Source organism: Skermania sp. ID1734, from assembly GCF_007489285.1.
Classification (GTDB): domain Bacteria; phylum Actinomycetota; class Actinomycetes; order Mycobacteriales; family Mycobacteriaceae; genus ID1734.
In genome coordinates this window covers 55580-283591 of record NZ_VLIY01000004.1, presented here as the reverse complement: position 1 = coordinate 283591, position 228012 = coordinate 55580, and the positions used below count along the sequence as shown (strand labels likewise).

At 65.2% G+C, this 228012-nt stretch carries 220 protein-coding genes, 5 tRNA genes, 1 other RNA gene and 1 pseudogene (2 of these 227 only partly in view); 116 read left to right on the top strand and 111 right to left on the bottom strand.

Annotation, left to right across the window (positions count from 1 at the left end; all coding sequences use genetic code 11):
* The 3 genes in view from FOS14_RS07255 to FOS14_RS07245 are tightly spaced (at most 24 nt apart) and all read left to right on the top strand, a layout consistent with a single transcriptional unit that may run on beyond the window.
* Window positions 1–97: the 3' end of a DUF4328 domain-containing protein gene (locus FOS14_RS07255; protein WP_185981652.1), read on the top strand. Its footprint begins 947 nt before the window's first position; 97 of the gene's 1044 nt are visible here — the last part of the coding sequence; the start codon falls outside the window, past its left edge; its stop codon occupies window positions 95–97.
* Entirely contained in the window at window positions 94–864 is a 771-nt protein-coding gene (locus FOS14_RS07250; protein WP_143769591.1) for a glycerophosphodiester phosphodiesterase, read from the top strand. The genes FOS14_RS07255 and FOS14_RS07250 overlap by 4 nt, the downstream gene beginning before the upstream one ends.
* Before the next feature lie 24 nt (window positions 865–888).
* Complete coding sequence (locus tag FOS14_RS07245) at window positions 889–1785, top strand: DUF5926 family protein (RefSeq protein WP_143769590.1); 897 nt, start codon at window positions 889–891, stop codon at window positions 1783–1785.
* On the opposite strand, the gene FOS14_RS07240 is transcribed toward FOS14_RS07245, so the two are convergent.
* From FOS14_RS07240 to FOS14_RS07225, 5 genes are all read right to left on the bottom strand, one after another.
* Window positions 1786–2334 (bottom strand): ferritin, encoded by a 549-nt coding sequence (locus FOS14_RS07240; RefSeq protein ID WP_143769589.1) that lies wholly within the window; start codon window positions 2332–2334, stop codon window positions 1786–1788.
* Between the two features lie 168 nt (window positions 2335–2502).
* Window positions 2503–2658, bottom strand: coding sequence for a DUF6131 family protein (locus FOS14_RS24655; protein WP_185981651.1), 156 nt, complete (start codon window positions 2656–2658; stop codon window positions 2503–2505).
* Window positions 2659–2716: 58 nt separating this feature from the next.
* A complete protein-coding gene (locus FOS14_RS07235) occupies window positions 2717–3904 on the bottom strand; it encodes an LCP family protein (RefSeq protein ID WP_255450144.1) in 1188 nt (395 codons plus the stop codon).
* Window positions 3905–4178: 274 nt separating this feature from the next.
* Window positions 4179–4901, bottom strand: coding sequence for a CPBP family intramembrane glutamic endopeptidase (locus FOS14_RS07230; RefSeq protein ID WP_143769652.1), 723 nt, complete (start codon window positions 4899–4901; stop codon window positions 4179–4181).
* 126 nt (window positions 4902–5027) lie between these two features.
* The gene (locus FOS14_RS07225) at window positions 5028–5783 is read right to left on the bottom strand and encodes a DUF2470 domain-containing protein (RefSeq protein ID WP_143769588.1); all 756 of its coding nucleotides are present in this window, start codon (window positions 5781–5783) and stop codon (window positions 5028–5030) included.
* A gap of 268 nt (window positions 5784–6051) precedes the next feature.
* On the opposite strand from FOS14_RS07225, the gene FOS14_RS07220 reads away from it, so the two are divergent.
* On the top strand, window positions 6052–7227 hold the full coding sequence (locus FOS14_RS07220) for an alpha-hydroxy-acid oxidizing protein (protein ID WP_143769587.1): 1176 nt from the start codon (window positions 6052–6054) through the stop codon (window positions 7225–7227).
* Window positions 7224–7973, top strand: coding sequence for an MgtC/SapB family protein (locus FOS14_RS07215; RefSeq protein ID WP_143769586.1), 750 nt, complete (start codon window positions 7224–7226; stop codon window positions 7971–7973). Before FOS14_RS07220 ends, FOS14_RS07215 begins: the two co-directional genes overlap by 4 nt.
* On the opposite strand, the gene FOS14_RS07210 is transcribed toward FOS14_RS07215, so the two are convergent.
* A complete protein-coding gene (locus FOS14_RS07210; protein WP_143769585.1) occupies window positions 7949–9376 on the bottom strand; it encodes an amino acid permease in 1428 nt (475 codons plus the stop codon). The genes FOS14_RS07215 and FOS14_RS07210 overlap by 25 nt on opposite strands.
* Window positions 9377–9455: 79 nt before the next feature.
* On the opposite strand from FOS14_RS07210, the gene pheA reads away from it, so the two are divergent.
* Both pheA and FOS14_RS07200 read left to right on the top strand, forming a co-directional pair.
* Window positions 9456–10370 (top strand): prephenate dehydratase, encoded by a 915-nt coding sequence (gene pheA, locus FOS14_RS07205; RefSeq protein WP_143769584.1) that lies wholly within the window; start codon window positions 9456–9458, stop codon window positions 10368–10370.
* A gap of 216 nt (window positions 10371–10586) precedes the next feature.
* The gene (locus FOS14_RS07200) at window positions 10587–11240 is read left to right on the top strand and encodes a histidine phosphatase family protein (RefSeq protein ID WP_143769583.1); all 654 of its coding nucleotides are present in this window, start codon (window positions 10587–10589) and stop codon (window positions 11238–11240) included.
* Here the strand turns inward: FOS14_RS07200 and FOS14_RS07195 are convergent.
* The 7 genes from FOS14_RS07195 to FOS14_RS07165 form a co-directional block, all read right to left on the bottom strand.
* Window positions 11237–12010 carry an ESX secretion-associated protein EspG gene (locus FOS14_RS07195; protein ID WP_143769582.1) on the bottom strand — a complete coding sequence of 258 codons (774 nt, stop codon included), beginning with the start codon at window positions 12008–12010 and terminating at the stop codon, window positions 11237–11239. The two genes, FOS14_RS07200 and FOS14_RS07195, sit on opposite strands and share 4 nt — an antisense overlap.
* Window positions 12007–13092 (bottom strand): PPE domain-containing protein, encoded by a 1086-nt coding sequence (locus FOS14_RS07190; protein WP_143769581.1) that lies wholly within the window; start codon window positions 13090–13092, stop codon window positions 12007–12009. Before FOS14_RS07190 ends, FOS14_RS07195 begins: the two co-directional genes overlap by 4 nt.
* Window positions 13093–13120: 28 nt before the next feature.
* Window positions 13121–13438 (bottom strand): PE domain-containing protein, encoded by a 318-nt coding sequence (locus FOS14_RS07185; RefSeq protein ID WP_143769580.1) that lies wholly within the window; start codon window positions 13436–13438, stop codon window positions 13121–13123.
* An 89-nt stretch (window positions 13439–13527) separates the two neighbouring features.
* On the bottom strand, window positions 13528–13878 hold the full coding sequence (locus FOS14_RS07180; RefSeq protein WP_143769579.1) for a metallopeptidase family protein: 351 nt from the start codon (window positions 13876–13878) through the stop codon (window positions 13528–13530).
* A 3-nt stretch (window positions 13879–13881) separates the two neighbouring features.
* Entirely contained in the window at window positions 13882–14937 is a 1056-nt protein-coding gene (locus FOS14_RS07175; RefSeq protein WP_255450143.1) for a septum formation family protein, read from the bottom strand.
* Between the two features lie 438 nt (window positions 14938–15375).
* On the bottom strand, window positions 15376–16122 hold the full coding sequence (locus FOS14_RS07170) for a glycoside hydrolase family 25 protein (protein ID WP_143769577.1): 747 nt from the start codon (window positions 16120–16122) through the stop codon (window positions 15376–15378).
* A gap of 155 nt (window positions 16123–16277) precedes the next feature.
* On the bottom strand, window positions 16278–17714 hold the full coding sequence (locus FOS14_RS07165) for a lipase maturation factor family protein (protein WP_143769651.1): 1437 nt from the start codon (window positions 17712–17714) through the stop codon (window positions 16278–16280).
* A gap of 94 nt (window positions 17715–17808) precedes the next feature.
* On the opposite strand from FOS14_RS07165, the gene FOS14_RS07160 reads away from it, so the two are divergent.
* Window positions 17809–18456, top strand: a complete 648-nt coding sequence (locus FOS14_RS07160) for a DedA family protein (RefSeq protein WP_255450134.1) — start codon at window positions 17809–17811, stop codon at window positions 18454–18456.
* Window positions 18457–18467: 11 nt separating this feature from the next.
* On the opposite strand, the gene FOS14_RS07155 is transcribed toward FOS14_RS07160, so the two are convergent.
* Genes FOS14_RS07155 through FOS14_RS07140 form a run of 4 tightly spaced genes read right to left on the bottom strand, consistent with a single transcriptional unit; the run spans window position 18468 to window position 21056 of the window.
* Window positions 18468–18944: an SRPBCC family protein gene (locus FOS14_RS07155; protein WP_143769576.1), complete on the bottom strand. Its 477-nt coding sequence runs from the start codon at window positions 18942–18944 to the stop codon at window positions 18468–18470.
* 23 nt (window positions 18945–18967) lie between these two features.
* Window positions 18968–19471, bottom strand: a complete 504-nt coding sequence (locus FOS14_RS07150) for a hypothetical protein (RefSeq protein WP_143769575.1) — start codon at window positions 19469–19471, stop codon at window positions 18968–18970.
* A gap of 8 nt (window positions 19472–19479) precedes the next feature.
* Window positions 19480–19866, bottom strand: coding sequence for a hypothetical protein (locus FOS14_RS07145; RefSeq protein ID WP_143769574.1), 387 nt, complete (start codon window positions 19864–19866; stop codon window positions 19480–19482).
* Window positions 19848–21056 carry a hypothetical protein gene (locus FOS14_RS07140; protein WP_143769573.1) on the bottom strand — a complete coding sequence of 403 codons (1209 nt, stop codon included), beginning with the start codon at window positions 21054–21056 and terminating at the stop codon, window positions 19848–19850. The genes FOS14_RS07145 and FOS14_RS07140 overlap by 19 nt, the downstream gene beginning before the upstream one ends.
* Before the next feature lie 111 nt (window positions 21057–21167).
* On the opposite strand from FOS14_RS07140, the gene serS reads away from it, so the two are divergent.
* Window positions 21168–22430 (top strand): serine--tRNA ligase, encoded by a 1263-nt coding sequence (gene serS / locus FOS14_RS07135; protein ID WP_143769572.1) that lies wholly within the window; start codon window positions 21168–21170, stop codon window positions 22428–22430.
* Between the two features lie 43 nt (window positions 22431–22473).
* On the opposite strand, the gene FOS14_RS07130 is transcribed toward serS, so the two are convergent.
* Together FOS14_RS07130 and FOS14_RS07125 are read right to left on the bottom strand one after the other, a co-directional pair.
* On the bottom strand, window positions 22474–22947 hold the full coding sequence (locus FOS14_RS07130; RefSeq protein WP_143769571.1) for a hypothetical protein: 474 nt from the start codon (window positions 22945–22947) through the stop codon (window positions 22474–22476).
* Window positions 22948–23208: 261 nt separating this feature from the next.
* A complete protein-coding gene (locus FOS14_RS07125; protein ID WP_370512185.1) occupies window positions 23209–24408 on the bottom strand; it encodes a DUF4185 domain-containing protein in 1200 nt (399 codons plus the stop codon).
* Window positions 24409–24629: 221 nt separating this feature from the next.
* Between FOS14_RS07125 and FOS14_RS07120 the strand changes: the two genes are divergently transcribed.
* The 4 genes from FOS14_RS07120 (at window position 24630) to FOS14_RS07105 (ending at window position 28764) form a co-directional block, all read left to right on the top strand.
* The gene (locus FOS14_RS07120; RefSeq protein WP_221936668.1) at window positions 24630–25469 is read left to right on the top strand and encodes a GAF and ANTAR domain-containing protein; all 840 of its coding nucleotides are present in this window, start codon (window positions 24630–24632) and stop codon (window positions 25467–25469) included.
* Between the two features lie 140 nt (window positions 25470–25609).
* On the top strand, window positions 25610–26824 hold the full coding sequence (locus tag FOS14_RS07115; RefSeq protein ID WP_143769569.1) for an MFS transporter: 1215 nt from the start codon (window positions 25610–25612) through the stop codon (window positions 26822–26824).
* Window positions 26825–26863: 39 nt separating this feature from the next.
* On the top strand, window positions 26864–27799 hold the full coding sequence (locus FOS14_RS07110) for a neutral zinc metallopeptidase (RefSeq protein WP_143769568.1): 936 nt from the start codon (window positions 26864–26866) through the stop codon (window positions 27797–27799).
* Between the two features lie 32 nt (window positions 27800–27831).
* Window positions 27832–28764: a DMT family transporter gene (locus FOS14_RS07105; RefSeq protein WP_143769567.1), complete on the top strand. Its 933-nt coding sequence runs from the start codon at window positions 27832–27834 to the stop codon at window positions 28762–28764.
* On the opposite strand, the gene FOS14_RS07100 is transcribed toward FOS14_RS07105, so the two are convergent.
* Window positions 28761–29114 carry a hypothetical protein gene (locus tag FOS14_RS07100; protein ID WP_143769566.1) on the bottom strand — a complete coding sequence of 118 codons (354 nt, stop codon included), beginning with the start codon at window positions 29112–29114 and terminating at the stop codon, window positions 28761–28763. The two genes, FOS14_RS07105 and FOS14_RS07100, sit on opposite strands and share 4 nt — an antisense overlap.
* A 93-nt stretch (window positions 29115–29207) precedes the next feature.
* Window positions 29208–29546 (bottom strand): hypothetical protein, encoded by a 339-nt coding sequence (locus FOS14_RS07095; RefSeq protein ID WP_143769565.1) that lies wholly within the window; start codon window positions 29544–29546, stop codon window positions 29208–29210.
* A 145-nt stretch (window positions 29547–29691) separates the two neighbouring features.
* Here FOS14_RS07095 and FOS14_RS07090 point away from each other — a divergent pair, with 145 nt between their 5' ends.
* The 3 genes from FOS14_RS07090 to FOS14_RS07080 are packed head-to-tail and all read left to right on the top strand — an operon-like array spanning window position 29692 to window position 31024.
* The gene (locus FOS14_RS07090; RefSeq protein ID WP_143769564.1) at window positions 29692–30138 is read left to right on the top strand and encodes a hypothetical protein; all 447 of its coding nucleotides are present in this window, start codon (window positions 29692–29694) and stop codon (window positions 30136–30138) included.
* A gap of 47 nt (window positions 30139–30185) precedes the next feature.
* Window positions 30186–30407, top strand: a complete 222-nt coding sequence (locus FOS14_RS07085; RefSeq protein WP_143769563.1) for a hypothetical protein — start codon at window positions 30186–30188, stop codon at window positions 30405–30407.
* Window positions 30404–31024, top strand: a complete 621-nt coding sequence (locus FOS14_RS07080) for a maleylpyruvate isomerase N-terminal domain-containing protein (RefSeq protein WP_143769562.1) — start codon at window positions 30404–30406, stop codon at window positions 31022–31024. Before FOS14_RS07085 ends, FOS14_RS07080 begins: the two co-directional genes overlap by 4 nt.
* Window positions 31025–31166: 142 nt before the next feature.
* Here FOS14_RS07080 and FOS14_RS07075 read toward each other — a convergent pair whose 3' ends face one another.
* Window positions 31167–32693, bottom strand: a complete 1527-nt coding sequence (locus tag FOS14_RS07075; protein WP_143769561.1) for a Rieske 2Fe-2S domain-containing protein — start codon at window positions 32691–32693, stop codon at window positions 31167–31169.
* 164 nt (window positions 32694–32857) lie between these two features.
* On the opposite strand from FOS14_RS07075, the gene FOS14_RS07070 reads away from it, so the two are divergent.
* Genes FOS14_RS07070 through FOS14_RS07060 form a run of 3 tightly spaced genes read left to right on the top strand, consistent with a single transcriptional unit; the run spans window position 32858 to window position 35582 of the window.
* A complete protein-coding gene (locus tag FOS14_RS07070) occupies window positions 32858–33649 on the top strand; it encodes a 1-acyl-sn-glycerol-3-phosphate acyltransferase (protein WP_143769560.1) in 792 nt (263 codons plus the stop codon).
* Window positions 33650–33652: 3 nt separating this feature from the next.
* Window positions 33653–34423, top strand: a complete 771-nt coding sequence (locus tag FOS14_RS07065; RefSeq protein WP_143769559.1) for a 1-acyl-sn-glycerol-3-phosphate acyltransferase — start codon at window positions 33653–33655, stop codon at window positions 34421–34423.
* Window positions 34424–34433: 10 nt separating this feature from the next.
* Window positions 34434–35582, top strand: a complete 1149-nt coding sequence (locus FOS14_RS07060) for a lipase family protein (protein ID WP_255450133.1) — start codon at window positions 34434–34436, stop codon at window positions 35580–35582.
* Here the strand turns inward: FOS14_RS07060 and FOS14_RS07055 are convergent, their stop codons facing one another.
* The 3 genes from FOS14_RS07055 to FOS14_RS07045 form a co-directional block, all read right to left on the bottom strand.
* The gene (locus FOS14_RS07055; protein ID WP_143769558.1) at window positions 35583–37646 is read right to left on the bottom strand and encodes a CocE/NonD family hydrolase; all 2064 of its coding nucleotides are present in this window, start codon (window positions 37644–37646) and stop codon (window positions 35583–35585) included.
* 246 nt (window positions 37647–37892) lie between these two features.
* Window positions 37893–38591, bottom strand: coding sequence for a sterol desaturase family protein (locus tag FOS14_RS07050; protein ID WP_221936670.1), 699 nt, complete (start codon window positions 38589–38591; stop codon window positions 37893–37895).
* Between the two features lie 29 nt (window positions 38592–38620).
* On the bottom strand, window positions 38621–39343 hold the full coding sequence (locus FOS14_RS07045) for a FadR/GntR family transcriptional regulator (protein ID WP_143769556.1): 723 nt from the start codon (window positions 39341–39343) through the stop codon (window positions 38621–38623).
* 70 nt (window positions 39344–39413) lie between these two features.
* On the opposite strand from FOS14_RS07045, the gene FOS14_RS07040 reads away from it, so the two are divergent.
* Window positions 39414–39824, top strand: a complete 411-nt coding sequence (locus tag FOS14_RS07040; RefSeq protein ID WP_143769555.1) for a VOC family protein — start codon at window positions 39414–39416, stop codon at window positions 39822–39824.
* A 21-nt stretch (window positions 39825–39845) separates the two neighbouring features.
* Here the strand turns inward: FOS14_RS07040 and FOS14_RS07035 are convergent, their stop codons facing one another.
* The 7 genes from FOS14_RS07035 to FOS14_RS07005 all read right to left on the bottom strand — a co-directional run bounded on the left by FOS14_RS07035 (window position 39846) and on the right by FOS14_RS07005 (window position 47559).
* On the bottom strand, window positions 39846–40058 hold the full coding sequence (locus tag FOS14_RS07035) for a hypothetical protein (RefSeq protein WP_143769647.1): 213 nt from the start codon (window positions 40056–40058) through the stop codon (window positions 39846–39848).
* Between the two features lie 124 nt (window positions 40059–40182).
* Window positions 40183–40908 carry a TetR/AcrR family transcriptional regulator gene (locus FOS14_RS07030; RefSeq protein WP_255450132.1) on the bottom strand — a complete coding sequence of 242 codons (726 nt, stop codon included), beginning with the start codon at window positions 40906–40908 and terminating at the stop codon, window positions 40183–40185.
* Between the two features lie 10 nt (window positions 40909–40918).
* Window positions 40919–41617, bottom strand: a complete 699-nt coding sequence (locus FOS14_RS07025) for a hypothetical protein (RefSeq protein ID WP_255450131.1) — start codon at window positions 41615–41617, stop codon at window positions 40919–40921.
* A gap of 1 nt (window position 41618) precedes the next feature.
* The gene (locus FOS14_RS07020) at window positions 41619–43310 is read right to left on the bottom strand and encodes an ABC transporter family substrate-binding protein (RefSeq protein WP_143769554.1); all 1692 of its coding nucleotides are present in this window, start codon (window positions 43308–43310) and stop codon (window positions 41619–41621) included.
* A 496-nt stretch (window positions 43311–43806) separates the two neighbouring features.
* Window positions 43807–45666 carry an ABC transporter ATP-binding protein gene (locus FOS14_RS07015; RefSeq protein ID WP_143769553.1) on the bottom strand — a complete coding sequence of 620 codons (1860 nt, stop codon included), beginning with the start codon at window positions 45664–45666 and terminating at the stop codon, window positions 43807–43809.
* Complete coding sequence (locus tag FOS14_RS07010) at window positions 45663–46580, bottom strand: ABC transporter permease (RefSeq protein ID WP_143769552.1); 918 nt, start codon at window positions 46578–46580, stop codon at window positions 45663–45665. Before FOS14_RS07010 ends, FOS14_RS07015 begins: the two co-directional genes overlap by 4 nt.
* 1 nt (window position 46581) lies before the next feature.
* Complete coding sequence (locus tag FOS14_RS07005; protein WP_143769551.1) at window positions 46582–47559, bottom strand: ABC transporter permease; 978 nt, start codon at window positions 47557–47559, stop codon at window positions 46582–46584.
* Window positions 47560–47733: 174 nt separating this feature from the next.
* Between FOS14_RS07005 and FOS14_RS07000 the strand changes: the two genes are divergently transcribed.
* On the top strand, window positions 47734–48558 hold the full coding sequence (locus FOS14_RS07000; RefSeq protein WP_143769550.1) for an HAD family hydrolase: 825 nt from the start codon (window positions 47734–47736) through the stop codon (window positions 48556–48558).
* Window positions 48559–48650: 92 nt separating this feature from the next.
* Here the strand turns inward: FOS14_RS07000 and FOS14_RS06995 are convergent, their stop codons facing one another.
* The gene (locus FOS14_RS06995; protein WP_255450128.1) at window positions 48651–50759 is read right to left on the bottom strand and encodes an N-acetylmuramoyl-L-alanine amidase; all 2109 of its coding nucleotides are present in this window, start codon (window positions 50757–50759) and stop codon (window positions 48651–48653) included.
* 279 nt (window positions 50760–51038) lie between these two features.
* Between FOS14_RS06995 and FOS14_RS06990 the strand changes: the two genes are divergently transcribed.
* A complete protein-coding gene (locus FOS14_RS06990) occupies window positions 51039–52619 on the top strand; it encodes a SpoIID/LytB domain-containing protein (protein ID WP_185981650.1) in 1581 nt (526 codons plus the stop codon).
* 6 nt (window positions 52620–52625) lie between these two features.
* On the opposite strand, the gene FOS14_RS06985 is transcribed toward FOS14_RS06990, so the two are convergent.
* Entirely contained in the window at window positions 52626–54689 is a 2064-nt protein-coding gene (locus FOS14_RS06985) for an AMP-binding protein (protein WP_143769549.1), read from the bottom strand.
* A 129-nt stretch (window positions 54690–54818) separates the two neighbouring features.
* Between FOS14_RS06985 and FOS14_RS06980 the strand changes: the two genes are divergently transcribed.
* Both FOS14_RS06980 and FOS14_RS06975 read left to right on the top strand, forming a co-directional pair.
* Window positions 54819–56039 (top strand): cytochrome P450, encoded by a 1221-nt coding sequence (locus FOS14_RS06980; RefSeq protein WP_143769548.1) that lies wholly within the window; start codon window positions 54819–54821, stop codon window positions 56037–56039.
* 78 nt (window positions 56040–56117) lie between these two features.
* Window positions 56118–56681: a TetR/AcrR family transcriptional regulator gene (locus tag FOS14_RS06975; protein ID WP_255450126.1), complete on the top strand. Its 564-nt coding sequence runs from the start codon at window positions 56118–56120 to the stop codon at window positions 56679–56681.
* On the opposite strand, the gene FOS14_RS06970 is transcribed toward FOS14_RS06975, so the two are convergent.
* A complete protein-coding gene (locus FOS14_RS06970; protein WP_143769546.1) occupies window positions 56657–57112 on the bottom strand; it encodes a nitroreductase/quinone reductase family protein in 456 nt (151 codons plus the stop codon). The genes FOS14_RS06975 and FOS14_RS06970 overlap by 25 nt on opposite strands.
* A 131-nt stretch (window positions 57113–57243) precedes the next feature.
* Between FOS14_RS06970 and FOS14_RS06965 the strand changes: the two genes are divergently transcribed.
* From FOS14_RS06965 to FOS14_RS06890, 16 genes are all read left to right on the top strand, one after another.
* Window positions 57244–58005 carry a TipAS antibiotic-recognition domain-containing protein gene (locus FOS14_RS06965; RefSeq protein ID WP_143769545.1) on the top strand — a complete coding sequence of 254 codons (762 nt, stop codon included), beginning with the start codon at window positions 57244–57246 and terminating at the stop codon, window positions 58003–58005.
* A 168-nt stretch (window positions 58006–58173) separates the two neighbouring features.
* Window positions 58174–59388: a UDP-galactopyranose mutase gene (glf, locus tag FOS14_RS06960; protein WP_143769544.1), complete on the top strand. Its 1215-nt coding sequence runs from the start codon at window positions 58174–58176 to the stop codon at window positions 59386–59388.
* The gene (locus FOS14_RS06955; protein ID WP_255450124.1) at window positions 59385–61283 is read left to right on the top strand and encodes a glycosyltransferase; all 1899 of its coding nucleotides are present in this window, start codon (window positions 59385–59387) and stop codon (window positions 61281–61283) included. The genes glf and FOS14_RS06955 overlap by 4 nt, the downstream gene beginning before the upstream one ends.
* Window positions 61273–61809, top strand: a complete 537-nt coding sequence (locus tag FOS14_RS06950; protein WP_370512184.1) for a phosphatase PAP2 family protein — start codon at window positions 61273–61275, stop codon at window positions 61807–61809. The genes FOS14_RS06955 and FOS14_RS06950 overlap by 11 nt, the downstream gene beginning before the upstream one ends.
* Window positions 61806–62732 (top strand): decaprenyl-phosphate phosphoribosyltransferase, encoded by a 927-nt coding sequence (locus tag FOS14_RS06945; protein WP_143769542.1) that lies wholly within the window; start codon window positions 61806–61808, stop codon window positions 62730–62732. The genes FOS14_RS06950 and FOS14_RS06945 overlap by 4 nt, the downstream gene beginning before the upstream one ends.
* Window positions 62710–64647 carry a flagellar motor control protein ZomB gene (gene zomB / locus FOS14_RS06940; RefSeq protein WP_143769541.1) on the top strand — a complete coding sequence of 646 codons (1938 nt, stop codon included), beginning with the start codon at window positions 62710–62712 and terminating at the stop codon, window positions 64645–64647. The genes FOS14_RS06945 and zomB overlap by 23 nt, the downstream gene beginning before the upstream one ends.
* Window positions 64648–64883: 236 nt before the next feature.
* Complete coding sequence (locus FOS14_RS06935; RefSeq protein WP_370512183.1) at window positions 64884–65930, top strand: alpha/beta hydrolase; 1047 nt, start codon at window positions 64884–64886, stop codon at window positions 65928–65930.
* Window positions 65931–66199: 269 nt separating this feature from the next.
* Entirely contained in the window at window positions 66200–67171 is a 972-nt protein-coding gene (locus FOS14_RS06930; RefSeq protein WP_221936666.1) for an alpha/beta hydrolase family protein, read from the top strand.
* A gap of 189 nt (window positions 67172–67360) precedes the next feature.
* Window positions 67361–69214, top strand: coding sequence for an alpha/beta hydrolase-fold protein (locus tag FOS14_RS06925; protein WP_143769540.1), 1854 nt, complete (start codon window positions 67361–67363; stop codon window positions 69212–69214).
* Between the two features lie 104 nt (window positions 69215–69318).
* Window positions 69319–69858 (top strand): DUF732 domain-containing protein, encoded by a 540-nt coding sequence (locus FOS14_RS06920; protein WP_143769539.1) that lies wholly within the window; start codon window positions 69319–69321, stop codon window positions 69856–69858.
* Window positions 69859–69864: 6 nt separating this feature from the next.
* A complete protein-coding gene (locus tag FOS14_RS06915; protein WP_185981649.1) occupies window positions 69865–70839 on the top strand; it encodes a cutinase family protein in 975 nt (324 codons plus the stop codon).
* A 142-nt stretch (window positions 70840–70981) separates the two neighbouring features.
* Complete coding sequence (locus FOS14_RS06910; protein WP_143769538.1) at window positions 70982–71965, top strand: LLM class F420-dependent oxidoreductase; 984 nt, start codon at window positions 70982–70984, stop codon at window positions 71963–71965.
* A gap of 255 nt (window positions 71966–72220) precedes the next feature.
* Window positions 72221–74134, top strand: coding sequence for a long-chain-fatty-acid--AMP ligase FadD32 (gene fadD32 / locus FOS14_RS06905; protein WP_143769537.1), 1914 nt, complete (start codon window positions 72221–72223; stop codon window positions 74132–74134).
* A 162-nt stretch (window positions 74135–74296) separates the two neighbouring features.
* Entirely contained in the window at window positions 74297–79369 is a 5073-nt protein-coding gene (pks13, locus tag FOS14_RS06900) for a polyketide synthase Pks13 (RefSeq protein WP_143769639.1), read from the top strand.
* Window positions 79366–80910 carry an acyl-CoA carboxylase subunit beta gene (locus FOS14_RS06895; RefSeq protein WP_143769536.1) on the top strand — a complete coding sequence of 515 codons (1545 nt, stop codon included), beginning with the start codon at window positions 79366–79368 and terminating at the stop codon, window positions 80908–80910. Before pks13 ends, FOS14_RS06895 begins: the two co-directional genes overlap by 4 nt.
* A 435-nt stretch (window positions 80911–81345) precedes the next feature.
* Window positions 81346–83004 (top strand): ATP-dependent DNA helicase RecQ, encoded by a 1659-nt coding sequence (locus FOS14_RS06890; protein WP_255450123.1) that lies wholly within the window; start codon window positions 81346–81348, stop codon window positions 83002–83004.
* Window positions 83005–83040: 36 nt separating this feature from the next.
* Here the strand turns inward: FOS14_RS06890 and FOS14_RS06885 are convergent, their stop codons facing one another.
* The 3 genes from FOS14_RS06885 to FOS14_RS06875 all read right to left on the bottom strand — a co-directional run bounded on the left by FOS14_RS06885 (window position 83041) and on the right by FOS14_RS06875 (window position 91494).
* Window positions 83041–86277, bottom strand: a complete 3237-nt coding sequence (locus tag FOS14_RS06885; protein ID WP_143769638.1) for an arabinosyltransferase domain-containing protein — start codon at window positions 86275–86277, stop codon at window positions 83041–83043.
* Window positions 86278–86393: 116 nt separating this feature from the next.
* Window positions 86394–89651 (bottom strand): arabinosyltransferase domain-containing protein, encoded by a 3258-nt coding sequence (locus FOS14_RS06880; protein WP_255450122.1) that lies wholly within the window; start codon window positions 89649–89651, stop codon window positions 86394–86396.
* Between the two features lie 67 nt (window positions 89652–89718).
* A complete protein-coding gene (locus tag FOS14_RS06875) occupies window positions 89719–91494 on the bottom strand; it encodes a DUF6541 family protein (RefSeq protein ID WP_143769534.1) in 1776 nt (591 codons plus the stop codon).
* A gap of 250 nt (window positions 91495–91744) precedes the next feature.
* On the opposite strand from FOS14_RS06875, the gene FOS14_RS06870 reads away from it, so the two are divergent.
* The 4 genes from FOS14_RS06870 to FOS14_RS06855 all read left to right on the top strand — a co-directional run bounded on the left by FOS14_RS06870 (window position 91745) and on the right by FOS14_RS06855 (window position 95395).
* Entirely contained in the window at window positions 91745–93241 is a 1497-nt protein-coding gene (locus FOS14_RS06870; protein WP_143769533.1) for an NAD(P)/FAD-dependent oxidoreductase, read from the top strand.
* A 162-nt stretch (window positions 93242–93403) separates the two neighbouring features.
* The gene (locus FOS14_RS06865; RefSeq protein ID WP_143769532.1) at window positions 93404–93820 is read left to right on the top strand and encodes a hypothetical protein; all 417 of its coding nucleotides are present in this window, start codon (window positions 93404–93406) and stop codon (window positions 93818–93820) included.
* Window positions 93821–93939: 119 nt separating this feature from the next.
* Window positions 93940–94515, top strand: coding sequence for a type IV toxin-antitoxin system AbiEi family antitoxin domain-containing protein (locus tag FOS14_RS06860; RefSeq protein ID WP_143769531.1), 576 nt, complete (start codon window positions 93940–93942; stop codon window positions 94513–94515).
* 22 nt (window positions 94516–94537) lie between these two features.
* A complete protein-coding gene (locus FOS14_RS06855; RefSeq protein WP_143769530.1) occupies window positions 94538–95395 on the top strand; it encodes a nucleotidyl transferase AbiEii/AbiGii toxin family protein in 858 nt (285 codons plus the stop codon).
* 46 nt (window positions 95396–95441) lie between these two features.
* Here FOS14_RS06855 and FOS14_RS06850 read toward each other — a convergent pair whose 3' ends face one another.
* From FOS14_RS06850 to FOS14_RS06835, 4 genes are all read right to left on the bottom strand, one after another.
* Window positions 95442–96644, bottom strand: a complete 1203-nt coding sequence (locus FOS14_RS06850; protein WP_143769529.1) for a serine/threonine-protein kinase — start codon at window positions 96642–96644, stop codon at window positions 95442–95444.
* Window positions 96645–96646: 2 nt separating this feature from the next.
* Window positions 96647–98482, bottom strand: a complete 1836-nt coding sequence (locus tag FOS14_RS06845) for a galactan 5-O-arabinofuranosyltransferase (protein ID WP_143769528.1) — start codon at window positions 98480–98482, stop codon at window positions 96647–96649.
* A 104-nt stretch (window positions 98483–98586) separates the two neighbouring features.
* Window positions 98587–99348, bottom strand: a complete 762-nt coding sequence (locus FOS14_RS06840; protein ID WP_143769527.1) for a decaprenylphospho-beta-D-erythro-pentofuranosid-2-ulose 2-reductase — start codon at window positions 99346–99348, stop codon at window positions 98587–98589.
* Complete coding sequence (locus tag FOS14_RS06835; protein ID WP_143769526.1) at window positions 99345–100769, bottom strand: FAD-binding oxidoreductase; 1425 nt, start codon at window positions 100767–100769, stop codon at window positions 99345–99347. Before FOS14_RS06835 ends, FOS14_RS06840 begins: the two co-directional genes overlap by 4 nt.
* 81 nt (window positions 100770–100850) lie before the next feature.
* On the opposite strand from FOS14_RS06835, the gene FOS14_RS06830 reads away from it, so the two are divergent.
* From FOS14_RS06830 to FOS14_RS06815, 4 genes are all read left to right on the top strand, one after another.
* Window positions 100851–101192 (top strand): helix-turn-helix transcriptional regulator, encoded by a 342-nt coding sequence (locus FOS14_RS06830; protein ID WP_143769525.1) that lies wholly within the window; start codon window positions 100851–100853, stop codon window positions 101190–101192.
* Entirely contained in the window at window positions 101189–101689 is a 501-nt protein-coding gene (locus tag FOS14_RS06825) for an SRPBCC family protein (protein WP_143769524.1), read from the top strand. The genes FOS14_RS06830 and FOS14_RS06825 overlap by 4 nt, the downstream gene beginning before the upstream one ends.
* A 61-nt stretch (window positions 101690–101750) precedes the next feature.
* Window positions 101751–102245: an SRPBCC domain-containing protein gene (locus FOS14_RS06820; protein ID WP_143769523.1), complete on the top strand. Its 495-nt coding sequence runs from the start codon at window positions 101751–101753 to the stop codon at window positions 102243–102245.
* On the top strand, window positions 102226–102717 hold the full coding sequence (locus FOS14_RS06815) for a GtrA family protein (RefSeq protein WP_143769522.1): 492 nt from the start codon (window positions 102226–102228) through the stop codon (window positions 102715–102717). Before FOS14_RS06820 ends, FOS14_RS06815 begins: the two co-directional genes overlap by 20 nt.
* On the opposite strand, the gene FOS14_RS06810 is transcribed toward FOS14_RS06815, so the two are convergent.
* The 3 genes from FOS14_RS06810 to FOS14_RS06800 all read right to left on the bottom strand — a co-directional run bounded on the left by FOS14_RS06810 (window position 102714) and on the right by FOS14_RS06800 (window position 105515).
* On the bottom strand, window positions 102714–103799 hold the full coding sequence (locus tag FOS14_RS06810; RefSeq protein ID WP_143769521.1) for an alpha/beta hydrolase family protein: 1086 nt from the start codon (window positions 103797–103799) through the stop codon (window positions 102714–102716). The genes FOS14_RS06815 and FOS14_RS06810 overlap by 4 nt on opposite strands.
* A 299-nt stretch (window positions 103800–104098) precedes the next feature.
* Window positions 104099–104578, bottom strand: a complete 480-nt coding sequence (locus FOS14_RS06805) for a hypothetical protein (RefSeq protein ID WP_143769520.1) — start codon at window positions 104576–104578, stop codon at window positions 104099–104101.
* A 151-nt stretch (window positions 104579–104729) separates the two neighbouring features.
* Complete coding sequence (locus FOS14_RS06800; protein WP_143769519.1) at window positions 104730–105515, bottom strand: alpha/beta hydrolase; 786 nt, start codon at window positions 105513–105515, stop codon at window positions 104730–104732.
* A gap of 44 nt (window positions 105516–105559) precedes the next feature.
* On the opposite strand from FOS14_RS06800, the gene FOS14_RS06795 reads away from it, so the two are divergent.
* Together FOS14_RS06795 and FOS14_RS06790 are read left to right on the top strand one after the other, a co-directional pair.
* Window positions 105560–106096, top strand: a complete 537-nt coding sequence (locus FOS14_RS06795) for a DUF4282 domain-containing protein (RefSeq protein ID WP_143769518.1) — start codon at window positions 105560–105562, stop codon at window positions 106094–106096.
* Window positions 106097–106141: 45 nt separating this feature from the next.
* A complete protein-coding gene (locus tag FOS14_RS06790; RefSeq protein WP_143769517.1) occupies window positions 106142–106984 on the top strand; it encodes a DUF72 domain-containing protein in 843 nt (280 codons plus the stop codon).
* Here FOS14_RS06790 and FOS14_RS06785 read toward each other — a convergent pair.
* Complete coding sequence (locus FOS14_RS06785; RefSeq protein WP_143769516.1) at window positions 106938–107525, bottom strand: dTDP-4-dehydrorhamnose 3,5-epimerase family protein; 588 nt, start codon at window positions 107523–107525, stop codon at window positions 106938–106940. The two genes, FOS14_RS06790 and FOS14_RS06785, sit on opposite strands and share 47 nt — an antisense overlap.
* 15 nt (window positions 107526–107540) lie before the next feature.
* Window positions 107541–108413, bottom strand: coding sequence for a glucose-1-phosphate thymidylyltransferase RfbA (rfbA, locus tag FOS14_RS06780; RefSeq protein WP_143769515.1), 873 nt, complete (start codon window positions 108411–108413; stop codon window positions 107541–107543).
* Between the two features lie 285 nt (window positions 108414–108698).
* On the opposite strand from rfbA, the gene FOS14_RS06775 reads away from it, so the two are divergent.
* Window positions 108699–109694 (top strand): alpha/beta hydrolase, encoded by a 996-nt coding sequence (locus tag FOS14_RS06775; RefSeq protein ID WP_143769514.1) that lies wholly within the window; start codon window positions 108699–108701, stop codon window positions 109692–109694.
* Window positions 109695–109751: 57 nt separating this feature from the next.
* A complete protein-coding gene (gene rfbB, locus FOS14_RS06770; protein ID WP_143769513.1) occupies window positions 109752–110756 on the top strand; it encodes a dTDP-glucose 4,6-dehydratase in 1005 nt (334 codons plus the stop codon).
* Here rfbB and FOS14_RS06765 read toward each other — a convergent pair.
* The 6 genes from FOS14_RS06765 to FOS14_RS06740 form a co-directional block, all read right to left on the bottom strand.
* Window positions 110753–111301, bottom strand: coding sequence for a Uma2 family endonuclease (locus tag FOS14_RS06765; RefSeq protein WP_255450117.1), 549 nt, complete (start codon window positions 111299–111301; stop codon window positions 110753–110755). The two genes, rfbB and FOS14_RS06765, sit on opposite strands and share 4 nt — an antisense overlap.
* Window positions 111302–111366: 65 nt before the next feature.
* Window positions 111367–112212, bottom strand: a complete 846-nt coding sequence (locus FOS14_RS06760) for a glycosyltransferase family 2 protein (protein ID WP_143769511.1) — start codon at window positions 112210–112212, stop codon at window positions 111367–111369.
* Window positions 112209–112676, bottom strand: a complete 468-nt coding sequence (locus FOS14_RS06755) for a GtrA family protein (protein ID WP_143769510.1) — start codon at window positions 112674–112676, stop codon at window positions 112209–112211. Before FOS14_RS06755 ends, FOS14_RS06760 begins: the two co-directional genes overlap by 4 nt.
* Window positions 112673–113614, bottom strand: a complete 942-nt coding sequence (locus FOS14_RS06750) for an NAD(P)-dependent oxidoreductase (RefSeq protein ID WP_143769509.1) — start codon at window positions 113612–113614, stop codon at window positions 112673–112675. Before FOS14_RS06750 ends, FOS14_RS06755 begins: the two co-directional genes overlap by 4 nt.
* Window positions 113611–114597 (bottom strand): glycosyltransferase, encoded by a 987-nt coding sequence (locus FOS14_RS06745; RefSeq protein ID WP_143769636.1) that lies wholly within the window; start codon window positions 114595–114597, stop codon window positions 113611–113613. The genes FOS14_RS06750 and FOS14_RS06745 overlap by 4 nt, the downstream gene beginning before the upstream one ends.
* A 47-nt stretch (window positions 114598–114644) precedes the next feature.
* Window positions 114645–116897, bottom strand: a complete 2253-nt coding sequence (locus FOS14_RS06740; protein WP_143769508.1) for a YfhO family protein — start codon at window positions 116895–116897, stop codon at window positions 114645–114647.
* Between the two features lie 444 nt (window positions 116898–117341).
* Here FOS14_RS06740 and FOS14_RS06735 point away from each other — a divergent pair, with 444 nt between their 5' ends.
* Window positions 117342–119240, top strand: a complete 1899-nt coding sequence (locus tag FOS14_RS06735) for a glycosyltransferase (RefSeq protein ID WP_143769507.1) — start codon at window positions 117342–117344, stop codon at window positions 119238–119240.
* Between the two features lie 61 nt (window positions 119241–119301).
* Here the strand turns inward: FOS14_RS06735 and FOS14_RS06730 are convergent, their stop codons facing one another.
* Window positions 119302–120156, bottom strand: a complete 855-nt coding sequence (locus FOS14_RS06730) for an NAD(P)-dependent oxidoreductase (RefSeq protein WP_143769506.1) — start codon at window positions 120154–120156, stop codon at window positions 119302–119304.
* 218 nt (window positions 120157–120374) lie between these two features.
* Here FOS14_RS06730 and FOS14_RS06725 point away from each other — a divergent pair, with 218 nt between their 5' ends.
* Window positions 120375–120692, top strand: a complete 318-nt coding sequence (locus FOS14_RS06725; RefSeq protein WP_143769505.1) for a hypothetical protein — start codon at window positions 120375–120377, stop codon at window positions 120690–120692.
* On the opposite strand, the gene FOS14_RS06720 is transcribed toward FOS14_RS06725, so the two are convergent.
* The 5 genes from FOS14_RS06720 to FOS14_RS06700 all read right to left on the bottom strand — a co-directional run bounded on the left by FOS14_RS06720 (window position 120689) and on the right by FOS14_RS06700 (window position 125548).
* Complete coding sequence (locus tag FOS14_RS06720; RefSeq protein ID WP_143769504.1) at window positions 120689–122293, bottom strand: amidohydrolase; 1605 nt, start codon at window positions 122291–122293, stop codon at window positions 120689–120691. The two genes, FOS14_RS06725 and FOS14_RS06720, sit on opposite strands and share 4 nt — an antisense overlap.
* A gap of 82 nt (window positions 122294–122375) precedes the next feature.
* Window positions 122376–123266, bottom strand: a complete 891-nt coding sequence (locus FOS14_RS06715; protein WP_143769503.1) for a glycosyltransferase — start codon at window positions 123264–123266, stop codon at window positions 122376–122378.
* Complete coding sequence (locus FOS14_RS06710) at window positions 123263–124072, bottom strand: ABC transporter ATP-binding protein (RefSeq protein WP_143769502.1); 810 nt, start codon at window positions 124070–124072, stop codon at window positions 123263–123265. The genes FOS14_RS06715 and FOS14_RS06710 overlap by 4 nt, the downstream gene beginning before the upstream one ends.
* Window positions 124073–124079: 7 nt before the next feature.
* Complete coding sequence (locus FOS14_RS06705) at window positions 124080–124946, bottom strand: ABC transporter permease (RefSeq protein WP_143769501.1); 867 nt, start codon at window positions 124944–124946, stop codon at window positions 124080–124082.
* Window positions 124947–124966: 20 nt separating this feature from the next.
* Window positions 124967–125548 (bottom strand): bacterial proteasome activator family protein, encoded by a 582-nt coding sequence (locus tag FOS14_RS06700; RefSeq protein WP_143769500.1) that lies wholly within the window; start codon window positions 125546–125548, stop codon window positions 124967–124969.
* Between the two features lie 118 nt (window positions 125549–125666).
* Between FOS14_RS06700 and FOS14_RS06695 the strand changes: the two genes are divergently transcribed.
* Entirely contained in the window at window positions 125667–126866 is a 1200-nt protein-coding gene (locus tag FOS14_RS06695) for a cysteine desulfurase-like protein (protein ID WP_143769499.1), read from the top strand.
* Between the two features lie 6 nt (window positions 126867–126872).
* Here FOS14_RS06695 and FOS14_RS06690 read toward each other — a convergent pair whose 3' ends face one another.
* The gene (locus FOS14_RS06690; RefSeq protein ID WP_143769498.1) at window positions 126873–127862 is read right to left on the bottom strand and encodes an NAD(P)H-quinone oxidoreductase; all 990 of its coding nucleotides are present in this window, start codon (window positions 127860–127862) and stop codon (window positions 126873–126875) included.
* 169 nt (window positions 127863–128031) lie between these two features.
* Between FOS14_RS06690 and FOS14_RS06685 the strand changes: the two genes are divergently transcribed.
* Window positions 128032–128526: a MarR family winged helix-turn-helix transcriptional regulator gene (locus tag FOS14_RS06685; RefSeq protein ID WP_143769497.1), complete on the top strand. Its 495-nt coding sequence runs from the start codon at window positions 128032–128034 to the stop codon at window positions 128524–128526.
* Window positions 128527–128561: 35 nt separating this feature from the next.
* Window positions 128562–128646: transfer RNA gene (locus FOS14_RS06680), tRNA-Ser, on the top strand.
* Between the two features lie 53 nt (window positions 128647–128699).
* Here the strand turns inward: FOS14_RS06680 and FOS14_RS06675 are convergent.
* The 3 genes from FOS14_RS06675 to FOS14_RS06665 all read right to left on the bottom strand — a co-directional run bounded on the left by FOS14_RS06675 (window position 128700) and on the right by FOS14_RS06665 (window position 131334).
* Complete coding sequence (locus tag FOS14_RS06675; RefSeq protein WP_143769635.1) at window positions 128700–129902, bottom strand: Fic family protein; 1203 nt, start codon at window positions 129900–129902, stop codon at window positions 128700–128702.
* Window positions 129903–130043: 141 nt separating this feature from the next.
* A complete protein-coding gene (locus tag FOS14_RS06670) occupies window positions 130044–130361 on the bottom strand; it encodes a hypothetical protein (RefSeq protein WP_143769496.1) in 318 nt (105 codons plus the stop codon).
* Between the two features lie 79 nt (window positions 130362–130440).
* Window positions 130441–131334: a TIGR03619 family F420-dependent LLM class oxidoreductase gene (locus FOS14_RS06665; protein ID WP_143769634.1), complete on the bottom strand. Its 894-nt coding sequence runs from the start codon at window positions 131332–131334 to the stop codon at window positions 130441–130443.
* A 97-nt stretch (window positions 131335–131431) separates the two neighbouring features.
* Here FOS14_RS06665 and FOS14_RS06660 point away from each other — a divergent pair, with 97 nt between their 5' ends.
* From FOS14_RS06660 to FOS14_RS06650, 3 genes are all read left to right on the top strand, one after another.
* Window positions 131432–131941, top strand: coding sequence for a hypothetical protein (locus FOS14_RS06660; protein ID WP_143769495.1), 510 nt, complete (start codon window positions 131432–131434; stop codon window positions 131939–131941).
* An 80-nt stretch (window positions 131942–132021) separates the two neighbouring features.
* Window positions 132022–133047, top strand: a complete 1026-nt coding sequence (locus FOS14_RS06655; RefSeq protein ID WP_143769494.1) for an alpha/beta hydrolase family protein — start codon at window positions 132022–132024, stop codon at window positions 133045–133047.
* Window positions 133007–134014 (top strand): alpha/beta hydrolase family protein, encoded by a 1008-nt coding sequence (locus FOS14_RS06650; protein ID WP_143769493.1) that lies wholly within the window; start codon window positions 133007–133009, stop codon window positions 134012–134014. Before FOS14_RS06655 ends, FOS14_RS06650 begins: the two co-directional genes overlap by 41 nt.
* Here FOS14_RS06650 and hisC read toward each other — a convergent pair.
* Window positions 133995–135113 carry a histidinol-phosphate transaminase gene (gene hisC / locus FOS14_RS06645; RefSeq protein WP_143769492.1) on the bottom strand — a complete coding sequence of 373 codons (1119 nt, stop codon included), beginning with the start codon at window positions 135111–135113 and terminating at the stop codon, window positions 133995–133997. The genes FOS14_RS06650 and hisC overlap by 20 nt on opposite strands.
* Before the next feature lie 69 nt (window positions 135114–135182).
* Between hisC and FOS14_RS06640 the strand changes: the two genes are divergently transcribed.
* The 3 genes from FOS14_RS06640 (at window position 135183) to FOS14_RS06630 (ending at window position 136253) form a co-directional block, all read left to right on the top strand.
* Window positions 135183–135887 (top strand): dienelactone hydrolase family protein, encoded by a 705-nt coding sequence (locus tag FOS14_RS06640; protein WP_143769491.1) that lies wholly within the window; start codon window positions 135183–135185, stop codon window positions 135885–135887.
* Window positions 135888–136054: 167 nt separating this feature from the next.
* Window positions 136055–136144, top strand: a tRNA-Ser gene (locus FOS14_RS06635).
* A 36-nt stretch (window positions 136145–136180) separates the two neighbouring features.
* A tRNA-Arg gene (locus tag FOS14_RS06630) sits at window positions 136181–136253 on the top strand.
* 30 nt (window positions 136254–136283) lie between these two features.
* Here FOS14_RS06630 and FOS14_RS06625 read toward each other — a convergent pair.
* The 7 genes from FOS14_RS06625 to FOS14_RS06595 all read right to left on the bottom strand — a co-directional run bounded on the left by FOS14_RS06625 (window position 136284) and on the right by FOS14_RS06595 (window position 142166).
* On the bottom strand, window positions 136284–136799 hold the full coding sequence (locus FOS14_RS06625; protein ID WP_143769490.1) for a hypothetical protein: 516 nt from the start codon (window positions 136797–136799) through the stop codon (window positions 136284–136286).
* A 107-nt stretch (window positions 136800–136906) separates the two neighbouring features.
* Window positions 136907–137419 (bottom strand): DoxX family protein, encoded by a 513-nt coding sequence (locus FOS14_RS06620; protein WP_143769489.1) that lies wholly within the window; start codon window positions 137417–137419, stop codon window positions 136907–136909.
* Between the two features lie 2 nt (window positions 137420–137421).
* Complete coding sequence (locus FOS14_RS06615) at window positions 137422–139188, bottom strand: FAD-dependent monooxygenase (RefSeq protein ID WP_143769488.1); 1767 nt, start codon at window positions 139186–139188, stop codon at window positions 137422–137424.
* A gap of 31 nt (window positions 139189–139219) precedes the next feature.
* On the bottom strand, window positions 139220–139936 hold the full coding sequence (locus FOS14_RS06610; protein ID WP_185981648.1) for an SDR family oxidoreductase: 717 nt from the start codon (window positions 139934–139936) through the stop codon (window positions 139220–139222).
* 1 nt (window position 139937) lies between these two features.
* Window positions 139938–140378: a nuclear transport factor 2 family protein gene (locus FOS14_RS06605; protein WP_143769486.1), complete on the bottom strand. Its 441-nt coding sequence runs from the start codon at window positions 140376–140378 to the stop codon at window positions 139938–139940.
* Between the two features lie 20 nt (window positions 140379–140398).
* Window positions 140399–141319 carry a VOC family protein gene (locus FOS14_RS06600; RefSeq protein ID WP_143769485.1) on the bottom strand — a complete coding sequence of 307 codons (921 nt, stop codon included), beginning with the start codon at window positions 141317–141319 and terminating at the stop codon, window positions 140399–140401.
* A gap of 4 nt (window positions 141320–141323) precedes the next feature.
* Entirely contained in the window at window positions 141324–142166 is an 843-nt protein-coding gene (locus FOS14_RS06595; RefSeq protein WP_143769484.1) for a fumarylacetoacetate hydrolase family protein, read from the bottom strand.
* Window positions 142167–142342: 176 nt separating this feature from the next.
* On the opposite strand from FOS14_RS06595, the gene FOS14_RS06590 reads away from it, so the two are divergent.
* Window positions 142343–143026: a GntR family transcriptional regulator gene (locus FOS14_RS06590; protein WP_143769483.1), complete on the top strand. Its 684-nt coding sequence runs from the start codon at window positions 142343–142345 to the stop codon at window positions 143024–143026.
* Here the strand turns inward: FOS14_RS06590 and bfr are convergent.
* From bfr to FOS14_RS06575, 3 genes are all read right to left on the bottom strand, one after another.
* Complete coding sequence (gene bfr / locus FOS14_RS06585; RefSeq protein WP_143769482.1) at window positions 143023–143502, bottom strand: bacterioferritin; 480 nt, start codon at window positions 143500–143502, stop codon at window positions 143023–143025. The genes FOS14_RS06590 and bfr overlap by 4 nt on opposite strands.
* Window positions 143503–143546: 44 nt before the next feature.
* On the bottom strand, window positions 143547–143744 hold the full coding sequence (locus tag FOS14_RS06580) for a bacterioferritin-associated ferredoxin (protein WP_143769481.1): 198 nt from the start codon (window positions 143742–143744) through the stop codon (window positions 143547–143549).
* Between the two features lie 135 nt (window positions 143745–143879).
* On the bottom strand, window positions 143880–144761 hold the full coding sequence (locus tag FOS14_RS06575; protein ID WP_143769480.1) for an MBL fold metallo-hydrolase: 882 nt from the start codon (window positions 144759–144761) through the stop codon (window positions 143880–143882).
* A 102-nt stretch (window positions 144762–144863) separates the two neighbouring features.
* Here FOS14_RS06575 and FOS14_RS06570 point away from each other — a divergent pair, with 102 nt between their 5' ends.
* Window positions 144864–145868, top strand: a complete 1005-nt coding sequence (locus FOS14_RS06570; protein WP_143769479.1) for an alpha/beta hydrolase family protein — start codon at window positions 144864–144866, stop codon at window positions 145866–145868.
* Between the two features lie 12 nt (window positions 145869–145880).
* On the opposite strand, the gene FOS14_RS06565 is transcribed toward FOS14_RS06570, so the two are convergent.
* Both FOS14_RS06565 and FOS14_RS06560 read right to left on the bottom strand, forming a co-directional pair.
* Window positions 145881–147809, bottom strand: a complete 1929-nt coding sequence (locus FOS14_RS06565; RefSeq protein WP_185981647.1) for an APC family permease — start codon at window positions 147807–147809, stop codon at window positions 145881–145883.
* A gap of 156 nt (window positions 147810–147965) precedes the next feature.
* Window positions 147966–148574 (bottom strand): hypothetical protein, encoded by a 609-nt coding sequence (locus FOS14_RS06560; RefSeq protein ID WP_255450113.1) that lies wholly within the window; start codon window positions 148572–148574, stop codon window positions 147966–147968.
* Window positions 148575–148823: 249 nt separating this feature from the next.
* Between FOS14_RS06560 and bluB the strand changes: the two genes are divergently transcribed.
* A complete protein-coding gene (bluB, locus tag FOS14_RS06555; RefSeq protein ID WP_143769478.1) occupies window positions 148824–149450 on the top strand; it encodes a 5,6-dimethylbenzimidazole synthase in 627 nt (208 codons plus the stop codon).
* A gap of 20 nt (window positions 149451–149470) precedes the next feature.
* On the top strand, window positions 149471–149695 hold the full coding sequence (locus FOS14_RS06550; protein WP_143769477.1) for a hypothetical protein: 225 nt from the start codon (window positions 149471–149473) through the stop codon (window positions 149693–149695).
* Window positions 149696–149701: 6 nt separating this feature from the next.
* Here FOS14_RS06550 and FOS14_RS06545 read toward each other — a convergent pair whose 3' ends face one another.
* The 5 genes from FOS14_RS06545 to FOS14_RS06525 form a co-directional block, all read right to left on the bottom strand.
* Entirely contained in the window at window positions 149702–150559 is an 858-nt protein-coding gene (locus FOS14_RS06545) for an oxygenase MpaB family protein (protein WP_255450112.1), read from the bottom strand.
* Between the two features lie 22 nt (window positions 150560–150581).
* Window positions 150582–151244 carry a DUF998 domain-containing protein gene (locus tag FOS14_RS06540; RefSeq protein WP_143769476.1) on the bottom strand — a complete coding sequence of 221 codons (663 nt, stop codon included), beginning with the start codon at window positions 151242–151244 and terminating at the stop codon, window positions 150582–150584.
* A gap of 9 nt (window positions 151245–151253) precedes the next feature.
* Window positions 151254–151655, bottom strand: coding sequence for a very short patch repair endonuclease (locus FOS14_RS06535; protein ID WP_143769475.1), 402 nt, complete (start codon window positions 151653–151655; stop codon window positions 151254–151256).
* A gap of 19 nt (window positions 151656–151674) precedes the next feature.
* Complete coding sequence (locus FOS14_RS06530) at window positions 151675–152514, bottom strand: hypothetical protein (RefSeq protein ID WP_143769474.1); 840 nt, start codon at window positions 152512–152514, stop codon at window positions 151675–151677.
* A 148-nt stretch (window positions 152515–152662) separates the two neighbouring features.
* Window positions 152663–153808: a DNA cytosine methyltransferase gene (locus tag FOS14_RS06525; RefSeq protein ID WP_143769630.1), complete on the bottom strand. Its 1146-nt coding sequence runs from the start codon at window positions 153806–153808 to the stop codon at window positions 152663–152665.
* A 151-nt stretch (window positions 153809–153959) separates the two neighbouring features.
* Here FOS14_RS06525 and FOS14_RS06520 point away from each other — a divergent pair, with 151 nt between their 5' ends.
* On the top strand, window positions 153960–154571 hold the full coding sequence (locus FOS14_RS06520) for a putative glycolipid-binding domain-containing protein (protein WP_143769473.1): 612 nt from the start codon (window positions 153960–153962) through the stop codon (window positions 154569–154571).
* A gap of 1 nt (window position 154572) precedes the next feature.
* Here FOS14_RS06520 and FOS14_RS06515 read toward each other — a convergent pair whose 3' ends face one another.
* Window positions 154573–155520 (bottom strand): prephenate dehydrogenase, encoded by a 948-nt coding sequence (locus FOS14_RS06515; RefSeq protein ID WP_143769472.1) that lies wholly within the window; start codon window positions 155518–155520, stop codon window positions 154573–154575.
* Window positions 155521–155578: 58 nt separating this feature from the next.
* Between FOS14_RS06515 and FOS14_RS06510 the strand changes: the two genes are divergently transcribed.
* The 4 genes from FOS14_RS06510 to FOS14_RS06500 all read left to right on the top strand — a co-directional run bounded on the left by FOS14_RS06510 (window position 155579) and on the right by FOS14_RS06500 (window position 156984).
* Window positions 155579–156142: a tRNA adenosine deaminase-associated protein gene (locus FOS14_RS06510; RefSeq protein WP_143769471.1), complete on the top strand. Its 564-nt coding sequence runs from the start codon at window positions 155579–155581 to the stop codon at window positions 156140–156142.
* An 11-nt stretch (window positions 156143–156153) separates the two neighbouring features.
* Window positions 156154–156588: a nucleoside deaminase gene (locus FOS14_RS06505; RefSeq protein WP_143769629.1), complete on the top strand. Its 435-nt coding sequence runs from the start codon at window positions 156154–156156 to the stop codon at window positions 156586–156588.
* Window positions 156589–156692: 104 nt separating this feature from the next.
* Window positions 156693–156851 carry a hypothetical protein gene (locus tag FOS14_RS24650; RefSeq protein ID WP_185981646.1) on the top strand — a complete coding sequence of 53 codons (159 nt, stop codon included), beginning with the start codon at window positions 156693–156695 and terminating at the stop codon, window positions 156849–156851.
* A 42-nt stretch (window positions 156852–156893) separates the two neighbouring features.
* Window positions 156894–156984 (top strand) — tRNA-Ser (locus FOS14_RS06500).
* A gap of 56 nt (window positions 156985–157040) precedes the next feature.
* Here the strand turns inward: FOS14_RS06500 and FOS14_RS06495 are convergent.
* Entirely contained in the window at window positions 157041–158147 is a 1107-nt protein-coding gene (locus tag FOS14_RS06495) for a tyrosine-type recombinase/integrase (protein WP_143769470.1), read from the bottom strand.
* Window positions 158134–158706, bottom strand: coding sequence for a helix-turn-helix domain-containing protein (locus tag FOS14_RS06490; protein WP_143769469.1), 573 nt, complete (start codon window positions 158704–158706; stop codon window positions 158134–158136). The genes FOS14_RS06495 and FOS14_RS06490 overlap by 14 nt, the downstream gene beginning before the upstream one ends.
* A gap of 106 nt (window positions 158707–158812) precedes the next feature.
* Here FOS14_RS06490 and FOS14_RS06485 point away from each other — a divergent pair, with 106 nt between their 5' ends.
* The 22 genes from FOS14_RS06485 (at window position 158813) to FOS14_RS06390 (ending at window position 175337) form a co-directional block, all read left to right on the top strand.
* Window positions 158813–159016 carry an AlpA family transcriptional regulator gene (locus tag FOS14_RS06485; protein WP_143769468.1) on the top strand — a complete coding sequence of 68 codons (204 nt, stop codon included), beginning with the start codon at window positions 158813–158815 and terminating at the stop codon, window positions 159014–159016.
* A complete protein-coding gene (locus tag FOS14_RS24645; RefSeq protein ID WP_185981645.1) occupies window positions 159016–159183 on the top strand; it encodes a hypothetical protein in 168 nt (55 codons plus the stop codon). The genes FOS14_RS06485 and FOS14_RS24645 overlap by 1 nt, the downstream gene beginning before the upstream one ends.
* Window positions 159180–159902 carry a bifunctional DNA primase/polymerase gene (locus FOS14_RS06480; RefSeq protein ID WP_143769467.1) on the top strand — a complete coding sequence of 241 codons (723 nt, stop codon included), beginning with the start codon at window positions 159180–159182 and terminating at the stop codon, window positions 159900–159902. Before FOS14_RS24645 ends, FOS14_RS06480 begins: the two co-directional genes overlap by 4 nt.
* Window positions 159899–161257, top strand: coding sequence for a DUF3631 domain-containing protein (locus tag FOS14_RS06475; RefSeq protein WP_143769466.1), 1359 nt, complete (start codon window positions 159899–159901; stop codon window positions 161255–161257). The genes FOS14_RS06480 and FOS14_RS06475 overlap by 4 nt, the downstream gene beginning before the upstream one ends.
* Before the next feature lie 50 nt (window positions 161258–161307).
* Entirely contained in the window at window positions 161308–161487 is a 180-nt protein-coding gene (locus FOS14_RS06470) for a hypothetical protein (protein ID WP_143769465.1), read from the top strand.
* Complete coding sequence (locus FOS14_RS06465; RefSeq protein WP_143769464.1) at window positions 161484–161744, top strand: hypothetical protein; 261 nt, start codon at window positions 161484–161486, stop codon at window positions 161742–161744. Before FOS14_RS06470 ends, FOS14_RS06465 begins: the two co-directional genes overlap by 4 nt.
* The gene (locus FOS14_RS24640; protein WP_185981644.1) at window positions 161741–161905 is read left to right on the top strand and encodes a hypothetical protein; all 165 of its coding nucleotides are present in this window, start codon (window positions 161741–161743) and stop codon (window positions 161903–161905) included. The genes FOS14_RS06465 and FOS14_RS24640 overlap by 4 nt, the downstream gene beginning before the upstream one ends.
* Window positions 161902–162105, top strand: coding sequence for a hypothetical protein (locus tag FOS14_RS06460; protein ID WP_143769463.1), 204 nt, complete (start codon window positions 161902–161904; stop codon window positions 162103–162105). The genes FOS14_RS24640 and FOS14_RS06460 overlap by 4 nt, the downstream gene beginning before the upstream one ends.
* A gap of 140 nt (window positions 162106–162245) precedes the next feature.
* A complete protein-coding gene (locus FOS14_RS25440) occupies window positions 162246–162479 on the top strand; it encodes an HNH endonuclease (protein WP_143769462.1) in 234 nt (77 codons plus the stop codon).
* A complete protein-coding gene (locus FOS14_RS06450) occupies window positions 162476–163945 on the top strand; it encodes a terminase large subunit domain-containing protein (protein WP_143769461.1) in 1470 nt (489 codons plus the stop codon). Before FOS14_RS25440 ends, FOS14_RS06450 begins: the two co-directional genes overlap by 4 nt.
* Entirely contained in the window at window positions 163942–165252 is a 1311-nt protein-coding gene (locus tag FOS14_RS06445; protein ID WP_143769460.1) for a phage portal protein, read from the top strand. The genes FOS14_RS06450 and FOS14_RS06445 overlap by 4 nt, the downstream gene beginning before the upstream one ends.
* Window positions 165249–165869: a hypothetical protein gene (locus FOS14_RS06440; protein ID WP_143769459.1), complete on the top strand. Its 621-nt coding sequence runs from the start codon at window positions 165249–165251 to the stop codon at window positions 165867–165869. Before FOS14_RS06445 ends, FOS14_RS06440 begins: the two co-directional genes overlap by 4 nt.
* A 19-nt stretch (window positions 165870–165888) precedes the next feature.
* Window positions 165889–166332, top strand: a complete 444-nt coding sequence (locus FOS14_RS06435) for a hypothetical protein (protein ID WP_370512187.1) — start codon at window positions 165889–165891, stop codon at window positions 166330–166332.
* 120 nt (window positions 166333–166452) lie between these two features.
* Window positions 166453–167295, top strand: coding sequence for a phage major capsid protein (locus FOS14_RS06430; RefSeq protein ID WP_143769458.1), 843 nt, complete (start codon window positions 166453–166455; stop codon window positions 167293–167295).
* Window positions 167296–167607 carry a hypothetical protein gene (locus tag FOS14_RS06425; protein WP_143769457.1) on the top strand — a complete coding sequence of 104 codons (312 nt, stop codon included), beginning with the start codon at window positions 167296–167298 and terminating at the stop codon, window positions 167605–167607.
* The gene (locus FOS14_RS06420) at window positions 167604–167966 is read left to right on the top strand and encodes a hypothetical protein (protein ID WP_143769456.1); all 363 of its coding nucleotides are present in this window, start codon (window positions 167604–167606) and stop codon (window positions 167964–167966) included. Before FOS14_RS06425 ends, FOS14_RS06420 begins: the two co-directional genes overlap by 4 nt.
* 223 nt (window positions 167967–168189) lie before the next feature.
* Window positions 168190–168645 (top strand): Rrf2 family transcriptional regulator, encoded by a 456-nt coding sequence (locus tag FOS14_RS06415; protein ID WP_143769455.1) that lies wholly within the window; start codon window positions 168190–168192, stop codon window positions 168643–168645.
* A 103-nt stretch (window positions 168646–168748) separates the two neighbouring features.
* The gene (locus FOS14_RS06410) at window positions 168749–169180 is read left to right on the top strand and encodes a hypothetical protein (RefSeq protein ID WP_143769454.1); all 432 of its coding nucleotides are present in this window, start codon (window positions 168749–168751) and stop codon (window positions 169178–169180) included.
* A gap of 734 nt (window positions 169181–169914) precedes the next feature.
* The gene (locus tag FOS14_RS06405) at window positions 169915–171666 is read left to right on the top strand and encodes an ABC transporter ATP-binding protein (protein ID WP_143769453.1); all 1752 of its coding nucleotides are present in this window, start codon (window positions 169915–169917) and stop codon (window positions 171664–171666) included.
* Window positions 171663–173573 (top strand): ABC transporter ATP-binding protein, encoded by a 1911-nt coding sequence (locus tag FOS14_RS06400; RefSeq protein WP_255450111.1) that lies wholly within the window; start codon window positions 171663–171665, stop codon window positions 173571–173573. Before FOS14_RS06405 ends, FOS14_RS06400 begins: the two co-directional genes overlap by 4 nt.
* Entirely contained in the window at window positions 173570–174802 is a 1233-nt protein-coding gene (gene tgt, locus FOS14_RS06395) for a tRNA guanosine(34) transglycosylase Tgt (RefSeq protein WP_143769452.1), read from the top strand. Before FOS14_RS06400 ends, tgt begins: the two co-directional genes overlap by 4 nt.
* 61 nt (window positions 174803–174863) lie before the next feature.
* Window positions 174864–175337: a carboxymuconolactone decarboxylase family protein gene (locus FOS14_RS06390; protein WP_143769626.1), complete on the top strand. Its 474-nt coding sequence runs from the start codon at window positions 174864–174866 to the stop codon at window positions 175335–175337.
* Here FOS14_RS06390 and FOS14_RS06385 read toward each other — a convergent pair.
* The 6 genes from FOS14_RS06385 to FOS14_RS06360 form a co-directional block, all read right to left on the bottom strand.
* Window positions 175334–176071 (bottom strand): queuosine precursor transporter, encoded by a 738-nt coding sequence (locus tag FOS14_RS06385; protein WP_370512182.1) that lies wholly within the window; start codon window positions 176069–176071, stop codon window positions 175334–175336. The two genes, FOS14_RS06390 and FOS14_RS06385, sit on opposite strands and share 4 nt — an antisense overlap.
* A 5-nt stretch (window positions 176072–176076) precedes the next feature.
* On the bottom strand, window positions 176077–176523 hold the full coding sequence (locus tag FOS14_RS06380) for a DUF4190 domain-containing protein (RefSeq protein WP_143769450.1): 447 nt from the start codon (window positions 176521–176523) through the stop codon (window positions 176077–176079).
* Window positions 176524–176561: 38 nt separating this feature from the next.
* Window positions 176562–177461, bottom strand: a complete 900-nt coding sequence (gene gluQRS / locus FOS14_RS06375; protein WP_143769449.1) for a tRNA glutamyl-Q(34) synthetase GluQRS — start codon at window positions 177459–177461, stop codon at window positions 176562–176564.
* The gene (locus FOS14_RS06370; protein WP_143769448.1) at window positions 177454–177936 is read right to left on the bottom strand and encodes a DUF309 domain-containing protein; all 483 of its coding nucleotides are present in this window, start codon (window positions 177934–177936) and stop codon (window positions 177454–177456) included. The genes gluQRS and FOS14_RS06370 overlap by 8 nt, the downstream gene beginning before the upstream one ends.
* A gap of 70 nt (window positions 177937–178006) precedes the next feature.
* A complete protein-coding gene (locus FOS14_RS06365; RefSeq protein WP_143769447.1) occupies window positions 178007–178660 on the bottom strand; it encodes a hypothetical protein in 654 nt (217 codons plus the stop codon).
* A gap of 293 nt (window positions 178661–178953) precedes the next feature.
* Window positions 178954–179041, bottom strand: a tRNA-Ser gene (locus FOS14_RS06360).
* A 133-nt stretch (window positions 179042–179174) separates the two neighbouring features.
* On the opposite strand from FOS14_RS06360, the gene ffs reads away from it, so the two are divergent.
* The 4 genes from ffs (at window position 179175) to FOS14_RS06345 (ending at window position 181394) form a co-directional block, all read left to right on the top strand.
* An RNA gene (gene ffs, locus FOS14_RS06355) (signal recognition particle sRNA small type) lies at window positions 179175–179269 on the top strand.
* 47 nt (window positions 179270–179316) lie between these two features.
* Window positions 179317–180621, top strand: a complete 1305-nt coding sequence (locus tag FOS14_RS06350; protein WP_143769446.1) for an aminotransferase class I/II-fold pyridoxal phosphate-dependent enzyme — start codon at window positions 179317–179319, stop codon at window positions 180619–180621.
* A gap of 33 nt (window positions 180622–180654) precedes the next feature.
* Window positions 180655–180816 (top strand): hypothetical protein, encoded by a 162-nt coding sequence (locus FOS14_RS24630; RefSeq protein WP_185981642.1) that lies wholly within the window; start codon window positions 180655–180657, stop codon window positions 180814–180816.
* An 8-nt stretch (window positions 180817–180824) separates the two neighbouring features.
* The gene (locus FOS14_RS06345; protein WP_143769445.1) at window positions 180825–181394 is read left to right on the top strand and encodes an HhH-GPD-type base excision DNA repair protein; all 570 of its coding nucleotides are present in this window, start codon (window positions 180825–180827) and stop codon (window positions 181392–181394) included.
* Here FOS14_RS06345 and FOS14_RS06340 read toward each other — a convergent pair.
* The 3 genes from FOS14_RS06340 to FOS14_RS06330 all read right to left on the bottom strand — a co-directional run bounded on the left by FOS14_RS06340 (window position 181391) and on the right by FOS14_RS06330 (window position 185752).
* Entirely contained in the window at window positions 181391–182080 is a 690-nt protein-coding gene (locus FOS14_RS06340) for a TetR/AcrR family transcriptional regulator (protein ID WP_143769444.1), read from the bottom strand. The two genes, FOS14_RS06345 and FOS14_RS06340, sit on opposite strands and share 4 nt — an antisense overlap.
* Window positions 182077–184368 carry an MMPL family transporter gene (locus FOS14_RS06335; protein ID WP_143769443.1) on the bottom strand — a complete coding sequence of 764 codons (2292 nt, stop codon included), beginning with the start codon at window positions 184366–184368 and terminating at the stop codon, window positions 182077–182079. The genes FOS14_RS06340 and FOS14_RS06335 overlap by 4 nt, the downstream gene beginning before the upstream one ends.
* A gap of 70 nt (window positions 184369–184438) precedes the next feature.
* Window positions 184439–185752, bottom strand: a complete 1314-nt coding sequence (locus FOS14_RS06330) for an ammonium transporter (RefSeq protein WP_143769442.1) — start codon at window positions 185750–185752, stop codon at window positions 184439–184441.
* Between the two features lie 160 nt (window positions 185753–185912).
* Here FOS14_RS06330 and FOS14_RS06325 point away from each other — a divergent pair, with 160 nt between their 5' ends.
* The 3 genes from FOS14_RS06325 to FOS14_RS06320 all read left to right on the top strand — a co-directional run bounded on the left by FOS14_RS06325 (window position 185913) and on the right by FOS14_RS06320 (window position 188264).
* Window positions 185913–186104 carry a hypothetical protein gene (locus FOS14_RS06325; protein ID WP_143769441.1) on the top strand — a complete coding sequence of 64 codons (192 nt, stop codon included), beginning with the start codon at window positions 185913–185915 and terminating at the stop codon, window positions 186102–186104.
* On the top strand, window positions 186101–186274 hold the full coding sequence (locus tag FOS14_RS24625) for a hypothetical protein (protein WP_185981641.1): 174 nt from the start codon (window positions 186101–186103) through the stop codon (window positions 186272–186274). The genes FOS14_RS06325 and FOS14_RS24625 overlap by 4 nt, the downstream gene beginning before the upstream one ends.
* A gap of 67 nt (window positions 186275–186341) precedes the next feature.
* Window positions 186342–188264 carry a DNA polymerase III subunits gamma/tau gene (locus tag FOS14_RS06320; protein ID WP_143769440.1) on the top strand — a complete coding sequence of 641 codons (1923 nt, stop codon included), beginning with the start codon at window positions 186342–186344 and terminating at the stop codon, window positions 188262–188264.
* A gap of 73 nt (window positions 188265–188337) precedes the next feature.
* On the opposite strand, the gene FOS14_RS06315 is transcribed toward FOS14_RS06320, so the two are convergent.
* Entirely contained in the window at window positions 188338–189870 is a 1533-nt protein-coding gene (locus tag FOS14_RS06315; RefSeq protein ID WP_255450110.1) for an adenylate/guanylate cyclase domain-containing protein, read from the bottom strand.
* A 265-nt stretch (window positions 189871–190135) separates the two neighbouring features.
* Here FOS14_RS06315 and FOS14_RS06310 point away from each other — a divergent pair, with 265 nt between their 5' ends.
* From FOS14_RS06310 to FOS14_RS06300, 3 genes are all read left to right on the top strand, one after another.
* Window positions 190136–191359: an acetyl-CoA C-acetyltransferase gene (locus FOS14_RS06310; RefSeq protein WP_143769439.1), complete on the top strand. Its 1224-nt coding sequence runs from the start codon at window positions 190136–190138 to the stop codon at window positions 191357–191359.
* A 40-nt stretch (window positions 191360–191399) separates the two neighbouring features.
* Window positions 191400–193535 (top strand): 3-hydroxyacyl-CoA dehydrogenase NAD-binding domain-containing protein, encoded by a 2136-nt coding sequence (locus FOS14_RS06305; RefSeq protein WP_143769624.1) that lies wholly within the window; start codon window positions 191400–191402, stop codon window positions 193533–193535.
* 121 nt (window positions 193536–193656) lie between these two features.
* Window positions 193657–197031 carry a serine/threonine-protein kinase gene (locus FOS14_RS06300; RefSeq protein WP_143769438.1) on the top strand — a complete coding sequence of 1125 codons (3375 nt, stop codon included), beginning with the start codon at window positions 193657–193659 and terminating at the stop codon, window positions 197029–197031.
* Here the strand turns inward: FOS14_RS06300 and FOS14_RS06295 are convergent.
* Together FOS14_RS06295 and FOS14_RS06290 are read right to left on the bottom strand one after the other, a co-directional pair.
* Window positions 197028–198344, bottom strand: a complete 1317-nt coding sequence (locus FOS14_RS06295; protein WP_143769437.1) for a class I SAM-dependent methyltransferase — start codon at window positions 198342–198344, stop codon at window positions 197028–197030. The two genes, FOS14_RS06300 and FOS14_RS06295, sit on opposite strands and share 4 nt — an antisense overlap.
* A complete protein-coding gene (locus tag FOS14_RS06290) occupies window positions 198341–199765 on the bottom strand; it encodes an FAD-binding oxidoreductase (RefSeq protein WP_255450139.1) in 1425 nt (474 codons plus the stop codon). The genes FOS14_RS06295 and FOS14_RS06290 overlap by 4 nt, the downstream gene beginning before the upstream one ends.
* A gap of 201 nt (window positions 199766–199966) precedes the next feature.
* Between FOS14_RS06290 and FOS14_RS06285 the strand changes: the two genes are divergently transcribed.
* Window positions 199967–200401, top strand: a complete 435-nt coding sequence (locus FOS14_RS06285; protein ID WP_143769436.1) for an SRPBCC family protein — start codon at window positions 199967–199969, stop codon at window positions 200399–200401.
* Between the two features lie 7 nt (window positions 200402–200408).
* On the opposite strand, the gene FOS14_RS06280 is transcribed toward FOS14_RS06285, so the two are convergent.
* On the bottom strand, window positions 200409–200978 hold the full coding sequence (locus FOS14_RS06280) for a hypothetical protein (RefSeq protein WP_255450109.1): 570 nt from the start codon (window positions 200976–200978) through the stop codon (window positions 200409–200411).
* 117 nt (window positions 200979–201095) lie between these two features.
* Here FOS14_RS06280 and FOS14_RS06275 point away from each other — a divergent pair, with 117 nt between their 5' ends.
* Window positions 201096–201428 (top strand): YbaB/EbfC family nucleoid-associated protein, encoded by a 333-nt coding sequence (locus FOS14_RS06275; RefSeq protein WP_143769435.1) that lies wholly within the window; start codon window positions 201096–201098, stop codon window positions 201426–201428.
* A gap of 9 nt (window positions 201429–201437) precedes the next feature.
* On the top strand, window positions 201438–202046 hold the full coding sequence (gene recR / locus FOS14_RS06270; RefSeq protein WP_143769434.1) for a recombination mediator RecR: 609 nt from the start codon (window positions 201438–201440) through the stop codon (window positions 202044–202046).
* A 42-nt stretch (window positions 202047–202088) separates the two neighbouring features.
* Here the strand turns inward: recR and FOS14_RS06265 are convergent, their stop codons facing one another.
* The 3 genes from FOS14_RS06265 to FOS14_RS06255 all read right to left on the bottom strand — a co-directional run bounded on the left by FOS14_RS06265 (window position 202089) and on the right by FOS14_RS06255 (window position 204682).
* Window positions 202089–202646 carry a hypothetical protein gene (locus tag FOS14_RS06265; protein WP_143769433.1) on the bottom strand — a complete coding sequence of 186 codons (558 nt, stop codon included), beginning with the start codon at window positions 202644–202646 and terminating at the stop codon, window positions 202089–202091.
* Window positions 202647–202718: 72 nt separating this feature from the next.
* On the bottom strand, window positions 202719–203435 hold the full coding sequence (locus FOS14_RS06260) for a type 1 glutamine amidotransferase (protein ID WP_143769432.1): 717 nt from the start codon (window positions 203433–203435) through the stop codon (window positions 202719–202721).
* The gene (locus tag FOS14_RS06255) at window positions 203432–204682 is read right to left on the bottom strand and encodes a Mur ligase family protein (RefSeq protein ID WP_143769431.1); all 1251 of its coding nucleotides are present in this window, start codon (window positions 204680–204682) and stop codon (window positions 203432–203434) included. Before FOS14_RS06255 ends, FOS14_RS06260 begins: the two co-directional genes overlap by 4 nt.
* 93 nt (window positions 204683–204775) lie before the next feature.
* On the opposite strand from FOS14_RS06255, the gene FOS14_RS06250 reads away from it, so the two are divergent.
* Window positions 204776–205516, top strand: a complete 741-nt coding sequence (locus FOS14_RS06250) for an SDR family NAD(P)-dependent oxidoreductase (protein ID WP_185981639.1) — start codon at window positions 204776–204778, stop codon at window positions 205514–205516.
* Window positions 205517–205518: 2 nt separating this feature from the next.
* Here the strand turns inward: FOS14_RS06250 and FOS14_RS06245 are convergent, their stop codons facing one another.
* A complete protein-coding gene (locus FOS14_RS06245; protein ID WP_143769429.1) occupies window positions 205519–206682 on the bottom strand; it encodes an NADH:flavin oxidoreductase in 1164 nt (387 codons plus the stop codon).
* 40 nt (window positions 206683–206722) lie between these two features.
* Entirely contained in the window at window positions 206723–208516 is a 1794-nt protein-coding gene (gene leuA, locus FOS14_RS06240) for a 2-isopropylmalate synthase (protein ID WP_143769428.1), read from the bottom strand.
* A 267-nt stretch (window positions 208517–208783) separates the two neighbouring features.
* Here leuA and FOS14_RS06235 point away from each other — a divergent pair, with 267 nt between their 5' ends.
* The 3 genes from FOS14_RS06235 (at window position 208784) to FOS14_RS06225 (ending at window position 211718) form a co-directional block, all read left to right on the top strand.
* On the top strand, window positions 208784–210400 hold the full coding sequence (locus tag FOS14_RS06235) for a GMC oxidoreductase (RefSeq protein WP_143769427.1): 1617 nt from the start codon (window positions 208784–208786) through the stop codon (window positions 210398–210400).
* 161 nt (window positions 210401–210561) lie between these two features.
* The gene (locus tag FOS14_RS06230; RefSeq protein ID WP_185981638.1) at window positions 210562–211362 is read left to right on the top strand and encodes an ion transporter; all 801 of its coding nucleotides are present in this window, start codon (window positions 210562–210564) and stop codon (window positions 211360–211362) included.
* Window positions 211362–211718 (top strand): hypothetical protein, encoded by a 357-nt coding sequence (locus tag FOS14_RS06225; RefSeq protein WP_143769426.1) that lies wholly within the window; start codon window positions 211362–211364, stop codon window positions 211716–211718. Before FOS14_RS06230 ends, FOS14_RS06225 begins: the two co-directional genes overlap by 1 nt.
* Here FOS14_RS06225 and FOS14_RS06220 read toward each other — a convergent pair.
* Entirely contained in the window at window positions 211715–212920 is a 1206-nt protein-coding gene (locus tag FOS14_RS06220) for a low temperature requirement protein A (RefSeq protein ID WP_255450108.1), read from the bottom strand. The two genes, FOS14_RS06225 and FOS14_RS06220, sit on opposite strands and share 4 nt — an antisense overlap.
* Window positions 212921–213031: 111 nt before the next feature.
* Window positions 213032–213649: a TetR/AcrR family transcriptional regulator gene (locus FOS14_RS06215; RefSeq protein ID WP_185981637.1), complete on the bottom strand. Its 618-nt coding sequence runs from the start codon at window positions 213647–213649 to the stop codon at window positions 213032–213034.
* Window positions 213650–213735: 86 nt separating this feature from the next.
* On the opposite strand from FOS14_RS06215, the gene FOS14_RS06210 reads away from it, so the two are divergent.
* The 4 genes from FOS14_RS06210 (at window position 213736) to FOS14_RS06195 (ending at window position 218859) form a co-directional block, all read left to right on the top strand.
* Window positions 213736–215301 carry an MFS transporter gene (locus FOS14_RS06210; RefSeq protein WP_143769424.1) on the top strand — a complete coding sequence of 522 codons (1566 nt, stop codon included), beginning with the start codon at window positions 213736–213738 and terminating at the stop codon, window positions 215299–215301.
* 61 nt (window positions 215302–215362) lie between these two features.
* Window positions 215363–216628 (top strand): aspartate kinase, encoded by a 1266-nt coding sequence (locus FOS14_RS06205; RefSeq protein WP_143769423.1) that lies wholly within the window; start codon window positions 215363–215365, stop codon window positions 216626–216628.
* A 33-nt stretch (window positions 216629–216661) separates the two neighbouring features.
* Window positions 216662–217696, top strand: a complete 1035-nt coding sequence (locus tag FOS14_RS06200) for an aspartate-semialdehyde dehydrogenase (RefSeq protein ID WP_143769422.1) — start codon at window positions 216662–216664, stop codon at window positions 217694–217696.
* A gap of 176 nt (window positions 217697–217872) precedes the next feature.
* Window positions 217873–218859 carry an LLM class F420-dependent oxidoreductase gene (locus FOS14_RS06195; RefSeq protein WP_143769421.1) on the top strand — a complete coding sequence of 329 codons (987 nt, stop codon included), beginning with the start codon at window positions 217873–217875 and terminating at the stop codon, window positions 218857–218859.
* Here FOS14_RS06195 and modA read toward each other — a convergent pair.
* The 7 genes and pseudogenes from modA to FOS14_RS06155 all read right to left on the bottom strand — a co-directional run bounded on the left by modA (window position 218856) and on the right by FOS14_RS06155 (window position 226871).
* Window positions 218856–219626 (bottom strand): molybdate ABC transporter substrate-binding protein, encoded by a 771-nt coding sequence (gene modA, locus FOS14_RS06190; RefSeq protein WP_143769420.1) that lies wholly within the window; start codon window positions 219624–219626, stop codon window positions 218856–218858. The genes FOS14_RS06195 and modA overlap by 4 nt on opposite strands.
* A 62-nt stretch (window positions 219627–219688) precedes the next feature.
* Window positions 219689–220510, bottom strand: a pseudogene (locus tag FOS14_RS06185) (crotonase/enoyl-CoA hydratase family protein).
* 32 nt (window positions 220511–220542) lie between these two features.
* On the bottom strand, window positions 220543–221688 hold the full coding sequence (locus FOS14_RS06180; RefSeq protein ID WP_143769419.1) for an acyl-CoA dehydrogenase family protein: 1146 nt from the start codon (window positions 221686–221688) through the stop codon (window positions 220543–220545).
* A gap of 128 nt (window positions 221689–221816) precedes the next feature.
* Window positions 221817–223082 carry an HNH endonuclease signature motif containing protein gene (locus FOS14_RS06175; RefSeq protein ID WP_143769418.1) on the bottom strand — a complete coding sequence of 422 codons (1266 nt, stop codon included), beginning with the start codon at window positions 223080–223082 and terminating at the stop codon, window positions 221817–221819.
* A 300-nt stretch (window positions 223083–223382) separates the two neighbouring features.
* Window positions 223383–225677, bottom strand: coding sequence for an FHA domain-containing protein (locus tag FOS14_RS06170; RefSeq protein ID WP_255450107.1), 2295 nt, complete (start codon window positions 225675–225677; stop codon window positions 223383–223385).
* Window positions 225678–225734: 57 nt separating this feature from the next.
* Window positions 225735–225947 carry a molybdopterin-binding protein gene (locus FOS14_RS06165; protein ID WP_143769416.1) on the bottom strand — a complete coding sequence of 71 codons (213 nt, stop codon included), beginning with the start codon at window positions 225945–225947 and terminating at the stop codon, window positions 225735–225737.
* A 645-nt stretch (window positions 225948–226592) separates the two neighbouring features.
* Window positions 226593–226871 (bottom strand): LuxR C-terminal-related transcriptional regulator, encoded by a 279-nt coding sequence (locus tag FOS14_RS06155; protein ID WP_143769414.1) that lies wholly within the window; start codon window positions 226869–226871, stop codon window positions 226593–226595.
* 174 nt (window positions 226872–227045) lie between these two features.
* Here FOS14_RS06155 and FOS14_RS06150 point away from each other — a divergent pair, with 174 nt between their 5' ends.
* Window positions 227046–228012 carry the 5' portion of a TetR/AcrR family transcriptional regulator gene (locus FOS14_RS06150; RefSeq protein ID WP_143769413.1) on the top strand. 296 nt of this gene lie beyond the right edge of the window, so 967 of the gene's 1263 nt are visible here — the first part of the coding sequence; its start codon is at window positions 227046–227048; its stop codon lies off the right edge, out of view.

Here is a 228012-nt window from a genome sequence, read left to right as displayed (position 1 = left end):
GGCGAAGCAGGAAACCGGCGTCGCTGCTGTCGAAGCGCCGCGCGATGGCGCAGAATCTGCTCAGCAGGACCCGCAGCAGGAGGTTATGGCCAGGTGAGCCCCAACAGCCGCGCACCGTTCGTGGTGGCACATCGTGGCGCCTCCGCGACAAAGCGCGAGCATACGTTGGCGGCTTACGACCTTGCCCTGCGCGAGGGCGCCGACGGCGTCGAGTGCGATGTTCGGCTCACCCGCGACGGCCACCTGGTGTGTGTGCACGACCGTACGGTCGATCGGACATCGAGCGGCACCGGTCTCGTGAGCGAACTGTCGCTCGACGAACTGCAAGAGCTCAATTTCGGGGACGACAGCGAGCCGGCGGCGATCCTCACCCTCCGCGATCTCATCGGCCTGGTGCTGGACTGGAAATCGCTGCCGGTCAAGCTATTCATCGAGACCAAGCACCCGGTGCGCTATGGCGGGCTGGTGGAAGCGAAGCTGCTGGCCGAGCTGCAGCGGTTCGGTATTGCGGCCCCGCCATCGGCGGCACACGCCCGCGCTGTGGTGATGTCGTTCGCGGCCACGGCGGTGTGGCGCATCCGGCGGGCTGCGCCGATGCTGCCGACTGTGCTGCTGGGCGACTCGTCGGTCTACCTCGGCGGCGGCGCCGCGACCACCGTGGGCGCGACCGCGGTGGGACCGTCTATCAAGACCCTGCGCGACCATCCCGAACTGGTCGATCGGGCGGCGGCGGCCGGGCGCGCGACATATTGCTGGACCGTCGACGACGAGGACGACATCGCCCTGTGCAAGGAGCTCGGCGTCAGCTGGGTGGCCACCAACATGCCTGGTAAGGCGAAAGCCTGGCTGGCCGAATCGGCCTGACCACGCGCTGTGTAGGTTTGCCGCGTGGGTAAAAGCAAACGCAACCGTCCGAAGGCGGAGAGCAACCGCGCGCAGCGTCTTGCGCATCGCCAGGCCGTCCGCGAGCAGTCGGAGCGGGTGAATGCGCGCCCGTTCGAAGGGTTTGTCGCCGAATGCGATCTGGTGGCACTGCGCGAGTTTGTACCCTCAGCAACCGCTCCGCTGGCGGGCCGCGATGGTCGCAAGATCGTGCTCGCCACGGTGTTGCCGGGGGCGGTCGCCGCGTTGGTCCGCGAGGAGAACGGCGAACCGGTCGGCTACGTCGGACTTCAGGTGCAGGCGCAGTCCGACGATCCGGCAGCCGATCTGGCGGCCGCGGCGACATGGGCGCAAACGGCCGCGCCAGGTGACTCCCTGGCGGCGGCGGACCCGACCTCCGGCGCAGCATTGCGCGACGTACTTGATCCCGACGCTGACCTGGAAGTGACTGTCCATCAAGACTTCAATTGGTGGATCCCAGAGGGGGTCGAGCCGGCGCCGGACGTCGCCGCCACCGTGCAGCGCGCAAACGAACTGATCATGCCGTCGGCACGGCTCGACGGACTCCGGGCCGCATGGTGGGTCGACGCGGGCGAGAAAGCGCATCTGCGGTGGGTACGCCCGGAGAGTGAAGACGACCTGATGCTGGCGCTCGCCCGGTTGCATGCCTCGGGTGGGCTGCACGTCGGCGAGGGCTCGCGGTTCGCCGGATCATTCCGGACGCACGGCCTACTGGTGCCGGTCTTCGACCTGGATCCGGAGCGGCACCCGGTGGAGTGGACCGCTCCGGCGGCGGAGTTCGGCGAGCGGCTCACCGCCGCCCTGCAGGTGCAGGATCCGCTGACGGCCGCCGAACGGCGATCCCGGGATGGGCTGCGAAGCCGGCAGGTGACGCTGCGCTAGCTACACAGCGCCGCCCGCGGCCGGTGGTGCGCCGGAGGCGTCCTTGGGCTTGTTCATCTCGCGCGCCACGAATTCCTCGAGGTCGAACAGGTTGGAGCCGGCACGGTCGGCGATGGTCAGCAGCGTGTTCATGCTGGCCACCTCCTCGACCTGCTCCTTGAGGAACCATTGCATGAATTGCTCACCGAGGTAGTCGCCCTCCTCGCGGGCGGTGCTGGCCAGGTGGATGATCTGCTCGGTGACCGTCTTCTCCTGCGTCAGCGCGAGCGCAATCGGCTCCCGCGCGTCCGCGAACTGCGACTTCGCCGGGTCGACGCCGGTCAGCTCCACGGACATGTCCCGGTCGAGGAAGTACTGGATGATCATCATCGCGTGGTTGCGCTCTTCCACCGACTGCGCATAGAAGTGCCGCGCCAACTGTGGCAGATCCGCGTTGTCGAACCATACTGCCGTCGCGATGTACTGATGCTCGGCGTTGAATTCGTGGCGAATCTGATCATGAAGCAGGGCGTGGAACTTGCTGTGCGAACCGTCGCTGGCTTGAGTCATGGCCGCAAGAGTAAACGCAGGTCAACAGGCCTGTCATCCAAGCTCAGCCTAATTGAGGGCAGAGTATCCTAACCTCTTGGAAGCGGCGGTCCCCTACGGCGTGTCAACGCGAGTAGGGGACCTCTCCCTCCAGCGGCGGTGCCGAGATTGCCCGATTCAGCGGCGGAACTAGTAGTAGTACCTGCGCCCGGCAACCGGCCGACCGATCGAGCCCAGCAACAGCAGCACGAGCCCGATGACGAGCGCAATGATGCCGAGCGTCCACAGCACGGGAACGCCGAACACGAACCCAAGAAGCAAGAGAATCACACCGGCGACAATCATGGCCACCCCTTTCGTCGCCGACCGAATACCCTATCGGGCAAATCGGTAAACGTGCAGGTCAGTTGGCTGATTGCGAGCTGATCAGATCGGCCGGCAGCGGTTGATCGGCGGCCAGGTCGGAGAAGAATTCTTGGGCCTTCGGCCGGTCCCACAGCAGCACGTTCCCCGAACCGGAAGTGTTCTCGAATCCACCGATGGGCACGGTCGTGGTGATCATGCTGCCGTGCATCGCCCAAGCGAGCGCCAGCAGATTCCAGATGTGATCACCGTTGTCGACCTGCAGCGACTTGGCGGCATCGCCGAGCAGCGGGAAAATCCGGAAGGGGTTCAACAAGGTCGAGGCGCTCGAGACCTTCTTGAGCAGCGCGCTCATGAATTGCCGTTGATGCTGCATGCGCTCGAGGTCGGCCGAGGCAAATGCCCGGCTGCGCACGTAACCGAGCGCTTGCGCGCCGTTGAGGTGCTGGCAGCCGGCGGCCAAGTTGATTCCGGCAAGCGGATCGTTCAACGGCTGGTCCAGGCACATGTCGAGGCCGCCGACCGCATCCACCACCGAGGCAAAACCTCCGAAGCCGATCTCGGCGTAGTGGTCGATGTGCAACCCGGTCGCCGTTTCGAGTGTCTGTACCAGCAGTGGTGCGCCGCCGATCGCGAAAGATGCGTTGATCTTGTCTTTGCCGTTGCCCGGAATGCTCACGTAGGAGTCGCGCGGGATGCTCACCATCGTGGCGCGGCCGGACTTCGGTATGTGGATGAGGATGATCGTGTCGGTACGCGCATTACCGACATCGCCGCCGGTCGCGAGGTCTTGCTGTTCTTGCGGGCTCAGGTCGTTGCGACTGTCCGAGCCCACCAGCAGCCAGTTGGTGCCCGGGGTGTCGCCGACGCGGTCCGGGTAGTCGGCCAGGGCGTCGGTTCGATGCAGTTGGCGGTCCAGGTAGAACAGTCCGCCGCCGATAAGCAGCAGCAACACGAGAAGTGTCAGGCCGATGCGCCGGCCCCAGTGGCGCTTGCGGCGTGGCCGCGGCGGAGCCGACGGCGGGGGTGGGGTCGCTGCCGGACGATTGATCGCGCGTCGGGGCGGCGGTGCGGCGCCGCCAGGTCGGCTGGGTTCGCGATACGGCTGGGGTCGCTGTGGTGGTGCGTGCTGAACCGGCGGCTGATGCGTCATCGGCGGGCTCGGCGCCTGTGACCACGCCTGCGGTGGGGGTGGTGACGACGGGTAGGGCCGGCCGTCGCGGCGGATGACCTGGGTGCCCTCGGGCGGCGGTGGGGGCGGCCGCCGACGCTGGTAGTCGGGTGGCGGAGGCGGCGGAAACCGCCGCTCGCTGGGACCCGGCGGTCGCTGCGGCGGACGTCCCTGGCCTGCGGGATTGTCGCCGCGTGGATCGCCGGTCACGGAGGACGACTCTACCTATCCCTCGTCCTGCTGCGGTTGCGGTGAGCGACCACTTTCGCCGAGACACTGCAGATTTTCGCCGATTCGGCGCACAACTGGGTCGTGACCGCAGGTGCTCTGACTATGGCAACCAGGACACGTGACCGTGCAGGAACGCGTAGCCGAGGTAGGCGACCGTGTCGATCGTGGCGTGCGCAATGATGAGGGGCCACAGTCGATTTCGGCGCTGCCAATAACGCCCGAACACCAGACCCATGGCCAGGTTGCCGAGACCGCCGCCGATTCCCTGGTAGAGGTGATAGCTCCCGCGAAGCACCGCAGAGGCCGCCAACGAGCCATTCTCGGACCACCCGAGTCGCCGCAGATTGGTCACCAAATACGCGACCACCAGAACTTCCTCGGCCACTGCGTTGGCGATCGCGGCGAGCACCAAGACGGGGACCCGCCACCAGTGGTCGGTCAAACCGCTCGCGATCACGGTGAGGTTCATTCCCAACGCGTGCGCGACGAGATAGAGCGCCAATCCCGGCAGACCGATGACCGCGGCCAGCACCAGGCCGCGCGGCCAGTTCCGCGGGTCGCGGATCAGCCCGACTCGGCGTGGGCTGAATCCGATGCGCCACAGCAGGTAGAGACCCAGCGCCGCCCACGCGCACAACCGGACGATGCTGAGCAACTGCCACAGAAAGTCGATGGCCGAGACGTTGGATCTCGTTGGATTCAGCGCCACCGACTGGCTGGCCAGATTGCCCGCGAGAAACGAATCTGTGAGTGACAAGGCGGAGCTGAGGCCGCTGAGGCCGAAGGTGACCGCCAAGACTATCCAGATCTCCACGTACGCCATCCGCCGCGCGGCGGGTTCCGTCAGCGTCGCGGCCGACTCCGGCGTCGCAGGTCGCAGCCAGGCATCGAGCTGTTGACGGTCGAAAGGCACAGCAGCGATTGTGCCGGGCCAATCAAACGAACGGGTCTAGCCTCGGCGCATCCCGTTCAGGAATGGACAGCCGACCAGAATGCGGATCGCACGACTGAGGCCTTCGCCGTCGGTGACCGGCTCGTTGAAGGGCAGTCGAATGTCGCGGTCGTCGCTCATGAAATCCTCCCCGTATTTCTCCACGCGCAATGTCAGCCCGAACCGGTCGATGGCCAGCGGCCGGACCGAGCCGCCGCGAAGCTGCGGCGGCAGCCGGCGCGCAAGCAACTCGATCACGTCGGCATGATCGGAGTCGAGGTGCTGCAGCCATGCCGTCTCGCACTCCCAGAACGGGTCGGGGGTGGCGGCGAAAAGCTTTGCCGGTGTGACAGATTCGGCTCCCGTGGAGTCTGCAACGACCGCCGAGTCGAGCATGAGGCGAAGCAGCGTCACGGAACGCCCAACGTCGAGCAGCGCAGGGTCGGGATTCTCGACGGCGATGTCTGCGGCGACCGAGCGTTCAGCCGACCCGAGTGGAAACAGTTCGCCGCGCAGCCAGACCAGGGATCGAACTGGTTCGCGCAAGTTCAGCGGTGTCTGATCGGTGAGTTCGAGGACGGCTGCCGTGCCGGGCATGAAGTTCAGCGACGCAGTGGGAATGCCGACGACGACATCGCCGGCACGCAGATGGTGCACGACGGTCGGTTCCGGGTCCTGACCAGGCACTGCGAGTCGGGCGTCGCGGGCGCGCAGGATCGCGGTCCGAACGCGCTCTTCGGTGGTAGGTCGTTGTTGCTTGGCAAGGGCAGGCATCACACCTCCAGTTAGTTAGGTAATCCTAAACTAACTCGCATGTGCTGGGAGGGCAAGGCTGAGCGCGACCGCGCCAACACGACTCGCCTCCAGAGACGGGATCCCGTCGCACAGCGGGAGTTTCGTTGGCTGAGTTGCGCGCGCAGCGCGATACCTCCACGTATCGTGCGCTCATGAGTCTTGCCGTTGCGGTCCTTCCCTCCGCTCTGCGAGTGTCCCGCCCCGCCGCCCGCTGCTCCGCTGCGATGCTCACGAAGGACCTCCACTCATGACGGAACGCCCGGTCAACTTCAGCGACTACCAACTCGGCATCTACGCCCAGGGCATGTTCGGCAACGTTGTACCCGAGGTGACCACCGACCTCGCAGCCCTGGAAATCAAGGCGGCGCAGGTGCTTTCGGAAGAGGCGCTGGGATACATCGTGCCGAGCGCGGGCAGCGGCGCCACCGCGCGCGCGAACCGGGAGGCCTTCGACGACTGGCGGATCGTGCCGCGGATGCTGCGTGGCGCGCCACAGCGCGACCTGTCGTGCACGATCCTCGGGACGACGATGCCGGCGCCGATCATGCTGGCTCCCGTCGGGGTGCAGACCCTGGCGCACCCGGAAGGCGAACTGGCCTCGGCTCGTGCGGCCGCCGCGCTGGAACTGCCGTACATCCACTCGACGCAAGCGGCGCATTCGTTCGAGCAGGTCGCCGAGGCGGCTGGCGAAGCCCCGCGCTGGTATCAACTCTATTGGCCGACCGATGAATCCGTCTGCCTGAGTTTCCTGCAGCGGGCCCGCGAGAACGGGTACTCGGCACTGGTGTTGACACTGGACACCACGCTGTTGGGCTGGCGGCCCAAGGACCTGGACCGCGGCTTCTTGCCGTTCCTGGTCGGGCAGGGGATCGCCAACTACCTGACCGACCCGGCGTTTCAGGCGGGCCTCGCCAAGCCGGTCGAAGACGACCCGATCGCCGCGGCGATGCACTGGGCGCAAATGTTCCCCAACCCGGGTCTCAGCTGGTCGCAGCTGGGCTTTCTGCGCGCGAACTGGGACGGGCCGATCGTGCTGAAAGGCATCTGCTCGGTCGCGGACGCGGAATTGGCCGTCGAGCACGGCATGGACGGAATTGTCGTGTCCAACCATGGCGGCCGACAGGTCGATGGCGCCCGGGCCTCGCTCGCCGCGCTACCGGCCATTGCCGCGGCGGTCGGCGACCACCTCACCGTCCTGTTTGACAGCGGCGTCCGCACAGGCGCAGACGTGTTCAAGGCGCTGGCGCTCGGCGCGCAAGCGGTGCTGATCGGACGGCCGTTCCTGTACGGGCTCGCGCTCGCGGGCCAGGCCGGGGTCGAGCATGTGCTCCGGTCGCTGCTTGCCGAACTCGACCTCACCCTCGCGCTCTCCGGGTACGCCAGCCACCGTGAGCTCACCCCGGAATCGCTGGAACCCGCGTGACTCTCGCCGAGACCACCGGACTGCTCAACGGATCCGGACAGGGCGTCCGCCAGCTGATCGAACTGCTGGCGGCGTTCGGACTCTCGGCGCTGATCGGTCTCGAACGCGAGCTACGCAGCAAAAGTGCCGGGCTGCGGACACAGACAATCGTCGGCACCTCGGCGGCGCTGATCCTGCTGGTCAGCAAGTACGGCTTCAGCGATGTCCTGCACGTCGGAGACGTCGAGCTCGACCCGTCGCGTGTCGCTGCGCAGATCGTTTCCGGTGTGGGCTTTCTCGGCGCCGGGTTGATCATCACTCGCCAGGGAACCGTGCACGGACTGACCACCGCGGCGGCCGTGTGGGAGACCGCCGCGATCGGCATGGCCGCGGGCGCCGGTCTGATTCTGCTGGCCATCGTGGTCACCGTGCTGCACTTCGTGATCGTCTTGGGCTTCGCTCCGCTGGTCCGGAAGTTTCCGGCAAGAATTCGCGGCTCCGTGCGCCTGCACGTGACCTACGAGGACGGCAAGGGAGTCCTGCGCGAAATCATGAACACCTGCGGGGCGCGGGGGTGGTCACTCAACTCGTTGATCGCCGACCCCGCCGGCGGCGCGCTCGACATGGCCGAGCCACATGCTGCTGGACCGGGTCATGTCGGCGTGACGATGAAACTGACCGGAACCGGCGTCCAGGACGCCGCTCGGATCCTTGCCGGACTGAACGGCGTGAACGCCGTCGATCACCTCGACGACGAGTCGGAGTAACGCTCGCGCGCCCGGGCCCGCAGGAAGTAGGCCGCACTCGCGCCCGCGAACCACACCACCCCGACGACCACGGCGACGCGTCCGTCATCGCTGAAGAACAGCAACACCACCACCAGCGCCAGGAACGCGAGCGTCAACGCCGTCGTGTACGGCGCACCCGGCAGGCGGTAGTCGGAGGCCGGCAGATCGCCGGCGCGCACCCGGCGCCGGTACACCGCGTGGCAAACCATGATCGAGCCCCAGACGAAGATGATGCCGATGGTCGACACCGACGTGATGTAGGCGAACGCCTTGTCCGGGGAGACGACGTTGACGAGCACGCCGATCACCATGGCCGCCGCGGAAATCGAAATGCCGACCCACGGCACAGAACGCGAACTCAGCGACGCCATGGCCGGCGGTCCGTCGCCACGTTGCGACAGGCTGCGCAGCATCCGGCCCGTCGAATAGATGCCGGAGTTGCACGACGACAGCGCCGCCGTGAGCAGAATGAAGTTGACGATTCCCGCCGCCGCGGGGATGCCGATGTAGCCGAACACATCGACGAACGGGCTGTGGCCGGCGTGGAAGTTGCGCCATCCGCGCACGGTCAGAATCACCAGCAGCGCGCCGACGTAAAACAACCCGATGCGGAACGGGAGGGTGTTGATGGCCTTGCGTAGCGTCGCTTTCGGATTCTCCGCCTCACCGGCCGTCACCCCGACAAGCTCGACGCCGACATAGGCGAACATCACGATCTGCAAGCTCAGCAACGCGCTGGAAAAGCCCGTTGAAAAGAATCCGCCGTCGTTCCACAGGTTGGTGACCGACGGGCCGGTCTCGGGACCGATACCCGCGATTGGGAGCAGAACCGCGATGCCGATGACGATCATGCCGACGATCGCAGTGACCTTGATCAGCGAGAAGTAGAACTCAGCCTCACCGAAGATTCGCACCGAGATCAGGTTGGCGCAGAACAGCACGGTCAGCACAACCAGCGCCGTCAGCCAGCCGGGAATCGAGGGCCACCAGTAGTTGACGTACTTGCCCGCCACGGTGATCTCGGCCATGCAGGTGGTGGTCCACACCGCCCAATACGTCCAGCCGCCAAGGAAACCCATGAACGGACCGAGGAACTCCTCGGCGTATTCCGAGATGCTGCCGGTCACCGGGCGGTAGATCAGCAGTTCGCCCAGCGCCCGCATGATGACGAAGATCGCTGCGCCGGCAACCGCATAGGCGAGGATCAGCGCGGGCCCGGCCTTCTCGATCGCACCGCCGGAGCCGTAGAACAATCCGGTGCCGATCGCGCCGCCGATGGCGATCATCTGGACGGTCCGGGCGTTTAGCCCGCGCGAGTAGCCCTCGTCGATGGCGGCGTCGGCCTGCACGGGCGCGGGTTCGGTGGCTGGTTCGATCGGCATGGGCAATGCTAACCAGCACTGTCACCGCGCGCGCACATTGCGTCGCTGGTTTCCGCCGGTAACCGTTAATCTCGATTTCGTGCAGCGCATCGCCTATTTCGGTCCGCCCGGAACATTCACCGAGATGGCGCTGGCGAAGTTCGAGGATTCCGGACTCTTCGCCGGTGCCGTCGAACGCGTTGCCGCGCAGAGCCAACCGGCCGCGCTCGAACTCGTGCGCGCCGGATCCGTCGACGGGGCCGTGGTTCCTATCGAAAGCTCGGTGGAGGGTTCGATCCCGTCCACGCTCGACGCACTCGCGGTGGGACCGCGGTTGCAGATCATCGCCGAATGTGAACTCGAGGTCGCGTTCACCATCGTCGCCCGGCCGGGGGTGGCGTTGGGGGACGTGCGAACCGTGCGGGCGTACCCGGTCGCGGCGGCGCAGGTGCGAATGTGGTTGGCGGAGCACCTGCCCGATGCGCAGGTGCAGGTAGCTGCGTCCAACGCCGCTGCCGCGGAGGACGTGGCCAACGGCTTGGCGGATGCCGCCGTCTCGACGGGACTGGCCGCCGAACGGCTCGGCTTGGCCGCGTTGGCCGACGGGGTCGCCGATTACGAGGGCGCCCGGACCCGATTCGTTTTGGTCACCGGACCCACAACCGCTCCCGCGCCAACCGGCGCCGACCGCACGGGTGTCGTTCTCGAGCTGACGAACGAACCAGGCGCGCTGATGCGCGCCTTTGGCGAATTCTCCACGCGCGGAATCGATCTCACGCGGATCGAGTCGCGGCCAACGCGGACGGGCATGGGGACCTATCGGTTTTACATCGACTGCGTGGGACACATCGAGGATCCGCTGGTGGCCGAAGCGCTGAAGGCGTTGTGGCGGACATCGTCGATTCGCTACCTCGGGTCGTGGCCGGCGTCGGCCCCGATCGGGACGCCGCCGCCGTCGGATGACGAAGCCGCGAGCTGGCTGGCGGACCTGCGTAAAGGGAACGCCGAGCCGTGAACCGAGCCATGACTACCGAGGCGAAGCGAGTGAGGATCGCAGCGCCGCAGGCGCGAGGACCGGAGCGAGCGGGAGCCGAGCGATGAGCACCGAGGCGGTGAGGATCGCACCCCCCGTGCGTGAAATTTCACCGCGGGCGGTGAAGAAACACGCACGGCTGGGGTGGCGCGCAGGGGCGCAGGCGGGACGGCTGCCGGAGCGAGCGGGAGCCGAGCCATGAGCACTCTCTTTCTGGTGCGGCACGGTGAGACCGAAGGCAACGTGGCCCGGCGACTCGACACCAGGCTGCCGGGGGCTCCGTTGACGTCGCGCGGCGTGGAGCAGGCGCAAGCGTTCGCGCGCGGTCTGACGGTGCCGCCGGCGGCGGTGATCGCGTCTCGTGCGTTACGTGCACAGCAGACGGCGAGCCACATCGAGGCGGTGACCGGAGTCGAGACGCAGGTTCTCGACGGCCTGCACGAGGCTCAGGCGGGCGACTACGAGGATCGCGCCGACGATGACGCGCATGAGGCGCTCAAGGCGGTGTTTGGGGCCTGGCACCTCGGTGATCTGGACGCGCGGTTGCCGGGCGGGGAATCCGGACAGGAAGTGCTTGATCGGTTTTTACCGGTTGTCGGCGAGCTGCGCGCAAAGTACCTCGACACCGACCGCGGCAACGTTGTGGTGGTGAGCCACGGCGCAGCGATTCGGTTGGTGAGTCGCTATCTTGCGGCGGTCCCGGGGCAGTTCGCGGCCAGTAACCACCTGGACAACACCCAGACCATCGAGCTCGAGCCGACGGCTACGGGTTGGCGCTGCACCCGGTGGGGTCTGCACACGCCGCCGTTCGAAGCCGACGTCAGCCCCCGGCCAGACGATCCGATGGGTTAAACAGCTTGCTGTGCATCTGCGGTTGCCAGTTCGGCAACCAGGTCCCCGATTGCTTGGCGTATTCGCGCATCGGTGCCCGAACTCAGCGTCGTCCATTTCCGCCCGTCGTGGGCGTGGCTGGCGGTCGCCACGAATCGGCCTGCCGCGGTGTCGAATACGGCGATGTTGCGCTCTGACCGTTCGCGGATTCCCGGCGCGTATCGAACCCCGACGATCTGGCAGTGTGCGTGGCATCGAGCCAGGGCCTCGGAGATTGTCGCGGCGGGCTCCGACGGAATGCCCAACCGCCGCAGCCGCTCTCGCGTTCCATCGCGTTTTGCTGCGCCATCAAACACCGGGACCAGGTCTGCGGTCGGCACGTTCACGGTTTCCAATCGCAGCGCGGGGCAGGGGTCGAGCGCGCCAAGCACTGGTGCGGACACGTCACCAACGATGTCATCGAGCAGGTAGCCGTTCTGGTTCCGCATCGCGACGACACTGCCTCGGTCGTCATGCGCTACGCACAAGCGCTTGGTCACCGTTCCGGAAAACACCCGCATCGCGATCACCCAGTGCGGGCGGCTCAGCGTCTGTAGGCGCCGGACCAGGCCAGGGTGAATCTCGTCGCCGCGCGCGAGTGAGGCGTCCGTGCGCAAACCGGCGTGTCCGGGCACCGCGGCGAGCACGACTGGCAGTTCGGTCAAGCCGAGCCGGTCCACGAGTAGGTCGAACTCGTCCGCGGTCAGGGTGATGGCCGGCAAGACGCTCGGAGCCGTTCCCAGGTCGATCATTCCTCGCCGATGACCGACGGCACGACGGTGCGGCCGTCCATGAAGTGCTCGACCGTGTGCAGGTATTGCTGAGGCCGACGGGATGATTCGTCGTCCTCGGCGCCGAGGCGGTGACCGATGAATGGCGTGCCGGTCTGTGGGTGTCCAGTTGGTCGCGCCGCAGTCGGTTGTGGCGCGGGCGGTTGTTCAGCCACGCTCGCTGCACTGATGACGCTGCTCGACAACTGTCGGCTGGCCGGCACCGGCGCGGATGCACCGAGGCTGGCGCTGCGGACCTTCGGCACTGCGGCGGCACCGCCTGCTGCCACCCCAAGGCCGCCGATTCCAGCGGCCGACGAGGAGATACCGGCATGCTCAGCAACCGGCGGGGGCGCGGTCAAGCTGGTGCCAGCACCGGTCACCGCATCGGCAAGACCGGACACGGCCGCGGACACGGTAGATCCGGCGACCCGGCCAGCGACCGTCGCCACCTGGTCAGCTGTTGGGCTTTGCAGCAGAGCTTCAGGGCCGCCAGGCATCTGCACGTCACCCGGTGAGCCAGCACCGTTGGCGATCGGAGGTGCGGGCGGGTATTCGGTCGGTGTGGCCAGGGCCGTCGTGGCAGCTTCATAGGCCTCCATCACCAGCCCGGCCCGAATGTCCATGGCAATCTCGGCGGCTTCGGCCGCCTCGGCGCTGCCGTTCAGGGCGCCGCCGGTGGTATAGGCCGCCGTCTTCGCTGCGTAGACCGCAGCAATCTCGGCGGGGCTCGGCATCGCCAGGGAGGCCGTGGTGTACGCGGCCGCATTGGCGGTCGCCTTCGCGGCGACTGCGGCCGTCGTGGCGGCCAGCTCTTCGGTCCAAGCGGTAAAGCCACCCAATCGAGCCAGCGCGGCAACGCCATTCACGCCTTCGAGACCGCCGGCGAGCTCGGCCATCACCCGCGAGAGGGTCGCGGTCGCATCGGTATACGCAGCAGATAACGCCGACCACGCGCTGGCCGCGGCGGCAATCGGTACTGCACGCGCGCCGCTATTGAGCATGGTCGAGTTGCCAATTGCCTTGCGCGGCAACCACACCACGCCAGTCACCCCGAGTGTCATTGTCTGGTTTCCCCGTTTCGCCAGCTGCTTAGATCGATGCGCCAACCGCGCCGAGCGACGTGGCGTGCACGGCATCATGAGCTACGTATTCGGCTGCCTGCGCACGCAACGTCGCCGCGGCGTGCTGCAACTCGGCGATGCCGTGCGCGATCGCGGTCTCATGCGTCGCGGCGGCGCGATTGAAGAATCCGGCGGCCAGCGCCGATACCTCCTCCGAACCGGAGGGCAATACATGCGTCGCCGGTGTTGCCATTGATGCCGCAGCGGTGAGCCGCTCGGCGAGTGCTTCCAATTCGGCCGCCGCGGCGAGCACCACCTCTGGAATGACCAACACATGACCGGGCACCGGCGTCCTCCTCTGCGCGAGAGCGACGGGCAAGAAGTCCCGTCGAAGAGTTGGACGCGTCGACACCCAGAGTGGTTCCGCGAAAGTTGCTAACCCCAGCCGAGCTCGTGCAGGCGCTGTTCACTGATGCCGAAGTAGTGCGCGATCTCGTGAATGACGGTGATCGACACTTCCTGAACCACCTGCGCTTCGCTGTTGCAGACGTCCAGGATCGCGTCGCGGTAGATGGTGATGGTGTCGGGGAGGTAGCCGCCGTAGTGGGTATCCCGCTCGGTCAGCGCCACGCCGTGATAGAGGCCGAGGAGCCCACGATCGTCGGGGTGTCGTGGTTCGACCAGCACGACGACGTTGTCGATGGCTGCGGCGAGTTCTGCCGGGATGAGGTCGAGAGCATCGCCGACCAGTTCATCGAACCGGTCGGCGGTCATCGCCACTGCCACTGGTCAGTTCGGCGGTGCGGCCGCCGGGGGTGCCGCCGGCTCCGACGGCGGAATCGGCGCAGGGGCGGCGCCCGGCAGCGGCGCGGGCATCGAACGACCGTTGGGCAGCGGCGGCGGCGGAACCGGCGGCTGACCGTTGATGAGGATGTCGCCCTTGGCGGAATTGACGATCGGCGCGAAGCCGCCGGCGTCGACCTCCTTGCCGACCGAGCAGTTGACCTTGCGACTTCCCGCGATCCAGCTGATGGCGTCGATGTTGTCCCAGAACAGCGTCAGCGTCTTGTTTCGCAGGGTGTCCGGTGAGCCCAGATAGTCGGTGGACGCCTTGGTGCACGCCGCTTCCAGGAACTTGTCCTGATCGGGCTGGGCCGGCGGGCCACCGGGGAATTGCGTGGCCAGGTCGATCACGCCGACGACCTCGAACGCGTGCTGTTGGCTGCAATCAACCGGATCCGACGGCACGTTTCCGTTGATGCCGATGCAGGTGCCCGGATCCCATACCTTCGACTGATCCTGGCCGGCGACCGTGCCGACGATGGGCATCAGGGCGCCGGTAGTCCCGGAGAACTGGAGCCCGCAGCGCAGCGTCCGTTCACCGGCCGCCCAGCCGGCCTCGCCGGGATTGATCAGGCCGACGTCGAACTTGCCGTTGGGATCGAATTTCGCGCCGAGGTAGTCGCGTACCGCTGGGACGCAGTCCTCGTCCTTGAGTTCGGTGAATCGGAGAACGCCGGGGAACTTCGAGCCGGGCCCGAACTCTGCCCCCGGGTACTTGCTCAGATCGATCTGCGCGGCGACCTCGAACAGGTGCGGTTGCTTACAGTCGACCTTGCTCAGGTCGCTGGCGTCGGGCTTCTTCCAGGTCAGGCAGTCACCCTGAACGGCGGTGCCGAACGCCGCGCCTGCAACCGCGCCGGTAGAGGTCGCCTTGCCGGGCTGGTGGGTCTGCAGATCGTTGTCCGTCTTGAATCCGCCGGTCAGGAAGATGGTGGCAAAGGCGGCGACCACGGCCCCGACTGCGACCGCGGCCAGTGCGCGACGGGTGGTGGCCGCGGAGATGTGCCGACGCTTGGGCGTCTCGCCGTCCGTGTCCTCGGCCTCAGCGGACTCTTCGACGGCGTCGGTGGCTGGCGACTCTGCGGGTGAATCAGCCGGTGCTGATTCCGCTGGCGCTGAATCCGCCGGCGCTGTATCCCCCGCCGTTTCCTCTGTTTTCGCCGATTCGACCGGCTTCTCGACCGGCGCTGTCGCAGGCTCGTCGGCGGGCGCCCGGCTAGCGTCGACCGGCTCGGCCGGCTCTGCCGGCGGCGGAACCGGATCGTCCTCGGTATCGAGTGATACGCGCGGCACGCTCGCGTCAGGCTTGGAGCGGCCCGACGGAATCAGGCCGCGAAGCTTCGACAACAGACCCTTGTTTTGAGGCACATCTTGCTCGGACATCGCGCTCCATAATGCCCGCTTCTGCGGCTGCTGTGCAGCCAACCGGGGCAACGATCGTCAGCGCGTGCCCAGAGTCAGGTAGTAGGGCGTATTCGCCCAGATCTCCAGTGGCCCGAACGCCGGGTTGTAGACGTTGCGGTCCACGGGCACGCCGATACCCGGAATGTTCGCGTGGTCGGTGGTCTGCCAGAACACCCAACCCGGCCAGCCGCCCGGAACATCGGGCGCTGGGCCACCGTTCCAGTCGGCCACCCAGAGCGGGTAGGAGTGGAATTCCGCGGAATCGGCAACGCTGGAGCGCCAGAAACCCGGGCAGGCGTAGATGATCGGGTTGCGGCCGGTCAGCAACTGAACCTCGGTGAGCCAGCGGTGCATCCAGTTGATGATCACCGAGGGCGGCTGACCGTTGTCTCGCTCGACATCGAGAATCGGCGGCAGTGAGCCGAGGGCGTTCTCGCTGAATACTTCCTTGACGTAGAACAGCGCCTGCTGTTCCGGGTTCTCATCGAAGCGCGGGAAGTGGTACGCGCCGCGCAGCACTCCGGCCGCGCGCATCGCGGCGGTGTCCTCGTGGAAATGCGGATTGACGTAGTCGGTGCCTTCGGTGGCTTTGACTAGGGCAAAGTTGACGCCACCGGCTTTTGCGGCGGCCCAGTTGATCGGGCCGCCATCAGGGTGCTGGTAGGAGGAGACGTCGGGTCCCATCGGCGGGTCCGCACTCGCGACCGGCGAAACCGCAAGGGTGGCGGTGAGAACGAGCGGCAGCACCGCGAGGAATCGGCGGGACAGCGATGCGCGCTTCATGGGCGCAAAGATTATCAGTGGCGACGGCCGAACTGATACTCAACCGTGACCTCTCCTATATGCGGCACGCGCATTGAGTGTCCACTTTTCGTGTCCTGCAGGCGGGATGCCGCTGGCAACCGACCAAGCGTGGACGTCCAGTGCACCTGGTCCCGCTATTCGCTCCGCGAATCCGCCAGCGCCACGACCGGGGCGAACTGGCCCACCAGTTCGCGTTTCCACCACGCGCCGGTAGCGCGTCGTTCGGCGCGGGTAGTGAAGTGATACTCGTAGAGCCGCGCCCGCACATAGCGCGGTGGTTGATCTGGGAACGGGTTGTGCCGCAGCAATTTCAGCGTCGCTCGGTCGTTACGCAGCAGCTTTTCCAGCAGCCGGGTGAACCATGGATGGGCGTAATGCGCCGAGATTCCGGCAAACCACATGAGCCAGTCCAGCCGCAAATGGTAGGGCGCGAACTGGCGAGGCCAGCGGCGCAGCTCGCCGGGCTTGCCCTTGAATTCGTATTCCTGCCAGGTGGTGTCCGGGGAAATGTGCGCGTCAGAGGTGCCTTGGATGATCACCTCGAAGCGTTGTCGCGTGACGTGCCCGAATGCGCCATAGGTGTTCACCAGGTGCAATTGGTTGAACGACGCGTTCATCACCTGGCTGTGTCCCAGCATGTTTCGCACCGGCCAGTAGCTCAGCACTGCGACCGTGCAGGTCAACGCAATGCTGACGCCGATCCACACCGTTGGGGTGGCGTGCAATTCAGTGGCCTGCGTCGGAACGAGGGCACCCAACCACTCGTCGGGCAAGGCAGACAGCGCAAGCACGATAGCCGTCCAGTTCAACCAGGAGAAGTTGCCGCTGATCACCAACCAGAGTTGGGTGACGATGATCAGCGCGGCGGCGATGCCGGAGATGGGGGCTGGGAAGAACAGTCCGAACGGCACCACGAGCTGCGTCACATGATTGGCCGCGACCTCGACGCGGTGCAGTGGCTTGGGCAAGTGGTGGAAATACCAGCTCAGCGGCCCGGGCATCGGCTGCGTCTCGTGGTGGTAGTAGAGGCAGGTCAGGTCGCGCCAGCACGAATCGCCACGCATCTTGATGAGCCCCGCGCCGAACTCGAGCCGGAACAGCAGCCAGCGGATCAAGAACAACACCAGCAGCGGTGGCGGGGTCGAGGCGTTGCCGAGAAATACCGCCAGGAATCCGGCCTCCAGCAGTAGCGATTCCCAGCCGAAGGAGTACCACGTCTGCCCGACGTTGACGATCGACAGGTACAGCACCCACAGCAGCAGCCAGATAATGGCGCTGGCGGCCAGCGGCAGCGACTCGGTTACGCCGACCACGGTCAGCGCCGCCAGGGCCATGCCGATCCAGGTCACCGCCGCAAAGAGGCCGTCGGAGTAGCGCAGCTGAAATAGACTTGGCGACCTGCGGAAACGGGTGCGGGCCAGGTACGCCGGGATGGGCATCAGCCCATGAGCGCCGAGCAGAGCTCGGAACTGATTTCGGGCCACAATGAACGCGACGAGGTAGACGGCGGCGAGTCCCCGCTGAAACAACAGCCGCCCGGTCCAGTAGTTGTCGGCGACAAGCCAGTCCATATGCGGTTGCGAGGAGGTAGGTAGTTCCTCGTGTTGCCAATTGTTGCCGGTTTGGGCGAGATGCGCGAGCGTGCCCATAGGCTGATCGGGTGCGGTGCGGCCTAACTATGGGGGCAATGTGATCCATGACCTGGTGGACAAGGTCCTCAGCATCCCGCCTATCTGGGTTTACATCGTGGTGGGATTACTCGTATTCGCCGAGGACGCCATCTTCGTCGGCTTTGTGATTCCCGGCGAGACCGCTGCGGTGCTCGGCGGCGTGGACGCCAGTCGCGGCCACGTCAACATCGTGTTGATCGCGGCCGTGGTGGTCGTGGCAGCTGTCGTGGGAGACAGCGTCGGGTATGAGATCGGCCGGATCTTCGGACCCCGGGTGCTCTCGATCAAACTGCTGGACAAGCACCGCAGCCGACTCGACGACGCTCGCGATCTGCTCGCTCGCCGCGGTGGGTGGGCCGTGTTCCTCGGCCGGTTCATCGCGTTCTTCCGGGCCGTGATGCCGGCACTGGCAGGACTATCGAAGATGCCGTACCGACGCTTCTTGTTCTTCAACATGCTCGGCGGAGTGTGCTGGGGAATCGGTTTCGTCATGCTCGGCTACATCGCGGGCAATTCGTACGAGGCCGTCTCCAAGGAGGCTGGCCGGGTAACCGCGTTGGCCGTCGCCGGGATCGTGGTGATCGGGCTCATCGTCTGGCGGGTGCGTTCGCACCTGCGGCAGCGGTCGGAACAAGAGAAATAGTGTTTGGCCGACTAGCCCGACTGGAGCTGGTTGGCGAGTTCCCGCAGTGACTTCTTCGCGTATCCGTGCCAGAACCTTGCGAACGCCGGCGCGACGAGTCGCGTCGCCCCGCTGCGCGGCCGCAGCGTCCACTGCCAGGTGATCCGCGTGCCCGTGCCGTCCGGTTCGAACAGCCAGCGCCCGTCGACGTGCGAGAACAACAGCGCGAGCGGGCCGCGAATGTTGGTCAGCTGATACGAGAACGAGCTTGGCGCGTCCACGGTGAGCAGTTCCTCGCGGATGCTCCCGCCGTCGGCGAGGTGCACATCGCGCGTCTGGCCGGGCGTGCCCCACTCGCCGTTCTGGTTACGCACGCTCTTGATCGGCGGGATCGGGCCGTGCCGGTACTTGAACAGCGATTCCAAGGGAATCGGGAGCGTGCCGTAAAACGCCTTGTCGACCGGCACCGCGACCTGGACCGACTCCTGAACCTGCGTGGTTGTCGCCATGGCAGCTGACGTTAGTGCAGCCGCTAAATCTGGTCGACCCGTGCGGTGATGCGTTCGATGAGCGGCTTTTGCGCGTCGCAATTTGCCGTGCTCCCAGCCATCTTGGCCCGATCCGGATGAATGGAGATGGTGAGCCGGTAGTTGTCGTAGAAGATGCCGACGTTGCAATTGCCCCGTTCTTCAGAACCCACCGAGACGGTGTGGCCGCCGATTCCGAAGCTGCGGACCTGCATCGGTTTGACGTTTTCGAACCCGGGCGGCGCGGTCATGAGGCCGACCTGCAGCGAGTTGAAGCCTGCCATGGAGGTCCACTCACAGAACGGGCCGGTGGGATCAGTTCGCCTGGTCGCACGAACCTGCGCGGGGTTTTCAAAGACGGTGGCCAGGTCGCTGGAGTCGACCAGTGCACAGGTGTCGGTGGAAAGCCAATCGGTCGGCGCGGCACGATTGTCGTTCTGGTTGCCGCAGGCAGCCAGCGATCCCGCGGTCGTGGCGAGGGCGATCAGTCGGAAGACGATGGTATGCACGGTGATTCCTATTTGTCGGTGACGAGCCAGCTATCCGGTGGCCCGAAGTCATCTGGTCGGTTGGATGTCTGCGGTTCGGCGACGTCGACGTGGATACCGAGTCCGGCGAGGGCCTTGACCTCCGGCGGGCAATCGGCAGAGCTGATCACGTCGCGCCACGATCGCTTACCCGCGAGGACGTCGGAAGCCGCCTGCTGCAGCGTCTTCGATGCCTGCGCAGACCGAGCCATCCGCATCAGGTCGGCTTTGTCGATCCGGTTCAGCGGCGTCGGACTGAACTGTCGAGCGGCGAATTCCGCTGTGCGGCTGGCAAGGCCGCCGAGCGAACTCTCGAAGCGCTGCAGCGCGGCGTCGGTCGCTGGCGAGGGCATGTTCATCAGCTGGCGTTCTCCCACGCCGAGCTGCCTTGTGGCGCAGCGTATTTACTGGTAGGCGCGCGCAGGACGGCTCCGATACCTGCCACTCGAACAAGGTCTTCTGCGAGGCTGGCGCCGTCGGCCGCGTCGCGGACCTTCTCGCGCAGCGGCACGAGGTTCGCCGGCGTCAGGTCGGCCGGGTTGTGCAGGGTGTCCAGCACCGCACGGGCGTCCTCGATGACCTTCTTGATCTGGTCGAGTAATTGCTGGATCTCGTGGTGCAGGTCCACCAGCGCCGAACCGATTTCGTAGGCCTGGACACCGAGGGTCACCACCCAGCCACCCGGTACGAGTGTCGTCGCAACCTTGGCGAATACGTCGCGCAGCCCGGACTTCACGATCCGGTTCCGGACCACGTCGTTGATCTTCTGCAGGATCACCGTGGCAACGGACTGGATCTGCTCCGACGTCGCCTGCAGGACGCGTTCGGCGATCCGCCCGAGCGGCCCTTCCCATTCGAGAGCCCGGGCGAGCCGACCGGCATAATCCAAAAATTCCAACGCCGCCTTGCCATCCCACGTCGAATTAACTCGGTCCGCGCCACGATCGAGGTTCTTCGCGACGTCCTCAGAAGCGTTCCCGGACTTGGCGAAAATTTCCCCGGCGCGCTCGAGTTCCGTCCAGTTGCCCGAGAGCGGTTCGATCACCATCAGCAGCGGACTCCATGGTTCGTCGCGGATCCAGCCGGTGATGGTGCGGATCGCGGCGTCAACACCGCTGACCACGCCGCGGGTTTCATCGATGACCGAGGCCACGTCCGCGGCGGCGACCTCGGGCGGTGACAGGTCGGACGGTTCGGACAGCGGAAACCGTGCTGCGCCGGGCATTTCATCGACCGAGTACCGTGCCTCGGCACCCTCCTGAATGCGCGCGTGCTGATCGGCGATCGAGTCGGCATTGGCCCGATCCTGGGTGTTGTACCGCCAGCCAGCCTTCCGCAGATCGAAACCCAGCGATTCCAGTCCTTGCTGACGCGCCAGCAACCGGGTTTGGGTATCGGCGGCGAATCCGTCGATCGCGGGTTTCAGCGCCCACATGAGGCCGTGATAACCGTCGCTGTGCGTGGCCAGCGGCAGCAGGCCTCGAGCCTGCTCGGCACGCACCGCCAATTCCTGTGCAAGCGTGCCCATGCCGAAGATTTCGGCGCAGTCGACAGCAAACGATTCCATGGCGATTCCCCCCTTGACAGCTCAGTGCCCCGTCACTGCGATACGACGCCGCAGACCACCGCCCGGTTCCACCTATCTGGGCCGACCGCGCTCCCAAGTAGGCTGCACACCGTGATCGACCTGAAAGTTCTGCGGGAAAACCCCGAGCTGGTGCGTGCGTCGCAACGGGCCCGGGGGGAGGATCCGGCGCTCGTCGACGCGCTGCTCGAGGCCGACGCGTCGCGGCGTGCGGCGGTCGCCGCTGCCGACAACCTGCGTGCCGAGCAGAAGGCGTTAGGCAAGCAGATCGGCAAGGCGTCGCCGGATGAGCGCGCTGCGCTGTTATCTGGTGCTCAAGAGTTGGCCGCCAAAGTCAAGGCCGCCGAGGCCGCGCAGCACGAGGGCGATGCCGCGTTGGACCGGGCGCACCGCGCGATTTCTAATGTCGTCGAGCAGGGCGCTCCGGCAGGCGGCGAAGAGGATTTCGTGCTCCTCGAAACCGTGGGGGAGCCGACCAGCTTCGACTTTGAACCGAAGGATCACCTCGAGTTGGCTGAGTCGCTCGGTCTGATCGACATGGGGCGCGGGTCGAAGGTGTCGGGTGCGCGGTTCTATTTCCTGACCGGTTACGGCGCGCTGCTCCAACTCGGGCTGTTGCAACTCGCTGCCCAGAAGGCCACCGCTAACGGATTCACGCTGATGATTCCGCCGGTTTTGGTGCGACCTGAAATCATGAGCGGGACAGGCTTTCTGGGGGCGCATGCTGACGAGGTGTACCACCTCGAGGAGGACGACCTGTACCTGGTTGGCACCTCCGAAGTGCCGTTGGCCGGCTATCACTCCGGCGAGATCCTCGACCTGAGCGCAGGGCCGAAGCGCTACGCCGGTTGGTCGTCGTGCTTTCGGCGGGAGGCCGGCAGCTACGGCAAGGACACCCGTGGCATCATTCGCGTCCACCAGTTCGACAAGGTGGAGATGTTCAGCTACTGCAAGCCCGAAGACGCGGCTTCCGAACACCAGCGGTTACTCGCGTGGGAGCGCGAAATGCTCGCTGCCATCGATGTTCCGTACCGGGTGATCGACGTGGCGGCCGGCGACCTCGGCAGTTCGGCGGCCCGCAAATTCGACTGTGAGGCTTGGGTTCCCAGCCAACAGACGTATCGGGAGCTGACGTCGACGTCGAATTGCACGACGTACCAGGCTCGTCGGTTGTCCATTCGCTATCGAGATGAGAACGGCAAGCCGCAGATCGCCGCGACGCTCAATGGCACCCTGGCCACAACCCGCTGGATCGTCGCCTTGCTCGAAAACCACCAGGAGGCAGACGGTTCCGTGCGCGTCCCCGATGCCCTGGTGCCGTTTGTCGGCGTCAAGGTGCTGACCGCACAGGGTTGACAGTGCGGGGCCTCCGGCAGGAAGCCCCGCACGACACAACTGTTTACATTTCGCCCTTCGAGTGCAGGGTGTTGTAGAACTGCACGCCGCTGGCGATGCCGACCGGTGCGCCCACCGCAATGCCGCCGATCGTCGCGCCGATGCCCGCGCCGGTGCCGCCGCCGACCAGGCAGCCCAGGCCCGCAAGGATGGGGGAGCCAACGACGGTCGGCAGGCCCACAAGACCGCCGGTTACGGCGCCGAGCGGGCACCCGATGGCCAGGCCGATGCCTCCACCGGCCATTGACCCGGCTGTCGCTGCCAACCCGAACTGGGTGGCCGCGACACTCAACGCGCTGTTGAAGTCGTCAGTGGCATCGACATTGTGCAACGGCAACGCCGGCGGCGCGGGGACGATCGCCGGTGCGGCCGGCGCTGCCTCGGACGGCGCCGGTGCTGCTGCGGCGATGCCCGTCCCGAGCGCCGAGGCGGTGACTGCGAAGGCCGCAATGGCGGCGGCGCGGCGGATCTTGTTCATGAGCTCTCCTTGAGTGACGCATCAGGGTGACGCCAACCGATTCGGCACTTCCGGCTGAGCCCGGAAGTGATTGTTCCGACCGACACCGCGTCTGGTTCGGTTGGCCAAAGCGAATCGGCTAACCGGTTATTTGTCTGGTATCTGGCAATGCGAAAGTTTTCCCAGCGTTTATTACGGGGGTGTAACTGTCTGTGAACGCTGTCCTAATTCCGATTGTGCGCAGAAAAAAGACCGTGCGGCACGTGCTCGCTCAGCCAGTCGTCACAACTGCGTGCGCAGCAGCATCACGTTGTAATCCGACCAAGTCGTCGCCAGGAAATAGAGGTCCGACCCCGACGACCAGGGATGGATGTAGGCGCCGTACAGCTCGGGTACGTCGCGCCTCGACACCAGGACGGTGGGGTCGCTCCACGGCCCGGTCGGGGTGGCGGATGTTCGCATGACGATCGAGTTGCCAGCATCGGTGTAGAGGGTCAGGTACTTGCCCAGGTAGGCGTTCCACTGCACAGACATTTCGCTGACCGGTCCAGGGATCACCGGTTTCGCCGCGGTCGGGTTGCCGGGCACCCATGTGGTGCCGTCCCAGTACTCGTACTTCGGAATGTTTCGGATGTCTTCGGGCTTGAACCGCGCCAGTCGGGCATCGCCGGCACGTCCCGGCGGCGTGCCGAACTCGTAGATCCAATCCTTGTCGCGGAAGTACGCGCCCATCTGAAAGTTCTCGAAGGTGCCGGCGACGTTCGGTCGAACGGTGAGCGGGTCGACGGTCCAGTTCTCGCCGTTGTCGTTCGAGAAGGCGAGGCCGGCGTAGTTCGTCACCCATTCGCCCGGCTTGCCCCACGACCGCACTGACATGAAGTCGATGTATTGGGTATCGCCGATGCTGATCGCGGTCGTGGGGATCGTCGTGACCTCGACGCCGGAGATCTTCTGGCTGGCAATGATCTGCTTGGCGTGTCCCGGCCGGTCTTCCGGCGCGCTGTCGAAGCTCATTCCGTCGCTCAGGTTCCGGTCGCCGCTGCGCAGCAGGACGTTGCTGCGCCAGTCGCCGACGAAACCGCACAACGGGTTGAGGACGAATCCGAAGGTATCGCCGAACGCGGTCAGGATCTGGCCCTTGCCGTTGTCCCACATGATTCCGAGGTCGGTGCCGAGCACGCTGAATCGTCCGGTGGTGTCGTTGGGGCTCATCGGGCCGGTGAGGTGTGCGATCGCCGTGGTTTTGCCGCGCAATGTCGGCAGCTTGCCATCGTGGCCGTTCAGCCACGGAATCGGGTTTGCGGCGCCCGGGGCAAGGCTGCCACCAGACCCGGTCGAGCTTCCGGAGCTTCCGTTGCTACTACCGCTGCTGCCGTTGTCGCACCCGTCGGCGGCTGCGTGCGGCGCGGCAACCGACACCAACAGGGTTGCCGCAATCGATGACACGACGGTCAGCAGCAGGCCGGTGCGCGATCGAGACACACTCTGCAAGTTAACAGCAACCTCACAAGCATCAGAAATCACTTCCGTAACGATCTGTGACAAGTCCGGTGGCTCGGCGGCGCGCAGACCCTGCGAGCGTCGCGTGGAGCGTTTGCTTTCCTGGTGGATCGGGAAATCGGGCCCCGGCGAGGTTGCGGCACCACGCCAAAAATCGCGAGGACTGGCGGCGCTCGTCGCTGGCTGGGTCGAAGGGATTAGCCGTGTTGACGGGGAATGAACAAGACTGGCACGCCGACAAGCAACGGTTCGCCGACCCCGACGCCACCGGCGAGACGCTGGGCCTGGGCCCGTTGGCGCTGCAATTCGCGGCGCTCACCGGATCACTGCTCCAGGTCAAATCGGTGGGTGACGTGTTGCAACATGTGGTCGACGCGGCGCTGGTGGTCATCCCTAATGTCGACGTGGCAAGCGTGACCATCCGAAATCCCGAGGGCGTCTTCCATACCCCCGTGTACTCCGACGAGGTCGCTGTTCGGCTCGATGAACTGCAATACGAGCTCGGGGAGGGACCTTGCGTCGACGCGGCCATCGTCGACGGTCCCGGAGCGGCCGAATCGGTCAATCTGCACAAGGACAACCAGTGGCCGAAGTTTTCCCGAGAAGCCGTCGAACTCGGGATCTGCGCAGTGCTGACCACGGCGTTGTACCCGGAGGCGATCGGTCAGGCCTCAGCTGCGGCGCTGAATCTCTACACCCGTCGTCCGCGCGGGTTCGAGGAATACGACCGGGCCGCCGCACTGCTTCTGGTGACCCATGCTTCGCTCGCGCTGGCGCATACCAGCGCGGTCACCGCAGCGGACCTGCAAGCCACCCAGCTGCGGGCCGCGATCGACAGCCGCGATGTGATCGGCCAAGCAAAGGGCATCCTCATGGCACGGCGCCAACTGAGCGCCGATGACGCCTTCGATCTGCTCCGCCGCGCCTCCCAAGAACTAAACATAAAGCTCGCCAATGTCGCGGCCACCGTGGCTGCACAGCATCAACAGTTGGATCTGAGCGACGGACGTCCGCAAGCCCCCACGGATTTCGCGGAGAAATGACCCGCGGCGTCTTGCCCCGCCCGGTTCGGCCGTCGAAATTCGGTTGACCGGCCACCAGTCGGCCCGGGAGAGTGTTCGTCATGACTATCCGCCATGGCGAATCTTGACTTCTCTCCCAGCGATCGCTGTTCCTGCGCGCGATCGTCTTCAGCGCAACCCGTGACCTGATCCCGCTCTACGGCCTGTACGAGGTTCTCTTCGCTGACCATGGGCTCAGTACCGCCCAGATTTCGTCGCTGTTGGCCATTTGGTCGTTGACCGGCTTCGTGCTCGAGGTGCCCTCGGGCGCCTGGGCCGACACGGTGTCGCGACGGGCACTGCTGATTCTGGGATCCGCGCTACTGGCTCTCGGTTTCGCGATCTGGACGTTGGTGCCGTCGTATTGGGGTTTCGCTGCGGGATTCGTGTTGTGGGGAACCAGCGGTGCGCTGCAATCGGGCACCTTCGAGGCGTTGCTGTACGACGAACTTACGGCGCGCTGCACGACCGACAGTTATGCGCGCATCATCGGCTATTCGACCGCAGCCGGTGAGACTGCGGCCTTGTTGGCCACGTTGACCGCAGCGCCGATGTACAGCTGGGGCGGCTACGGCCTGGTGGGCTGGTTGAGTGTCGGCGCTGCGTTGGTGCACTGCCTCGCTGCGGGTGCAATGCCCAGCGCGCCGAAAGCACTCGAGGTGGCCGACTCGGCGACCAAGCCCGTCGGCGCGTACCTGGGCATGTTGCGCAGCGGCGCGGCGGAGTTCCTAGCCCGGCCGCGAGTTCGGTTCGGTGTCCTGCTCGCCGCGTTGCTGTACGGCTTCACTGCCTTCGACGAGTACTTCGGTCTGCTCGCCCGCGCCGAGGGCGTTGCCATCGCGACGATTCCGCTGCTGGTCGGCATCACGCTCGCCGGACAGGTCGTTGGGACGGCCTTGGCCGGACGCACCGCGGCAATGAGAGCACGGACGATGGTCGCGGTGCTGCTCGCCGCGGCCGGTCTGCTCGCAATCGGCGCGCTGCTGGGTGGCCCGGGCGTGATTGGCGCGCTTGGCTTCGTGGCGCTCGGCACGGCCTATGGCGCGATCAACAACGCGGTTATCGTCACGGAAGTGCGATTGCAGGAGGCCATCACTGGCGCGGCGCGCGCCACGGTGACCTCGGTCGCGAGCCTGTTCAGCGAACTCGTCGCCCTGGCCGTATTCGGTGCTGTCGCGCTGGTGTCGATGTGGTTCTCGCTGCCGACCGTGGTTGCCCTCCTCGGCATTCCGGTCGCCCTGGCCGCTACCGCCGTGCCGCGCTGGTTGCCGCGCCACCAGCCACGCCGGCATGCAGAAGTGGAGGTTGTTGTCTCGGATAGTGCAATGACAGGTTAGATTCGCTCGAGATCAGCGCGCGGCCAGGAGGCAACCTAGGTGAGCGGTAGCCATCGTCAGCGTCATCTCGGACCCAGTGTGGCCGTCTTGGTCGTGGCGCTGGTTGCCTTTATCGGGTTGATCATTGCCGTGCGGGTGATGCGATCCGATGGGACAGAACGTGTCGGGGAAACGTCGACGGCCTCGGATCACGCGGTGGTGGTGACCACGGCGCTCGCCCAAAGCGCTGCACCGAGCGTCACCGCCACGACAACGCAGACGACTGCCACGACCACCACACCGGCCGACCCGTTGGCCCCGATGGCGGCCAACCCGCTTTCCTCGGCGGTGCAATCGGTGGCGCGTCGTGGCTGCCCGCTCCCGCCGTGGATTTCCGACCCCGTCGCAATGCAGCAGTTTCTTCAGGCGGCGCTGGCGTGCCTGGACACGGCATGGCAGCCGGTGCTGGCGGCGCTGAAGGTGCCATTCCAGCCGGCGCGAGTGGCGCTAGGCGGGGTCGCGGGTGACGACTGCGGTCGACCACCCGAGCGCAACAGTTTCTACTGCGCAGGCACGATCTACCTCGATCCGGCCAGCTTCCTCGGCACCAACGCGGGCCCGCAGGCCGTCCCAGCCGCGGCTGTCGGCCTGTTGGCTCACGAGTACGGCCATCACCTGCAGCAACTCAGCGGACTGCTGCCGGCGGTCGTGACCGCCATGAACGAGGCCGGCCGGCAGTCGCCGCTTGGCCTCGAGGAATCTCGGCGCACCGAATTGCAGGCGCAATGCCTCGCCGGCATGTTCATCGGGGCAAGTTTCGACGCAGGCAGCGTTCGCCTTGCGCAGCAAGATAATTGGTCGCGCGGAGACCAGCCGGGCAGTACGCCTGATCACGGCCAGCCCGCGAACTTCGGCATGTGGTTCACCCGCGGGGTCGATCGCGATTCGCTCGACGTGTGCAACACGTGGACGGCTCCCGCGTCGAGCGTCAGCTGAGGCGCGCCTCGCGTGCTGGCACAGTGGCAGGAGTGAATCGGCACGTTGTGGGGTTGGCTGCGGCGCTGGCCATCGGGTTCGCGGTAGCGGTGCAGGCCCGCATCAACGGTGAACTCGGCGCCCGCCTCAACGACGGGATAGCGGCCGCGTTGATCAGCTTCGGCGTCGGGTTGGTGCTGCTCTGTGCCGGGCTATCCGTCAGTCCCCGGATGCGCGCCGGACTCCGTCAGGTGCGGGCGGCGTTGGCTCGCACCCAGCTGCGCCCCTGGCATCTGAGCGGTGGGCTGTTCGGCGCATTTCTGGTTGCCTGTCAGGGCATTACGGTGTCGACCATCGGCGTCGCCGAATTCACGGTCGCCGTGGTGGGCGGGCAAATTCTCAGCAGCTTGCTGGTTGATCGCGCCGGAATAGGTCCCGCAGGCGCCGAGCCTTTGACGGTGACCCGAGTTGTGGGTGCCGCATTGGGCTTGGGTGCAGTCGTACTGACCAGTGCGGGACAACTCGCCCTCGACTCGGGCGATCTGGTGCTTGCCTTGCTGCCGGCGCTCGCCGGGATGGGATTGGCGTGGCAGCAGGCCGTCAACGGACGAGTAGCCACGGCCGGCGGCCCGGCGGTGGCGTCATGGGTCAACTTCAGCGCCGGAACGATCATGCTGGTCTGCGTGTTCGCAATCGCGGGAGCCGTTCGCGGCTGGCCGCGGCAGCTGCCGACGCAAGCATGGCTCTATGTCGGCGGTGTGCTCGGGCTCGTGTTCATCGCCATTGCCGCGGTGGTGGTCCGCTGGATCGGCGTGCTGTTGTTGGGACTCGCGTCAGTGGCCGGTCAGCTGATCGGCGCAGTGGTGCTCGACATCGTGACACCCGTCGGCCACCACCTCACCTGGGTGCCGGTGGCGGGAGTCGTCGTGGTGCTTGGCGGTGTCGTTGTCGCGGCGTTGCCCGCGGCCGTACGGCGGCGTGCCTAGCCTGAGGTGCTGGCCGCCGGGCCCCCGGCGACGGAGTTGGCCATGCCGACATACGGCGCACTCATGCTTGTGCAGCCAGCGCCGACGGCTGATCCCGCGGCGAATCCGCCCTGGGTCTGGCCGGAATTGGCCATGATGACCCGCGGTCCGCCCGTATCGGCCGAACCGACCAGTACGCAGGTCCAGCCCTCCCTGGCCGCCGTGCCCTGCTGATCGAGCTGAACACTGACCTGACCGTTGCCGGGGCCTGGCATCAGCGTCGGCAGGGCCGCCGCGTAGCCAGCTCCGAGCAAGACCATGGATGCCGTGGCGGCCGTGGCGCAAGCGGCTCGAGCTGTGGTGCGCTTCATGGGTACGCCTTCCTTTGCGAGGGATGTGTTCGTCTGCCGTATTCCCGGTTTGGTGACATTACGAACTTCGCCAGAGGCGTACCCGGAGCCGATTTACGTGCCCTTTTGGGCTGTGCCGTTGATCATGGTGACGTACGGCGACTGCATGCCTCCGCACACCGCCGTGACAGCGGCGCCGTTGGCGAAGCCGCCGGGTGAGTCGCCGCTGTTGCCCATGATGACGTGCATGCCGCCGCCGTTGTCCGCGCCGCCGAGGATGCACGTCCAGCCCTCTTTCGCGGCTTTTCCGGCCGTGTCGAGGCCGATCGTGACCGTGCCCGGGTCGGTACCGGCGCCGAGCGTCGGCGCGGCGGCCGCATAGCCGGCGCCGAGAATCAGTAGAGGTGCTGCAATCGCCGACGCACAAATGGCCCTCACGGTGGTGCGCTTCATGGATACGCCTTTCTGTGGGACGGAACTTTCTGATGTCGTGTTCCCGGTTTTGCAAGATCTTGAAACATCTTCGGTAGCGCGGTAATTGCTGAGGGTTTCGGCCTGTCGCTTGCCAACGCACTACCAACGGCACCATTCTTCGAGGGTGAGCGCTCAAGGAGATCACCCGCGCAGTCCGCTGGACGGACTGGCCGCGAAGTTGCGACTGCCATTCGGGACGCCCGATTTCATCGATCGGATCATCCAAGGCGCGACGGCGGAGGCCGGTCGGCGCACCCTCCAGATTTTGTTCACTACCTGGGACCAGGCCGGCGGGGGGCCGTTCGCTGCGAGCGCCGCCGGGGCCGCTGGTGCCAGCAAGGCGACCGATTTGATCCAGAGCCAAGTCGCCCCGATATTCGAGCGCCTCCTTTCCGCGCTCGGAGCGGACGACGTGATGTTCCGGGCCCAGTTGTGTGCGTCGCAGCTCGTGGGTGTCGGGATGATTCGCTACGGCGTGCGTTCGGACCCCATTGCCTCGATGGACCGCGACCGGTTGGTCGATGCGCTGGCGCCGACGATGCAGCGCTACCTCACCGGTGAGCTCAAATGACCGTGCGCAGGTGTCTTGCGCGAGCGGGTGCGATCGCGGCGATTGGGATGGCTGTGCTTCCCGCGCTGCCCGCGGCCGCTCAGCCTGAGTTGCCACTGCCGGCTCGGTCGGCCGATCTGCCACTGCCGGCTCGGGCGGCCGATCTGCCACTGCCGTGCGTGTGGTTGCCGACCATCTTGATCTACCCACCGCCTCCGCAAAAGTTTCTTTGTCAAACGCCGTGGGGAGACATGGTCATCACCGTTCCGCCGGAGTTGGCGTTCTCGTGACCCAGCCCCGCCAGGTTTTCGAGAATGCTGCGCGCAGTTTTGTCGACCTGGTGCACAAGCTGGGTAACGAGTGCTGGGATGGGCCCGGACTCGGGGAGTGGGATGTTCGTTCGCTCGTCGGGCACACCGCCCGCGCGCTCGTCACGGTGCAGACCTACCTGGACCGTCCCGCCTCGGTTGAAGAGATCACCAGCCCGCAGGGTTACTACGTCGCCATCAAGCCGGTGCTCGCGCGAGACTCAACTGCCGCGGCGGGCATCGTCGAGCGCGGGCGGCAAGCTGGCGCAGACCTAGGCGACGACCCGGCCGCTGCCGTCGCGGCGCTGTGCGATGGCGCGCTGAGCCGGTTGGGCCGCGTCACGGGCGCCCCGATCATCGAGACGATTGCCGGCGGGATGCGACTGGATGCCTACCTTCCGACGCGAACCTTCGAGCTGGCCGTCCACAGTCTGGATATCGTCGCCGCAACCGGTGTCGAGCATGAGGTGCCGAGTGACGTTCTGGGTGCCGCCGCCGAGCTGGCCGCGGGCATCGCCGTCGAATTGGGTGAAGGCGCGCACCTGCTCGGAGCACTTACGGGCCGCCACCCGTTGCGGGAGTCGTTCTCAGTGGTCTAGGCGCGAGTCGAGTTAGGCGTTTTCGACGCCCCAAGCGAAAAAACCGTCAAAAACGCCTAATTCAACGGTCGGTTCCGGTCGCGACCGCCACCTGCGGGCTCTTCGGTCGGTTCCGGTCGCGACGCCACCTCCGACGGTCGGTCTACAGCTTCCGCGCCCTTAGCTCATGCCCGCGCGAGGTCTTGCACCGTCCGCTCTCCAGATCCCACTGCCAACCGTGCAGATTGCAGGTCAGCGTCGATCCCTCGACCACACCGAACTTGGACAGATCGGCCTTCAGGTGCGGGCAGCGTCGCTGCACCTCCCAGCCGTCGAGCTCGGTGCTGGCGCTGTCGTCGTGCGTTTCGGCGAACCACCCGTCGGCGTAGGCGATGCGCTCGTCGGAGAGGCACTTGAAGAAGGTGTAGAGGAACTCGTTGTAGCCACCGACCCGCCACGCCTCGAACCGGGTGGACAGGAAGATGCTGTTGACCCAGTCGGGTTCGTTGTCCCGCAAGACGGTCCGCACCAGTTCGGGCGCGATACGGAAGCCGTAGCGGTACTTGCCCTCACCCTCGATCGGCTCGCGCACGACACGCTTCGGGAAGTCCAGCACCACGGTTTCGTTGCCGAGCACCAGACCCACCGGGTAACCGATGCCGTCGCAGATCAAGTCGGTCTGCGCCATCAACGGTTCGAACAACGCCTTCAACGGCTCCAACAACGGCTCGCCCTCGGCGGGGGCCCACGTAGCCTTCTCCGCAGCGAGTTCCGGCGCCCGTCGCTTCGCCATTTCCTCGATGTAGGCGGCCTTGTTGTCGAAGATCTCCATTGGGTCGCTGGGGTGCGTGACCGAAACCTCGGCCCCGCGCAGATCGGCAGTCGAACCTGGGATCATCAGCAGTCCGTTGTCCTGGCCGTGCAACCGCATCTGCTCGAGGAACACGATCTGGTCCGGGAAGATGTTGCCCTCGTCGCCGCGGTCGTCGTTGAGGTAGCGCAGGTCGTCGTCGAGAAACACCGGCGGGCCGGCGGACGGCACCACCCAGGTCGCCCCGATCTGCTCGATGTAGCTGCGGGCGCGGTCCATGCCGCGCTGGCGCTTCTGCTTGCCGAAGTTCGACTTGGTGCGGCGCGGAATGTCGTACACCATCGGGTACCAGATGGCGCCCGAGTACTGCAGCAGGTGGATGTCGATGGTGCCGAACTGCTCGTGCAGCACGTCCATGTCAACCGGTCGGGCGTCGTTCATGTTGAAACAGGTGGTCTCGCCGTCCGACACCACCAGGCCGCTGTCACCGATCGGGCCGTCCGCCGGGGCGCGCAGGGCGATGATCATGATGTCGAGATCCCCGACCCGGTGCTTCACCGAATCTTCGGTCTCGAAGAACTTGTGAAAGCCGAGCGCCTCCAACTCGCGCTGCAGGTCCGGCACCGGGTAGTCCGGCAGCAGCACGGTGGCGTCCTTGTTGACGTACTTGCTCAGTGTTGCCGGGTCGAAGTGGTCTTTGTGCAGGTGGGAGACGTAGAGGTAGTCGCAGTTGCCCAGCGCCGCCCAGTCCAGTTCGGAGTTGTCTGGGAACGGGAACCACGACGCGAAGTACGCCGGATTCACCCATGGGTCGCACAGAATCGATCCCGCTTTGGTCTGAATGTGGAATCCGGCGTGTCCGATGCTGGTGACCTGCACAGTGCCTCCTGGTAACCGACTGCAGCTAACCAGGGTAGGCGGTCGGCGCTGCGAGTGAGAACATGCGCAGGTCCGCGGAAGCGGGGGTCCCCCACTGATCGCTTATGCAAGCAGGGGTCCCCATCCTCCCGATGAAGGGCGGCCAGCCGACTACGCTGACCGCTGTGGAACCTGTGTATTTCCCGATCATCGGCCTCGCACGAACTGTGCTGGCGCTCGAGGGACTGAAGTTCACCGTCACTGGCGACGAGCACATCCCGGCCAAGGGCGGCGCCGTCATCGCGATCAACCACACCGGATACATGGACTTCGTCTATGCCGGGATACCGGCGCGCACCGAGAAGCGCTACATCCGGTTCATGGCCAAGAAAGAAGTCTTCGACAACAAGATTTCCGGCCCGATCATGCGGGCCCTCAAGCACATCGAGGTCGACCGCACGGCCGGTGCCGACTCCTACCAACAGGCCGTCGCCGCACTGCGCAAGGGTGAACTCGTCGGTGTGTACCCCGAGGCCACTATCAGCCGCAGCTTCGAGATCAAGTCGTTCAAGACCGGCGCGGCGCGGATGGCCATCGAGGCGCAAGTGCCCATCATCCCCATGGTCATCTGGGGTGCCCAGCGCGTGTGGACCAAGGGCTTCCCCAAACGGCTCGGCCGCACCAACACACCCATCTCCATCAAGGTTGGCGAGCCGATGTATCCGCCACACCCCAACGCCGGTGATCTCGGCACCAACGCCGTGGCGCTCACCGAACAGTTGCGGTCGACCATGCAGCAATTGCTGGCCGACGTGCAGAAAGACTACGAACACCCGCCGGGTGAGTACTGGGTGCCGGCGCGGCTCGGCGGCAGCGCGCCGACGTTGGAGGAAGCCGAGGCGCTCGATGCCGCCGACACGGCGAAACGCAAGGCCGCCAAGCCCACTGCTGTCGACACGGAGGCGGTGACGGAATAGCCCATGGCACGCGAATTGGTATACGACGTTCTGAACGTCTTGGGGCGGACCATGATCGCGGCGCAAGGCCTGCGGATCCAGATCAGCGGCCAGGAAAACATTCCGCGCACCGGCGGCGGCGTCATCGCGGTCAATCACACTGCCTACCTGGACTTTCTGGAGATCGGACTGGTTGGGCGCAACTCGGGGCGCAATGTGCGCTACATGATGAAGGGTGAATTGGAGCAGAACCGGATCGTCGGGTTTCTCATGCACCAGTGCAAGGCGATTCCGGTCGACCGCAATGCGGGTGCGCAGTCCTATCACCGCGCGGTCGATGCGCTGCGGGACGGCGAACTGGTGGTGGTGTATCCCGAGGCGACGATCAGCCGCAGCTTCGAGCTGAAGGGATTCAAGTCAGGCGCGGCACGAATGGCGCTCGAGTCCGACACTCCGATCATCCCCATGGTCATTTGGGGCGCACACCGGATCTGGACCAAAGGCTTCCCGCGGAAACTCGGGCGCCACAACATCCCGATCAACATCGAGGTGGGGGAGCCGATTCATCCGGAAGCGGGCGAGGCTCCATCAGCCCTCACGGCCCGATTGCGCGAGGCCATGGAGAAGCTGCTCGAACAGGCCCAAGAGGGCTATCCCGCGCCGGCCGGTGAACCCTGGGTGCCGGCACGGCTCGGCGGCGGTGCGCCGGACCTGGCTCGCGCCGCCGAACTCGAAGAGGCCGAGTACGCCGCCCGCCATGTGAAACGTCCGGGTAAGCAGCCTTCCGAGGATTAGGCTTGGCGCCGTGGCCACGGCATCCGGGGGGAAGGTCCGGCGCGACATGCGCCGCTACCTATTGATCGTCTGCATGTGCGCGCTCAGCGCAGTCCTGCCCATGAGTCCGGCGCACGCGGACCCGACGACACCCGGCACTGTGACAGCGACCCGTGGCCTACCGCGGGAGCAGTGGGCCACGGGGTCCGCGCGCTCGCTGGTATTCACCTACTGGTCCGAGGACGGCTATGGCCGGCCGATGCAGAGCAATGCTTTTCTGTATCTGCCGCAAGGGAATCCGCCGCCCGGCGGCTGGCCGATCATGGCTCGCGCGCACGGCACGACCGGTATCGGCGACAGTTGCGCGCCGACCGTGACCGGTGTCGGCCAAGGGGTGCTGGACTGGATCGGCAACTGGAACCGGGACGGGTTTGCCGTTATTGCAACCGATTACGTCGGTCTTGGCACCCCTGGGGTGCACCCCTATCTCGACGGCGCAGCGGAAGCGCACAGTGTCATCGACAGCGTGCGCGGCGCACGGGCCATCGACCCGAACCTGTCGACGCGATGGGCGCCGATCGGCCTGTCGCAGGGTGGTCATGCGTCGTTGTTCGCCGCGAACATGGCGAAAAGCTACGCACCGGAACTGGACCTACGCGGAGCGATCGCGTTGGCGCCGCCGTCGCATCTGGAAGACCTGACGGTGGTAGCCAATCCGTACACGCCACCGCTGCCGCTCAGCGGGACGGTGACGTACGTCGGCTACATCCTCACCGGATTGCGCGCCTCCCGACCGGATCTCGACGTGAACAGCTACCTGACGCCGCTTGGCGTCAACGTCGTGAATCAGCTGGAAACTATGTGCGCGGCGCAGGCGGATCAGGCCTTCGCGAACGTCTCCATCGGTAGTCTGTTCGCCCGGCCCATATCCGGTACGCCCCTCGACGCCGCTGTCCGCCAGGAACTTGCGGTTCCGACCACCGGTTATAACCGGCCGATCTTCCTGGCCCAGGGAATCCGCGACACCACCGTGCCGGCTCCGCTGACGTTTGTCCTCGCCGCGCAACTCGCCGCCAACAGTGTCGATCTCACCTTCCGGGTCTACCCGGGCGATCACTCGGAACTGTTTTTCGAAAGCCTGCCCGACACCTTGCATTTCGCCGAGCAGATCTTCCGGTAGTCAGGCGATCGGCTGGCTGAGCGGAACGTTCACCCAGCTCGGCGAATTCGGGTCGAGCTGCAGATGTTGCTGGCGCAGCCCGCTCTCGTTCAGCAGCGGCCGCAGCAGCAACCCGCGCGGGAAGTTGCCGGCAAAGACGTCCACCCGCAGGCGGTGTCCGGGCTGCAGCACGGCGTCGGTCGCGGTCAGGCCCACGTCGAGGGCGGTGGGCTGGCCGGGCACGATCGGCTGACGCGTCGACAGCGTCAGGGTGTGCACGGGTTCGGTCAGATCCCCGTTGGCCGAGCGGCGACTGCGGGACTGATCGAGCGCACGCAGCGACGCGGTGAGCTGCCCGGAGGTCAATACCGTCGAACGACCATCAGGCGCAACGTCATTGAGTGTTGCGTTCCAGTAGCCGTCGGTGGCGTCGAGGACCGTGTTCAGATGTACGTTCACCGGGCCGGAGATGATTGTCGGCGCATTCACGGGCGCGCTGGTGAACGTCAAGCCGTTCAGCTCGTTCGGGCGCGCGTCGGTGGTGCAGCCGACGATGATCGCACTGACTCCGGCGGTGATTTGCGCGTTGTCGCGCGAACACAGGCTCATCACTCCCGGTCCGACGGTGAGCCGAGTGTCGCCGGGCGCCGGCGCCGGGGTGAGCGATCCATCGTGCAGGCTCGTGTTGGTAGTGCCGCTCGGGGCGGCCGACAGGTACATGCGCCGGTAGTCGACGCCCGCTTGCGGGAAGGTCGGCGAGGTGATCCAGCCACCGCCCTGCTGCCACAGCGTGGTTGGGCCGTACTTCTCGATGCCGTTGTCGATTCCCTTGAGCCAGTGGTCGAACCACGCCCGCTGTAGCACGTCGAGCCGCGGCGGGTTGCCCGGCTTACCGAATCCCGAGCCCCCGTTGAGGTGGTAGGTGTCGCCCATTATGAGTTTCTTCTCGGTGGTGGGCAGCGGGATCTCGTTGTAGATGGTGGGTTCGGAGTTGGTGAAGATGTCGTGCCAGCCGCCGATGACGAACGTCGGAATGCGGATCTTCGACGGATCACCCTGAATGCCTTGGCGTAGTGGGGTGCCATCCTCGAGCAGCGCTTGCAGTGACGGCGGTATGTCGTTGACCGACGGCGTGGTAAGCGCGGCGATCAGCAGGTCGAAGAACGTGAACGGGCTCGCTTCCCGGTCGGCTAGCCATTTCATGTCGAAGTTGCCCTGAAATATCGACTGCACGTTCGGGACGAGTTTCAGGGTGTCCACCAGCGCGAGCCACAGCGGGATGAAGCCGACACCGAGTCCGCCGCCGGTAGCCAGCACGTCGCGCATCAGGTCGCTGCCCGGCTCGGCCGGGAAGATTGCCTTGAGCGCAGGCGGATTCATCTCGGCGGCCTTGACCTGGTTGATAGCCGAGTAGGACACCCCGGTCATCCCGACCTTGCCGTTGGACCAGTGCTGCTTGCTGGCCCAGTCGATAACCTCGACCGTGTCCTGCTGCTCGCGCTGCCCGAAAACCTGCCAGATGCCCTGGGAGAAGCCGGTTCCGCGGACATCGACGACCACCTGGGTGTAGCCGCTCTGAATCAGCTTGCGGTCGACGGTGAAGTTGCGCATCAAACCACCGTTGAGCGCCTGGGTGAGTTCGGTGAAGCCGCTGAATGGTGTACCCGAAAAGTTCAGGTCGCCAAGCCAATTGAGCAGGAAGTCGGAGAACCCGGGAATCGACTGCGCCGAGTCGGTGAGCATCGAAATGAGCTTGGTGTACGGGGTCATGTTGACCAGCGTCGGCGTCGGCGTGTCGATCGGCCGCCCAGCCGAATCCGCCGGCCGGTACACATTGGCCTTCAGCACGGTGCCGTCACTCATGGTGATCGGCACATCCCAGTCGATGTGCACGGTCGGGTACTGCGGTGGAGCGTCTTGGGTTGCTGTCCACTGGGCGGCGAGCGATCCACCGTCCGGAGGCAGGGCCGTTGATCCGCTGAATGCCGGTTGCGCCACGGCCGTCGGTACGGCGAATCCGGCAAGCACCAGAGCCATCACCGTGAGCGCTGGTAGGCCGAACCGCAGACGTCTCCACATCCTCATTGACGCGACCGACTTTCGAGTTGTCGTGACCGGGCGACGCTGGCGTGGGTGTTGCAGCGTTGTTGCTCTTCCGTAGCGGTGTTGTGATCATGCAACACCGGTGTGATTTCGACAACCACATGTTTCAATCCGGTCCGGATTGACCGGATGGGCCGAGTCCCTGCGCAACTCCGCCAACACGACTCGGCCGGAGCGACGGGATCCCGTCTATCCGGACACGTTTTGTCGGCGCAGTTGCGCGACCGGCTAGCGGTTTCCCAACGCGTGCAGGTTCTTCGCGGTTGGCGAGGTGGGCACCGTCGCCGGATCGGGGTAGGTTCGCAGCACCCGATCAGCCGTTCCGGCCGTGGTGATGCTGAACCAGAAGTGTTCGTTCTTGTAATGGTGCAGCCGGTGGTTGCGCCAAATTATCTTGTACAGCCGACCTTTCGGCTTGTAGTCGGTGTGGATCAGGTAGTGCGACCACTCGTAGATCATGCCGAGGACCGCGACGCCGAGGATGTAGGTCAGCGCGAGACCCGGACGCGGGAAGGCGAGAAATCCGACTGTGAGTACCACCGGGATGATCCAGAGCAGCGCTTGCCACGGAATGAAGGTGAGCGGGATGTCGCGTGGATTCGCGTGGTGCTCGCGATGTTTGCGGGCCAGCAGCGGGTCGATGAGGTGGCCGGCGAATCGGCGTGGCCGCCAGTGCAGGATCAGCACGTGCACGATCCACTCGAAGAAGGGGAATCCGGCCACCATCGCCGCGGGCACGATGGCGTCGGTGAGCTGCCAGTCGCCGACGCTGAGTCGCGCGACCAACGCGCCGACGAGCAGGGACGCGATCACCCATGGCGACGGGTGCCGCCAGAATTCTCGCCAGACAGTCGAGAGATCGGTGCCGCGCCGGCGGCCGCCCGTAATGGCTGCCTCGTCCGCACGAAGTCGCGCGCGGGCCCGCATGTCGGTCTCGCGCTTGCTCGTCTGTTCGGTCATTTCTGGTTCTCCAACAGGGTGAAGGCGGCCAGGAGCGTCGCGGTGGCGGGTTCGAGCAGTTCTCGCGCGGCGATTTCGGCGGCAGCGGGATCCGCGGCCACGATCGCGTCGGTGAGTTTGCGATACGCGTCGAGGTTCCCGACCTCGCCGGCCATGGCCGCCGCGAGTGCATCGAGCGCCGGTTCGTACGCGGCCCGCAGGGTGTTGTACATCAATCGAAAGACGATGGAATCCGCGCCGTCCACGACCCGATCCCAGAAGGCCAGCGCGGCGCGCTGCTGAGCAATCGGGTCGGACGCAGAGGCTAGCTCCTGAATAGCCTCATGCAGAACGTCTTTCATAGCGGCGCCGCGACGGTAGGCGGCAAGTTCGGCCACTTTGGGTCCGTTGTGTAGTCGCGCTTCCAGAATGCTGCGCGCCACCGCGACATCGAGTTCGCCGCCGCGCAACAGCAGTGCCGGCAAGAGGTCGAGGCCCGCGTGGCGGCGAAAGTCCCGCACGGTGGTGTTGTCGCCCTGACGAACCTCGACGAGGCCCGCGGCGGCAACCCGCTTCAGCGCCTCGCGTACCGCCGGGCGAGACACGCCGAGTACCTCGGCGAGCCGTCGTTCGCTCGGCAGCGCCTCGCCCGGCGAAAGGCCGCCGCCGAGAACCTCGCCGACGATCTGGTCGAAGACCTCCTCGGGAACCGAGCGGCGACTGACGGGCTGTAGCGGCATGGACCTAGTCTCCGTCGAATACTCCGATTGGTCAAGTGGTCAGACCACCATGTCGTGCGAGGATCACCGTATGCAGCAGCGCATCAACTTCGTCACGTTGGTAGTGCAGGATCTTGCGGTCAGTCGGAACTTCTACGTATCCGGTCTCGGCTGGACCCCGGCCCTCGACGTGCCCGGAGAGGTGCTCATGTTCGCGGTGGCGGACAAGGTGGTCCTGTCGCTGTGGGCGCGTGAGCACGCGGAAGCCGAAATAGGTCCGGTAAACGCCGGTGGCGCGGCGCCATTCACCCTCGCGCACAACTGCGCTGAACCGGCCGGGGTCGACAACGTGCTCGCGGACGCAGGGCGGGCCGGTGCGCAGGTGAGCGCAGCGCGACAACGCGAGTGGGGCGGCTACTCGGGCTACTTCGCCGATCCGGACGGATTCCGGTGGGAGGTTGCGTTCAATCCGCACCCGATCGGGGGCATCACGCTCCCGTAGGGCTACTAACCGGGCCCGCGCCTACTGACTCGGCTGAGGCACGTTGCAGTTTTCGACCTTCGGATTGACGCCGAAGTAGTTCAACGGACCGGCAAGCACGGTCACCACGATGGTGCCGAAGTCTGCACAGTTCATTTTTTGATCGCTGCTGAAATAGTCACGCTGGCCACAGGCGATCGCGCCGATGATGAGCCAGATCAAAAGCAGGGTGCCAAGAAGTCCGCCGGTACGCATCATCGTCAGCCTTTCACGCTCAACGCCAGGCCAATGGGGAACTGGAACGCCGGTAACGCTGTACACAAATTACCTGCATGGGTGTCCGATGTGGGAAGTTATGCCTAAATCGAGACGCGACGAACTAGCGGTGTCTGCGCTGTCGCGGTCCGAGCAGCTCGATTCGATCGAGTAGGTTCTCCAGGCTCTCCTCGAATTCCTGCGCGGCAGTGTCAACGGTCAGCTTCGGTTGTAGCCGTTGCAGGTTGGGATAATCGGCGAGGTCGAGCTCTTCAGGGAGGTCGGCCGCATGCAGCTCGTCCGCCCCGAGCTCGATGCCCTTGCCGGCAATTTCGAGCAGTAGGTCGCCGAGCAGAAATGTGGTGTAGGCGCGATACGCGGCTGCGGCCCCCGAGTCGCTGAAGCCGTGCCCGATAAGTGTGTCGAGAAACGACTCCAGCCAGCGCAGGCTGCGCAGCGGCGGGCGAATCCACGGGGCCTCGGGCGGCCGGGTCGCTATCAATGGGAACAGCTCGGGATGATTGAGCGCGATGCGTCGCGTCCCGTGCGCCAACCGAATCAGGTAGTCCTGCCAGCTGTCCTGACTGTGACGCTGGGCGAGGTTCTCCTCATAAAGCCGATCGACAATTCGATCGACCACCCCGCTGAGCACGTCATCACGACCCGACACGTATCGATACAGCGCCATCGCCTCGACGCCGCATGCGGTGCCGAGACGCCGCATCGTCAGTCGGGCAACGCCGGCCTTGTCGATCAGTTCGATTGCCGTGTCGATGATGAATTCGCGGGACAGCCGAGTCTCGCGACCGCGCACTGCGCGGCCGTCGCCCCCGAGCGAACCACCGGTCACACATGGGAGTTTAGGACGGGTCCGATCCGGCGATGGCAGCAAGCCATATTCCGACGCCGGCAGCGACCAGACAGGACAGCGCGAAGGTGAGCACCCCGCCACCGCGCAGGTACACCCACAGCCCGCCGATGATCGGGGCGGGCAAGGCGAACTGGGCGTCCAGTATCAATCTGCGGGGCAGCCGCGCCACCTGTGCGCCGCGCTCGCGGCTCTGCGGATCGGCGCGCGCAGGATTGTCGATCAGCGTTCCCGCCGGTTCGCGTTCCCGCAGCTTGCCGGCGGCGAAGAGGCGGTGGCCGTCGATTCGCACGAGCGGGCGAATGCCGGTGCGCACGAGGGTCGCTGGAGTCGGCGAGGGAACCGTCACCAGCACCGGGTCGAAATAGACCGGCATCCACCGTGACCGTTCGCCGTCGTCAATCTCGACCCACGACCGGCTGCGAAGCCCGCGTTGCTGCCGCACGCGCCGGACGGTGACTGCCGACGATTTCCCGACCGGATGCACGAGCGCGGCCAGCAGTGTGTAGCCGCTACCGATCGCGATGATCAGCGACACCAGCAGCAGCACGCTCACGTCATCGGCCGCGCGGGCGGCGACGACGGGGTCGGTATCGGCGGTGGCCGTGACCCGGACGCCAGCCAGCACGCAGCAACCCAGCAGGACATACGACGTGACCATTGCCGGATAACGCAGCGGGTGGCGGGTCACGCTACTTCAGGAAGCCGATCGTCGTGTAGTCGAGCGAGGCCAGACCGGTGGCGCCGAAGTTGGCCAGATTGGCCCGAACCCCGACGTTGCCGGGCGACTGCATCAAGGGCAGCGAATGTCCCTCGGCAAAGACCGCCCGGTCCACCTGGTTGGCCAGGTCGATGGCCTTCTTCGGATCAAGTTCGGACACCGTCTTCTCGATCAGGTCGTTGAGTTGCGGTGAGCCGATGCGACCGTAGTTGCCTTGCAGGTCATTCGGGTTGTAGCCGTACACCTGGAAGATGCTGCCCAACGGGAAGGCGTCGCCCACCCAGGAGAACTGGGCGATATCGAAATTGCCGGGCTGAATGACGTCTGTGAAATAGCCGGCACCGGGCTTGGTCTCGATGTTGAGCTTCACTCCGACCGCCGCGAGGTTGGCCTGCACAATCTGGGCGATTTGCACCCACGTCACGGAGTTGTACATGACATCGCGGATTTCCAGCTTGCGGCCATCCTTCTCGCGGACCGACCCGTTGAGCTTCCAGCCCAATTCGTCAAGTTGCTTCGCTGCTGCCTGCGGGTCGAACGCAACCGGTGCGGAGTTGTCGCGGTAGCCGTCCTGGCCCGCCAGATAGATGTGATTGTTCAGCGGTTTCGGATCGTTGATCAGGCCGTTCTGGATGGCGGTGGCAATGCCTTGCCGGTCGATGGCCTTCGAGATCGCGACCCGCAGTTTCGGATCGGCCAGTATCGAACCGGGGGCTCCGTTAAACGTGATGGCCGACCACTGGGTCGCCGGCGCGCGGCGGACCGCGATCCCCGGCGTCTCCTGCGCTGTTTTCACCTCGTCGATGGTGCCCAGCCCGACGGCGTCGATCTCGTTGTTCTGCAGTGCCGGAACCCGCGCGGAATCATCGAGAACGCTGAAGGTGATGTTGTCGAGCTTCGGCTTCGCGCCCCACCACCGCGGGTTGCGGCCGAGAGTGATCCGGTTCTGCCCGCGATCTATCGAGGTAATCACGAACGGGCCCGAGGTGAGCGTGATGTTGTCGCGCAGGCTGTGGTTGAACGACTCCGGATTTGCCGTCACCGACTTCGGGTAGAGCATCGAGTTGCCCGCGAACTGGCCTTTCCATTCCGCGTACGGCTTGCTGAAAGTGATGATCGCCTGGCGGTCATCGATACCGCGCTCAACCTTGGCCACCCGGTCGAAGCCATAGGTGAGTGCGATCAGGAAGGAGGGGTCGCGGCCGCTCATGGCATTGGCCTGCGACGCGATGTCTTCCCACGTGATCGGGGTGCCGTCGGACCACACGGCCTTCGGGTTGATCGTGTAGGTGACCTGCTGCGGGTTGGTGTTGGTGAGCGCGATGTCGGTGAAGTAGTTGTGATCCACGCTCAGTCGGCCCGCGGCGTCGCTCACGAACGACCGCGGCATCATCGGCCGGACCACCGCGGCGATCTCGGCGTCGTTGCCGTCGTTGGACAGCGTGTTGAAGTTGGCCGGGAATGCCGATAGCGCGAGGCGCAGATTGCCGCCGTCCCGGAGATCGCTGACCGGGTGCGGATTGATGTCATTGCTGGTGCCGATCGACCCGGCACCCGAGGGCGGCGCGGTAGTGCTGCTACAACCGGCTAGCACCAATGTTGCAGAAAGAATCGGCACGGCGAGAAAGGCTGCGACACGATTGCTGGCTCGACGGATCCGCATGATCGCCTTTCGCTGCGAATTAACCTGCCCAAACAAGATTCTTGGCGAATCTTTGTGCGGCCTGGTTACACCTATTTCGAGGGAACCGTTGGCAGAATAGACGAATCCCCGAGCACGCTATAGCCGTGCTCGGGGATTTCGTGTCTATCAGCGGTTTCTCACCTAGTGGTGAGAGATCACCAGGTGCCGCCCAGCGGGGTGCCACCGAGGATGGTGCCGAAGCCGCCAAGCAGGCTCTGGAAGCTGGTGAAGATGCCGCCGCTGATGAAGCTCGAGATCAAGTTGCCGAGTGCCATTTCTTTGCCCTTTCGTCAGTTGTTGCGCGACAGGCGGTTTCCCCGACTGCCAGCCCCAAGCCGCGCTATACGACCTGGGCGAGATCACACCCGAGGTAATCGGAGTGTCTCGACGTCATCATCGTGACGGCTGCGACGGACGTTACAACATCTCCGCAAAGAAGGGCAAAAAATCACGGGAGTATTTCAATGGTCAACGATCAGGCCGTTGACCAGGCGTTTTCGGGCGGACGAGGTATGGCATCCAATAGTGCCTGGGTATAGGGGTGTTTCGGCGCGGTAAAGACATCCTCTGCGCGGCCCTGCTCGACGATGCTTCCGTTATGCATCACTGCGACGTCGTGGGCGAGGTTGCGAACCACCGAAAGGTCATGGGAGACGAACAGATAGGCGATGCCCCGCTCTCGTTGCAATTCACGCAACAGGTTCAGCACGCCCGCTTGGATCGAGACATCCAGCGATGACACGGGCTCGTCGAGCACGAGGATCTCGGGGTCCAGGGCGAGCGCGCGGGCGATACAGATGCGTTGCTTTTGGCCGCCGGAGAAGTCGGCCGGGTAGCGCTGCGCATGCTCGGGCCGCAAGCCGACGAGTCGCAGTAGTTCCGGCACGCGGGCCCGGATCTCCTGCTTGCTGCGACCGTCGAGTCGCAGGGGTTCGGCGACGACGTCGTGGATGGGCAACCGCGGATCGAGCGACGCGGTGGGGTCCTGAAAAACGATCTGCATACGCCGACGCAGTGTGCGGCGTTGTTGCCGGGACAGCGTCGCGACGTCGTGGCCGAGAACCTCGATGGTGCCGGCTTCCGGCGCGGTGAGGTTGAGCAATTGGGTCAGCGTGGTGGACTTGCCCGATCCGGACTCGCCGACCAGGGCGAGCGTGTTTCCTGCGTGCAGTTCGAGGCTGATGCCGTCGACCGCGTGCACCTCGCCGCGCTTTCGGCGAAAGACCACACCGCTGGTAATGGGATAGGTCTTGCGCAGGCCGTCCACCCGCAGCACCACGTCGCCGCGCGTCCGTTCCGCCGCTGGCGTCGATGGCACCTCGAATGCGGTCAATCGCTCCACGAGCGGCACCGGGTGATCGGCCCAGTTCCCGGGGATGCGGATGCACGCAGCGCGATGGTCGGTTCCGTCTACCGCCACCAGCGGCGGTTCGGCCGCGTTGCACGCATCGATAGCCAACGGGCAGCGGGGCGCGAACGGACATCCGGGCGGGAGATCATGCATGGCCGGGGGCGCGCCGGCGATCGGTATGAGCGGTTGGCGAGGCGGTGAGTCGAGTCGCGGGATCGAGCCGAGCAGGCCGATCGTGTACGGCATCTGCGGTTCGGCGAAAATCTCGCCGACCGTGGCAGATTCGACGATGCGCCCGGCGTACATGACCAGCACCCGGTCGGCGATGGTCGAGGCAACACCCATGTCGTGGGTGATCATGACGACGCCCGCGCCGGTGAGGTCCCGGGCCTTGCGCAGCAGGCTCAGGATCTGTGCCTGCACCGTCACATCGAGCGCGGTGGTCGGTTCGTCGCAGAGGATCAGCGCCGGGTCGTTGGCGATGGCCATCGCGATAACGACGCGCTGACGCATGCCGCCGGAGAACTCGTGCGGAAACGCACGGGAGCGTTCGCGTGCATTGCCGATGCCGACGAGATCCAGCAACTCGATCGCGCGCTCGGCCGCCTCCGCGCGGTTCTCGGCGCGATCGTGCACGAGCAGCGCCTCGGCGATCTGGTCGCCGACCCGGTAGACCGGCGTCAGCGCCGACAGTGGGTCTTGGAACACCATGCTCACGGTGCTGCCGCGCAACCGGGACAGCTCGCGATCGCCCATACCGAGCAGTTCGCGACCCTGCAGGCGGATGGAACCGGTGATTCGGGCATGATCGGGCAGTAAGCCCATCACGGCGAGCGCGGAAACCGACTTGCCCGAACCGGATTCGCCGACGATCGCGACGACCTCGCCCTCGCCGACGGAGTAACTGACGCCGCGCACCGCGCTGATGCGGCCCTCTTCGCTGGGGAAGGTGACGGTGAGGTCGGCAATGTCGAGAACGCTCATTGCTTGTGCTTCCGTGCCCGCTTGGCCGACGGGTCGAGGGCGTCGCGCAACCCGTCGCCGACGAGGTTGGCCGAGAGCACTGTGATGACCAACAGTGCGCCGGCGAACAGGAAGAGCCACGGGTAGGTCAACGCCGACTGGGTGCCGACCGCGATGAGCGAACCGAGCGACACATCGGGTGGCTGGACGCCGAATCCCAAGTAGCTCAAGCCTGTTTCGGCCAAGATCGCCGCCCCGACATTGAGTGTGGTGTCGATGATGAGGATCGAGGCAATGTTCGGGACAATATGGGTGGCAATGATTTTGGGTGTAGACGCACCCATGTATTTGGCGGCGACCACGAACTCGCGCTCACGGAGACTCAGCGTCATGCCGCGCACCATGCGGGCGGTGATCATCCAGCTGAAGACCGTGAGCAAAACGATCAGCAGCGCAATCGATCCCGTCGCTTTCACCCGGGGAGTGGTCACGGCGATGATGATGAAACTCGGCACCACCAGCAGCAGGTCGACGATCCACATGATGACGCGGTCCGGCCAGCCGCCGAGGTACCCCGCGACCGAACCGACGATCGCCGCAATGGTCGTGGTGAAGAACGCGACGCAGACGCCGATGATCAGCGACTTCTGCAGTCCGCGCAGGGTTTGGGCCAGCACGTCATGCCCGATTTGGGTGGTGCCGAAGGGATGGTCGAGGCTCGGCGGCTTGAGCAGCGCGGTGTAATCCATCGAGTCGTAGTCGTACTTGAGGAAATGCGGCAGAACGAACGCGGCGAGGAACATCAGGATGAGGATGGCGGCGCCGAGCAGCGCGGGCCGGTTGCGGAGGAAGCGGCGCCAGACGAGGCTGCGGCGGCCGACGCTTTCGATCGGGCGCTCGGCTTGGGCGACGAGTTCGGTGTCCGGGGCCGTCACTTCAGCTCACCCGCACTCTCGGATCGAGGGCCGCGTAGACGATGTCGGACAACAGTCCCGACAACAGGATGACCAGGCCGATAAAAGAGGTAATGGCCGCAACGATATTCACGTCCTGGCTGTTGATGCCCATGACCAGCCACTCACCGATGCCGTGCCAGCCGAAGATCTTTTCGGTGAAGGTCGCCCCGGTGACCAGGGCGCCGAAACCGTACGCGAACAGCGTCGCCATCGGGATCAGGGCCGTTCGGAGGCCGTGCTTGAACAGCGCGTGGCGGCGGGTGAGGCCCTTGGCGCGGGCGGTCCGAATGAAGTCGCTGTCGAGGACGTCGAGCATGGCGTTGCGCTGATACCGGCTGTAGCTGGCGATCGACCCAAGCGCCAAGGTCAACGTCGGCAGCACCAAATGCTGTGCGCGGTCGACGAACTGATCCCAGAAGCCGCTGACGATCCCGGCCGACGATTCGCCGGTGTAGAGAAAGATTTGCTGTCCGGTTATCGAGTTAGCTTCGAGCGCACCGTATTTCAGGATTGTCGCGACGAGGAAGACTGGCGTGCTGAGGATGACCAATGAAAGTATGGTGGTGACGTAATCGCTTAGCTTGTATTGCCGAATCGCTCCGGCGGCGCCGACCAGCACGCCGACTACCGCGCCGATGATCGAACCGAGGAGCAGCAGTTTGAGGCTGGTCCAGATTCGTCGGCCGAGTTCATCCCCGACCGGTTGACCGCTGACGGTGTTGCCGAAGTTGCCGTGCACAACCCCGTTCAGCCAGGTCGCATAGCGCTGCGGGATGGGCTCGTTCAGGTGCAACTCGTCGGCCTTGGCGTCGATCACCGATTGCGGCGGGCGCGGGTTGCGTTGCTCGAGGTAGTCGAGGGGATGGAAGGCGACGGAGGCGAGCGTGAACGTCAGGAACGAGGCAAGCAGCAGTAACACGACATAGTTGGCGAGTCGTCGAAGCAGAAAGCCGACCATCGGTTCCTTTCACGTTGCTCGTAATTGTAGGAAATCGCCTGCGGTTTCCTTGCGAAGTCACCCGCACGTTGTGGACCAACTGCACTCGATCGACCGCTGTTCGACACAAAAGTTGCGGGTGACTTCGCACGGCTGCGGGCGTCCGGCAGCAAGTTGTCGGGCAGACTGTATTAAGTGACGCCTTTGGCCAAGCCGCGCCTTATCGCCAGCGATGTGGACGGCACACTCATCGACCCGGATGAGCGGGTCACTGCGCGTACGCGTGCCGCGGTGGCGGCGGCGGTTGCCGACGGCGTGTCGTTCGTGCTGGCGACGGGTCGTCCGCCACGGTGGATCGCACCGGTGGTCGACGGGCTCGGCTTCGCCCCCCTCGCGATCTGTGGCAACGGCGCCGTCGTTTATGACAGCGGCGCCGACCGCGTGCTGCACGCGGAATCGGTGGACGTCGAAACGCTGGCCTGGATTGCCGACCTCGCCTACGACGCGTTGCCGGGTTGCGGTCTGGCCGCCGAGCGGATTGGCGTCAGCGCACACGATGCGGCGACACCGCAGTTCGTCAGCTCGCCGGACTACGAGCACGCCTGGTTGAACCCGGACAACACCGAGGTGTCGGTGGAAGAAGTGGTGGCCGAGCCGGCTATCAAACTGCTCATCAGGTTGCCCGGCGCGTCGAGTGAGGAGATGCGGGCGGCGCTGAGCCCGCTCATCGCCGGGCGCGCGGACGTCACCTATTCGACCAACAACGGGCTGATCGAGGTGTCGGCACCCGGGGTGACCAAGGCATCGGGCCTGGCGCGAGTCGCGCAGCGGTTGGTGGTGCCGGCTGAGCAGATCGTCGCATTCGGTGACATGCCCAACGACGTGCCGATGCTGCAGATGGCCGGCCATGGTGTTGCCATGAAGAACGCGCATCCGGACGCCTTGGCGGTGGCGGACGAGGTCACTGCGTCGAATGCCGACGACGGCGTGGCGCGGGTGCTCGAGCGCTGGTGGACCTGACAGCTCCGGTCACCGCCGCGCGCGTTCTTGCGCCGTTGCACCCCTGAAACCCTGCGCCACAGCGCAAACTGGCGCGCGGCAACGTAGAGCGGTTAGCCGGTTGGGCTGTTGTACGCCTGGTCGTAGCTGCTGGTGTAGGTGTTGAGCAGCGTGGTCACGAAACCCGTCGCCTGGTTGAAGATCAGCGACCCGTGCTCGAAGTCGGCCCGCATCCCTTCTGGCACAACGTATTCCTCGGCCAGCGGCAGACCCAACTTGCTCGCGTCGAGGCCCATCTCGATGAACTTCTCGAGAATCTTTCCGGCCACGACGATGGTCTTTCCCGACGACGACGTGAAGACGTAGCCGTTGGCGAACTTCGCATAGTGCTGGCCTTCTTTGGCTGGCAGCAGCGGTGATTCCACCTTGCCGAGCGGGCCGTTCTCCGCCCCGGTGGCGACCCACCGCTGCGCGACCGGGTTCATGCCGTTCGCCTGCAGGAAGCCCTTGGCCACGTCGAGCAGCGGTTGCAGCGAGTTCGGGCCGTCGCCGAGCTTGGACTGCTCGGGTGCGGGGGGTGGCGCAGCGGGTGCGGGAGCCGCCGGGGGGTCGGCCGGTGCCGGTGCTGCCGCCGCAGTGGTCGGTACCGGGGGAGCCGGTGGAGCGGCGGGTGCGGGTGCGGCGGGCGGCGCCGGCGGGGCTGGTGCATCGCCGGGCGGCGTCACGGGCGCATTGGACTTGGCCTGAAGTTGCTTGGCCAGGTCGGCCAATGCCTGCATCGGCCCGCTGAGCGGTGCGCCACCGGCCTTTTGCTGCAGTCCGGTGGTGGGATCGCCGGATCCGCTGGCGTATTTCGCTGCAAGATCGCGAATTTCGTCCATTTTGGTGTAGGCCGCATCGCCCGGGCAATCGGTGTTGTCGACGTCGCGGTGCGCGAAAATGATAGGCAGATTTACGGCCTCGCCCTCCTTGTAGGGCGTGTAGGAGGTTCCTTCCGAATACATGGTGGTGTGGCCCTTGGGATCCAGGTTGGCCAGTTTGAGCCGCCAGCCCAAGAATTGGCCGACGGACTGCAGTTGGGCGTCTGAGGGCGCGACGCTGTCGAAGTTGCCGATCATCGACACCCCGACCGTGTTCTCATTGAACCCGCCGGCGTGGGCGCCCTCCACGTTCTTGTCGAGCCCGCCGTAACGACCCTCGAAGATCTGGCCGTACTTGTCGACGACAGCGTTGTAGCCGATGTCGCACCAGCCCAAGGTCTGGGCGTGATAGGCGTAGATCGCGCGCACGATCCCCGCGGAATCGGCCTTCGAGTAGTCGTTGCTGGTCGCGGTGTCGTGAATCACCGCGCCGCCCAGTCCGTCGTCGTAGGTGGGCCCTTGGCAGCGGATGGATTCGTCCGCACCCCACTGTGCCCGGGTGATGACGCGCGGTCCGCCGCCCGGCAGCGGCTGCGCTTGCTGGTCCAAATTGCCGTCGTCTGGCGATGTTCCGGGCTGGATGAGCGTGATCGACGGGTCGCCGTCGTTGGCGCTCGCGTTGCCGTTGGCGGTGGAATTGTCGGAATCGGTGCGCAACGGCTGGGAGAAGGCTGCCGGCCGGTAGCCCAGCGGTGCGGCCGCAGGGGCGGGGGCGGGCGGCGGCACGGGCGCGGACACCGGGTGGCTGATCAGCACCTGAACAGCGTTGGTGTCGCCCACATAAACGGGCTCGGTACCGAAAATGCCGTTGGGACCGGTCTTGTCAGACCCGCCGGTCATCAACGGATCGATAGTCACCCACGGCCCCCAGGTGCCGTCGGGAAGTCGAACCCGCACGTGCGCAACGGAATTAGATAGTGACTTAGCCGTGAGGGCGATCATGCTGAATGGCGAATCGCGGGTGATCTCCTTGACCGTGGCACCCAAATCGCTGACGCCCGACGGTAGTTGATCCGGACCGAGTTGGACAGGTGCAGACGTGTCACCTGGCGTGGGCGCGGGAAACAGTCCGTCGGGCAGGGGGATCTTGTCGGGCAGCTTGATCTTCTTCAGATCAGACAGGTGCAGGTCGGGCAGGTTGAGGCCGGTCAGTTCCTTGACGGGAATGACGATGTCCGGCATGGACGCGAGTGCAACCTGAGCGATCTTCGTGGGAATTGCCGCGGACGTGGTGTCGGTGTTGCGAACGTGCGATGACGACGATGCGAGAAAGTGTGCCCCGAATGGGCTGGCGACGGCCATCGCACTGACGACGCCAAGGACGATCGAAGGCTTCCGTCGACGGTGCGGCAAGAGATTCTCCCTCGGTGGTGCGGTGCCAGCGGTGGTCGATCGCAAGGCTGCGAACGCGGTATGGCTCTCAAAAACTGTGATGGCGCTGTTACTTCTGTCGCTTATCGTGCTTCAGAACGCAACATCAGTCACACTAACCACAAATACCCCAACACTCAACTATTACTTGAGACTCTGTCTCGTCGCGATGACTCGCAAGAGCACCCTCCGACCAGCCGAGGAGAACCCATGGGACGCACCAGATCCGTCCAGGTCCTGCGCCGTCCGGGCAACCCCTCGCCCGGGCGTACGCGGTATCTGCGCGGCCGCCGACACGGTCGCGGGTGGCGTCCGACCGCGATGCTGATGGTGCCCTTGCTGCTCATCGGAGCGGTCGCCATCGGTGGCCGGCTCACGATGGTGGCAATCCGCGAAGTTGTTGCGGCGCAGACGCCTTACACGTTCACCGGGCGTGGCGATGGCCATGGTCGCGGGATGGGCCAGTGGGGCGCGTTCGGCTACGCGAAACAGGGTTGGTCGGCCGATCGCATCTTGGCGTACTACTACACCGGCACCTCGTTCGGAACCATTCCGCCCACCAAGATCCGGGTGCGGCTCGAGGGGCTCGACAACAAACCGCTGGTCGTGACATCCGATGCCGGTTTCGACGTAGCCGGGCGCCGCTTCGCGCAGGGTGAGGTCGCGCACCTGACTCCTACTGCGCAGGGCGCGGACGTGACAGTCACCGACGGATGCGACGGCACGGTGGTGTGGCAGGGGTCGACCGACAACCCGTGGGTGGACCCGATCAACCGAGACCCGGACCGTCCGATCGGCGAGCACCTGAAGCTGTGCGGAACCGACACCACCTATCGCGGTTCCCTCGGTGTCGCGCTCGATGGCAAGGAATCGCGCGCTATCAACTACGTCGACGTCGAGGACTATTTATTGGGTGTGGTGCCGAGCGAGATGTCTCCGGGCTGGGCGGACCAGGGTGGCGCGGAAGCATTGCGCGCCCAGGCAATTGCGGCACGTTCGTATGCCATCGCCGAAAAGCGTTGGGATTACGCGCAAACCTGTGACACCCAGAGCTGCCAGGTCTACGGTGGCTCTGCGAAGGAAGACCCGCGCACCACGGACGCCGTTCGCTCGACCCAGGGCAAGGTGCTGATGAGCGACGGCCAGGTCTTCCGCGCTGAGTACTCCGCATCAACCGGCGGCGTCACCGACACCGGCAAGGTCGATGCCGGGGACGCGGCTGCGCCCGACAACAGCGGCTGGACCAAGACCGTATCGGCGGGAGACATCGCTGCGGCCTTCAATGTCGGAGACTTGCAATCTATTTCGGTGGAGGACCGAGATCCGGCCGGTCGGGTGACCAAGCTGAAGGTGGTGGGGACTACTGGCACCGTGGAGTGCAGCGGTGACGACGCCCGCGGCAAACTCAATCTCGATTCTGATCTTTTCGACGTGGCCGAGGGCACGAACGCGACCCCGCCACCCCCGCCTGCTCCGGCGCCCGCGCCCGCGCCCGTTCCAGAACCGGCTCCGGCGCCCGCGCAACCGCCGACTCCCGCACCCACCGGCGTCGACCCGACTGTGCCCGACCAAACGAAGGTCAATGCGGATGTTTCGGCCATTGATGCGAAGTACCAATCGACCGGCGGTGCAGCCGGGCCGCTAGGCGCGCCATTGGGGCCCGAAATGGATCTGCCGCAAGGCGCGGGCAAGTTCCGCACCTTCACCGGCGGCGTCATCATCTGGACTCAGGAACTCGGCGCCCAGGTGGTAGAGACGTCGGCGTTGTTGAACGCATTGCCCCAGAAGTAGATTCGATCAGCGAGCGCCGGGTAACTGGCGCTTGAGGACCTTTCCCGTGGCATTGCGAGGCAGTTCGTCGACGAAGGTGATGTCGCGTGGCACGGCAAAGCGGCTCAGCCGGTGCCGTACGTACGAGCGCACCATGTCTTCATCGATGCGTACGCCCGGGCGCGGGACTACGAATGCCGCGAGACGCTGACCGAATTCCTTGTCCGGCACACCGATGACGGCGACCTCGCTGATCTGCGGCAAGCAGGACAGCGCTTCCTCGACCGGTCGCGGAAAGACGTTCTCCCCACCCGAGATGATCATTTCGTCGTCACGGCCAGCGACGAACAACCGGCCATCGGCGTCCAGATAGCCGAGATCGCCGGTGTCCATCATGTTGTCTGCACGCTCTGGTGCCGACGCATCAATGTAACCGTCGAAAAGCATGTCGTTGCCGACGAATATCCGGCCCAGCGCACCCTGCGGCACGGCCCGGCCGCGGCTGTCGACTATCGCAACGGTCGTGCCGAGCGGCGGCCTGCCAGCGGTCATCGGCGCGGCCCGCAGGTCGGCAGGGTCGGCGATGGTCCCCCAGGACACCTCGGTGGAGCCGTAAAAGTTGTACAGCACGTTGCCGAACGCGTCCATGAAGTCGGTGACGAGCGTGGCCGACATCGGTGACCCGCTGCACGCGACAACCCTGAGGCTGGACGTGTCGTATTGGCGCCGAACGCGTTCGGGCAGGTCGAGCATGCGCTGGATCATCACGGGGATGGCGATTAGTGATGTGCACCGGTGCTGCGCGATGGCCGCCAGACACTGCTCGGCGTCGAACCGGGATTGCAAGATGACATGGGCCCGAATCGGTGTGCTGATCTGCAGGGCCGCGAAACCCCAACTATGAAACAGCGGCGCGGCGATGAGCATGCGATCGTTCATCTGCAGTGGCATGCGGGAGAGCATGGCCGCGATCGGACCGAACCCCTTGGGTGTCGGCCGCCGCGCACCCTTCGGGGTCCCGCTCGTGCCGGAGGTGAGCACGACAATGTGGCCAGGCTCGGCCGGGCGGTCGAATTTCGTTCCCGCGCTGTCGATCAGCTCCGCGGTGGAAATCCGGTCGGGGATCGACGAAGCCGGCTGCAGGCTGATCCGCGGTATGTCGTGCGGCAGGTACTGGATGAGCGGGTCGAACTCGTCATCGACGAGTAGCGCCGACCAATCGTGGCGGCTGCCGATGTCTTCGACCTGTCGGGTACCCAGGCCGGTATTGAAGAGCACCGCGGTGACGCCCAGTTTGCTGCAGGCAACAAGGCATTCGACGAGCGCATAGTGATTGCGGCTCATCACACCGACGGTGGAATCTGCGTCCAGTCCGCGCGTCTCGAGCGCGCTGGCGAGTCGATTCGAGCGCTCGTGCACCTCGGCGAAGGTGTGCGTTGTCGAATCGTCGGTGATCGCAGGGTTTTTTGGCGAATGTGCTGCCGCTGCGGCGAACCCGCCGGCCACTGTGACGCCGAATTTTGCAAGCGAATTGAGTTGTCGTACACCTCGATCCGGCCGCGCCGTTCGGACCACTCCGGTGCGGATCATGGTCATGGCAACGCTCAACTGCAACGAGCGCGAGTCACCGTTATTGGTGAGCACCGACGTCGGCCGGTTAGACAGATAGTCCTCGACGCGTTTGAGCCCGTCGAGCACCCAGGAGATGGCGGCAGCGTTGTCCGCGGCCGCGACCGCCCGATGCAGCGTGGCGATTTTGAACAGGGTCACCGTCACGCGGGTACTGCGCCCGCCCTTGGCGTCGGCGAGGCGAATCGACGCGAAGCCGTCCGCGTCGACGGCCTCGATAAGCATCTCGGATTTCGCGCGCACGGTCACCGGTTGGATCTGATGGACGCGAATTCCTACCGCGGCGGTCCCGACGTGCACGGAGTAGACCGCCGGTTGGTCCGGCGCATCCGCCGTCACTCTGTCGCACCGGCCGATGTGGTGGAAAAAGCGGACGAGCAACTCGGGGGTGTTGAGGATGGTCCAGATTTCGCTGCGCGGATGCTCGAGCACCGCGCTGCAGTCCACGACGTCGGATACCACCCTGACTCCCGTCAGCCCAGCGAGAGGGTTTGCGTATTTGTACCGACCGGTGAGTCCGCGGGTCAAGGACGCGGGGTTGCTGGACGCAACCTACTAGACATATATGTCCATGTGTCTCATAGTTGAGATATGCAGGCAAAGGTGTTGCCGAAAGCGTCATTCGTGCCGCGCGCAGGAGATACCTGGCGCGATCCGTGGCCGATGTACGCGGCGCTGCGCGACCATGACCCGTGCCACCACGTCGTACCGCCGGGTGATCCGGACGCGGACTATTACGTGTTGTCCCGCTACGCCGACGTGTACGCCGCCGCCCGTGACACTGAAACGTTCTCCTCGGCCGATGGACTCACCGTGCACTACGGCGAGCTGCAAAAGATTGGCTTGCAGGACAATCCGCCGCTGGTCATGCTCGACCCGCCGGACCACACGGCCTTTCGTCGCCTCGTGTCGAAGGGATTCACACCGCGGCAGGTCGCCGCGGTGGAGCCGGCGGTGCGGGCATTTGTCATCGAACGGCTCGACCGCCTTCGTGCGGCCGGGTCGGGCGACATAGTGACCGAGCTCTTCAAGCCGCTGCCGAGCATGGTTGTGGCGCACTACCTCGGTGTGCCCGAGCAGGATCGCGGCAGGTTCGACGGGTGGACCGACGCCATCGTCGCCGCAAACGCTCTCGGCGACACGCTGCAGGCCGCGCAGGCGGTGACCGAGCTCATGGGCTACTTCACCGAGTTGATCGAGCGTCGTCGCGTTGAGCCGGGCGATGATCCGATTTCGCACCTCGTCGCGGCCGGGATGGGTGCCGATGGCGACGTCGCCGGCCTGCTGTCGATACTCGGTTTTGCGTTCACGATGGTGACCGGCGGCAACGACACCACCACTGGAATGCTCGGCGGCGCAGTGCAATTGCTCACGCAGCGCCGGGACCAGCGGCAGCTGCTCATCGCTGAGCCCGCGCTCATTCCCGACGCGGTCGAGGAACTTCTGCGGCTCACCTCGCCAGTGCAGGGTCTGGCCCGCACTGCGACCACCGACGTGACAGTCGGCGACAAGACCATCCCGGCAGGCCGAAAGGTATTGCTGCTGTACGCGTCTGCTAACCGGGATCCCCGGGAATTCGGGCCGGACGCCGATGATTTGGACGTGACGCGGCGGCCGAAGCAGATTCTTACGTTCAGCCACGGCGCCCACCACTGCCTCGGTGCCGCTGCCGCGCGGATGCAGGCGCGAGTCGCGCTCGCGGAACTGCTGGCGCGGTGCCCAGATTTCGACGTGGATGTCGACGCCGTCACCTATGCGGGCGGGAACTATGTGCGGCGGCCGACGAGTGTGCCGTTCCGCGCGGCGGCGTGACCGGCGAAGGCCGCAACGAGTGAGGATCGCAGCGCAGCGAGGACCGGAGCGAGTGGAGGCCGAGCAATAGAGAACTGGTTGAAGGAGGAACGCTCGGCCGCCGCCGCTGAGCGCATTCTCGACGCCGCCGAGCAGTTGTTTCTCGACCGCGGCATCGAGGCGACCGGCATGGCCGACATTGCCCGGGCCGCGGGCTGTTCGCGCGCGACGCTCTACCGATACTTCGATAGTCGTCGAGCGTTGCACCTGGCGTTCGTGCACCGGGAGGCGCGGCGCGTGGGCGAGGAGGTGGCGCGCGGCATTGAGGGGGTCGCGCCGGATGCCGTGCTCGTCGAGGCCATGACCCGGGCCATCGCGCTGGTCCGGGCGCGGCCGACGCTGGCTGCTTGGTTCCGGCTCGGCGAGGCCGGGATCGCCGCCGAGATCGCCCAGTCGTCGGAGGTGATCGAGGCGCTCGGGGTGGCGTTCTTGGGTCGGGCCGGTCTCGCCTCCGACGACTTGCGGATGGTCGCTCGATGGATCGTGCGGATCATCGTGTCGCTGCTGACCGTCCCCGAGGGCAGTCCGGACGAGGAGCGAGCTTTGATCGAACGATTCGTGGCTCCGGTGGTGCCCGCTCAGGCGATCCGGAACACGGGATAGCCGGGCGCGATCTCGCGCAGTCGGGAGTCGTCCGCGTCGGGGCCGACGCCATCGAAGTATCCGGATACCTGCGAGTTCAACCGCTGCAGGTAGGCCCGGAGCAGTTCGGGCTTGGCGTCGTCGGCAAGCTCGACGGCGGTGAATGTGTCTCGGCGGCGCCCGAGTTGCAGTTGTCCTGTCGAGCTCGCGCGCAGGTTGCGCACCCACTGGGTGTTTCCGCGCGGCGCAACGAGGTAGCGATCGCCGTTGTATTCGAGCAGGTTGACCGGTGTGCTGTGCCAGGCACCCGTCTTGCGACCCTGCACCAGCAGCAGTCGGCTGCCAGCGACGCTGATGCCCCACTTGGCGAGGCGCGCCATGATGCGGTTCGGCACCTGGGCGAACGCGCCGGTGCCGGGCTCCAGGTAGCGCTTGCGGTCGTAGGTGGTCATTTCCTTCTCCTCACTGTGAGCGGTGCTCTCTGTTGTTACTAGTGAACTCCTTTCGTTCGGACAAGTCAAGAGCACTGCTCTCGAAATAATGGAAGATTCTGATTGACATTGACGCGACGTCAACTTGCAGCATGGGTTGTGTGAGTGCGAAACCCGAGTGGTCGATTCAGGACCTCAGCAAAGCCGCCGGTACCACCAGTCGAACCCTGCGTCATTACGGCGAGATCGGACTCTTGCGTCCGTCGAGAGTCGGGACCAACGGTTACCGCTATTACGACCAGGATTGCCTGATCCGGTTGCAGCGGATCCTGCTGCTGCGCGACCTCGGATTGGGCTTACCGGCCATCGCTCAAATTCTCGATGGCGAGCAGGAGCCGGTCGCCGCGCTCGAAACCCACCTGCAGCTTCTCGAACAATCCCAGGCCCGGCTCGCCCGCCAAATCGAGTCGGTCAAGACAACCATTCGTAAGTCCCGTGGAGGTGAACCACTGATGGCAACAGAAGCATTCGACGGCTTCGACCACACCCAGTACAAGGACGAGGTGATCGAGCGCTGGGGTAAGGAAGCGTATGAAAGCAGCGACCGCTGGTGGCGGTCTAAGTCCGATGCCGACAAGAAGGCGTTCCAGCAAGCCCACGTCGACATCGCCGCCGACTATGCGCAGGCGCGCGACGCGGGACTGCCGGTGGATGACCCGACGGTTCAATCGATCGTGCAGCGGCACTACGACTGGATCGTGCTTAGCTGGCAGGGTCAGCAGCCCTCCGCGGAGCGGTTTCGCTGCTTGGGGCAGATGTACGTCGATGACGAGCGCTTCGCGGCGAACTACGGTGGTCGGTCCGGCGCCGAGTTCGTGCGTGATGCGATGGCCGTGTACGCCGAGCGGATGTAGCGCGTCCAGACCGCGGAGGCGGGGGACCGCTGGTCGCGTCAGCGGGCACCGGGGGACCCCTGCTTCTGGAGGGGAGGCCGTCGGAGTCGCCGGAAAGAGAGTGCGGTTTGTCATGTCCACGGACTGGCAAACCGCACCTGCCTGTACGGGCAGCTACCCTGAGTTCCCGTGACCGGTGCATCTTCGACCAATTCGCCTGGCGAGTTCGACCTACTTATCGTCGGCTCTGGGTTCTTCGGGCTGACCATCGCCGAGCGTGCGGCCACGCAACTGGGCAAGCGGGTCCTCATCGTCGAGCGCCGCCACCACCTCGGCGGTAACGCCTACTCCGAGCCTGAGCCGGAAACCGGCATTGAGGTGCACAAATACGGCGCACACCTGTTCCACACCTCGAACAAGCGGGTGTGGGATTACGTGACGCAGTTCACCGAATTCACCAACTATCAGCACCGCGTTTTCGCGATGCACAAGGGTCAGGCCTACCAGTTCCCGATGGGGCTGGGCTTGGTCTCGCAGTTCTTCGGGCGGTATTTCACGCCCGATGAGGCGCGCAAGCTGATCGCCGAGCAGGCCGCCGAGATCCACTCTTCCGAGGCCACGAACTTCGAGGAAAAGGCGATCTCGCTGATTGGGCGGCCCCTCTACGAGGCCTTCATGCGCGACTACACCGCCAAGCAGTGGCAGACCGACCCACGGGAATTGCCAGCAGGCAACGTGACCCGGCTGCCGGTTCGCTACACCTTCGACAACCGCTACTTCAACGACACCTACGAGGGTCTGCCGGTCGACGGTTACACCGCCTGGCTGGAGAACATGGCGAAAGACCCGAATATCGAGGTGCGGCTCAACACCGACTGGTTCGAGGTACGCGACGAGCTGCGTGCAGCGTCGCCGGAGGCGCCCGTCGTTTACACCGGCCCGCTGGACCGGTACTTCGATTTCAGCGAAGGCGAACTCGGCTGGCGGACGCTCGATTTCGAGACCGAGGTCGTGCCTACCGGCGATTATCAGGGCACTGCGGTGATGAATTACAACGACGCCGACGTTCCCTTCACCCGCATCCACGAGTTCCGGCACTTCCACCCGGAGCGGGACTACCCCAAGGACAAGACGGTGATCATGCGGGAGTTTTCCCGCTTCGCCGAGACCGGTGACGAGCCGTACTACCCGATCAACACCCCCGACGACCGGGCCAAGCTCACTAGATACCGCGAACTGGCGAAGAAGGAAATGGCCGAGTCGAAGGTGCTCTTCGGCGGGCGCCTGGGCACCTACCAGTACCTGGACATGCACATGGCCATCGCGAGCGCGTTGAGCATGTTCGACAACGTGCTGCGCCCGTACCTGGAATCCGGCGAGCCGCTGCACGAGGTCGAGTCGTGACGGACCCTACGACCCAAAGTCTTCTGCAGCGCATCCTGCTCCCGCGACCCGGCGAGCCGCTCGACGTGCGGACGCTGTACCTGGAGGAGGCCAAGACAAACGCGCGCCGCGCGCACGCGCCTACCCGCACCTCGTTGCAGATCGGCGGCGAATCAGAGGTTTCCTTCTGCACCTACTTCAACGCCTTTCCGGCGAGCTACTGGCGGCGCTGGACGGTACTGACATCGGTGTTGCTGAAGCTGGAGCTTTCCGGACACGGCCGTGTCGACGTGTACCGGTCCAAGGCCGATGGTTCCCGGATTCACGTGGCGGGCAAGGAGTTCCGTGACGAAGGCTTGGAATTCGAAATAGATCTAGGGCCGTTCGAGGACGGCGGCTGGATCTGGTTCGACATCACCACCGACACGGACACGGCTCTGCTGGCGGCCGGCTGGCACGCGACGATGCCTGCGGCAGGAGCGGAGCCTGCGGAGCGACCCGAAGACACAGGCGATGACTCGATTGCGGTCGGCATCCCGACCTTCAATCGCCCGACTGACTGTGTCAACGCGATGCGGGCACTGGCGTCGGACCCGTTGGTGCTGAGCAAGCTTCGGGCCGTGATCATCCCCGACCAGGGGACCCGCAAGGTCCGCGACGAGCCCGGCTTCGCCGAAGCCGCTGCGGCCCTTGGTGATCGGTTGGCCATTCACGATCAGGCCAACCTCGGTGGATCCGGCGGCTACAGCCGGATCATGTACGAGGCGCTGAAAACAACTGATGCCCAGTACATCCTGTTCATGGACGACGACATCGAGATCGAGCCGGACTCGATCCTGCGTGCGCTGGCGATGTCGCGTTTTGCCAAGAAACCGATGCTGGTCGGCGGGCAGATGCTGAACCTGCAGGAACGCAGCCACCTGCACTCGATGGGTGAGGTGATCGACCGCGCCTCGGTGATGTGGACCGGCGCGCCGAACACCACTTACGACCACGATTTTGCCAAGTACCCGCTCAGCGACCGGGACAACTCCAAGCTGCTGCACCGCCGTATCGACGTCGACGGCAACGGCTGGTGGATGTGCATGATTCCGCGCGTGTGCGCGGAGCGGATCGGTCTGCCGATGCCGCTGTTCATCAAGTGGGACGACTGGGAGTTCGCGTTGCGCGCCCGCGACGCGGGGTTCCCGACGGCGACAGTGCCGGGCATCGCGATCTGGCACATGGCGTGGAGCGACAAGGACGACGCCATCGACTGGCAGGCCTACTTCCACCTGCGCAACCGCTTGGTGGTGGCGGCGCTGCACTTCCCGGGCAGCATCCGCGGGCTCATCGCCAGCAGTGTCAAGGCCACCATGAAGCACCTGCTGTGCCTCGAGTATTCGACTGTTGCGATCCAGAATCAGGCGATCCGCGATTTCTTGGCGGGCCCGCAGCACATCGCGGCAATCCTGCCGACCGCGCTCGGTGATGTGCACGCGATGCGCAAAAAATTTCCCGACGCGGTGATCGTGAAGTCCTCGACCGAACTGCCGCCGGCGTCGGGAGCCGAGGTCGGCGCCGTTGGCGAGCCGGCCAATCCGCTGGCGAAGGTGGCGCGACTGGGCAAGGGAATCGTGCACAACCTCAAACCTGCGCACCCTGAGCATCACGAGCGCCCGCAGCTGAACGTGCCGACGCTGGACGCGCGGTGGTTCCTGCTCTCGCAGGTGGATGGCGTCACGGTGACCACCGCAGACGGCCGAGGCGTCGTGTACCGCAAGCGCGATCCGCGTAAGGCCGCCGCGCTGCTGAAGGAGGCGGTACGCCTGCGGCGCGAGTTGGCGCAGCGGTTCCCTGGGTTGGTCGACGACTACCGGGCGGCGCACGCAGAGCTGACGAGCGCGCAGAGGTGGGAGCAGGTCTTTGGAAACTGACATCGAAATCCCGGCATCGAGCGGAGAGGTCGCGGTCCTCAACGCGGTGCAGTCCGGGTTGGGTTCGCATCCGAGCGTGATCAAGACCGCCCGCGCGATGTCGCACTTCGGCGAACATGCTCTCGGCTGGGTCGGTGTTGCCGCGGTCGGCGCGGTCCTTGATCCAGCGCGGCGGCGGCAGTGGGGTGGGGTCGCGGTCGGCGCGGTCGGCGCGCACGCGGCATCCATCGTGATCAAGCGAGTGGTCCGCCGGCCGCGACCCGATCATCCGTCCGTGGCGGTCAATGTGTCGACGCCCAGCAAGTTGAGCTTCCCGTCGTCGCACGCCACGTCGACGACGGCGGCGGCGGTGCTACTTGGTCGGCTGACCGGGCTACCCTTGCCTGCGGTGCTCGTGCCGCCGATGCTGCTATCGCGCATGGTGCTGGGCGTGCACTATCCGACGGATGTCCTCGCCGGTTCGGCGCTGGGCGCGGCGTCGGCGGCTGCGGTGCTGGCTGCCGAGAAGAGGTTTGCGGAGATATGAGTGAAGAGCCGACTGGGCACGATCTGGCCGAAGGCGTCGTCAAGGGACCGCCGAAGACGCTGCTGGGCGGCGTCATCAAGGCGATCCGGCCGCGCCAATGGGTCAAGAACGTGCTCGTGCTGGCTGCACCGTTGGCCGCCGGCTCGATCACCCATCTCGATGTGCTGGCGCCCGTCGGGTTGGCGTTCGTGGTCTTCTGCCTGGCCGCGTCGGGCATCTATCTGATCAACGACGCCATCGACGTCGAGGCCGACCGGGCACACCCGACCAAGCGTTACCGTCCGATTGCCGCCGGCGTGCTGCCGGTGAACATGGCCTACGGGCTCGCCGTCGTGTTCCTCATTGCGGCGTTCGCGCTGTCCTTCTTCGCAAACTGGCACCTGGCCGTGGTGATGGCCGTTTACATCGCCGTGCAGCTGGCGTACTGCTTTGGTCTCAAGCATGAGCATGTTCTGGACATCTGCATCGTCAGTTCAGGATTCCTCCTGCGCGCCGTGGCCGGCGGTACCGCGGCGGGCATCCCGCTGTCCCAGTGGTTCCTGCTGATCATGGCGTTCGGATCGCTGTTCATGGCGGCCGGCAAACGCTACGCGGAGATCCAGATTGCGCTCAGTACCGGAGCGAAGATTCGCAAGTCGCTCGAGGCGTACACACCGACGTATCTGCGCTTCGTCTGGACGCTGTCGGCCACTGCGGTGGTGATCTGCTACGGCTTGTGGGCTTTCGAGCGCGATCAGAACGAGCACTCCACCTGGTTCGCCATTTCGATGATCCCGTTCACCATCGCGATCCTGCGTTACGCGGTGGATGTGGACGGCGGTGAGGCCGGGGAACCGGAGGAGATTGCACTGGGGGACCGGGTCCTGCAGCTGCTGGCCATCGCCTGGATCGGAGTGGTTGGTGTCGCTGTCTACATCGCGTGAGGAGTTGACCGCGGAATTCTCCGAGGTCGCGGTAGACAAGGGCCGCGTGCGCTACCGGTATCCGAACCGGGTAACGAGCTGGGTCGTGTTTGTTGTCGGGATCGCCATCACCGGTGGGTTCTTCTGCTACGGCGGTTGGGAGCGGCGCTGGATTGCCGACGACGGGCTGATCGTGCTGCGCACGGTCCGCAACCTGCTGGCCGGCAATGGGCCGGTGTTCAACATCGGCGAACGGGTCGAGACCAACACGAGTACCGCGTGGACCTACCTCATCTACGCGCTGAGCTGGGTAACGCAGGCGCGCATCGAGTACGTCGTCCTCGGCCTGGCGTTGACTCTGTCGGTCTCCGCGATCGTGTTGGCGATGCTGGGTGCGGGCAAATTGTGGGGCGGTCCGCGGTCGGGCTTCGTGCTGTTGCCGGCGGGCGCGATTGTGTATATCGCGGTGCCGCCGGCGCGCGACTACGCGACGTCGGGACTCGAGATCAGCCTGGAGATCTTCTGGCTGGCACTGGTCTGGTTCCTGATGATGCGGTGGAGCAAGTTGGAACGTTCTGGGGCCGCCACCGTGCTGCCGCTGTGCTTCCTTCTCGGTCTGGGGCCGCTGGTGCGCCCGGAGATGACGATCTTCGCCGTGGTGTCGCTCGCCTTCCTGTTCTTCACTCCGATGCACAACCCGGTGCGCACTCGGATCGCCATGGTCCTGATCGCCGGGGCCGTGCCCGTCGGTTACCAGATCTGGCGGATGGGCTACTACGCATTGCCGTACCCGAACACCGCGGTGGCCAAGGATGCGGTCGGCAGCAAATGGGGTCAGGGTTTCACCTACTTGTGGAATCTGGTCGGTCCCTATGTGTTGTGGCTGCCGCTGGCGCTGCTCGTCGTCGTGACCGTGCTGGTCCTGCGTCGCCGAGCGGGTGCGCCGGCGGACGTGGTCGCCACTGCCACGCCCAAGCAGCCAGTGTGGCGCCGTCTGCAACGGCGGCTGCGCACCCCCGGCGCGGTGGTCGCGTTGTTCCTCGTGTGCGGCCTTTTGCTGACCGGCTACACGATCAAGGTCGGCGGCGACTTCATGCATGGCCGGATGTTGTTGCCGCAGCTGTTCTGCTTCCTGCTGCCGGTTTCGGTGATCGCGATCCGGGTGCCGGAAGACTGGCGATCCCGTAGCGAGACGACGGGCTTCGCGCTCGCCGGTATCGGCTGGATCGCGACCATCGGCTGGGCGATATTCGCGTCGAACACTGTCGGGATGCCGAACGGGACGGTGATCGGCCGGTCCGGAATTGTCGACGAGCGGGCCTACTACGTCCTCAATACTGGCCACGCACACCCGATTCTCGCCGAGGACTATCTGGACTACCCGCGCATGCGGGCGATGCTTCGCGACATCAACGAGACGCCGAACGGCGGCCTGCTACTGGCTTCCCCGTCGTTCGAGTTCTGGGATGTGGCGCCGCCGCCGCTGCCGATCCCGCCCGGCGGAGCGGGTCACACCGTGTACTTCCTGAACCTCGGCATGACGAGTATGAACGTGCCGCTCGATGTTCGGGTGATCGACCAGGAGGGCTTGGCGTACCCGTTGGCCGCCCACACCGTGCGGCTCAAAGACGGCCGGATCGGGCATGACAAAGATCTCTATCCGGACTGGGTGATTGCGGATCTGCACATGGTGGACAAGCACCCGTGGATGCCCTGGTATCTGGATGAGGATTGGGTCAAGCAAGCCGAGGTCGCGTTGAAATGTCCGGAAACTGAAGATTTGCTGACGTCGTACCGCTCGGACCTCACCTGGGCCCGGTGGAAGCAGAACTTCAGGCGCTCCCTGGAGTTTGCCAAGTACCGATTTGATCGGGTGCCCAAGTACGAGATTCAGCGCTGTGACCTGCCGAAACCTAAGTTACAGCGCGGCTACTGAAACGCTTGCAGAACCGCTAGCGATAAGGGAACGGCCGAGCTGCGGCGTAGGACCAGGTATCGTTACCGCTACTTTCGGTTTCGGTTCGGTCACGGCTGCTGCCGTTAGGAAAGAAAACCGAAAAGATAGTCAGCAAGTCACATCAGTAACTCTGGCAACAAAGCCCAGTTGATGACGGATGTCGACCTGCGCAGCGTCACGTGCGGCCAAGCGTCGCAATACAGGAAAGGTCAAAGATGCGAACGATCTTCAAACGTTCCATGCGAACGGGCGAAGGAAGTCGGCGTAGTTGGGGTCGCCGCACTGTCATCGCTTTCGCCTTGGCGATGTTGCTGCCGATGGGCATTGCCATGGTTGGTGCAGGGGCACCCGCGCACGCCGCGTTCGATCCGCGCGGGTTCGACTTCTGGGTCAATGACCCGAACGGTGTCCCGCTCAAGTCGCGCATCTTCCGCGCCTACGACGGCAACACCAGCCGGGTTGTCTACGCTCTCGACGGTCTGCGGGCCCGCAACGACCTCAACGGGTGGGAAATCGAGACCAACGTTGCCGAGGCGCTGAATCGGGCCAACATCAACGTCGTCATGCCCGTCGGCGGTGAGAACAGCTTCTACTCCGACTGGGAAGCACCGAGCCAGTTCTTCGGTGTGGATGCCGGCTCCACGAGTGGATCGACCCAGAAGCTCCCCTACCGCTGGGAAACCTTCATCACGCACCAGCTGCGTGACGCGCTGGCGCAGCGGTTGGGCTTCAACCCGCACCGCAACGGCGTGTTCGGCCTGTCCATGGGTGGCAGCGCGGCGCTGATGTTCGCGGCCTACTACCCCGACCAGTTCTCCTACGCTGGTTCGTTCTCCGGCTACCTGAACATCTCGGCGCCGGGCATGAAGGAAGCCATGCGACTGGCGATGCTGAGCCAGAACGGTTACAACCTCGACTGCATGTGGGGCCCGCCGTGGGATCCGGCCTGGCTGCGCAACGACCCGTTCGTGTTCGCACCGCGCCTCATCGCCAACCACACCCGCCTCTACATCGCGGCTGGTAGCGGTATCCCTGGTTACAACGACCACGTGAACAACCTGCTCGACCTGTACAACACCACCAATGCCATGGGCTTGGAGGCGGTCGCGCTGGCCAACACCAAGGCCTTCCAGGTCCGGCTGGCGTCGCTGGGCTACACCAACGTGATCTATGACTTCCCGCCCGTGGGAACGCATAGCTGGGGCTGGTGGCAGGACGACGTCTACCGCATGATCCCGTCGCTCAGCCAGAGCATCGGTTAAGCGCAACTGAAAGCACTGTGGCCCGTCGCATCAAGCGGCGGGCCACAGTCGTCTTTGCGCAGTCGTCTTTGCGCAACGCGTCGAACGAAACTTCGCCCGATAGACGGATTCCCGTCTGTCGAACGAAGTTGTGTTTGTCCAGTCGCGGTCCACCCACTTGCCCGACCCGCCGAGAGCCGATACTGTCCTCGCGGCACCGTGACCAAAAAGTTATCTGTCGGTCACGGTTCGATTGCGGCGCGAGGGCGAAGAAGGGCGGGCACAGGTAGATGAGCATCGGTCGGGGGATAGTCGGTTGGCGTCTGATGTCTGCGATGACCCTTGCGCTCGCGCTGCTGAGCACCCTCGGACTCACTACCGCTACCGCGGCTCCGGCGCACCGGTTGCCCGCGCCCGGGTTCACCGTGCTGACGGTGCCGTCGAGCATGGGGCCCGTCAAGGTAGAGGTGCAGTGGGCCGCGCACGGCGGTGACGCCGCGCTCTACCTGCTCGACGGCATGCGGGCCCAGAACGATCGCAATGCCTGGTCTGCCGAAACCAACGCACTGCAGCAGTTCGCCGGCGACAACGTCACGCTGGTCATGCCGGTCGGTGGGGAGTCGAGCTTCTACAGCGACTGGTATGCGCCGAGCAATCTCAACGGTCAGACCTACACCTACAAGTGGGAGACGTTCCTGACCAAGGAGTTGCCAGCCTACCTCGCCAAGTTCGGCGTCAACCCAACCAAGAACGCCGTCGCCGGGCTGTCCATGGGCGCCAGTGCGGCGCTGACGTTGGCCGCCTATCACCGCGACCAGTTCAAGGCGGCTGCGGCCTACTCCGGCTACCTGAACATCTCTGCGCCCGGCATGCGCGAGGCGATCCGGATCGCCATGCTCGACGCCGGCCGCTTCAACGTCGACTCGATGTGGGGGCCGCCGTGGAGCCCCGCGTGGTTGCGCAACGATCCGTTCGTATTCGCGCCACAGTTACGCGGTCTGCCGATGTACATTTCCGCGGGCAGCGGATTGCCCGGCCCCACCGACCGGGCCGATTCGCCGATCGCGGTCTACAACACCACGAGTGCCATGGGGTTGGAAGCGCTGGCGCTGGTCAACACCAGGGCCTTCCAGGCACGGCTGGGCTCGCTCGGGATACCCGCGCGCTTCGAATTTCCCGCCGTGGGCACGCACTCCTGGAAGTACTGGGAGAGCGAACTGTGGAAGTCGCGCCCGATGCTGCTGCAGGCGCTGGGTGTCTAAAGCGACGCACTCGCGGCTTGCGTAGTACCTGAAGTCACACGAGTCACATCACTCTCAGCGCGTCCTCCCCGGTTTGGCCACCGCTTCGCGGTAGAAAAGCCTTGCAACACCAGGCGGCAGGCGATGCCGCCTGCGGCAACACCGGGGCGGTTCCACCCGGCCCCGTGATGGAAAGTGAGGCTCGACTCCATGCGACGCGCACTAGGACTACGCAAACGCACCCTCGGCCTGTGTGCCGCGGCGTTGGTGCTGCCTGTCGCGGCTGGGTTGGCAACCGCCGTCGTCGAGCCCACCAGCTATGCCGGACCGGCCGCCGCCCATGCCGATCCGGCCCCTGCCGGAGCCTCTGTTCAGAAGGTCATCTGGCTCACTGACCGGCGGGTGGCGCTGTGGGTGAATTCGCCGTCGATGGGCACCGCGATTCAGGTGCAACTATTGCTTGCCCGTGACTGGAACAACAAGCCGGAGATGAAGTTCCCGGCCCTGTATATGCTGGACGGCCTGCGCGCGACGGACATCGAGAGTGGATGGACCTCGGACGCCAAGGCCGAGCCGTTCTACGCGGACAAAAACGTCAACGTGGTGCTGCCCGTCGGCGGCCAATCGAGCTTCTACACCGACTGGCTCAAGGAAGACAACGGCCACAACTATCAATGGGAGACCTTCCTCACCAAGGAACTGCCGCCGATCCTCGAAAGTCAATGGCGTACAACACAAGTGCGCGGCGTCGAGGGCCTGTCCATGGGCGGCACCGCCGCGATGATGCTGACGGCCCGCAACAAGGGCTTCTTCAAATACGCGGCGTCGTACTCCGGCTTTCTCACCACCACCTCGCTGGGTATGCCGGAGGCCATCAAGTACGCGATGAACGACGCCGGCGGATTCGATTCGGCCGACATGTGGGGGCCGCCGACCAACCAGGCATGGCCCGACCACGACCCCTATCTGCTGGCCGACAACCTCAAGGACACCAGCCTGTACGTGTCCAGCGGAAGCGGTATGACCGGGCCCTACGACCAGGCCACGGGTATCCCGGGGGTCAGCACCAACTTCGCGGGCATGGGCCTCGAGATTTTGTCCCGGCTCACGTCACAGAACTTCGCCACCAAGCTCAACAAGCTGGGCATCCCAGCCACCGTGAACTACCGGCCGTCCGGCACCCACTCCTGGCCGTACTGGGACTTCGAGATGCGCCAGTCCTGGCCGCAGGCCGCCGCTGCGCTCGGAGTGGAGGCAGACAAGCCGGCGTGCACTGTAGGCGGTGCCATCGGGGGCGCGGTGGGCGCCAACAATTGGCTCGGTGACTGCGTCACCAACGAATACAACGTCACCGGTGGCGTGGCGCAGGATTACCGCTACGGCCGCGTCTTTTACTCCCAGGCCACCGGGCCGCAGGTGGTGGCCGGCCGCATCGGCGGCGCCTACCAGGCCAACGGTGGGCCCAACGGGCCGCTCGGGCTGCCCACCAGCGGCGAAAAGGTGCTGCCAGATCTGATTGGCCGGTACCAGGCCTTCCAGCACGGCTCGATCTACTGGAACCCCCTGGTGGGTGCGCATGCGGTGCGTGGCGACATCTTCACCGCGTGGGGCAAGCAGGGCTACGAGCGTGGCCCGCTCGGCTACCCGACGGGCGAGGAGGTCAAGACGCCGCACAAGGACGGGTCTGTGCAGGCCTTCCAGATCGGAGCCATGTACTTCAGCCCGGCCAACGGCACCCACTCGGTGCAGGGCTTGATCATGCAGAAATATGCCTCGCTGGGCTACGAGGACAGCTGGCTCGGGTTCCCGAAGTCCGACGAGCAGGGCCTGAAGAACCTGGGCAAGTTCAACGAGTTCGAGAACGGCTACATCTACTGGAGCCCGCTGTCGGGAGCGTGGACGGTGCACAAGGGCCCGATCTTCGACGCCTGGAAGTCGGTTGGGTTCGAAAATGGCCGGCTCGGCTTCCCGACCAGCGACGAGTTCCCCGTGCCCGGCGGTGTGCAACAGAGCTTCCAATTCGGGTACATCCTGATCAAGGACGGCAAAGCCGAAATCCACTGACATGATCAGCAACCGCGGATCCTTAACCAACCCTTACGGTTCGGCCGGGAGAGCGTCGGTAGCCTGAACCCAACCCGATTACCACCGGAACGAGGACGCGCTCGATGACCCGAAATGCCCTGGCCCGACCGATCTGTGCGGCGACTCTCATCGCTGCCGCCAGCGGACTGCTTGCGGCGTGCGGGGGAAACGACTCCACCGCGTCGAGCACGCCTTCCTCAGCGGGGGCGACGTCGGTGACCGCATCGGCTAATCCGTCGTCGGGTGCGCCGAACGGCGGTCAGAACTCGGCACCGGCGCCCACGAGTCCCGGGGCCGCCGCGACCGCGCCGCCGGAGACGCCGCAAGCGGTGCCGAGCGGCTTCCCTGGGCCGACGGAGGTTCCGGCCCGTACCTCGCGGGACAAAGAATTCCTCGAGGCGCTCAAGAAGGCCGGCGTGGACGTCTCCGGCAATGGTCAGTCCGCCATCGACATCGCCAACTACATCTGCGCGGCGAGCCAGGCCAATAGCCCGCAGCAGCAGATCAACGTGAACGTCACGGCCATGGCCGGCGTCGAGGCCAATCTCACCGGTTCGCAGATGAACCCGCAGGATGCCGCGCAGGTGTACATCGACACTGCGCGAAAGCACTACTGCAAGTAGGCCGTGATGATGGTTCGCCGCCCGGGACGCCGGTCCCGTCGAACGCTGCGCAACGTGGTGTTGTTGCTGCTACTTGCGATCGTCGTCATCGTCGCGGTCATTCTGCTGATCATTTATCTGATCAGCGGGCGAGTACCGAGCCCGATACCGGTGCCGCCGCCGAAACCGCCGGCAACGCAGCCGGCCAGCTGCCCGGACGTCGAACTGCTGGCCATCCCGGGCACCTGGGAATCCAGCCCGACGGATGACCCGCACAACCCGACGGCCAATCCCAACGCGTTGCTGCTCAACGTCACCCGACCACTGCAGCAGCAGTTCCCGCCGCAGCGCGTCGACGTGTACACGGTTCCGTACGTCGCGCAGTTCTCCAACCCGGTCGCCTTCCCGCCCGACGGGCAGCAATCCTACAACGTCAGCCGCAAGCAAGGCACCGACCGGGCCACCGCCGAGTTGACCCGCATGCACCACGACTGCCCGCTGTCCACCTACGTCATCGTGGGCTTTTCTCAGGGTGCGGTGATCGCCGGCGACATCGCCGCGCAGATCGGCCAGGGCAACGGTCCGGTGCCCGCAGACGAGGTGCTCGGTGTGACGTTGATCGCCGATGGACGCCGGGAGCCGGGTCAAGGCAACGCGGTGGGCCCCTCGCCGCCGGGTGTCGGTGCCGAGGTCGCGCTGAAGGGCCTGAGCTTGCTCGGCATCACCATGACCGGTCCACGCCCGGGCGGATTCGGTGACCTGGCCAGCAAGGTCTACAACATCTGCGCTCCTGGCGACATGATCTGCGCGGCACCGCAAGACGCGCTGAACCCGCTTAACATCCCGGGCAGCCTGGCCAAGCTGGTCGCGTCGGCCGGCAATCCGGTGCACGCGCAGTACAACAGCTTCGTCGTGGATCAAAGCGGGACCACCGCAACGCAGTGGACGGCACACTGGGCCGCACAGCTCATCAGCGCCGCCCCGCATCCAGCGCACAGCTGAGCCCGATAGAGTGCGCGTGGCAATCCCGCCCCCGCGCGCCCCCCTCTGTGCGTGATTTTTCACCGCCCGCGGTGAAAAATCACGCACAGGCGCACAGGGGGTTCGGACGGCCACGTGAAGAACTCGTCTAGGAAGGCGCTCGATGACTGGCACCGAACCGCGCAAGTTTCGCTTCGCTGCGGGTGGCGAGGGCGGACCGTCTGAAGGCGGCGCTCGCAAGTTCGTGCAACTGGCCCAGCAGGCCGAGGCGTACGGCTTCGACTGCTTCACGATCCCGGATCGCTTCGGCAACCAGGTTGCGCCGATCGCCGCGCTCGGTGCGCTGGCCGTCGCAACCGAAAGAATCCGAATCGGTACCTCGGTGCTGGCCAATGGCTTTCGCCATCCCGTCGTGTTGGCCAAAGATGCGGCCACCATCGACGTGCTGTCCCGCGGCCGGCTCGAGCTGGGCATCGGCGCCGGTTCGGTCAAGGACGAGTTCGACCGCGCAGGCATCCCGTTCGACACCCCGGGCGTGCGGATCGAGAAACTCGACGAGGCGCTGACCATCCTCGATGTGCTGCTGCGTGGGCAGGAGTGCACCTTCGACGGCAAGCACTACCAGGTGCACGGGATCAAGGGCTACCCACGGCCGCGCCAAGGTCCGCGGCCGCCGCTCATCGTCGGCGGAGGGGGCCCGAAGATGTTGCGGCTGGCGGCAAAGCACGCCGACACCATCTCGGTGGTCCCAAGGACCACGAAGGACGGCAAGGGGTTGCTCTCCGACATCACGATGGACAAGACCCTCGAGAAGATCGCGGTGATCCGCGAGGCGGCGGGCGAGCGCTTCGGTGAGATCGAACTCAGCTACACCATCACGGCGATCGTCGTCACCGACGACCGGCAGCACACCGCCGAGATGGCCGTCAACGCCATCGAACGCGGTCTGCACCCGCAATTGGAGGTGGATCGGCCGCTGACGGTGGCGGAAATCCTGGATTCGCCGTACGTAGCATTCGGGAGTTTCGAAGAGATCGCCGACCAGATTCGCCGCGTGCGAAAGGTCACGGGAATGTCGTGTGTGGGTGTTTTCCCCACCCAGATGGACGCATTCGCGCCGATCATTCCCCTGCTGCGGGGTGAGTAAGACCGCTGGCGCTCTGTAACATATTCCTGGTTTGCAGACATGTCGGCGATACCGCGAACGCTGAGCGTAGTTGCCAATAGATTTGCAGGACCGGTACTTGCGGAACTGGTACTTGGTGGGCTGGCACCGAAGAGCCTGGCGAACGTCTTCCATGACGGGTCGCCGGGTAATCGACGGTGATCGGTGGGAGGCGAAGCAGGTCGGCGCGCGAAGGTCGTCTCGATGACCGCGCGTGCGACTTGGCGAGGAGAAGGAATGGACGAGACTTTCGACGATTACCTCGACAGCGAGGGAAACATCTTCATCCCGGAAGGTGCGACCCTGGTGGATCACGTCGAGAAGCACACCCGCAAAGACGCCGACGATGCGAACGACCTCGCCTACCGTTACATCGACTACTCGCGCGAACGCGACGGTGAAGCGCACGAACTGACCTGGAAAGAGTTCGGTAACCGGTTGCGCGCCGTCGCGGCCCGCCTGCAGCAGGTAACCAAGCCGGGCGACCGGGTCGCGGTGCTTGCCCCGCAGGGCCTGGACTATGTCATCTCCTTCTTCGCCGCGATCTTCGCGGGCACCATCGCCGTTCCGCTGTTCGACCCGGACGAGCCCGGCCACACCGATCGCCTGCACGCGGTGCTCGGCGACTGCGAGCCGTCGGCAATCCTGACCGCCACCTCCTCGGCGGCCGGGGTGCGCCAGTTCTTCCGCCAACTGCCGGCTCAGCAGCGGCCCCGGATCATCGCCGTCGACGCCATTCCGGACAGCATGGGGGAAAGCTGGGTCCGCCCGGAACTGAGCATCGACGACATCGCCTATCTGCAGTACACCTCCGGTTCGACGCGCGTTCCCGCGGGCGTTGAGATCACCCACCGGGCCGTCGGCACCAACGTCCTGCAAATTGTCGACGCGATCGGCCTGAACGAGAATTCCCGCGGCGTCACCTGGCTGCCGCTGTTTCACGACATGGGTCTGCTGACCGTGATCATGCCGGCGCTGGGCGGCAAGTACATCACCATCATGTCGCCGAGTGCATTCGTGCGACGCCCGAGCCGCTGGATCAAGGAACTCGCCGCGGTGTCCGACGGCGCCGGCACCTTCGCGGCCGCGCCGAACTTCGCGTTCGAGCACGCGGCCGCGCGCGGGCTGCCGAAGCAGGGCGAGACTCTCGACCTCAGCAATGTGATCGGCCTGATCAACGGCAGCGAGCCGGTGACCACGTCGTCGATGAAGAAGTTCAACGACGCCTTCGCGCCGTACGGCCTGCCGAAGACCGCGATCAAACCGTGTTACGGCATGGCCGAGGCGACGCTGTTCGTTTCGGCGACCAAGCACGAGGACGAGGCAAAGGTCACCTACGTCGACCGCGACAAGCTGAACGCCGGCGAGGTGGTCAAGGTCGAGCAGGGTGCGCCGAACGCCATCGCGCAGGTGTCCTGCGGCTACGTGGCGCGCAGCCAGTGGGCGGCGATCGTCGACCCGGAATCCGCGACCGAGCTGCCCGATGGCCGCGTCGGCGAAATCTGGCTGCACGGCAACAACATGGGCATCGGCTACTGGGGCCGCGCCGAGGAAACCGCGGCGACCTTCCACAACAAGCTGATCAATCGCCTCGCCGACGAGAGCCACGCCGCCGGCACCCCCGAGGACGCGAACTGGATGCGCACCGGCGACTACGGCGTCTATGTCGACGGCGAGCTGTACATCACCGGCCGGGTCAAGGATCTGGTGATCGTCGACGGGCGCAACCACTATCCGCAGGACCTCGAGTTCTCCGCGCAGGAGTCGAGTTCGGCGCTGCGGCCGGGCTTTATCGCGGCGTTCTCGGTGCCCGCCAACCAGCTGCCGGCCGAGGTGTTCGAGAACAGCCACTCCGGCTTGAAAGCCGACCCCGACGATTCCTCTGAGCAATTGGTGGTCGTCGCTGAGCGCGGTCCGGGTGCGGGCAAGGCCGATCCACAGCCGATTGCCGACACCGTGCGTGCGGCCATCGCGCAGCGGCACGGCGTGATGGTCCGTGACGTCCTGCTGGTTCCGGCCGGATCGATCCCCCGGACGTCGAGCGGCAAGATCGCCCGTCGTGCCTGCAAGACGGCCTACATCGAGGGCACGCTGCGCGGCGGTTACACCCAGACGGCATTCCCCGACGCGGTGACGAGCGAGGACGGTTAAGCCTGGTTTTCGCACGACCGCGTGTCCGATCAACCGTGCCGACCACCGGCCGCGGTGTCCGAGTAGCTTGGTGAATTGATGGCTGAGAACGAAGAGATCGTCAACGAGGGTTCAACCGCCGCACCCGAGAGTGCCGCCGAGAACGCTGGCGCCGACTTCTCGATGACGGTCGGCGAGCTCAGGGACTGGCTGCGTAACTGGGTCGCCGAGGCCACCGGTCAGCCCGCCGAATCGATTTCCGATGACCGCCCGATGGAGGAGTTCGGACTCGCCTCGCGCGACGCCATTGCGCTGGGCGGCGACATCGAAGACCTCACCGGCGTGATGCTTTCCGCCACCATCGTCTACCAGCACCCGACCATCGCGTCGTTGGCCAAGCGGATCATCGAGGGCGAGCCGGAGCTGCCGGCCGAAACCGTCGACGATGCGTACTACACCTCGGCTCAGGTTGGCGACGCGCACGACATCGCGATCATCGGACTGGCGACACGCTTCCCGGGCGCGGGCGACACGCCCGAGCGGACCTGGGAGTTTCTTATCAATGGTGGCGACGGCATCAGTGATCTGCCACCGGGCCGCTGGAGCGAGTTCACCTCGGATCCCAACATCGCCGCAGCCGTCGCCAAAGCGCACACCCGCGGCGGTTATCTCGACGACGAGTACGTCAAGGGTTTCGATGCCGAGTTCTTCGCCATGTCACCCGTGGAGGTCGAGCAGGTCGATCCGCAGCAGCGGATGGCGCTCGAGCTGACCTGGGAGGCTCTCGAGAACGCCCGCATTCCGGCCAGCTCGGTGAAGGGCGGGCCGGTCGGCGTCTTTATCGGCAGCTCGTCGCACGACTTCAGCTTGCTGGCGTCGATCGACCCCAAGATCGGTGAGACCCCCTATGCGCTGACCGGCGCGGCCACCTCGATCGTGGCCAACCGGGTCTCTTACTTCTATGACTTCCGCGGGCCGTCGGTGGCGGTCGACACCGCATGCTCGTCGGCGCTGGTCGCCGTGCACCAGGCGGTCCGGGCGCTGCGCAACGGCGATGCCGACCTGGCTTTGGCCGGTGGGACAAATACTTTGGTCGCACCGAGCGTGACGCTAGGTTTCGACTCCGTCGGTGCGGTGGCGCCGGACGGGCACATCAAGGCGTTTTCGTCGGATGCCGACGGCATGGTGCGTTCGGAGGGCGGCGGCCTCGTCGTCTTGAAGCGGCTCGAAGACGCCGAGCGTGATTGCGACCAAATTCTGGCCGTCATCGCCGGCAGCGCGGTGAACTCCGACGGCCGATCCAACGGCTTGTTGGCGCCGAACCCGGACGCGCAGACCGATGTGCTGCGGCGGGCCTACCGCGACGCGGGCATTCCGCCGTCGGGCGTCGATTACATCGAGGCGCACGGCACGGGCACCATTCTGGGCGACCCGATCGAGGCCGACGCGCTGGGCCGCGTGGTGGGTCGCGGCCGCCCGGCCGACAAGCCGGCGCTGCTGGGATCAGCGAAGACGAACTTCGGTCACTTGGAGTCGGCGGCAGGTGCGGTGGCGCTGGCCAAGGTGGTGCTGGCGATGCAGCACGACAAGCTGCCGCCGTCGATCAACTATGCGGGTCCCAATCCGTACATCGACTTCGAACGGGCTCGGCTGCGGGTGATTCCGGAGGTGACCGAGTGGCCGCGCTACAGCGGGCAGGCCGTTGCCGGTGTCTCCGGGTTCGGGTTTGGTGGGACGAACGCGCATGTGGTGGTTCGGGAGTATGTGCCGGCCGGAGCGGAGCCTGCGGAGCGACCAGAGGGCGCCGGAGCGGAGCCTGCGGAGCGACCAGAGGATGCGGGAGCGGAGCCTGCGGGGCGACCAGAAGGCGCCGGAGCGGAGCCTGCGGAGAGACCAGAAGGCGCCGGAGCGGAGCCTGCGGAGCGACCAGAAGAGGCGGCGACCGCTTCCGCCGAACAGTCCGAACGCGGCGAACCGCTGCCCGTGATCATCGCGGTCTCCGCGTACATGCCGTCGCGCCTGCGCCGCGCCGCGGCCGAACTCGCTGACTGGCTCGAAACCGAAGAGGGCAGCACCGCGCCGCTGGAAGACGTCGCGCGCTCACTGTCGCGCCGCAATCACGGTCGCTCACGGGCAGTCGTGCTGGCCAAGACGCGTGCGGAGGCGATCACCGGGCTGCGCGCAATCTCGACGAGCAAGCCGGCGCCGAACGTATTCAGCTCGAATTCTCCTGCCGCCCAAGGACCGGTGTGGGTGTTCTCCGGTTTCGGCGCCCATCACCGCAAGATGGCCAAGCAGCTGTACCTGGCCAACGAGGTGTTCCGCAAGGCGGTCGATGAGGTCGATGAGCTGGTGCAGGACGAGGCCGGTTACTCGATCACGGAGATGATCCTCGACGATGGCCAGGACTATGACGTCGGCACGTCGCAGGTCGGAATCTTCACTATCCAGGTCGGTTTGACGGCGCTGCTGCGCCACCACGGCGCCGAACCCGCCGCTGTGGTCGGGCACTCGCAGGGCGAGGTCGCCGCTTCGTACGTTTCCGGCGGGATGCCGCTCGAGGATGCGGTGCGCGTGATTTGTGCGCGCTCGCGCCTGATGGGCGAGGGCGAGCAGATGATCAGCGACGACGACATCCGCCGGATGGCGTTGGTGGAGTACAGCGCCGAAGACATCACCGGCGTGCTCGCCGACTACCCGCGCCTCGAGATCGCCGTCTACGCCGCGCCGACGCACACGGTGATCGGCGGCCCCGAGGAGCAGGTCAACGCGATCGTCGCGCGGGCCGAATCCGAGGGCAAGATGGCGCGGGTGCTGCAGACCAAGGGCGCCGGGCACACGTCGCAGATGGACGCGCTGATCGGCGAGCTTGCCGCCGAACTGGCCGGCATCGAGCCGCAGAAGCTGAAGGTGGGCCTGTTCTCCACTGTCGACAAGGAGACCTACTACCGCGCCGGGCACGAGCCGGTCCACACGGTGGATTATTGGGTGAAGAACCTGCGGCACAGTGTGTACTTCACCAACGCGGTCAAGCTCGCGGTCGAGGCCGGACACACGACGTTCCTGGAGCTTGCGCCGAACCCGGTGGCGCTCATGCAGGTTGCCGCAACGACTTTCGCTGCCGGCCTGCACAACGCGCAGTTGATTCCGACGCTCAAGCGCAAAGAAGACGAAGAGGCCGGGGTCATTTCGGCGCTCGCGCAGCTCTACGCGGCGGGCCACCACGTCGATCTGTATTCCCTTGTGGGTCCGGGCAACTACGCGAACATTCCGCGAACCAGCCTGCAGCGCAAGCGGTTGTGGCTCAACGCGCGGCTGTCGACCAGCGGCTCGGGCCAGGTGCCGGGTTCGCATGTGGCGCTGCCCGACGGTCGGCACGCCTGGGAGGTCGATGCCGGCGCGGTGACCGACCTGTCGGCCTTGGCGGTCGCTGCCGCCGGGCAAATTCTGGCTGATGCGGCTGTCGGAGCATCGGTTTCGCACGGTGCGGTACCAGCTGCCGGGACATTGACGACGACGCTCACGCCGCACCTCGGCGGCGGGTCGGTGCAGGTGCATGCCAAGGAGGCCAACGGGTTCCAGCTGCTGTATGAAGCGGTGGTCACGGCCGGCGAACCGATTGCCGCACCCGTGGCTGAAGTTGTCGCGGTTGAACCCTCGTCGGGCCCAACGGAAACGCTGCCCGAGGTGGTCGACACTTTCGGTGACAAGTGGGATCCGGAAGGCTCGCAGTCACTCGAGGATCGGCTCGCATCGATCGTCGCGGAGTCCATGGGCTATGCCGTCGAAGACCTGCCGATGGAAATCCCGCTGCTCGAGCTTGGCTTGGACTCACTGATGGCGGTGCGGATCAAGAACCGCGTCGAGTACGAGTTCGACATTCCGTCGCTGCAACTGCAGGCGGTACGGGATGCGAATCTCGTGGAGGTGGCCAAGTACCTGCGCTATGCGGTCGAGCACCGCGAGGAGGTGCAGGCGCTGGCCGACCAGCAACAGGCCGAGCGCGAAGCTGAACAGTCGGCAGACCAGAAGGCCGACGAGCAGGTCGAGGCCATGCTGAACACCGAAGACACCACGGTCGTGGCGGAAGCCGAGGAGATTCTGGCGGAGGCGGCGTCGGAGCCGTCCCCGACCATCGCTGACCAGCAGGCACTCGCCGAGGCCGCGGGCTCCGACGTTCCCCCGCGGGACGCCGCCGAGCGACTTACGTTCGCGACGTGGGCAGTGGTCACCGGTCAGTCGGCGAAGGGCATCTTCAACACCTTGCCGATTCTCGAAGAAGACGTCGCCGAGAAACTGGCGCAACGACTTTCGGAGCGGACCAAGGGCGACATCACCGTCGACGACGTGCTGGACGCGGAAACGATCGAGCAGCTGGCGGACACGGTGCGGCAGCATTTGGAGGGCGCCGCCATCGACGGCTTCGTCCGAACGCTGCGTGCGCGCCCCGAAGGGTCAACCAAGACACCGGTTTTCGTGTTTCACCCGGCGGGTGGTTCGACAATGGCCTACGAGCCGTTGCTCAAGCGGCTGCCCGACGATGTACCGATGTACGGCGTCGAGCGCGCGGAAGGCTCCATCGAGGAGCGCGCGCGGCAGTACCTCGAACCGTTGCGGGCGATTCAGGGCGACGGCCCATATGTCTTGTACGGGTGGTCGCTTGGTGGCGTGCTCGCGTTCGCGGTCGCAAAGCTGTTGCGCGAGCAGGGTGCCGACGTGCGTGTGGTCGGCATGATCGACGTGGCGCTTTCCTCGGAGCCGCAAGACAATTCGCCTGCAGCGGTGCGGGCGCGGTGGGAGCGGTACGCGGCGTTTGCGAAGAAGACGTACGGCGTCGATGCGCCGCTGCCCTACGATAAGCTGGCCACCGCAATAGAGGACGAACAGATCAAGATCATCATGGATCTGGTGCGGCTCAGCGGCGCGAAGATCCCCGGTGGGGTGATCGAGCACCAGCGCACGTCGTGGATCGACAACCAGGCGTTGCTCAACGCGCATCCGACGCACTATGACGGCGACGTTGTGCTGTACCTGGCCGACCGGTACCACGAGGGCGCCATCGAGCTCGAGCCACGTTTCGCCCATCGCGCGCCGAATGGTGGCTGGGGCGAGGCGATCCCGAACCTCGAGGTGATCCACGTCGGTGGCGATCACATCCAGGTGATCGACGAGCCCTATATCGCCACGATCGCAGCTGACCTCACCAAGAAGCTCGAGGGCATCTCGGCGAGCGAAGCGACGGGAGACGCACAGTGACTAGCACTGCAGACAAGCTGGCCGAACTGCACAAAAAGCTCGAATTGGCGAAGGAGCCGGCCGGCGAGGCAGGAGCTGCCAAGCGGGCGAAGAAGGGCATCCCCAGCGCGCGGGACCGTATCAACATGCTGCTCGACCCGGGCAGCTTCGTCGAGATCGGCGCCCTGATGAAGCAGCCGAACGACCCGAAGGCGCTCTACGGCGACGGCGTTGTCGTTGGTCACGGCACGGTCGACGGGCGTCCGGTCGCGGTGTTCTCGCACGACCAGACGGTTTTCGGCGGCTCGGTCGGGGAGATGTTCGGCCGCAAGGTTGCGGCGATCGTCGACTTCGCCGGTCGCGTCGGCTGCCCGTTGGTGGGCATCAACGACTCCGGCGGCGCCCGGGTGCAGGACGCGGTCACGTCGCTGGCCTGGTACGCGGAGATGAGTCGTCGGCACGAGCAGTTGCTGGGCGTGGTGCCGCAGGTGTCGATGATCCTGGGCAAGTGTGCGGGCGGCGCGGTGTACGCGCCGTCGGCTGGCACGGAAACCATTGTGGCAACCGAAGATTCGTACATGTTCGTCACTGGTCCCGAAGTGATCCGCGACGTCACCGGGGAAGATGTGAGCCTCGAGGAACTCGGCGGCGCCCGGAACCAGGCTGACTACGGCAACATTCAGCACATCGCGAAGAACGAGGAAGACGCCTTCGCCTGGGTGCGCGAATATCTGTCCTTCCTGCCGTCGAGCTGTCAGGAAGCCCCGCCGATCGTCAACCCCGGCCTCGAACCGGAAATCACCGATACCGACCGGGAATTGAACTCGATCATTCCGGACTCCGACAACGCCGCCTACGACATGCACGAGATCCTGCTCCGGATCTTCGACGACGGCACCTTTCACGAAATCAACGATCAGTTCGCGCTGAACCTGATCACCGGTTTCGCGCGCGTCGACGGCCGCACCGTCGGCGTCGTGGCCAGCCAGCCGCTGGTGCTCAGCGGTGCCATCGATGCGCGTTGCTCGGACAAGGCGGCCCGGTTCATCCGGATCTGCGACGCGTTCGAGATCCCGCTGGTTTTCGTCGTCGACACGCCGGGCGTGCTGCCGGGTGTGGAGGAAGAGAAGATCGGCGTGATCCGGCGCGGGGCGCGGTTCTTCTACGCGGTGGTTGAATCCACTGTTCCGATCGTCACGTTGATCGTGCGCAAGGCCTACGGCGGCGCGTACGCGGTGATGGGCTGCAAGCAGCTTGGCGCTGATATTAACTTCGCGTGGCCCACTGCGCGCATCGCCGTGATGGGTGCGCAAAGCGCGGTGAGTATTGTCGGTCGCCGCCAGATCGAGGCGGCCGGCGACAATGCCGACGTGGTACGCCAGCAGCTGATCGACTTCTACCACGCCAACATCGCCACGCCGTGGATCGCGGCCGAGCGCGGCTACATCGACGCGATCATCGAGCCGGCGCAGACGCGACTGCAGATTCGCAACGCGCTGCGGCTGCTACAGGACAAACAGGTGATGCGGGCGCCGCGTAAGCATCATTTGATGCCTATCTAGCCAGCACCGGTCGAAGACGTGGCGGGCTCATCGCAGCAAACGCCATGTCAGCGCGGCCAATCCGCTACCGACGAGGGCACGCCGCACCAGTGGCCGTTGCCAAACGGCTTCGGTGAAGTAGCTGCGTGCTCCGCATTACCGTGGTCGTTCGCCACGACCTGTCGGTGAGTTGTCGGTGTAAAACCCCTCGGACTCGTTGGAGGGACGAGCGGGGGTGTTCTTGTAGCGGCGGCTCCAATACCAAACCAAGATAATGATGGCGAGAACGATCGCGATGATGATGGGTACGAAGATCATGCCGACTGCGTACCCGTGCCCGAGGGCTTTAGCCATGTTGACTGCCGGAATCGGCGGTTCCGGCAAATGTCGGCGCCGCTCAGCGATCCACCGCCCGATCAAGGTTCAGATCGCCGCGCGCGGTGGTATGTGCAGTCGGTGACGGACCAGGGCGAGTTGGCTGAACAGCTGCAGCAGGTCGCTGCGGAAAACTTCGGCTGGTCACAGCTGCACCCTGCACAACTCGATGCGATGACGGCAGTGCTGTCCGGACACGACGTGCTGGCAGTGTTGGCGACGGGAGCGGGTAAGTCGGCGATCTACCAGGTGCCCGCCCTGGTGCTGGACGGAACGGCCGTGGTTGTCTCACCGCTGATTGCGCTGCAGAACGACCAGATCGACTCGCTTCTCGACGCCGATGCGCCCGATGCCGTAGCGCTCAACTCGACGCAGAGCACCGGGGAGCGCGCCGATGCCTGGAGCGCCGTGCAAGAGGGAGAGGCTCAGTACCTGTTCCTGTCGCCCGAACAACTTGCCGATGAGGAACGACTGTCTGTACTTGCGGCGCTAGATATTTCGTTGTTCGTGATCGATGAAGCGCATTGTGTGTCAGCGTGGGGCCACGACTTTCGGCCGGATTACCTGCGACTGGGCAGCGTGATCGAGCGGCTCGGACATCCGCGGGTGGTGGCCTTGACCGCCACTGCGGCGCTGCCGGTGCGCCGCGACATCGTCGAGCGTCTAGGTCTGCGCGACCATCGGGAAGTGATAGCGGGTTTCGACCGGCCGAATCTGCATCTCACGGTGAAGCGATTCACCGAAGACAACCATAAGCGTGACGCGGTCATCACCCGGGTGCGCGCGCTCACTGCCGATCCGGCAACCCGCCCCGGATTGCTCTACGTGGCCAGCCGTAATGACACCGACTACTACGCGGAGACACTGAGCGGGAGGGGAGTGCGGGCAGCCGGATACCACGCTGGCATGTCTGGCTCCGACCGCGAGCGGGTGCACGAGCGCTTCCTGGCAGACGAACTCGACGTCGTCATCGCAACCTCGGCGTTCGGTATGGGGATTGACAAGCCCGACGTGCGATTCGTGCTGCACGCGTCGGTGCCGGAGTCGCTGGATACCTACTACCAGCAAATCGGGCGCGGTGGGCGCGACGGTGAGCACGCCGAAGTGACCCTGTTCTACCGGCCCGAAGACCTGAGCCTGCAGCGCTTCCTGACCGCCAACAAGCCGCCCGAAGCGGCGCTTGAGCAGATCGCCCGAACCCTTGCCGAACGCGCCGAACCGGTGCCGCGGGCGGAACTGGCTGCGGAGCTCGACGCCTCTGCTGGACAACAGAAACGGGCGCTGAACCTCCTCGAACAGGCAGGCGCGCTGACGATCTCCGAGCAGGGCGCCGTCCAGCCTGCTGGCGACCGTTCGCCCGGACAGGCTGTCGACGAAGCGAAAGACATTGCGCGAGCGCACCAGCGGCTCATCACCTCCCGGCTGGAAATGATGCGCGAGTACGCCGAAACCACCCAATGCCGACGACAACATATCCTCGGCTACTTCGGCGAGAAGCTACCGCATCCATGCGGCAACTGCGACAACTGCGACGCCGGAATCGCTGCGGACACACATCCGGACGGCGAGCACCGCTTCGATGTCGACACCCCGGTACGTCATGCCACGTGGGGCGCGGGTGTGGTGTTGTCCGTCGAAACTGACCGGCTCACCGTTCTTTTCGACGACGTTGGCTATAAGACCTTGTCCTTGGCCGCAGTAAAAGAGCACGGTTTGCTGGAGGTCGAGCGCCCGACGTAGCCGGTTTATCGCCGCAATCTAACGTACGGACGACCGCTAGAACACCCGCAACCGCCCGGGCGACCAGAACCCCGACCGCGTCGCCTTTCCGGTATCGAGTTGCGCCGCAGTGGCATTCGGGTAGTACTGGTCGTAACGCTCCAACGATCCCCAGTCCCGACCCCAGTCGTCCTTCAAATACGTTGGCACAGTGACTGGTTCGGCCAGCATTTCGGTGAAACCGAGTGGGCCGCCGAACTCTTCGGCCTGCCAGGTGTCGGTGGACGACACGGCGAGCGGCCGGTCCGGCAGAATCCGGAAGTTCGGCACCTCCGCGACGCCGTACTGGTGATCGAACGGCCGCTGGCACGGGAACTGCAGTCCCACCGCCCAGTCGAGCAGCACCGGCTGCTTGCTGCCGATGAAGGTGTTGAGCGGCTCCAGCTTTGGCACGCGCGGCGGGGTGAACGCCAGCCATTGGTCGCCGATCAAGATCGGGTCGTTGGCGACGATCCGCACCGCATCCGCGTCGGGCGCGATGGCGCTCAACGGCACCCGAAGGTTGCGCCACGACGGCGCCGGACCGATGTCCTTGGGCCGGTAAGTGCCGAGCAGTTGTACCGTGCCGTCCGGCTGCTTCTTGCCGTAATCGACGAGCAGGTCCTGCCCGTAGGCAATGTCGGACTTGATGCGACCCGCCGCCGAAATCACCACCAGCGGCGAGTCCGGGCTGCGCGGCGGTAGCTGGTACCAGCTGGAGGTGAGCGACGCCGGTTCCTGGATGCCGCTCTGGTAGCTGCCCAACACGGGCGTGGTGGCCGGGTTGAGGCCGAACGGGAGCTTGGCGGTGGAGCCGTTGACGCCGCGCGCGCCGACACCGCCCGCGGTGCCGGCATTTTCGCCCTGCGCAACGGAGGACCCGACGGTCTGACTCACGGTGTTGCCGGTTCCCGGCTTGACCTCGATGGCGTCCGCCGACAGGTCGGTGGGGACGCCGTTGGGGTCGAAGCCGATCGGGTTGCTGCCGGCGAGTGGATCGTTGGGGTCCTTGAGCGGATGCGCCGGATCCGGGATCGGCGCCAAATTGCCGGCGTTGACGTCCTTTTCGACCAGCACGTCGTCGGCCAGTCCGCAGGTCTTGCCGCGCAGCGCGTCATAGTTGGATCGGGCCAGCGAGTAGGCGGGATATTGCGCGACGGCGCCCTTGGCCAGCGACAGCACCTCGAACAGCACCACCAGTCCCGCGACGACGGTCAGCGGCGCGCCCGCGAACTTACGGATCCGCCGACCCTTCTGCGTGTTCGCGCCCACCAGCGGCTTGGCGTAGCCCTCGCGCAGGTACTGCCAGCCCGTCAGCGCGACAGCCAGGCCGAACAGGACCAGGAAGAAGGTGCTGGATTTGTAGCCGTGCAACTGGACCTGCTTGTCGAACCACGGGATTCCGTAGCTCGACACGTACCAGTAGGCGTTCCAGCCGGAGAACGACAGCGCCAGCACGAACAGCAGCCCCGCGACGAGCAACGTCCGGTTACGCCGCGACCGCAGCGCCGTTGCCGACACGGCGACGGCCGTGAGCGCGGCCAGCGAGCCGGCGATGCCCGCGTACGCCCCGAAGTGGTGGGTCCACTTGGTGGGGTTGAACATCATGAAGAAGATCGTTCCGAAGACCACGCCGATCAACCGCCATGCCGGCCCGTTGGCCACACCCGGGATGCGGCGGCGCCGCAACAGCACAAAGAGCGTGGTGAACAGGCACAACACCATGATCAGGAAGGCGAACCGGCGCGACAGCGAGCCGTCGGCGGTTTGCACGAACAGGTAGTAGTAGCGCAGGAAGTCCTCGTACCACTCCAGGTTGGGGCCGATCGCCCTGCGCACCCGGTTGGCTTCCTGAATGCCGGCGAAGGTCTGGTCACTGTAGACAACGGTCAACACCAGCAGGCCCGCCGCCGCGATCGGCGCGAGCAACGCCACGAGGCCGACCTCGCGACGCCTACGCACCACGATCCGAACCAACGGCCGAATGCCGGCCAGCAGCGCCGCGACGGCCATCAACCCGGTCGGGGCGGCTGCCAGGGTGAACGCGCCGATGAGGCAGGCGAGCGCTGCCGGCAACAGTCGCCCGGTCGCAATCGCGCGCTCGACCGAAATCCAGGTGAGCAGCGCGCCCAACGCGACGATCGGCTCGGACCGCAGGCCGTTGTCATATGGCAGCCAGAACGCGAGGAAAACCAGTCCGCCGGTCCACAGCGCGACAGAGTTGGTCCGGGCTGCCCGACCGAGGCGCGGAACGACTTCCCGGCTGATCAGCATCCAGCACAGCACCGCGCACATCAGGGCCGGTAGCCGCACCCAGGGGCTCGCCGTGGACACCTTGGCGAAGGCCTCGATCACGTCGTAGTACCAGCCGAACGGCGCTTCCGGCACACCGAACCAGCGGAAATAGTTGGCCAGGTAGCCCGCGTGCGGCGCCACCCGAGTCATGGTGAGGATGTAGCCGTCGTCGGACGTGTTCGCGCCGATGAAGTGCCACAACACGAGAACGCCGACAACGACGCCGTCCACTCCCGTCGGCCGCCACCATCGGGCGGGGAAAAATCGCCGGTGTCCGCGACCGTCCGTGCCGTCCAGCTGGGCCAGGGCGCCGAGCGCGATCAGGGTGAGCAGCGCCGCACCGAGCATGGCCGTGAGCTTGATCAGCGTGGGGCTCGAGGAGAACCGGGAGTCCACCGTCATCGAGAACGACAGACCCGCCGGCACCGACTTGTTGGCCACCGCATCGAGGTCGGTGAAGACACCGACGACCTGGGGCCGCAGGTCACCGACGAGCTGTCCCTGCAGCGGCTGACCGTTTGCGTCAGTGAGTCCGCCGAACGAGGCGGTGGTGCGGTCGATGGTGGATTCGATGTTGATGGTCGAGCAGTTGCTCATATCGGCGCGCGGCGCGGTGGCCACCACCGCATTGCGGTCCACCACATCCACGGATGCCGGCGAGACCCGGACGAACAACGCGTTGAGCGCGGCGTTCTTGCCCTGCGGCGGCGCTGTCGCCAGCAGGATGCCGCCACCGGCCGGAAGCCGGTTCACCACCGAACACGGAACTGTCGCGTGCACATCGATCGGCACCTGCGACATCAGCGGCGCGTCGACGTCGTTCAGCGAGCCGTTCTGGGGCCAGCTCACCACGGCCGTGGTCTGGGTCACCGGCAGGAACGGGGTGGCGAGCGCCAGCAGCGCGCCCAGCAGGCCAGCGATCATCGCGACCCACCGGGCGGTGCGGTACCGAGCCCGCATGTCAGTCGGCGTCGACCCGCCGTTTCCGGCGGTTTCCGGCGCCGCCGGAGCTGGGTACTGCTGATCAATCACCACATCTGACACGGCTTCAGATGGTACCGGCCGATTCCGGCTGGTTATTGCACTCGAATCGGCTCAGGGTTCCACAGCCCCGAACGTGTTACCCGGGTCACGGTCAATTCGGCGGGCTCGGCTCCGCTGACATAGGGCGTGAATTTCTCCAGCGAACCCCAGTCGCGGCGCCAGTCATGGTTCAGATACGTGGGCATGGTGTCGGCCGAAAGCAGCAGCTCCGTCCAGCCGAGCGGTCCGCCACCGATGTGGTCCTGCCAGGCATTAGTGGCGTCCGCGCCGACTCGGTCGGGCAGGATCCGGTACTGCGGCACCTCGGCCACGCCGTCGTGATGGTCGAACGGGCGCTGGCACGGGAACGCCAGACCGACAGACCAGTCCAGCAACACCGGCGTCTGGCTCCCGACGACGTCCTGGAGCGTGCGCAACTTCGGCACTCGCGGTGGGGTGACCGCGAGCCACTGCTTGGGCGTGATGTCGTTGTCCACCGCCACCAGGCGTACGACGTTGGCCGTCGAAGGTATTTCGTCGAGCGGGACGCGCAGATTGCGCCACGACGGCGACGGACCGATGTCGTAGGGGACTACCGAACCGAGAACGTGCACGCTGTTGTTCGCACCGCGGGTGCCGTACTCGACGCGCAGGTCCTGCCCATAGGTCACGACGCCGTCCTTGTCCACCGAGCGAATGCGACCGGCTGCGGTGATTGCCAGCACCGGGCCACCGCGATCGAGGCCGTACCACTGGGTGGTCAACGATGCCTGCTTCTGCTCACCCTGTTGGTAACTGCCGAGCACCGGCGTGGTCTTGGGATCGAGGCCGAACGGCAGCATGACCGTGCTGCCGTTGACGCCGGCCTGTGCTTCCGTGCCACCGCCCGTGCCGGCGCCGGTGGTGTCGGTGGTCTTCGCCTCGGTGGTGCGAATCGTGTTGGCGGTGCCCTCGGTCTTCTCTTCCTGATCGGCGGTGAGGTCCTCGGCCACGCCGTTGGGGGTGAAGCCGGTATTCGACGCCGAGAGTCCGTCGGCGACCGAACCGGTGATCGGGCGCAGCATGTCCGCGTTGGGATCGGTCTCCACCAACACGTCGTTGGCCAGGCCGCAGATGTCACCCGCCGCCGAATCGAGGTTCGACCGGGCCACCGAATAGGCGGGGTATTGCGAAACCGCGCCCTTGAGCAGCGAGGCCACCTCGAACAGGACTACAAACGCGGCGGCGATGGTCAGCGGCGCGGGGGCGAAGCGGCGCACCCGCTCGGTGTCGCGGCCGTTGGCGCGCAGGTACGGCTCGCGATAGTGGTGCCAGGCCGCCAACAGCAGCAACAACACCGTCAGCCCCAGAAAGACCGTGGAAAATCCCTTGCCCGCGACCATCGGCGGCTTGTCCCACCACGGCACACCGTAGCTCGACACGTACCACCAGCCGTTCGAGCTGGTGAAGCACATCGCCAGCAGGAACGCCACCGCTGCTGCAAACAGCGTCCGGTTGCGCCGCGAGCGAATACTCGCCGTGCCGACGGCAACCGCGGCGAGGGCCGCCAATGAGCCTGCGAGCCCGGCGTACACGCCGAAGTGATGCGTCCACTTGGTCGGGGTGAACCACATCAGGAACAGCGACGCGAACACGATGCCGAGGATCCGCGCCGACGGTCCGCGCGAGGTGCCCGGAATGCGACCACGGCCACGGACGAGCACCAGAATGCACACGAGCAGGCACAGCAGCATGACGAACACGCCGAAGCGCCGGGCAAGCGAGCCATCGGGTGAAATGGTCATCAACGAGTCCCAGCGGTAGCGCTCGTCGAACCACGCGACGTTGGGGCCGATGATCTTGCGCACGCGCGTGGACTCGCGCACCGCGGCCAGCGATTGGTCGGCAAAGACGACGACCAACACCAGCGTGCCGGCCGCGACGCCGGGAGCCAGCAGCGACAGGTATCCGAGTACGCCCCGACCGCGCTGGATGATGATCTGCAACACCGGCCGCGAACCCGCGATCAGCGCGGCCACGGCGATCAGCCCGGTCGGTCCCGCGGCCAGTGAGAACGCTGCGATCAGCACCGCAACGGCGGCGGGCAACAACCGCCGAGTGGCGATGGCCCGTTCGATCGACGCCCAGGTCAGCAGCGCGCCGAGCGCGATGATCGGCTCCGGGCGCAGGCCGTTGTTGTAAGGCAACCAGAAGGCAAGAAAGACCAGTCCGGCCGTCCACAGTGCAACCTTGTTATGGGATACGCGCGCACCGAGCCGCGGCAGTACCTCTCGGCTGATAACCATCCAGCAAATGAGCGCGCACAGCAGCGCCGGCAAGCGCATCCAGGGGCTCGCGTCGGAGACGCGCGTCATCCAGGTGAGCACGTCGTAGTACCAGCCGAACGGGGCCTCGGGTACGCCGAACCAGCGGAAGTAGTTGGCCATGTATCCGGCGTGCTCGGACACTCGCGCCATGTTGAGGATGTAGCCGTCATCGGAGGTGTTGGCACCCACGAAGTGCCACAGCACCAGCGTGCCCACCACCACCGCGTCAACCGGGGTGACCCGCCACCAGTGCGCCGGCAGGAAACGCCGTGCGCGCCGTCCGTCATCGCCGTCGAGCAGATGCAACGCGACCAGTGACGCCAGCGTCAACACCACCGCGAGCGCGATGGCCGCCAGCTTCAGCGCGCTGGGCGACATGGAGAACCGCGAGTCAACGTCGAGATGCGCCGAAAGTCCGGGAACGGCAACCGAATTCAGGTCGGTGAAGATACCGACCACCTGCGGGCGCAGGTCTCGCGGGACATCGAAGGCGAGCGGCTTGCCGTCCGAGCCAACAGAATCCGTAATTTCCGCACGAGTATTGGCAGAGTCGGAATGCAGCGTGATCCGTGCATCTGGCCCTAGTTGGGTGACCTGGGCGCGCAACAGTGGGTTGAGTCGCTGAACCACCGAGACCGTTGCGGGAGCGCCATCCTTGCCGGGTTCGACCTTGATGACCAAACCGTCGGTCGCTGCCTTGCCGGACGCCACCGGAACCGTGGAAAGCAGGGTTCCGCCCTTGGCGCCGAGCTGGGCGATGGTCGACGTCGGCACCGAGGCGTCGAACGTGAGTGGTGTGTAGGAAACCAGCGGCGCCGTAAGATTTTTCGCCCCAGCCTGCGGCCAACTGATGCTTGCGGCGTCCTGCTTGACCGGGAGTATCGGCGTAACGACGGCGAACAAGATCCCCAGCAAACCGGTGGCGATGGCAATCAGCCGGTAGGTTTGCCGCTTACGAAAAGCCGGTTCGTCAGATCTGGCGACGCTGTTGGCGGCGGTTGGCACAAGGCCAGATGGTATCGGCCGAGACTGAGCAAATCCTGATGCCGGTCGGTGTTGTGTCGAGCGCCGTTCAGCGCACGTCCCATACCCATACGTCGTCGACCTGCCGGCCCGGTCGGCCGAGCAGTCGCTGCACGGTGTCGCGCAGCGCCGGATTATTCTCGCCCGGTGGCAGGACCACCACGTCGGCGCGCCAGAAGCTGAGGTCTTTGGCCGCCTGCGCGCGGGTGGCCGCGTCGATGTCCGGCACCGCGCCGGTGCGCTGGACTTTGCGCAGCAGCAGCGCGGTCGGGCGGTCCTCCGGGCCGTATTTGCCCTTCTTCTCCGCGCCCACCGGGCCGACGAAATATCCCGCGGCGATCGGGAATCCGAAGTCGCTTTCCCGCTGCCAGCGCAGCGCGTCGGCGTGCTCCGGGCGTGGTAGCGGCACGATCACCATAGATCCACCATGCAGGTACGGCCGCCAGTCCCCGGAGGTGAAGAAGTCGGGGGTGGGGCTGCGCTCGATCACCGGCAGCACTGTCGGAACCAGCGGAACCAGGCTCAGCGCCAGACCGGCGCTCCACAGCAGCGGCAACGACCGGTCGCCGCGGCGGAAAACCCGGTCGGTGGCCAGCATCAGCACGATCGCGATGGCCGGCACCGCTGCCATCGCAAACCGGGTTTCCAGCACTGACTCGAGCAACGGCAGATTGCCCACCCAGCGCCAGGGCAGCGGGATGCCGGTCGAGCGCTTGCCGATCTGCAGTTCGCTGCCCAGCGACAGCACCGCGGTCACTAGGAGAGTGACGGTCGCGGCCCGGGCGATGCGGTTACGCCACAGCCAAATGGCGGTGATCGTCACCAAGAGCAGCAGCGGCCAGCCGAAGTAGGCGTTTTCTTCGGTTGGGTTGATCGCCACGTTCTGTCCCGGCGAGAACATGCCGCCGAGCGATTCAGACGGGAACTGGACGAGCGACTTCAGGTCGTTCCCCATCATCCCGTGGTCGATCGACCGGTAACTCTGCGCGCCGAAGAACTGCCACCACAACGGCACGCAGGTCAGCGCGAGTGCCACGGCCGCCGCTATCGCCAATGGCCGTGCGAGGCGCTGGCGAGCGGCCCGGATGCCGGCTCGCCGTTCGCCCCGTGCGGCGCTGAGGTAATAGGTGGCCGCGAAGATCGCGAAAGCAACGGCGAAGATGAGCAGCGGTTCCTCACCCAGCGCGATCTGCGCCGCAATCAGCAAGCCGAGCGCTAGGCCGGACCGGCGCGGCCGGGCGTCGCCGTTGACGATGCGCAGCAACAGCGACGCGATGATCGGCAGCAGGGGAAGGACCACGAAGTTCGGGTGCGCGTTGGCGTGCGAAACCATCGCCGGACAGAAGCCGCACAGGGCCCCGCCCAGAAACGCCGCCCCCCGACTGACCAGGTGGCGGGAGAACAGCCAGTACCACGCCAGCGCGGTGCTGAACAGCCCGAGCGTCAGGACCAGCGCAAACGTCACCGTCGGGCCGAACGCCAGGGTGATCGGCGCGAGCGGGATGCTGACCCCGAACATGGCCGTGTTGGCCATCATGTTCACGCCGAGTGGGAAGTTCTGCAGCGTCGTGCCGAGCGGATTCTCCAGGTGCGCCACCGAGTGCGCCGCTACCGCGAAGAACCATTCCCACATCGTCTGGTCCTGGCCGCTCTTGGCCAGGTAGCCGTTGGTGAGATCGCGCCACTGGCCGGACAGGACCGCGCCGGCGGCGGTGAGGTAGACGACAGCGGCGATCCAATCGGGCCACAACCAGCGGCGTTTGATGGGTGTGGTGCGGTCAACGGTGCTGGTCGCGAGGCTGAGCCTCTCCTGCACCTGCGTCACACGTCCTCCAGACCTGGTCGCGTCGAGTTTACCGATGCGACGCTGTTCGGCCGAATCGTCGGGTTTGCGCGTGCGCCTGGCGCGACACCGACGCGCGACGCCGGCGTGCGGCACCACGGAAGCCGGGGACCCCTACTTGCGTCAGCGTGCAGTAGGGGAGCCCTGCTTCCACTGGGTAAAGCGGTGCTACCGTCGTTTACATACAGAGCGGCATGTCAGTGCATGCTGCTGGAACGCCAGAAGGTGTGCGATGGCCACTGAACGGAACAGCCCGACGTACCAGGCCCTCATCGTCGGCGCGGGATTCGGCGGCATGGGCGCCGCCATCGAACTCAAGCGACTCGGATTCGAAAATTTCGCGATCCTGGACCGGGAGGATGACCTCGGCGGCACGTGGCACGTCAACCGGTATCCGGGGCTTGCCGTCGACATCGCCTCGGTCACCTACTCGTATTCCTTCGAGCCGAATCCGTTCTGGTCGCGCTTGTTCGCCCCCGGAGCAGAACTGAAAAAGTATGCCGACCATGTCGCCGACAAATACGACCTGCGTCGGCACATGCGCTTCAACGCAGAAGTCGACGGCGCACGCTGGGACGAGGAAGCCCGATGCTGGGTGGTCACCCTCGCCGGTGGCGAAACGCTGACCGCCCGATTCCTGGTGACCGCAACGGGTTACCTGTCGCAGCCCAATACTCCCGACATCGAGGGCATCGACTCGTTCGCCGGCAAGATCGTCCACACCGCGGACTGGGACGACAGCTATGACGCAACCGGCCGCCGCGTAGCGATCATTGGGACCGGCGCGACCGCAGTGCAACTCATTCCCGAGCTTGCCCGAAAGGCCAAGGCGCTGACGGTGTTCCAGCGAACGCCAATTTGGGTGGTGCCCAAGATCGACGCCCCGATTCCCGGTGTGGTGCAACAGCTTTTCGCCCGTATCCCGGTGACCCAGCAGGCCGCACGAATGGTCAATACCAGTGCGCTGGAGTTGATGATGGTGAGCGCCGTCCTGCATTACCGGCAGGCGAAGGTGCTCAACAAGGGCGCCGAACTGCTCGCGCGGGCCCACATGCTGGTGCAGGTTCGCGACGCAAAGCTGCGCCGAAAACTGACGCCCGACTACGACTTCGGCTGTAAGCGGCCAACGTTTTCCAACAGTTACTACCCGGCCCTGACCAAGCGCAACGTGCAGGTGGAAACCCACCGCATCGAGCGGATCGAACCGCACGGGATCGTCACCACCGACGGCCGCGTCACCGAGATCGACACGCTGGTCCTAGCCACCGGCTTCAACATCTGGGACGTCAACTTTCCCGCGTTCGAAATCATCGGCCGCGAAGGACGCAACCTCGGTAAGTGGTGGCGCGACAACCGCTTCCAGGCCTTCGAAGGCGTGGCGGTGCCCTATTTCCCCAATTACCTGACACTGTCGAGTCCCTATTCGTACAGCGGCTTGTCGTACTTCACCACGATCGAAACGCAGATGCGCCACATCAAGCGGTTGTTCGGCGAGTTGGCTCGCCGAAACGCGACCACGTTCGAGGTGACCGAGGACGCCAACACCGAGTTCCTCGACCGGATGACGAACAAGCTCGGCGATTCGGTTTTCTACCTGGGCAGCTGCGCGACGTCGCGGACGTACTACATCAACCAGCACGGTGAAGCGGTCATTCTGCGGCCGACCTCGACCCTGAACGCGATTCGGGAGGCGGGCAAGTTTCCGCTGGAGGCGTATTCGATCGCGTGAGTTCGGCGCGATGACTGTGGCGTGACTTTGAGTCTGAGAGGCCTTAGACAAGTGGCGACGGCGTAGAAATTGTGCGTGATTCCCAATCGCATGCGTTCCAGGGACGGAAATCTGTGTAGTCCTTGTGATGGCGAATTCCAGGGCAGGATCAGACTGTCCGGCATGTCGCGGATTGTCCAGTCGTTCTGTTTGACGGCGATTATCGGCTCGCTGTCCTCATGCGGCCTGTCTGAGGACTCGGCGAATTTGCCCGCGACGACGCCCCTACCCTTCCCCATGGAGAAGCCTTACATCTATTGCGGAATCGACTTTGGGTTGGAATGGCCGGTCGTGTTCGATGCGACGAAGCTTTCCTACCTCCAGCTGCCGCCTGGACAGTGGCACATTGCGATAAGCAGAGATTGCCAGCACGGTGCTCGGTTCAGTGTTTCGCCGCCCAATGCGCTGACTGTCCTCCATTACTATCCGAATCCCGATCATGCGGTCATGGTTGAAGTGCAAGTCAACGCGCCAAGAGGCGAAATCCACATCGACGCGGGAAACGGATCCAACCCACGAATAGTGAACTACCGTCCGTGAGTAACGACTGCTGAGAAATCTCTTAAGCCATGCTCTCTGGGCCGCGCTCGGCGTGGACTATGCGCTCCTAGTCGGCAATTTGGTGTGCAATACCATGCATTTTTGGTACGGTATTGCACATGACCGCGTTCGACCGTGTGCTTGACATAGCCGTGGACAACCACGGCTATGTCACGGTCGCGGATGCTGTCGCGGCCGGGATCGACCCCACTCAGCTCCGCAAGCTGGCGGCCAGGGGCAGGTTGGAGCACTCGGCGCAGGGCGTCTACCGTGTCCCCATTCTCGCCTCTGGGCCGCTTGCGTCCTACGCCGAAGCCGTCGCCTGGACGCGCGGGCGAGGGGTCATCTCGCACGAGTCCGCACTGGATCTACTAGAGCTGTGCGACGTAAATCCGCCGCTGATTCATGTCACGGTCCCGCGCGAGTACGCCCCGCGCCGCCGTGGCGGCGAGCTATATCGGATCTGGCGGCGCGCCATCGAGCCGACTGCAATCACCCAGGTTGACGGTGTGCCGGTCGTCCGCGTTGCGAACTCGATCCAGGATTGCCTCTCCTTGGGCACGGACACCCGACTACTTTTGCAAGCCTGTGAGACAGGCCGTCGCGAGGGCTACCTGACAGAGGACCAGGCGCAGGAGCTGGAGGCGCAAGTGCGCGCGCGCCGACATCTGACCTCGACGGCCGCCCGTGCGTGATTCCAGGGGCTCCCAACCGGGCATGCCACCTCCGAATATTGCCTCCCTGCGTGCCCGACTACGCAACCGCGCGCGCGATGTCCGCCAAGTCGAGACAAGGGTCCAACGACGACTCGCGGCACTCGTTCTCAACGAGATCTTCCTCGGCGCAGATCTCGGCACCGATGGGCCGCCGGTCCTGATAAAAGGCGGAACCGCCATCGACCTGCGCCGCGGTACGGCGCCGGCCCGACTGTCGAAAGACCTCGATGTAGCCGTTCGGGGGAATGTCGACAGGTTCGTGGCTCAAGCCCGCGGACTGCTCGATGCCGGTTGGGGCGGCTTCACCGGACGGTTGACACGTGAAACCGAGATCAACATTCCCGGGTTGCTGATCAAACCCCGCCGGTTCGAGGTCAAGCTCGACTACCTCGGCAAGCCGTTTGCGACAGTTCCAGTCGAAGTTGGCCAAGCCGAAGGCAATTCAGGAGACGAACACGACCGGATCACGGTTGACGAGTACGACACCATCGGTCTGGCGCCCCGAGGCCCCGTCTACTGCCTCTCCTTGCGGTACCAAATCGCGCAGAAAATCCACGCCTGTACCGACCCACTCGACGGTGTGATCGAAAACGACCGCGCCCGCGACCTCATCGACTTGCAGTTACTCACCTTGGTAGTCAACGACGATGAACTCGCGTCCATTCGCACCGCCTGTGTCGAGATTTTTACCAGCCGCCAACGTCATTCGTGGCCACCAACTATCCGAATCTGGCCGGCCTGGCCCGCCCTCTACGCCGCCGCTGCGAGTCGCCTCGGAAATGACGTGGTCCCGGACGTGCACCGTGCCGCGGACTGGCTCCAAACCCTTATTGAGGCCATTGACATCTCTGCGCAGTAGCCGCGCTCCGACGATTCTTTACGTCGCAAACATCCGCTTTGACCGGCTACTTGTTGTGACCGTGACCCTTGCCCGGATTACCGTGGCCGGGGTTTTTGTCCTTACCCGGGTGCGCGGGCGGTGTCGGGGACATCGGTGGCGCAGCAGATATCGGTGGCCCCGCAGAAACTGGCGCGGTCCCGGGCAGCACCGCAGCCGGCTCGGATGTCGGCGGCGGCGGCAGCGACGAACTTACCGGCACGACGCTGGTCGGGGGTACCGCCGGCGCGGGCGCCTTCTCCTTGCCGGTACGCGCGGCGAACACGACGATGGCGATGAGCAGCATGGCCAGGACGGCTGCGGCCAGCAACAACAGGCGGAGCCGCACTGGTCGTCGGGGTATCGCAACGGTGGTTGGCGGGGTTGTGGCACCGACGGGACGGGTTGCGACCATGGTCGCGATGGGCCGGCTGGCACCTCCGAGACGCTCGGCCACCTCTGCCGCGGTCGGTCGCTGCCCGGGATCGTCGCGCGTCATCATGGTCAGGACGGCGGACAGCTGCTCCGGCAGCCCAGCCGGAATCGCCGGCCCTCGCTGCAGTCGGGCGAGGGCGGCCTCCGAGCCGCCGCCGGGATACACGGCCTGGCCTGTCACGCATTCGATGAGTACGAGTCCGAGTGCGTAGATGTCGGCGGGCGGCCCGACGGGTTCGTCGCGGACCTGTTCGGGACTGAGGTAGTTGGCCGTTCCGACCGTCACGCCCTGGTCGGTAAGACGGGCGCTGTCGAGTAGTCGGGCGATGCCGAAATCGGCGAGTTTCGGAGCCATGCCGTTCGTCGAGTCGAGCAAGATGTTGGCCGGCTTGATGTCTCGGTGAATGACGCCGTTCGAGTGGACGTACGCCAGCGTCCGGGCCAACACCGCGCCCAACTGCATCGTGTCGTCGGCAGGCAGCGGGCCGACGGCAAGCTGGCGAGACAGCGTCGGCCCGTCGACCAGTTCCATGACGAGGAACGGCCCGATGTCGTCGGTGACGCCGGCGTCGAACACGGTGACCAGTCCGGGGTGATGCAACGCTGCGAGAGTGCGGATTTCGCTCTGCACGCGACGCTCGTCGGCGCCGACATGGGGATCAAGCCGGAAAAGCTTCACGGCGACGCGGCGTCGCAACGTTTCATCGATGGCGATGTAGACATCGGCCATCCCGCCACGCGCGAGCAGTTCGGTCAAGCGGTAGCGGCCGGCGATGATCGTGCCCGGCACCAGCATGGCTATCGGTTTCTGGTCACGAGCGTGAAAGGACCGATGTCGGTGACGACGAACCGGGAGTCAGCAAACAGCGACTTTCCGAATGTGACGGTGTATCGCCGCACGTTGGGATCGTTCGGGTAAACGTCCTCGGCCAGGCGCAGGCTGTACCCGTCCGCGGAGTGGCGGAACAAAAACACATCCGGCGCCCGCCACTGGCAGTGGTCCAGCGCATCGATCAGTTCGTTCGGTGTGCCGAGTTCGCTCCACTGCTTGATCGTGGCGGCGCGGTCGTTGAAGTGCGCCAGCGGATTCGCGTAATGCGAGGTCAGCGCCTGAAAGCCGTAGTAGGGGTAGTAGGCGAGGAAGCTGGTGTCCGCGGTCAGGACCACGATTTGGTCGCGCTGTCTCCGGAGCTGGTCGGTGATCGCGGAGTCGATCTTGCCGTAGTACGCGACTGCCGACGGTGGGCGCTCGTCCGCGCGGTGACCGTTGCCGTCGGTGTCGGTATAGGCCGTGGTGATCTCGGCGGCGAGTGTGTGCGGAATGTCCTGCGCGAACGCGATCGCGCCGATGATGCCAAGGGCCAGCGCCGCGAACTTGATCCGCGCCGAGTCGCCGAAGGACGCGAATATTGCCCGCGACGCCTCGAGGAACCCGAACGTGCCAGCGGCGCTGAGCAGCACCAGCAGGATCGGTTCCAGCCGGAAGCTCAGCAAGGTGCTACCGAGGGCGGTGAACGCCATCGAAGCGAAGGACCACACGTAGATGGCCACCACACCGACGCCCAGGCTCTGTGCGCGCCGCGACGAGCCCGAGCGGACCACCAGCCATAAGGTGCCCAGCAGGCAGAATGCACCGAGCAGGCTGAACTGCAGCATGGGCAGCGGCAGTTGGGAACCGGCTTCAGGCAGGTAGTGGAACGCAGTGCCGTTCTGGGACGGCTTGATGTGCCGCAGTTCCAGCAGATACGGCGTCCAGACAATCAGTGCGATGACGAGCCCGATCGCGCCGATCACGACGAGGCGCTTGACCTGTTCGAGGCCTGCCCGCCACGTCTGCTCGCGCCGGACCCTTAGCAGCGCCGCGACGACCGCCAGACCGACAACCGTGAAAGCGATGAAACCGGCGTAGAGCGTGTAGAACGTCGCCGCGATACCCACGAAGATGCCGCTGGCCACAACTGCGGCCCAGCCGCCCGAGTTCCGGTGCAGCCCGCCCCAGGCCAGCACCAGCACCGGCGGCACCAGCACGGCGATCACGGCGCCATAGGCCTCCGGTGACGCATAGGCCAGCACGATCGCCGCGCCCGCCAGCGCCACCACGATGGCCCAGTCCGAGCGGATCAGCCGGTTCCACAACACCAACGCCAGCACCGAAGCGACAGCGAGCGAACCAATTGCATACGGCTTGAACGCTTCCCAGCCCGGCATGCCGAACAGGTCGGCCATCCGTCCGCCGACCCAGAACCAGCCGGCCGGGTAGTAGGGCGGCAGATTGATGTAGGTCATGTCGTGGAGCGCGGCCGAGTCGGTGAGCCGAGTCAGGTATTCGGTGCGAAACTCCTGGTCGACCGAGATGCCCATCAGATACAGCTTGGTAGCCGCGAGCGGCATGCCCAGCGTCACGGTGACGAATCCGCTCAAGGCGGCCCAGGACAGCACCCGGGCAAACCACGCCCATTTACGGATTCGCAGCAGATAGATCGAAAGTCCAAGCGCCGCAATGGCAACAATCTGACCGACGGTCGTCAGTGCGCGAGTGACGTTGGACGAGTTGAACGCCGGCCAGTGCACCACTGAGAACGCCGTGAGACCCACCGCGGCAACCACGGCGGCCACGATTGCCGCCACCACCATTTCCGCAAGCGTCCCCACCACTACCCGGCGGTGATCACGAGCGGATGGTGCGGTTTGACGGCGTGTCGCGGACAATTCGGTCGTGATCACGGCGGGCGGGGACGTCAGATCGGCAGTTTGCGGAAGATCGGGCGCGGCACATGGCGCAGCGCCGACATCACGTACCGGAACTGACCCGGTGCCCAGACCAGTTCCTTGCCCTTGTCCGACGCTCGAACGGCCAGCGCTGCAACATAGTCCTTATCCACGGTCAGCGGCGCTTCCTTGACGTGCGCGCTGAACCGGGTGCGCACCTGGCCGGGACGGATGACGAGCACCCGAACGCCGAACGGCCGCAGCGCCTCGCCCAGTCCGAGGTAGAAGCCGTCGAGGCCGGCCTTGGACGAGCCGTAGACGAAGTTGGAGCGGCGCACCCGCTCGCCGGCCACCGACGACATCGCGATGATCCGGCCGTAGCCCTGCGCCTTCATCCGCTCGCCGACCAGCACACCGACGGAAACCGCTGCGGTGTAGTTGATCTCGGCGACCTGCACGGCCTTGCGCTGGTTCTGCCACAGTTCCTCGGCGTCGGCGTCCATGCCGAACGCCACGATGGCCACGTCGACATCACCATCGGCCCAGGCCTGCTCGATCACCTTCGGGTGGCTGCCGGTGTCGAGGGCGTCGAAGTCGACCAGGTCGACGCGGGTCGCCCCGGCCGCCTTCAGCTGAGCAACCGCCGCGTCGCGGCCGGGGTCGTCGGGCAGCGCAGCGAGGATGACCCGCAGCGGAGCCTTCTTCAAGTACTCCTCGCAGATGGCAAGGCCGATCTCCGAGGTGCCGCCGAACAGCAGGACGGTCTGCGGGTTACCAACGGCATTGATCACTGAAGTTCCAACCTTCTCGCCATGTCCGACATGAAAACGCCATCGGGATCGACGCCGCGGCGCACCTTGATCCACTCGTCGATCCGGGGATACATCCTTTGGAAGGTCTCGGCGGTGGTGCGCGAGTCCTTGCCGGTGTAGAGCCGCCCGCCGAACTCGAGCACGCGCCGGTCCAGGTCGCTGACGAACTCGTGCAGGCCCGGCTTGATGGGGAAGTCGACGCAGATGTTCCAGCCCGGAATCGGGAAGCTCAGCGGTGCCTTGTTACCCGGGCCGAAGAGCTTGAACACATTGAGGAACGAGTAGTGGCCGGAGGACTCAATATCGGCGATGATGCGCTTGAACTCGCCGACCGACTCGGGCGGCACCACGAACTGATACTGCAGGAAGCCGTTGGAGCCGTAGCCGCGGTTCCACTCACCGAACAAGTCCAGCGGGTGGTAGAACTGCGTCAAGTTTTGCACCTTGCCGCGGTAGGTGCCCGCCTTGCGGTACCAAACCTCGCCCAGCACGGTGAAGATCGGCTTGTTGGCCAGGCCGTTGGGGAACACGTCGGGCAGCGTGAGCAGCGTCGGTGCGTCGAACTTGAGCGGGTTCTTGCGCAGCTTCTTCGGCAGTTCGTCGAGCTTGGCCAGCGACCCGCGGGATACCGCCGCCCGGCCCAGCTTCGGTGCCGGGGAGATGGCGTCGAACCAGGCGGAGCTGTAGTCGTAACGCTCCTCGCTGCCGTCGCTGTGCAGCGCGATGGTCTCGTCGAGGCTGCCGGTCACGTCGCCGTCGGCGATGAAGTACGCGGTCTCGGTCGGGGTCATCTCGATGGTGGCCTCGAGGATGATGCCGGTGAGTCCGCAGCCGCCGACGGTTGCCCAGAACAGCTTGGAGTTGCGGCCGTTGGGGGTGAGCGTCTTGACCTCACCGCTGGCGGTGAGCAATTCCATCGAGCGCACGTGGTTGCCGAAGGAGCCGGCGCTGTGGTGGTTCTTGCCATGGATGTCCGACCCGATCGCGCCGCCGACCGTCACCTGGCGCGTGCCGGGCAGCACGGGCACCCAGAGCCCGAACGGCAGGGCCGCGCGCATGAGTTGGTCGAGGTTGACGCCAGCGTCCAGGCGAACCAGCCGGGAATCGGCGTCGATCGTGTGGATCTTGTTGAGCGCGGTCATGTCGATGACCAGACCGCCCGCGTTTTGGGCGTTGTCGCCGTATGAACGGCCCAGTCCGCGCGCGATCACGCCGCGGCGCAGGTGGGTCGGCTTGGACGCGTTGTGGTCGGCAACCTCGGCGACGGCCTTGGCGATCAGCTCGACATCGGGGGTCGAGAGCACCTCGGCGGTGGTCGGGGCGGTGCGGCCCCATCCGGTGAGGGTGCGGGTTTGCGTGGGCAGCGGGTTCGACCCGGCGCGGTCACTCGTGGCAGACATCGGGATAGAGGCTACCGCAGGAGACTTAAAGGAGCGGCAATCCACCGTTGACATATTCCGATATGGGAATATGATTGTGATATGGCTCGAACCCCGACCACCACGGACGTGTTCAACGCCGTAGCGGAATCGAGCCGACGCGACCTCCTCGACGCCCTCGGCGACGGCGAGGCCACGGTGACCGAGCTCGTGGAGCGACTCGGGCTGAGCCAGCCGCAGGTGTCCAAGCACCTCGGCGTGCTCCGCGCGGTCGACCTCGTGCTTGTTCGCACGGATGGGCGGCACCGCGTTTACCGGGTCAACGGCCCGGCGCTGCGACCTATCCACGATTGGGTGCGCGCCTATGAGCGCACCTGGAACGCCCGGCTCGACCGCCTCGACGATCTGCTTTCCGAAATGCCTACTGAGGAGAACCAGCGATGAGCAGCCAACCCGCCACCACCCGTCATGGCTCGGCCACCGTGGAATTGCCCACCGACACCGAAATTCTGATCACCCGCGCCTTCGATGCTCCCGCGGCCAACGTGTTCAAGGCGCTGACCACCCCGGTCCTCATCAAGCGCTGGTGGGGCTTCGACACTTCCGAGTGGAAGGTGTGCGAGGTAGACCTGCGGGTGGGCGGAAGGTGGCGCTTCGTCGCAGTGGACGGCGGCATGGAGGTCGGTTTCCACGGTGAGTTCAAAGAAATCGACGCGCCGCACCGGATCGTGCAGACCGAGGCGTACGAGGGCGTCCCGGATCCCGACGGCGCCGCGGGGCTCAACGTCACCACCCTGGACGAGGTTGACGGCGTGACCACGATGCGGGTGCTTGCCCGCTATCCCAGCCGCGAAATTCGCGATGCGATCATTCAGTCGGGCATGGAAAGCGGCATGCAGGTCTCCTACAACCGGCTTGAAGACGTGTTGCGGGAAGGCTGACCCGCACCTGGAATGCTCGACCGTGCTCGTCGAAATGCGCAACTCGAGGGAGAACCTGCACATGAGCCCAACCCCGACCGCGAACCGCTACGGATCGGCCGTGGTGGAACTGCCATCGGAGACTGACATCCGGGTCACCAGGGCGTTCGACGCTGCTGCGGAATCGGTGTTCGCGGCGCTCACCACGCCCGAACTGGTCAAGCGCTGGTGGGGCTCGGAGAAGATGTCGTGGAAAGTGTGTGACATCGACCTCCGTGCTGGCGGTACCTGGCGCTTTGTCGTCAGGTACCGGCTGCTCAAGATCGCCTTTCACGGTGCATACACAGAGGTCGACGCGCCGCGCCGGCTCGTGCAGACGGAAGCCATCGAGGGCGCGCCCGAAGCCGCGACGGGACTTACAACCATCGAGCTCGACGAGGCCGACGGCGTGACCACCATGACAGTGCTGTCGCAGTACCGAAGCCGCGAGATCCGTGACCGAATGATCGGGCAGGGGAACAACGACGGGCTGCAGACCTCCTACAACCGGCTCGAAGATGTGTTGCGGGCAGGCTGACCCGCTACCCTCAGCAGTCGTGACCGAGCATCCGCACCTGCCGCTGCCGCCGGAACTGCCGCTCGTCGACGAGCCCGGCGGCACCGACGTCGACCTGAAAACGCAGATCGTGCGGTTCGTCATCACGGGCGGGTTCTCGGCGATCGTCGACTTCGGCGGCCTTCTGATTCTCATGCATTTCGGGCTGTCGCACACCGTGGCCAAGTCGATCAGCTTCATCCTTGGCACCACCACGGCCTACCTGCTCAACCGCAGGTGGACGTTCCAGGCGCCGCCCAGCAGGGCGCGATTCGCGGCCGTTGTGGTGCTCTACGCGGTGACGTTCGGGGTCCAGGTCGGAATATTCGACGTGTTGTTCAGCCACCTGCCGCAGGCCTTTGTTTCGACGCTGTTCGCCTATGTCGTCGCGCAGGGAACCGCCACGGTGATCAACTTCGTCGTTCAGCGCGCGGTGATTTTCAAGATCGATTAAGCACCGATGGCCTGGGCGATGAGCGGCCACGACTTGTGCAGGTCGTCCTGCCAGTAGCCCCAGGAATGGGTGCCGGGGCCGTCGGCCACCGTCGCCGGAATGCCCAGTTGCTGCAGCCTCGCCGCCAGCTCCTGGGTGCACTGGTCGGTAGCAGCCTCGATCACGCCGCCAACGGTAACCTGACCCACCCAGGAGAGCGGATCACCAGCGACGCTGGGATCCCCGAGGTTGTCGTGCGGGCCCATGAGTCCGTTTCCGCTGGCCAGGTACAAGGCGGTGCCACGCAGTTTGTCGGCGTTCACGTACGCGTCGTTGGCAACCCAGTCGGGGTCGCCGGGCGGTCCCCACATGTTGACGGTGTTGCCACCACCCACCGTGACCACTGCATTCACGTAATCTCGGCCGGGCGACACGCTCGTGTGTGCACAGCCGCTGAATGCGCCGACGGCCCGGTACAACCCAGGTGCCCACTCGGCCAGCGAAAGCACCGCGCTCCCGGAGGTGGACAAGCCGGCGATGGCGTTCACTCCGTTGGCCCCCAGCGCCTGATCCAGGACGGGCGGCAACTCCTTGGTAAAGAATGTGGTCCACTTGTTGACCCCGCCCATTGCGGGATCGGGGCGTTCCCAGTCGGTGTAGTAGGTGAGTCGGCCGCCGACGGGCGTGACGACGTTGACGTTCTTGTCGGCGAAGAAGGAAACGATGTCCGACTGCCGATACCAGTTGGCCGGGTCCTCGCCGCCGCCACCGCCGTTGAGGACGTAGTAGGTCGGCCGTGGCCGGCTGGTGTCGGCTGGGCGGATGACCTGCAGCAGGATCACTTTGTTCATGGATGGCGAGTAGACGTACACGTTCCACTGGCGGGAATTGATGACGTCGATGTGGTCCACCGCGGCACCGTTGCGCGGAGTTGGCGGTGGTGGCGGTGCCGGAGCGGGACCGAACGAGGAGCCGGAGCCCGGCGCGGGATCGGCGGCGGCGATGTTCGGTGCGGTAAGGCAGGCGACTACGGACAGAACGACAGGGAGCACCCGGCTCCAACCGACTGCTCCCCGAACGCTCCCTCGAAATTTTCGAGGCATCAGATACAACTACCGAAACTGGCCATACTGCCTAGCCACGACCCTAGGCTGCCGCATACCGCATAAAACATCACCAAACCCCCTTCCCGCACAAGGTGTTTTGGACGTTTACCACGTTAACAACGACCACGACGGCTTGTATAGGGTTCGCGCTAGATTCAAAGCGGTTGCAAAATTGCGTGACCAACGACGAGTCCCCCTGGTCGCGATGACCAAGGGGACTCGTCGGAAGCCGATGGCAGTTTCAGTCGCTGTGACTGAGGAGCTCGAAGGCGCGTCTATCGAGTTGTTGCGGCCTATTAGCAGGCGGCGCGCTCCGAGCAGGTGCTGCCACGGTGGTGGTTGGTGGCGCGGACCGCGGCGGCGATCGCCACGACCGGCGGGGTCCAGCGCGCGGCTTCCGGGCTCACCGACCAGCGGGACGAACCGGCAACGAGCTGGGTGGGCGGCAACGGGATGCCAGCGCCGTCCATGTGGACGGTGGCGCCCATCTCGCGCAGCGACTCGATGGCGAGTGCAGCCCGCGCGATGCCGGTGACGAGGTGGACCTCGCGGCGCTGGTGGCCGGGAAGGGCGATAACCGGACCGAGGAGTTTGTTGGCGCGGAGGTACTCGTGCACGCCGTCGGCGAGCTCACCGGTCACCTCGATGCCGCAAATGTTCTCATCGGTGACCAGGGAAACACCGTTGGCGGTTTCGGCCACGACCCACCCGCGGCTGTTGTAGTCCGCGACAGTGGCAGCCAACGAGCTTGGAGTAGTTCCGGTCGTCGTACGCACGCTCTGTCTCCTTCTTGTGCGGTGCCCTTCGATCTTCACTAGGGGTATCGCACCGACTTCCGGATTAGTTACTAAGAAGTTTCTGTGACGCCCGCCGCATTTTGAAAACGTTTTGACCTGCGGTTTTCCATACTTCGTACGCCGTCAGGGCCTATTGCTGGGCCGTGGACCACCAGTCGGTGATGATTTGGGCCCACTCTCGGCCCGCCAGAGCTATGAGATCATTGTGACCTGCGTCACTAATCAGGCGCAATGTTTTGGGCTCGGCGGCCGCCTCGTACAACCGGTGAGCCTGCGCTACCGGAACTATCTCGTCCGCCGAGCCATGCACGATCAACACCGGACACCGCAGCCGAGCCACGCGTCGCAGACTGGGGTAGGCGTCGGGAACCAGTGGTGTCGGGATTGCCCGATAGTGGGCCGAGGCGACGTCGCGAACGCTGGTGAATGTCGACGTCAGCACCAGGCCAGCGGGCGGCGTGTCGTCGGCGAGTTGCACCATGACGGCGCCGCCGAGGGACTCGCCCAGGTAGATGATTCGCTCGCTGTCGACGCCCGGCAACTCGCGCAGAGCCAGCAGCGCGGCTTTCCCGTCACGGTAAGTGCCCGCCTCGCTCGGCGACCCGGTGCTGCGCCCATACCCGCGATAGTCGAAAAGCAGCACGTCAAAGCCCGCTGTGGCCAAGAGCTCAGCGTGGGCTACCCGGTCACCGATGTTTCCGGCATTACCGTGGGCGAAGAGGACGTGCCCGCGCGGGTTGCGCGCGCGCACGAACCACGCGTGCAACCGAACACCGGGTTCACAGTCGATCTCGATGTCCGAGTAGACCAGACCTGCATCCGCCGGTGTCTGCAGAAGCTGCCGCGACGGAAAGTAGAGCATTGCGTGCAATGCCTGACGCTGTAGTCGGGCGGCGAGATCGAATGGGCTCGGCATGATCGGCGATTGTGCCAGCCGGGGTAGGAAGGAGGGAGGCGAGCATGAGTAGCGAATATTCCGACTGGGACGAGGCCGACTGGTCCGAGGATGAGGGGTGGTACACCGTTGCCGACCAGGGCGGCGCCGGTCGGCCAACGTTCCTGGGCGCGGGCATCTCGTGGGTGACTGCGGCCCTTCGGGGGCTGCTCGATGTCCGTTTCCGTGTCGTCGCCACAACGACCCTGCTGCCTGCCGTCTATGTTCTCGGCCTGGTGGTGTCTGTCGCGGTCCCGACGGTTCTTACGGTCGTCATCTTTCAGGTCTCCGCGCTGCTCGGAGCGCTTTTCCTGGTCGTGTTGGCCGCCCCGATGGCCCTGGCGTTCGCCGCGACCATGCGTCTGACGCTCGAGTTCCTGGTCAACATGACGCACCTGGCCGGCAAGGTCACGCACATGACCAACCTGGCCGATGATCTGCATCAGACGCTGGCCGACGTTGCCGAACCGGTTTCGCAGTTGTCGGAAGACTTTCGTGCGGTGCAGTTCTGGCGGTTCCGGCAGCGGCGTTCCACGGCGGCGCAGCGGCGGGTGCGTAACTGACCGCGCTTCCGCCTGGAACCAGGCAATCTGGGGAAGACTGCATCTGTGATCTGTGTCGGCACCTCCGGATGGGTCTACCCGCCCTGGCGGGGGACCTTCTATCCCGCGGGGCTGCCGCATCGCCGGGAGTTGGAGTACCTATCGCGCACGCTGAACTCGGTGGAGATCAACGGCTCGTTCTATTCGCTGCAGCGTCCAAGTAGCTACCTGAGCTGGGCGCAGCAGACGCCGCCCGATTTCGTGTTCGCCGTCAAGGGCTCGCGGTTCATCACGCACATGAAGCGCCTCGCTGACGTCGAGGAGCCGCTGGCTACCTTCTTTGCGTCGGGGATGTTGGCGTTGGGACCGAAACTGGGTCCGTTCCTGTGGCAGCTACCGCCAACGATGCAGTTCGAACCCGCGCGACTCGAAAGATTCTTCGACCTGCTGCCCAGAACCACGACGGCCGCCGCCGAATTGGCACGCGGGCACAGCGATCGGATCACCGGCCGGGCCTGGACCGAGACCGACGCGGAGCGGCCATTGCGGCACGCCGTCGAAGTGCGCCACCACAGCTTCGACACCGGCGAACTGGAACCGCTGCTTCGCCGCCACGACGTCGCGCTGGTGCTGGCCGACTCCGCTGGCAAATTTCCAGCCATCGACCTGGTCACGAGCGATTTCACCTACGCGCGGCTGCACGGTGACGTCGAGTTGTACACCAGCGGTTACACCGACGAGGCCCTCGATAGATGGGCAGCGCGACTGCGCACGCACGCCGAGCGCCGCGATGTGTTTGTGTACTTCGACAACGACGTCAAAGTGCGTGCGCCGGTCGATGCGCGGGGACTGCTGGAGCGGATTAGTTCACCCACTTCGGCAGGATCCCCGCCTCGAGCGCCGCGCTGAGTCCAGGTGCTGCCGAGTCCTTCGCCGATAGCGTGTATTCGAGCGGTTGGCCGTCGCGGCCAACCGTCGGCCAGGCGATGCCGAGCTCCGGGTCCAGCGGGTTCAGGTCGCGGTCGAGTTCGGGGGTGTACTCGAGCGAGCACAGGTAGATGACTGTCGAGCGGTCCTCCAGCGACAGGATCGCGTGCCCGAGCCCTTCGCTCAGATACACCGCCCGACGATCTGTGTCATCGAGCAATACCGAATCCCAGCTGCCGAAGGTCGGGGAACCGACCCGCAGATCCACGATCACGTCGAGAAACGCCCCGCGCACGCAGGTTACGTACTTTGCCTGACCGGGAGGATTGTCGGTGAAGTGCACGCCGCGCAACACCCCGGCGGCCGATACCGAGCAGTTGGCCTGCTGCAAATCGAGCGGACGGCCCACGGTCTTTTCGAAAGCGCTGGACTTGAACCACTCGAGAAAGACGCCGCGGTCATCGCCGAACTGCCGTGGCGTCAATTCCCACGCGCCCGGAATCGACAGCTCCCTTATTTGCATCGTCTGAAAAGTTCCTTAATCGCGGGGTCGCTCCAGCAGGTCCAGCAAATATGCACCGTACCCGGACTTGAGCAGCGGCTCAGCCCGCTGCCGCAGTTCATCATCGCTGATAGCGCCGATACGCCAGGCCACCTCCTCAGGCACGCCGATCTTGAGGCCCTGGCGCTCCTCGATGGTACGGACGTAATTGCAGGCGTCCAGCAACGAGTCGAAGGTGCCGGTGTCCAGCCAGGCGGTGCCGCGCGGCAGGACTTCCACCTGCAACCGGCCCTGCTCCAGGTAGACCTTGTTGACATCGGTGATTTCGTACTCGCCGCGGGCCGACGGTTCCAGGTCGTGCGCGATCTTGACCACGTCGTTGTCGTAGAAGTACAGGCCAGGGATGGCGTAGTTCGAACGGGGCTGCGCGGGCTTCTCGTCCAGCGAAATGGCCGTGCCGTCGCCGTCGAACTCGATGACGCCGTACGAACTCGGATCCGACACCCAGTAGGCGAACACAGCCGCACCGTCGATCTCGGCGAACCTGCGCAGTCGGCTGCCGAGCCCCGGACCGTAGAAGATGTTGTCACCGAGAACCAGCGCCACACTGTCGTCGCCGATGTGGCTGGCGCCGAGGACGAAAGCCTGCGCCAGCCCGTTCGGTTCCGCCTGCACCGCGTAGGTGATCGACACGCCGAACTGTGAGCCGTCGCCGAGGAGCCGGGTGAATGCGGGCGAGTCGGCGGGGGTCGTGATCACCAGAATGTCGCGGATACCGGCCAGGATGAGGGTGGAAAGTGGGTAGTAGATCATCGGTTTGTCGTAAACCGGCACCAACTGTTTGCTCACTCCGACGGTGATCGGATGCAGCCGCGACCCGGTTCCGCCGGCAAGGATGATTCCACGCATATCGCCGATCATGTCATCCGTGGCGGAGGCGGATGGAGCCCACACCGCAGCAGCGATTCCGTTTTGTGTTCGATTCCATAACGAATGATTTCGATTTTGCTGCAGCCCAAGCAACTTGGAAGCGAAAAGCCTCCGGATTCGTTGTACGGGGTAATAGAGTGTGCAAGTCCGTCAACGCCGACGGTTCAAAGCTCTTCGTAGCGATCGTGGTTGTGATCGCGGGCGGGTTGAAACGTCGGCAGCGGCGGCCCGGGTAGCAACCGGATCGGCAGCGAGGAGCGGCAAATGTCTGTGTCTCCGATCATTCGGTACCGCAACGGCCCTGATGACCGTGGGGTCAGCCGACAGTCTCGCGTTGCCTACGCCGCCACCCGGCGATTGGTCCGTCCGTTCATCGCCAGTGCCCCGATCACCATGCAAAGTATCCGGGTCGCGGTATTGCTCGATCGCATTGCCGGAGTCCTGCGCGAACCGTGCAACATTTTCCGTGAGCGGGTCCAGTTGGACGGATTTCCGCTCGAGATCGTGCGTCCCGAAGGCGAACACCGCGACATGCGCGACGGCGTGGTGCTCTATTTCCACGGTGGGGCGTTCTTGTGCTGCGGTCTCAACACTCACCGCCGAGTTGTCGCGAGCATCGCGAAGCGAACCCGCATGCCGGTTGTGAGCGTCGATTACCGCCAGCTACCGCGCACCAGGATCGAGGGATCGACCGCCGACTGTCTGGCTGCCTACCGGTGGTTGCTCGACCAGGGCGCGCGCGGTGAAAACGTCGTCTTTGCCGGGGACTCTGCGGGCGGATTCTTGACGTTCTCCACGGCTCTTGCCGCACGCGAGGCCGGGCTTCCGCTGCCGGCCGGGCTGATTGGCTTGTCACCGCTGCTGAATCTCGACTGCAGTGACAGACGCTACTTCCGCAATGCCCACCGCGACCCATTCACGACCGTCCGGGCAGTGGCAGCCGTGTGCCGATTGGCGTCCGGCCACCGGCGCCGAGTCGACCCGATGCAGTCGCCGGTAAACCGCGACCTCTCCGGCCTGCCGCCCACGCTGTTGATGGCTGGTGAAACCGAAGTGCTGCTCGCCGACGCCGAATTGATGGCGCGCCGGCTCGCCCGCGCAGATGTGGCCTGCACCCTGGAGATTTGGCGCGGACAGGTCCATGCGTTTCCGGCTCTGTATCCGGATCTGCCGGAAAGCCGCGCGGCATTGCGGGAGGTGGCGGCGTTCATCACCGAGCGAATCGGCAGCGACGTTCGCCGCAGCGACCGCATAGCCTGAATTTTTGCCCGGTAATGTCGCCTCCAACAGTTGTCTAGTGGATGGAGACGCGGGGAGATGCGGCTGCTGGTCACCGGTGGCGCCGGCTTTATCGGCGCAAATTTTGTGCACCTGGTGTGCAGCGATCACCCCGATACCACGGTGACCGTGCTGGATTCGCTCACCTACGCGGGCAATCGGCAGTCCTTGCAGCCGGTACTGAACAAAATCGACTTCGTTCACGGTGATATCGCCGATCTGGACCTGGTCGACGAATTGGTCAGCGGCGTGGATGCGGTCGTGCATTTTGCGGCCGAATCGCACAACGACAATTCTTTGGCGGACCCGTGGCCATTCCTGCAAACCAACATCGTGGGTACCTATTCGCTATTGCAGGCGGTGCGCCGCTATAACGTGCGCTACCACCACATCTCCACCGATGAGGTTTACGGCGACCTCGAACTCGGTGATCCGGACCGGTTCACCGAATACACGCCCTACAACCCGTCGAGCCCGTATTCCGCCACCAAGGCATCCAGCGACATGCTCGTGCGGGCCTGGACGCGTTCGTTCGGAGTGCAGGCGACGATCTCCAATTGCTCCAACAACTATGGTCCTTATCAGCACGTGGAAAAGTTCATTCCGCGCCAGATCACCAACGTTATCGACGGGCAACGGCCGCGGCTCTACGGTGCCGGTCACAATGTGCGGGACTGGATCCACGTCGAAGACCACAACCGCGCGGTGTGGGAAATTCTGCAGCGCGGCCGCATCGGCCAGACCTATTTGATTGGCGCGGACGGCGAGTTGGACAACAAGACCGTGGTGGGCATGATCCTGGAAGAGTTCGGCCGTTCGGCAGACGATTTCGACTTCGTCACCGATCGCGCCGGCCATGACCTGCGGTATGCCATCGATTCGACGCTGCTGCGCACCGAACTGGGCTGGACTCCACGATTTGAGTCCTTCCGCGACGGATTGCGGCAAACCATCCAGTGGTACCGGGACAACGAATCATGGTGGCGCCCGCACAAGGCGGTTACCGAGCGCGGCTACGCGGAGAAGGGTGAGCAGGCGATTTAGTGTCCCCATCGCCCGAGTAACTCTGCCGGGACAACACGGACCAAGAACGGTTTCGCCGCCTGATACACCTCGGCTGCGACGGCGATGCCTACCTCGCGATACGCGCCGTCATCCAGTTCGAATACCGTCAGCCGCGGCTCGGCTGGATCGATCACCCAGTAGCTGGGCACGCCGAGCCGCTCGTACACCGCCTTCTTGGTGTTCAGGTCGATGAGCCGGGTGCTCGGCGAAAGCACCTCGACGGCGAGTACCGGCGGCACCGGCAGATCTCGCGCCGTGAAGTCCTCGAACCGGCCCACCAACACGTCGGGCTGCAACTCGATGTAGTCGCCCCAATGCACGGCATACGGCGCGGCGAGCACCCCATACTCCGGTGGACACGCGTCATCAAGCAGCGCGAATAACCGAAGCGCTATCCGCTGGTGGCGGGTACCCGGCGTCGGCGTCACGATGAGCACTCCGTCGATGAGCTCATAACGACGTCCGTCATCCGGCATCCCCTCCAGGTCCTTGACCGTCATGGGCCCGGAGTTCGTTGCTGTCATATTCCCCATGGTGACCCCCCTTCGCTGTTCTGTGTAGCAGGGGCGACCGACAGGATCGACGTCACTCAGTCTTGGCGCGGATGCTTCATCCGATGATTCAGCAGTACGTACACCGCCCGCCGCATGAACGAGGTCGCGAGCGCCTTCGCGTCGCCCACCCAGACGTCGCGGCGGCTGAGTAGGTCTGGGTGGGTGGCACGCAGTTTTGCGTGAAACCCGGCCGCCTGCTTGGCCTGCTCGGTGGCCAGGCGCACGCTCCACTGGTTGGAGCTGATCCGGAATGTCGCCAGCGGCTTGGGGATCGCGACAAAATCCCCGCGCAGCGCGACCGCGATGAAAGTGGCCTGATCGATCAGGTAGGGGTGGGTGTCTTGCCACCAGCCGACGGCCTCGAGTTCCTTGCGCTTGAGCATCACGCACGCCGGCTCGCCGAAGATGTTCGCGCCCGCGGTAACGGCGCGCCGGGCAGCGAGATCACCCGGCACCAGGCCGGACAGGCCGCCAAGGCCACGCGCGGAAATCACGGTGCCACCGCGGGCGTCGGCTAACCGGCGCTGGGTGGCGACCAGGACCGCGCTGGGGTGGGCGTCGAATGCCTCGACCTGTTCGGCCAGCGCGTCCGGGTGGATCAGGTCGTCGCCGCAGACCAGTTTGAGCAGTTCGCCGGACGCCGACTGGCTGACCCGATCCCAGTTGCGCTTCGCACCGCCGCCCGCCTCGGTGTGCAGCAGGCGCAACCGACCGTCGTGCTGGAATGGCTCGATCGCGGCCAGCGTGTGATCGGTAGAAGAATGGTCGGCGATGATCAGCTCGAAGTCGCGGTAGGACTGGTCGAGGATCGACTGCACGGTTTCGGCGATGAAGTGCCCGTTGTTGTAGGCAGGCACCACGACGGATACGCGCGGACTCATGGCGTGGCGGCTTTCTTGACAGGAACTGGCTTTTTCGGTCGGCGGAAGGAAAAGTCGCGGTAGCCGAAGAAGCTGGCCGTCGCTGAGATTGCGGTGATGGCAATCTGCGCGGGGATCGGCGGCACACCGAGCACCGACACCGCCAGCGTCATCAGCGCCAGGTTCAACACGAACGCGCCGAAGTTCACGGCGATGAAGCGCCACAGGTCGCGCAGCAAGTGTCCGCGCACCCGAAACACCAGGTAGCGATACATGGCGAAGGCGCACAAAACGTTGCACAGGTAGCCCGCGACGATCGCGAAGTGGTAGCCGAACCGGTCGCCGAGCGCGAGTTGCCAGCCGATGAACCAGGCCGTGCCCAGCGCGGTATTGAAGCCGCCGACCAGCAGGAACGCTACGGCCTGGTTCTTGAACAGTCGCATCAACGGGCCCGGCTGGCCGGTCATCGGCGGGGATTGGCTCATCGCAGCACCGCGCTTCGGATCGATTGCAGTGTGGCGGCGATGCCGGCCGGCAGCGTCCGGAACGGGCGTCGATCGAGCTCGGTCCACACCTGCGAGCGCAGTCGCAGATCCCTGCCCTGCAGCGCGGCCAGCGGCGAAGCGGCCATGATCACCCGCGGCGGCTGCCGAAAAACCATGCGGCACGCGCCGAGAATCGCGCCGATGGACACGCTGTGCCCGGTGGCGAAGATCTTCGTGACGCAGTCGCCCGGCCGATCCAGCGCGACATCGACCGCGTCAACCACCATTTCGGCGGCATCGGTGACGAATAGAAGGTCACGCAGCGTGTCCATCGGGACATAGATCGGCACCGGCCGGGCGAGGAGATAGCCGCGGCACAGATGCGATACCAGTCCTTGCGGCTTGGTCAGATTCTGACCGGGACCGTAAAGGTTCGCGATGCGGCCTAGCACGGTGGCGCAGCCGGTTCTCTCACTGAACCTGCGGACCGCGGCCTCGCTATCGATCTTGGCGCGGCCGTAGTCGCCCAGCGGCATCGGCGTCGACGCTTCGGTGTGCGGCGCATCCGGTGTGCCCGCGTACACGCCGCCCGCCGACGACGCGAAGAAAAAGCTGCCGTTGGCGGCGTTGGGCGCCTCGGTCAGGACGTCGAGGAGCGACTGCAGTACGCGCTGTTCCTGGGCGAATTGTTGTGTGCTGGTGCCGTTCACGCCGGCGCCCGCGCACCAGAACACCCGCCAACGGTCTCCGGCATTTACCACGGACCGTGCGTGGGTGGCGAGTTGCTCGGCGGCCCGGTGCTCGTTCGTCCAGTCGATCGATGACGTGGTGACATTGCTGCCGCGGCGGCGCAGTTCGGTAGTGACGGCACCGCCGAGCAGTCCGCCGCTGCCGATTACCCAGGCCGGCGCGGTGTTCTTGACGGTTGCGGCGGTCAAGACCGGCTACCGCGAACCTGCGTTCGCCCCAGCGGACCGTCGGCGGCGTCGGTCACGATGAGGTAGGGCGGCTTGCCCATGGCCGTCTTCACGTTGACGCCGATGTATTCGGCGATCACGCCGAGTGAGAACAGCGTCGCGCCGAACCCGAACAGCAGCACGATCATGGTCGACGCCCAGCCGCGTACGTCGGCGGTGCTCTGGAAAAACGCGTAAGACAGCAAAACGTATGCGGCCAACAGCAGACCGCAACCCGCGAAAAGCACGCCGATCATGCTGACCAGGCGCAAACCCTTGGTGCCGCTCGACAGCGTCAGCCGCCACCAGTGCGAGAGCAGGGTTCGCAGCCGGTAGCCGGAACGCCGATCACCCTCTTCGCGAAGCAGAACCGGCGTGGTCGCGACTCGGCCGGCGATCCAGCCGATGGCCACGTCGAGGTAAGCCTCGGAACCGGCGTACGCCGCCACCGACCGGCCGATCTCGCCGAGGATCAGTCGGTAGCTCTGGTAGCGCCGAATCTCCGGAACCGACATGAGGCCCGCGAGCAGCCATTTCGCCGATTTCGACGCCGCGTTGCGCGCAAGACCGTGTGGTGCGGGGTTGGCGGGCTCGGCATAAACCACGGCGGCCTGCTCGTCGAGTGCGGTATCGAGCAGCGCGCCTATCGTGGCGGGATCATGCTGGCCGTCCTCGTCCATCGTGACGATCCACTCACCACCCGTGGAGGCCATCCCCGCCAGCGTCGCCGGGTGCTGCCCGAAATTGCGGCTCAGCCAGACCGGGCGCACGAATGAGTACTCCTCGGCCAGCGAGCGGATGACCTCGGCCGATCGATCCGGGCCGTGGTCGAAGACCAGCAGGACCTCTTCGACGATCATCGGGCGTCCGACCGGCGTGCTGTGCTCGTGGGTCCATTCGGCCAATTCGGCGACCAGCTTCGGCAGTGTGAGCTCGCCTTGATAGACCGGAACGACAACGGAGATGCGGTGCGCCGGAATATCCGGGTCGATACGGTTCGGCGTCACACGGCTTACTGTATCGGCTGCATGGCCTCGATCGGGTCGCTGGTGTCGGTGGGGTGGGTAGTCGGATGCGCTCGCGGACGACGTTTCCGGCGGCTGCGCAGGTCGATTCCGACAAGCACTAACAACACGACGACACCGAACGCCATCCCGGCAAATCCGAGGCGTTCCCCCGGCGGGCGGAAGGAAATCACCAGCTCAGCGTCGTGCGTGCCGGGCGGCAGGTCGACGTAGAGAAACACCCCGCCCAGACCTTTGGTTTGCAGCGGTTGACCGTTGAGTGTCGCGCGGTACCCCGGCCACGCCAGCCGGGCGAACACCACACTCCCGCCGTGATCGGAGCTGACGCGCGCGCGTGCGGTGTTTGTGGTGGACTCCTCCGGCGTCGCCGACGCGTTCACTGTGGCGCTGATGCGGTTGCCGCGCGTCGACACCGGGCCGTCGACGCGTTCAAGGACAGCGATCTGACGACCGGCCTCGCCGGCAACCGGCACCCATTTCCATCCGGGCGGCGGTGGTTGCTGGTCGACGTGCGGATACTGCTTGCGCTGCAGAATCACCCGGTCGATCATCATCAGATCCACGAAAGTGCGTTGCGTCCACGGGTCCACCGCAAACACCTTGTGGAATGCGTCCTTGCAGGTAGAGCCGTCGTAGGTCATGCACAGCAACTGCGAGAAGTCGATGTGGCCGACCGGGGTGTAGTTGTTCACGTAGCTCAGGTCGAGATCCTTGGCGTAGTTGCCGTAGACCTGCGCGTGCCAGGGCGAGTGCGGACCGGGGGCCATTTTGATCAGCCCACGGTTGCCCAACTGGAGGTTGGCGCCGGGAAAGTCGGGGAACTCCGCCTTGGCCGCCGACTGGGTGGTCGGGAAGAACCACTGGGTGAGCACGTGCGGATAGGACGAGACCTGGTAGAGCGCAATCGGAACGATCGGAACAAGTAGCAGTGCAGCCGCGGATCTGGGCCCGTACCGGCGCGCGAGATACAGCGCCAGCCCGCCGACCACGATGATGAACAGCGCGGACAGCGCGTGCCTGCCGAAGTACTGCGGACCCGACGATCCCGCGCGCAACAACAGCACGAGGACGATCAACCCGGCAGCGACCAGCCGCGGCCGCAGCGGCCGCAAGGTGCCGAACCGGCTCAGCAGGACCGTCACCAGGATCAGCACCGTGATCGCCGCATACGGAAGCAGCCGGGCCGGCCAGCGGATCTGACCGATGTCGCTGGGACCGGCGGTGAACAGCAGGATGGCCACCAGAAAGGCCGCGGGCGCCGCGAGTTCGCGCAGCGCCGGGCCGACCGATCGCCAGGCCACGAAGGCCAGCGCGGGAACGACGAACCAGCTGATGTAGGTGACGGGCGCGTAGGTCGTTTCGCCCGACCACGACTGGATGCTCGATACCGAAGTGGGGATCGACGCGGTCAGCGTCTCAGACCACGGCGCCACCAGGAAGTTGTTGTTGACCACACCTTGCGCGCCGTCGCGCCAGGTCACCCCGGAACTCAGCACACCCGGCAGGTAGGTGATCGCGCCCGCCGCTGCAGCTGCGATACCGGCTGCGGCCACCCGGGCAGCCGGTCGCCAGGATCGTGCCACCAGCCATTCGCCGGCGATCAGGCAGGCGATCACCAGCCCGGACATCAGCGCCGCGTGCACGTAACCGACCGTGATGGCCAGGTACAGGAAGACGAACACCGGGATCGGCCCGCTCTTCCCGCGCGCGTAGCGAATTCCACTGGCCCAGGCCTGCAGCACCCACGCCGCCCCGATGAGCGAGGTAACCCAGGACGGCTGCTCGAAAAACAGCGTGAATCCGGCGAAGGGCGCGCTGGCACCGGCGACTGCGGCCCAACCGGGACGGGCACCATATTCGCGCGCGACCCGAAAAATTCCCCAGCCCAGGATGATCGAAAAGATCAGCTTCACCCCGGCGGCCAACAGGGCGAGGTTGTCGATGCTCGGCGCGACGACGTTGATGAGCATCTGGACCGGGTTCCACAGCCCGCCCTGGCCCTCGACGGGGTAGTTGCCGGACATCCAGGCGTCGAGCACCAGCGACGGAAAGTGGCCGGCGCGGATGATCCGGCCCAACTGCAGCCAGTTGCCGATCGCGCCGGATTCGGTGTCGTCCTGGTAGAAGTAGCGGTGCTCGTGCAGTCCGATGACGACGAAGCCGACGACGATCACCGCGACCATCGCCAGCCACCACAGCACGCGTTCGAAACGCGGCGGCGTGGTACGCGTCTGGGGCACGGATACTCCAAAAACCTGGGATAGCAGTCAGTTGACCATAGTGTGCAGCCGTAGGCTCGGGCTGTCCGGTCGGTTCTGGCCTCGTTCCGCTCCTCGCGCGTTGCGCGCTGCGATGCTCACTCGGCCGCCACCTGCGTGCTGTCTGGTCGGTTCTGGCCTCGTTCCGCTCCTCGCGCGTTCCGCGCTGCGATGCTCACTCGGCCGCCACCTGCGGGCTGTCTGGTCGGTTCTGGCCTCGTTCCGCTCCTCGCGCGTTCCGCGCTGCGATGCTCACTCGGCCGCCACCTGCGGGCTGTCTGGTCGGTTCTGGCCTCGTTCCGCTCCTCGCGCGTTCCGCGCTGCGATGCTCACTCGGCCGCCACCTCCTGGTAGCCACGTGTAGGAGACGGTGGGTATCGTCGGGCGCGACCAGCGACGAGCGCGGAGCAAGTTTCGAGGAATCACATGGATCTACCGGCGTCTTCCGCCGAGGCGGGTGCCGTCACGGCAGCCGCACCAAGCGCCCTGCTGCACGACCACTCCGCGCCGGACCGCTTGGTGGTGCAGCGCGGCGTGTTCACCGCGCCGACCCCGACGATCAGCGAAGACCTCTATGCCGTCGTCGACGGGGACGCGACCCGAACCCGGTTGAGCATGCGCCTGGCCAAGGGCGTGAAGGCGCACACCAACACCTACTTCGGCCGGTTTGCGGCAAGTTACTGGCAGCGCTGGACGACGGTTCGCGAGGTGCGCATGACCGCGCAACTCCACGTGGGTGACCGCGCGCGGGTGTGGCTGGTTGCGTCCGACATCGCCGGGCACCGGCGCGTGGTCGACGCTGTGGACCTCACCGAATCGGGAACCGTCGAACTGACGGCCGCCTTGGACAAGTTCATCGACGGTGGCGCGCTGTGGGTCGAGTTCGATGCGCTGGGCGGCCCGCTTGGCGTCGAATCGCTGGAGTGGACCGTCGACGCCCCCGACCACGTGCGCCCGGTCGCGATCGCGATCTGCACCTTCAACCGCGCCGACGACTGCGCGAAAACCGTTGCGGCGCTTGCCTCTGATGACACGGTGTTGACGGCCATCGACGCCGTGTATGTCGTTGACCAGGGCACCGATCTGGTGCAGGATCGGGCCCTGTTCACCGAGGCGTCCGAACGGCTCGGCGAAAAGTTGCGTTACCTCCGCCAGCCGAATCTCGGTGGGGCAGGCGGCTTCACCCGTGGGTTGTACGAGGTATCGGCCGCCAACGAGCATGCTGACGTCATCTTGATGGACGACGACATTCTCTGTGAGCCGGAAACTGTCTTGCGGCTCAATGCTTTCGCCAACCTGACGGTGTCGCCGACGCTGGTCGGCGCGCAGATGCTGTTTCTGTTGAACCCTGACTATCTCAACGTCGGCGCCGAAGATGTCAACCTGCACAAGCTGCGGCACGGCCAGAAGGTGCCCAAGGCGCTGCGCAATACGAGCATGCTCAAGCGCAACCAGGAGCGGCGGGTCGACGCGGGCTACAACGCCTGGTGGACGTGTCTGATCCCGGCCGAGGTGGTCGCCGAGATCGGCCTGCCGCTGCCAATCTTCTTCCAGTGGGACGACGTCGAGTACGGGATTCGCGCCCGCGAGGCCGGCTTCGTGACCGTGACGCTGCCCAACGCGGCCGTGTGGCACGCCGACTTCTACTGGAAAGAGTTCGACGACTGGGCGCGGTACTACAGCACCCGAAACTCGTTGATCGTCGGCGCACTGCACAGTGACCTCGACACGAAATTCCTTGCGCGCCAGTTCTTCGAAGAGTTATCCCAGCACCTCGTGGCGATGCAGTACGGGCTTGTCGAGACGACCCTGGCCGGCATCGAGGACTTCCTGGCCGGACCAGATGTGTTGCGCGACGGTGGGATCGAGTCGATGGCCCGGGTCAGGGCCGCGCGGGCCGAGCATCCGGAGACTGTCAAACACGACGCGACCGCCGCGCCCGTTCGTGCCGCGGACTTGCGAACCCGCCGGGCGGGTGGCGAGCCGAGCCGGCCGACTCCGGTGCTGGTGAAGCGTGCGATCGGGCAGTGGTTCGGCCGCGTCGAGCGCGGCCCGGTCGGCATCACCCGCGAGGATGCGCACTGGTGGCACATCGCGTTGTTCGACCATGCGGTGGTCACCGACGCGTCGCAGTCCGGGGTACGAATCCGGCAGCGCGACAAGGCGAAAGCGCGGGCGCTGTTGCTGCGCACCGTCCGGGTGTTGCGGCGGCTGCGCAAGGAGGCGCCGGTGGTGCAACAGCGCTACCGGGAGGCGGTGCCCAGCCTGACCAGTCGAGAAAACTGGGCCCGGCTGTTCGGGACTTTTCCTCCGCCCCGTGCGTGAATTTTCACCGCGGGCGGTGAAAATTCACGCACGGGGGGCACAGGGGGCCGAGGGCGCTACCTCACTCGTCGAGGAACAAGTCCAGCTGCAGCTTGCTGTCGCCGGGGACGACGCGGTACTTGTCCAGGTCGGTGACGCCGTGGGCGGTGAGCACCTCGTCATCGATGAAGAAGTTGCCGGTGGTTTCCTTGCCCGGCGAGGTGAGCACCACGTAGGCGGCGTCGGCGTAGATGTCGGGCGTGCGCGAATTCGCCACCATGTCGTCGCCACCGAGCAGGTTCTTCACTGCGGCGGTGGCGATGGTGGTGCGCGGCCACAGCGAGTTGACGCCGATCCCGTCCTTCTTGAGTTCCTCCGCCAAACCCAAAGTGGTGAGCGACATTCCGTACTTGGCGATGGTGTAGGCCAGGGAGGTGCCAGCCCAGCGCGGGTTCAGGTTGAGCGGCGGCGACAGCGTCAAAATGTGCGGGTTGCGGCCGGCCTTGGCCGACTCGCGCAGCGCGGGGATGGACAGCTTGGAGAGCAGGAAGCTGCCGCGGCAGTTGATGTCCTGCATCAGGTCGTACTTTTTCATCGAGATGGCGTCCGTGGGGGACAAGTCGATGGCCGAGGCATTGTTGACCACGATGTCGATGCCACCGAACCGGTCGATGGTCTGCTGGACTGCCTGCTCCACCTGCTCGTCGATGCGGACGTCGCCGACGAACTTCAGCACCGTGCCGCCGGCCTCCTCGAGTTCCGCGGCCGCCGTGTGGATCGTCCCCGGCAGCTTGGGATGTGGAGTGTCGGTCTTGGCGATCAGCGTGATGTTGGCGCCGTCGGCGGCGGCGCGCTTGGCGATCTCGAGTCCGATGCCGCGGCTGCCGCCCGACATGATCATGGTCTTTCCGGCGAGCGGCTTCGTTGCGGCTGTCATCGGTTCTCCTTCACAGTGGCGATCCTGTTATGAGAGCAAACCGTGCGAAGCGGGTCGCAGGTGGGGTTCGGTGGGCGTTGCCTTCTGATTCGCATAACGCGTATACACACCTGCATACACACATCGCAGGCCGAGGTTCCGCCGCCCGCTCTACACACACGTGTGCACAACATCGACCCACCAAGAAATGTCGGTGCCTCGGGGTAGCTTCGGCAACCATGGACGCCGAGCGCCGGTTCGAAAACGTAGTGGACGCAATGCTCGAATACCCTGGTGTCACGCCGCCGGGCGGCGGGACCGGTTTCGGTTCCACGGCCCTCAAAGTCGACCGCAAGATCTTCGCGATGCTCGTCCGCGGCCGGCTGGTGGTGAAGCTCCCGCGCAAACGCATAGATGAACTCGTCGCTGAAAAACAGGGCGAACGCTTCGACGCGAACAAGGGCACGCCGATGAAGGAATGGCTCAGCCTGGACCCGCAGTCCAAGCTGGACTGGACGGACCTCGCCCAAGAGGCGTTGCGCTTCGTCCGAGGCTAGGCCGCGTAGACCTCTTTGCCGGCCAGGTAGGTCGCGCGCACCTCCAGGTCGGCGATCGTTTCCGGCGGCACCGACCGCGGATCGGCGGAAAGCACCACCAAATCGGCGTACTTGCCCACCTCGATCGATCCGATGATGTCTTCGGAAAACAGCTGCCAGGCCGCGTCGATCGTCTGCGCCCGGATCGCCTGGTCTACCGAAATTCGCTCCTCGGGCGCCATCACCTTGCCGCTCGGCGCTATCCGGGTGGCGGCCACGCTGATATTGCGCAGCGGTTCCTCTGGAGTCACAGGCGGGTCGTTGTGCAACGAAATCCGGATACCGGACGCAACAGCGGTACCCGCCGCCATCCAGGTCTCGCCGTGTTCGGGGCCGAACAATCCGTCCACGATCACGTCGCCCCAGTAATGGATCTGGTCGACGAAGATGCTGCACGTGACACCGAGTTCGGCGGCGCGGCGGAACTGTTCCGGTCGCATCGCCCCGACGTGTTCGAGCCGCAACCGGTGATCGGGCCGCGGGTGCGCACGCAGCACCTCCTCGTATACGTCGAGAATGGTGTCGACGCCGGCGTCACCTTGCACGTGGCAGGCCATCGGCCAGCCTTTCGGGAAGTAGGCGCCAACGATCTCGCGCAGCTGGTCCTTGGTGTAGTTGGCGTGACCGCAGGAACCGGGTTGCACCCCGATCGTTCGGACGTCGTCGGTGTCCAGATAGGGAAACGACAGGTCAATGTTGCCGATCCACGGCGAACCGTCGACCCAGATCTTGATGCCCACCTGCCGGAAGACGTCGTCGCCGTAGCCGGGGGTGACGTCGGTATGCATCTCAGGGTTGGACACTTCATAGGCGCGCAGCCGCCAAGTCATCTCATCACGCATCTGTTCGAGCAGCGGTCGCAGCGCCGGATCGAACGCCATCTCCGAGCAGGTGGTGATTCCAGCACGGTTGAGCCGGGCGCCCTCCGCGCGCAAGTGCTGTGGGAACGTCGCGGGATCGAGCACTGGGGTGAGCAGCGGAAAGACGGCCGCGGTTTCGAACGCAGTGCCGTCGAGGTCGCCGTTGGCGTCGTGACCGTAGGCAGCGCCCTTGGGATCGGGTGTGTCACGGGTCAGCCCAGTCTGTCGGGCGACGACCGAGTTGAAGTAGGCGAGGTGTCCGGAGTTATGCATGATCACGAGCGGCGTATCGGGTGCCATCTCGTCGAGCCAGGCCAGCGACGGCTCGGGCAAGCCGCGTTGCAGCAGGGCGTCCCAGCCGACCGCATAAGCGCCGTCGGCGCCGCGAAGCTCGACCTCCTTGCGAATCGCGGCCACCACTTCCTCGGCGCTGCGTAAGGTGACCGGCCGGATGTCGACGGTGCGATCCGACAGCATGATTGCTTCCATCACCGGATGCCCGTGCGCCTCGATGAGGCCCGGCAGCACGCAACCGTCGCCTACGTCGACTACGCGGGTATCGGGCCCGATCCACTGCTCGCACTCGGCACGGTCACCGACCGCGACGATCCGGCCGTCGGTGACCGCAAGACCTTCGGCCGTCGGCTGATTGTCGTTGACCGTCACCACATTGCCGAGCATTACGAGGTCTGCAGCTGGCATGGCGTCTCCAAAAACGCGGAAGCGGGAGTCCCGTCACTGCCGCTGACGCTAGCAGGGGACCCCGCGCTCACGGGCGAGAAAGCTAGGGCCGGGTAAACAGTTCTTTACGGCCGGTTTTGCGCAGCCGGAACCATTCCCGCAGTCCGGCCGGGTCGCGACGGGTGATCAGGAAAAACCAGCTGAAGCGAATCCACTCCTGCGGCAGCAGTTTTCGCATACCGGGCTGGGACATGACGTAGCCGCGATTGCGATAGGTGAAGAAGCGCTTCTGCGGGTCGTCCGGATATTGGGTATGCATGCGGCCACCGAGGATCGGCTTGAACTCCTCGGCGCCGTTCGGGTGCAGATAGGCCGCGGTAAGGCAGGTGCCGAACGGCAGCCCCGAACGCACCAGTCGTCGATGCACTTCCACCTCGTCGCCGCGGACGAACAGTCGAAGGTCCGGGACGCCGATCGCGTCGATTGCGTCCGCGGAAACCAGGGCGCCGTTGAACAGCGAGGCGATGCCCGGCAGGAAGTCTTCGTCACCCAGCTCCGAGCGCAGCCGTCGCCACTGCACGCCGCGGCGGAGCGGGAACGCGAGCCGGTCGGGGTCGTCGATGTCGCAGACTGTGGGCGACACCTCCACCAGGCCGTGCTTGTCGGCGCAGTCGATCAGCGACTGCAGGACGTCGGGTCCCTCCGGTCGGCCGTCGTCGTCGGCCAGCCAAACCCAGTCGGCGCCAAGGGAAAGCGCGTACAGAATGCCGAGTGCGAAACCGCCGGCGCCACCAAGGTTGTGCGCCGACCCGAGGTATGTCACGGGGATTGGCTGCGCTTCGACATCCGCGCGGACCTCGGGCTCATTGCCGTTGTCCACGACGATCAAGTGGTCGACAGGTCGCGACTGGGCCGCCACGATCTTCAGCGACTGCTGCAGGAGTTCGCGACGCTTGTGCGTGACGACGACAGCGATGATGCGCTGGCCGTTCACACCTTTTCTTCCTCGGCAGCTTTTTTCGAGATCACATGCGCCACACGATCGGCCGCCTCGGGTCCTTCATAGGCGCGCACGACCTCCTCGATGCCGCCTTGCATGCGAACGTTGCCGTGGTCGATCCAAATCGCATGGTCGCAAATCTCGGCGAGGAACTCGTTCGAATGGCTGGCGAAGATGAGGATGCCGGCACGGGCAACGAGGTCCTCGAGCCGCTTGCGGGCTTTCTTCATGAACGCGGCATCGACCGCGCCGATACCTTCGTCGAGCAGCAGGATCTCGGGGTCAATGCTGGTGACCACGCCCATCGCCAGGCGCACCCGCATACCCGTGGAATACGTCCGCATCGGCATGTCGAGGTATTCGCCAAGCTCGGTGAACTCGGCAATCTCATCGACCTTTTTCAGCATCTGCTTGCGGGTCTGGCCGAGGAACAGGCCGCGAATGATGATGTTCTCGTAGCCGGAGATCTCCGGATCCATGCCGACGGCGAGGTCGAACACGGGCGCGACGCGGCCGTTGACGACGGCTGTGCCGCGGGTGGGCTCATAGATCCCGGAGAGCAACCGCAGCAGCGTCGACTTTCCGGCGCCGTTGTGACCGACCAGGCCGACCCGGTCGCCCTCTTTGAAGCTCAACGTGATGTCGCGCAGCGCTTCGACTACGACGACGTCGGAGGAGGTCCGCCCGATGACCCCGCCGGCCTTGCCGAGCACGGCCTTCTTCAACGACCGCGTCTTGGCGTCGAAGATGGGGAAGTCGACGCAGGCGCCGTGCGTATGAATGCTTACGTGTTCCGTCATTACGTCCTCACACCCAGTACGGCACGCGGGCTCGATATTTGCGCAGGAAGAGGATGGCCAGCACCCAGCCGGCCGCGGTCAAGCCGCAGACGATCACCCAGTGATAGAGGTGCTGCGGCTCGCCGAGTAGCGGCGCGCGCACGATCTCGAGGTAGTGGAAGGTCGGCACCAACTCGGCAAGTTTGGCCCGCTCGGCCACCTGCCCGCCCTGCTGCTTGAGGCTGCTGGTGGTCCACATGACCGGTGTCAGCACAAACAGCATCAGCACGAGGCTGCTCAGAATCTGCGAGATGTCGCGGTAGCGGGTGGAGATGATGCCGAAGACCAGCGACACCCACATGGAGTTGAGGAAGATCAGAACCAGCGCCGGGATGGCCAATAACAGGCCCCAGCTCAGGTGCTTCCACACGCCGAACGCAAACAACATGATCAGGTAGATCAGCATGTTGTGCGCGAAAAAGAGGGCTTGGCGCCACACCAGTCGGTATACGTGCACGCTCAGCGCCGACGGCAACTGCTTGATCAGGCCTTCGTTCGAAATGAAGACCTCGGCGCCCTCGGTCACGCTGGCACCGATCAGGTTCCACACGATGAGTCCCACCGTCACGTACGGCAGGAACGTTGTCAGGTCCTGGCCCAGCAGCGCGGCGTAGAGGATTCCGATCGCGCTTGCCTGCACGCCGGTCGCGATGGTGATCCAGAACGGGCCCAGCACCGAGCGGCGGTAGCGCTGCTTGATGTCTTGCCAGCCCAGCGATAACCACAGCTCGTGTTGCTTGAAGCCGCCCGTGAGGTCTTTGAACGCGCGACGAAACGTCTGCGAGTCGGAGACTGGCAACGGTGCGGCCGGGGTTTCGGCTGCGGCGATGGACATGGAGCACGAGCATACCCGGGTTACAGGTACTGCCCGGTTCCTGCGCTGTGACCGTGGCCCTGCTGCCCGCGCGGATCGGCGGCATGCAAACCGGGCGGCAGCGCACCTTGTCGCATCTGTTCGAGCTGCGCCCGAGCGGCCATCTGCTGGGCGAACAGCGCTGTCTGGATGCCGTGGAAGAGGCCCTCGAGCCAGCCCACCAGCTGCGCCTGCGCGATCCGAAGTTCCGCGTCCGAGGGAGTGGTGTCCTCGGTAAACGGCAAGGTCAGGCGCTCGAGCTCGTCGCGCAACTCGGGGGCAAGGCCATCTTCCAGTTCGCGAATCGAAGACCGGTGAATTTCCTTGAGCCGGTTGCGGCTGGCGTCATCGAGCGGCGCGGCCCGCACTTCCTCGAGCAGCTGCTTGATCATGGTGCCGATGCGCATTACTTTGGCCGGCTGTTCGACCATGTCGGTAACGGACTCTTGGTCGTTGTCATCGGGGGTTTCCGCGGTTCCGCCGCGCTGGTTTGCGGCTGCCGCGCCGCCAGCGCCGGCCGCAGCGGCCAGCGGCTGGCCGTCGGGTCCGATGACCATGATGCGTTCGTCGTCCGAATGGGTCATAGTTCTATCTTGTCCGTTGGACAGCCATACGCGCCAACGAGGGCGCGATATGGGGGGTTGCTAGTGTGAAATAAATCTGTCTCACATCGACGTCGGGTGAAGATTTAAAGTGTCGGGCATGGTTTACGACGTCGCGCGAGTTCGCGGGTTGATCCCGTCGCTCGGCGACGGATGGATACATCTTGATCCGCAAGTCGGGATGCAGATTCCCGACGCCGTATCGCGCGCGGTCTCGACCGGTTTCCGCACGTCAGCGTCTACGCATCTGGGTCGGCACCAAACGGCCAAGCGCAGCGCGGCCATCCTCAGCGCAGCGCGTCAGGCCATCGCCGATTTGGTCGGCGGCGACCCCGCCGGCGTTGTGCTCGGCGCCGACCGCGCGGTGCTGCTCGCGTGGCTGGCCGAATCGCTCGGTTCTCGACTCGGACTCGGGACCGGACTGGTGCTGTCGCGTCTCGATGACGAGGCCAACGTGGCACCCTGGCTGCGCATAGCCAACCGGTACGGCGGACACGTCCGCTGGGCCGAAGTGGAGATAGAGACGTGCGAGTTGCCGTCCTGGCAGTTCGACGAGCTCATCGGACCTACGTCGCGCCTGGTTGCATTGACCGCGGCATCGCCGATCGTCGGCTCGGCACCGGATGTGCGGGTGGCCGCGGATCGGGTGCACGACGTGGGTGGTCTGCTCGTCGTGGACGCGGTCGGCGCGGCGCCGTATGCGCACCTTGATATCGCCGATCTCGGCGCGGACGTCATCGCGTTGAGCGCCTCCTCGTGGGGAGGCCCGCAGGCGGGGGCGCTCGTGTTCCGTGACCCCAGCTTCCTCGACCGGATACCGGCGCTGTCGATGAATCCGTACGCCAAGGGCGCCGAGCGGCTGGAGATCGGCGGTTACCAGTACGCGATGCTCGCCGGGGTGACCACGTCTATCGACTACCTGGCTGCGCTCGACGAGGGAGCCAGCGGGTCACGGCGCGAGCGCCTGATTGCCTCGATCGGCTCGCTGCAGCAGTACCACGACGAACTCTTCGAACACCTGATGACGGGCCTGCAGGATCTGCCGAAGGTGACGGTCATCGGTCGTGCCGGCAGTCGAATCCCGACGCTCAGCGTGACGGTCGCCGGTTACAACGCGGAAAAAGTGGCCGAAACGCTGGCCGACAATCGCATCAGCGTGCTCAGTGGCAGCCACGGCGGCAACCGCCTGCTGGATGCGCTGGGTGTCAACGACGAGGGCGGCGCGATCTCCGTCGGCCTCGCGCCCTACACCACCCGCCGAGAGGTCGATCGCTTCATCGAGGTGCTGGCGCGGTTCTGAAGCTGCTCAGCGCACCCGCAGCACGACCTTGCCGATCGTTTCCGGCGAATCCAACATCTCGTGCGCCTTGCCGACCTGAGTGATCGGAACTTCGGCGTATACAACTGGCGCTATGGATCCGTCCGCGATGAGCGGCCACACATGCTCGACCACGTCGGCGACGATCTCAGCCTTGCTCGACCGCCCGGTTTCCGGCCGTCCGCGCAGGCTCGTGGCGCGAATGGTGCCGCGTTTGCCGAGCAGCTTGTTCAGCGCAAGTTCGCCCGACGCCCCGCCCTGCATGCCAATGATTACGAGCTGCCCGTCCGCCGCCAACGCGTCGACATTGCGATCAAGATACGCAGCGCCCATGTTGTCGAGAATGATGTCGGCGCCGGAATGCCCGTCGAAATTGCGGACCGCTTCGACAAAGTCGTCTTCGCGATAGTTGATCAGCAACTGCGCGCCGAGATCGCGGCATGCGTCGAGCTTGTACTGCGAACCGGCGGTGACGGCCACCTTGGCGCCGCGGGCGCGGGCGAGCTGAATCCCGTGGGTACCGATTCCACTGGCACCGCCGTGAATAAGGAGCAGCTGACCCGCCCGCAGGCCGGAACCCATCACGAGGTTCGACCACACCGTGCACGTGACCTCGGGTAGAGACGCGGCGACCGGCAGGTCGACGCCATCCGGAATCGGCATCAGCTGTGTTGCTGCGACCGCCACCTTTTCCGCATAACCGCCGCCGGAAAGCAGGGCACAAACGCGATCGCCCACCGACCATCCGGTCACGCCGGGCCCCAGTTCGGCGATGACGCCCGAGCACTCGAGGCCCGGGATGTCGCTGGCACCGGGCGGTGGCGGGTAGAAACCTCGCCGTTGCATCACGTCGGCGCGGTTGACTGCCGCGGCGACGACGTCGATGAGGACTTGGCCGGGCCCGGGCTGCGGATCGGGGACCTCTTCCCAGTGCATGACTTCAGGTCCGCCGGCGCCGTGCAGCGCGATCGCATACATAGTTATGAAACTTATGCCATTTGTGTCGACTGAATGGCGATTGTGGCCGAGAGTCCGCGCGGGACATCAGGGCTCAATTTCGGGGCGAATTTGGCACGTGGTGTCCCGCTGCAGCGGGGTAAAGGCCCGCGATCATTCCAGGCCCGCGAACCTTTTGCCCATAAGTAGGATGGCGCGTGTGCAGTCCGAACCGCCGGGTACGTTAAGTGATGGGCCGCGCTGGCTTGCCGCCAACGAGCAGCGCGCGTGGCGCTCCTTTATCGACGGTCAGCAGCGGCTGCTTGACGCGCTCAACCGCGAGTTGCAAGTGAAGCACGATCTCACCCTCGCCGATTACCGGATTCTGGTACTGCTGTCCGAATCCGCCGACAATTCGTTGCGCATGAGCGACCTCGCGGACGGCGTCTTGTCGTCGCGCAGTCGACTGACCCACCAGATCCGCCGGCTCGAACAGCAGCGGATCGTCCGGCGCAGCAACTGCGTAGAGGACGGTCGCGGGGTGCTGGCCCACCTCACCGACGAAGGCCGGCGCCGCCTTGAGGAGGCCGCGCCTACCCACGTCGAAGGCGTCCGACGGCACTTCATCGACCTGCTAGATACGCGCCAATTGGCCGTCATCGCAGAGGTCTTCGGCCAAGTGGATGCGGCGATCGGCGGGACGTGACGGGTGCCGCCGCGATGATCGCTAGAATCTAGCGCGGAAGCGTGGCAGAGCGGCCGAATGCACTCGCCTTGAAAGCGAGCGTCGTGAGAGCGACCGGGGGTTCAAATCCCTCCGCTTCCGCTGAGATGCCGAGTCGAAGTCCCCGATTTTCGTGATTGCAGCGACGACGGGGTCTACTCGTTTAATAGGTCAATCGTGGCGGTCCGCTTACCGATCGCGGCAGAGAGCGTATCGAGTTCGGCGAGTACGTCAACCGCCGCCCAAATCCGATTTCTTTTTGAATTAGAGAGCAGTTCGAGAATGCCGGACTCCGTCAGGCGATTGAGGGCCCCGTAAGTGCTGGCTTCCGTTGTTCCGGTCAGCCGCAGCGCAGTATCTGCGTTAAATATGGGCACGTCGAGTAGCTTGCCGATAAGTGTTTCATCCGCCGAGTTCTTCCTCGGCCTAGCTTTTTCGCGCCAGCGTGCGGGTAGGGCAGCCAGCTCCTTGGCTGATTCCTCGGCCGCAGCGCTGGCATGTACAACGGCGGCCGAAACATACTCGACGAAGTTGTCGACTTTACCGGCACGGTATTCCATGAGCATTCTAAAATATGTTGCGGTGTCGGCGAGCATGACTGACGCCAACGGGACGGTAATGCGTTGAGTTAGTCCTCGTCGCCGCAGGATTGCGCTAATAAGTGCCCGCCCGATTCGTCCATTGCCGTCGGTGAATGGATGTATCGACTCGAATTGCGCATGTGCAATTGCTGCCTGCGCGATTATTGGCAGATCCGCTCGGTTGGCAAATTTCACCAGATCGGCCATCAGATCGGCGACCATCTCGGGGGGTGGAGGAACATAGAGCGCATTGATCGGCGAGTAGTCACTTCCACCGATCCAGTTCTGCACGGACCTGACAGCTCCACCTTCGCGGGCTGCGTAATAGTCCGGGGCCATCAGCAGGTCATGGGCGGTGAGGATGTCCTCGAGCGTGATGGCTGCACGTCCAGCGGCGTCGACCATCGCGATGAGTGCCTTGACCGCGGCGAGTTGTGACTTGGCCTCATCCGACGCCTTTCCGCCCGCCAGGGCCTTGCCAAAGGCGTGCCAGCCTGCGTCAATTCGCTCGATCTTCGACGAGGCGATGGATTCACTTCGCAAAAGGAAGTCGGCGAGTGGTGCGAGATGTTGGCCAACGCCGGCTTCGAGTCGCGCCACGGCGATGACGCCGGCCTCGTGCAGCCGTGCAACTCTCCCGGTGGGGTCATAGTTAAGGGAGCCGATCATCGGTGGAATTGAGGCTTCAATCGATTCGAGTTGACGATCTGCCCGCGATCCTTGACGGCGCGTCGGCGTCCATGGGCGAACCTCGGCAGTGTGCTTCGGCCGGCCCATCTTTTGCGCCTTCACCTAGAGGAAGTCGAACTAGCAACCATCGTACTTTAATTTGTTAGTACTAACTTATACTTGCGGTGGCGTAATTAGAAGTTGTGCGAACACCCGCCTGCGCGGGATGGAAACGGGTCTAATGCGTGCCTATTGATGCGGCGCCGGCGCGCACGGCTGCGATGAACCGGCGCTGAGTAGGCACAAGATGTTGCCGACTGCTCCGGCTACACCCTGCACAACGGCGCTGTTGGCGTTGTTGTAGGCCACGATCGCGTCGTTGACATTTCCGGCGAAACCGACGATGGCATCGTGAATCGGCTGCGGCACCTGGATGTACGGCAGGATTTCGACAGGGATGTTGAACAGCGGGGCGGGGTCTGCTTGAGCCGCCGCAGGCGCCGCCACGGCAGCCGATGCGGTGATCGCCGCAACAACCAGCGACTTGGTCAATACCTGCTTGAACATGCCTTCACCTCGAGAAGAATCCCGACGTGCCGAGCCTAGCCGGGCGACCTCGGCGCAGCGGGCGTTTCAACTGAAGCGGTCATTCGGGAGCGAATTCTTCCAGCGCGGCGCGGGCGCGGGCCATTGATTCGGCGGGGTCGGCGGCCGGGTTTCCGATCGACGGATCGAAGTTCAGGTCGATGAAAATTTCGGTGATGCCCTGTTCGGCGATTCGGGCGAAATCGTCGCGGATCTGGGCGTGGCTGCCGGTGAGCATGCCGTCGCGGGCTCCCACCATCGCGACCCCGCGACACACAAAGCGCAACGCGTCCGCGTCACGCCCGGCATCGGTCGCCGCAGTTCGGATCTGCTGCACCGCGTCGCCGAGCGAGCCGAGTTCGGCTCTGCTGCTACTGATCCAGCCGTCCGCGATCCGGCCGGCGCGACGCAACGCCGCCGGTGCGGCGCCGCCCAGCAGAATCGGCGGACACTGCTGCAGCGGTTTCGGCAGGATGCTCGCGAGCGGGATCGTGTAGAAGCGCCCGTCGTAGGAAACCGGATCCTGGCTCCAGACCTTGCGCATGCAGTCGACGAACTCCGCTGCTCTGGCCCCGCGTGCGGCGTAGTCGGTTCCCGCAGCTTGGAATTCATCGCGCGACCAGCCCAGACCCAAACCGGCGTCGAGTCGACCGTCGGACAGAATGTCCAGTGTCGCAAGTTGTTTAGCGAGCATGGCCGGAGATTGAAACGGCGCATTGATCACCGCGGTGCCCAGCCGGATGCGCTCGGTGACCGCGGCCGCGAACATCAGCGGCCCGATCGGATCGAGCACACTGTGATACGGCGGGGCGAGCGGCGTGGATTCTGCGACGAGCAACCGCTGGAAACTCCACAGCGTCGAGTAGCCGAGTTCATCAGCACGCTGCGCGATTTCGCGGATATTGCCCGGTGTTGCCCAGGATCCCGACACTGGCAACCCGAAACCGATCTCCATTGGCTCATCATTGCGCACCGCGCTGCTTGGCAGTTGAAGTAACACCGACGTTGCGACGAAGCTGAGTTTCGTGCTGTCCGACGCCGAGATCGCGAAGATGACCGCAGCTGAGCGCCGCGCGCTCATCTTGCGACTGGAGAGGCCACTCGACGAGATCCTGTCCCCGCGCGTACTCGGCCGGGCCCGCTGGACCCGGCTGGGTTTGATGATCGGCGGTGCGGTCGGAATGATCCCGTGGATCGTGTTCCTTTCGCTCACGCTGCCGGCCGACTACGAGGCGCACAACTGGCCGGCAACCTGGGTCGGTTTCGACCTGTTCATGGTCATCCTGATGGCGTCGACCGCGGTGCTGGGCTTGCTGCGCCGGCAACTGATGCTGCTCACGGCCTTCGCCACGGGTGTGTTGCTGATCTGCGACGCGTGGTTCGACATCATGACGGCCGGGCCCGACGACGTCTGGATCTCGGTCGCCACGGCTGTGTTCGCCGAGTTGCCGCTGGCCGTCGTCCTCATCGCCGGAACCCTGCGTATCGTGCGGCTGACCGCTGCCCGGTTGTGGCTGCTCGATCCCGGCGCGCCACTGTGGCGACTCCCGTTACTGCCCTGAGTCACTCTCCACGCGACACGATCTTGTCCGTTGAATGCGCTACCTTGGTCCGGGGAATTGGGGTCGAGGAAAGTGGTTCAATGCGCCGGTCGATCGTTGCAGCGTGTGGTATGGCTGTGGCGCTGGCGCTCACCTGCACAGGGGTCGCCTCCGCCGAGCCAGTTCCCTTGCCGGGCACCGGGTCGACGGCCCCCGGCACGCAGGGACCGCCGATGCGATCGGGCCCGGCCCACGTGGTCCGCGTCGACGAACTTGCGCCGAACCTGTCGGCGGTCTACATCGATTCCCCGTCGATGGCCCGGACTGTCGAGATCGAGCTGATCCATCCGCCCGCGGGTGCCGGACCGCGCCCGTCCTACTACCTGCTCGACGGCGTCGACGCACCGGACATCCAGAGCTCCTGGACGAAGAAGACCGATGTGGTCAGCTTCTTCGCCGGCAAGAACGTCAACGTGGTGATGCCGGTGGGCGGCACCGGCAGCTACTACACGGACTGGCAGCAGGTGGATCCAACGCTCGGCTGGAACCGCTGGGAGACGTTTCTGACCCAGGAGTTACCGCCGATCATCGACAGCCAGTTCGGGGGCAACGGTCGCAATGCCATCGCCGGTTTGTCGATGGGCGGGCAGAGTGCGCTGATCCTGGCCACCCGGCATCCGCAGCTGTACCGGGCGGTGGCGGCGTTCAGTTCCTGCCCGGACGTATCGCAGCAGTATTCGAAAGACCTGATCCGCGCCACCGTCGGATCCCGCGGCGGCAACGCGAACAACATGTGGGGCCCGGATTCCGACCCGGCATGGGCGGCGCACGATCCCACGCTGCACGCTGCCAACCTGCATGGCATGACGGTGTATCTCTCGGTCGGCAACGGCTTACCGGGGCCGCACGAGCTAAGTCTGCGCCCAGACCTGGGCACGGTCATCGCCGAGGGCGGCCCGCTGGAAACGGCCGCCAACATGTGCACCCATCAGTTCCAGCAGCGGCTCAACCAGGTCGGGGTGCCCGCAACGGTGGTGTACCGGCCGTGGGGTACGCATTCCTGGCCCTACTGGCAGGATGACCTGCATGATTCCTGGCCGACCGTCGCGGCAGCGCTGGGCATCTAGAGCCGCAGCGGCCGCGCTGACGGCGTTGGTCTGCCTGCTCACGAGCGGCCAGCCCGCGCAGGCGGCTCCTTCCGCGGCGATTGTTCGCATCGACCCGATCACACCGCGCTGGCTGCGGGTCTTCGTGCGTTCGCCGGCGATGCAGGCGGTGATGCAGGTGCAACTGTTGCTGCCGCGAAACACCGCCGATCCGCGTCCGACCGTCTACTTGTTGGACGGGCGCACCGCCGAGGGCAACGGCAATCACTGGACCGACCGCGGCGGGGCGGTCACGTTCTTTGCCGACAAGCCGGTGAATGTCGTTCTCACGGTCGGAGGCACGGCGAGCTACTACACCGACTGGCAGCGCGTCGACCCACGGCTGGGCCGCTACCGCTGGGAGACATTTCTGACCAAGGAGTTGCCGCCGCTTCTCGACGGACGGTTCGGCGGCGATGGCCGCAACGCGGTGGCCGGTGTGTCGATGGGCGCGCAGGCAGCCCTTATGCTGGCGTTCCGCAACCCGCAGCGCTATGCGGCGGCCGCGGGCTTCAGCGGCTGCTACGGAGCTGCCGACGACCCCGATGAGGCTGAAATGCATCTGGTCGTAGCGAGTTCCGGCGGGAACGCAACGAACATGTTCGGCGAGACGGCCGACCCCGATTGGGCCGCGCACGACGTGGTGGTGCACGCCGCGGCGTTGCGCGGTAAGGCGCTCTACCTGTCCAGCGGCACCGGCCTGCCCGGGCCGCACGAAACCGTTGACGACCCGGACGTCGGAGATTCCATTGTGCTCGGCGGACCTATCGAGGCCGTCGCCAACGCGTGCACGCATCGGCTGGCGGATCGCCTTGGGCAGCTTGGTATCTCGGCCAAGGTCAACTTCCGCCCGGTTGGCACGCACTCGTGGCCGTACTGGGCCGACGATCTGCACGATGCCTGGCCGACGCTGGCAGCCGGTCTGGGAATCAGCGTGCCGGGTCGGTAGCGCCCGCCAACGACGACGTAGCGTCGGCAAACGATGCGGCCGTCGAAGAGTCGGTGGCGAACGCGAGAAATGCGTCGTTCTCGTGTGGGTCGCCGATGGTGACGCGCACCCCATCGGTTCCGTACGGCCGTACCAGAACTCCGGCGTTGGCGCTGGCTGCGCCGAAGTCGGCCGTGAGCGCACCCAGGGGCAGCCAGACGAAGTTCGCTTGGCTGGGTGGCACCTGGTATCCCGCCGCGATCAGGGCGGCGCGAACTCTATCGCGTTCTGCGATAACCGCATCGGTGCGCGACAGTAATTCCGCACCGGCATCTAGGCTGGCCAGTGCCGCCGCCTGGGCGACTCGGCTGACGCTGAAGGGAATGTGCACCTTCGCGAGCGCATCGATGAGCCGGGCGTCGCCGACTGCGTAGCCGACCCGCAATCCGGCCAACCCGTAGGCCTTCGAAAACGTCCGCAGCACAAGCACATTTGGGCGGGCGCGACCGAGCTCGATGCCGTCCGGGGAGTCATCGGCCGGGAAACGCAGGTATTCGAAGTACGCCTCGTCGAGCACAATCAAGACGTCGTCCGGAACCCGGTCGAGGAACCGCTCGAGTTCGGCTCGACCAACTGCGGTGCCGGTTGGATTGTTGGGGTTGCACACGAACACCAGCCGGGTTCGCGGCGTGATCGCGGCGGCCATCGCATCGAGGTCGTGTACGGCTCCGTCGGTCAGTGCGACAGTGACGGGTGTCGCTGCGGCCACCTTGGTGACGACGGGATAGGCCTCGAACGACCGCCAGGCGTAAAGCACTTCGTCGTCCGGCCGATTGCAGGTGATCTGGACCAGTTCCTGGCAGAGTGCGACGCTACCGCAGCCGACGGCGACCCGAGCCGGGTCTACGCCCAGCGACTCGGCCAACGCCCCGATGAGCTCGCTGTTGCGGTTGTCGGGGTAGCGGTTCGATTGCGTTGCCGCGGCGTTGATAGCCGTCAATACACCCGGCAGCGGACCGTGCGTCGTCTCGTTGCTCGCGAGCTTGTGCGCGCCCGGATAGGACCGGCCTGGCACGTAGGACGGGATGGAGTCGAGGTCGCTTCGGATGCGGGCGGTCACAGCTCCAGTATCCAGGCTCGCGAAAACATCCCTTTCGCACGGCGGTTGCGGCGACCTACGCTTGGTCACATGTCTGGAATCTTCGAAGACGTCGCACGCCTTCGTGGGGTGGACGGGCAGCCGGGCGGGAACGAGGTGCCGATCACCGTGATCGAGCCCGAGGGCCACGCTCGCGGTGGCATCGTGGTTCTGCACGAGTCACGCAAGTTCACCGACGCGTTGCTGGATCTCATGCGCGCGCTTGCCACCGAGGGCTGGATTGCGGTGGCGCCCAACCTATTCCATCGTGAGGATGTGGGCAGTGACGCAAAGGTGTTCGGCGACAATCTATTTGCCGACTTCGATGCGTGTCACGACTGGCTGACCAAGCGTGGCGTCCTGGGGGACTGCATCGGGGCTCTGGGCTTCGACGATGCCGGGGCGGCCGCATTCCTGGTCGCCACGAACCGTCCGATCGGGGCGGCGGTCAGCGTGGCGGCGCGCGGGATCACGAGCAGCCTCGCCGACGGCGCCCCGCCTCTTGTCGAGGCCGCTCCGGCCTTGCAGGCGCCGTGGCTCGGGCTGTACGGCGACGATGATCCCGAGACGCCCACCGAACACGTCGAAGCGCTCAAGGACGCCGTCTCGCGAGCGGCCGTCGCAACTCACGTGGTGGTCTACTCGGGTCTGCGGCACCGCGCGGATGAGCCACGTACCGCGGACGAGCCCGACGGCGACCCGATAGTGGATGCGCAGACCAGGATTTTCGACTGGTTCGACGCGAACTTGCGGTAACCGGCCGGCCGGTTACCGCCTGTGCGTGAAATTTCACCGCCCACGGTGAAATTTCACGCACAGGCAAGGGGACGGCATCTAGCAGCGGTTTTGCTTACCGTCGGCGGGCTGTGTAACCTTGCCGTTCGGCGGTTCGAAAGGACCGGTGCCCCTCACGAGGTGGCTCAGGAGGCGTGCCAGAGCGGCCGAATGGGACTCACTGCTAATGAGTTGTCCCTTCACGGGGACCGGAGGTTCAAATCCTCTCGCCTCCGCCACACCCCGGAGTTCCGGGTACAACTGAACACCGATATGCGCCCGTAGCTCAACGGATAGAGCATCTGACTACGGATCAGAAGGTTAGGGGTTCGAATCCCTTCGGGCGCGCTTTTCAGCGCGAATGCGTGTCAGCACGTTTCAGGCGCCGCAGTAATAGTGCCTGGCGTGATCGTCATCCTTGTCGTTGCAGAATGGAAAGCCACTATCCCCGCCTGCGACGGTCAGCTCAAGTCCCTGACCCTCACCTAAGAGCTTGATCGTCACCGCGCCACCGATCGGGGTTTTCGGGTTCGAGGAAGCGGTGACTTTTCCGGTGGCGGTGTCTCGCCCGAAGGACGTGAGCGTGAAATCGACGATTCCAGTGACGCCGCAACCCGACATCGGCGCATCCGGGCAACTCGATCTGTCGCTGTAGGTCTCGCGACCGTGGCCGTTGCCGTCGATGGTGAGGCGTTCCTCGTGGGCATGCCACGTTCCCACGAATGCAGACGGCACAGTTGTGGACTGACTGCTTGTCGCCGAGACGTCTGAAGGCGGGTTGCTCCGGTCGCTGCAGGCAGTCGCAACGGTGCCAACGACGATGACCGCGACGACGAATCGCTTGGGCGTTGCCGCGGTGACGGCGCGCTTTTCGCTAACGAGGGAGAGGCCCATGCTTCCAACCTTCGGGTAGGCGAGGACCCGGAACAAGTATCGAGCGCATAGAAATCGTCAATCCGCCCATGATTTTTCCGACGATAACTATGCGCTCGATGAGGGGACTACGCCGCCGCCAACTCACGCGCACGATTCTTGTTGCGCCTTGCGTAACCAATCACCACAGCGGCCGCGGCCAGCCCAACGGCAAGAGCCACCACTCCGGCCACGACACTCCCGCCGGACCAACCGAGTGCCTTGTCCACCGACCAACTACCGGCGCCGGTGAAACCCAGGACGCCGGCGATCCCTCCGTAGACCAGCGGAAGTTCGTATCCACCGCCCACGGCCCACAGCCCTTTCGAGACGTTGACCGATGCGGCCACGGTCATGGTCCCCACGGCGACCGCGGCACCCAGCGGTGTGGCCAGCCCGAGCAGCAGCAGCACGGCAGCGACCAGTTCGCTGAGTCCAGCGCAGCGGACCATAGTCTTGCCGGGCACCAGGCCCCAGGATTCGAAGAGCGGAGCTGTCCCCGCCGGCCCATGGCCGCCGAAGGCACCGGTCAACTTCTGCATCGAATGGCCGAACAGCAAGGCGCCCAGCAACACCCGCAGAATAAACAGCCCGAGGTCCATGGTCAGTTCTCCTCTGTCTGTGCGGCGACCGCGAGTCCCAGGATCTGGGCCATGGCAGCGCGAAGATCGTTTGTCGGGTCGGTGGTGAGGTCGGCGGAGCGCCAAGCGACGTGTCGGTCGGGCCGGACGAGCAGGCAGCCGCGATCGCCGATCTCACTGCGCCGCTTCCAGTCGCCGTGCGGGTCGTCGTACTCCTGGGCCGGGCCGATCTGCGCGCCTGCGATCGGTACCCCGAACTCCTCGGCGACCTTCTCGGCCGCCCGCAGCCACGGGTCGCCACCAATGCCGGTGATGAGCGCGAAGCCGCCGTCTCGAACCAGGTCTAGCGTCGAGACGCGGTTCGCGCCTTGCTGCAGCCAGGCGTGCGGCACGACGGCGCCGGGAGTCGTGGTCGGGTGGTAGAAGAGTTCCGGGTCGCGTCCATACGCCGGCATCGGATCGGCGCCGACAATCGCCGCCGACCGGTAGCGCTGGCCGAGTTCCACCCCGTGCGCATTGAATTGGTAGTCGTTCGCGTCCAACACTTCCCGTACCCGACGCCGTTTCGCTTCACCGGCATCGGTGTCGCTGAAGAACTCGGCTATCGCGTCGTGGCCGGCCTGTTCGTCCTGCCCCGCGTGGATCCCGAAGGCGGCCGGCAGTTGCCCGAGCAGCCCGACGCTTGCCATGGCCCGGTCGACGACCTGCTTGCCGACGGGCCGGCGTTCGTCATGGTAGGTGTCCAGTAGCGCGTCGGAAGCCTTGCCTGCAACGACAAGCGCCAGCTTCCAGGCGAGGTTGGCGGCATCCTGTACCGACGTGTTGGAGCCGAGTCCGTTGGCGGGCGGATGGCGGTGCGCCGCGTCCCCGGCCAGGAACACCCGGCCTTTGCGGTAGTTGGTCGCGACGACGTGGTTGATCTGCCACTGGCTGATGTCCTTGATCCGGATGTCCACGTCCGGGTCACCGATCGTCTTGCGCGCACGCTGCAGCATCGCTTCTTCGCTGAGGTCGATCTGCTCCACCGCCGGGTCGTACATGACAATCAACACCCATTCGTGCCACGGCTCGACCGTGATGAATGTGCCTGAGCCAAGCCAGAAGTCGCGTCCCGGCTGCAGCGTAAAGAAGAGAGTTCCGGGTCGGTGTGCACGGTATTTCTCCAGATCCGCCTCGAGCCACACGTTGACCGCGTAGCCGAGTCCGGTTTCGCCCTCCATGTCGAAGCCGAGTTGACTCGCCACGACGCTGCGGCCACCGTCGGCGCCGATGACGTAGCGCGCCATGATCGGGTAGGTCTCGCCGGTGTCGCGGTCGCGGACGATCGCGCGCACGCCGTCCTCGTCCTGGCTGATCTCGACGAGTTCGGTGCCGAACCGGATGTCGGACCCGTGCTCACGGGCGGCGTCGAGCAGGATCGGTTCGAGCTTGTGCTGGCCGATATTGCACATCGCGGTCGGGCTGGCGGACTCGTAGTCCGATTTGCGCAGGACATCGTTACCCCACGCCTTCGCGCGGGCGAGTTCGGTGCCGGCAAAGCTGGTGGCCCAGACGTTTTCACCCATGAGCTCGTTCGGGATGGACGCGGCTCGAACACGGTCTTCGATGCCCAGATTGCGGAACACTTCCATGGCGCGCTGGTTGGTGATGTGCGCCCGCGGGGTGTGCGCGGTGGACCGGTGCTTGGTGACGGTGATCGCGTCGACCCCGGCCCGTGCGAGCAGAGCCGATGCGGTCAGCCCGGCGGGGCCCGCGCCGACGACCAAGACGTCTGTGTGGATGGGGTTCATGGCTTTCCTTCGAAGTTGCGGTGGGCGCTGGTCAGGCGAGGTGCATGCCGGCGTCGACGACGAGGTTGGCGGCGTTGATGCCGGGGTTGTCGGTGAGGGCGAAGGTCGCCGAGACGATGTCTTGCGGTGTCGGCAACCGCTTGCCGGGCGTGCGTTGCCGCAGCCGCTCATACGTCTCGGCGCGGACCGGGTCTGCGTCGTCGACCGCGTTGGTTCCGACGACGACGCCAGGGGTGATCGCGTTGACCCGGACGGGCGCGATCTGGGTGGCAAGCGAATTCATGAGTCCGATGACGCCCGCGTTGGCCATCGAGATGGTGGTCGAACCGGGCATCGGTATCCACATCGACAATCCGCTGAACAACACCACCGATGCCCGGTCGCTGAACTTGCCGAGCGCGGCGTGCACCGCAACCGCATAGCCGACCGTCTTCATGAGCATGGTCGAAGCGCTGTCGTCGGCGCGGAAGTCGTTGATGCTGTTGAAGTCTCGATCCAAGGCGGTGAGAATCTGGTGGTCGACCACGTCGATCCCGGCGAAGAACCGCTCGATCGAACCGAAATCGGTGAGGTCACAAGAGTTGTGGCTGGCCAGGTCGCCGAGGTCCGCCGCGGCGGCGCGGGCGCGGGTAATGTCTCGCCCGGCCACGGTTACGTGCGCGCCGAGTTCGGTGCAGGCCCGGGCGATGTCGAGCCCGAGTCCGCTGGTTCCGCCGATGACGACGACGTGGTCGCCCTTCTCGGGCATCTCACTCGCCTCCGAGCCACGGGTAGCGCTCGGTGTCTGCTCCGGCGTAGTCCGGGTCGAGATACACATAGCAGCGGTGAATCTGGTGGTCGCGGATCTCGAAGACGTCGGTCCAGCGTCCGGCGTGGGTGACGCCCGCTTGCCAGGCGGTTCCGTCTGCGGCGACACCGGTCGATCCGCCTTCGACGACCACCATGTCCTCATCGATGATGAAGTTCAGGTACTCGGGCGAGTGGTTGATGGTTTTGAAGAGCTTCGCGACGTCGCCGAAAAGCTGCGCGATCTGGTCTTTGCCGTGGGCCACACCCCACTTCGGGTAGTAGACGGCGGCATCGTCGGCGAACAGATCGAGCACGTCGCCGCCGCGGTCGAAGCGCTTGAAGTATTCCAGCGCCAAAGACTTTCGCTGTTCGCGGGTCATGGATTGGGTTGCTACGGTCATGTCGATGTTCCTTGTCTGTGTCAGCGGATGCTGTGGGCGCCGGTCATCATGGCGGCGAGGTCTTCGGGATGCAGAAAGCTCGGCGGGGGCGGCGGGCCCCAGTTGAACAGGCCCCGAGCGCCTTCGAGGTCTTCCGGGGTCCACAGCGAGTCCTCCGGAATGCAGTCCATGTCGGAGTAGTACTCGGAGAAGTTGCCGGCGGGGTCCTTGAGGTACCAGAAGAAGTTCGACCCCGCGTGATGCCGGCCGAGCCCCCAGACATGGCGCTCCGGGTTGCCGTCGAGCATGGCGAACGCGCCGCGACCGACGTCATCGATGTCATCGACCTGCCACGACGTGTGATGCAGGTAGTTGACTGGTGACTGCATGACCAGCACGTTGTGGTGGTCGGTGGAGCACCTCATGAATGTGCCGTGGCCCTTGATGTGGTCGCTGATTTTGAAGCCGAGGCCGTCGACGAAGAACCGGCGCGTCGCGTCGTAGTCGGTGGATCCGATGACGGCGTGGCCGAGTTTGCGCGGCCGAACCGGGCCGGTGCGCAGCACGCCTGGTGCTCGTCCGGTTCGCTCGATGCGGCCGGGCCCGTTATAGGGTGTCCGCTCGATGTTGGGTTGGGTGAGCCGCGGCACCACGCGAACGATCGCACGGATCCCGGCCACCGGCTCCTCGGCCACGACCTCATCTTCATTGCGTTGGGCCAGAAAGCCCTTGGCGCGAAGCTCGTGTTCGACCCGGTCGATGTCATCGGTGTCGTCCGCGCCGACGACGAGTTCGATCAACCGCCGGGTCGGTGCGGCGACGATCCGCAGTTGTTCGCCGCCATCGAGGCTGCGCAGCCAACGTCCGTCCGTGGGGGCGAGTCCGAAATCCCGGTAATAGCTGGCGGTTTCGTCGACGTTCGGTACTCCGATGGTCACCGATGCCAAGCGGTGCAGCGACATGGGTTCACTGTCCTTGTACGAAGGTTTGCTCAATTTCGCCGATCCCGGCGATGTAAGAACGCAACACGTCGCCGGCGGCGAGGAACCGCTGCGGCGTTCGGCCGAGCCCGACTCCGGCTGGCGTGCCGGTGAAGATGAGGTCGCCCGCAAGCAGCGGGGTGATGTGCGAGAGTCGCGAAACCAGCTGCGGCACTGAAAAGATCATTTCGGATGTACGGCCCTTTTGGACCTGCTCGCCGTTGATGTCGCAGCCGAGTTCCAGGTCGTCCGGGTCCGCGAGCTCGTCGACGGTGACCAGCACCGGCCCGACCGGAGAGAAGCCGGGGAAGGACTTACCGAGGCTGAATTGCGGTGGGGTGGCGGCAAACTGTGTCTCCCGCTCCGAAATATCCTGTCCGACAGTCAAGCCCGCGACATAATTCCAGCCTTCCGACTCGGGCACCCGGTGCGCGGGGCGCCCGATGACCGCGACGAGCTCGACCTCCCAGTCCACTTTCGGTCCGGCCAGTTCCACTTCGCCTCGCGGCCCGGCGAGCGAGCTGCGGTACTTGGTGAACACGGGCGGGAACTCGGGCACCGCATAATGGGACTCCGCCGCGTGCTCGGCGTAGTTGAGTCCGATCGCGAAGATTTGCCGCGGTTCCGGGACCGGATTTTCGAGCGCAGACGAGTCGTACGGTGTGCCGTTCGGGGTCGGCGCGGTGGCCGCCCACTCGCTGAATTCCGTCCAGGCGTCGTACACGGCGGCGGGTGCCGGACCGAACCGGCCGTTGCTGGCATCCGCCACGTCGACGGCGCGCTGGCCATCCACGATCACCGTGCGTCCATTGAGTACTCCGATACGCACTGCTGCTCCTTGATGTCGGCGGCCCGGGCCGCGGTGGTTGAGGTGGCGAGCTTGGGAGTGAGTTCCGTCACTACGCCGTTGCTTCAGGTGTACGCCTACAGATTCGCGAATGCAAGCGATTTTCGAAAATAACTATCTGTTTCGCATCTTGAGCTGATTTCCGCTACACTTCTGGCATGGCTGCCGACCGTGGAAAGCGCACGCGCGGGGATGTCGTATATGACTCGTTGCGAGCCGACATCCTCAGCGGACGCCGCTTGCCCGGCGAGCGATTGAAATTCAGCGACCTTGCCGAACATTGCGACGCGAGCATGAGTGTCATCCGCGAGGCGCTGACGAGGCTTGCCGCGGAAGGGCTGGTGACCAACGAGCCCAATGTCGGCTACGCCGTCACCGAACTTTCGCCCGACCGGCTCGCCGAGCTCACCGACGCGCGCCTAGAGTTGGAAAGCTTGGTGTTTGCCCGGTCGATCACCGAGGGCGACCTAGCGTGGGAGTCGCGGTTGGTCGCGGCCCACCACGTTCTGGAAGGCACGCCGTTTCTCACCACTTGCGACCCGGTTCGGGTGACCGACGAGTGGGCCGAGGCGCACGCGGGATTTCATCGCGCGCTGCTTGCGGGCTGCCGGAACAGTCGGCTGTTTCAGATGGCCAACGGACTGCGAGACGAGGCCGAACTGTACCGACGCTGGTCACAGCCGCTCGGGTCGGAGAAGGGCCGGGACCTGGCTGGCGAGCACCGGCGGTTGATGGAGGCGGCGCTGGCGCGCGATGTTGACTGCGCCACCGCTGCTTTGCGCGACCACATATCGCACACCACCAAGCTGCTGCTGGCCGTCAGCGAACAGCTCGGTTTCTAGTCCGACGGCGGTTCCACGTGCTGGGCAAGGTACAGCGCCTCGCCGAGCTGCTCGATCAGGTCGAGCTGAGTTTCGAGGTAGTCGATGTGGGATTCCTCGTCGGCCAGGATCGACTCGAACAATCGGGCTGAGGTGATGTCGCCGACCTCGCGCATGTGCGCGCTCCCACGCCGCAACCGATCGACGGCGTCGACCTCGATCTTCATGTCGGCCCGAAACATCTCAGTGACGGTCTGGCCGATTTCGAGGGTGCCCAGACGCTGGTAGTTGGGGAGTCCTTCGAGGAACAGGATCCGGTCGGTAAGCAACTCGGCGTGGCGCATCTCGTCGATCGACTCGGCCCGAGTGTGCGCGGCGAGCTTGGTCCAACCGCGATTTTCTTGCATTTTCGCGTGCAGAAAGTACTGGTTGATCGCGGTGAGCTCCGCGGTCAGTTGCTCGTTGAGAAACTCGATTACCGACTGGTCGCCCTGCATACCGGCCTCCTTGGCGTCGACGCTGGAAGGCCGCTCGGCGGATGCTAGGAGGCGGCCCTAAAGAGAATCCTGCCACTCGACTTGGCGGCTTCGTCCAATATCGCGCAGATCCGTTCTTTGCAGCTGCCGCAGCCGGTGCCCGCGCCGCAGCGCTCGCCGACGTCATCAACGGTGCGGGCGCCAGCGTCCACCACTTCGGCAACCTCTTTCTCGGTTACCGCGCGGCAGATGCACACGTACACGACTCACTCCGTTTCCGACGAACTTAGGTATCCCATACCTTACTCCGCTCGGGCCGATGATGTCGATGGCGCAGCCTCCATCCATCCAATCGGGTACCCGATCGCCGGGGAGTAATCGGCCTCGCTGCGCCCAGTTCAGAAGTCGACCGCCACCCCGCGCGGCAGCTGGACTAGCCGGGTGCCGTACTTCTGCCGCAGTTCGGCCGCCGACTCGAGGAACTCCGGCCAGTCCAGGCGCGGCACCGGACGCGGCCGCTGGTCGACGGGATGCAGGAAGTTGTCGTGGTGGCACGCGATGAGCACCTTCGGCCGCAGTTGCTCGCCGAGGCGCTGCAGATAGTGCGGAGTGCCCTGGCGGGCGGCGAGGCAGGCGATGAGCACATCGGCCGGTGCCTGCCGAGCCAGCGGCCCATCGGCGATACCCGCACTGGTCTGCACATGCACCGACTGGCCGCCGAATTCCACGCGATAGGCAAACACCGCTCCGCGCGGCCACCGGAAGGGTGTGGACGGCATCCCCTGACCGCGTAATTCGATGACGTCGATCTTGCTGGCCAACGGAACGATTCCGTGCCGCGACTCGATGACCTCCACGGTGAACGGGCCGACGGAAATCCGGTCACCATCGCCGACCTGCACCAGCCGTGCATCCGAAACACCTTGCCGGCGGCACAGTTCCGCCGTCGTTGTGCTGCCGTGTACGACGGTGCCAGCGGCCGCCAGCACGGCGACGTCCATCGCGTGGTCCCAGTGGGAGTGCCCGATGAATGCGGCAGCGACGTCGGGAAACTTCTGTCGCACCAGGGCCGCGTTGGGTCGCGCCGGACGAAAGAAGGCATCGACGAAGCCGGGATTACTGACGAACGGGTCGACGCAGATCCGGGTGCCCTCCACATCGAAAAGAAAGCCCGCGCAGCCCGTCCAGGTGATCGTTCCGACGCCGGGTTTGCCGGTCAGCCAGCCGGGTGCGGGCGCCTGCGTGGGAAAGATCTCCGGCGCTGCGGACGGCGCTACCATCGCTGCGCCGGCAAGGCATGTCAGGCACACATTTGCAGCGTAGCCCGGTAACCGGCCGTTACGATCGGGCGAAGCCGGTCATTGTCGATTGGAGTGTTGTCAATGAAGTGCGCACCCGCTGCCGCGTTGCGACGAATCGCCAAGCCCCTCGCGATCGTCGCGGTGCTCGCGGCCGCGCTGACTACTCCGGTCGCGGCTTCCGCTGCCCCGGCATCCGGCATCACCGGCGTGCGGCCGCTCGGTGGGCAGCAGTTTCAGATCACCGTGTATTCCGCCGCGATGAACCGGCAAATACCGCTATGGATTTCGCGCGCTGCCGGTGGCGCGGGGCCGACCCTTTACCTGCTCAACGGCGTCGACGGCGGTGAGGGCGGCGGCGACTGGACCGGCCGGACCGACGTGGCATCGTTCTTCGCCGGCAAGAACGTGAATGTCGTTGTGCCGCTGGCCGGTCGAGCGAGTTACTACACTGACTGGGAACACGACGACCCGATCCTCGGGCGCAACCAGTGGGCGACCTTTTTCACCCGCGAATTACCGCCCTTGCTGAACTCGCTGTTTCCCACGACCGGACGCAATGCCGTTGCGGGCGTCTCGATGTCCGCGGGCTCGGCGCTCGATCTCGCTATCCATGCGCCCGGTTTCTTTCAGGCGGCCGCCTCGTTCAGCGGATGCACCCAGACGGCTTCGGCGGCCGGACAGGCCTATGTCTACTCCCAGATAGCCCTGTTCGGCGGCAACGCCGCGAACATGTGGGGCCCGCCGGGCGATCCGGCATGGGCAGACCATGACCCGACCCTGCATGCCGACCGCCTACGCGGTACGGCTGTGTATGTGGCAGCCGGAACCGGTGCACCTGGACCACACGAAGCGCTTACCGCACCGGGCATCGGCGGCAATGCCGGCGCGTTGGCCGACCGCGCAGTCGTGGGCGGCGTCATGGAATCGGTTGTGCACCAATGCACCCAGACGCTGGCAGCGAGTCTGCGCGCGGCCAACGTGCCGGCCACCATCGCATTGAATCCGGTAGGAACGCATTCCTGGCCGTACTGGCAGGACGACCTGCACAACGCCTGGCCGATGATCGCCACCGCTATCGGCGCGTGAGGCGCGAAAATCTCAGCGCGACAGTGCCGGATCGGTGGGCGCCGGATCCGCTGGTAAGGAACGCAACTGGTACGGAACGCTCGTGACCATGACGCCTGGTTGAAACAGCAGCCGCGTCTTCAGCCGAAGCGCGCTTTGGTTGTGCAGCAACTGCTCCCACCAGTGACCGACAACGTACTCGGGGATGAACACCGTAACGACGTCACGCGGTGACTGGCGTCGAATTCGGTTGACATAGTCCAGGATCGGTCGGGTGATTTCCCGGTACGGCGACTCGATCACGGTCAACGGTATGTCGAGGTCGTGGCGCTCCCATTCGTGCAGCAGCGCTCGGGTGTCGGCGTCATCGATATTCACGGTCAGTGCCGTCAGCCGAGCCGGCCGCGTGGCTTTCGCGTAACCCAGCGCACGCATGGTGGGCAGGTGGAAGTGGGAAACCAGCACGATCGCATGGTTATTGCTGGGTTGCAGCAGATGGATGTCATCGTCCACGTGCAGTTCCGCCCGCACCTTCGAATAGTGGCGCCGAATGGATTTCATCAGCACGAAGAGGAACACCATGGCAATCATTGCCAGGTATGCGCCGCCGAGGAACTTGTAGCGGATGACGACAAGCAGTACGACTCCGGTGACGACTGCCCCGACGAAATTGATCACTTGTGCGCGCCGGAAACGAAGCCGTTGCGGCCCAGTGGTTTCCGGTGCGCGAAGCAGTCGCTGCCAGTGCCTCACCATCCCGGCCTGGCTGAGTGTGAAGGACGTGAACACTCCCACGATGTAGAGCTGGATGAGTTTGTCGATATTCGCGTTGAACCCGATGATGAGCGCGATCGCGAAGCCGGCGAGCAGCACTATCCCGTTGCTGTGCACCAACCGGTCGCCACGGTTGTGCAGTTGGCGGGGCAGGTAGTTGTGCTTGGCCAGAATCGATGCGAGAACGGGAAAGCCGTTGAATGCGGTGTTGGCCGCCAGAATCAGGATGGCGGCGGTGGCGAGCTGAAAGAGCAAGAACAGCACAGAGTGTGGTCCCCAGACGCCGGCGCCGAGCTGACTGATCACCGACGGGAAACCGTCCGGATAGGCGCGCGCATGCATGCGCTCAGCGAGCACGGTGATGCCGGCGAACATGACGATCGCGAGTGCTCCCATGATCATCAGCGTCGCGGCGGCGTTGCGGGCCTTCGGCTTACGGAACGCCGGCACGCCGTTGCTGATGGCCTCGACTCCGGTCAGCGCGGTGCACCCGGAGGCGAAGGCGCGCAAGGCAAGCAGGACGGTGAAGTAGCCGCCGACCGGCTCGACGGCCGTGAGGTGCTCGGTGGCGCCGGAAGCCGGTCGTAGTCCGCCACCGAATATGCCCTGATACAAGGCTGTCCCGAGCAGCGCGAAGACCAGCACTATGAATGCATAGGTGGGGAAGGCGAATGCCTTGCCGCTTTCTTTCAAGCCGCGCAGATTGACTACCGTCAGGATCGCCACGATCGCCACGGACAACTCGGCGGCATCGGGCTGCAGGCTCGGAAACTTCGAGGTAATGGCCAGCACGCCGGCCACCACGGACACCGCGACCGTCATGACGTAGTCGACGAGTAGCGCCGCCGCGGCGGTGAGTGCCGCGGTCTCGCCCAGATTGTCCTGGCTGACCACGAACGCTCCGCCGCCGCTGGGGTAGGCGTGGCAGGTTTGGCGGTAGGAAAGCACAACGATCGCCAGCAACACGGCGACGGCCACCGCGACCGGCGAGGCGAGCGACAGATATGCCGCGCCGCCGAGCCCGGCAACCAACAGAATTTGTTCGGTTGCATAAGCAACAGAGGAAATCGGGTCGGAGCAGAACACCGGCAGCGCTATCCATTTGGGCAGCAGTTGCGAATGTTCGGCCTCATTGCGAAGTGCGCGACCGATCAAGAGCCGTTTCACCGGCTCGAGGACGATACTCATTGAGGAAGGGTACGGCCGCGGAATCCGCTACGCGAGCGCTGAAATGTATACCGATTCAACCAAATCGCCCAAATGCCACGGGCGGACGCGGTGATGTTCACCACGTCCGCCCGTGCGGTTTTCGCTAGTGCGGCACAAGGGCCGATTCGGCGTCGACTACTTCGGGTTCGAGGTCAAGTCTGGGTTGTCGTTTTCGGTGATGTCGACGCCGTCCTTCTTCGATGAACTGGTGATGCTGGAGATCGTCGAGTTGGCGTCGGTGATCCCGCTCGCGTCGCCAGTCTTGAGCTTGTCGAAGGCGCTCTGGATGGTGTCGCCGAGCTTCGCCAGCGGGGCGCCGATGGCCTTGCACAATGTCGGGTTCGCCTTGACATCCTCGCTGGCCAAACGAATTTCCCGCTTGATGAACAGCGCAGCGAGGCCGCCCTTCACGAACGCCGCGATGCGACCGTGCGCGCCCTTCTTGAAGGTGCCTTCCTGGTACGGCTTCCACATGTAGCGATGGAAAGCGCCAAACGCCAACCCAGAGTGGGCGACGAACTTGGTCTTGGCAAACGACGTGGTGTTCGACGTCGGGCAAGACTGGTCGATGGGTGCTGCGTCGCCGGAACTTTCGGACGGGTCAGCCGGGATGGACGTGCCCGACGCGGATGAAGATGCGCTGTTGTTATTGCTCTTCGAACATCCGGTGAGTACGAGCATGCCCAGCAGCAGGGCGATCAGGACCCGGAGTGCGACGGATCGGGCCGGTCGGTTGGTATGCAAAGTTGATTCCCCTCCTTAGTTCCGGGCCGGAGCCCGTACGAGCAGATTTCAAGCGAACGTACTCCAGGTCGCCGCGAGTCGCGGCGGAATGTGTGTTCCCGCAACATGTACCGATCAATCGACGTCGAGCGAACCTCGCACTAAAGATAATTCGGACGAAACGGGCGCACAGTTTGAGTGGTCTGCCGGATTTGCCTAGCGGCGATTCGGGTGTGCGCGGTATGGGAGTCTGTGCGGGTGGATTCAGAGATGTCGGTGTTTGAGGCGATCGGACGACGCCGAGACGTGCGGGCTGAGTTCAGCGGTGCGCTGATCGACGACGCCACGCTCGAGCGGTTGCTGGCCGCGGCGCATAGCGCGCCGAGCGTCGGCAACTCCCAACCTTGGGACTTCATCGTCGTGCAGGACCCAAATCGGCTCCGGGAATTTGCCATACACGTGAGCGGGCAGCGCCAGAAGTTTGCCGACACGCTGCCCGACGAGCGCGCCCGCACCTTTGATCCGATCAAGATCGACGGAATCGTCGAGTCCGGCACCGGAATTGTGGTGACCTACAACCACGGCCGCGGCGGACCGCACATTCTTGGTCGCCACACTATCGGGGAGACTGGCCTGTACTCGGTGATTTTGGCGATCAGCAATCTGTGGCTGGCCGCCACCGCGCTGGGCGTCGGTGTCGGTTGGGTCTCCTTCTACGAGGAAGACTATTTGGCTGAACTGGCTGGGCTGCCCGAGGGAATCCGGCCGGTCGCCTACCTCTGTGTTGGGCCGGTCAAGCAATTGCAAACAACACCCGACCTCGAGCGTTTCGGTTGGCGCACTGGCCGGCCGCTGTCGAGTGCGGTGCATCGTGAGCGATTTTCGAGCACCGCATGAGCGGCGGATATCCTGCCAGCATGTTGTTTGCCGCCGCCTCTAACGAGCATGCCGGGTTTGTCGGATCTCTTGCACCACACGGTGGATGGCTTGTCACCATGATCGCCGCCGGTGTCGTGGTGGCCATGATCGGCGGGACCGCAGCGCTGGAGATGCGCCGCAATATGGCGGCGTGGATGATCGCGGGCTTTGTGGTCACCTTCGTCATCATCGACGTGCTGCATGCCGTCGCCGTTTCGGTCTGAGGGTCTTTAGACCAGCGGACGATCCAGCCGAATGCGGGCGCGCATATCCCACAGGTAGTAGTTGACCGGAAACTGTCGCAGTACCCGGGGCAGTCGTTTGCTGACGGCGCCGACGGCGGACAGGATGCGGTTGAGTCGGCGTTCTTGGCGTTCGCTCCACCGCATGTGCATCTCGTCGCGCAGATGCGGTGGCAGCAGGCCGGTCACCACGAACCGCTGGGGCCGCGCGAACAACAGTTGCAGTGGCCGCGGCAGCATCTTCAGATCGATGAGGTCGTTGAAGTAGGCGCGAACGGTGTCGTCGATGGTCTTCGTGGCGAGTTCGCGATTCCAGTACTCGTAGAACGCGGCGCGATCGCGGGGCCACTGGTCGGCTCGCACCTGCAAGGTGGTTCCCAACCGGATGCTTTCCCGATACAGCTGTTCGGCGAGGGCGTCGTCGGGCTGGCCGCGCAGGCGCCGGAACAGGTCGTCGACGCCGTAGTAAAGGCAAGCCGCGACCCACAGTTGCAGCTTGGTGTCGAAGGCGTTGTAGGCGACCGGGCTATCGGGTCCGGATCGCACCTGCCGGTGCACGCTGTTGACGGCATCGCGGAACCGCACTCGTTCCAGGTCGTTGCCGAGCAATGCCACCGCGAGATACGTCATCGTGGTGCGCAATCTTTTGACCGGGTGCAGCATCACCTTGCCGCTGTCGACGGTGCTTTCGACCACTCCATAGCCGACCGCAGGTTCGCTTAGTTGCATGATGACGTTGGCGGTGCCGCCGATGAATGCGGCAATGCCATCGACGTAATCGCCGATGTCGATCGCTGCGCGACCGCCCGGTCCCACAGACTCGAGCGCCGCTGCTCGATGGGTCACAATTTTCACTGTCGCAGCAGCGCTATGGCCTGTCAACGACTCGCCGCGGCGAGAACAGCCAGACGGCAACTCCCAGCGCGACCAGCCACAGCGTCATCGACCCGACTTGAATACGTTGCGCGATGCCAAGCTGATAGTCGCCGGACAAGTTGTCGGCGATCAGCATCCATGCGGTGGTCACCGCCGCCAAGATCAACAGGCTCAGGCCAATCACCCGCAGGACCGGGAACAACCGATACCGAAACGCGGCGATGCTGAAGGTAATCATGGCCACGAAGATCGCGTTGACGGCCACGGAACTGGTGAGCGCGTGAAAGTGGTGCAGCTGCGGAAATAGGCCGCTGGGTTCGGAGGGGCACGGATGCTGAGGCGTCGGAATGCAGCCGATGGGCCAGTTCGCGTCCGCAATGGTCGAAGCCCCGAAAATGATCAGCGCGATCCAGCCGGCCGTGGTCCAGCCCCGTCGCGGCAACAGCAGCAGCATCGCGGCGCCAGCCACAACGATGATGCTGCCGGTGATGGTGTCCCCGGTGGAGAACACGTCCCGATACGGCTGCCCGACTGCGTCGAGTTCGCTGAGGAACGAGTCGGTCGCGTCGAGGTGGATGGGCAGCAGAAACTCGAGTACCCACGACGAATAACAGATTCCGGCGACCGCGATAAGCACTGCTGCCGCCTTGCGCACCCTTCCACACTATCGGCCGAGCGCGCGTAATACCTTTTCTGCTGCTAACGGTGTCGCTTCGTGTTCCCAGATACGAACGACCGTCCAGCCTGCCGACGACAGTTGGGCGTCGGTGTCCCGGTCGCGGGCGACGTTTCCGGCGAGCTTGTCCGCCCACCACTGCGCGTTATTCTTCGGGTCGGTCGCGTGCTCTGGGCAGCGGTGCCAGAAACAGCCGTCCACATAGACGGCGACTTTGCGCCGCGGAAAGACCACGTCGGCGCGGCGGCGCAGGCCAGCAACCGGCGCACGATCGATGTAGAACCGCAGCCCGAGCCGGTGCAACTCCCGGCGCAACGCCAACTCCGGCGCCGTATCGCGGCGCCGTTGTTTGCTCAGGCGAGCGCTCGTAGCCGGATCCGTGCTGGGCACCTACCTACGGTAGGCCGGCTCAGGCGTCCTCGAGGTCGGGGTCCGACCAGGTCGGTGCGAAGCGGTTGCGCCGCTCGACTTCCGCATGAACCGCCGCGACGAACTCGGCGAAGGACAACGTCTGTGATTCTGGTGGCCTTCCGTTGCGCGGCGGAGCATCCTCCACGTCGAAGAAGCGCACCGCGCCGTCCGGCTCATAGAGGCCGATGAACACCTTCTCGAACAAGTCATAGCGGGTGTCTTCGGCGCCCAGGTCCACCCACAGTTTGTCGGCGCCGCCAAGCACCGGTCGCTTGCCGCGTCCAGCCCGCTTCGCCAGGGTGGTGACGTGGTGGGCGAACGACGACTTGCCCACGTCGGAAGGCTTGGACGGGTCGCCGTCGTCGCACGTTGCGACCGGCTCGAACATCACCGCCACCAACACGCTGTAGGGCTGACGCTGGTGCAAAACCATTGCCTCGCCGCGTAATTCGTGATCATTGCGGACGATGTTCTTGGTCCACCGGCCGAGCCTGCCGCTCGTGGGGCTGTAATCCTGAAAGCTGTAGGTCTTGATGGAAACCGCCAGGATCAGACCGAGCGTCGGGTCAACAGCCTTGACGTCCAGCCGCTTTCGGCCCTTTGCCACATCGACCGCGGCTTCCTGGCCGGCCCCACTGGCCGTCGGAGTGATGTCGGGGTACAGCGGCCGCAGCGCGTCCGCGACGGTTTGCGCGAGTTGGTTGGACAGCCGCTGGGCGTAGTTCTTTTTCTCACCCCGATCGCTGTCCGCTGGCGGCTTCGTGCCGGAAAGCCTCAGCGCGTTGGCAATTGGGTAAGCGACGGTGGGGTTGGGAAACAGCCCGTCTTCGGGTGTCATGGCTCGGCTCCCACTCGCTCCGGTCCTCGCGCCTGCGGCGCTGCGATCCTCACTCGCGCTCGCCTTCGGGTGTCATGGCTCGGCTCCCACTCGCTCCGGTCCTCGCGCCTGCGGCGCTGCGATCCTCACTCGCGCTCGCCTTCGGGTGTCATGCCGCCGCCTGCGGAAAACCGCCCATCTGGTCTAGATGGGCCTCGACATCGGCAATAAATCCGGGCGGAAAACGCAAGCTGCTCACGCGGGTTCGGCGCAAGAACCCGGCGGTGGCGCGGGCCGATAGCGGGCGGGCATCGTCGAGAAAGTTCGCCAGCCCCTCGTATGGTTCGTGGACCGGCCAGGTGGACAGCGCTACCGAATGCGCGGTGCCGTTGCGGCCCCATGCGGCCGTGGGCCAGCGCTGGCCCGGAACGAGTTGTTTTTCGTCCATCGGCAGGGGCTCGCCCGGGTTGGTGAGCCGGTGTCCCACCCAGGACGCCATCCGCACGCTGACCGCATTGCCGACCAACTTCCACCGGTGCCCGTGCCGGACGCCAGGCACCTCGGTGGCGGCCAGCGTCCAGTCCGGGTCAAACCCCTGCAAGCGCTCGCCATCGTTGATTCCGGGCGTCACCAACCCGCCGCTGGGCAGTCGAATGGCCGGCGGGCTCGCTATCCCGAGCGTCGAACCACCCTTGAGGGTGGGCACCGCGTCGACCGCCCAGCCCAGGCCCCGAATGCCCTCCGTCCAATAGAACCCACATGGGTGGGTCGCGGCATCGCCGTACTCGCGGGGACCTGCGTCATCGGCGAAGAGGACACTGCGCGGGTCTTCGCTGCGGGAGGCCAACATGAGGACCCGTTGACGACGTTGCGGCAGCCCGAACGCGCGAGCATCGACCACGCGGTAGGCCCAGGTGTAGCCCATTTCCTCGAGCGCACCGGTGATGTGCCGCATCGCTGCTCCGCGACCGAGCTGCAGCATGAACGGCACGTTCTCGATGAGCAGCCAGCGTGGCCCGCGACGGCGCCGAACAAGGCGAAAAACCTCGTCCACCAAACCCGATCGGTCGCCGGTGATGCCGGCCGTGCGTCCGGCCTGCGACAAGTCTTGGCAGGGGAAACCGGCAGCTACCAATTCGGTGCCGCCCGGCAGTCCGCGCAGTGTGGTGACGTCCGGATGAACCGGGACGTCGCGAAAATGTGCGGCCAGGACGGCGCGGGCACCCGAATCGATCTCGCACAACAACTCGGTGCGCCAGCCGTGATCGGCCAAACCCAGTTCCAGCCCGCCGATTCCGGCAAACAGCCCCACCATGCGAGAACCGGTAGTGCTCACGCCACTCCTCGCTGTCGCTGGAACCAACATTGCTCGCCCGAAACGTTACTCGAGCCTGCCGACAGGTTCGGTTCAACGACGCGCGTCGCCCCCGTGCTTCGCACCTCGTGGCGTCAATTACCGTAGTTAGGTGACCACCCCAGCCTCCGGGGCCGTGCAGCCCGCGGCCGGATCCGCCCGTTCCTGGCCCGCGGTTCTCACCTGGCGGGCCCACAATGCTCCCCGTATGGAGTCAGTGCGGGTACAGCTCAACGGAAATCGGATCAAAGCGGTCGGTCGCATCATTGGCGGCGAATGCCCGGAGCACCCAGCGTTCAGCGCGTCTTACGACCTGATCACCGACGAGGCCGGCGTCACTCGCCGCCTGTCGCTGCAGACACTGGTCGCGTCGGGGGAGCGGCACATCTCGATCAGCCGCAACGGCGAGGGCTATTGGATGGTGGAGAGCCCGTCGACACATCTGCGCTCGACGTTTGCCGGAGCGCTCGACGTCGACGTCGTACTCAGCCCGTTCTTCAATGCGTTGCCGATCCGCCGCTACTCGCTGCACCACGATGCCGAGGACATGCAGGTGCCGGTCGTGTACGTGAACCTGCCGGACCTGAGCGTGCAGGAAGCCAGTCTCACCTACAGCAGCGGCGGTGACGGCATCCATGTGCTCTCGCCGGTTTCCAGCTCGTCGGTGACCGTCGACGCCGACGGTTTCGTCCTCGACTACCCCGGCCTGGCTGAGCGGATCTAAATCAGATCTTGCGCAGCACGCCTCCGGAACGACCGGCGGCCAGCATGCGGTTCACCCAGTCGGGGCTGCCCGGGGTGATCCCGGAAATATCCCACCGTTCGAAACGCTCATAGCGTTGCCGCGCTTGATGGCCGGCCGTGACGAGATCCGCTACCGAAGAGCGATCGGCAAGTGCAGAACGTGCCTGCGTCAAGGCGTCGAGCGTCTCATCAAGCGCATGCACGAGCGCGGTCGAATTGGCCTCGCACATGGCCCGGACGAGTTCCGGAGCACTGCCGGCAACCCGGGTGCCGTCCCGGAACGAGCCTGCCGCCAGACCGAGCGCCAGGTCCCCGCCGTTGGCCCCGGCGCTCGCCAGCGCTTCCGCGAGCACGTGCGGCAAGTGCGAGACGCGGGCCACCGCCAGGTCGTGCTCGCGTGCTTGCGCCGGCACCACAACCGCGCCACAGAGAACGGCCAACCGAGCCACCTGTGTCCAGACCTCGGGGTCGACCCCGGGGTGTGTTTCCACTACCCAAGCGGCGTCGGCGAAGAGCTCCGCGAACGACGCCTCCCAGCCGGACTCCGCCGTTCCCGCCATCGGATGCCCACCGACAAATCGACGAGACAGGTCGTGCGCTTGCACGGCCGCCGTGATCGCACCCTTGACGCTCACCACATCGGTCAGGGGACAGTCGGGTGCGTGCTCGGCAATGGCCGCGAGCACCGCGTCGACGGCCGGCATCGGCACGGCGATGACGATGAGTGCGGAGGCCGCAGCAGCCCGGTCGAGCACGGCCGCGAGATCCGTCGAGGCGTCGAACCCGTCACCCCTGGCGGCCCGCACCGCCCCGTCGGACCGGTTGTAGCCGAAGGCGGTCCGACCAGCCGCAACGGCCGCGCGCAGCACCGACCCACCGATCAGACCGAGGCCGAGGACGCACACGGGAGGGTCGACGCCAGCGCTCATGGAAACAGACTGGCACACGACTTCAACAATTCCCCCTCTTCGGACTACCGTTGCGGCCATGGCAGCACAGCGCTCAAGCAAGAACAGCGCGAGCGGAGCGAACTACCGCAGCACCGGATCGTTCGAAGACGACGATCTGGAAGGTTTTGCCGTCGCCTGCATTCGAGAGGACGGCAAATGGCGGTGCACGCCGCTGGCCGCGAACGCTTTGACCAACCTACGGTCCGCCGAAACACAGTTACGTGAACTCCGCAGCTCAGGTGCGGTCTTCGGGCTCCTCGACGTCGATGATGAGTTCTTTGTGGTGGTGCGGCCAGCGCCATCGGGAACACGCTTGCTGATTTCCGACGCCACCGCCGCCATCGACTACGACATTGCCGCCGAGGTACTGGAAAAACTCAACGTCGACATCCCCGATATCGACCCGGACGAGCTCGATGATGTCGAGCCATGGGAAGAGGGGGACCTCGGAGTGCTCGCCGACCTCGGACTTCCGGAACCGGTAATGAGTGTGATCGTCGCCGAAACCGACCTGTATCCGGACGAGCAACTCGGGATGATCGCGCAGCGGCTCGGCTTCGCCAACGAGTTCGGCGCGGTGCTCGACAAGCTGCCCAGGTGACCGACGAGCAGATGATTCGGGCCGCGCTCGCGGTCGCTCGCACTGCCGGTCCACGCGATGTTCCGGTGGGCGCCGTCGCGTTCGCGGCGGACGGAACCGAGCTTGCCCGCGCCGTCAACGCCCGGGAGGCCAACGGCGATCCCACCGCACATGCCGAGATTTTGGCACTACGCCAGGCTGCTGCGGTGGTCAGGGACGGCTGGCATCTCGAGGGTGTGACGCTGGCAGTGACTGTGGAGCCCTGCACGATGTGCGCTGGCGCATTGGTGCTGGCCCGCGTTTCGCGGCTGATCTTTGGCGCGTGGGAACCGAAGACAGGTGCTGCCGGCTCACTGTGGGACGTGGTGCGGGACCGGCGACTGAATCACCGCCCGCAGGTGCGCGGCGGAATTTTGGCGACCGAATGCGCGCAGTTGCTGCAAGACTTCTTCGCCGCGCAGAAATAGCAACCGAGAACGCGTTCGATTTCACGCCGTGTTATCGCGCGGGTGTCAAGATTTCAGCTAACCCAGCGAGCACGCCGGACGAGTCAATCTAGGAGAAGAACCCCATGGGTATTGCAGATGACGCGAAGGACGCAGTGAGCGATGTCGTGTCGAAGGCCGAAGACCTCGCCAGCTCGGCCAAGGATGCGGCTACGGAAGCGGTTGACCGCATCAAGGACGTGGTAAGCGACGTCAAGGACAAGATCACCGGTAGCGGCAGCTAGGACGATTTAACGCAGGCTGTCGGATCCGGTAGAGTCTGCGGCGGTGGCGTGTCCGAGCGGCCTAAGGAGCACGCCTCGAAAGCGTGTGACGGGTAACCCCCGTCCGAGGGTTCAAATCCCTCCGCCACCGCCACAACTCCCCGCTTATTTTCCCAGGTGGGGAGTTATCTTTTGCCCTCACACCGGCTTCTACGGGCACACTTTGGGCACACTCGCCCGTGAACCAGGCGCATAAGCCGAGTCCATCGCCGCCGCCGCACGGTCCAAATCGGAGTCGAACAGGTCGGCGTAGACCCGCAGAGTCACGGCCGGGTCGGTATGCCCGAGCATCCGCGCCAGAGCGAGCACATTCACCCCAGCGCTCACCGCCAGGGAAGCGCACGTGTGCCGAAGATCGTGCGGAGTAATCTTCTGAACCCTGGCCCGCTTCACCGCCCCAGCGAACCATCCGCCATCCGACTTTGGCCGCGGCAAGTACTTCGACCCGTCGCCGAACACCAGCTCGTCACGGTCCCGGCCGCTGCACTGCACGGACAGCTCTTGGAGGACGAAATCGGGCACTGGCACTGACCGCACCTGCCTACTCTTCGTTTCCCCTACCGCGTGATCTACGCCGAGCTGGACAGCGTTGTCGGCTACCGTGAGCCGCTTCCGTAAGAACTCGACATCTCGCACCCGCAGCGCCACAGCTTCGCCCCAACGGACCCCGCAATAGGCCAGGACAAGCACCAGGCACCGATGCTGGCCGGATTCCTCGGCCAGGCGCTCAACATCGTCAGCAGACAGGTAGACATGCCGTTTCGAGCTCTTCCGCGGAAGGTTCTCGACACCCCTCGCCGGATTCGATCGCAACCGACGAGCCTTCACGGCGTCATCCAAGATGCCCGCCAGCACTCCATAGGCCCGAATGACTGTCGTCGCGCCGGACCCGGCCCGGCCCATGTCGCCGATCCACCGCTCGACCGCCGCTAGGTCAATATCCGTAAGGCGCTTGCTTCCCCAGCGAGGTTGCACGTGTATCCGCCAGGCTGATTCGAGCGTCCGGTAATTCGATGCTGCTACGTCAATTTCCTTGCGAGCCAACCAGTCCGGAGCAAGTTCGCCGATCGTTATCATTCCGAGCTTCGGCTGCACGTAGGAGCCGGTCATCTTCTCGACTTCAACGGTTGCTGCGAATGCCTCGGCGTCACGTTTCGTCTTGAAGCCGCGCTTCTTGGTCTGCTTCCTGTCGGGAGTGCGGTAGCGGACGAGATACCTTCGGCCGCTGGACGTTTCGTAAGGCTCAACGGTCGCCATTGGGCCGCTCCGCCGCTGTTCTCCGCTTCTTCGGTATCGGCTTCGGTTTGTCGGCGGCTCCAGTATTTTCGCCGGAATCAGGGGTCATATTCAGCGCAATGGACAGGATCTCGCGTAGCGTCATTTCCTTCGGACTCCCGATCTGGAACGGGAACGCCCAGCGCTGTCGGGCACGTACCTGCCAGTCGAACACTTTGCCCGCCCGCGTAAACGTGGATTCGCTCAGCGGAAGTTCAACGAGGAGCCATTTCCACAGCGCCCCGGCCTGGACCGTACCGACGCCAGTAGCGGAAACCTCCGCATCTGCGCTCTCCGCAACAGGCATCAGAAGTGTTGTGGGAGAGACGTCGAGCGCTACAGCCAGCGCCATCAGATCATCGACGTCGGCGCGCCTTGCGCCAGTTTCGATCTGACTCAGAGATGTGTGACTCATCGGCCGGCCGACCCGCTCCATTCGTTCCGACAGCTCCCGCAGAGTCCACCGATCCTTGCGGAGTCGCTTGATGTTCGCCCGAACCGCTTCTCCGGTCGCGTCGGTTTCGACCTTTCTTGTTGCCATGATCCGAATCATAGGTTTGATCTTGCAACCATCCAAGACTTGAGCTACAACTAAACAAGAGCCAACCGCATGGTTGGGAATTGTGGACAAGTTGACGGGAGCAACAATGACCGACCGCAGGCCCTTGGCGACGCCGAAGGAGCACGCCGCCTATCGCGGAGTGACCGAGCAATACCTCGCCCAGGAGCGCTACCTCGGCAACGGCCCCAAGTTCATCAAGACGGGCAAGCATGTGCGGTACCGGTGGGAAGACATCGACGCATGGCTCGCTGAACGCACCGTCACCCGCACAGACCAAGTGAGCGCCTGATGGTCTTCTCCCGTAGTGACTTCCGCGTAATCGGCAACGCCCGCAACGGCTTCCGGGTCTCACAGCGGGTCGGTGGTGGCTGGGAATCGCACGCCGACCGGTACGCGACCGCAGCCGAGGCCCGCGAAGCGATCGAAAGAATCATCTCCCGAGAGGCGGAACGGTGACCTTCGCCGATCACGCTGCCGCCTACGCGCGTGCCGGTTTCGAGATCTTCCCACTCACTCCACGAGGTAAGGCTCCGGCTACCGAGCATGGCCTACTCGACGCGACCACGGATATCGAGCAGATCGGCGAATGGTGGTCCCGTAATCCGAACTTCAATATCGGCATCCGACCGACCGAGGGCACGATCGTGCTCGACGTCGACCCACGCGCCAATGGCAGCCTCGACCAGCTCGGCCAGCTCCCCCCGACGTGGACCGCCGCCACCGGGGGAGGAGGCTGGCACCTCTGGTTCCGGTATTCCGGCAAAGCCCGCGGCAAGCTGGCAAACGCATCTGGGATCGACATAAAAAGCCGAACCGGCTACCTCGTCGCACCGCCGAGTATCCACCCGAGCGGCAACCGCTACGTCTGGCTCAACAAGACACCAATAGCCCGGCTCCCAGCACACCTACGCGGCCGCGTCGCACCCGCAACCATCACGGCCCGGCCGAGCACCAGGACACCGCTCCGCAGCAACGGTGAAGCGCTGGTTCGCTACGTCGAACAAGCACAGCCAGGAAGCCGAAATCACGCCCTCTTCTGGGCCGCTTGCCGCGCCCACGCCGAAGGTGGCGACCCTCGGCTGCTGCACGAACTGGTCACAGCCGCGGCCGGGATCGGACTAACCGCACGCGAAATCGAGCAGACAATGACGTCTGCGGCACGGAGAACCGCATGAGCGATGAAATCGACTACAGCGCTGCACTCGCCAGTCCCGAGGATGGCGCGCAGCTTCTCACCGACATACGCGAAACGATCGCCCGCTACTGCATCCTTCACAGCCCGCACGCCCTCGTCGCCGTGGTGCTGTGGGTCGCCGCAACACACTGCACAAGCGCATTCGAATACGCTCCGCGACTCGTCATCCGATCGGCAGAAAAACGCTCCGGCAAGTCGCGGCTCCTCGAGGTTGTCGACCCGCTCGTGCACAGCCCGCTCAGAGCCGTAAACGCGACCGTCGCATTCATCTTCCGCAGCCTCGACGAAGACCCGCCCCCGACCCTGCTGTTCGACGAATGCGACACGATCTTCGGGTCGAAGAAGGTCGCCGAGCAGAACGAAGACCTACGCGGACTTCTCAACGCCGGATTTCAACGCGGACTGCCCTTCGGTCGCACCGTAGGGCCGATGCACACGCCCGCCGAGTTCTCGACCTTCGCAATGGCCGCACTGGCTGGCATCGGCCGCATGCCCGACACCATCGAAGACCGCGCCGTCGTCATCGTCATGCGCCGCCGCAAGCCATCGGAAGTAGTGCAGCCGTACCGCACCAGGCGCGACCGCCCGGTGCTCGAAGAACTCAACAACCGGCTGACCGACTGGGCCGAGACCATCCTCGACCAACTCACCGGCTATGAACCACAAAACCTCGGCGTCGAAGACCGCGCCGCTGACGTCTGGGAACCACTCATCGCAGTCGCCGACCAAGCAGGAGGCGAATGGCCGGCACTCGCCCGAGCCGCCGCCGCCGCGATGGTCGCCGAAGCCGACGAAGACGAAGACGCATCCTCCACCAACATCAAACTGCTGACCGATATCAAGCACGTCTTCGACAAAATGCACGTCTCATTCCTCAAGTCCGACGCACTGTGCAACGAACTGCACCAGCTCGAAGAATCGCCGTGGAAACAATTCGATCTGACACCCTCGAAGCTCGGTCGCCGACTCCGCGAGTACGGCGTGAAAACCGGCTTCCAGGACAGCTACAAGAAGGTGCGCGGATACCGCCGCGACGACTTCCAAGACGCCTTCGAACGCTACCTTCCGGCCACTAACACGTCCGAAGGTGCCGAAGGCGTCCGAAATGGCTCTGACCAGCAAGAACGGTCGGACGCCTTCAAAAAGTCGGACACCTTCAAGGCGTCCGAGAATTTCAAGGTGTCCGAACAAAACCGCAGGTCAACACCCATCCGGACGGGATCGGACACCTTCGGACGGGTAAGTGCCCAGAAGCTCTGCAAACACTGCGGATACGCCTCCGTACCAGACGGCTACGACATGCACTTCGACTGCGCTCGCCTAGCCACCGCATGACCAGCAAATCCGACGCACGCGTCGCATACCCAATCACCGAGGAGAAACGCATGACCCACCACACCGACTACGACACCGCGCTCAGAATGGCGCGCATCAACCTCGGCTCCCGGCTCCGCAACCTCGCCGGCCGATCCCGCAACTTCGCCCCAGAACAGATCGAACAACTCCACCAACTGCTCGACACCTTCCGCGACACCAGCCGCCACACAAAGCGGGAGACGAAGTGATCCAAGACCTACCCGACACCAACGTCATAACCACAGCCAGCACAGGCAACGTCGCCCTCACCCTCGTGCTGCTCGACACCGACCAGTTGCTCCCGGTTATGACCTTCACCGACACCTTTGGCTCCAACTACAGGATCCGGCTGTCGGTCGACGACCTCGACACACTGCACCAATCGCTGAACCAGCTCGCCCAACTCGACGCCGACGAGTACGAGAACATCCGCGACACCCTCAAACGCAAGCGAGACCAAGCGTGAGGTTGGCGTCACGCCGCGTCGATTGGACATTGCGCTGGAACCCCAACCAACGCCGCCTCCAAATCCTCTTCGGCTCACTGGTCCTCCAGCTCACCGAAGGCGAAGCCCGCCACCTGGCCGACCGAATCCACGACACCCTCGAAGGAGAAGCACAGCAATGACAAGCAACCGGCTCGAATGGGAATCCCAGTTCGCAGACCTCGAAGCAAAGCGAGCGACCCTCGTCCAAGCAAAGTTCAACCTCACGCCCGGCCAGTACCAGCACGCCAACGATGAAGCATGGAGTCGACACGACCAGCCGCTGTGCAACCTGCATAAGTCGATCGCGCTCGAACTCGTCACCGCGGCGGCTCAACTGTGAAGCCGTGCATCCGCTGCGGTGAACCCGGACCCAGCACCTACTGCCCAGACTGCCAACCCACCGACACCAGGCCCCGCGACAAAAACCACACCCACTGGAACCCTCACCGCTGGGCCAAGCTCTCCCGCCGCCTCCGCAAAATGCAGCCCTGGTGCACCACATGCGGAAGCACCGACCGCCTCAGTGTCGACCACATCATCCCCGCCGCCCTCCGACCCGACCTCGCATACGAAACCACCAACCTCCAGGTGCTCTGCCTCACCTGCAACGGCCGCAAAGACGGCGCAACCAGGGGAGGAACCCCCGGCAAGGCACAAAGTTCGCCCCTGGTCAAGGCGCAAAGAGCGTTACACACTACAAGGCGTAGTAGATGAAGGCCGGTCCAAAGGCTGCTGTCGACCCCAGCCCGTTGCCGTTCCGGCCGCGGGTGACCGGCTCTGCTCGGTTCGGCAAGTTCACCGAGAAGTTCATCTACACCCCGAAGGGCACCGGTGCCCGCAAGGCCATGAGGTTGCGGCCCTGGCAGCTCGATCTCGTCGGGTCCGTGCTCGACGGTGATCCTCGGCCCAGGACTGCCGGTTGGATGCTGCCTCGTGGTCAAGGCAAATCGACGCTGGTCGCTGCTCTCGGTTTGTTCGACCTGATGCTCGGCGAAGAGGGTGCCTCCGTTGTGGTGGCAGCCCGTGATGAGCGCCAGGCCGGGATCGTCTTCGGCACGGCCCGCCGCATGGTGGAGCTGTCACCCGAGCTGCTGGACCGCGTGCAAGTGTTCAAGGAGCGCCTGGTGGTCCCGGAGCGTGGTGCATCGTTCGTGTGCCTGCCCGCCGAACCGAAGAGTCTGGAGGGTCTGGACTACACGACAGCGATCGTGGACGAGGCCGGTGTGGTCTCCCGCGACACCTATGAGGTTCTGACGTTGGCCCAGGGCAAGCGGGAGCAGTCGACCCTGATCGCGATCGGCACACCAGGACCGGACCCACACAACAACGTGCTCGCTGATCTGCGAACGTATGCCGCCGAGCATCCAGAGGATCGGTCCCTGGTGTGGCGGGAGTACTCCGCGGACGAATTCAAGGATCACCCGGTGGATTGCCGGCATTGCTGGGAGCTGGCGAACCCCGCCTTGGGCGACTTTCTGCACGAGGACGCGATGACGGCGTTGCTCCCACCGAAAACGAGGGAGGCGACGTTTCGGCGTGCCCGGCTGTGTCAGTTCGTCACCGACACCGATGGCGCGTTCCTGCCAGTGGGTACATGGACGGCGCTAAGCACCGGGCACGGTGTCCCGGACGGTACCGAGGTCGTCATCGCCCTAGATGGCAGCTTCAGTGACGACACGACGGCGCTGCTGGTGGGCACTGTCGCCGCCGAACCGCACTTCGACGTAGTACAGGTATGGGAACGCCCGAACAATGACGACAGCTACCGCGTACCCGTCGCCGAAGTCGAGCAGACCATCCGAGACTGCTGCCGCCGCTGGCGAGTGGTGGAGATCGTCGCCGACCCGTTCCGCTGGACCCGCACCCTCCAGGCCCTCGAAGCCGAGAAGCTGCCCGTAGTCGAGTTCCCGCACTCACCGGCCCGATTGACCGCCGCAACCACCGACCTCTACAGCGCCGCCACCAACGGCCGGCTAACGCACTCCGGTGACCCCCGACTGGCTGCACACGTCGCGGCCGCAGTGATCACCGAGGACGCCAGAGGAATGCGCTTATCCAAGGCGTCCCGGTCCCGGCACGCCCGAAAAATCGACCTCGCCGCATGTCTGGTGATGGCTCACTCCCGCGCGACCTGGCGCGCCACCAGGAAAACCCGAAGAAAGACAAGGAGTTTCAAATGACCGACCAGCTCACCCTGCTACTTGAGAAGCTCGACGAACCCGCCGCCCGCTACTACCAGCTCGACCAGTACTACAACGGCGACAGCCCGCTATCGTTCCTCGCCCCGGAGGTCGCTGCATCCCTCGGCGGACGACTGCGCAAGGTAAGCGTCAATATCCCTCGGCTGCTGGTGGATTCAATCGCCGAACGCCTCCGCGTCACCAGCTTCGCTGGCGTCGACGTCTGGGGCGATTGGCTGCGCAACGATCTCGACCAAACCAGCCACATCGCCCACCGGGAAGCGCTGGTGCTGGGCAACAGTTACGCGATCGTGTGGGCCGACCAGTACGGGCGACCGCGAGTCACCATCGAATCCGCGAAACAGGTTGCTGCCCTCTGTGATCCCGGTACCCGCACGATCACCGCCGCGATCAAACGCTGGGAGGACGACAAGCGGACCTATGCGATTGTGTACGGCCCGAACGAGATCGTCCGTTACGAGGCCAACCACACTGGCGCAACGACCGCGGGATTCAAAGTTGTTGAGTCCATAGCGAATCCGCTCGGCATACCGCCTGTTGTGAGGTTCACCAACACTGCCCGGTTACTCGACGAGGGCCGCTCGGAGATGACCGACGTGCTCGATCTCTCCGATGCCCTGGTGAAACTGACCACCGACATGCTCGTCGCGTCCGAGTACGGCGCCCGTCCTCGCCGCTGGGCAACCGGTGTGGAGTTGACCGAGGAACCCGAACTCGACGACGACGGCAACGAAACCGGTGACATGGTGACCACGAACCCGTTCCCGGAAACCGACAGAATGCTGATCTCGGAAGCAGCCGACGCCAAGTTCGGGCAACTCGCCGGCTCCGACCTCGGCGGGTACGAAGCCGCTACCGGGATCATCATGCGCCAAATATCGGCCGTGTCTGGTTTGCCGGAACACATGCTCGGGATCGGTGGCGACAACCCAACCTCGGCTGATTCCATCCGTGCCTCGGAGGCCGCGCTCACCGCACGCGCCGAAGCCCGCCAGGCCCAATTCGGGAGGAGCTGGGAACAGGTCGCCCGGTTGATGACCGCGGTAACAACCGGTGCCGACCCCCAGCAGGTCGACTGCCGTGTCCAGTGGGCCGACCCGTCGACCCGCAGCGAAGCACAACTTGCCGATGCCACCGTGAAGCTCTTCCAGGCGGGCATCATTCCGGCGTCGACGGCGTTGGCCCGGTTGGGATACTCCGCGGACGAGATCACCGAGATACGAGCCGCCCGCCGCGGCGAAGCACTCGACGCCCAAGCTGTCGACCTGACCAAGCTCGTCTCGTGAGTTACCGCGACACCCTCGTGCAGCTCGCCGACGACACCGAGCGCCAGGCCCTCACCATCTACAGCCGATTCCTGGCCGGTGAACTATCACGTGACGAAACAGTGGCCTACCTCGCTGCCGTGATCGCACGAGGCAACGCACAAGCCGTGACGCTGGCTGACCTTGCGCTCGCTTCGGAGTTGATGGTGCAGCTCGGCGAAGCCGTACCCGTCACCGGCACCGTACTGCCGAGCGGAGACACCGACCGGTTGACGAGAGCCGCGTCCACCGTGCTCGTCGTCGCCGAGACTTCGCCGGTCCCGGATGCCATCGTGTCCCGGCTAGCGCGATCGGAACCATTGGAAACCGCAGCGAAGGCATACAGCCAGGGGATGAGTGAAAGCAAACTCGTCCGCGGATGGGTACGGCAGAAATCAGCGAACGCCTGCCAGCTCTGCCAATGGTGGTGGCGCGACGGCCGCGTCTGGCCCGCCAGCCATCCGATGCCCACACATAAAGGCTGCACGTGTACACCCAAACCCGTTGTCAGAGATGACATTCAACAACTGAGTTACACGAAGAGAGGACAGTCTTATGACCAGTACCGAGCAGGTCTCGACCGACGAGCCGGCCACTGAGATGGCAACCTTGGGCGAAATGACCACGGTTGGCGACGAAGCAACCACGGCCGGAAACGATGTTAACGATGACATGCTTTCCGGTGACGCCACCGAAAACGACCCCGCCGATGCCTTAAGCCAGAGTGAGGGCACTGAGGAACCTGAGACGTTCCCTCGGGAGTATGTGGAGAAGTTGCGCCAGGAGAACGGCAAATACCGTCAGCGTGCAGCCAAGGCCGACGAGTACGCCCAGCGCCTCCACGTCGAACTCGTCAGAGCCACCGGACGACTGGCCGACCCCACCGACCTGCCGTTCGACCTAGAGCACCTGGAGGACGGCAACCTCGAGGACGCGATCGACAAGTTGCTCGAGCACAAGCCGCACCTGGCGTCACGTCGACCGAAGGGCGACATCGGGCAAGGCGCAACACCGAGCAGTGCGTCGGTTGACCTGGCCGGGATTCTGCGCTCCAGGGCATGATCTAGCCGACTGATACAAATAGTGCGACAATGAAGGGGATGCCTGCTGGCCGGGTATCCCCTTCAACTGTCCTGGCGACACGGGAACCACCTAATCCCTTCTCGCCCAAGGACATATCTCATGGCTGAAACCACCGCCACCAATCCCCAGCTTCTCAACGACCAAGTTGCTTCCCTGCTGGTGCAGCCATTGGAAGCTGCATCCGTCGTGCTCTCGTCCGGCCCTCGCATCTTCGACACCGCCGGCCAACTCCGCATCCCCAAGCTCACCGGAGGCGCAACCGTCTCGTTCGTCGCCGAAGGTGCCCAGATTCCCGACACCGCCGACGTCACGTTCGACGAGCTAAGCCTCATGCCCACCGAACGCACATCACTGAAGGTGATCCTGCGATACACCCGCGAGCTGGTGCGCCAGTCCGTCATCGGCATTGACGCCGTGCTGAAGGCCCGCCTCGTCAAGGACGTCGCCGACGCACTCGACACCGCCCTGCTGACCGGCACCGGCGCTTCCAACAGCATCAAGGGATTGATCAACCAGACCGGAGTCACCACCGGCACGCTCGACGTCACCGACCCGGACTCGCTGCTCGACGCGATCGCCGCACTCAACGCCGACGAGGTCACCCCGAACCGGTGGCTGCTGTCCGGTGCCGACTTCGCCGCCCTCCGCAAGCTCAAGGAAGGCACCAGCTCCAAGCGGTACCTACTCGAACCCGACCCCAGCAAAGCCAGCGGCACCATGCTGTTCGGGATTCCGGCCACGGTCACGAACAAGCTCCCGGCCGGTAAGGCGATCCTCGCGGACTTCTCCAACATCGCCGTTGCTCGCGACACCTCGCCATCGGTCACGGTGCTGTCGGAGCGCTACGCCGAGTTCGACGAGATCGGCCTCCGCGTGACCTGCCGCTACGACCTCGGCCTCTTGCACCCCGAGGCTGTCGCCGTACTCACGAAGACCCCGTAAGTGGTCACCGGAGAACAGGTTGCCGACTTCCTCGGCCAGGGCACCAACGACTCGCTGATCGCCCTGGCCGAGCAAGCCGCACCGATCGTCACCGTCATGGTCAAGGCATACACCCGCGGCAACGGCTTCGACACCCGCGGCGAACCCAACGACGAACTCGCCGCCGTCATCACCACCGCCACCGCCCGCCTCGTCGCCAACCCCGAACAGCTCGACCAAACCATCGGGTCGGTCGGCGTCCGAGGCGCATTCCAAGGCTGGAACCTCGCCGAGACGTTCGTCCTCAACCGGTACCGGAAGAGGGCACAGTGATCCTGCACGATCGCGTCACCATCCAACTCACGGTCAACGGCGGCGAGCTGGACGAGTACGGCGACCCGATCACCACCACAACCACCTACCCGAACGTGCCCGCCGAAGTGCACCCACTCGACACCCAAGCAGTCCTCACCGAGTCCAGAGACGCGGTGATAAGCCGCTACCGGATCGTGCTGGCCCCCGTGGTGGACATCCCGCCCAACATCGGAGACGCGCTACGCATCTCTTGGGGTCCGTTCACCATCGACCCCAACTATCCGATGACCGGCCTGTTCGTCGACGGCACCGTCGAACGCCACTACCTCCGCGGCCGGCTACACCACTACGAACTGATCTCGAAGTCCGTCGTCTAAGGTTGGTCCGGTGGGCACATATTGGGCACACTTGGGCACGAGTAACACGTATCCAACGTGAACGACACTGATATGTTTTAGCAGGTCAAGGCAACTCTGACCGGCTGACCAGGGCGGCGGCGAGGATTCAAATCCCTCCGCCACCGCAACCAGCCCCTGTTCTGTTAGCGCAGGTCGGGGGCTTTTTTGTGACCATCGCGCGGCTAGTGAACCGGGAGGCGGCCTGCACATCACGGCACGCGTGGACTACGCGGTGCGGGCGCTGTTGGAGCTGGCCCGCACCGACGGTGTGCCAGCTAAGGCCGACGCTCTCTCGGCGGCTCAATCGATCCCGCAGAAGTATCTCGAAGCCGTTCTTGCCGACCTGCGCCGCGCGGAATTGGTGTTGAGCCGGCGAGGCCCCGAAGGGGGCTACTGGCTCGCTCGACCGGCCGCCGAGATAAGCGTGGCCGACGTCATTCGCTCGGTCGAAGGGCCGCTGGCGTCGGTGCGCGGTGAACGGCCCGAGGACGTCAGCTATACCGGCGCGGCGCAGTCGCTCCAGCGGGTATGGATTGCCGTGCGCGTCAATTTACGTGCCGTCCTCGAACACGTCAGCATCGCCGACATCGCGACCGATAATTTGCCGGAATTTGTGGACAGGTTGATAGCCGATCCGCAGGCCTGGCGGCGCAGGTAACAGCTTTCGGTGTGGACTCGATAACGCCAATTGACGGCCGATCAGTCGGCGTGATGCAGTTCCACTTGATATCAGCGTCGGGATTAATTCGAGGAGTCTCACTATGAACCTTCGCCGTTGGGCGCGCGGGTTGGTCGGTTTGGGTGTAATCGGTGCGGCATTTATTGCTCCCGGCGTTGCTGCGGCGGCGCCGCCCGTGCCGTTTCCGCAGGTCGTGCAGATGCTCGGCTGCGGTCAGCAATTCCCCTTCACGCTCACCTTCCTGACCGCGCAAAGCGGCCCGGAGGTCGGACCCGGCCAGATTCGGGTTCAGGCACAGCCGGCGGTGCCGTGGGCCGGTGGCGCAAACCGAATGGGCATCGGCTGGCTCAACACCAATACCCTCGCGGCGGGATTTGTTCCGCTCAACCCGGGCCCAGGCGCGTCGCTGTGGGCGACCATCAACAGCGGACCCGGCAATGTGGTGTTGACCGCGACTCCGTTGGACCCGTCGCTGTGCCAGATGAACGGCACGATCGGCATGTTCCAGGTTTAAGCGCCCCTTAACGCTGCACCGACCCGACGAGACCGAACGAATGGCTGCGCCAAGCGCGGATTTTTGAGCCATTCGTTCGGTCTCGTCGGCATTCCGGCGGTGCATTCCGGACAAACGACACGCCGACCTTCGCCCAAAAGCCCCAAATGTGACGAACGTCCCTATGGTTGGTTGCTGACCGTAGGTAACTTTCGACGAGGGGACGAAGCGCGTGAAGAAACTTGCCATCGTGGCTGCGGCGGGATGTGCGGCCCTGGCTTTGGCAGGCTGTTCCGATAACGACACGAATCCGGTGCCCGCGAGCAGTAGTACTGCGGCGGCGACCACCACCAGCAGCGCGACCGCACCCGGAGGCGTACCGGCACCGGCGCCCGGTGGCGGGCAGTCAGGAACAAGCGGTGGCGGCAATGGTGGTGGAAATAGCAACGGCGGCGGCCAAGCGCCGGCGCGCACGACACCCGGAGCTCCGGCACCGACAACGACCCAGGCTCCTGGGCCGACGACCACGCAGGAAGCTCCGGTGACGACCACCGAGGAGCCTGAACCTACCTCGGAGGCTCCTAAAACGACCGCTGAGGAGCCTGTGACGCCGACGACTGTTCCGAATACTCCAGCGGCTGAAGAAGAGTCACCGGCTTCGGGCGGCCAATAACGCAGCTCGGATTCGCTCGCGCCTGCGCCCGCTGAAATTGCGGGCGCAGGCTGTCGCAACCAACCGGTAGTCTTCGATCACCATGCTTCTCAGACTGCTTCGCACGTATCTGCGCCCCTACCGCGTCGAGCTCATCGGGGTAGTTGTGTTGCAGCTGATCTCGGTGCTCTCGTCGCTGTACCTGCCCAGCCTCAACGCCGACATCATCGACTTCGGCGTGGTCAAGGGCGATATCGGCTACATCTGGACGACGGGTCTGCTCATGATCGTCGTCACCATCCTGCAGATCGCTTGCTCGGTCGGCTCGGTGTTCATGGGCGCGAAGGCTGCCATGGGTGCTGGTCGGGACATGCGCAGCGCCTTGATCCACCACGTCGGCACCTTTTCCTCCCGCGAACTCGGCAAGTTCGGTGCGCCCTCGCTGATCACCCGCAACACCAACGACGTGCAGCAGGTTCAGATGCTGATCGTGATGAGCGCCGTCATCATGGTGATGGCGCCGATCATGTGCATCGGCGGGATCGTGATGGCCCTGCGCCAGAACCTCGGACTGTCCTGGATCCTGCTGATCGCCGTCCCGGCGCTCGGACTGTCCATGGCGTTCATCATCTCGCGCATGGTCCCCGCATTCCGGACCATGCAAACCAAGATCGACGCGGTAAACCGGGTGCTGCGCGAACAGATAACCGGTATTCGGGTGGTGCGCGCGTTCGTACGCGAACGCCATGAGACGTGGCGCTTCGGTGTGGCCAACACCGAACTCACCAACGCCGCGTTGACGGTTGGCCGCCTGGCCGCGCTGATGTTTCCCGCGGTGATGCTGATCAGCAACCTCACGACGATTGCCGTGCTGTGGTTCGGCGGTCATCGGATCGACGCCGGCGAAATGCAGATCGGCTCCATCACCGCCCTGATCAGCTACATCATGCAGATTCTCATCTCGGTCATGATGGCGTCCTTCATGGCCATGATGTTGCCGCGCGCCGCGGTCTGCGCAGAGCGGATCAGCGACGTCCTCAATACCGAGTCCTCCGTGGTGCCGCCACTGCACCCGCACGCCTTCCGGGCGAATCCGGGTTACCTGGAGTTCTCGCGTGTCGAATTTTGCTACCCGGGTGCCGATGAACCGGTGTTGCGCGACATCAATTTCCACGCTCGCCCGGGCGAGACCACCGCGATTATCGGTGCCACTGGTTCCGGCAAGAGCACGTTGCTGGCCCTGATTCCCCGACTCCTCGACGTCACCGACGGCGCCCTCTACGTCGGTGAATCGGACGTGCGTGATCTGGACCTGACCGCGCTTCGCGCCGAGGTCGGCTGGGTGCCGCAGCGCGCCTACCTCTTCTCCGGCACCGTTGCGAGCAACCTCAGGTACGGCAACCCGGACGCGACCGACGAGGAGCTGTGGCGTTGCCTCGAGATCGCCCAGGCTGCCGACTTCGTGCGGGACATGCCGCTCGGGCTGGAGAGTCCGATTTCCCAGGGCGGGATCAACGTGTCTGGCGGGCAACGACAACGCCTGGCCATCGCCCGCGCGCTGGTGAAGAAGCCGAGCGTGTATCTGTTCGACGACTCGTTCTCCGCGCTGGACCTCGGCACGGACGCCCGGCTGCGGGCAGCGCTGGAACCGGTGGTTGCCGATGCGACCGTGATCATCGTTGCCCAGCGCGTCTCGACGATCCGCGATGCCGACCAGATCATCGTGCTCGACGATGGTGCGATCGTCGGCATTGGCCGCCACGACAAGTTGGTCCGCGACTGCCCGACATATGCGGAGTTCGTTGAATCGCAGCTCTCGGTGCAGGAGGCAAACCTGGAAGGTCGGCCGGTATGACGCGCCCCGGAATGCCGAACCCCGGCGCGCCAGACGCCCGCGCGAAGGCCTTCGGTCCGTCGCTGCGGCGCATGCTCGGTCGGCTGCGGCCCGAGCGACCGATGCTCATCGCAATCTTCACGCTGGCGATCATCAGCGTGATCCTCACGGTGCTGGGCCCGCGGATTTTGGGTAAGGCGACCGACCTGATCTTCAACGGGATTGTCGGACGGCAATTGCCGCCTGGGATCACCAAGCAGCAGGCCATCGACGGGCTGCGCGCGCAGGGCCAGAACCAGGTTGCCGACATGATCAGCGGGATGAACGTCATCCCTGGTCACGGTGTAGATTTCGGTGCGGTCGGCCGGGTGCTCGGCATTGTCCTTGCCCTCTACCTGGCGTCGGCCGTGTTCGCATGGTTGCAGGGTTACCTGCTCAACATCGTCATCCAGAAGACCATCAAGCGGTTGCGCGGTGACGTCGAGGACAAGGTCCACCGGTTGCCGTTGAGCTACTTCGACGGCGCTGCGCGCGGTGACATTCTCAGCCGCGTCACCAACGATGTGGACAACGTCGCGCAGAGCCTGCAGCAGACGATGAGTCAGCTCCTGATGTCGGTGTTGTCGGTACTGGGAATCCTGGCGATGATGCTGTGGATCTCGCCGCTGCTCTCGCTGATCGCGCTGCTGTCGATTCCGGTGGTCGCGATCGCGACCGCGCAGATCGCGAAGCGATCCAAACCGCACTTCGTCGACCAGTGGAAGCACACCGGCACGTTGAACGCGCAGGTCGAAGAGGCCTACACGGGCCATGAGCTGGTCAAGGCTTTCGGCCGCAGCGCCGAGGTCGAGGCATCCTTCGACGAATGCAACGAGCAACTCTTCCAGTCGAGCTTCCGCGCCCAGTTCATCTCCGGCCTCATCATGCCGACCGTCATGTTCCTGGGCAACGTGAACTACGTGCTGGTGGCCGTGGTCGGTGGTCTGCGCGTGGCGTCCGGCCAGATCAGTCTGGGTGAGGTGCAGGCCTTCATCCAGTACTCGCGCGAGTTCAACCAGCCGCTCATGCAGGTCGGGTCGATGATCAACCTGCTGCAATCCGGTGTCGCGTCGGCCGAGCGGATCTTCGAGTTGCTCGACGCCGAAGAGCAGGTCGCCGATCCGACGCACGAGGACAGCGTTGCCGTCGATCGCGGACGCGTCGAGTTCGCCGATGTTTCGTTCCGCTACGCCCCGGATCAGCCGCTGATCGAGGACCTGTCGCTGGTTGCCGAACCGGGCCAGGTGGTGGCTATCGTCGGCCCGACCGGCGCCGGCAAGACCACGCTGGTGAACCTGCTCATGCGTTTCTACGAAATCGATTCGGGCGCAATAACTATCGACGGCGTCAACATCAAACACATGACGCGGGCGCACCTGCGGTCACGCATCGGGATGGTTCTGCAGGACACCTGGCTGTTCGGCGGCACAATCCGCGAGAACATCGCCTACGGCAACCCGCTCGCCACCGACGAGGAGATCGTCGCGGCGGCCCAGGCCGCGCACGTGGACCGCTTCGTGCACACTCTGCCGCTCGGGTACGACACCGTGATCGACGAGGAGGGCGCCGGCGTCAGCGCGGGGGAGAAGCAGCTCATCACGATCGCGCGCGCGTTCCTGGCCAAGCCCTCGATCCTCATCCTCGACGAAGCAACCAGCTCGGTCGACACCCGCACCGAGTTGCTGGTGCAGCAGGCCACCAAGGCCCTGCGCAGCGACCGAACGAGTTTCGTTATCGCACATCGTCTTTCCACGATCCGCGACGCGAACCTGATCGTCGTCATGGAACACGGCCAAATCGTCGAACAGGGCACTCACGATCGGCTGCTCGCGGCGCAAGGCGCGTACTACCGGCTGTACAACAGCCAGTTCGTCGGGGCGGCGGTTTGACGGAAGGCCGCGCTCAGTTCGGTTTCCGCATCGGTGCTCGCCTGCCGGGCCGGCACGGCCGAACCGGAACGATCGCCACCCCGCACGGCGAGATCCAGACACCGGCCTTTATCCCGGTTGGCACCAAGGCCACCGTCAAGGCTGTGCTGCCGGAAACGATGAAGGAGCTTGGCGCGCAGGCCCTTTTGGCCAACGCCTACCACCTCTACCTACAACCCAGTCCCGAGATCATCGATGCGGCGGGTGGCCTGGGCCGGTTCATGAACTGGGACCGGCCCACATTCACCGACAGCGGCGGATTCCAGGTGATGTCGCTCGGTGTGGGCTTCAAGAAGGTGCTTGCCATGGAGGCGGTCGGCCATCAGTCCGACGAGGTGATCGCCAAAGGTAGGGAGCGGCTGGCCAAGGTCGATGACGACGGCGTCACGTTCACCTCGCATCTCAATGGCTCGCGGCACCGGTTCACTCCTGAGATTTCGATGCAAATTCAGCACCAACTCGGCGCTGACATCATGTTCGCGTTCGACGAGTTGACCACCTTGTTCAACACCCGCGAATACCAGGAGACCTCGCTGCAGCGGACCCACGATTGGGCGGTCCGGTGCATGGACGAACACGACAGGTTGACCGAAACCCGACGTCACCGTCCGTACCAGGCGTTGTTCGCTGTCATCCAGGGCGCGCAGTACGAGGACCTGCGTCGCAAGGCCTGCCGTGGACTGGCATCGATAACCGGACCGTCCGGCAATGTCTTCGACGGTTACGGCATCGGCGGCGCGATCGAGAAACACAACCTCGGCGCGATCGTCGGCTGGTGCAGCGACGAACTACCGGAAGACAAGCCCCGGCACATGCTCGGGATCAGCGAACCGGAGGACCTGTTCGAGGCCATCGCGAACGGCGCCGACACCTTCGACTGCGTGAATCCGTCGCGGACGGGCCGCAACGGTCGCGTCTACACGCTGGACGGGCGGTTCAACGTGGACACCAGCCGATTTCGGCGCGATTTCACCCCGATCGACGACGCCTGCGACTGCTACACCTGCGGGCATTACACCAAGGCGTACCTGCACCACCTGTTCAAGGCCAAGGAGATGCTGGCCGCCACCCTGTGCACGGTTCACAACGAGCGCTTCACAATTCGCCTGGTCGACGCCATCCGCGACAGCATCACCGACGGCACGTTCGACGACTTCCACGAGCAGGCCATGGCGCGCTGGAAGAACTGATGTCACATCTGCCGGTGCTGTCTCGTCCTTGTGGTGTAGGCCGAATCAGAAAGGGACCGTGATGGAACCGCGTTTCGCAATGTATGGAAATGAACTCGCAATGAAGTTCGTCAAGCGGATCAACAGCGCCGCCGCCGTCATCGACGATTCGTCGCTGCCGCGGTCCACCGCGGAATTGGTGCGGTTGCGGGCCAGCCAGATCAACGGCTGCGGCTTCTGCACGGACATGCACACCAAGGACGCCTTGCACGCCGGCGAAAGCCAAACCCGCCTCAACCTCGTTGCGGCCTGGCGAGAGGCGACGGTGTTCACCGAGGCCGAACGCGCCGCACTCGCTTTAGCGGAGGAGGGCACCCGGATCGCGGATGCGGCGGGTGGCGTCAGCGACGACACGTGGGCGCAGGTGACCAAGCATTACGACGACGATCAGATCGTGGCACTGATTTCGACCGTCGCCATGATCAACCTGTACAACCGGCTCAACGTGATCGCGCGGACTCCGGCAGGCGACTACCAGCCGGGTCAGTTCGGTTAAGCGTAGGTGGGTTCGCGCTTCTTGATGTAGGCGATGACGCGGTAGGTGATTGGCATGACGACGACCTCGACGAGCGTCTTCCACACGAAACCGACGATCACATAGTTGATGAAGTCGGGCCACGTCGTGATGCCGATCGCCCCCGCGGCGATGGAACAGAAGATCAGCGTGTCCGCGAACTCGCCGACGATTGTCGACCCGATCAGCCGAGCCCACAGATGCTTCTCCTTGGTGCGTTCCTTGATCAGCACCAGCACCTTGGAGTTCAGCAACTGCCCGATGAAGTACGCGGTGAGGCCGGCGATCACCAGCCGCGGGACCACGCCGACCACCGTGTGGAAGGACTGTTGGTTCGCGTAGAAAGCCGCCGGCGGCAGTTCGGTGGCGATCCAGAAGCAGAACGACGCCAGCACCAGGGCGCCGAAGCCGAGGTAGATGGCTCGCCTGGTCGCGCGGAAGCCGTACACCTCGCTCAACACGTCGCCGCAGACGTAGGCGAGGGGGAATAGAAAGAATGCGCCGTCGGTGTTGATCGGCAGTATCTGCAGCGGGCCGAGTGTCAGGTCGTGACCGCCCAGGAAAGCGACGCCCTTGGTGGCGCACACGTTCGAGATGATGAGCGTGGCGGTGAACACGGCCACGATCGTGGGGTAATAACTGCTGGTGACGTGCGCATAGGCGGTGTGATCAGCGGGGACGTGCTGTTCGTGCGTCTTGACCGGTTGTTCGGGCACCGACGTCATGTGTATCGGTAGGGTGCGTCGCCGTTGCTGGAGGCGACGATCAGGGCCACAACCCACACCACGCAGATGATCAGGCCGAGGATGGAGAGCACCAAGCCGGCGATGGCCAGGCCCTTGGGCTCACGACGGATTCCGATCGCGGAGAGCACCAGTCCCGGCAGCACCAGGATCCAGGCGAGAAACCCGAAGGGGATCGACGCGAGGAAACCGAGGAGGCCCACGACGAAGCCGGCGGTCCCGAGGCCGTTGCTCTGCTGAATCGGCCCGCCTGGAAAGCCAGGCTGCTGCGGGTACTGGTTCCATTGCGGCGCGCCATAGCCCGGAGTCGGATATGGCGGCTGACCGTACGGCGCCGGACCGGGGCTACCGAAGTTGCCGCCGCTGTACGGGTACCCCGTCGCCGGAGGCTGTTGCGGGTACTCGCCGTACTCCGGTTGCGTCATGTCTGCATGCTAATACGCCTGAGTTGTGCGTTTGGTTCTCACGTCTGCACTACCCAGGGGTCTCGGGGTAGCGCTCGCGGGTCGAAACGGGCGAGCAATTCCTCGACCGTCGGAGATGACCCCGCCGGCGCCAGCCTGAGCGAGGACGCGATGAGCCCGCGCACCTGCGCCGGCGACCGTCCTAGACGCAGTTGGTCGTGCAGTGTCACCGCGCCGTCGCGTTTGGCCAACCGCTGACCGCGTGAGTTCACTGCGAGGGGAACATGCGCGTAGCGGGGCACCGGCAGCCCGAGCAGCGACGCGAGATACGCCTGCCGCGGCGTGCTCGGCAACAAATCGTCGCCACGAACCACCTGGTCGACGCCTTGCGTGGCGTCGTCGACCACGACGGCCAGGTTGTACGCGGGGGTGCCGTCGCCGCGCTGCACCACAAAATCGTCGACGAGCCCGGTGTAGCTGCCGTGCACTTCGTCATCGATCGTGAAGGTTGTTGTCTGGGTGAGCAGGCGAAGTGCGGGTGGCCGGTCAGCCCGACTGCGGCGTTCGGCGCGCTCGGCATCAGTGAGATTTCGGCAGGTGCCCGGGTATGCGCCCTGTGGCGCGTGCGGGGCGGTTACTGCCTGCTGTATTTCTTTTCTGGAGCAATAGCATTCGTAGACCAGGGCGTTGTCGCGTAATCGCTCCACCGTCTTGGCGTACAACGGTTTTCGGCCTGACTGCCAGGCGACCTCGTCATCCCAGGTTACCCCGATGGCGCTGAGGTCATCGAGTTGGCGTTGTGCGGCGCCCCGACGAACCCGGTCGAGGTCCTCCATGCGCAACAGGAAACTGCGACCGGTCGAACGGGCAAAGAGCCAGGCCAGCAACGCAGTTCGTAGGTTGCCCAGGTGTAGATCGCCCGATGGCGTGGGTGCGAACCGGCCAGCGCCGCTAGGCATCTGTGCAGACCAGCTGCGGTCGCAGTGATAGAGCCGCGAGCGGGGCGTTGGAATCGAGTTGCCGCAGTAACTCATGGGCGAATTCGGTGAGCCCGGCCAGATCGGTGCCGTAGGGTCCGGGACGCGGATAGTCAGCCAGGCGGGCTATCGCCCGCAGCAGGAGGGTGCGCGCGCCCTTGGGATTTCCGCGCTGAATATGTGTGATGCCCACGGCCAGTTGAGCGAGGCCTTGCCACAGCATGCGCTCGGAGTCGGGACAGCTCTTCCAGGCTGCCTCCAGCACCTCATGGGCATTGAAGGCAAGCCCGGAATCGAGCAGTTCTTGGGCATACTCCAGCGTGCTTGTCGGCGGTAAATTCAGGTCGTCCGGGATTCGCTCGACACCTTCTGAACCCATCGGCAACGGCCGGCCCCGCGCGTCCCGCGGCCGTGCATTGCGTGCCCTGCCTTCGTCGTCACGGTCGCGCGTCGCCACGCAGCCATGATTGCGCATCAAAAGGCCAACGGCCCAACCGGAAGTCCCGGTCGGGCCGTTGGCTTGGGAATTACTTGCTCGCCGGCGGCGGGGTGAACGGCTTGATGTGCGCCTGGTAGACGTAGTTGCCGAGCGCGACAGCGGCCGTCGGGGCACCGACCACCACGGCTCCGCCGAGCGCGCCGATCGGAGCCATCAAGGCAGCACCGGCGATGCAGCCACCGATGGGTCCGCCACCGAGCAGCATTGCCAGCGGCGCGGTTGCGACAGCACCAACGCCCGCACCGAGCACGCAGCCCACCGGGGCGGCGGCGACGGCACCGCCAGCGGCTCCGACCGTCGCGCCGGTGGCGACGGTGTCCTTCATGCGAGTGAATTCCCACTGCTCACGGTCGTTCCAGGTCTTGAAGCGTGGGTCCGGGGCGTCGGCAGGGTTGGTGCCGGGCACGGTGGCAACCGCCGCGGCCTGCTTGACCGCTGGCGCGGCAGCGGGCGCCGGGCTCGGCGCGCCGACCAGGTTGAGGACCGGCTCCAAAACGGTGTTCGGCACCGCGACGGGACCCACCGGAGTGTCAACGTTGGTGGTCTGGTCCGGGCCACCGTTCACAGTCGAGCTGGCAGGAGTGACCGGCGCCGGAGCAGGGGCCGCGTTCGCGGTCGCAGCGGTGGTGCCGATCGCGGCCGCAGTCAACGCTGCAACGGCGGCGTACTTCTTGATCTTCATGGTCGTGTTCCTTCGGTCATCGCCGATCGGGTTGCGACCGGCGCGGTCGTCGTACACCGACCTCTTCGCGGTGAACACAGCGATCGAATACCGGTTCGGTAAACGGACGGTTACCTCATGGGAACGGAAGGGAAAGCGGATATGTACATTCGCTCATCACAGAAATATTGCGCCCGAACGCATTTCGAAACCTTCGGGAAATGTCCGATACGGGCGATTCGCTAACGATAAACGGCAAGGTGGTCATGCAAAAGCCCCCGGCTGCATTTGGGTGCACCGGGGGCTCCTGCGTGTGGCGGAGGATAGGGGATTTGAACCCCTGAGGGCGTTAACCCAACCCGCGTTCCAGGCGAGCGCCATAGGCCACTAGGCGAATCCTCCGCGCTGGAGTCTACCGCAGCTCTGCTGCGGCTCCTCCATCGCTGCGGTTTCGCCTCGTGGCCTTGGCCGCTGTGTTTGTTGGGCCGACAGACACCCGTTCGGCGTGGTGGGCGGTTGCACCGCTACACTCGACTGCGGATCCCGCGCGGCGCGCATCCTGTGAACTCCCCCAGGGCCGGAAGGCAGCAAGGGTCAACGGGCTCTGCCGGGTGCGCGGGGTCCCCTAAATTCCCCGGCTGCCACCCGATCTCCAGTGTCGAAAGGCCGCAACAGTAATGCCAAGCCAGACCCAGATCGGGTTGATGAATCCAGACGAGCTTCGCGCCGAGTTCGAGCGGCAGTCGGCGCGTTACGAGCAGCTCAAGAGCCAGAAGCTGACCCTGGACCTCACACGCGGCAAGCCGTCCCCGGAGCAGCTCGACCTGTCCAATCGCCTGCTGGAGCTCCCCGGCGAGGACGACTACCGCGACGCCAACGGCACCGACTGCCGCAACTACGGCGGGCTCGAAGGCCTGCCCGAGCTTCGCGCGATCTTCGGCGAGCTGCTCGGCATCGGCGTGACCAACTTGATCGCCGCTAACAACGCGAGCCTCGAGTTGATGCACGACCTGGTGGTTTACGGGATGCTCTTCGGCACGCCCGACTCGCCGCGGCCGTGGTCGGCCGAGGAGAACATCAAGTTCCTCTGCCCCAGCCCCGGCTACGACCGGCATTTCGGCATCACCGAATCGTTCGGGGTCGAGATGATCACGGTCGAGATGGGGCCGGAAGGGCCCGACGTGCACGAGGTTGCCGAGCTGGTGGCGGCGGACCCGCAGATCAAAGGCATGTGGGCCGTGCCCAACTACTCCAACCCGACCGGTGCCGTGTACTCCGAGGACGTCGTGCGCGCGCTCGCCTCCATGCCGGCCGCCGCGCCCGACTTCCGACTCTTCTGGGACAACGCCTATGCGGTGCACACCCTGACCGAGACGCCCGCCCCGATCATTGATGTGTTGGATCTGGCGACCGAGGCGGGTTACCCGAACCGCCCGTATGTGTTCGCGTCGACGTCGAAGATCACCTTCGCCGGCGCCGGGGTGAGTTTCCTGGGCAGCTCCACGGCCAACCTGCAGTGGTATCTGAAACATGCGGCCAAGAAGAGCATCGGACCCGACAAGGTCAATCAGCTACGTCACCTGCGGTTTTTCGGCGACGCGGCGGGGGTGCGAGAGCAGATGGCCCGGCACCGCGACATCCTCGCGCCGAAGTTCGCCCTCGTGCACCAGATTCTCGAGGATCGGCTCGGTCCTTCCAAGGTCGCGTCTTGGACCGACCCCAAGGGCGGCTACTTCATCAGTCTCGATGTGCTGGATGGCACCGCGGCCCGGGTAGTGCAGCTGGCCAAGGACGCGGGTGTCGCGTTGACTGCGGCCGGGGCCACCTTCCCATATGGCAAGGACCCCGACGATCGCAACATCCGCATCGCGCCGACGTTCCCGTCGCTGGATGAATTGGCGGCAGCGATCGACGGTCTGGCCACATGTGTGCTGGTAGCGGCCACCGAGAAGTTGTTGACGGTTGATCACCATCGCGCCTAAGGTCGAGCCCTACCCGGCGAGACAGGACTCCTGATGATCTTCGGCATCGACATCGTGAACATCCTCATCCACGGGCTGCCGATGTTGCCCAGCACGCTGATCAACTTTGTGCCGGCAGCATTCCAGTCCGTCGGCGAGTGGGCCACGTGCATTGCGCAGAACGGTGCCACGTCGCCGCTGTGTCAGGGGATGTAGTCGCGACGATGAGTGTCTGTCTTGCGCAGGACCCCACCGCTGACCGCCTGCTCGCCGAAAACCCGGCGGCACTCCTGACCGGAATGCTGCTCGACCAGCAATACCCGATGGAGGCGGCCTTCGGTGGGCCGAAGAAGATCGCCGACCGCATGGGCGGGTTCGACGTGCACGAGATCGCCGCCGCCGATCCGGAGAAGTTCGCCGCTCTCTGTGCGACGCCGCCGGCGATTCACCGCTACCCGGGATCGATGGCCAAGCGTATTCAAGCGCTGTGTGCATACTTGATCGAGCACTACGACGGACACGCGCAGGCGCTGTGGACGAGCGGCGACCCCGACGGGGCCGAAATTCTACGGCGACTCAAGGCGCTGCCCGGGTTCGGTGACCAGAAGGCGCGCATCTTTCTTGCCCTGCTGGGCAAGCAGTTCGGGTTGCAGGCCCCCGGTTGGCGGGAGGCCGCCGGAGCCTACGGCGATGCGGGTTCGCATCGCTCGGTGGCCGATGTTGTCGACGCCGAAAGTCTCGCGGCCGTGCGCGAATTCAAGAAGAAAGCGAAGGCTGCCGCAAAGAAGGCTTAATTGCCGCGCTGGCCTTGCAGCCAGGACACAAACTCGCGAGGCTCGGGTTCCCCGAGCGCGTCGCTGATCGCTTGTCCTATGCACGCGGCGCGCAGCACCCGATCGGCAAACTCGTCGGGATCGCCCCATGGCAGATACGGCTTGGCGACCATCAATGCCGCGACTCCGTGCGCCGCCGCCCACAGCTCGAGTGCCAGTTGCACTGGATCGCTTCCCGGCAGGAATAAACCTTCACCGATGCAGGCTTCGATTCCGGCCAAGAAGTGATGAAACGCGGTGGTGCCCAACACATCGTCGACGGATCGGCGCGACTCGGAGGCCAGCATTGTCGCCAGCCGGTACTGCTCGGGATGGGTGCGTGCGAACCGGACATAGGCCAGTCCCTGGGCACGCAAGCTGTCGATCGCCGATTCCGCTTCGCTTGCCGCACGCTGCATTTCATTGTCGAGGTCGGTGAAGACCTCGCTGACGACCGCATCGACCAAGGCGTCCTTATCGGCGAAGTGTCGGTAGATCGATGGGGCACTGACGCCGACGAGATCGGCCACGGATCGGATGGACACCCCGGCGACGTTTCCGGTCTCGGCGAGCAAGCGCCTTGCCGCCGTGAGGATTTCGTCGCGGAGTTGATCGCCGAGCCCGCGGGGGGAGCGTTTGCGCTGGGTCGGTTGAGAATAGTTGCTCATGGCGTGCGGTCCCCGACGAGTTGTTCGTGCGGTTCGATCGTTTCGGGCATGGCCTGCCTCGCAGACCGCGGCACCTCTTCAAGGCCGATCCGGCTGTGCAAGCGTTGCAAGGGTTTCGGCGCCCACCAGTTGAAGCGGCCCATGAGCTGCATCAGCGCCGGGACCAGCATGCCGCGTACCAAGGTCGCGTCGGCAAGTACGGTCAGCGTCAGCCCGAGACCGAAGAGCTGCACGAACGACACCTTGGAACTGGTCATCGTGAAGAAGACCACCGCCATCAGTGCGGCCGCGGCCGTGATGATGCGCCCGGTGCGCGCCAATCCCACTGCTACCGCATGGGTGTTGGCGCCGGCCGTACGATCCGAGGCCAGCCATTCCTCGCGCATCCGCGAGAGCAGGAAGACCTCGTAGTCCATCGACATGCCGAAGGCCACGCAGAACATCAGAATCGGCATCGTCGGAATCAGGTAACCGGTGGCGGTGAATCCAAGGACACTCGATAGATGGCCTTCTTGGAAGATCCAGACCATCGCACCGAACGCCGCCGTCAATGAAAGCGTATTGAGCACAAGCGCTTTGAGGGGAAGCACAATGCTGCCGGTGAACAGGAACAGAATGACGAAGCTCGCCAGCGCGATGAGGCCGAGCGCCACCGGCAGTCGATCGCCGAGCACACTGAGGGCGTCGGCGTTGAGCGCGGCCGCCCCGGTGAACAGTGCGGTCCCAGGACCCTTTACCGCGCGGAGATTGGAGACCTGAGCGGTACCTGCGGGGGAGTACGGATCGACCTCGCTGCCGACAGCGAGGGTGGTTCCGGCAGGCTCCCCGAGGTCCGGCTGCCCCGGCGCCACCAACACGCCGTTGGCGTACACGCCGGCGGCCGAAACGACCCCGGTGACGTTGTCCACACGCGACAGCTCCGCCGCATAGGTGCCGAGCGCTGCCTTGTTTTCCGGCGTATCGACGTGGAAGCCGGGCATCACCGCAACGACAGTGGCCGTGAGGTTCTGGGTGAAGTCGGCCCGCATGATGTCGCCAACCTGACGGCTCGGCGCGGCCTCGGTCATCACCCGGTCGTCGGGATACCCGAAGCGCGCGTGCAGGAACGGCAGGCCGACGAATATCAGCAACAGCGTGACCGCGATGGCGACCGGAACGGCTCGGCGCATGATGGTGGTGGTGAACCGGTACCAGCGCGTCTGCTCGAGCGGCTGTGGTCCGGCCGGTTCCGGCCGTCGCAGCCAGCGCCGCAACGGGATCCGTACGTCGAGCGAGTTGACGCGCGCGCCGAGCAGCACCAGTGCCGCCGGCAGAATCACGATCGATGCCAATGCTGCCGCGGTGACCACCGCGAGCCCGGCGTAGGCGAAGGACTTCAAGAAGTACACCGGGAACACCGCAAGCGTCGCCAGCGACAAGGCGACGGTCAGTGCGCTGAACAGCACTGTGCGCCCGGCGGTTTGCACGGCGCGCACCACGGCGCGGGAGGGGTCGAGCCCGGCGGCCAATTCCTCCCGGTAGCGGCTGACGATGAACAGGCTGTAGTCGATGGCGAGCGCCAAGCCCATGGCCGTGGTCATGTTGAGCGCGTAGATCGACACGTCGGTGGCCATGGTGAGCGCGCGCAGGATGGCAAAGGTCGACACGATCGCGAAGATCCCGGTGACCAGCGGTAGTAGCGCCGCGATGACGCTGCCGAACACCCAGATCAGTAACAGGCCGGTGATCGGAATGGCGATGGCCTCGGCAATCATCAGGTCGTGGGTGATCTGCTGATTGATCTCGTGGAATCCGACGGTGATGCCGCCCGCCCGCACCGTAATGCCGTCTTTGGTGCCGGTGAGATTCGACGTGATCGCCGCGGCCAGATTGGGTGCGTCCGTGTCATCACCCGCAGCGACCGCGGTAACCGCGGCTTGCTTGCCGTCCTTACCCTTCAGCATGGCGGCCGTGATCGGTGAAGACGTCCAGTACGACTCGACTTTCGAGATGCCCGCGCTCTTGCGCAACTCGTCGACCAGGTGTTCGCCCACAGCGCGTGCGGCTGGGGTGTCGACGCCGTTGGGGGCACTGACCAGCAGGATGAGGTTCGGCTGGGCGCCGTTGAAGTCGCGGGTGAGCAAATCGCCGGCTTTGGTCGACTCCGCGTCGGGTGGGATGAATCCGCCAGCGCGCAGATGCGCGGGAGCCGATGCGCCGAAGGCGGCGGCCAGCACCGCAAAGATAAAGGCCGCGAGCATAATCGCACGCGGCCTGCGCACCACGAGGTGGGCGATCTTGGTAAGCACGGGCTGCCCCTCCCAGTCCGGGTAACCGCGTTATGTTAACGCCGTTAGCCCGGCGAGGCAATAGCTGCAGTTAGCTGCGTTCCTCGGCTCGGGCATGTTCGCCGAGGATCGGGTGGTGCCCGAGCTGGCCCGGCCGGCGCGGCAAGTGCCCGTGTACGCCTTCAGAGTATGCGGTCTCGGCGTGCTGGGCGAAGTCGATGCCAGAGGTCTCGTCCTCGGCGCTCACCCGGAACCCGATGAGGCGATCGACCAGTTTGCCCAGCACGTAGGAGACGATGAAGGCGTAGCCGGCGACCACGATCACGGCCAGCGCCTGCTTACCGAGCTGGGCAAGACCGCCGCCGAAGAACAGCCCCTGCGGGCCGGCCGTCATCACCTTCGCGGCCAACAGGCCGATCAGCAGCACGCCGATGATGCCGCCGACAAAGTGCACGCCGACGACGTCGAGCGAGTCGTCGTAGCCGAACTTGAACTTCCAGCCGACGGCAAACGAGCAGATCATCCCAGCTGCGAGCCCGACGACGAGCGCGCCGAGAGTGTTCACCGTGCCGCACGACGGTGTGATCGCGACCAGGCCCGCCACCACACCGGATGCCGCGCCAAAGGTTGTCGCGTGCCCGTCGCGCGCCTGCTCGACCACGAGCCAGCCGAGCATGCCCAGGCACCCGGCGACCAGCGTGTTGAGGAAGATCGCCGACGCGGTGCCGTTGGCGGCGAGCGCGGAGCCGGCGTTGAAGCCGAACCAGCCGAACCACAGCAAGCCGACGCCGAGCAGCACGAAGGGCAGGTTGTGCGGACGCATTGCCTCGGATTTGAACCCGATGCGCGGGCCGAGCACCAGGGCCAGTGCCAGCGCGGACGCGCCCGAGACGATCTCGACGACCAGGCCGCCGGCGTAGTCGAGGACGCCGAGGTCGTGCAGCCACCCACCCGGGCCCCAGACCCAGTGCGCGACCACCGAGTAGACGAGGATCGCCCACACCGGCACGAACACCATCCAGGCGGCGAACTTGGCGCGGTCGGCGATGGCGCCGCTGACCAGCGCCGCGGTGATGATCGCGAAGGTCAGCTGAAAGGTGGCGAACAGAATCTCGGGCACCGTCCCGTGCGTGGTACTCGGGTCGATACCGGCCATGCCGAAGTGCGCGAGGTTGCCGATGATGCCGTCGCCGGCGTCGTTGGAAAACGCCAGCGTGTAGCCCAAGAGCAACCAGGCGACGGTGACCAGCGGGATCGAGATGAAGCTCATCATGATCATGTTCAGCACGCCGGTGGTTCGCACCATCCCGCCATAGAAGATGGCCAGTCCAGGGGTCATGAGTAGGACGAGTGCGGTGCTGGCCAGCAGCCAGGCGGTGGCGGCCGGATCGATCCCGTGCGGCATTGTCTCTCCTTCATGCCCGCTCGGCAGTTGTCGGATCGAGAATGTCCGGATGGCGTTTCGGCTCGACTGCCATCGTGTTTCCGGCGTGTTTCGTATTTCGGTGAGGTTGCCGAAATCTCACGTTCCCCGCGCCGGGTCCGCAGGGTTACGGCCGGTGCCGATGGGTACGCAGTCGGTCATGGAACGCGGCAACACCAAGCACGGGCCACTGCACGACGACGAACTGGCCGCCGAACTTTCCGGGCAACTCGGCCAGAGTGCGGGTCACCGCGAGGAGTGGCGGGATCCGGAGCCGCCCGCGGACGACGACCCGGATTTACAGACGAGCATTCGGCGCGAGGAGCAAAGGTGAGCGGCAAACCGCGTCCGGAATCGGACGTCACCGACGACGAGCATGTGGCGACCTCCAAGGAAAGCGGTGAGTCGGAGGACCCCACCGGCAGCCACGTCGGACGGGTCGGATCCGACGACGCGATCGATGAACAAGAAAGCGGTGCTGAAGCCCGCGCTCAACGGAGCTGAGCAAGCCCGCGCCTGTCAGGTTCGAGGCGCGCCGGGGCGTGTCGGTAGCCGTCGGTAGGCTCGCGATGTGGCGCTGTACCGGAAGTATCGACCGGCATCCTTTGCCGAAGTGGTGGGTCAGGAACATGTCACTGAGCCGCTGAGTAACGCGCTCGATGCTGGCCGGATCAACCATGCCTACTTGTTTTCCGGCCCTCGCGGCTGCGGCAAGACGTCCTCGGCACGAATCCTGGCGCGATCGCTGAACTGCGCCCAGGGCCCGACGTCCACCCCGTGTGGTACCTGCGCGTCCTGCGTCGCCTTGGGACCCGGCGGCCCCGGAAATCTCGATGTCATCGAACTCGACGCGGCCAGCCACGGTGGCGTCGACGATACCCGTGAGCTGCGTGATCGAGCGTTCTATGCGCCGGCGGAATCGCGCTACCGGGTGTTCATCGTCGATGAGGCCCACATGGTGACCACCGCCGGCTTCAACGCGCTGCTCAAGATCGTCGAAGAGCCGCCCGAACATCTGATCTTCGTGTTCGCCACCACCGAGCCGGACAAGGTGCTGGCCACCATCAAGTCCCGGACGCACCACTATCCCTTCCGGCTGTTGCCGCCCCCGACCATGCGCGGGTTGCTTGAGCGCATCTGCGCCGAAGAGCGGGTGACCGTCGAGGATGCGGTGTTTCCGCTGGTAATCCGGGCCGGCGGCGGCTCGCCACGGGACACCCTGAGCGTGCTCGATCAGCTCTTGGCCGGTGCCGGTGAACAGGGGGTCACCTATGGCCGGGCGTCGGCGCTGCTCGGCGTCACCGATGTGGCGTTGATCGATCAGGCCGTGGACGCGCTGGCCGTCAGCGACGGTGCCGCGCTGTTCGAGACCGTCGACAAGGTGATGGGTGCCGGCCACGATCCGCGTCGCTTCGCGGTTGACCTGCTGGACCGGCTGCGGGATCTGATTCTGTTGCGTGCGGTCCCCGACGCGGGTGAGCGCGGGCTGGTCGAAGCACCGGGCGATGTATTGGAACGGATGCGCGATGAGGCCGGGCGGATCGGTCCGGCCACGCTCGCCCGCTATGCCGAGCTTGTGCACGAGGGCATCGGTGAAATGCGCGGTGCCACGGCACCCCGGCTGCTGCTGGAAGTGACGTGTGCGCGGATGCTGCTGCCCTCGGTGTCAGAGGCCGAGTCTGCGGCGCTGCAGCGGCTCGAGCGGCTGGAGCGCCGCCTCGACGTCACCCGACCGGCCGCCGAACAGGCGAGTCCGGCTGTCGAACTCCCGGAACGAGTCGCAGAGCCTGCTCCGGCGGTGGCCGCCGACGCGGCGCCCAAGTATGTCCGCCCGACGCAGCGGACGGAGGTCACGACGCCACCGCCGACCACGGATCCGGAGCCCGAACCCGTAGCTGCGGCCGAACCGGCGGCGGAGCCCGCAGCCGCAGCCGCGCCCGCCGGTCAACCCGATGCAGCCGCCGTTCGTGCGGTGTGGTCGGAGGTTCGCGCCAAGGTTCGCGACCGCAGCCGCACGGTGGAGGTCATGCTGTCCGGCGCGCAGGTGGCCGCGGTGGCGGATGGGTCAATCGTGTTGTCGCACGAGTCCGGTCCACTGGCCAAGCGACTGGTGGAGCCACGTAATGCCGAGGTGATTCGGGATGCGTTGCGCGACCTCTTCGGCGTCGATTGGGAAGTCCGGTGCCAGACGGGCTCGTCGGCAGTCGCGGCGCCAGCTCCCCGCAAGGCGCCACCCCGACAGGCCGCCAAGGAAGGTCCGCCGAAGTTCTCCCGTCCGAGCCGGGCGGCAGCGCGCGAGGATGATCCGCCACCTCCCGAAGCGCCGGACTACCCGGATGATCCGGGTCCCGCGCCCGCTGTCGTCACCCCCGAGGACGAGGAAGAAATGCTCGCCGAGGCGGCGAACCCGGTGCCGCAAGCCGACCGTCGGGATCCCGACGATGTTGCGCTCGAGTTGCTGCAGAACGAGTTGGGGGCGCGGCGAATCGATTGAGGCTCGGCCCCCGACCGTGAGCTGTGCGTGATTTTTCACCGCCCGCGGTGAAAAATCACGCACAAACCAGGCTTCAGCGCCCGAGCAACCGAGCGGAACTAGCCGCAGCCTCGACCGGTTCAGCCAGCACCGTGCGCGATCTGCGCCCGCGCAAGATCGTGCGGCCACGACGCTTCCAATGCTCGGCCTCGCTGCGATCGGCCATCATGACGGCCTGGTGGGCAGCCAGAATCCGTCCCGGCCGGGCCTTGGCAAGTTCGGTCAGCCGGGCAGCCTCGTTCACCGGGTCACCGATCACGGTGTATTCGTAGCGGTGCTCGGCCCCGATGTCACCGGCGAATACCGACCCGTACGACACCCCGATGCCGAAGTCGACCGATTCCAGCGAACGCAGTGCGGAGCGGAGTTCTCGCGCGGTCGCGAGCGCGGCACCCGCCGGATCCGGGTTGGCCACCGGCGCACCGAAGATGGCCAGTGCCGCGTCGCCGTTGAACTTGTTGATCAGGCCCTGGTGGTTGTCGACGGCCGTGACGACGATCCGGAAGAAGTCGTTGAGCAGGGCGGCGACCTCGGTGGGCGGGTGGGTATCGGCGAACGCAGTCGACCCGGTCAAGTCGATAAAGAGCACGGCCACTTGCCGCACATCGCCGCCGAGCGACTCGTCGCGTTCCATCGCCCGACTGGCCACGTGATGCCCGACGTGCCGGTTGAACAGGTCTCGCAACCGCTCGCGTTCCGCGATGCCCGCCACCATGCTGTTGAATCCCATTTGCAGGCGACCGATTTCCGAGAGGTCGTGGACGCCGACGCTCACGTCCGTGCGGCCTCGTTCCACCTCGCCCATCGCCCGGCCGACCTGGCGCACAGGCTCGGACACCGACCGGGCGACCAGGACGGTTCCCCACAGCCCGGCGATAATCGCCGTGACGGCAAGGATCAGGATCGGCGCGTTGATCGGCGTGTCCGCGCGCACGACCCAGTGCAGGTAGCGATCGACGATAATCGCGACGATCGCCGTCACCGGGATCGCCGTGCACAACAGCCAAGTGATGACGAGGCGCTGCGTCACACCGAGCGCGCGTCGCTGCGGCGGGGTCGTCGTCATCGCGGCCGCGATCACCGGTCGCAGCGTTGCCTCGGTGACCAGATACCCCAGGCAGGACATCGCGGCGCCGCCGAAGACGACGGCCAGGGCGATGAGTGCAATGTTTCGTCCGTCACCGCCGAGGTTCATGGCGATGAAAATCGCACCGCAGGCGACCCAGAGCCCGACATGCACCAGGGTCTGCCGGGTGGCCATGTCGAGGACCTCGCGACGCTGCACGTCCGTCGGTTCTTCGCCACGCGAGTACCAGCGCAACGCCGGCCAGACGAACTTCGTGGTGCACAGGTTCGCGATGGCCAGGCTGATCAGCAACAGCACGGTGAGGGTGACGGCATTGCGCAGTGTCACCAGGCTCTGGGCGCCCGGAGCGGAACTGCGTCCCAACAGAACGACGATCAGAAACAGTTCGGCCGCACCCACGCCGTAGGCCACCACGAGGCCCGCGGAATATCGCATGCGCAGCACCACTGCTGTGCGCATCCAATCCCGGGGCGGCGGCATGGGTATTAAGGTACGCCGACCGGGCTCTTTCATTCTCACCGTGAGGTTGATAAGTTAACCGGCATTCGCATACTGTGTTGAAGTAGACACGGGCGTATCTGGGTCGATGAGGATGCTGGTTCTATGGTAGGGGTAGTCGAGGCGTAGTCTTTCGCTGACGCCCACGTTTATACAGCGTCAGGGCTGATAACCAGCGCCGGACACGTAAGAAACGCGCTCCCATGCAAAGAAGCATGGCAGCACATATGAAAGGGAAGAGGTCACCGTGGCAGGACAGCCTGTAGAGGCCTACATTTTCGAGGCGATCCGCACCCCACGCGGTCGCGGCAAGAAGAACGGGTCGTTGCACTCGGTCAAGCCGATCGACCTGGTCACCGGCCTGGTCAACGAGCTGCGTAGCCGTTACCCAGATCTCGACGAGGACCGGATCTCGGACCTGGTTCTCGGCGTTGTCATGCCAGTCGGCGATCAGGGCGCCGACATCGCGCGCACCGCCGTGCTTGCCGCGGGCCTCCCCGACACCGTCGGCGGCGTTCAGCTGAACCGCTTCTGCGCGTCCGGCCTCGAGGCCATCAACACGGCCGCGCAGAAGGTGCGCTCCGGCTTCGACGATCTCGTTCTGGCCGGTGGTGTCGAGTCGATGTCGCGGGTGCCGATGGGCAGCGACGGTGGTGCCTGGGCCATGGACCCGGCCACCAACTACGACACCTACTTTGTGCCGCAGGGCATCAGCGCCGACCTGATCGCCACCATCGAGGGCTTCAGCCGCGAAGACGTCGACGCCTACGCCGTGCGCTCGCAGGAACTGGCAGCCAAGGCCACCACGGGCGGCTACTTCGCCAAGTCGATCGTTCCGGTCCGCGACATCAACGGCCTGGCCGTGCTGGACAACGACGAGCACATGCGCCCGGGCACCACGCTGGAGGACCTCGCCAAGCTCAACCCGTCTTTCGCGGGGATCGGTGACTTCGGCGGCTTCGACGCGGTGGCGCTGCAGAAGTACCACTTCGTGGAGAAGATCAACCACGTCCACCACGGCGGTAACAGCTCGGGCATCGTCGACGGTGCCGCGCTCACACTGATCGGATCCGAAGAGGCCGGCAAGGCGTCGGGTCTTACCCCGCGCGCCCGCATCGTCGCGACCGCGACCAGCGGCGCCGACTCCACCATCATGCTCACCGGCCCGACGCCGGCCAGCAAGAAGGTGCTGGCCAAGGCCGGCCTGACCCTGGATGACATCGACCTGGTCGAGATCAACGAGGCGTTCGCCTCCGTCGTGCTGAAGTTCCAGAAGGACCTGAACATCCCCGACGAGAAGCTCAACGTCAACGGCGGCGCGATCGCGATGGGCCACCCGCTGGGTGCCACCGGTGCCATGATCACCGGCACCATGGTCGACGAGCTCGAGCGCCGCAACGGCCGCTACGCGCTGATCACCCTCTGCATCGGCGGCGGCATGGGCGTCGCGACCATCATCGAGCGGGTCTAACCCCAACATCTCAGGAGACTTGAAAGCAGTGACTGACAACATGATCGGTTGGGAGCAGGACGCGGACGGCATCGTCACGCTGACGATGGACGACCCGAACCAGGGCGCCAACACCATGAACGACCTGTACAAGAAGTCGATGTCGGCGACCGTCGACCGGCTCGAGGCCGAGAAGGACAACATCACCGGTGTGGTCCTGACCTCCGCGAAGAAGACCTTCTTCGCCGGCGGCGACCTGAAGAACATGATGAAGGTGGGCCCGGACGACGCCGAGGCCCTCATGAACGAGCTGGGCGAGATCAAGGGTGCGCTGCGCCGTCTCGAGCAGCTCGGCAAGCCGGTGGTCGCAGCCATCAACGGCGCGGCTCTCGGCGGCGGACTGGAGATCGCGCTGGCCTGTCATTACCGCATCGCTGCGGATGTACCCGGCTCGCAGATCGGCCTGCCCGAGGCCACCCTCGGCCTCCTCCCCGCGGGCGGCGGCGTAATCCGCACGGTCCGCATGCTCGGCATCCAGGGCGCGCTCATGGGCGTGCTGCTGCAGGGCCAGCGCAACAAGCCGGCCAAGGCCAAGGAGATCGGTCTCATCAACGAACTCGTCGGTTCGGTCGAAGAGCTGATCCCGGCCGCCAAGGCGTGGATCAAGGCCAACCCGGACAAGGGCGTGCAGCCCTGGGACGTCAAGGGCTTCAAGATTCCGGGCGGCGCCCCGAGCTCGCCGGCTTTCGCCGCGAACCTGCCGGCGTTCCCGGCCAACCTGCGCAAGCAGCTCAAGGGCACCAACATGCCGCAGGCGCGGGCCATCATGTCGGCCGCCATCGAGGGCGCGCAGGTGGACATCGACAACGCGTCGCTGATCGAGTCCCGCTACTTCGTGCACCTGCTGACCGGCCCGGTCGCGAAGAACATGATTCAGGCGTTCTTCTTCGACCTGCAGGCCATCAACAACGGTGGTTCGCGTCCAAAAGACGTGCCCAAGCGCGAGATCAAGAAGGTCGGTGTTCTCGGCGCCGGCATGATGGGCGCGGGCATCGCCTACGTCTCCGCCAAGGCCGGCTATGACGTGGTTCTCAAGGACGTCACCATCGAGGCTGCCGAGCGCGGCAAGAACTACTCGGAGAAGCTCGAGGCCAAGGCGCTTTCGCGCGGCCGCACCACCGAGGAGAAGTCGAAGGCGCTGCTCGACCGCATCCACCCGACCGCGGATGCCGCCGACTTCAAGGGCGTCGACTTCGTGATCGAGGCGGTCTTCGAGAACACCGAACTCAAGCACAAGGTGTTCCAGGAGATCGAGGACATCGTCGAGCCGGATGCGCTGCTCGGTTCCAACACCTCGACGCTGCCCATCACCGGTCTGGCGACCGGCGTGAAGCGTCAGGACGACTTCATCGGCATCCACTTCTTCTCCCCGGTCGACAAGATGCCGCTCGTGGAGATCATCCGTGGTGAGAAGACCTCCGACGAGGCGCTGGCCCGGGTGTTCGACTACACCCTGGCCATCCGCAAGACCCCGATCGTGGTGAACGACAGCCGCGGCTTCTTCACCTCCCGGGTGATCGGCACCTTCGTCAACGAGGCGATCGCGTTCCTGACCGAAGGCGTCGACCCGCAGACGATCGAGCAGGCGGGCCTGCAGGCCGGCTACCCGGCGGCGCCGCTGCAGCTGTCGGACGAGCTGAACATGAAGCTCATGCAGAAGATCGCCAAGGAGACCGCCGACGCAGCGGCCGCGGGCGACACCACCATGGGCCGCGAGCGGCACCCGGCGCAGGATGTCATCGACTTCATGGTCGAATCCGGTCGTCCGGGCCGCTTGGAGAAGGCAGGCTTCTACGAGTACGACGAGGACGGCAAGCGGACCGGTCTGTGGCCGGGCCTGCGGGAGAAGTTCCAGACCAGCACCAACGACGCGGTTCCGTTCCAGGATCTGATCGACCGGATGCTGTTCGCCGAGGCCATCGAGACCCAGAAGTGCTTCGACGAAGGCGTTCTCACCTCGACCGCTGATGCGAACATCGGCTCGATCTTCGGCATCGGCTACCCGGCCTGGACCGGTGGAGTGCACCAGTTCATCGTCGGCTACCCGGGCGGTCAGGCGGCGTTCGTCGCCCGCGCCGAGGAGTTGGCCGCAAAGTACGGCGATCGCTTCACCCCGCCGGCGTCGCTGAAGAGCTAAGCGCACACCTGCCAGAAAACGTCGGCCCGCTTGACCGTCACGGTTGAGCGGGCCGACGTTCTTGATGCGGTTACGCTTTCGTCCGCGGACTATTCTGGCGAGTAGGTGAGGTGGTGATGCCATGGCCGAACACGAACCCCACGCGGAATCCCGTTCGGAGCCGGACGCCACCCAGCACGATCTGCGCCTGAGCCTCGCTGACGAACTGGAGGCCTTCGGTCTGGAGAACGTGACCGAGATCGGTCGCGGCGGGTTCGGCGTGGTGTATCGCGCGGAGCAGACGGCGCTCGGCCGCCAGGTTGCCGTAAAGGTTCTCTCCGCCAACCTCGATGCCGAGAACCGCGAGCGATTCTTGCGGGAAGAGAACGCGATGGGGCGGCTTTCCGGCCATCCCAACATCGTCGACATCTTGCAGGTCGACACCACGCTGACCGGACGCCCGTTCATTGTCATGCCGTTTCATCAGCGTGGCTCGCTCGAGGCGCTGGTGCGCGACCATGGCCCGCTCGGGTGGGCAGCGACGCTGCGCGTCGGGGTCAAACTGTGCGGCGCGATCGAGAGCGCCCACCGCCTCGGCATCCTGCACCGTGACGTGAAGCCGGGCAACGTCTTGCTCACCGGCTACGGGGAACCGCAACTGACCGACTTCGGTATCGCCCGTGTGCCGGGCGGTTTCGAGACTTCTTCCAGCATGATCACCGGATCGCCCGCATACACTGCGCCCGAGGTCCTCAAGGGCGCAGAGCCGACGGTCGCGTCTGACATCTACGGACTCGGGGCCACGCTGTTTGCCCTGCTCACCGGTCATGCCGCGTTCGAACGACAGTCGGGGGAGAAGGTGGTGGCGCAATTCCTCCGAATCACCACCGAGCCCATTCCCGACCTGCGAAAGCAAGACATCCCGGCCGACGTCGCGGCAGCGATCGAAGCGGCGATGGCGAGCGATCCCGCGGACCGTCCGCAATCTGCGGCCGCGTTCGGCGCGATGCTGCAAGAGGCACAACGCGCGCACGGATTCGTGGCCGATGAGATGGCTTTGCTGGAACCCGATGAAACCGTGGCCACCCCACGGCCGCCGGCAGTGGCGACGGCCGGCGGCCAGCCGCCGGGGGTGGCGACGCGAACCACCTCGCAAACGGTGGCCTCCACCCGGGTGCACACGCTGCCGCCCACCGCTGCCACCAAGTTCCGACCGCCGACGCCGTCGCGCGCGCCACTGGTGCGTTCGCGGCTGCTCGACACATTGCGGGCAGGAAAGAGTAAGCGGCTCATCGTCATTCATGCACCAGCGGGTTTCGGAAAAAGTACGTTGGCCGCCCAATGGCGCAACGAACTCAGTGCAGACGGCGTGGCTGTTGCCTGGCTGGGCATTGACCGCGACGACAACGTCGGTCTCTGGTTCATTGCCCACCTCATCGAGGCAATTCGTCGGGTGCGTCCCGATATCGGTGAAGGCCTCGAACAGGCTCTGGAGGAAAACGCCGACGACGCTGCCAGGTACGTCCTGTCCGAGCTCATCGATCAACTGCATAACAGCGGTGAACCAGTGGTCGTGGTCGTCGATGACTGGCATCGCGTCAGTGACAAAGCCGCGCGTGACGCAATGGACTTCCTCTTGGACAGTGGTTGCCACCATCTACGGCTGGTGCTCACCAGCCGCGAGCAGGCAACCCGTGGCCTCAGCCGAATGCGGGTGCAAGACGAACTCGTCGAAATCGATGCCGGCGCACTGCGGTTCACTGCCGAAGAAGCCAAGGAATACCTGCTGGACAGCAATCATTTCGAACTCACCTACATGCAGGTGGGGGAGATATACCGGGCGACCGAGGGGTGGCCGGCGGCAATGCAGCTCATCGCCTTGTCGCTACGCGGCGGTGCCGACCCAGAGCGGCTGGTAGCCGAGATCTCCAGTGGTCACGAGGCCATCGGGGAATACCTTGCCGAAGACGTCTTGGATACACTCGAACCCGAGATAGTCGAGTTTCTGATGGACATCTCGGTGGTCGACCGGGTCAACGCCAGCCTCGCCACCGCCTTGTCCGACGCGGATGACGGCGGAGCGCTGTTGGCCGAAGTGCAACGGCGAGACCTGTTCCTGCACCGCACTACCGAGGATCCCGAGTGGTTCCGCTTCCAGCTGTTGTTTGCGGAGTTTCTGCGCCGTCGCCTCGACCGCGAACACCCGGGACGCCGACGCACTCTGCACATGAAGGCGTCGCGGTGGTTCGCCGAGCACCAGATGCTGCGTGAGGCCGTCGACCACGCTATCGCCGCGGCCGATCTGAAGACGGCGATGGATCTCATCGAGTCGGGCGGGATGGACCTGATCGAGACGTCGAAGATGTCCACGCTGCTCGGTATGGTTTCGAAACTTCCTGTGCAGCAGGTTGCTTCGCGGAGCAAGTTGTTGACCGCGCTGGCGCGCGCGAACGTCAACCTGCAACAAACCGGCGCAGCCCGCTCGGCTCTGGGTTTGCTGGGCAACGTGCTGTCGCGTGGGTCGGCAAGCGACCCGCAGACGCAGATCCAGAAGGCGGAAGCGGATGTTTTGCGTGCTGCTGATCTGGTGGTGTCGGACGAGTCCGATGGCGTGGCGGAGCTGGCCGCGGAATGCCTGGCGCGCCCCGACGACGTTGCGCCGTGGGCCGCTTCGGTGGCCGCTGATGTCACGTCGTTTGCGCGCATCTGCGAGTTCGACTTCGCCGGTGCCCGTTCGCTGCAGCGCAGGGCCACCAAGTATCACGAGGCGGTCGCCGACCCGCTCGGTGGCGTCTATGGCTTCTGCTACGCCGGCGTGGCCGCCCGCGAGCAACTCGACATCGCGGCCGCAGACGAGGCATTCGATCACGCCCTCGAGTTTGCTCGGGCCCGAGGTGGCCCGCATTCGCATGCGTTTCGGCTCGCGGCTGCCATGGTGGCTGAGTCGAAGTACCTGCGTGGCGAAATCGACTCGGCCGCAGAGTTGATCGACGCCGGCCATCGCCCCGAGCCCGAGGTTGGACCGGTCGATCTGTTGGCCGCGATGTTCGCCACCGGAGCCCGGATAGAGACGGCGCGCGGCGAAACCGATGCTGCCGCTGCTCGTTTGACGGCCGGAGCGCAGTTCGCGCAGAAACACGCGCTACCTCGACTGGCCGCACACGTGGCACACGAGCAACTACGGTTGGGCCTACCCGCCGACCTGCCTGCCGCCGAGCTCGGCGCATCCAAAGGCACGGCATTGCTGACCGCCGAGATCGTCGAAATAGCCACCATCCGTCAGCTTCTCGGCAGCGGCGAGGTGGACAGCGCCGTGCACCGGGCGCAACGGCTGACGTACCGGACGTCTGGGCGGGTGCGCCCGCGTGCCCATCTCACGGCTCAGCTGCTACTCGGCGAATGCCTGCTGGCTGCGGGGCAGACCGAACAGGCGCAGGAAGTCCTGCGACACGTCGTCGCAACCTGCACCCAGGTCGGTTGGGTGCAAGTGTTGCGCGACGCCGGAATCGAGCCCTAGGCCGTCCACCACGGTCGCAGCGGCAGGCCGGCGTTGCCGTCGGGGCCGACCTTGACCGCCAGAACCTGGTGCAACTGAACGCCGTTGCGTTCGAAGCCCAGCCGCGAGCCCGCCATGTACAGGCCCCACACCTTCGCGGTGCCCTCGCCGACCTCTGCGACGCACGCGTCCCAGTTCGCCACCAGGTTCTTGCACCATTCCGCAAGTGTCAGCGCGTAGTGTTCGCGCAGGTTCTCCTCGTGGCGCACCTCGAGGCCGATGTTCTGAATGTCGCTGATGATCCTGCCCGAACCGATCAGCTCGCCGTCCGGGAAGACGTAGCGGTCGATGAAGTCGCCCGCCTTGCTGCTTTGCGTGTTGTCCGGGCGGGTGATGCAGTGGTTGAGGAACAGCCCGCCGTCGCGGAGCTTCGACTTGACCCAGCCGAAGTAGGCCGGATAGTTCGCCACGCCAATGTGTTCGGTGAGACCGATGGACGACACGGCGTCGAAGTCGGACTCGGGAATGTCGCGGTAGTCGGAGTGACGTACCTCAGCAAGTCCCGAAAGGCCCTCGTCCGCAATGGCTTTCTGCGCCCATTCGGCCTGTTCGCGCGACAGCGTGGCACCGATGACATGCACGCCGCGCCGCGCCGCGTAGCGCACCATCGAGCCCCAGCCGCAGCCGATGTCGAGCAAACGGTCACCTGCCGAGAGACGCAGCTTGTCGAACACCAGGCGGTACTTGTTTTCCTGGGCCTCTTCGAGCGTCTGGTTCGGGTGGTCGTAGCAGGCGCAGGTGTAGGTCATCGACGGACCGAGTACGTACTCGTAGAAGGTGTTGGAGACGTCGTAATGGTGATGAATCGCGTCGGCGTCACGGGTCTTGGAGTGCCGCAGGCCTTCCGCGATTCGACGCCAGCGCGGCATGGCTTCCTGCGGCGGCGGGGCGATGGGGCGCAACACGTCCCAGCCGAGTGACCGGGTGATGGCGGCAAGCTCCTTGGCCGAGGGGCGACGGAAATTCAGCCCCTCGTCCATGAGCTTCAACACTTCATAGGGGTCGCCCGGATGCACGCCAACGGCTTCGAGATCACCCGATACGTAGGCCCGCGCCATTCCGAGGTCGCCGGGTGCGGTCGCCAAATAGGTTGCACCGCGGGGCGTTTTGAGGCGCAGGCCGTACGGGGCATCGGCTGGTCCGGTGCTGCTGCCGTCATACGCGGAAAAGTGCAGCGGGAGTTCGCTGCCGGCGACCGTGTCGAGGATCTCGGCGAGGGTCAGTTTCCCGACTGTTCCGTCCGATTTCAACGAGGGCTCTTTGAACGTGGTCATTTGCGTTGCACCGCCTTCGCATACAGATCGAGCAAACGAGAGGATGGGTCGTACGTGCGTTTGAGGGCGTCATAGTGTTCGCCGCCGTAGAGGGCGGCGAATTCGTCGGCGTCGTAGAAGGCGTCCGAGTACAGCGACTTGTGTCCGTCGAGTGCACTGACCTCGCGTTCGATGGCGCGGTTCGCCGCGCCGGTTGGTGCGCCTGGTTGGACGGGCACCGAGGACCAGAAGCCGATGTTGACGTAGGTGCGGCCGGGTTCGAGCGGATACAGCGGCCACGGTCGCGGCCCCGGAACCGGCGCCGGATCACGTAACCGCAGGGGACACAACCAGATCGGTTCGATCGGAATCTCGCGCAGGAACCAGTCGAGGAAATCGGCGGTGCGTTCGATCGGCACTTCGATGTCCTGCACCACGCGTTCCCGCGGCGGGTTGCCCTTGCGCGCCTCGATGAAATCGGCGATGCCGTAGCGGTGGTCGAGTGCGATGAGCTTCCAGTAGAAGCTGCTGCGCCGCAAGGGCTTCGGCCATACCCGCCGAATTTGCGGATGTTGCGCACCGAACGCTCGGGAGCACCAGAACCAGTCGGTGTCCCAGCGCCACAGGTAATCGTGAATGGTGAGGCGGTCGGTCTCGCGCTCTTGGATGGACCGGTAGTAGATGTCCATTCCGGTGTAATCGCTGACTGGGCCGGGTTCGTCGGTTTGCCGGCCGAGTGTCAGATATGCCTCGGTTGCGCTGAATACAACACCGTCGAGGTAGTCCACTCGCTCGCCCGCGTGCGAGCGCTGGGCCACAATGCGATCCATCGTGGTTTCGAGTTCGCGCACATCGTTGAATCGCAGGTGGCGCAGGGCGACGAAGGGCGGCACCGACTCCAGCTCGATCTTCAGTCGTGTCGAATACCCAAGCGTGCCGTAAGAATTCGGAAAGCCGCGAAACAGCTCGGCGTGTTCGTTGGTTGGCGTTGCAGTGACAATTTCGCCGGCGCCGGTGAGGACATCGATTTCCAGCACCGATTCGTGCGGCAAACCGTTGCGGAACGAACTGGATTCAATACCGAGGCCGGTGACGGCGCCGCCGAGTGTGATCGTTTTCAGTTGTGGCACCACCAGCGGCGCCAGACCGTAGGGCAGCGTGGCCGCAACCAGGTCCTCGTATGTGCACATGCCCGCGACGTCGGCGGTTTTCGCGTCTGCATCGACTGCGATGACGCCGGTCAGCCCCGAGACGTCGAGGCCGGGCGCATCCGACTTCGCCCGCGCGCGAAACAGATTGGACGTTTTCTTCGCGAGCCGGACATTCGCGTCGATTGGGATGGCGCGATAGCTCGCAAGTAGCCGGTCGACGCCGACCTGATGCGCCGCGAAACCAGACTCCCGTGGGGCAAGCGCACGCCCCAGTACCCCGTTCAGAGACACAGCCACAACAACGACGCTAGCGCGGCGCATTTCGGGCGGCCACCGCGAGGTGCCGTCGTGACGAAACGTCATGCAAATGTTGCCGGGCTTTCGCGGACGGGCATGATGGCTTCAAGTGGCCTGTGCGTGATTTTTCACCGCCCGCGGTGAAAAATCACGCACAGGGCCGTAGCGGACGGACTCGACGAAGGAGTAAGGACTGTGGGCCAGGTAAGCGCTACCAGCAGTGCGGTCATCGAAGTGAAGCCCGATCAGGTTCTTGCGGCGCTGTCGGACTACCAGACCGTCCGGCCGCGGATCCTCACCGACCACTTCCGTGACTACCGGGTGCTATCCGGAGGCGTCGGCGACGGCACGGTGGCGCAGTGGACCCTGCAGGCAACGTCGAAGCGTTCCCGCGACATCAAGGCAACCGTCACGGTCGCCGGTCACACGATCACCGAGCGGGACGCGAACTCGTCGCTGGTGACCCGCTGGACCGTCGAGCCGAGCGGGGCCGGATCGTTGGTGACCACCACCACCGAGTGGCAGGGTGCCGGTGGCGTCGGTGGCTTCTTCGAGCGCATATTCGCGCCCTTGGGACTCAAGAAGATTCAGTCCCAGTTGCTTGACAACCTGCGCCGCGAAGTCGCGTGACCGCTGGTTAGGCCAGCACGAACGAAAGTAATCCCAGCAGCCCGAACGGCGTGCGCACGAACGAATAGCCGAACCAGACCCCTGGGGTGATCTCCCGGATTTCATCGACCACCCGAGGGGTTGGGGATTGGCTGTAGTCGAGGATCCAGGTGGGCTTGCCGTCGATCATCGACGTGCCGATGTAGGCGTGCGCGGGCCAGCCTTCGATGTTGGCGCCAGTGAGCCGGTTCTGCAGGAAGCCGCCGCCATAGAAGTTCTTGCCGGTCCAGATGCCGGGGGCGATCTGCGCGGTCTCCTTGGGATAGACCACCCAGCCGTTTGTGTGACCCTGCGGCAGCGGGCCGGGTGCCGCGTCGAGGTAGAACTGCGTGGTCTGCTCGGTGCTGCAGGCGAATCGGAGGGCGTCGATCGTGGCCGCGGGGTTGCCCGGATACAGCTGGCAGACCGGGCTGGCGGTTGCGGTCCCGACCGGCACCAGGATCACTCCGAAGAGGATGCCGAGGATGGCGGCTACCCAAGTAGCCGTACGGGTTCGCCACCAGCGCCGCCCCGCTTTTTGCTTACTGGTGTCGTTCATATTCGGGCTATCGTACGCGGTGTCGGAAATGTGACCATTTGTGATGGCTAACACCGGCCCCGTCTCGATGAACGTCTACGCTGACCTCAGGAGCGCCGAAGCTAAGGAGAACACGTCGTGCAACCCGGTGGACAGCCCGATATGCAGCAGATTTTGGCGCAGGCCCAGCAGATGCAGCAGCAGCTGATGGCTGCGCAAGCGCAGATCGCCGAAACTGAGGTCACCGGGCAGGCAGGCGGCGGACTGGTCCGCGCGACCGTGCGTGGCACCGGTGAACTGGTGTCGCTGCACATCGATCCCAAGGTGGTCGATCCGGACGACGTGGAAACACTGCAGGACCTGGTGATCGGCGCGATCGCCGACGCAACGGCGCAAGCGCAAAACGTTGCGGAACAAAAGCTTGGACCGCTGGCCGGAGCGTTCGGCGGCGGGGCCCTGCCCGGCTTCTAGAGGTCTCGAGTGTACGAAGGTCCGGTTCAGGATCTGATCGACGAGCTGGGCAAACTGCCGGGCATCGGGCCCAAGAGCGCCCAGCGCATCGCGTTTCACCTGCTGTCGGTAGAGCCACCCGACATCGACCGTTTGCAGGCCGCGCTGCAGAAGGTGCGCGACGGTGTGCAGTTTTGCGTGGTCTGCGGAACGGTTTCGGACAAGGAGATGTGCCGCATCTGCGCTGATCCGCGCCGCGACGCCACGATGATCTGCGTGGTGGAAGAACCGAAGGACGTGCAAGCCATCGAGCGCACAAGGGAATTCCGCGGGCGCTATCACGTCCTTGGTGGCGCGCTCGATCCGCTCAGCGGCATCGGCCCGGATCAGTTGCGGATCCGGGAGTTGCTCAAGCGAATCGGCAACCAGGACGACGGCGTGGATGTCACCGAGGTCATCATCGCGACTGATCCGAACACCGAGGGCGAGGCAACGGCGACCTACCTGGTGCGGATGCTGCGGGATTTCCCCGGGTTGACCGTTACCCGGCTCGCGTCGGGCCTGCCGATGGGCGGTGACCTGGAGTTTGCCGACGAGCTCACCCTCGGCCGGGCACTGTCCGGTCGACGCAAGCTCTGACCGGACCAGCGAACACTGTCCGGTCGACGCAAGCTCTAGTTGTCAGGCGAGGGCGAAGGTCAGCAGCTGCGGCTGCTGGAAGATGCCGTGCCACCAGGAGAAGCCGTACCACACGCCCGGGGTGATCTCGCGAATCTCGTCGTGTAGCGGCGGGGTCGGGGAGGGCGTGTAATCCAGGATCCACGCGGGCTTACCGTCGAAAGTCGACGGACCCAGATACACATTGGCCTGCCACGCCTCCAACTGCGCGCCGGTCAGTCGGTTGCGCAGGTAACCGCCGTTGTCGCCGGTGTAAAAGGTCTTGCCCATCCAGATTCCGGAGGCGAGCAGCGGCATCCCGGGGGGACGCACGACCCACCCGAGTTTCACTCCGTGCGGGACCGCGCCCGGTGCGGAGTTTCGGTAAATGGCGTCCTGTTGTGCCCACGAGCAGCGGAATCGCAGGGAGTCCAGGGTCGCCGCGCGGTTGTCGGGATAGAGAGTGCAGCCGTTGCCGTAGTCGATCGGCGCTGCGGCGGCGGGTCGGATGCCGGTCAGAACCGTGGCTGCGAGCACCAAACCGATCAGAAATAGCAACTGGCTCAGTTTTCTAGTGTTCATACTAGAATTTCGGCCGCCAGCGGCGATTTGAATCTATTCAGTGCATCGTTATGGCTGCAGTTGGGTAACTGTTCAGCGACGCCCCGCGGCCAACCGTTCCTTGCGCAACTGTTCTACCTCTGGCAAGTCGAGAGGTGGGAGTTCGGTCACGCCGAGCGCCCGCGCAATCAACAGGTCCGCAAGCTCCGGGTTGCGTGCCAACGCCGGGCCGTGCATGTAGGTGCCGATCACCGAGCCTTGTGCCGCCCCCTCGAAACCATCGCCGACGCCGTTGCCTACACCGCTGGTGACTCGTCCCAACGGCGTCGCCGAGGTGCCGAGAGTTGTTCCGCCGCGGTGGTTTTCGAAGCCGGTCAGAGGTGCGTGCAGTCCGTCGACCAGGGGAGTGGTGAGGACCTCGCCGATCGAACGGGTAGACTGCGGAGAGGTGGTGACGTCGAGCATGCCGACTCCGTCGACGCGTTCGCCGGCCGATGTCTCGTACCAGTTGCCGAGCACTTGAATGGCTGCGCAGATCGCCAGCACCGGCGCGCCGCGCTCGGCGGCACGTTGCAGGCCGGGGTAACGCTGCAGGTGCCGGGTGGCCAGGCGTTGCGCATAGTCTTCGGCCCCGCCGAGGGTGTAAATATCCAGCGAATCCGGCACCGGCTCGGCCAGCGTGATTTCGATGACGTCGGCGTCGTAGCCACGCATCCGTAACCGCTGACGCAGCACCAGCGCGTTACCGCCGTCGCCGTAGGTACCCATGACGTCGGGCAAGACGAGACCGATTTGCAGTTTGTCGCTCATCGCGCCTCCAGCGCCCGGTTCAAATCCCGAAATGCCGTGTAGTTCGCCAGCACCTCGACCCGCCCCGGCGGGCACGACTCGATCGCCCGCAGCGGGTCCGCGATGGTGGTGTGCTCGACTCCGGCATAGGTGAGCCGGACGCCGAGATCGGTGGCACGCTCGCCGGCGGCGACCACCTGGATGCCTTCGAAATGCTCGAAGCGCACATCCCACAGCCACGACAGGTCCTCACCGTCGGGAACCTGCCCGTTCACCGCGATGACCAGTCCATCCGCGGACGAATCGATCATGGACAGCGCTTCCTGCCAGCCGGCGGGGTTCTTCGCGAGCAGCATTCGAACCGACCGCTGACCTAACTGGACAGTGCTGTACCGGCCGGCGACCTCGCGGACCGTGCTGGCGGCCTGCACGGCCGCGGCCGGATCGGCGCCGAGCGCGACGGCCGCAGCGACGGCCTGAGCGGCGTTGCCGCGGTTCGCCTTACCAGGCAGTGCCAGCCGCAGCGGCAGCTTGATGCCGCCGGGTCCGTACAGGTTTTCCTCGTCCAGCCACCAGTCCGGGGTCGGGCGGGCGAAGTCGGTTCCGGTACTGCGCCAGTGCTCGCCCTCCCAGGCGATCGGCTCGCCGCTGCGGGGGCAACTGGTCGCGTCGATCGCCCAGCCGCTGCCGGCGGCGACCCAGACCACGTTCGGCGCGTCGTAGGCGGCCGAGCTCATCAGCACGTCGTCGCAGTTCGCGATCACCACCGCCTCGGGGTGCCGGGCCAGTCCCTCGCGCAGCCGGCGTTCGATCATGTTGATCTCGCCGACGCGGTCGAGTTGGTCGCGGCTCAGGTTCAGCAGCACCACGGCCGCCGGATTCACGGCGTCACACACGTGCGGGACGTGCAGTTCATCGACCTCCAGCGCGGCCAGCGGCGCGTGCTGGTTGGCGGTGAGCGCGGCGACGATGCCGGCGTCCATGTTGGCGCCATCGGCCTGGGTGGCTACCTCGTCGAGGGTGGCCAGAGCGGCGGCAGTCATTCGGGTGGTGGTGGATTTGCCGTTGGTGCCGGTCACGACCACGGTGCGGCGCGTGCTGCCTAGTTGGCTCATGATCGACTTGTCAATCTTGAGGGCGATCAGCCCGCCGATCATCGAACCGTTGCCGCGCCCGGCTTTCCGCGATGCCCACGACGCCGCACGGGCGGCGCGCAACGCGACCCTCCCACGGCCGGTGATGGGCGAGCGTTTTCGTCGGGTGCGCATTGGTGCAGTGTATTAAGGGATTCGTCCGGCGTGCCGACCGCGTGCTGCGGCAGTATCGCAGCAACGGGCACGCCAGCGGTTATGTTCGCTGTCATGGATGAACGCGTGCTCGTCGGCCGTGTCGCTCTGGTCACCGGTGGGTCCCGGGGCATCGGGCGCGGTATCGCGCAGACACTGGCTCGCGCTGGTGCGGCGGTGGCCGTGAACTACCGCAGTCGGCAGGAACATGCGGCCGCGACGGTGGCGGAGATCGAACGAGCCGGGGGCACTGCGCTGGCTGTGCGTGCCGATGTGTCCATGCGGGCCGAGGTGGAAGCGATGGTCGAGCGAGTCGAATCCGAGCTCGGTCCGGTCGACGTGCTGGTAAACAACGCCGGTATCGCCACCATCCGCGGTGTGGACGACCTCACCGAGGAGGACTTCGACCAGACACTGGCAGTCAATCTGAAGTCTGCGTTTCTGTGCACTCAGGCAGTCATCTCCGGGATGCGGCAGCGCGGATGGGGGCGGATTGTGAACGTCTCGTCCGTGGCGGCTCGCGGCGCAGGGGGCATCGGCGTGCATTACAACGCGTCGAAGGCGGGGCTGGAGGGACTCACCCGCGGCTACGCCGCGCGCCTGGCCGCCGACGGGATCACGGTCAACGCCGTCGCACCTGGACTCATCGACACGGAAATGGCTGTGCCGCTGAAGGAATCCGGTGTCGCGGACCGACTCCCGGTCGGCCGCATCGGCACACCAGAGGAGATCGGTCAGGCGGTCTTGATGATGATCGGCAACGGTTTCCTCACCGGCCAGACGGTGGCGGTCAACGGCGGCGGAAGCTTCCTGTGATCTCACTGCTGCGTCAGCACGCAGTGCGTGCGTGAGTAGATCGTCGGCATGCACCGGTTGGAGTGGTCGCAGATCGACCGCCTGCTCGGCTCGCGCTCGAGGCGCCGCACCAGATCCGGTTCGGCCAACAACGCCCGAGCGATCGCGACGAACTCGAATCCTTCCGACATGGCCAGGTCCATGGTCGATTTTTCGGTGATCCCACCCAACAGGATCAGCGGCATCGACAGTCGCTTCCGGAACTTGCGGGCCTGATCCAGTAGGTACGCCTCTCGATACGGGTATTCCCGCAGAAAGCCCCGGCCGCCGACCCGCATCCCCCAGCGCAGCAGGGCGGGCTGCGCGGCCGCGAACTCGCGGCGTGGCGCCCCGCCGGTGAACAGGTACATCGGGTTGAGCAGCGAGCTGCCAGCAGTCAGTTCGAGCGCATCGAGGGTGCCGTCGGCCTGCAGCCACTCGGCGACGGTGAGGCTTTCGGGCATCGAAAAGCCGCCGCGCACACCGTCGTTCATGTTGAGCTTCGCGGTAATCGCGAGCCGGCCGCCGACGGCCTCGCGCACCGCTTGGGCTGTCTCGCGAGCTAACCGCGCCCGGTTTGCCAGCGAACCGCCATAGCCGTCCTTACGGCGGTTCAGTAGCGGGCTCAGGAATGAGCTCACCAGGTAGTTGTGACCGAAATGGATTTCCACTGCGTCGAATCCGGACTCTTCGGCCAGTCGGGCGGCATTCGCATGCGCGGCGACGACGTCACGCAACTGCTCCACGGTTGGGTTGCGGGTGAACCGCATGCCCAGCGGGTTGAAGAACCTGCGCGGCCCCAGTGCCGGCAGGCCGTTCGAGGCGGCGTTCGCCACCGGACCGGCGTGCCCGATCTGCGCCGAAATCGCCGCGCCGTGCGCGTGCACCGCGTCGGTGACCTTGCGCAGTCCCGGTACCGACTCGGGCCGCATCCAGATCTGGTGCCGGTCGGTGCGGCCCTCCGGGCTGACCGCGCAGTACGCCACCGTGGTCATGCCGACGCCGCCCGCGGCGAAGCCGGCGTGGAAATCGGCGAGTTCAGGGGTGGCTAACGCGTCGGGGGTACGGCCCTCGAAGGTAGCCGCCTTGATGACGCGGTTGCGAAGCGTGAGCGACCCCAATTGGGCGGTTTCGAAGACATCTGCCACCGCCCAATTGGAACACGTTTCAGTTTTGTGCGGAAGTCCCTCAGCTGGCCCGGTTCACCGCCGACACCACCGCACGCAGCGACGCCGTGGTGATCGACTGCGCGATGCCGACGCCCCAGACGACCTTGTCGCCAATCGCGCATTCGACGTACGCGGCAGCCTGGGCATCGACGCCCGACCGCATGGCGTGCTCGGAGTAGTCGAGCACCCGAACGTCGATGTCGATCGAATGCAGCGCGTCCACGAACGCCGACAGCGGGCCGTCGCCGGTGCCCTGAATCTCATGCTCGACACCGTTCAATTTGACGGCCGCATCGATGGTGTCGACCCCGCCGTCGGTTTCGGACGCCGTGACCTTCTGCCGGATGCGCTCGAGCGGGGTGATCGGCGACAGGTACTCCTGTGCGAACACATCCCACATGTCCTTGGCGCTGACCTCACCGCCCTCGCCATCGGTTATCCGCTGGATGACCTGGGAGAACTCGATCTGCAGCCGGCGCGGCAGTGCCAGCCCGTGGTCGGTCTTCATGATGTAGGCGACGCCGCCCTTGCCGGACTGGGAGTTCACCCGAATGACCGCCTCGTAGTTGCGGCCGACGTCCTTCGGGTCGATCGGCAGATACGGCACCTGCCAAACCAGGTCGTCGATGTGCGAGCCGGCGTTGTCGGCGTCGGACTTCATGACGTCGAAGCCCTTGTTGATCGCGTCCTGGTGGCTCCCGGAGAACGCGGTGTAGACCAGGTCGCCGCCGTAGGGGTGGCGCTCGTGCACGGGCAGTTGGTTGCAGTACTCGACCGTGCGCCGGATCTCATCGATATCGGAGAAGTCGATCTGCGGATCCACGCCGCGGGAGAACAGGTTCATGCCGAGCGTGACCAGGCAGACGTTGCCGGTGCGCTCGCCGTTGCCGAACAGACAGCCCTCGATACGGTCGGCGCCGGCCTGGTAGCCCAGTTCGGCCGCCGCGACCGCGGTGCCGCGGTCGTTGTGCGGATGCAGCGACAGCACGATCGAGTCCCGCCGCTCCAGGTTGCGACTCATCCATTCGATCGAGTCGGCGTAGACGTTCGGCGTGGTCATCTCCACGGTCGCCGGCAGGTTGATGATCAGCGGCTTCTCGGGCGTCGGTGCGATGATCTCCGACACTGCGTTGCATACGTCGAGCGCGTAGGACAGTTCGGTGCCGGTGTAGGACTCGGGTGAGTACTCGTAACGCCAGTTGGTGTCCGGGTACTTCGTCTCCTCGGCCAGGCACTGCAGGGCGGCCTCGGTGGCAATCTTCTTGACCACGTCCTTGCCGGCCTTGAACACCACGCGCCGCTGCAGGATCGACGTCGAGTTGTAGAAGTGCACGATCACCTGTGGCGCGCCCTCGCACGCCTGGAAGGTGCGCTCGATCAACTCCGGGCGGCACTGGGTGAGCACCTGAATGGTGACATCGTCGGGAATGGCGTTGTCTTCGATGATTTCCCGGACGAACGAGTAGTCGGTCTGGCTCGCCGACGGGAATCCGACCTCTATTTCCTTGTAGCCCATGCGGACCAGCAGGTCGAACATCCGGCGCTTGCGCGCGGGGCTCATCGGGTCGATCAGGGCCTGATTACCGTCGCGCAGGTCGACAGCACACCAGCCCGGGGCGCGGTCGATGACACGATCGGGCCAAGTGCGGGCGGGCAGCGAAATCTGCTCGACCTCCTCGGCGAAAGGCCGGTAGCGAAACGTCGGCAACGACGAGTTCTTCTGCATGTTCCACGCCGGCTGGTCGGCTGGTGCAGGTTTGCTCGGTGGCGTGATGGTGCGGGGGTTAGCGGTGAAGGCGTCTGCGGGGGACATGTGATTCTCCGGTTCGATCGGTTCTCAGACGGATTCGACCGGCGCGACAAGACTCCGCGACGGGAAGCCGGTCTGAATCAGACCCCGCCGCGGCAATCGAGGAGAAGCGCCCGCTGCACGCGCCCGAGTCTACATGCGTCTGCGATTGCACCAAAGAATCACCCCGATTGCCCACTTCATGCATAGATTAGCGTGCATAACATTCCGGCAGCGTTTTGGCTTCCGGCTTGCAACACTCACCGCATCGACAGCGACGTAACAGGGGACATGGACAGACGACGATTTCTCACCGGAGCCGCAGTGGCCGTCGGCGCTGCGGCGTTTGGCGTAGGCGCCACCCCACCACCTGCCCGCGCAGACGGGCCGTGGTCGCTGGCGTTTCGGTCTTGGGTCCCCGAAATTTTCGCCCCGCTACCCGACCCGCCGCAGCACAGCGAAGCGCTGGTTATCGGGTCCGGATTCGGCGGCGCGGTCTCCGCACTGAGGTTGGCGCAGGCAGGTATTCAGACCACCGTGCTCGAGCGTGGTTCGCGCTGGCCCAATGATCCGTGGCGGGAAATCTTCACTGGCGACGATCTGCCGGACGGCCGCGGTTTCTGGCACCGCACCAGCTTCACCGGCGTCACCAAGGTAACGAAGTACTTCGAGAGCTTCGGCGGGGTGCTCGACTGCACCTCCTATCCCAACCTCGACGTCTGGCGCGGCGCTGCGGTCGGGGGTGGCTCGATCGTGTTCACCGGGGCCATGGTGATTCCGCCCCGCCAATTGTTCGACCACGTTTTCGGCGGTGTCGTGGACTACGGCGAGCTGACCAGCAGGTACTACCCGCTGGCCAAGCAGATGCTGCGCCTGTCCACGATGCCGCCCGACATCTACGGATCGGCGCCGTTTTCGCACTCCCGGATCTGGGACGAGCAGGTCCGCAAGGCGGGCTACCAGCCTGTCGCGACCGATTCGATCTTCAAGTGGGACACCATCCGCGGCGAATTGGCCGGCACCACTCGGCCGTCGGCAACCGCGGCGCGCAGCAACCTGGGCAACTCAAACGGCGCCAAGTTCGACCTGAACCAGAACTATCTGCCGTGGGCCGAAGCCACCGGCAAGGCGGGGATCTACCCCGGTCATCAGGTGGACGCCATCGGCTGGGACGGCAAGCGGTTCACCATTGACATCAGCAAGCTCTCGCCACCCGGTGACGTGGTGGCGCGGCGCACCCTCACCGCCGACAAACTCTTCCTCGGGGCAGGTTCGGTGGGCACCACCGAACTGCTGGTGCGTGCGCAGGCTACCGGCGCGCTGCCGCAACTCAACGAACACATCGGCAAGGGCTGGGGCACCAACGGCGACGTTGCGCTGGCGCGCGGGGAGAGCGCGTTGGCTGGCACCGGGCAGGGCGTGCCGTGCGCCAGCCGGATCTACGACGACCGCGGGCTGCCGACCACACTGGAAAGTTGGTACGTGCCCGGGATTCCCGTCGACGTGGGTGCCATCGCTTCGCTCGGGCTGGTGCTGGATCCGACTCGCGGCGAATTCCGCTTCGATCCCGCGTCCGGGCGGGCCGGGCTGGTGTGGCCGGAGAACGGCAACGCCGCGGCCTATCAGGTGGCCAGCGAACTCAACCACAAGATCGCCGAACGGGGTGGATCGCTGGTGGAGTACAACGCCATCGGTTACAACGCGAACGCCTCGTTTACGGCGCATCCGCTCGGCGGTGCCGTACTCGGCCGCGCCACCGACGGGTACGGCCGCGTGCACGGTTACCGCGGGCTGTATGTGATGGACGGTGCGGCGATTCCGGGCAGCACGGCGACCGCGAACCCATCGCTGACGATTACCGCGCTGGCCGAGCGAAATATCGCGGCGATCATCCGCTCCGGAGGCTGAGGGCGAGCCATGAACCGCGAAGGCGAGCGCTCGTGAGGATCGCAGCGACGAAGTCGCGAGGACCGGAGGGAGCGGGAGTCGAGCCATGAACCGCGAAGGCGAGCGCTCGTGAGGATCGCAGCGACGAAGTCGCGAGGACCGGAGGGAGCGGGAGTCGAGCCATGAATGCAGCCAGCGCCATCCAGTACCACCGCAGCTACCCCTCCGGGCCGCCGGTCCGGGTGGTCGATTGGTTCATGCTGCTGTTGGCGGTTGTCTCCGTCGGCTACCTGCTGTGGATCACGTTCTGGAATGTCGCGCCCGACACCGAGCGGCTCATCTTCCATATCGACTACGTGGTTTGCGGCATCTTCGCGCTGGAGTTTCTGTGGCGCTGGCGAAAAGCGCGCTGGAAATGGAACTATCCGTTTGCCTACTGGTACGACATCATCGGAATGATTCCGGTGTCGAGCCCGATTTTTCGCGGGTTCCGGCTCATCCGCGTTGTCGTGGTGCTCGCCCGGCTCGGCCGGGTGGCCGACCGAGTGTATGGCGAGCGCATTACGGCGGCGCTGGTCACCCGGTTCACCAAGACGATCGTGGAAACGATCAAGCGCCCGATCACCGTGGCGATGCTCGACGAGGTCACCGACGTCCTCAAGACCGGGCACTACACGCGCAATATCGCGGCGGCGCTGGATGAGAATCGCAGTGAACTAAACGACATGATGCTGGAGATGATCCTCAAGGATCCGACCACGAAGCGGCTGCGGTACTTGCCTTTTCACGGCGATCTGGTGCACTTGATCGCGGACACGACGTTCCGGATCACGTTCCAGGTGCTCGCCGACCCGCGCACCGACGAACTCATCTCCGACATGATCCGTGAGAACGTTGATCAAATCCGCGCCGCGGTGAGCGGCAGGTACCACGAGGAAGGACCGGCTGCGCCGATGGACATTTCGAAGACGAAGTCGGTGTGATGGCGGGTCAGGTTGCCGTCGCCCGCGCGTACATCGATGCCCTGGTTTCGCATGACGGCGACTCCGTCCCGTTCGCGGCCGATGCGGTGCGATACGAAATGGGCGTGAAGACCGGTCGGTCCGGGAAGCATCTGCGGCGCAGCCTTTCTCGCGGCCCGCAGTACCGGGTGATCCTCGGTGTCCGCGATCTGCAGACACGGGTGGACGGCGATGTGGTGCGCACCGTGTATCTGCTCGACGCGGGACTGTTCGGCCGACGGCTGACGACGGTCAAGATCGTCGAGGACTTCGCCATCCCGGCCGACGATCTGCGCATCCACCGCATCGACGCGAAGATCGGCAGGCCGCGCCGTTAATCCCGCTGGCCCCGGATTTCGGCACGCGTCGCGTCGTAGCGGACGGTTTCGTGGGCGATGAGGATCGTCAAAATGGCGGTCAGGATGCCGAGCCCGGCCATCGCCGGCAGCGCGGCAGCCAGCGGAATCAACACGAGAATCGCCACGATCGCGGCGATGCGATTGGTGCCCACCGCCCCGGTGGCATACCACTTGGTGAACACGAGCGCGGCGAGGTAGAGCGCAACGCCGCCGTACAGGCAGAACAACGGAATCCCGTACAGCGCGTCGGTGAGGCTGTGCAGGTGCGCGTTGCCGACGTAATTCAGCACGTCCGCCAAGCCGAGTGACACCCCGACAATGCCGATGATCATGGGTAGATGCCCAAAGCTGTAGACGTTGCGGGCCAGCTTGATCTGCCGCTGGCCCTCCGCGCTGCCGAGTTCCTGCTCGATCGCCAGCGAGGCCGTGTCGAAGTAGGCCCACCACATCAGTCCCGACACGGTCAGACCTAACAGGGACGCGACGATGATCGGCCAGGAGATCGGCAGATGGGCCACGCCCACACCGATCGACACGATGGACTCGCCGATCGCCACGATGACCATCAGTCCGTGCCGCTCCGCGAAATGACCCGGAGAGCGCAACCGCCAGCCCTCGCCGGCGAACAGGGTGCCCAGGTAGTCGCCCACCAGCGCGAGCGCCCACAGCAGGGTTTGCACCCAGCCGGAGGTTTGCGACGCGATGAGCAGCACGACCGTGCCGATCACCACGGACGGCACCCAGCGGATCACCTGCCGGCGTAGCTGCGCGTCGGAGCCGCTGATCAGCCAGAACATGGCGATGTGAATTGCCCGGATGCAGAAGTAGCCGAGCGCGAACACCACCGGACCCGACAGCCCGCCGGGCAGGTCGTCGAAGGCCTCCGGGATGGTCAACGCCGTGATGAAAGCGGCGGCCGTCGCCGCGAACATCGCTATTCGCACGATTCCCTCGTCGGCGCGCACCACGTTGCCGAGCCAGGCATAGCCGACCCACGCCCACCACAGGACCGATAGCACCAGCACGGCTCGCAGCACGTTCTTCGCGGTGGTTTGTTCGCCGAGCAGGTCGGTGACCTGGGTGATGGCATAGACGAAAACGAGGTCGAAATACAGCTCCAGCTGAGACACCGATGCGCGTTCCGGCAGGATGCGGACGCGACTGGGCCTGGTGGTGCTCACGGTCGTTTATCGTGCCACCCCCGCCCCCCGTGCGTGTTTCTTCACCGCCCGCGGTGAAGAAACACGCACGGGGGCAGGGGACGGCGGGTGCGGACGCCTACGTGGCTCCTGCTATTTGCTGATCATGGTGATCAGCTGGTCGACCACCTGCTCGCGGCTGGGCACCCCGCGACTGTGACCGATCAGGCGCGGGTGACTCACCCGCAACATACAGCTGCTGAGCAGCATGAACGCGGCAGTGTGGGGGTCGATATCGGCGCGGATCTGGCTGCCGTCTTGCAGCTTGGCCAGAAACTCGCCGATGATCCGCACGCCGCGCTGCGGTCCCAGGTCGTGCTCGCCGAGGTAGCTGGTGAGCTCCGACTTGAGCTCCGTATCTGCCTGAGCGGCAAACATGATGACCACGGCCCGCTGCAGAAATTCCTCGACGGCGGCGGTGAAACCGAGCAGCGTCGGCCGCAATTCGTCCGAGCCGGCTCCGCGCTCGCGAAATTGCGCCAGCGGCAGCAGCGCGGCCTCGAAAACGGCCGAGAGCATGCCGGCGCGGTCCTTGAAGTGGTAGAAGATGCTGCCTTCCGAAACGCCCGCCCGCTCGGCGACGGCCTTGGTGGTGAGTTTGGCGATGCCTTTTTCGTTCAGCAGGTCGTATGCCGCGGCCAGGATCTGCTCTCGGCCGCCGGTGGGCGGCCGGCCGCGGCGGGCGGGCGACGATTCGGCGACCGATGACACACCTGCATGGTATCCACTCCAGAAACTTCTTGAGTAGACACTCAGAAAGTAATATTCTGAGTGCTAACTCAGAAAAGGAGCCGCAAATGACCATCACCCAGCAGCTCGAGCGCACGCAACCGGACATCAAATGGTGGACGCTCGGCGCGGTATGCACCGGAGTGTTCATGCTGCTGCTCGACATCACGATCGTGAACGTCGCGCTACCCGACATTCAAAACCAGTTCGATGCAACGCTTTCCGGCCTGCAGTGGGTGATCGACGCCTACGCGTTGACGCTGGCAGCCTTCCTGCTCACGTCCGGGACTATCGCCGACCAGATCGGCCGCCGCAAGGTCTTCGCCGCTGGACTGGTCATCTTCACGTGCGCATCGCTGCTGTGCGGCCTGTCCACCGGCGTCACCATGCTGGCGCTGGCGCGGGCGCTCCAAGGCGTCGGCGGGGCAATCATGTTCGCCACCTCGCTCGCGCTGCTGGCGCAAGCATTCCCGCCGAAGGAGCGCGGGGTCGCTTTCGGTGTCTTCGGCGCAGTGACCGGGGTCGCCGTTGCGGTCGGTCCGGTGCTCGGCGGCGCACTGACCAGTTGGTTGTCCTGGCGGTGGATTTTCTTCGTGAACCTGCCGATCGGCATCGTGGCGCTTGCCGTCACGCTGCTGCGGGTGCGGGAGTCGCGTGATCCGGCGCGTCGCCCCGTCGACTGGGCCGGCTGCGTCACGTTCAGTGTTGCGCTGGCCGCACTCGTCTTCGGCTTGATTCGTAGCCACGCCGACGGCTGGACCTCGGCGACCGTGCTCGGCTCCTTCGTCGCTGCGGCCGTGTTGCTGATCGCATTCATCGCCATCGAATGGACCGGTCGCGCACCGATGTTCGACCTGCACCTGCTGCGGGTGCCCACGTTCAACGGCGGACTTCTTGCGGCGTGGGGGATTTCGGCGTCGCTGTTTTCGCTGCTGACCTACCTGGTGATCTATTTGCAAGGCGTGATGGGTTATTCGGCGATAGAGGTGGGTGTGCGCGTGCTGCCCATGACGCTGGCCATCTTCGTGACCGCGGGTATTGCCGGACGACTGAGCAACCTGGTGCCAGTCCGCTGGCTGATCGGTCCCGGCTTCCTGCTGGTCGGCGCCGGTCTGCTGTTGATGCGCGGCAGCGACCCGACGGCGGGCTGGATGCACTTCCTGCCGGGATTCATCGTGGCCGGCGCCGGCGCGGGCCTGATCAATGTGCCGCTCGCGTCGACCGCTGTCGGCGTGGTCACCCAAGAACGGGCCGGGATGGCGTCGGGCATCAACTCCACCTTCCGCCAGATCGGTATCGCCACCGGCGTCGCCGCGCTCGGCAGCATCCTGGCCGCGCGGTTGAAGGACAGCGTGGTGGCCAGTCTGGCCGGTACCCCGGTCGGCACCCATGCGCAGGCGATTGCTGACGCGGTGAGCAACGGTCAAACGAAGGCCGCCCTCGGTGGCGTGCCGCCACAGTTGCGCGGGGTAGTCGGGCAGGCGGCCGCGCACGGTTACGCGTCGGCGCTGGACACAATCCTGCTGATCGGCGCCGTCGTCGCGTTTGTGGTGGCAGTCGGGGTGATCGCGACGATCCGCCAGCGGGATTTCCTCGAGGCACACGAGGGTGACGAAGCCTGGGCGGTTGGGTGAGCCCGCGCCTCGGTAGGCTGTCTAGCTGAATCTTGCTTGCCGATCCGAAAGGTAGACCCGCGTGGCTCTGGTGGTCCAAAAGTACGGCGGATCCTCGGTGGCCAGCGCCGAACGAATCCGGCGGGTCGCCGAGCGAATCGTGGAGACCAAGAAGCAGGGACACGACGTCGTTGTCGTGGTTTCCGCGATGGGCGACACCACCGACGAGCTGCTCGACCTGGCTCGGCAGGTGTGCCCGGCACCGCCGGCGCGCGAGATGGACATGCTGCTCACCTCGGGGGAGCGGATCTCGAATGCGCTGGTGGCCATGGCAATTCACTCGCTCGGCGCCGAGGCCCGCTCCTTCACCGGTTCGCAGGCCGGTGTGATCACCACCGGCGCGCACGGCAACGCCAAGATCATCGACGTGACGCCTGGCCGGGTGCGCGACGCGCTGGACCAGGGCTCAATCGTGCTGGTCGCGGGCTTCCAGGGCGTCAGCCAGGACAGCAAGGACATCACCACGCTCGGTCGTGGCGGCTCCGACACCACGGCGGTGGCGCTGGCCGCCGCGCTGAGAGCAGACGTCTGCGAGATCTACACCGACGTCGACGGCGTCTTCAGCGCCGACCCGCGCATCGTGAAGGACGCGCAGCGGCTCGAAAGCGTGTCGTTCGAGGAAATGCTCGAGATGGCCGCGTGCGGCGCCAAGGTCCTGATGCTGCGCTGTGTCGAGTACGCACGCCGGTACGGGGTGAAGGTGCACGTCCGGTCGTCGTACACCGATAAGCCCGGAACCATTGTTTTCGGATCGATGGAGGACATTCCAGTGGAAAACGCCATCCTCACCGGCGTTGCGCACGATCGCGGCGAGGCAAAGGTCACGGTCGTCGCCCTGCCCGACGAACCCGGCTACGCGGCGAAGGTATTCCGCGCGGTCGCCGACGCCGAGATCAACATCGACATGGTGCTGCAGAACATCTCCAAGATCGAGACCGGCAAGACCGACATCACCTTCACCCTCCCGAAGACCGACGGACCCCGCGCCGTCGAGAAGCTCGCCGCCCTGCAGGACGAGATCGGGTTCACGCAGGTGCTTTACGACGATCACATCGGCAAGGTGTCGCTCGTCGGCGCCGGCATGAAGAGCCACCCGGGCGTTACCGCCACCTTCTGCGAAGCGCTCGCGAACGCGGGCATCAACATCGACCTGATCTCCACCTCGGAAATCCGGATTTCGGTGCTGGTCAGCGACACGGAATTGGACGACGCCGTGCGGGCGTTGCATGAGGCGTTCGACCTCGGCGGTGAGGAAGAGGCCGTGGTGCACGCAGGGACGGGAAGATAATGGGCGAGCGCAGCGACGAGGGAATGTAACAGCATGGGTGTACGGGTAGGCGTCGTCGGCGCGACCGGTCAGGTCGGTGCCGTCATGCGAAAGCTGTTGGAGCAGCGCAACTTCCCCGCAGACGAGGTGCGCTTTTTCGCGTCGGCGCGCTCGGCCGGCAAGAAGTTGCCATGGCGCGGCGGCGAGGTCACCGTCGAGGACACCGAAACTGCCGACCCGACGGGTCTCGACATCGCCCTGTTCTCCGCCGGCGCAACGATGTCGCGGGTGCAGGCGCCGCGGTTTGCGGCCGCCGGTGTCACGGTGATCGACAACTCGTCAGCGTGGCGCAAGGACCCCGACGTGCCGCTCGTGGTCAGCGAGGTCAACCCCGAGCAGGCGTTCGGGCTGGCAAAAGGCATCATCGCCAACCCGAACTGCACCACCATGGCCGCCATGCCGGTGCTCAAGCCGCTGCATGACGAGGCTGGGCTCGAGCGACTGGTCGTGTCGAGTTACCAGGCCGTCTCCGGTAGTGGGCTGGCCGGTGTCGAAGAACTGGCCTCCCAGGTGCGCGCCGTGGTCGGTGAGGCAGAGAAGTTGGTGCACGACGGCAGTGCGGTGCAGTTTCCGGCGCCGGATAAGTACGTTGCGCCGATCGCGTTCAACGTGCTGCCGCTGGCCGGGTCGATCGTGGACGATGGTAGCGGCGAGACCGACGAAGACCAGAAGCTGCGCAATGAGAGCCGCAAGATCCTCGGGATCCCGCAACTGCGGGTCAGCGGGACCTGCGTGCGGGTGCCGGTATTCACCGGGCACTCGTTGTCTATCAATGCCGAATTCGCGCAGCCGTTGTCAGTGGCCCGCGCCCAGGAACTGCTCGGTGGGGCTCCGGGTGTGAAATTGGTGGACGTGCCGACGCCGTTGCAGGCCGCGGGAATCGACGAGTCGCTGGTCGGTCGTATCCGCCAGGACCCGGGCGTTCCGGATGGGCGCGGGCTCGCGCTGTTCGTCTCGGGCGACAACCTGCGAAAGGGTGCGGCGCTCAACACCATTCAAATCGCCGAGGTGCTGCTGCGCGGGCAGTAATCAGAGCAGTCCCCACCAATAGAACAGGGTGGCCAGTATCCAAACGATCGCTGTCTCCACGTGACGTCCCTCCTTACAGCCCCTACCCAAATCATCCCTGCTTGAATCCGTGCGCGTAACGCATCGTTTTCATCACGGATGCGCCGGGTATTCGGGAGGGGAGCTGAGGAGGGCGGATGACCAGGTTCGGCTATACCCTGATGACGGAGCAGAGCACCCCGAAGGAGCTTGTGCAGCAGGCTGTTTCGGCAGAGCGGTCAGGGTTCGACTTCGCCGTCAGTAGCGACCATTTTTCGCCATGGCTCACCAGTCAGGGGCATGCACCGTACGCGTGGAGCGTGCTCGGTGCGGTGGCCCAAGCCACCAGCCGCATGGACCTGATGACGTACGTGACGTGCCCGACCGTGCGCTATCACCCCGCCGTCATCGCGCAGAAGGCCGCGACCATGCAACTGCTCTCCGACGGCCGATTCACCCTCGGCTTGGGCAGTGGGGAGAACCTCAACGAACACGTTGTCGGGAAGGGCTGGCCCGGTATCGACACTCGGCAGGACATGTTGGTCGAGGCCGTGCAGATCATTCGGGAGCTTTTCACCGGCAGCCTCGTCGACTGGCACGGCGAGCACTTCAAGGTCAGCTCGGCACGGATCTGGGATCTGCCGGAGCAACCGGTTGCTATCGGAGTGGCGGTGTCCGGGACGGAACTGGTCGACCGGTTAGCTGTGTTGGCCGACCACATGATTGCGGTCGAGCCGAACGGCGAACTCGTCAAAGCGTGGCATCATGCCCGGCGGCCGGCCACCGGCCTTGCTGATGCCGGTCGCGTGGTCGGGCAGATTCCGATCTGTTGGGATCCCGACCGCGATGCGGCCATCAAGCGTGCGCACGAACAGTTCCGGTGGTTCGCCGGCGGGTGGCCGGTCAACGCGGAACTGTCGACGCCGGCCGGGTTCGCGGCCGCAACACAGTTCGTGCGGCCCGAGGACGTTGCGTCCAACATTCCGTGCGGACCGGACCTGGACGCGATCGTCGAACAAGTCAGCGCCTTCTGGAAGGCCGGATTCACCGATGTCGCGCTCGTGCAGATCGGGCACGGTACCCACGACGAGTTCTTTGCCAAGGCGGCAGAGCCGTTACTGGAAAAGTTGCGGGCCGCTGACTAACTCGGCGCCTGGAATCCGGCTTTTCCAAGAGTGGCTTGTCCCTGCGGGCTGGTGACCAGCGCGATGAAGGCTGCGGCGGTGGCCTTGTTGTGTGACTGATTCAGTTCGGCGATGGGGTAGGTGTTCACCGCGCCCGCGGACTGCGGGAAATTGACGGTAGTGACCTTGTTCCCGGCGGACGCGGCGTCGGTGACGTACACCAGCCCCGCATCGGCCTGCCCGGACGTGACCTTGCCCAGCACATCGGTGACGGACGATTCCTCGCTGACCGGGTGCAATTGGGTGTGCGTCGAATCTTCGACCTTCTTGGTCGCGGACCCGCATGGCACCTGCGGAGCGCAAACGACTACGAGCAAGCCTTGCTGCGCGAGGTCGGCAAAGGAGCGAATGTGCTTGGGATTTCCGGGTTCCGTCACGATGGTGAGGGTGTTTTTGGCGAAGTTCACTGGTGCGCCGTCGACGAGTTTGGCGTCGACCGCCTTGGTCATGTTCGGCACATCAGCGGAGGCGAACACGTCGGCCGGGGCGCCCTGGGTGAGCTGCGTGACCAGATCCGACGAGCCCGCAAAACTGAAGGCGACGTTCGTGCCCGGATGAGCTGACTCGAACTGGTGCCCGAGGTCGGTGAACGTCTGCTTCAGCGAGGCCGCGGCAAAGACCGTGATGTCTCCGTGCGCGCTCGCGGAGCTCGGAGCGGACGTTTTGTCGCTCGAACATCCCGCGATCGCCGCGAGCGCCACCAGACCGACGACTGCGTATCTCGACATGCGAGCATCATATTGGTCCGCAGTATCGGATAGATGGCTGGTTCAGCTCCGCATTAGCGGAATTACTCCCCCTTCCAGTGTGGTGGCCGCTTTTCCGCGAATGCGCGCATGCCCTCTTTGGCGTCGGCGCTGGAGAACAGTCGGCCCATTTCGGAGGTTGTGCGCGTCCAGTCCGCTTCCTCCGCGGGAATCGCGCCATCCGTGATGCCAGCCGCGATGCGCTTGCTGACCTGGACCGCCACTGGCGCGTTCTCGACGATCAGATCGGCGAGCGCGAACGCCTCGTCCAGCAGTCGATCGGCGGGGACGACGCGATTGACCAAGCCCAACTGCAGTGCGCGTTCGGCCGATATTGGTTGGCCGGTGAGCATCGCCTCCATGGCGACCTTCGGCGGGATCTGCCGCCCAAGCCTGAATGCCCCACCGGCCGCGGCGACCAGGCCGCGTTTGACCTCGGGCAGCCCAAAGGCAGCAGTCTCGGCGGCTACCGCGAGATCGCTGGCCAACACCAGTTCGGTTCCGCCGCCAAGGGCAAATCCGTTGACGGCGGCGATAATCGGCTTTGATATCGCGTGCTAGACGAACCCGGCGAAGCCCCACCGCTCGGCGCGCGGATCGGTCAGAAACACTCCACGCGCCGCTTCTTTGAGATCCTGGCCGGCGCAGAAGGACTTGTCGCCCGCGCCGGTGATGATGACGACCCACACATCGTTGTGCTCGTCGGCGTAGTCGAGTGCCTCGCCGATGCCAAGGCTGACCGCGGCGTTGACCGCGTTGCGCGCCTCTGGTCGGTTGATCGTCACCAGCAGGACGCGTCCGCGCTGCTCGGCGAGGACGGCACCGTCGCCGCCGATGGAGATGCCGTTGGTTCCAGTCTCGGTCATGACTGCCAAGTTAACAGAAATTCACGATGATGCTAGAGCCCATACGTCTTGCCAATGATGTCGCGCTGGATTTCGCTCGTGCCACCGAAGATGGTCGACACCAGCGCGCCACGGACGTGGCGTTCCATGTCGAACTCGGTGGCGTAGCCGTAGCCGCCCATCATCTGCATTCCGGCCAGCGAGACCTTCTGCGCGGTTTCCGTCGCCTTCAGTTTGGCCATCGACGCTTCACGTGCGAGCATCCGGTCGGGGTATGCATCCGCTTCCCGGGCAACGCTGTACACCAGCAGCTTCGTGCATTCGATCTCCGTGGCGAGGTCGGCGATTCGATGCCGCAGGGCCTGGAACGAGCCGATCGGGCGGCCGAACTGCTTGCGCTGAGTCACGTAGGCGAGCGTGTCGGCGAAGGCGCGTTCGGCGGCGCCGAGACTCATCGCGGCGAGGACGAGCCGTTCGAAATTCAGGCCCGTCATCAATTGACGCCAACCGTTGTCCACCTCCCCGACAACCGAGTCCTCTGGGAGCAGGCAGTCGCTGAAGTAGAGGTCGTTGGTCTCCTTTTGTCCGCCCATTAACTCGATCGGGACGATGGTCAGCCCGTCGATTCCGGCCGGCACCTGAAACATGGTCAGGCCCTCGTGCTTGTTCTGGCCTCGACTGGTCCGAGCAACAAGCAAGATGTTCTCCGAGATGCGAGCGTTGGAACACCACGTCTTCTGGCCGTTGATCAGCCAGCCGTCGGCGGTCTTTTCGGCTTTGCATTTCAGATTGCCGACGTCGGATCCCGCCTCCGGCTCGGACATCGAAATCGATTGTGAGGCACCGCGAACAATGCCTCGCAAGACGTTGTCCTTCTGGGCCGCGCTGCCGAATCGGGTAAAGGCGCCGCCAGTGATCAGCGTCGGGCCGATCGCGCCCACCGGTGCCATGCCGCGGGCGATCTCGGAGAGCAGGATGCACATGTCGACCATCGACCCGTCCGATCCGCCGTACTCCTCGGGGATGGTGACGCCGAGCCAGCCGAGTTTCGCCATCTTCTCGTAGAGGGCCTGGTTGTGTGGTTCGGCTCCGTTCTTGGTCAGCGCGTCGCGCTTTTCCCGTGTGCCCGCCTCCCGCTGGCAGAACTCGGCGATCGCGCTGGCGAAATCCCGCTGCTCCGAGGTGAATTCGACGCCCATGTCTGGCTCCTTCTTTCGGCGTGCGTGTTGCCCCACCTGTCTCGACGGTGCTACCTCCCACATAAGTTAACGATGATTCGCGTAAAATGCTAGTGTTTACCCACGTTCGAGGTGCCGGCAGATCGCCATCATGCGGCCGCCGGTCTTCGTCGTCGGTTGTGAGCCGGGATGGGTTTTCGGTCGGGGTCGAGGGTTTTCGGTGGGATGAACCAGGGGTGGCCGTCCTCGCCGAGGAAAACCTGCCAGGTGCCGCGGTGGATCATGCGGTGATGTGCTCGGCACAGGAGCACCATGTTGTCGAGTTTCGTTTCACCACCATCGATCCACTCGCGGACATGATGGGCATCGCACCAGTGCGGTGGGCGCCCGCAGCCGGGTACCGCGCAGCCGTCGTCGCGCACGATAAGTGCTTTGCGGATGGCGGGGGTGACGAGGCGTTCGCTGCGCCCGACATCCAACGGCACCCGGTTGCCGTCGACCACGACCACGGTGACCTCGCAGTCACAGGCCAGCATCTGGGCGACCTGGCGTGACACCGACCCGGTCCAGGACAGGTGAAACGGCCACCGAGTGTCTTTCACGCGCCCGGCCTCGTCGACGAACGTGGCCTTGCCCACCAAGTCTTTGGCTTCGGCGACCAGCATCACCTGCGCCCGCCCCACCCCACCACCACCGCGACCACTCAACTGCGCATCCAAGAGGTCGCTGAGGGCGTCGGCGCGGCGCTGCGACGCCGAGCGGGGGTCGGGTTCCCCGTCCGGTCCCGGGCGCGGCGCGGCGAGGGGTTCGAGGACCGACCGCAGCTTTTCGAAGGTGAGTTTGTCCAGGTCGGCGCGTAGTTTGCCGCGCCCGTCACGGCCGGTGCCGTAGTCGAGGCGGTTGAGTTCGGGGTCCTCGGCGACCGGCTCGCGCTCCGGCGCGTGGCTCAACACCAGGTCGCGGCCGGTTTCGCGCACCGCCGCCGGAGTCCCGGCCAAAGCCACCTCGACCAACTGCTGTTCGGCCGCACCCACATCCGCGGCCGGACACGCTCGCTGCAGGGCGCTGATCGCCGCCACGATCGCCTCGGCGTGCACCGCGGAAATCTCCCCCTGCCGTAAAGCCGCGGCCATGACCGGCAACGTCCCCAGCGAGCGGGCCACCGCGACCTGTCGTTTCGCCGCGGCGGGATCCACCCGCCCGGAATCGGCCAGCCACCCCGCCGTCGACGTCGCCCCCAGCTCCCCGGCCAGGCCGCGGTTTTCCATCCCGGCCAGCAAGCGCGCCTGCACCCCGGCCAACACGTTGTGCGCCTGCGTCACCTTCGCGATCGAATCAAGAACCTGCTGATCGGTCAGCTCATCGACCGCCAGCAGCGACCACTGCTGCAGCTGTTCGGGGTCGATGATCACCATGCATCGAACATACCTTCGACCACCGACACATTCACCCCTCACCAGCACCGCCGCGCGCGAATTCGCGCCTCCGCTCGTGAATTTGCCGAACGGCACGTCGCCGGTGTCGGCAGCTTTTCCACGAACAGGCGACGACTCACGAAAGCCACGCGCCCGGCTTAACTTCCTACCGGACTCTGCAGCCACGCCCAGTCGACCCCGGCCAACCGCCCGATGAACCCGAACGTTCCCAGCACCGCCGCGCGCAAAGTAGGACCGCCGCGCGCGAATTCGCGCTGCCGTACCACCTTCGGCAACCCGCTACTTCCGAGCGCGCAGCCGAACCAGCACAACCGCTCCGAAGACGATGGTCAATCCGGCCAGCGCGCCAAGATCGAGTAGCCAATAGTGCAGGCTGTGCGTCCACAGATCGTCTTTGTGCGAGTGGGTGATCGTCTGCAGGTCGATAGTTGATGCGGCGCTTGCGAATCCCCACCGCGCCGGGAAGAACCACGATGCCTGCGCCAGCCCCGAGCGACCACTGACCGTGATGAGGCCGCCGCACATGACCAATTGCGTCATGATCATGACCACGAGCATTGGCATGACCTGCTCGCTCGTGCGGGCGATCGAGGACATCAGCAGACCCAGAAACACGCAACTGCATGCGGTCGCGGCAATGTCGATGAACAGTTCCGCCGTCCCCGACCCGATGATCACGCCTCGTGGTGGTGGGGGCTTGACCGCAGTGACCGTGAGGATCAGTGCAATCGATTGCAGAATCGCGGCAACCCAAAACACGAGCGCTTTCGCCAGAAAGTAGGCGGTGGACGACAAGCCAACCGCGCGCTCCCGCAAGTAGATTGCGCGTTCGCCCACCAGGTCGCGAATCGAGAGCGTCGCGCCCATAAAGCACGCGCCGAGCACCAGCATGATCAACAACTGGTACGCCTCGTTGAACGAATTCGGGGCGGCCGGCCCGAAGCCAGACGTTCCTGGGACCAGCAATGACAAGCCGCCCAGCACGAAGGGCACTGCGATGAGGAACAGCAGGTAACCGGTGTCGGCGAAAATCAGCCGGGCTTGCCGTCGGGCAAGCGTAATCGCCTGTAGCCCAATTCCTGTCGAGCGCTGCGATACCGGCATCCCACGGCCCGGCGGCACCATCGGCCGTTTCGGCGTTTCCGTGCGCCCGGCGAGATATCGCGCATGGGCAACGTCGGGACTGTTACTGACAAAAGCGAAGATATCGGCCCATTCGGTCGTGCCGAATGTGTCCGCCAGCGCTTGCGGATGACCGGAGTAGGCCACGACTCCGCCTGGCGCCAACAAGAGCACCCGGTCGCACATGTCGAGGTTTGCCACGGTATGGGTGATCACCAGCACGATTCGGCCGGAGTCGGCTAGCTCGCGCAGCATCATCATGACCTGCCGGTCCAGGTGGGGGTCGAGGCCGCTGGTGGGTTCGTCGAGGATCAGAAGTGTTGGGCTGGTGAGCAACTCGAGTGCCACGTTCGCGCGTTTGCGCTGACCACCCGAGAGGTGGTCGATTCGGGTGTCGGCATGTTCGGTCAACGCGAGTTCCGCGAGCGTTCCGTTGATCACGGCCTCGCGGTCCGCGCGCGAAGTATCGGGCGGCAATCGCAATCGCGCGGCGTATCGAAGCGCCTGCCGGACGGTCAGCAGACGGTGAATGACCTCGTCTTGGGGAACCAGACCGATGCGGCGTTGCAGCGCATCATAATTTTGGTGCAGGTCGTGTCCTTCGAAGTCCACCCGTCCGGCGGTGGGACGCGCCAGGCCCGAAGTCACTTTCGCCATGGTTGACTTGCCGGCTCCCGACGGGCCCACAACAGCGGTCAGCATCCCGGGACGAAACTCGGCCGAGACGGCGCTGAGCAGCTTCTTCCCCGAAATCGCGTAGTCGATCGAATCCAGTTGCACGCCAACAGATTCACTACCGCGTTGGCGCTGCCGCAGCGCGCCCTCGACGATCGTGAAGTCGGTATTGCCGACCGTCAGCACGTCGCCTTCGTGCAGCACGGCGCGTCGAACGCGAACGCCGTTCACGTATGTCCCGTTGCTACTGCCGAGGTCATCGATTGCCAGCGCGCCGCCGTCGTTCACCAACCGCGCATGGCGGCGCGACACCAACACGTCTTCGACTCGAACCCCACAGCCAGCTTCTCGACCGATCTCCAGGCCTTGCGTGGGCATGCGAGTGGGTCGACTCACGGGCGCCTCGCGCATCGGACGCCGAACCGGCGGAAGATCACCCGTCCGCGCACGCTGCGTCAGTTGGTGCACCGGCGCGGGAATCATCGTGAGTTCGACACCTGCGCGGGGGTTGCCGAGGAATATCGAGGTCGGACGCTCGATAAGCCGCGGTTGGTCTATCCGCGTCGAGTCGACGTACACCCCATTTGCGCTGCCCGCATCGGCGACATACCAGCCGTTGTCCCAGTACACCGTCGCATGCGAGCGAGATACGCCCGGACGGTCGACGATGAGTCGGTTTCGTGACGCCCGGCCGATCGTGACTGCCGATCTGGCGTCGAACTCGCGCCGCGTCCCGAGCGCGTCGATCGTGATTCGTGGCGCCGGCACAGCTGACACGGCCCTGTGCATCTCCCTTGACGAGCGGTTTGCGCTGCAGAGCGCCTACCGCGAGGGTTAATCAACGCCGAGCATGACCTCGGTCGACTTGATGAGGGCGGTTACGGCCTGCCCTGGGGATAGCCCGAGTTCCTCGACTGCCTCTTTGGTTATTGAGGCGGTGAGAACTTGTTCGCTGCCATCGAGTTTCACTTTGACGGTCGCCATCACGGTGCCGACATTGATGTCGGTAATGGTGCCCGCGAGCTGATTGCGCGTCGACAGGCGCATTGGGCGGCTCCTGGAGAGGTTTTAACGACCTTTTGACAATAGGCCGTTTACGGCACAAACGCGGCTATATCTTCAACTCTCGGTGTGGGTTTCGTACCATCGAAGAATGAGGCCAATCATCCGATTGGTGCTGGCTGGCCTTGTAATGGTTGCCCTGTCGATCGTCACCGGATGCGCGGGCAACCAAGGCTCAACATCGCCCAGCACGTCATCAACGACAAGGCGGTCGGCGGTGACGACCGCCCCTAATCCGCAAGCGCCGGCCATCCCGCTGGCTCCGGCCGCGACGCCAACACTCGCGCCAGCTCCGGCTGCGACTGCAACCCTCGCGCCAACTGCGCCAGCTGCGCCAACTGCGCCCGCGGCCCCGGTGGCCCCGCAGACCCAGGCGCCCCTTCCACTGACGACTGCTGCGGTGCCGCTGCAAACCGCCCCACCGAGAACGTCGGCAGTTCCGCTCACCAAGGCCCCGCCCAGAACGTCGGCCGTTCCACTGGTACCGCTACCTCCTGCAGCCCCGTTGACACCGCCAGCCGAGCCGTTGACGGAAGCGCCGCTACCGCTGACCGAGGCTCCTCCGCCGACAGAGCCGCCCGACAATCTGGCTCCGCTGAACCCGGCGACCGACTCGCCGTAACCGAGGCGCTAGAGATCCTCGATACGCAATAGCCCGTCCTGCAGAAAACGGGCCAGCAGGGCCGCTTTCGTCGGTGCCGGACGACCGACGCTCGCGTATTTGATGCGCACGCGCGCGACGTGGGTGTTAATCGTGCCTACGGCGAGAAACAGCGCCTGGCATACCTCGTGCTTGGATTCGCTGCGCAACCAGGCCGAAACCACCTCAATCTCGCGCTTGCTCAATACCGGCCTGTCGCTGCCGTTGCGCCCCACCCCGATTGGGCCGTTCCATGTCGACACGCTCATCGCGTGGTCCTCATTCCCTCCGTGCCTGCCCACCTCTTGGCAGTTCCTTGGCAAAGATATGACGTGGTCCTGGCGTCAGGTCACTATCAGGGCTGCGAACAACGGCGTATCAGTCGAGACCATTCAGTATCATTTGCTGGTCGCGCGTCGAACCGAGAAGAGGGGGCAACGCCGATGAAACCCGCTGACGGCAGCGCCGAGCAGTTAGTCGATTCCGGTATCGCGCTGATGATTGCTGACCCACAGCAACTTCTCGAACGCGGGCTCAACATCGAACGCGCCTTCCAGCGTGCCCAAGTTTCCAGAGCGACCTTCTACCGGCGCTTCCCCACCAAGCAGCGATTCCTTGATGAGGTGGTGGAGGACTTGATCAAGACGTCTCGGCTTGCGCCGGCGGCCGTCAGCGCCGTTGTGCAACAGGCTTGGACAACTTGCCGTCCGGATGTGCGACGCTTCGTTCAGACGTTGGCGGACAACTATTCCGACGTCGCGACATCTCACGACAACATCACCCGGCAGTTGCTGGCCGTGCTGTTCGGTAGGACCAGTGCGCAAGGCCGGCGCGCGGTCAGCGCCAGCTATGAAAGCCGCGACGCAGCGGTTCGCGACGCGTTGGAAACCGTGCTCAGCGAGACCGGCGCCACCGTGCACAAACCATTTACTACGCAGTCGTTCGGCACCGTCATCACCGCAGTTGTGGATGGCATGCTCCTGCGCCAGCATGTCGACCCCGACGCGGTACCCGAGGGTTTGCTGTCCGACGTCATTCTGGCCGTGACGAACGCGGTGCTGAGCGCCTCCCACGACCATCGGCACCTGTACGGAACGCTCGATGCGCTCGCTCCCAAGTCTGTCGCGACGACGGTTCCGCGAGATCCGCGTGCCGCCTTGATCGACGCGGCGCGCGACGAGTTCGGGCGCTGTGGCTACTTTCCCGCCAGATACGAGTCGATCGCCGCCAATGCGGGAGTGAACCTGCACACCGCCCGCCGACTGTTCCCGACCAAGACGCACATCATCGCCGGAGCGCTGCGGTCGCACTATGAGAAGCTGCGCACCGCCATCGATGACGACACCCTGATCGGGCTGGACGAAGTCGCAATATTGCACCACCACTTCGCCCGCTGCGCACAACTTGTCG

Coding starts and splice junctions, on each gene's coding strand:
- FOS14_RS06225 (WP_143769426.1), top strand. CDS start 211,362: ATGGCGGGTCAGGTTGCCGTCGCCCGCGCGTACATCGATGCCCTGGTT.
- FOS14_RS06885 (WP_143769638.1), bottom strand. CDS start 86,277: ATGCGGGCTCGGTACCGCACCGCCCGGTGGGTCGCGATGATCGCTGGC.
- FOS14_RS06575 (WP_143769480.1), bottom strand. CDS start 144,761: ATGGTAGCGCCGTCCGCAGCGCCGGAGATCTTTCCCACGCAGGCGCCC.
- FOS14_RS06445 (WP_143769460.1), top strand. CDS start 163,942: ATGACCGACCAGCTCACCCTGCTACTTGAGAAGCTCGACGAACCCGCC.
- FOS14_RS07045 (WP_143769556.1), bottom strand. CDS start 39,343: ATGCCGCTACAGCCCGTCAGTCGCCGCTCGGTTCCCGAGGAGGTCTTC.
- FOS14_RS06730 (WP_143769506.1), bottom strand. CDS start 120,156: ATGACAGCCGCAACGAAGCCGCTCGCCGGAAAGACCATGATCATGTCG.
- FOS14_RS06695 (WP_143769499.1), top strand. CDS start 125,667: ATGGTTTACGACGTCGCGCGAGTTCGCGGGTTGATCCCGTCGCTCGGC.
- FOS14_RS07130 (WP_143769571.1), bottom strand. CDS start 22,947: ATGAACAAGATCCGCCGCGCCGCCGCCATTGCGGCCTTCGCAGTCACC.
- FOS14_RS06265 (WP_143769433.1), bottom strand. CDS start 202,646: ATGAACACTAGAAAACTGAGCCAGTTGCTATTTCTGATCGGTTTGGTG.
- FOS14_RS07015 (WP_143769553.1), bottom strand. CDS start 45,666: ATGAGCGTTCTCGACATTGCCGACCTCACCGTCACCTTCCCCAGCGAA.
- FOS14_RS07170 (WP_143769577.1), bottom strand. CDS start 16,122: ATGAAGCGCGCATCGCTGTCCCGCCGATTCCTCGCGGTGCTGCCGCTC.
- FOS14_RS06365 (WP_143769447.1), bottom strand. CDS start 178,660: ATGAAGATCAAGAAGTACGCCGCCGTTGCAGCGTTGACTGCGGCCGCG.
- FOS14_RS07195 (WP_143769582.1), bottom strand. CDS start 12,010: ATGATCGACCTGGGAACGGCTCCGAGCGTCTTGCCGGCCATCACCCTG.
- FOS14_RS06410 (WP_143769454.1), top strand. CDS start 168,749: ATGAACCTTCGCCGTTGGGCGCGCGGGTTGGTCGGTTTGGGTGTAATC.
- FOS14_RS06450 (WP_143769461.1), top strand. CDS start 162,476: ATGAAGGCCGGTCCAAAGGCTGCTGTCGACCCCAGCCCGTTGCCGTTC.
- FOS14_RS06930 (WP_221936666.1), top strand. CDS start 66,200: ATGAGCATCGGTCGGGGGATAGTCGGTTGGCGTCTGATGTCTGCGATG.
- FOS14_RS06910 (WP_143769538.1), top strand. CDS start 70,982: ATGACTGGCACCGAACCGCGCAAGTTTCGCTTCGCTGCGGGTGGCGAG.
- FOS14_RS06775 (WP_143769514.1), top strand. CDS start 108,699: ATGTCTGTGTCTCCGATCATTCGGTACCGCAACGGCCCTGATGACCGT.
- bfr (WP_143769482.1), bottom strand. CDS start 143,502: ATGCAGGGCGACCAGTCGGTAATCGAGTTTCTCAACGAGCAACTGACC.
- FOS14_RS06300 (WP_143769438.1), top strand. CDS start 193,657: ATGGCCGAACACGAACCCCACGCGGAATCCCGTTCGGAGCCGGACGCC.
- FOS14_RS06970 (WP_143769546.1), bottom strand. CDS start 57,112: ATGACCACCTACGACCGCAAGCGCTACCTGGAGCCCGGCACCGGCGCG.
- FOS14_RS06835 (WP_143769526.1), bottom strand. CDS start 100,769: ATGTCTGCCACGAGTGACCGCGCCGGGTCGAACCCGCTGCCCACGCAA.
- FOS14_RS06590 (WP_143769483.1), top strand. CDS start 142,343: ATGGCTGCCGACCGTGGAAAGCGCACGCGCGGGGATGTCGTATATGAC.
- FOS14_RS06945 (WP_143769542.1), top strand. CDS start 61,806: ATGAGTGAAGAGCCGACTGGGCACGATCTGGCCGAAGGCGTCGTCAAG.
- FOS14_RS06550 (WP_143769477.1), top strand. CDS start 149,471: ATGTTGTTTGCCGCCGCCTCTAACGAGCATGCCGGGTTTGTCGGATCT.
- FOS14_RS06625 (WP_143769490.1), bottom strand. CDS start 136,799: ATGGGCCTCTCCCTCGTTAGCGAAAAGCGCGCCGTCACCGCGGCAACG.
- FOS14_RS06345 (WP_143769445.1), top strand. CDS start 180,825: ATGAGTGTCTGTCTTGCGCAGGACCCCACCGCTGACCGCCTGCTCGCC.
- modA (WP_143769420.1), bottom strand. CDS start 219,626: ATGTCGAGATACGCAGTCGTCGGTCTGGTGGCGCTCGCGGCGATCGCG.
- FOS14_RS06860 (WP_143769531.1), top strand. CDS start 93,940: ATGACCGCGTTCGACCGTGTGCTTGACATAGCCGTGGACAACCACGGC.
- FOS14_RS24655 (WP_185981651.1), bottom strand. CDS start 2,658: ATGATTGTCGCCGGTGTGATTCTCTTGCTTCTTGGGTTCGTGTTCGGC.
- FOS14_RS24645 (WP_185981645.1), top strand. CDS start 159,016: ATGGTCTTCTCCCGTAGTGACTTCCGCGTAATCGGCAACGCCCGCAAC.
- FOS14_RS07055 (WP_143769558.1), bottom strand. CDS start 37,646: ATGAGGATGTGGAGACGTCTGCGGTTCGGCCTACCAGCGCTCACGGTG.
- FOS14_RS06610 (WP_185981648.1), bottom strand. CDS start 139,936: ATGCCCGAGAAGGGCGACCACGTCGTCGTCATCGGCGGAACCAGCGGA.
- FOS14_RS06660 (WP_143769495.1), top strand. CDS start 131,432: ATGACCGCAGCTGAGCGCCGCGCGCTCATCTTGCGACTGGAGAGGCCA.
- FOS14_RS07050 (WP_221936670.1), bottom strand. CDS start 38,591: ATGCGGGCCCGCGCGCGACTTCGTGCGGACGAGGCAGCCATTACGGGC.
- bluB (WP_143769478.1), top strand. CDS start 148,824: ATGTCGGTGTTTGAGGCGATCGGACGACGCCGAGACGTGCGGGCTGAG.
- FOS14_RS06605 (WP_143769486.1), bottom strand. CDS start 140,378: ATGACCGTAGCAACCCAATCCATGACCCGCGAACAGCGAAAGTCTTTG.
- FOS14_RS06850 (WP_143769529.1), bottom strand. CDS start 96,644: ATGCTGGTGCCGGGCACGATCATCGCCGGCCGCTACCGCTTGACCGAA.
- FOS14_RS06510 (WP_143769471.1), top strand. CDS start 155,579: ATGGCAGCACAGCGCTCAAGCAAGAACAGCGCGAGCGGAGCGAACTAC.
- FOS14_RS06870 (WP_143769533.1), top strand. CDS start 91,745: ATGGCCACTGAACGGAACAGCCCGACGTACCAGGCCCTCATCGTCGGC.
- FOS14_RS07005 (WP_143769551.1), bottom strand. CDS start 47,559: ATGGTCGGCTTTCTGCTTCGACGACTCGCCAACTATGTCGTGTTACTG.
- FOS14_RS06200 (WP_143769422.1), top strand. CDS start 216,662: ATGGGTGTACGGGTAGGCGTCGTCGGCGCGACCGGTCAGGTCGGTGCC.
- FOS14_RS06380 (WP_143769450.1), bottom strand. CDS start 176,523: ATGACGCAACCGGAGTACGGCGAGTACCCGCAACAGCCTCCGGCGACG.
- FOS14_RS06650 (WP_143769493.1), top strand. CDS start 133,007: ATGATTCCTGGCCGACCGTCGCGGCAGCGCTGGGCATCTAGAGCCGCA.
- FOS14_RS06405 (WP_143769453.1), top strand. CDS start 169,915: ATGCTTCTCAGACTGCTTCGCACGTATCTGCGCCCCTACCGCGTCGAG.
- FOS14_RS06180 (WP_143769419.1), bottom strand. CDS start 221,688: ATGGGCGTCGAATTCACCTCGGAGCAGCGGGATTTCGCCAGCGCGATC.
- gluQRS (WP_143769449.1), bottom strand. CDS start 177,461: ATGCCTAGCGGCGCTGGCCGGTTCGCACCCACGCCATCGGGCGATCTA.
- fadD32 (WP_143769537.1), top strand. CDS start 72,221: ATGGACGAGACTTTCGACGATTACCTCGACAGCGAGGGAAACATCTTC.
- FOS14_RS07155 (WP_143769576.1), bottom strand. CDS start 18,944: ATGGCGACAACCACGCAGGTTCAGGAGTCGGTCCAGGTCGCGGTGCCG.
- FOS14_RS06795 (WP_143769518.1), top strand. CDS start 105,560: ATGAGTAGCGAATATTCCGACTGGGACGAGGCCGACTGGTCCGAGGAT.
- FOS14_RS07040 (WP_143769555.1), top strand. CDS start 39,414: ATGCAGCAGCGCATCAACTTCGTCACGTTGGTAGTGCAGGATCTTGCG.
- FOS14_RS06515 (WP_143769472.1), bottom strand. CDS start 155,520: ATGAGCGCTGGCGTCGACCCTCCCGTGTGCGTCCTCGGCCTCGGTCTG.
- FOS14_RS07200 (WP_143769583.1), top strand. CDS start 10,587: ATGAGCACTCTCTTTCTGGTGCGGCACGGTGAGACCGAAGGCAACGTG.
- FOS14_RS06340 (WP_143769444.1), bottom strand. CDS start 182,080: ATGAGCAACTATTCTCAACCGACCCAGCGCAAACGCTCCCCCCGCGGG.
- FOS14_RS07220 (WP_143769587.1), top strand. CDS start 6,052: ATGACGGAACGCCCGGTCAACTTCAGCGACTACCAACTCGGCATCTAC.
- FOS14_RS07095 (WP_143769565.1), bottom strand. CDS start 29,546: ATGAAGCGCACCACCGTGAGGGCCATTTGTGCGTCGGCGATTGCAGCA.
- FOS14_RS06915 (WP_185981649.1), top strand. CDS start 69,865: ATGATGGTTCGCCGCCCGGGACGCCGGTCCCGTCGAACGCTGCGCAAC.
- FOS14_RS06755 (WP_143769510.1), bottom strand. CDS start 112,676: ATGAGCCAATCCCCGCCGATGACCGGCCAGCCGGGCCCGTTGATGCGA.
- FOS14_RS06920 (WP_143769539.1), top strand. CDS start 69,319: ATGACCCGAAATGCCCTGGCCCGACCGATCTGTGCGGCGACTCTCATC.
- FOS14_RS06495 (WP_143769470.1), bottom strand. CDS start 158,147: ATGGCGACCGTTGAGCCTTACGAAACGTCCAGCGGCCGAAGGTATCTC.
- pks13 (WP_143769639.1), top strand. CDS start 74,297: ATGACGGTCGGCGAGCTCAGGGACTGGCTGCGTAACTGGGTCGCCGAG.
- FOS14_RS07190 (WP_143769581.1), bottom strand. CDS start 13,092: ATGACACTCGGGGTGACTGGCGTGGTGTGGTTGCCGCGCAAGGCAATT.
- FOS14_RS07230 (WP_143769652.1), bottom strand. CDS start 4,901: ATGGCGTACGTGGAGATCTGGATAGTCTTGGCGGTCACCTTCGGCCTC.
- FOS14_RS06260 (WP_143769432.1), bottom strand. CDS start 203,435: ATGAGCGACAAACTGCAAATCGGTCTCGTCTTGCCCGACGTCATGGGT.
- FOS14_RS06800 (WP_143769519.1), bottom strand. CDS start 105,515: ATGCCGAGCCCATTCGATCTCGCCGCCCGACTACAGCGTCAGGCATTG.
- FOS14_RS06530 (WP_143769474.1), bottom strand. CDS start 152,514: ATGACACCCGAAGACGGGCTGTTTCCCAACCCCACCGTCGCTTACCCA.
- FOS14_RS06760 (WP_143769511.1), bottom strand. CDS start 112,212: ATGAGTCCGCGCGTATCCGTCGTGGTGCCTGCCTACAACAACGGGCAC.
- FOS14_RS06475 (WP_143769466.1), top strand. CDS start 159,899: ATGAGCGATGAAATCGACTACAGCGCTGCACTCGCCAGTCCCGAGGAT.
- FOS14_RS06525 (WP_143769630.1), bottom strand. CDS start 153,808: ATGGTGGGGCTGTTTGCCGGAATCGGCGGGCTGGAACTGGGTTTGGCC.
- FOS14_RS06845 (WP_143769528.1), bottom strand. CDS start 98,482: ATGGTGGTGGCGGCAATCGTGGCCGCCGTGGTTGCCGCGGTGGGTCTC.
- FOS14_RS06315 (WP_255450110.1), bottom strand. CDS start 189,870: ATGCCGCCGCCCCGGGATTGGATGCGCACAGCAGTGGTGCTGCGCATG.
- FOS14_RS06735 (WP_143769507.1), top strand. CDS start 117,342: ATGGATCTACCGGCGTCTTCCGCCGAGGCGGGTGCCGTCACGGCAGCC.
- FOS14_RS06725 (WP_143769505.1), top strand. CDS start 120,375: ATGGACGCCGAGCGCCGGTTCGAAAACGTAGTGGACGCAATGCTCGAA.
- leuA (WP_143769428.1), bottom strand. CDS start 208,516: ATGTCCCCCGCAGACGCCTTCACCGCTAACCCCCGCACCATCACGCCA.
- FOS14_RS06470 (WP_143769465.1), top strand. CDS start 161,308: ATGACCCACCACACCGACTACGACACCGCGCTCAGAATGGCGCGCATC.
- FOS14_RS06325 (WP_143769441.1), top strand. CDS start 185,913: ATGGGTACGCAGTCGGTCATGGAACGCGGCAACACCAAGCACGGGCCA.
- FOS14_RS06390 (WP_143769626.1), top strand. CDS start 174,864: ATGGAACCGCGTTTCGCAATGTATGGAAATGAACTCGCAATGAAGTTC.
- FOS14_RS06990 (WP_185981650.1), top strand. CDS start 51,039: ATGGGACGCACCAGATCCGTCCAGGTCCTGCGCCGTCCGGGCAACCCC.
- FOS14_RS07020 (WP_143769554.1), bottom strand. CDS start 43,310: ATGCGGATCCGTCGAGCCAGCAATCGTGTCGCAGCCTTTCTCGCCGTG.
- FOS14_RS07210 (WP_143769585.1), bottom strand. CDS start 9,376: ATGCCGATCGAACCAGCCACCGAACCCGCGCCCGTGCAGGCCGACGCC.
- FOS14_RS06565 (WP_185981647.1), bottom strand. CDS start 147,809: ATGAGTATCGTCCTCGAGCCGGTGAAACGGCTCTTGATCGGTCGCGCA.
- FOS14_RS06965 (WP_143769545.1), top strand. CDS start 57,244: ATGGGTTGTGTGAGTGCGAAACCCGAGTGGTCGATTCAGGACCTCAGC.
- FOS14_RS06195 (WP_143769421.1), top strand. CDS start 217,873: ATGACCAGGTTCGGCTATACCCTGATGACGGAGCAGAGCACCCCGAAG.
- FOS14_RS06255 (WP_143769431.1), bottom strand. CDS start 204,682: ATGCGCACCCGACGAAAACGCTCGCCCATCACCGGCCGTGGGAGGGTC.
- FOS14_RS06235 (WP_143769427.1), top strand. CDS start 208,784: ATGGACAGACGACGATTTCTCACCGGAGCCGCAGTGGCCGTCGGCGCT.
- FOS14_RS07140 (WP_143769573.1), bottom strand. CDS start 21,056: ATGGAATCGTTTGCTGTCGACTGCGCCGAAATCTTCGGCATGGGCACG.
- FOS14_RS06600 (WP_143769485.1), bottom strand. CDS start 141,319: ATGTCGCTGCACCGCTTGGCATCGGTGACCATCGGAGTACCGAACGTC.
- rfbA (WP_143769515.1), bottom strand. CDS start 108,413: ATGCGTGGAATCATCCTTGCCGGCGGAACCGGGTCGCGGCTGCATCCG.
- FOS14_RS24650 (WP_185981646.1), top strand. CDS start 156,693: ATGGGTATTGCAGATGACGCGAAGGACGCAGTGAGCGATGTCGTGTCG.
- FOS14_RS06810 (WP_143769521.1), bottom strand. CDS start 103,799: ATGCCTCGAAAATTTCGAGGGAGCGTTCGGGGAGCAGTCGGTTGGAGC.
- FOS14_RS07240 (WP_143769589.1), bottom strand. CDS start 2,334: ATGACTCAAGCCAGCGACGGTTCGCACAGCAAGTTCCACGCCCTGCTT.
- FOS14_RS06485 (WP_143769468.1), top strand. CDS start 158,813: ATGACCGACCGCAGGCCCTTGGCGACGCCGAAGGAGCACGCCGCCTAT.
- rfbB (WP_143769513.1), top strand. CDS start 109,752: ATGCGGCTGCTGGTCACCGGTGGCGCCGGCTTTATCGGCGCAAATTTT.
- FOS14_RS06505 (WP_143769629.1), top strand. CDS start 156,154: ATGATTCGGGCCGCGCTCGCGGTCGCTCGCACTGCCGGTCCACGCGAT.
- FOS14_RS06250 (WP_185981639.1), top strand. CDS start 204,776: ATGGATGAACGCGTGCTCGTCGGCCGTGTCGCTCTGGTCACCGGTGGG.
- FOS14_RS06570 (WP_143769479.1), top strand. CDS start 144,864: ATGAAGTGCGCACCCGCTGCCGCGTTGCGACGAATCGCCAAGCCCCTC.
- FOS14_RS06295 (WP_143769437.1), bottom strand. CDS start 198,344: ATGACCACGTTCAAAGAGCCCTCGTTGAAATCGGACGGAACAGTCGGG.
- FOS14_RS06400 (WP_255450111.1), top strand. CDS start 171,663: ATGACGCGCCCCGGAATGCCGAACCCCGGCGCGCCAGACGCCCGCGCG.
- FOS14_RS06620 (WP_143769489.1), bottom strand. CDS start 137,419: ATGGACCTCGGGCTGTTTATTCTGCGGGTGTTGCTGGGCGCCTTGCTG.
- FOS14_RS06330 (WP_143769442.1), bottom strand. CDS start 185,752: ATGCCGCACGGGATCGATCCGGCCGCCACCGCCTGGCTGCTGGCCAGC.
- FOS14_RS06785 (WP_143769516.1), bottom strand. CDS start 107,525: ATGCAAATAAGGGAGCTGTCGATTCCGGGCGCGTGGGAATTGACGCCA.
- FOS14_RS06305 (WP_143769624.1), top strand. CDS start 191,400: ATGATCGGTTGGGAGCAGGACGCGGACGGCATCGTCACGCTGACGATG.
- FOS14_RS06665 (WP_143769634.1), bottom strand. CDS start 131,334: ATGGAGATCGGTTTCGGGTTGCCAGTGTCGGGATCCTGGGCAACACCG.
- FOS14_RS06435 (WP_370512187.1), top strand. CDS start 165,889: ATGACCACGGTTGGCGACGAAGCAACCACGGCCGGAAACGATGTTAAC.
- FOS14_RS06165 (WP_143769416.1), bottom strand. CDS start 225,947: ATGCGCCTGTCGACGCGCAATCAGCTCGCGGGCACCATTACCGACATC.
- FOS14_RS06815 (WP_143769522.1), top strand. CDS start 102,226: ATGTGTTGCGGGCAGGCTGACCCGCTACCCTCAGCAGTCGTGACCGAG.
- FOS14_RS06690 (WP_143769498.1), bottom strand. CDS start 127,862: ATGTATGCGATCGCGCTGCACGGCGCCGGCGGACCTGAAGTCATGCAC.
- FOS14_RS06980 (WP_143769548.1), top strand. CDS start 54,819: ATGCAGGCAAAGGTGTTGCCGAAAGCGTCATTCGTGCCGCGCGCAGGA.
- FOS14_RS06700 (WP_143769500.1), bottom strand. CDS start 125,548: ATGACCCATTCGGACGACGAACGCATCATGGTCATCGGACCCGACGGC.
- FOS14_RS07085 (WP_143769563.1), top strand. CDS start 30,186: ATGGCTGTGCTTCCCGCGCTGCCCGCGGCCGCTCAGCCTGAGTTGCCA.
- FOS14_RS06820 (WP_143769523.1), top strand. CDS start 101,751: ATGAGCCCAACCCCGACCGCGAACCGCTACGGATCGGCCGTGGTGGAA.
- FOS14_RS06830 (WP_143769525.1), top strand. CDS start 100,851: ATGGCTCGAACCCCGACCACCACGGACGTGTTCAACGCCGTAGCGGAA.
- FOS14_RS07065 (WP_143769559.1), top strand. CDS start 33,653: ATGGCACGCGAATTGGTATACGACGTTCTGAACGTCTTGGGGCGGACC.
- FOS14_RS06210 (WP_143769424.1), top strand. CDS start 213,736: ATGACCATCACCCAGCAGCTCGAGCGCACGCAACCGGACATCAAATGG.
- FOS14_RS06175 (WP_143769418.1), bottom strand. CDS start 223,082: ATGGTGATCATCGACCCCGAACAGCTGCAGCAGTGGTCGCTGCTGGCG.
- FOS14_RS06280 (WP_255450109.1), bottom strand. CDS start 200,978: ATGAACGACACCAGTAAGCAAAAAGCGGGGCGGCGCTGGTGGCGAACC.
- FOS14_RS06615 (WP_143769488.1), bottom strand. CDS start 139,188: ATGAACCCCATCCACACAGACGTCTTGGTCGTCGGCGCGGGCCCCGCC.
- FOS14_RS06925 (WP_143769540.1), top strand. CDS start 67,361: ATGCGACGCGCACTAGGACTACGCAAACGCACCCTCGGCCTGTGTGCC.
- FOS14_RS06710 (WP_143769502.1), bottom strand. CDS start 124,072: ATGACGGAACACGTAAGCATTCATACGCACGGCGCCTGCGTCGACTTC.
- FOS14_RS06675 (WP_143769635.1), bottom strand. CDS start 129,902: ATGGGCCGGCCGAAGCACACTGCCGAGGTTCGCCCATGGACGCCGACG.
- FOS14_RS07225 (WP_143769588.1), bottom strand. CDS start 5,783: ATGCCTGCCCTTGCCAAGCAACAACGACCTACCACCGAAGAGCGCGTT.
- FOS14_RS06855 (WP_143769530.1), top strand. CDS start 94,538: ATGCCACCTCCGAATATTGCCTCCCTGCGTGCCCGACTACGCAACCGC.
- FOS14_RS06350 (WP_143769446.1), top strand. CDS start 179,317: ATGCCAAGCCAGACCCAGATCGGGTTGATGAATCCAGACGAGCTTCGC.
- FOS14_RS25440 (WP_143769462.1), top strand. CDS start 162,246: ATGCAGCCCTGGTGCACCACATGCGGAAGCACCGACCGCCTCAGTGTC.
- FOS14_RS06825 (WP_143769524.1), top strand. CDS start 101,189: ATGAGCAGCCAACCCGCCACCACCCGTCATGGCTCGGCCACCGTGGAA.
- FOS14_RS06655 (WP_143769494.1), top strand. CDS start 132,022: ATGCGCCGGTCGATCGTTGCAGCGTGTGGTATGGCTGTGGCGCTGGCG.
- FOS14_RS06720 (WP_143769504.1), bottom strand. CDS start 122,293: ATGCCAGCTGCAGACCTCGTAATGCTCGGCAATGTGGTGACGGTCAAC.
- FOS14_RS06765 (WP_255450117.1), bottom strand. CDS start 111,301: ATGACAGCAACGAACTCCGGGCCCATGACGGTCAAGGACCTGGAGGGG.
- FOS14_RS07035 (WP_143769647.1), bottom strand. CDS start 40,058: ATGCGTACCGGCGGACTTCTTGGCACCCTGCTTTTGATCTGGCTCATC.
- FOS14_RS06865 (WP_143769532.1), top strand. CDS start 93,404: ATGTCGCGGATTGTCCAGTCGTTCTGTTTGACGGCGATTATCGGCTCG.
- FOS14_RS07100 (WP_143769566.1), bottom strand. CDS start 29,114: ATGAAGCGCACCACAGCTCGAGCCGCTTGCGCCACGGCCGCCACGGCA.
- FOS14_RS06155 (WP_143769414.1), bottom strand. CDS start 226,871: ATGAGCGTGTCGACATGGAACGGCCCAATCGGGGTGGGGCGCAACGGC.
- FOS14_RS07165 (WP_143769651.1), bottom strand. CDS start 17,714: ATGGACTGGCTTGTCGCCGACAACTACTGGACCGGGCGGCTGTTGTTT.
- FOS14_RS06685 (WP_143769497.1), top strand. CDS start 128,032: ATGGCGCGTGTGCAGTCCGAACCGCCGGGTACGTTAAGTGATGGGCCG.
- FOS14_RS06935 (WP_370512183.1), top strand. CDS start 64,884: ATGCGAACGATCTTCAAACGTTCCATGCGAACGGGCGAAGGAAGTCGG.
- FOS14_RS06705 (WP_143769501.1), bottom strand. CDS start 124,946: ATGTCCATCGCCGCAGCCGAAACCCCGGCCGCACCGTTGCCAGTCTCC.
- FOS14_RS06995 (WP_255450128.1), bottom strand. CDS start 50,759: ATGGCCGTCGCCAGCCCATTCGGGGCACACTTTCTCGCATCGTCGTCA.
- FOS14_RS24630 (WP_185981642.1), top strand. CDS start 180,655: ATGATCTTCGGCATCGACATCGTGAACATCCTCATCCACGGGCTGCCG.
- FOS14_RS06670 (WP_143769496.1), bottom strand. CDS start 130,361: ATGTTCAAGCAGGTATTGACCAAGTCGCTGGTTGTTGCGGCGATCACC.
- FOS14_RS06230 (WP_185981638.1), top strand. CDS start 210,562: ATGAATGCAGCCAGCGCCATCCAGTACCACCGCAGCTACCCCTCCGGG.
- FOS14_RS06430 (WP_143769458.1), top strand. CDS start 166,453: ATGGCTGAAACCACCGCCACCAATCCCCAGCTTCTCAACGACCAAGTT.
- FOS14_RS06460 (WP_143769463.1), top strand. CDS start 161,902: ATGACAAGCAACCGGCTCGAATGGGAATCCCAGTTCGCAGACCTCGAA.
- FOS14_RS06490 (WP_143769469.1), bottom strand. CDS start 158,706: ATGGCAACAAGAAAGGTCGAAACCGACGCGACCGGAGAAGCGGTTCGG.
- FOS14_RS06640 (WP_143769491.1), top strand. CDS start 135,183: ATGTCTGGAATCTTCGAAGACGTCGCACGCCTTCGTGGGGTGGACGGG.